This is a genomic window from Pseudoalteromonas sp. G4 (assembly GCF_028875915.1).
In the GTDB taxonomy this organism is placed as follows: domain Bacteria; phylum Pseudomonadota; class Gammaproteobacteria; order Enterobacterales; family Alteromonadaceae; genus Pseudoalteromonas.
Genome location: NZ_JAPEHW010000003.1, coordinates 1 through 182993, shown reverse-complemented (window position 1 = coordinate 182993; position 182993 = coordinate 1). Strand labels below are relative to the sequence as shown.

The window sequence follows — 182993 nt, the reverse complement described above, 5'->3', positions numbered from 1 at the left end:
TCTATTTCGGCACTGTGTCCTTCAATTACTAACCGAGCAGGTAAATCAACATTCACTTTGTTGTAGCCAAGCTCACCTGATAAATAGAGAAAACTCGCATTTAAGTCTGTCGTTAAAAAGTCTGCTTTGAGGTCATTATTAACGTTATGTACAAAGTCCATTTTTGATAAATGCTGCGCAGTGTCTTTTTTAAGGTAAGTTTGAATATCGACAATAGGCTCAATTAGCAACTCGTTTTCCAGTTGTAATTGATAAATAGCCTTTGCAGAAAATAAATACACTTGCTGCTGCGCGTTTTGCCATTGTGTAACATCAAAGCCCAACATGCTTTTAGGTACTTCTACTCTTTTAATACGGTTATACAAAGCAGACTCTGATGCGCCATAAATATCAATGTACTGTTGTCCGTTTAAGGTACCTATAAGCATCAGCTCTTTGCCTGGGTTTGGTAGTAAATCAAGCGGGTAAACAGGCTGTGACAAGGTCAACTCAGTATCAATAAGTACTTCGTTAAATAAGGTGCTTTTATTATTTGCTAAGCTTGCTGTGCTAACAAAGCCAAGAGTAACGATTAATGCTGTTATTATTTTCATGTTACTTCCTTGAATGTGAATAAACGTAAACTAACAAATCCTCGATGGATCAGTAAAAGCTAATTGGTTAGAAAATGTTAATACGTGCAAAACAATTGATTAGTCGACTTTTGCAGCGCAAAATATTGTAATCGCGTTGTTAAGACCCCAATCCAATGAAAGAGTTGCCAGAAAAGTACTATTTGTCTCACTTTGTTGAGTTTGTAGCGTTTATTAAAACCACTTCAGCGCATTTATTGGCAGCCTCGGAGTTAGACTTTTTAAATACCTTTGAGACATTAAATGAAGATGCAAAGTGTATTTTAGTGCGCATTCTAAATCGTAAATCGGCGTTTATCCGTAAAGATACTTTGCATTACAGCGAAATCAACGATGCACCTACTGCGATTAACCAACTTCGAAAGTCGGGGTTTGTAGCGCGCATAAGCAAACATACTTTTTCTGATTTTGTTTCACAGTTAAATAAACAAGACCTTATCGAATTAAGCGCTAGTTTAGAGTTCGATAAACCCGTTAAAAGTGCCAATAAAAGCAAATGGCTAAACTTTGTTTTAAACAACCAAAATGGTTCACTGAGCTACGATGTAGTAAAAAAACACCCTATTGTCACCAACCATATTTACTTTGCAAAACAAAGCACATTTAACTATTTGCTGTTTTTATACTTTGGCCATTTATCAGGAAGACTTAATCAATTTTCGCTGCGCGATTTAGGCGTTATGCAAACACAAGGTGTACAGCAGCAACAAGCCAATTTTGTTGACATGGATGAAGCTAAAAGCGCATTTCTCCATGCCAATTTATTTAATGACATAAAGCAAACAGATAAATCTGATATTCCTGCTTTAACATCTCAAGCCAAAACGCTCTTAAACGCTGAACAACCAATAGGTTTTACTGCAGCGCAGAAATACCATCATGGTTTATATAAATTAGCGATAGCACTTCTAGCAGATAACAGCGCACTTGCTGAACAATTATTAAGCCTATCGCATCACCCAGCAGCAAAAGAAAGATATATACGTTTGCTTTATAAATCAGAGCGAAAAGCACTTTGTGAAGCGCTCTTAGTTGAAATTTTGGATGATCCTGACAGTGAAGCGTTATTACTTTTTGCAGAGGACTTTTATGCGCAAAAATTTAACCAAAAGCGCACCAGTGTTTTAACCGATATTTTACGCGATTCAGGCGAGCCAATCGCACTTGATGAGGCCTATTTAGGGCAAGTTGAAAGCGGCGTAAAAGAACGTTATATCAAACAACAAAAGCAATGTTACTTTACCGAAAACAAGTTATGGCGCTCTTTATTTGCGCTCACTTTTTGGCATGAACTTTACCAACATCCTAGTTCAAAACGTGCTAATGAGTTTTCCTATTTCCCTAAAATACTCAAAGAAGATTCTTTCTTTTGCACATTAGAATTGGAAATTAATGAAAAGCTTGCACATTTAAACAATAAAGATGCATTTATTGAATATCTAACAGCCACCATCGACACCTACACAGGTGAGCCGAATGGCTTATTTTATTGGCACCCAGAGCTTTTAGAGGTACTTATAGAGTTTATAAATTATGCACCGATTCAAACTGTACACAGCCATTTACTGAATATGTGCAAAAATTTCAAAGAATTGTGTGATGGCTATCCCGATTTAATGGTAATTGATAATGGTGAGCTCTACTTTGAAGAAATAAAAGCACCAGGCGATAGCTTAAGACGCAATCAATTAATTAGTATTAAACACCTTATTAACGCAGGCTTTAAGGTGAAAATCCAACGCACTGAGTGGCGTTTTAATAGCGAACAAAGCTATGTTGTAGTGGATATAGAGACTACAGGTGGGAAAAAAGAGCAGCATCGCATTACAGAAATCGGTATGGTAAAAATAGAGCAGGGCGTTATTACTGATACTTGGCAAACACTAGTAAACCCTGAGCGCCATATTCCAAAAATGATTACTGAACTGACAGGTATTAGTAATGAAATGGTTAAAAGCGCTCCTCTTTTTAAACATATTGCCGAAAAGTTAGATACATTTAGTCAAAATGCTATTTTTGTTGCCCATAATGTTAATTTTGATTATGGCTTTATTCGCCAAGAGTTTGCCCGATTAAACAAAAAGTACACGCGCGCTAAAATTTGCACCGTACAACAAGCGCGTAAATATTTACCCGGCTATAAATCGTATTCACTAGGTAAACTTTGCGCCGACTTAGATATTGAACTTAAAAATCATCACCGTGCCCTCGATGACGCTAAAGCCGCCGCCGAAGTGTTATTACGAATTAATCAAGTAAGAGCCAAGCAAGTTAAATAACTGTAAATGGGGTTTACAACTAGGCAGCTTTATATTTTAAACATCTAATTCAAAATAATTTTATATGGATTAGCATCTTGCATTGTCATAATTCACTGTTAAAATCCGCGAAATCACACTTTTATACTAGGAATAAAGAATGATTTTCAAAGGAAAGATAACAAAATTAATCTCCGCTATTGCGCTAGCAGCCTCAGCAACAACTCTTCATGCACAACAATCAGAAAAAGATTTAGGTTTTTATATTTCTGGTTTTGCTGATTATTATTTTGCTCATTGGCATCCTGAAGAAACCAACCAGCAACGAATGGGTGAATCACTCGGTCTAGGTGTTGATTTTGGTTACCGTTTTAACGAAAGCTTTGCAGCTCGACTAGAGCTTGCAAAACTTGATCTTGCGATTGAATCAACGGATAACGAAAAATCAGGTCATCGTGTTGGTATTGATGCGCTTTACCACTTAGGCACATCAGGTTTTTACTTAGTTGGCGGTATAAAACAAATCGATGTATATGACTCGTTTAGCGCAGCAAATGTTGGTTTAGGCGGCTATCTTGAAGTGGCTGATAACTGGACTGTGAATACTGAAGCGCTTTTACTTAAGTCGCTTGAAAGCAATGACTACACAGATTCTGCGGTAAAACTAGGTGTTTCATACACGTTTGCAAACAACAATACCCCTAGCAAACAACTTGAAGCAGCACCTGCACCTCTCGATAGTGATCAAGATGGTGTTGCAGATGGTCAAGATGATTGTTTAAACACACCAAGTAATGAAGTTGTTGATAGCAAAGGCTGTACTCTAATTGAAGAACATGAAATTATTGAGCGTTTAGTAATCTTATTCAACAATGATGAATTTGAAGTTGCCCCTAACTATTTTGCTGATATTAAAGCATTTGCCGAGTACTTAAAAAGTGGCGATGTGAAAGCAAAAATTAGCGGTCACACATCGACTCTCGGTGACAGCGACTATAACCAAAAGTTATCACTTAAGCGTGCAGAAGCAGTTAAGGCGATTTTGGTTAATAATCATGGTGTAAATGCAGCAAATATTTCGGTAACAGGTAAAGGTGAAAATGAACTTTTCAGCCTAGAAAATACCGAAGAGGCACACAAGCTAAATCGTCGCGCTGTCGTTACTGTGACCTTGCTAGAGCAAGTAAAGAAAACGAAGTAAGACTGTTTTAATCAAAAGCCTGTAACTCAGTTACAGGCTTTTTTGTGACTGAAAAACCTATTGCCAACCCATTTTCCACACTTTGCTATCTTTCAGGCTGCGCCAGTTTATGCTTTGCTCGCGTTTGGTTAAAACCGCTTCAATAATACATTCAACCACGTTATTTTCTTCATCAAATTCAACACTCGTTACCATAAAATGCTTTTCTTTATTTTGCGGTGACACAGCCGTCCATTTACTGTGTAAGAGTTTATTAGGGGAAAGGGTGTGTTGCATAAAATCTCGAAACCAAAATTAAAAATTCCGACTTAATTGAGGTCACTTTTAGAAGCGAGCAGCTTGCTCAACCACTAATGCATGACGCTCTGCTAATCGCTGATGATCTTTATCGTACCCACCACCAATCACAGTGGCTACTGGTACGCCTTTACGCTGGCAAATCTCAAGCACAGCATAATCACGGGCCGCGATACCTTGCCAACTAATATCAAGTTTACCTAAGGTATCTTGTTGCCAAATATCAACACCGGCATCGTAAAGAACAAGCGAGGGGTTTAGCTGCTCAATTAAGTCATTTAAAGTAGTTGATACGATATTTAAATAATCAGGATCAGTTAACCCTATCTCTAAGCCAATATCTAAGTCGCTGTGTTGTTTTCGAAAAGGAAAGTTCTTTTCGCAGTGGATTGAACAGGTAAACACATAAGGGTTATGGGCAAGCATAGCCGCAGTGCCATCGCCTTGGTGCACATCGCAATCAAAGATGAGTACGTTTCGCGCTTTACCTTCATTAATTAGCCGTGTTGTTGTGTAGGCCAAATCATTTACCATGCAATAGCCTGAACCAAAATCATAATGAGCATGATGCGTGCCCCCAGCTAAATGACAGGCGATACCGTGTTCAAGCGCAAGTTCAGCCGCCAAATGCGTACCTAACGGTGCGGTAAAGGTGCGTGCCATTAATTGTTCTGACCATGGCAAACCTATGCGTCGCATCGCCTTGCTATCAAGTTGGTTATGAAAGAGATCATATACATAACTTTCACAATGCACTAATTCCATAGGTTTAAAATCCCCAACAGGCGGCTGATATAAGTTGCGCTGATTGATATACCCATTGCTATCTAAATATTGATAAAGACGTGCAAATTTACTCATTACAAAGCGGTGTTTTTCGTCAAAACTAAATGAATAATTAGAATGGTAAACAAGGGGTAAGTTGGGATTGGTCATTGTGTCTTTGGTAAATTGTTATAATTGATAGTGTAACTGAAACAAGGCACTGCGTCTTTGCCAAAACACCATTATTCATACCTGTTCATCAGAATAATTGCGCAGCAAAGTGGGGGAGTTACATGCGCCTATTGATTAAAAAAATGCATTAATTGCCACCATAATCTACTGGCAACCACCATCAAATTAAGTAATATATTCTAAACAACTAAATGCTAGAGTCTTTTTGTGTATCAAGATGTCGCTGTCGATCACTTACCAATAATTACATCACCACAGGAACTGGGTGGATTTAACTTTTCACCCGATATTATTTGGGTATTTGACTTAGACCGTCATGGATTTTGGTGGGGCAATCATCATGCCCTTAACTTTTGGGGACTAAGCAATGTGCAACAACTTATCGATAAAGACTTATCTGCTGATACCGAAGGCGCACGCAAGCGCACCGAACAAACCTTTGTAAAAGCCGCTCAAGAGGGCTTAACTAACGACCCTTGGACCACTTACCCTAATGGTGAGCCAAAGGTGATGTTAATGCGTCATGTAGCTGTGTTACTGGGCCCAGAAAAGCACCGCGGCATTATTGCCTTTATTAGCGAACAAATGGATGCCAACAGCCAACCAGAAAACCTGCTTTTTGCCGAAGCGATGCGTTACACCACTGTTGCAGTGAGTTGTTACGATATGCAAGGTAAGCGGCTGTTCGAAAACCCCGCGTTTACGCAGTGGTATTCAACAATAAAACAAGACACTATCAGTGACTTTGAGCTGCGTTTTGCCAATCCGATTGAAGGTAAAGAACGCTTAATTGACTCTCAGCAGCACAAAGCAGGTTGCCAAGAGCACATAATGCTTACCAAGCTTGGTGAAAAACGACATAACGTTGATATTCGCATTAGTCGCCATCCCTTAACTGGCGATTATGTGTTTCTTGTTACTGAATATGACATTACCGAGCTTCACGACACTATTGAAGAGCTTAAACACACCAAAAACGAGCTTAAGAAAATTGCGCACTTCGATCCTCTAACTAAATTACCTTCGGTATGGCTCACTAAAGAGCGCCTAGCAAGCGCGCTAAAACAAGCAAAACGCAATGAATCACTATTGGCTGTGATGTTTATCGATTTAGATGGTTTTAAGCAGGTAAATGATAGCTATGGGCACAGTAGTGGTGATGAATTACTTAAGCAAGTAGCAAATAGACTTAAAAGCACATTTAGAGAATCAGACACAGTAGGGCGCTTAGGTGGCGATGAGTTTTTAATTTGCCTGCCAAATCTTGCAAACAAACAAGACGCGGTTAGGCTCGCTGAAAAAGCCATCACCGAAATCGCGAAAGACTATCAAATTAGAGATGCAGTCGGGCAGGGTAACAAAGTAAATATCAGTGCTAGCTTAGGTATTGCTTATTACCCTGATAGCGGCGATACATTAGAGGCACTTATTCGTACTGCCGATGAAAAAATGTATCAAGCTAAGCGCGCAGGTAAAAACCGCTTTGAAGTTTAGTTTAAATTAGCAAATTAACTTAACATCCGATTAAGCAAAAAAAAGGCCATTTAGAATGGCCTTTTTGCTAGATGTTTAAATAATTTTAAAACGCGAGTTTATTTAAAATATCGTCTTCTACATTCTGTGAAAGCGTTACTTTAAGTTTAGGAGTGCGCTCCATTTCACGTTTAATTGCAAAGTTTGCTTCTTCATTACGTGCCCAGCTGCGACGTGCAATACCATTGTTTACATCGAACAGTAGCATAGACTTAAGACGACGCTCGGCATCAATACTACCGTCAAGTAACATACCGAAACCGCCGTTGATCACTTCGCCCCAGCCAACGCCACCGCCATTGTGGATAGACACCCAAGTTGCACCGCGGAAACCATCACCAATCACGTTGTGAATAGCCATATCAGCAGTAAAACGGCTACCATCATAAATGTTTGATGTTTCACGGAATGGTGAATCTGTGCCTGATACATCGTGATGATCACGACCAAGAACCACCGGGCCTATTTCACCGCGTGCAATGGCATCGTTAAAGGCATTTGCAATCTTAATACGACCTTCAGAATCAGCGTAGAGAATACGCGCTTGTGAACCAACCACTAGCTTGTTCTGTTTCGCGTCTTTGATCCAAGTGATGTTGTCTTGCATCTGCTGCTGAATTTCCTCAGGCGAGTTCGCCATGATCTCTTCAAGCACTTTTGCCGCAATTGCATCGGTTTTATCTAAATCTTCAGGATTACCAGAAGTACACACCCAGCGGAACGGGCCAAAACCGTAGTCAAAACACATTGGGCCAAGAATATCTTGCACGTATGACGGATATTTAAAGTCGATGCCGTTTTCAGCCATTACATCGCCACCTGCGCGCGATGCTTCAAGTAAAAATGCATTTCCATAGTCAAAGAAGTAGGTACCTTTTGCTGTATGCTTGTTCACAGCATCTGCATGACGTTTAAGCGTGGCTTGTACTTTTTCTTTAAATACTTCTGGTTCTTCACGAATTAAGCGATTTGATTCTTCATAGCTGATATCAACTGGGTAGTAACCGCCTGACCAAGGGTTATGAAGCGACGTTTGGTCAGAACCTAAATGAATAAAAATATCTTCAGCTAAGAAGCTTTCCCAAACATCAACAACGTTACCAATAAACGCAATCGACACTACTTCTTCGTTTTCTTGCGCTTTACGCACACGAGCAACTAGGTCTGGCATGTTATCAATAAGCTCATCCACCCAACCTTGTTGGTGACGCTTAATCGCCGCTTTCGGGTTCACCTCAGCACATACAGTAATACAGTTAGCAATGTTACCCGCTTTTGGCTGTGCACCACTCATACCGCCAAGACCAGCTGTTAAGAAAATCTTACCTTTTGGTGATTCGCCTTTGTTAAGTACTTTACGGAATGCATTCATCACCGTAATAGTTGTGCCGTGAACGATACCTTGCGGGCCAATGTACATAAAAGAGCCTGCCGTCATTTGGCCGTATTGCGTTACACCTAGCGCATTGAATTTTTCCCAGTCATCCGGCTTTGAGTAATTCGGGATCATCATACCGTTTGTTACAACCACACGCGGCGCATCTTTCGATGATGGGAATAAACCCATAGGGTGGCCTGAATACATATGTAGCGTTTGGTCTTCTTCCATTTCGCTTAGGTACTTCATGGCAAGTAAGTACTGCGCCCAATTTTGGAATACCGCACCGTTACCACCGTAAGTAATTAGCTCTTCTGGGTGCTGTGCTACTGCTGGATCAAGGTTATTATCGATCATTAACATGATCGCCGCAGCTTGTTCGCATTTTGCAGGATAATCAGAGATTGAACGTGCTTTTAGCTCATAGTTAGGCTTAAAGCGGTACATATAAATACGGCCAAAATCTTTAAGCTCTTGTGCAAACTCAACAGCGAGCTCCGCATGCCACTCTTTCGGGAAATAACGTAGCGCATTGCGCACCGCGAGCTGTTTTTCTTCTATTGATAAAATATCTTTACGCTTTGGTGCGCGGTTAGCGCCTGCAGGATATGCTTTAGGTGCTGGCAGCTCGCTTGGGATACCCTGTTTTATGCTTTTTTGAAATTCTTGTAAGTTCATGTCAGTTATCCTTAGTTCAGCGTAACAGTGAATGCCTGAGATGTTACAAACTCAACCATGGCATCAATATCAGGCTTTAATAGTCGGTCTTCTTCTAATTTCGCAACCTTAGTACGGATCAGCGCATGATTTTGTTCAATAATATCTGAACAAGTATTAGGGCGTCTAAAGTCAACGGCTTGCGCTGCGTACATTAGCTCAATTGCGAAGATTTTCTCAAGATTACCAAGAATTTGGTTTAGTTTACGACCCGAAATACTGCCCATAGACACGTGATCTTCCTGACCCATAGAGGTTGGAACACTGTCAGCTGACGGTGGGAAACACAGTGATTTGTTCTCGGTAACAAGTGCCGCTGTGGTGTACTGCGGGATCATCATGCCAGAGTTTAGGCCGCCAGATGTAGTGAGTAGGCGCGGTAAACCGTGTAAACCTTCAAGCAACAAATAACAGCGACGATCAGAAATATTGCCCAGTTCAGCTGCAGCAATTGACGCATAATCAAGTGCCATTGCCAGCGGTTGACCGTGGAAACTACCGCCCGAAATTGCTTCTTCTTCACTGATCACAATTGGGTTATCCGTAACCGAGTTCATTTCAATTTCAACAAGTTCTTTTAAGTGGTTGTAAGCGTTGCGTGATGCACCGTGCACCTGCGGAATACAACGCAATGAATAAGGATCTTGTACGCGGTCGCAGTCAGTGTGGTCTGCCATATTTTGCGAATCTTTAAATAGACGACGCATGCGTGTTGCGACTTCAACATTGCCAGCAAAGGCACGAATTGCATGTAACTCTTCTCTAAATGGTGATTGGCTACCTTGCATACCTTCAATGCTCATTGCACCTGCCACATCAGCAAGATCAAGCAAGTAACGCATCTTAGTTAGGCCAGTAATACCATGGGATAAAATAAACTGTGTACCGTTAATTAAGGCTAAACCTTCTTTAGCATGCAGATCCATTGGCTCTAACCCATTATCAGCTAGCGCTTTTGCCGCAGGTACTATGTCATCACCAACCCAAAACTCACCTTCACCTAAAAGTGGTAAGAATAAGTGCGATAATGGCGCTAAATCGCCCGATGCACCCACCGAGCCTTGCTCCGGTACGACTGGAATTAAATCAAGCTCAATAAACTTCAGCATACGCTCAACGGTTTCAAGGCGAATACCTGAGAAACCTTGGCTTAACGCGTGTACTTTGGTGATAAGCATTAGTTTAGAAATCGATTTAGCAATTGGATTACCAACACCCACTGCGTGGGTGATCAGCAGATTTTTTTGTAATAGGTTTGTTTCTGCTGGAGTGATTTGCGTATCACACAATGGACCAAAGCCGGTGTTAATGCCATAAACCGCTTTGTCTGATGCCGCCATTTTGTCAACGCGTTGACGGCTAGTATTAATTTTATCAATCGCTTCTTGGCTAAGCTCTGCTTTAACACTGCCATCGGCAATGCCATTTACAATATCAATATTCAGGCGATCTACGCCGTATTTAAACGTCATTGTTGTCTCCTAACGTTTTAGTCATCTAACTGTGATGATTAATCAATGAAGTAATGTTAGCTTGCGACCCAAGTTTTATAAATGCATAATTATCGATGCTTATTCCGATATTATCGAACTAACAATTAAGGCTGAAAAAGATGCAAATTCATGACGTCGATCTGCGCCTATTGCGCATATTTGTTGCAATTGTGGAATGTGGCGGGCTCTCTGCCGCAGAATCTCGACTGAATATTGGCCGTTCGACCATTAGTTCACATTTATCGGATTTAGAAGTGCGCCTTGGCATCAAATTATGTAAACGCGGGCGCAGCGGTTTTGAACTGACCGAGCCTGGCCGTATTACCTATCAGGCAAGCCTTGAGTTATTACAGCAGTGCGAAGCGTTTGCCACCACAGTTGCAGGCTCTAAAAATGAGCTATCAGGCCGCGTAACAATTTCAGTGATTGATACCATGGTGAGCGATCCGCGCTGTGGCATAAGTGAGGTAATTCGCGAGCTAAAACAAAAAAGCGATAATATTCAATTTGATATCAATGTGTGTGAGGCGCGGGAAGTAGAAACTTCTGTGGTAAATGGTCGCTCGCTAGTGGGGCTGGGCGTAAGTCGCCATCACTTGCGTGGTTTAGATTACTTCCCACTGCATAACGAAACCAACTATTTATACTGCGCCAAAGGGCATGCACTTTTTGATTGTAAATCGAATGAGCGCAATAAGTTACTTAAACAAGCCGAGGTGATTACCTCAAACTATATGCGCGATAAAGAAGTGCGCAACGATGGTCTTAATTACCAAAATAGTGCGACCGCCTATCATGATGAAGGCATTGCACATTTGATATTATCGGGTGCCTTTATTGGCTATTTACCAGAGCACTATGCAAATTACTGGGTTGATAAAGGGGTGTTTAAAGCAATTCACCCAGAGAAATACCACTATCAAATTCCCGTGATGTTAATCACCAAAAAAATGAGCTCAGTATCGCCGCTTGCCAAAGCGCTTGTTGAAGAGATTAAACGCTGCCATCGCTAGTAGCGTTTAACCTAAATGAAGCGTTTTTAGCCACCAACCGATGACATAGCAGAGTCTGATGAAATAAGCGCTCGGTCTTTTTCACGCTCTGCTAATTCTCTATTTTGCTGCTTTTCTCTTCGCTCTAACGCGCCGATTCGAAAACCCTTATCAAACTCTGCACGAATTTCTAATGGGCATATTTGCGGATCAGGAATGCCTTTTTCACCGAGTTTAAAGCCATTTTCATAACTACAGTATTGTTTGATACCTGCCGTATAACCATCCAAGTACAATGCTTGTGCATTGCCCGGTAAACTATCACCGCAGCTTGCTTTGTATTTATCAAAATCACGCACCGATTTACCAGCAAGGGCCACTTCACTTCCAAGCGACAACCAATCTATTGCGTTATCGCATTCAACTTGGCTTGTGATGGTATTGCAACCCACTAAAGTTGCAATACCCAATATTAAAACAAGGTGTTTATTCATAATAAGCTCTTATCCTATTGCCCTGTAGAAGACTGTCCATTTCGGTTTTGTAGTGCTCTTCTTTCCAATTCGCGCTCAGCATAGTCGGCATTTTCTTTCTTTTCACGGCGATCGAGATAGCCAATTTTGTAGCCTTTATCAAACTCGGCACGGATTTCAAACGGACACACATTTGGATTTTCAATATCTTTTTGTGCTAATTCAAAGCCATTTTCATAAGTACAATACTCTTTAATACCCGCAGTAAAGCCATCCAGGTATAGATCTTGTGCATTTGGCGGTAACGCTTCGCCACACTGTGCTTTGTAACGATCAAAAGCGCGCACACTTTTTCCTTTTTGCGCAGTCGTCAATCCTAACTGTTGCCAATCAGTTTGAGTACTGCAAACAAACTCATCGTCTGATGGTGTTGACTGACAGCCTGCTAAAGAAATAGCTGCGATAAATAAACACATTTTAGTTTTCATAGTTCTTCCTTAAATTTCTGCTTGTTGTTTTTTTGTCACAATAATATTTTCAAGCAAGGCTATTTGCTCTGAAATACCACGTGTTTCAGGGAAACGACTTGTCACACTTTTTAAAACGGTCAGTGCCGCATCGTATTTTTGAATATCTACATACAACTGAGCGCGACTTAACATTGCTTGTTTTTGCCAGTCGCTTAGCGCTTCTGCACGTAAATATAGGGTTTCTGCTTGGGTGAATGACTTTCTATCAATTAAAAAATCGGCATAGGCAACTAATGCCTGTCCATGATTTGGGTTGGCATCCAGCGCCAATTTAAATGCGCTGTCAGCTGCGTTGAGGTTTGCTGTTTCACTATTCAATAAGGCTTTATGCAAATAAATTACGCTTTTGGTTTGCCCATCAAAGGTTGAGAGCTTATTTTCAAGAGATGCCAAAATGGTTTTACTTTGCTGCCAAAGACCACGTTGTGATAACCAAGTAAGGTAAGTATTTAGACTGGTTAAATCCAAGTCGTATTGCGATAAATGCGTATTAATGAGCTCTACCGCGCGCTCAAAACTGTCTTGCTGTAAATGCAATTGTGCTGCGGTTTTTAGATTAGTTTCACGCTTATCACCAAGTAAAATGGCCATTTCTAGCGATGCCAGTGCAGCGCGAGAGTCGTTTTGTTCAAGCGATAAAATCGCCTGATTAAGCCTTAATTTGCTGTCATTCGGCGACTTTGCAATAAGCTCACTTAACAGGGCTGCCGCTGCTTGATACATTTTTGCTTGCGTGAGCGCAACAAATAACCCTTGCTGCCACTGCGCTTGTTCAGGCTCTATTGCCAAAGCTTGTTGATAGGCATTTATCGCTGAATAAGGGCCGTGCAGCGTTAAGTTTAAATACGCCAGCTGACCATAAACCACCGCATCATTGGCACCCAGAGCTATGGCTTTGGCAAAATATTCTCGCGCCTTGTGTTGATCGTCTTTGATTAAGTAAAGCTGCCCTAGGTCACTGTGTGCTCTAACTAAATGCGGACTTCTTGCAAGTGAAGCAAGGTATGTTTTTTCTGCCTTTTCATAATCTTCTAAGGCGAAATACAGCTGTGCTTTTAACATCAGCATGGCAACACTCAGTTCGATATCGTAAAACGCTTCCAGCTCTTTTAATACTGCTTGCTTATCACCGCTTTCTAATAACCCGCGCAGACGCTCGGCTGTTTCAAGTTCTTCAGGCGCAATATTGGCTTCTTTTTCGCTGTAAGGTCCTGAAAATTGTGGCAGTACAAATGTTGGTTGTTCTACTTCAATTTTAAATTTGCTGGTTAAATTACTTGCTTTACTAGGCAAGCTGTTCACAGCAATAAAAGCGCACGAAGCAAAAAATAAGGGAGTTAGTTTATTCATTGTTTATCTGCCGTAATTAAAATGAATGCCATATAAATAAATTGCTTGCACAGGTTTGCCATCTTTTTTTGGAATACTAAAACGTGCATGCTCTACCCAATTGCGGATCACTTCGACCATTTCTGGGTAAACGGGATCGGTGATACGCTTAATATAAGGCTTACCAGTTTGATCGATTATCAACTCAACTTCTGTTGAAACTCGCTTAATGCCTTTGCGCCGAATAGATAACGGCGGAGGAAAGTACTTTTGCTTCACAACCTGTGGTACCTGATCAAGTTTCTCTACTGCCATCAGCGGCATATCAAGCGCTAGACGCTGCTGTATCATTTTGGCGTCCATAGTGAATTCTGGCAGTGCCAACGACTGCACTTTAGGCAATGTCATTTTCGGTTTGTCTGCGTAATTTACCTGTGGTCCATCACCTAAGCCCGCAATGTTTAAACTGGTTTGAGATGCTTCACTACTTTGCGAAGTGCTTTTCATTGGCGGAGGTGGCGGGGGCGGCGGCGCAGGCAATGCAACATCCAATTTTCGCACTGCGAGCGTCGCCTCGGGAAGCTCCGGTGTTTGTTTTAACCAATGCAATAGACTAACAAGCCCAACGACCAAAAATAAGCTAATACTCCATGGGGCTATTGTGCAAAGTAGTGATTGTGTGGTTAGTTGAGGCTGACTTACCATCGTCATCATTTCACCTGTGTAGCTAAACTGATGTTTTCAACCCCAGCAAGCTTTGCCTGATCAATCACTTTAACCAGTAATTCTGTTGGCACGCGTTTATCCGCTTGAATGACTAATGGCCGCGGTTTAGTCCTACTCGCTTGCATTAACGTGGCTCTGACGCCTGCCACCCCGATATTTGTACCGGCATACATCACTTGCCCGCCATCAGTAATGGCGAGCATAAGCACCGACTTTTGTAATTGTTGGCTAGAAACGGCGCTGGGTTTATCAACTTCCACACCGGTTTCTTTGACAAACACTGTGGTGACAATAAAAAAGATAAGCAGAATAAACACCACATCTAATAATGGTGCTAAGTCTATCTCTTGGCATTTACTGTCTTCTATTTTTTGCTCTATTAACGAACGCATACAGCCTCCACCTGCCAAGTTGCTACTTTGCTTTTCAATAAGGTATGAAGCAGTAAGCCTGGCACAACAAATACCAGCCCTAGTTGTGTTGTGTACATTGCACTTGCAATACCACCACTTACCATTTCTTGCATATCGAGCCCATTATTCAATGACATAAAGTTGAAGGTACTCAATAGTCCACTAATGGTGCCAAGTAGTCCCAGCAAGGGTAGAGCAGCAAGTAAGGTTTTTAGTGCTGCAATCCAATAATTACAGCGCATTAACCATGCTTGACAGGGCTTAATAAAGAACAACAGCGACAACAGCTTGCCATAACTAAAGATGGCAACTGCCAAAAGCGCCCACACCACAGCGTTACTAAAAAGTTTTAAATAAATCGAAAAATCCATACTTTAAAACTCATATTTGCTGAGCTGAATCGCATTTGCTTCAAGTTTCGCATTATGGCTTTTTGCTTTTCGACTGAGTAATGCACTTAAAATCAGCGACGGAATCGCAACAATTAAACCTAACTCTGTGGTTACCAATGCCTCTGAGATACCGCCTGATACCGTTGCCGCATCACCTGTGCCAAAAGTGTTCATCATCATAAAGGTGTTGATCATGCCCGATACCGTTCCCAGTAGACCAAGTAATGGCGCAATCGCTGCCGAAGTGGCTACAACACCTAGGTAATTCTCGACTTGATAACGGTACTTCATTAAAAACGCCACTAGCTGGTCGTCACGTTGGCTTGAAACAGGGTAATTTTTTGCAATTTCAACCAGCTGGTGTTCCGCACCGCGCAGTTCGTCAGCGCTTGATAAACGTGCAGTAAGATCTGATTTAACGCTTGGTAGCTTTAACAGCTGTATTGCTTTAATTATTGCTACTACAAATGATAACGCGCCAAAAAATAAAATAGGTAAGGCCCAAACGCCGCCTTTTTTAATGTGTTCAATGATACCTTGTTGTTTATTTTGCAGCTTTGACGCATTGCCAAGAGTTGGGTCAAACATCACAGTGCCAAGTCCTGTTTGGTTAAGCTGCGCTAATTGGGCAACCTCACTCTCCCTGTAAACCCCCTTGACTAAACTTGGGATTGCTTGATTGATATGCTGTTCAACAAGGCCGCCTAGCGCTCGTTCTTGGTTGTAAGCAAGCGAAATTGGACCCATTTCAAGCACATTAAAATGTGCTATCTCACCAGATTCATCCACTACTTTTGATGGTTGCCAACGTGGTACAAGCGCATCGACGAGTTGGTTTTGTAAGGTATTAAAAACGTTTTCACTGATTACCACTTCACCATGAGCGTTTGTAAACTGGCCAAGTGGGGTGCCATTTTGTTCGAAATAACTTTGTAAAAGTAGCTTTTGATAATTGTCTTGCGCACGCCATTTTTCAACGCGCTGTGAAAGTTGTTCAACACTCAAAATTTGCTCATCAGCTACACGTTGTATAGCAGATGCTTTTTCACGAAGCGCTTTAACATCGTTAAGAGCTTGGTTTATTTGTTTTTGATACGAAAGCGATTGTTGGTTAATTTGCTTCTCAATAGACATTAACTGCTGCTTTGATTTAGCAATTCGCTCAAGCAGTTGTTGGTTAACATTTGTCTCACTAAAGGCCGTTGTGCTTATTAGCAACAGCAGTAAACTCACAAAACGAAACATTACAGACGCTCCTTATCAATACTTGCAATTGCCAATGGCGCCTTTATAAATGATGCATTAGTTGGTTTCTCAAGCATTGCTTTGATAGCTAGCAAATCAGTTGATAACCCTTCGCTGTTTGAACCTATAAGCTGTTTTGCAGCTGCACCGTGATGCCATTGCCAGCCAGACTGCTCAACGCGACCTATACCATAAAACTCACCATCATCACTGATATACCAAGCTTGTGAAAGGCCTAAGTAAATTTGATTAACTAAACGCTCAGAATCGCCCTCACTTGACGGTAAACGCATGTTAGTGTTGTGAATTGCAATTCGTTGATTAAATTCATCAGCCGCTTTATACATGCTCAGTAAGCGTTCTAATTTTTCGCTATTTGGCAGCTCTGTTTGTTCAATTTGGGTTGTTTTAGTTTGCCAATCGTTTTGTAACGGTGGCGGAAGTAGGGGAGTAATACGTTTAACGAAAAGGTGCGCATTTTTTAATGCAGCATCGACTGTTTGTTGATTTTTTTCAAAAGCAAGTTGTTGCTCAGTTAAGGCTAAGCGTTTTGTATCTACTTCACTGCGTGCTGCATTTGCTGTTTTGAGTAATGCATTAAGCGCTTGTTTTTCTCGCTTTAAAAGTGAAAATTGATTTTTTAGTGCTTGCTCATTGGCCTGCCAGCTGAGTTGAAGTTTGCCCTTTTGACTTTCTAAATCTAACCATTGTTGCATCAATTCAGCATCTGAAGATTGCGCATATGCAAATAAAGGTGACAGCGCTGTCAAAGTTAACGCAAAAAGATGTTTCATTGCTTATCCTTGTTGTAATTATTTCCTGCCCTTTTGAAAAAGAATTACAAATGAACAACAAAGAAGCAACAATTTTGTGACAAGCGGCATTGAACATTAAATAAACTCATCTAACGGTTGAATTTAAAAAGAAAATCCTAATACCTATAACATGGAAAGCCAAAAAGCCCAGTTAAAGAAAGAGTAAATACGTAAACCCTATTTACAGGCCAAAGACATCACACGTCGATTTTTTTATTAATCTGGTGTAAAGCTACCTAAGCCATAAATACTAAAAAAGCTCTTTGTAGCGGGCATATTTCACTCAAGATTATCCTGTATTTCTTGATAATAAGCACAAGCAGGACTACTTTTTCAATATCGTTATGCACTATGTATAACGCCTAGCGCAGCAATAATAAGGGTTAACTATGTTATTACCTTCTCCAAAGAAAACGTGGAAAGTTGTTTGTGTAGTATCCACAATGGCATTAATGAATATGTCTCATGCGATCGCTGATGTTGCGGTTGTTGTTCATCCAACCAATGATTCATCCTTTGATCAAGGTACAATCAAAAAAATCTTTTTAGGAAAAACAAAAAGTTATACTAATGGTCGTTCCGCGATTTTAATTAGTGCTAACTACAGTGATCCCGCTACAGAAGAATTTAATTCAAAAGTACTGGGTAAATCGAGTAGCCAAGTAAAGGCTTATTGGTCAAAGATTTTATTTACAGGTAAGGGAACGCCCCCTCAGGAAATGGACTCAAACGCCGCCGTTATATCAAGCATCGCCTCTAATCCAGATGCAATCGGCTATTTAGATGCAAGTGCTGTAACTGGCGATGTAAAAGTCGTAGCAACATTTTGAGGAGAGATAAAATGAAAAAGCTTTCACTAGTCGCATCAGCTTTGCTTATTATTTTCTCTCAATCAGCTAAAGCAGAGCTAAAAATAAGTGGTTATGGTTCAATTATCGCAGGTAAAACCCTTGGTACAGTTGATGATCCACTCAATCCAGGGCAAAAACGGGATGAAATTCTCACAGCTGATTTTTATGATGTTGGTCAGTACACAAATGATCTCACATTTAAAGCAGAGTCAATCCTTGCTGTGCAGGGCACCTATAAATTTAATAGTCAGCTTTCTGTTACCGCGCAATTGGTTGCTAAAGGTGTAGATGACTTTAACCCAGAGTTTGATTGGTATTACGTTACTTACCAAGCCAATGAAGATTGGACTTTTATGGCAGGGCGTCGAAATATCCCAATGTACTACTTCTCAGAATATGCTGAGGTGGGGTATGCCTATCCTTGGATGCGCCCACCTTCAAACCTTTACTGGTGGCAAGTAACCCAATTTGATGGTGCTCATGCCATGTATAGCTTTGAACTAGGCGAGTATTCAAACACGATAACCGCTTTTTATGGTAACGAATATTCAGACGATAATGTCGAAATGCTGTATTACGATAAGCTCTATGGTGGTAATGCTCGGACAGTAAATGAGTACTGGACCGATATCGCAGGCTTTAATTGGAATATGTCAGGTGATTTCTTTGATCTGCGTTTTGTATACTTTCAAAATGATAGAGACAGAGAAACCATTCAACAAGATGGCAGCATTAGCCCTTATACACCTTTCTCACAGCAGTTTATAGGCTTTGGTGGTCAAGTTAATGTGAGTGACTTTACCATTCTTTTTGATATGAACTATGTGGAATATGATGATGCTGTAGGAACAGAGTTCCCAACTTACTTAATCTCTGTCGTTTATAACATTGATGAATTTCAGCCTTATATTTCATATTCCAAGGCGGATCATGAGCGTTCCAAAGTCCCAACTCAAGACTTAGAAGAACACTATATGTTGAGCTATGGTTTAAGGTATGACTTCTATTCTAACGTTGCGTTTAAAATCCAGTACGACACCTTTGTCGATCAAGGACATGAACCAACTGGTTGGGCCTATCATGGTGATTCAAGAACAATTAGCATGGGTATCGATTTTGTTTTCTAATTGAAATATAAAAGGGCATGAAATTGCCCTTTTATTCTATTAAAGCTCAAATAATCTATTTTTTGCCTATTATTTAGGTGTGTTTTAAGAACAACTTATCACCATCTAGCGGTTGATTTGTGTTGAAAATTCATCACACCCTAACAACCTATTCTCAATAGCCTGTATATGATGTTTATCCGCTCGTCGCCATGCTTGTGGAATAGCGTAAACCCCGTTTACATAATCTAAAAAGCGTTCAATAAGATGCGTATTTGGCTGCCACTCCATCACAGCACTAAGCTGCTCAACAAGTTGGTCTGCTGAACTTGCTGCTAACACCATGCCAGGTAGAGCGTAGCAGGCTTTTCCTAGGGTGATAACCTTTCCACCAAGTTGTAAAGTTTCAAGCCCAACTGTGGAGTTTATGGTAATGGTAGCTTTGGCATTTTGAATTAGCTCGGTTGCTTTTACATTATTAGCAAATACAGCTTTAACATGTGCGTTATGTAAATGGGTGAATTTTTTTGGCCAATTAGGATGCTCTTTAAACACCACGTTCAAATTGCTGTAAGGCAGTGCATCAACAGCTTTCATCACTTCATCAAATAATTGCTCCATGGTTTTAATCCACGGAGAATGCACCACCACTTGGGTATCGTTTGGTACTTGAAATGGCACAAAAATATATTCTTCTGGCAAGCTTTCGGTAGGATTGTCTGCCAAGCGCTTTTTATGGTTTTTTGCTTGTTCTATTGTGGCTAAAGCCACGCCAGTTAATTCTCGCTCTAAATAAAAGCTTGGCGATTTAGGCAAGCTTGATAAGTAATTAACGCCTTTCGGATCTAAGCAGGTAGTGTTAGGTACTAAACCATTTTCAAAAAACATCACTGGAATATTTAAAGATTCAGCAGCACATACCACAGTTTGGTTTGGTAGTTTTTTGCCATTCCAAACAACAACTTTATCTGGCTGCTCTGCTTGGAATAAATCGATAAATTTCAAAAAGCGTAACGTTTCGATTGCTTTTAAGTAGCCGCAGAACAAACGGCAAACCAAGTTTGATGAAAATAACTTTGGATGACGCGCTTTTTTACGTAACAAATGATGCTCGAGCATTTCTTTGCTATCAAAATCTGGCAAACGATTAAGGTGTTGCAGCGCCCCTAAGCGAGGCCAACCTGTTACATGAAGCTGCGCGTCTAGATTAAGCTTAGCAACTAATTTTCGATAATATTTCGCATGGCTGCTATTTCGAGATACAAATAAAATTCGCATAAATACTAAAAACTAACTTTTTGCAAAGTGTATGAAACTAGTATGACGAAATGATTAAGCTATCAAATTATTGAAATACACAGACAAGCTATTCCGCTATTCCGCTATTCCGCTAAACAAATATTCATTAACCATAATTATGCAAACGTAAAATTTTTAGGCTGAGGTTCAAACCAAGTATTCAGGCGATTAAAGTGGGTTGATTTTCACTTAAAACAAAAAAATGTGTATTTAGCTAAGTGCTGTGTGTTACAACAGGTTAAGTAAGATAAATGATCTTTTAGATCAGCATTAAATTATTAAAAAGATAAAAGGCTCAGTATGATCTATGCAATGTTTGCCATGGTAGTGTTAACCTTTATGGTTGGTATTGTCGCAGTAGTTACCCGTGTAAAAAGCGTTAAAAACGGTAGTGTAAAAATAAAATACTACCGCACGATGGACGGGCAAGAAGTACCTGAACAATTAACTAAATCAACGCGTTGCTTTAACAATATGTTTGAAGTGCCTGTTTTATTTTATGTTGTTTCTACGCTCTTTGTGATACTCAAAACAAATAATGAGTTAGCGTTACTACTTGCTTGGGTATTTGTTGGATTTAGAATTGCCCAAGCTATTGTTCACCTCACATATAACAATGTACTACACCGTATGTTGATGTTTTGGGGAGCTGTGATTTCAGTGCTGTCTATGTGGGTTATTTTACTCATTCAAATAGCGTAATCAGAGCGAAAGTAACAAGGATTAGTCATGGAAGCTAAACTGCCATTTCCAAATTTAGACACTTCACGATTGACACTAAACATGTTGACAAACGATGATAACGATACGTTATTTTTGATTTTTTCAGATCAAGAAGTGGTGAAGTTTTATAACATTGAAGCTTTTAAATCAAAACAGCAATCTCTTGATTTAATAAACTTTTTTAATCAACGATTTGATAAGCTAGAGGGTATTCGTTGGGCTATTCGACTTAAAGAAACTGACGAGCTAATTGGCACATGTGGTTTTAATTCGTTTAATTCAAAAATGCGAAATACTGTCATTGGTTATGAATTTGCTTCTGCTCATTGGGATAAGGGCTATGCCACTGAAGCTTTAAACGCAATTATTGCATTTGCTTATTCAGCGCACTCACCATTTGGTGAATTATATCGAATTCAAGCAGATACCATGCTGGGTAATGTCGCATCAGAAACAGTACTTAAAAAGCTTGGCTTTAGAGAAGAGGGGATCCGCCGAGCAAGCGGTTTTTGGAAAAACGATTATCATGATCTAAAGTGTTTTGGTTTACTGAAACCAGAGTTTAAACACCCAATAATCAGTTGAACATTATCGACATTCTTGGGCAGCACAAAGTAATTTTTTGCTGCCCAAAAAGAACCAATTAACACGTTAGTTAATCACGTTCATCCCAATCATAATCATCAAATTTCTTACGCTTATTTTTACCTTCAAACTTACTTTTAGGCTTTTCGCGCTTTGCTTTTTTACTGGTTTTGCTTTTTTCTAAATAACTATCTTCTTGCAAACTACGCTTCATCATAACCCTCTAATGAATACTTTTGCTCTGATCGCGAACTATTTGCACTAGCGCGATGCGTTACACTATAAACGGCTTTTAAATACTTACGCCACAGTTTTACTTCGTAACTATTAGATGCAATATTTGACTGCATACACGCTACAAATTCCGACTCAGCAAGGGTTTCAGGGAATAAACTGCCACCGTTTAATCCATTTAACGTGTCACCGTACTCAACTAAAAAATTAGCCTCGGAAATAGTAAAAAACCCAGATCGCTCTATGCCACCTGCAAAATGCTCATCGTCATAAAACTTTCGACGTCCAGCGCGGATCGTGTTTGTCATAACAATTTTCTCTTAAAAAGGGGCTGTTAATCGGCGATAAAATTAGCCAAAAAATATGAAAGATAAATGACAGTTTTAAAAAACATTCAATACAATGAATGGGCAATAGCTGAACAAAGTTAGTCAATTTAACAAAAGCAGGTTAGTAAAAATTACTAACTATTCGTTTAATAATTTTTTAATTTTAATCACATAAAAATAAAATCATACTTTTCAGACACTTAAAAATTGGCCTACTGATTGCAATTCCACAATCATAAAATCAAATATGACGATGAAAAATAAATACATTTCATTTAGTCCAATTAAGAATCATGCGCTTTACGCAAAAAAGGGAATAACATGTATAAAACACTTTCAGCAATCGCTATGGCAACATTACTTTCTGGTTGCGTAGTACATATTGGCGGTAGCACAAATGCAGCAGATACCCATATTGAGCAAGAACTAGTGTTAGACGCAAGCCAATTATCAAAACTAGTAGCTGAAACAGGCGCTGGTTCGCTTAAAATTATAGGCTCAGATAGCAGTGATAAAATCACAGTAAATGCTGATATTTATACCAGCGAAGCTTTAAATTATGAGCTGTCATTAAGCCAACATGGCGATACTGCAAAATTAATTGCTGAGCACGATCTTCAAGACGGTTTTCATATTCACATCAACCAAGGCCACAGTATTGATCTTGTCATTACCATGCCAAGCAAATTGGCATTAGAACTAGATGACAGTTCAGGCGACATTACTATCAAAGGACTGAATAACACTATTAAGGTAGATGATAGTTCGGGAGACTTAACGATTGATGGCGGTAAATCAGTTTACATTGATGACAGCTCAGGCTCATTATACGTTACTAATATTCAAGGTGATGTTGAAATTGAAGATGGATCGGGCGACTCCACCGTTGAAAACACTAAAGGCGCAGTCACTATTGAAGATGGTTCTGGTGATGTGGTTGTAAGAAATGTCGCTGGCACAGTAAAGGTAGACGACGGTTCCGGTGATATTAGAGTAAATGGTGCAGGTGGGCTGATTGTTGAAGATGATGGCTCTGGCGATTTAGATATCGATAATGTAAAAGGTGAAGTTAAAATCGATTAAACTTCATTTTGCTTAATGTAGTTGCTTAAATAAGCAACTACATTAAAGAATAAAAGCTTTACTATTGATAAACTTTTCCCTTGTGTTTCAGCCAACCATGGGCATGTTTATTTCGTGGGTCTTTGTGAGTCCAGTGCATCACGCCACCTTTTTGAGTCCACTCGTATTCGCCATAAAACTCAACCCTGTCACCCACTTTCAAATTTGAAATTCTTGGAGCTAAATCAATATTATGTGCAACAAGTAAAGTTTGTTGATTAGCTAATTTCAAAATAAACTTTTGGTGCCTTGAGCCATCATTATCATCGGGTAATAAACGAAGCACAGTGCCTGAACCTTTTACTTGAATATCACTTTGCTGATTTTTAAATGCGTTACCGAGCCGACGATCATCTGCGTGTAGATTGTTAGCGGTTAAGAAAAAACCAACTAATAAGAGGGCGATAAAGTGTTTCATTTTTCAATCCTTTGAGTAACAACTAAAATAGGTGATTAAATTAATAATGTGCTTTTTGCTGATAATTGTTAATTAACCCTAAGCATTTTAATGCGCGTAAAAATTGCAGCTAAAATTTAATTTTCAATAACAAGCTTATTGACTGAAAATGACACATTATTGGTGAATTTTGCAAATCATTTAAAACTGTAAAGGGGATTTACATTCTCCCCTAAAACCTTTTTTAAACTTCTTCACTTTGCTCAAAGTTAAGTTCAAGCTCGGCTTTTTCAATTAATTCTTTTGGTAATTCTTTTTGTACTGCAACACCGAGCTCTTTGAACTCAGCAGCTTGCTTGATTAAGTTGCCTTTACCAGAGTAAAGCTGTGCAAATGCACGATCGTAACCTTCTTTTGCTTTATCAAGGGTTTTACCAACGCCCTGCATGCTGGTTAAAAAGCCATTTAACTTAGTATAAAAACGTTCTGCACGCTGTGCGAGTTCGGCGCTGTGCTTACTTTGTTCTTCAAAACGCCACAATTGACGCACAATATTCATACTAGTTAATAACGTCGTAGGCGTTGCTACCAAAATGTTCTTCTCAATGGCGCGCTGATATAAATCAGGTTGGTATTTTAATGCTTCAACATAGGCCGATTCGATAGGCATAAACAAAATCACCACTTCCGGTGAGTTTAAGCCTGGAAATTTGTCATATCCTTTACTTGCAAGTTCCTCAATACGCGCATTAACCGCCATCACATGCTGTTTTAATGCCTGTTCTGCAATTAATTCATTATCAGCATTTACATATTGGGTATAAGCATTTAAAGACGTTTTAGCATCGATAACCAAATGGCGATTTTGCGGTAAAAATACCACCACATCAGGTCGGTAATTACCTTCAAGGGTTTTTACATGAAATTCCCGTTGGTAATCGTCACCCACACGTAATCCAGCGCTTTCTAACACATTCTCTAACATCAATTCGCCCCAATTTCCTTGGGTTTTCTTTTGCCCTTGAAGGGCTGTTGTCAGTTGCTCAGCTTGTGATGTAATCGCCTGTTTTAACTCTTCAGTGTGAATGGTTTCTACTTTTTGCTTAAAGCCTCTGAGCTCCTCTTGCATTGGCTTAAGCAAATTAGTCACACTTTCTTGATTTAACGACTTAAAGGCTTGCCCTTTTTCTTCAAATATTTGATTCGCAAGCAAGGAAAATTCTTTTTTCAGTTCTGTTTTCGCTTCTTGCAGGCTGGCAAGTTGCTGTTGATAGCTGAGCTCGCGCTCTGTAAGGCGTGTTTGCAGAGCACTGTATTTAATGCGCAATTGATTGGCGCGCTCTTGCTCTTGTTGCCAGTTAGTAAAATTTTGATCTGAACTAGCTGTCAAACCCACTAACTTTTCCTCTAACCCAGCTTTTTCTAGCAAATACTGAGCTTCTAGCAGGGCAATTTTATTTTTATGGCGACCAGCAATGATAAAAACTGTCACTAAAAACACAGCGAAGAGCGATAAAAATGCGGTAATGACTAGTTCAGGTTGGTTTAGCAAGGCTTGCATGGGCTTTTCCTATTTGTGGCAACATAATGAGTATACCTTTTTTGCGCTTTTACCCGCACATAAATCAATTATTTACGGCGCAACATGTAAAACTTTTTAACACCTATATGTCATTAGCGTAGGTAAAATTATGTTTTATTGGCTAGTAAAAAAGTGATCTGTAAACATCTTTTACAGGTCAAAAAACATGCTATTTCTTTTTCAAATAAAGTTGGCTTTAATAATCTTAAACCACGGGTTAGCAATAGTAAAAAGGCTTTATTATGAATACATTAGATAATTTTTTAAAAGCACAAAACGGCTATAAAAGACTGCTAAAAGTCGAGCAGCAACTGATTAAAAATGCAGTGAAAGAGTATCAAATTTTAGAGTTAGTAAAACAATGTTCCGAAGCAAGAACAGCACGCAATCAGCAGCTTTTAGCGTTATTACAAAATAACATGCTAGGTGCGCTCACCTTTGTTGGTATATTAATGATCCCATATTTAACATTAATGGCATTTTAAAAAGCCAACCTATTAATTAATGTAGGGTGTAAGCTGCTTACGGCACTCAGGCTCTATTACAATTTGTTGCTGCTCTGCTGCGGCTTGGTAAATATCAAGCCGTAAATGCTGAAGCAAATATTTTAATAACGCAGCGCGTGTTTTAAGCACTAATTTTTGATTTGTCATCTGGTAGTCGTGCGCAATAACCTTTTTTTGCAGGTCGTTTAAGCGATGATCAGGGCACACCACTAATTCAACTTCGGTTTGCCAAAGGGTATCTTGAGTGTGGTTATGTGACGCATCCCCTTCAAATGCATACTCACCTGAAAAGCGCGACAGCACAAAATCGCGATAATCTTGGTTTTTCTCACAAAACGCACGTACATGATAACGTGTACCATCATAAACTAAGCTATGAGGTTGAATTATACGGTCTTCAAACTCAGGGCTAGACAATGAAATATAACCAATATCTAAACGTAATTGATAACGAATAGCCTGTAAAATTGGCCTCACAAGTTGCGGGCTAATATTACGATGAACTTGCGGTAAAGTTTCAACCAGCGAGGTAACCGCTTGGCTTGATTGTAAATTAAAGAGTGCATGGTAAGTTGAAAAAGCAAAATCAATAAATTGTGGAGTGAAATCTGGCTTGGCAATATGTGCACGTTGTTGGCTAATAAACTCAAAACCTGTTGGATTAAGCTGCTTGTATTCTGAAATATACTTTTGTGCCGTAGGGCGACTTGTTTCAAAGTAATCCATTAATTGGCGGGCGTTAAGCTTACCTTCCCACAGTAACAGTGCTTCAATTACCTGATAGCGCTTTATGTCTTCCCAACGCATGAATATGCCTTACAAATGCAATTTTTATTATTTGCAGTTATTTTGACGTGCTAAAAAGAAAAAAGCCAGACACATTGTGTAATGTATCTGGCCAAAAAATTACTAACTTAGTAATCAACGGGAAATCTACTAATCCAGGGATGGATTTAGACAACAACAGCAATTCATCATGTTATCTGTATTAATAGACTAGCCGTTTTCAGTTAAGTTCAAATTTATTTTAAAAAATTTACGATCCTATTAATTGCAGGAGATCTTGTTCACTAAAATCAGAGAAACCATGGCTGTTACTATCAAAAAAGCGCTCTGCTAACGCGGCTTTTTCTTGCTGCATACGCTGAACTTTTTCTTCAATGCTGTTTTGACAAATCAACTTATACACAAATACTGGTTTATCCTGCCCAATGCGATAGGCTCTGTCTGTTGCTTGGCGCTCAACTGCAGGGTTCCACCAAGGATCGTAATGAATAACGGTATCAGCAGCTGTTAAATTAAGCCCTGTGCCGCCAGCTTTTAAGCTAATTAGAAATACACTGACTCCACCTTGTTGAAACTTATCAATGGCTTTTTGGCGATGACGGGTTTGCCCCGTTAATAAGCTGTAATCTATGCCTATCTCATTAAGTTTTTGCTCAATCAGTGACAACATGCTGGTAAATTGGCTAAAAATAATAACTTTTCGCCCTTCTTTTAACATCTCAGGCAAGGTATCGGCTAAATAGTTTAGCTTAGCGCTATTAATTGCTTCTTCAGGGTCAGTCGACTTATTAATCAGTCGCGGATCGCAACAAATTTGTCTGAGTTTTAAAAGCGACTCTAAAAACAGTAACTTACTAGCCTGTTGTTCACCCGCTTCAAAAATCGACTTCACCTTAGATTCAATTTGTTCACTAACTTTTTGATATAAGGTTTTTTGGCTATCGCACAGCTCAATTACTTTAACCATTTCTGATTTTGCCGGTAACTCTTTTGCCACTTCCGCTTTGGTGCGCCTTAGTACATAACCCGCAATAATATCGTTCAATTGCTCAGCACGATAAGCATTATTTTCTTTTTCAATTGGTTGCTGGAAATGGTTTTTAAAGTAAGCCGTACTGCCAAGTAACCCAGGCATAGCAAAATCAAACAGTGATTTGAGCTCTGAGAGGTTATTTTCCACCGGCGTGCCACTTAAGCATAAATGGAAATCACCTTTCAGCGCTTTGGCAAATCGCGATACCTTTGATTGATAATTTTTAATGGTTTGCGCTTCATCCAAAATAATATTGCCGAAGTGCATTTGCATATAATGTTCGTGATCGCGAAGTAGTAATGGGAAGCTTGTGATAACTACATCTGCTGTGGCGGCTTTAGCCAACAACTTTTTACGGTTTGCTCCCTGTACCGCAACCAATTTTAAATCAGGCGTAAATTTTTCAGCTTCTATCAGCCAGTTATTAACCAAACTGGTTGGGCAAATAATTAAGCTTGGGACAGAGTTGCGTTTAGCTTCTTTTTGACTTAACAAGAAGCTGAGCACCTGTATTGTCTTACCTAAGCCCATATCATCAGCCAGAATGCCGCCTAGGCCATGCTTTTCTAAAAACTGTAACCAAGCCAAGCCTTTTAGCTGATAATCGCGTAGCATAGCATTAAGGCCCTTAGGTAAACTAGCCGTTAAACTGTTTTCACTGTGTTTTAAGTAAAATAACTCGGCTAATTGCTTATCTTCAATGGAAAATAGCGTGCTTTCGCACATGCGTAGCAAGGTCAATGCAGAAAGTGGCAAAGTAAAGCGTTTTGGCCAACGCTTTTCACCATAGTATTGATCAATTACATGTTTTAAATTAAGCGCATCATCGCGACTAACTACAAGCCAACGATCTTGGTGATAATTGATGTAATAACCTTTGTTAGCCTTGTTATTAATTAACGCGGCTTTTTCACGTAATAAATTAAAATCTAATACCAGCTGATCAACTGAAAAATTTATATCCACTTGCAGTTTGTTATTAGCCACGCGTGATAAATGCGCCACTAATTTCGCATCTGTTGGCATCTCCAACTGCTTAGTTGGCTCACTCACTTTCCATAAATGACTTTTAAGCTCGTTGCATATTTCATTAATAAACCAGTGCCATTGCACTTGGTTTTCATTGGATGGTGGAAAACGGAAATAACGAATATTGGCTTCGCTTGAAATAAGTTCCAAACCATAGTTATTCAGCTGATTTATGCAGGTGTTTTCAAATGCGCTATTGTGCACTTTGGTTTTATAATTAAAGCTCAGTGCCAAAGTTGGTAGTTCATCCACTAACTCAAAGCGTAAACAGGGCTGTGGCGTGGTGGATTGGCTATCACTATCAACCAAATACGGCACAAATCCAAAGCCATATAAGCCATTGAGCTTATCTTGCGCTTGTGCATAACTGCTTTTTTCAACCGCAGGCATCGTCAGCAATAAACTCATTTCATCACTGGCAAGGCTGGTATCAATTTCACCCACTTGTTTTGTTTCAAGATCAACAAAATACGGCGGTGTGGTTGGCACTAATACCCAATTATGGTGATCATTAATGCTGAGTTTAAGTTCTGCACCAAGATCATTCTCTTGCCAGTCAATCGCCAATGGCTCTTTGTGGATCAAACTTAGCGGTGTGCGCTCATCACCCCAAAAACATCGTTTTGTTTCAACGAGTTTAGCTAGCGCTAATGCGCCCCATTCTCCAGTGAGAATAAGTTTGCCCAAGGTATTTTGTGAACGGATCCAACTAAATAAACGAAAGTCTTTTTCATCGAGATCTTTTGGCGTTACTTGTGAAGACAACTGCTTAGCAGTTAATGCACGGCCTAACCCATAGTTATTTTCGCTGCGAGGGGCAATTTTTGGCAATAACGCAATGTCATCACCATTTTTCTCTAAACTAAACAGTAAAACATTTTCAGCTTGGTTTTCAGACTTAGATTTCAATGCTTCTAAGCGGGTAAACCAATCGTGCAACAAGTAGTTTTTGCCAAATTCACCAGAGTGCTCGGTTTTAAGAGACAAGAATACCGCCGCAATATGCTCACATTTTTGTCCTAATCGACATGAGCACGAGGTAGTTACTTGTGGTTGCCCATTACGTTGTTTAATCGTGGCTTGCGGGTAAAAGGTTTCGCCTTGCTGATTGGCAACTTCACCATTAATCGATTTAAAGCCTTCACTCGCTTCTCGCCAAAGTACTAGCTCGTGACTTAAGTAGTCTTTTGCTTTTGTGAACACAGCTGGCTTAAAAAAACGTTTCAAGAACGACTCAGTTAAAGGGAAACTAGTCTGTTCTTCGTTTTTAATTTCATCAAACAATGCGAGTAAATCGTTTTTTGACAAGCGCTGTGACATATCGGGGCTATAAAAAATCAATAATTCTGCCAGTATATGGGTATTTACTCGGGCAGCAAAGCGAATTCTGGCGATTTATGACGAATTTATGATATTGATTAGGCTGTGGTTAAAAAATGATAATAGAAAGCGCATTTACTGGGCTGCAAATGCGCTTTTAAAGAGAAAGTGCTAATTAAAGTTAGCAAGTAACTTGGTTAATTGTTCCATACGCTTGTCGGTAAGTACGCGATTATCAATTTTGATAACAACATCACCACTTTTTTCATGCTTTTGCGCACTAATGTAACTGTTACCCATATCAATTACTTGACGAGTTGCACTTTGAGTTGGCTCTGAGTAAGTAAGTTCACGGGTAATCGCAAGTGCCGTTTTATCATCTGTATCAAGAGTAAGCTCTGTTAAACGCTGTTTAACGTCATCTACTTTTGCGGCAAATTGTTCCGCATCTTTCTCGCGTGCTTCAATGAGTTTTTTAGCAACTTCTCGGCCCACATGATTTGCCGTTGGGTAAAGAGATAAAACTTCTTGCGGTAATTTTTCATATGCTTTTAATGCATCAGCAATCGCAGTATGTGACACACCTTCAATTTCAGCAAGTTCACGGTATGAGCCTTTGCGACCTTGATCAATTAGATCTTGCTTGGTTTGCGCATACGCTTGACCAAGCTCCCATAAACTAGGTGCAATGTATTGATCCGATGAAACCGCTAAGATTTTTGCATCTTCATCAGTGAAATCAGGTGAGCTTAATACCAAATAGTCACTGCCTGCGATCATACATGCTTTACGACGACGAGAACCTGCAAGAACAACTTCTTGATCGCCCTGTTGCCAACAAAGTGCAGGGTGTTGGTTACGACCATCATTTTTAATGCTGGTGATAATATCTGACACTGATTTTTCATTTAACAGCGCTTGCACACGGCGGTTTTTACCGTACACATTAGTAGAGTGTGCAATTTCCTGATTTTTAATAAGTTTGCAGTAAAGCTTAATTTCACGATTAGGATCTGAAGGTGCTGGCATGGTGATCTGATCACCGGCCTTCGCATTTTCTAATAAAGCATCTAAACTGCTCGATTCCACTGCCGTTGCAAAGGGATCGATTCGAGTATCATTTTTACGTTTTTTTGCCATTGTTAAACCTAAATTAAGCTGTTTCTAACTGACATTGTGTTGAAGACCAATTTGAACGGATCAACATTTCCAGTTCATCGACCACATCTTTGATATTTTCTTGCGATTTAATAAGCGACTCGCGACTGGCTAAACTATCGGATGTTTTTTGATCGAAAATAGTATTAAAAGACGAAGAACTCGCAGTAATTGCAGAGCTGTGATTAATTGGGTAACTCATAACTTGTCGGCCAAAAGCGCTACGCACATCTTTTACGATATCGCGCTGCGAGTGGTTACCTTTCACATAGTTAGTAACCAAGAACTGCATAAAGTCCCAGCCATTATGACCAAGTGCCGCTACCGTGTGGTAAATTTCACCTAGGCGTTTTAAATATTTATTATTAGCATCAAAATCAACTGCTTCAGGGTGTACAGGAATAAGCATTGCAGTTGATGCCATTAACGCGTTGTAAAACATGAAATTTAATGATGGCGCAGTATCAATCAAAATAATATCAAACTGATCTTCTACTGGCTTAATTACTTTATCGAGCAGTTTATGGTAATGCTGTGATACTTCGTATCCTTTACCTTCTTTTAACTGTGTTGCAGTTTCGTGCTCAAAATAAAAGTCATCCATACCTGAAGGTAAAAAGCGAATATTTGGAATATGAGTTGTTACAAATGCACTTGAAACCACATCTTGCCAAGTTTCACCGTCTTCTAAATCAATACAATCACGCATTAAATCGCCCACAGTAATTGGATCTGGCTCTGCTGGTGGGAAGAAACTTGTTGATGATCCTTGTGGGTCAAGGTCAATAATACCAATGCGGTAACGTTTGATATTAGTTGTTGCAAGTGCAGCAGCAATATTTACTAAACTGGTTGTTTTACCGCAACCACCTTTTAGTGAATTAACTACAATTACCTGTAATTTATCATCTGGTGTACGGTTATCGGCTGGAATGCCCATAATATCTGCCATCTGATAAATATTACTTAATGTGTAAGCATAATGACCATTTGCACCTTTTTTAATATCTAGGTGATCAAAATCTCCTTGGTCATGACGGCGTTTAAGCGTACGGTTATTACACCCAAGCAAGTCTGCAGCTGCTTTTTGGGTATATGTTCTTAATTCTTTTTCATCTGACTTTATATGTGCGCGATAATGTTGAATACGTCCTTCTAAGGATTCTTCTGCTACCTTTGCTGTTGCTTTTAAAAGCTTATAGGTGCTTAACGCATTTTGAGTGATTGTCATAGCTAAACCTTAACACTTACGTGTATTATGCAAATGTCCATTAAATTTGCTGTTTTCACTATTCTATGACGACATCGATTTAATTAAAAGAAAAAAATAGCCTTTTATTACATTATTATTTTGCTAAGGTATAAAAGATAAGTTTAAAGCTGGTTAAATACTAAGGTATTTAAGGCTAGAGCTGTGAATTGTTTATATAACTAATTGTAAAATATAATTTTATTATTTTTTTCTGGATCTCATTTATACTTGGTAAAGATCCGTTTTATATCTACTACGAGATCACCCTTTTACTGAGTGTTTTTTATATTCACCGTTAATGTACAGTTTATGCACAGCACAATTCACAAAATAAGCCGTTTAGATCAGCTTTTTACTAAGGTAATGCATTGAAATTGAATACAATTTTAACAAATATCGAAGATCGTGTTAATTAAGATCGGATCCTAACTTGGTTGAGATCAGATCCGTACTAATTCGATCTTGAGTTATCCACATTCAGTCTATTGATCACCTATTTTTACTGGCTCAGAACCATTTTTTACTAACTGAAGGGCTGTTTTGGTAAAAAAAACGAGATTTATACTAATAAATCGGCCTTTGAGTTGGTAAAATATCGTTCTGAAAACGCTTTGTTAGTAAAAAATTGATCTCAGTACGTCAAAATCTGATTTGTCAGTACACTTTTTACACTATTCAATTGCAAAAATGTCGTTTTATTTATTTTAAGTTGGTAAAAATTTGATCTCCACAAAAAAATAAAGGCTAGATCATAATTTTACTAACTAATTTAATTAACTTTAGTAATGATCTGTGATGATATTAACAGATAATAATAATTTAGATGGGAACTTGAATGTCTAACAAAGTAAATATCTCGGTTGAGAATTTGCCAGATACCTTACGTGGTCAGATCCACGGCGTTGAAAGCGCTGTTGATAATGAGAATTTGGCATTATTTACCGATAATAAAGATGTTCGTGTTCCTGTTGAAAATGCTCGCCACGATTTACGCGCTTATTCTAACACTTTCAACCATTACGATCTTTGGGGTCGTTTTGTGCGCTCTGGGCATAAAAAACTGCCAGTTGAAGAAGCGCCGGGAAGAACCATTGTAACGCGCCGTATTTCAGAGCGAATTGATGGTATTCAATATGAAGGTGAGCTGAAAATTACGCCTGCTGTTGTTAGTACCAAGCAGCAAGGCGAAGAAAAAGAATTTTTAGTCTGGCCATCTGATCGCGAAGAGAAGGTTGAGCGTGCGCTGATCCGCTTGGCGTCAAAAGGTAAAATTGTAAAGATCAATTTTAAATCGGGTATTCAATACGCGGTTGTATTTTCAATGAATGAACTAGCGCAAGAACTTAAAAGCGTTGGTCAATCAATGCCTTACCCTCAAATTAAAGAAGCATTAGAAGCACTTCAAGGTTCTAAACTGAGCTTTAAATACTCAGCAAAAGACACCAAAAATACAGATGTTGATGATTCATTCTATGAGTCAAATATGAACTTTTTATCGTCTTTACATTTTAGCGGTAAGAAAGGGCAGGGCGGCAACATAAAGTGTGTTGCTTGTTTAAATGCTTTTGTACACAACATGATTGATAACCTTGAATATAAAGGGTATTACTTCAACCGTGCGCAAGAGTTAAAACGTGGTTTATCACGTTGGATGATGCTGCGTTTGTATCATTTATGGCGTTATGCAGCACCTGGCAAAACCCATCACTTCCGTTTACTTTCAATTATGGAAAAGTACGGTTCTATTACGGGTGATGAAGAAATTACTGAAAATAAGCTCAAAGCATTGCGCCGTGATATGACGACAACGATGAAAGATCTTATCAGTAAAGGCGTAATTTCAGATTACACCATCGATAATGTGAAAGAAGATAAGACAGGCAAGATCATCGATTACGTTTATGAAATGTTCCCAACGGATGATTTCTGTGAAGAAATGCTTAGCTTAAACAAACAAAAGAAACGCTTAGAGATCCAAAGTGGTAAACGTTTAGCCGACGATGCCATTGTGATTGATAACGAAGAAGATATTGTTCAAATTGTTGAAGATTAATCTCTTTTAAGGTGTTTCTAAGAAAAGTCGCTCAATTAAATAGCGGCTTTTTTTCTGCCTAGCGTCTGCTTTTTTCGCGTAATTTTTCAGTTGTCCGACTTTTTCAGTTTGTTCTGCGTTAAATAAAATAAAGGGCAGGGCTGCGCTTACATGGTAGCGATCACTTGCACTAAAACGCACATTTACTTGCGGTGATACACGAATTGGACGACGAATACGTAATTTGTGATCATCGCTTAGGTTGATAATTCGCTGTTTTTCCTTTTCAAGCAACACATTCCAAGCGGCTTTATCCTCAGTTATTAAGGGTTTTTGGCTTTGATTATTTTGTAGAAATGCCAATGCTTGCTTTACGTTTAAATGTTGAATGGAATGTTTATGCATCCAGGTAAAACGCAGCGAATATGCTGGTCGTTTTTCAAAAAAAAGTTGCCTGTAAAACGCTAGGGTAATTAAGTTTGGTATCGTACTGTGCACCAGTTCAAAGCGTGCATCTTTGGTTTTTTCTGACAGTACGATCTGTTTAAAAGCGTGTTTTTCCGCATTGATCGCTAAAATTAACGCTTCAATTTTTTGATCAACGCCTTTGATGCCAATTACCGCAGGGTGTCGCGTCAGTAATTTTCCACTAAAGCGTGGTTGCTTAAACCAATCATTATATGCATTTAAGCAAAAATTTAGCGCTTCCATTTCTTTAAATGGTTGCACTTCAATATTCGTTGGCGGGCTATGGTGCGCTTCTTCTTTTATTTTTGGCAGTAAATAATAGTGGCAAAACTCAAGATCAGCATTTTTCAACGCTTCTTGTAGTTCGGCAACTAATTGGTTACAGGTATCGAAATGGGCGCGCAATAGAAAGCGTTTATTCATTAAAAACACGTTAATTTGGTTTCTATGCTATTGATAGTATTGGTAGCAGGTGCCAAGAACAAGCTTTATGGCTGATTTTCTGATATAAACGTATTATTACAAATTAGTTTTCATGTTAAATGAATAAACAGGTCATTTTTATCTATGGTATGGGATTTCTGGTAGTTTTATTGAGTCTTTTTGTGGGACTTAATGGCGGTAAAAACATACTTCCTTGGCATTTAAATGAGATAGACAAAGTTATCTTATTTGATTTACGCATGCCGAAAATTATTACCGCGATCACCGTTGGCATGTGTTTAGCCATCGCGGGTCATCTTTTTCAATTGTTACTGGCAAACCCTCTTGCAGAGCCTAGTTTATTAGGTATTTCGGGAATAGCGTCGTTGTCTGTAATTCTCGGCGCGGCAGGGCTCATTTCAGCATCCTTTGATTTTAGTGTGTTTTACATGTTTTTATTTGCCTTGTGTGGTGCTGCACTGGCGATAAGTTTGATCTTCTTTATTGCAAAGAAATTAGGTAGCTTCGCTAGTTTAGCGATTATTTTAGCGGGTATTTGTATTACAACGATCACCTCGGCGATATCAAGTTGGTTTATTTTTTATTCAAATAATGACCAATTGCGGGTGTTTAGTGTTTGGATGTTAGGCAGCTTTGAACACGTTACCGTTAAAAGTGCTGTTGTGATGCTGCTAGTAACCGCAGCAATTACTTGGTTTTTAAAGCGTCGCAGTCGTTTACTTAATTTTGTTTATTTAGGCGATCGCACTGCCACGTTACACGGTGTTAATGTAAAACGCCTTCGCATTGAGTGTTTATCTGTAGCTGCATTATTAACGGCCATTGCGGTATCGCTGGGTGGCATTGTTGCTTTTGTTGGGTTGTTAGTACCACATGCATGCAGAATGATGTTTGGAAATGATAATAAGTACTTACTTACAAAGCTATGTTTTGTTGGCGCCGCAGTAATGGTGTTTATTGAATTTCTTTCTCGTTCATTAATGAGTACTAACTTACCGCTTGCCCTTGTGAGTGCAAGCCTTGGTGGACCGCTCTTTATTTGGGTGTTGTTTAAACATTTTGCCCATCGGGGGCAAATGTAATGACAGTGCAAGTATGTTTGAACATTGCAAATCTTAACGTAACGCCTTATTTGGGTTTTTCGGTAGGTATCGCTAATTTGCAATTAACCCCTGGATTTTATCATTTACTTGGTGCCAACGGCGCTGGTAAATCAACGTTACTCGACTGCATCGCGGGTCTTTATTGTGAAACTTACGATGCGCTTTCGATTGCAAATGATGTGTATTCATCACTTTCTTTACAACAATTAGCGCGTCGCCGCGCTTATTTAACGCAGCAGAACCAAGCCCATTTTGCGATAACTGGTTATGAAATGCTGGCGATATGTTTTGATAGTGATAAAAAGCACTTGAAGGAAGCGTTAAGTCATCATCCAGTGATTAGCGGGCTTGAAGTGGAAAACTTACTGGAAAAACCGCTGCAGTTTTTATCTGGTGGTGAAAGGCAGCGCTGTTATTTATGCGCTGCTTTATTAGGCTGTGATGAAATATTAAAACCAGAAGCGTCACTGTTATTATTGGATGAACCGTTTACTGGCTTAGATATAAAACATACTTTGTGGCTGGTGAATTATTTACAGCAAATAAGTGAGCGAATTTGTGTTTTAGCATCCCATCACGAAGTGAATTTTGCACTTAAATCGCAAAACCCCTGTTTATTAATGAAAAATGGTTCGCTAATCGGCGAATTTAAAGCAGGAAGAGATATTAAAATTGCGCATCTTGTTGATTGTTTTGAGCTCAATTCGGCGCAAATAAGTTATGAAAATAATGCTTATTACCAAATATCATGGAACTAGACAAATTATCACTTGAAATTTAATTCTAGCCCTGTAAATTCGGAACTGAGGTTATATTGGAATGAGGAAAAATGAAGTGAAACCTTGGAGCCCGAATAGTTGGAGAGATCTCCCTATTCAACAACAGCCGAATTACAGAGACGCTGAACAATTATCAAACGTAGAAGCACAAATTAACTCAGCACCGCCTTTAGTGTTTGCTGAAGAAACACGTAGCTTATTTAAATATTTAGAAAATGTGTGCGAAGGTAAAGCCTTCTTACTTCAAGGTGGTGATTGCGCAGAGAGCTTTTCTGAGTTTAATGCGGCGAGCATTCGCGATACCTTTAAAACGCTAATGCAGATGGCCGTGGTTTTAACTTATGGTGGTAAATGCCCTGTTGTTAAAATTGCACGTGTTGCAGGTCAATATGCTAAGCCACGCTCAGCTGATTTAGAAACTATTGATGGCGTGAGTTTACCGTCTTATCGTGGTGATATTGTTAACAGCTTTGAATTTACTGAAGAAGCGCGTATTCCAGATCCACAGCGTTTAATGCAAGCATACCATCATAGTGCTGCAACGCTTAACTTACTGCGTGCATTTGCACAAGGTGGTTTAGCTGATTTACACCAAGTAAACCGTTGGAATATGAGCTTTGTTGCGGCTAATCCACTGAAAAACAAATACCAAGAACTTGCGGATCGCATTCAAGATGCACTGCAGTTTATGGAAGTGTGTGGTATTACATCTAGCAACTCTGCAAATATTCGTGAAACAGAATTATTTACGTCGCATGAAGCATTATTACTTGGTTACGAAGAAGCGTTAACGCGTCGCGACCACTTATCTGGTGATTGGTATGACTGTTCTGCACACTTTGTGTGGATTGGTGAGCGTACACGTCAACTTGACCATGCGCATATCGAATTCTTCCGTGGTATTAAAAACCCAATCGGCGTAAAAGTGGGCCCAGGTATGGACCCTGATGAGCTAATTCGTTTAATTGATGCGGTAAACCCGGAGAATATCCCTGGTCGTTTAACCTTAATTACGCGTATGGGGGCTGATGTATTACCTGAAAAACTGCCTGCGCTTGTACGTAAAGTACAACAAGAAGGCCGTAAAGTGATTTGGAGTTCAGATCCAATGCACGGTAATACTGAAAAAGCGAGCAATGGCTATAAAACACGTAGTTTTGATAACATTATGCGCGAAATTAGCCAGTTCTTTGCTGTTCATAAAGCAGAAGGTTCATACCCAGGTGGCATTCACTTAGAGATGACTGGTCAGCACGTAACTGAGTGTACTGGTGGTGCATACGGTTTATGTGAAGAAGACTTAGCACAACGTTACCGTACGCAGTGCGATCCGCGTTTAAATGCAGATCAAGTATTGGAGCTTGGCTTCCTCGTAGCTGACTTACTTAAAGATGCGCGCAAGTAAGCGCTAAGCTAAAAAAATCAAGCAAACCAAATAATATTGGTAAATGAAGAGGCCTAAATGTAGGCCTTTTTTTATTGCCAAAACGATCGCAAATAGCACATTATTCGTTTAATAGTTTTATGTAATAGAGCGATGAAATTGAACTAAACTATAGGTAGTTATTTTTTAAAGTAATTATTTATATTGTAACGGTTTACATGCTGGAGGTATTTTGAAACGGATCGTACTTATGCTGTGCAGTTTGGTGTGTTTTCAACTCTTTGCAGATCAAAACAGCTTACGTTATAACTCTTCAGGCTCAAGTAACTGGGTACCTTACTATATGCAAGATAAGGCCACTCCAGGTATTCTCGGTGAGCTTATCCCGCGTATTTTAGAGCAAGCAAATATCCCTGGTATTGAAGTGAAAATGCCGCCCAAGCGAACCAACCAAGCGTTAATCGATGGTGAATTAGATTTTGATGCTGTGTGTGCTGAGTGGTTTCCCAAACAATATGTTGGACCCGAATTTGTGCTATCTAAACCCTTATTTACAATAAAAGAATATTTTGTTGGTTTAACCGACAAGAGCAAAACAGATCATTTAGATCATCATAATATCGGCACTGTTTTAGGTTATTACTATTATGATGATAACACTTTTAACCGCGTAGATTTTCGCTCTGAACGTGAGCTCATATTAGCACTAAAAAAAGCTCGTGTATCACGCATCTTAATTGGTGATCTCACAGCAAGTTATTGGGCGAAAAAGTATGATGTGGATCTTCAATTTCAAAAATTACACACCCAAGGTTTATTACGCATTCGCTTAAACAAACAAAAGCAGCATTTATTACCCCGTTTAAATGCTGCGATTGATGCGCTTTATGAACAAGGTGTAATAAGCAACATAGTTGATAAATACACCCGTTTATACGGTAAAGATGAGCTTGACCTAACTAATGGCTAGGGTAGCCAAATAACACGCTTAGTTTTTGTTTAAAGGTGTTTGCGGCTTTTAACTTATCTTTCAAAACAAATAACTGTTTAAAATTGGTGCTCAGAGGGTTATCTTTTGGTAATTCACCAATGATTCCGTATTTGATGGTAATCGACTTATCTTCTGGCGCGAAAGTGCCAAATAACTTATCCCAAATAATCAGTACGCCAGCGTAGTTTTTATCGATATAAGGCTTATTCGTCGCATGATGAATGCGGTGATGTGTTGGTGTATTAAATGCTTTTTCAAACCAGCCTAAATTACCAATCACCTGTGTGTGCACAAAAAATTGATACGCTAAGTTAATTGCCACAATGGCAAACACTAAACTGGGTGAAAAGCCGATTAATATCATAGGCAACCAGAATAACCACATACCAACAATTGGGTACAAAACACTTTGCCTAAATGCCGTAGTAAAGTTCATATGGGTTGAACTGTGGTGCACCACATGAGCGAGCCAAAACCAATGAATATTGTGTGATGCGCGATGAAACCAGTAATACAAGAAGTCTTGTAAAATAAAACCAACTAGCAAAGATGTCGCGGTAAGTTGTATATCAAAAAGCGAAAATTGATGAAGCCAGTTAAACATAGGCATAAGTAACAGTAAAATAATCGCATCTGCCCCTTGGTGTAAAAGCGCAAGAGCGGTGTTGTTTATGCTGTCTTTAACATTGTAATGTTTACGTGCCTTAATAAACTCTAAAGCAACGCAAATAATAAACACGGGGCTTAACCCCAATAGAATGAGTTCAACGGGGATCATATAAGGCTCCTAATTTATCTAGGCAATTACGAATGTCGCTTGCAAGTACTTTGCGCAATATAAAACGTGGTAAATACCAAGGTGATTGGCACTTAATCGAGTAATTGACTGTTGTGGCGTGATTTTGGGCCTGAAAAGAAATAACCCCTTCATGATTTTTAACGGGGAAGTCATTTAAAACGCGATAACGAATTTCCTTTTCATTTGCTGTAATAATTTCTTCTAAAAACGACACACCAAAAATCGATACTTGCCTAATACAGCCCTTACCTCCTAAAGGTTCACCACCGTCTTGCTCTTTAATCACTGCAAAATTGGCATTAAAAAGTTGATCCAAATTAGGGTGGTCAATCAACTTAGTAAAAATTTGATCTGGCGTTGCTTTAATTGCTTTTTGATAGTTAACAGAAATCATAAACGCTATATGTTAATCACGACTTTTAGCAGCTTAATTTGACTTTGCTTGTTTATCTTGCGCTAATACGACATAGTTTTTGTTATTTTACGACAAAGTTATGGCATCGGTTTCAACTGCGTATGTGCAAAGTGTATTAAGCTATTTAACGGACTTAGGGATAACACCACCAGCAATGGCATGTGATGAAAACTCAGGGCGCATTGCGATGGAGCATTACATTGATTTGCTTAGTTTAGGTGAAACGTTAAGTGGGCAAAGTTTATTTGGCTTTGAACTGGGCAAGCGTATTCAGGCAAAGGACTACGGGGTATTAGGTTACCTTGTTGAAAGCTGTGAAAACCTTTCGCAAGCGATTGATGCTCTGATCCGTTTTGACTCCTTGGTGGCCGATATAGGCGATACACATGTTTATCCTTTAGAGTACCAAGTGCAGCTTGATTGGATCCCTAAAAGTACCAACTGCAAACATATGGTGCTGAGAAATACCACAGCATGGATTGCAACGGTGCGAAAAATTTTAGGTGAAATGTATAAACCTGACGAAATCACTTTTGCATTTGATCTCACGTCAGATGAACTTGCGATCTTGAGTGATTGGTTTAATTGTAAGGTGATCATTCGCGCTACAACGAACAGTATTATTTTTTCAAAAGAGTTACTGTCAATCCCCTTTACAAGTGAAAACAAAGCGATGTTTAGGGCGTTAATTGAGGTATCAGAAAGTGAATTACAAGCGCGAAATACGCATAGCAATATCAAAGAGCAAGTGACGCTTTTGTTAAAAGCAAAAGCGAGTTTACGCCAATGTGATCAAACACGGATCGCAGCGGCGCTTTTTATTAGTCCAAGAACGCTTCAGCGTAAACTGAAACAACAAGGCACCTCCTTTATAGAGTTATTAACCTTCGAGCGTCAATCACGAGTCGATTTTTTACTAACTCAGTACAGCATTGCAGAAACAGCCTTTGAGCTTGGTTTTCAAGAACAATCTTCATTTACCCATGCCTTTAAAAAGTGGCGCGGCATCACACCACTTAAGCACCAACAAATGTTACGCTAAACGTTAAGGTTGCAAGCGTTGGTAATCTGAGAAGGTGTCTTTTGAAAGCTCATCTATTTCAGTAAAAAAGGCAAACGTGCCTTTCATCGTCATTTTATTGTGCTTAGGTAAAATGCTGATATCGCGTTTAATAAATGCTAATTGAATATTGAAGTCGGTAATCTTGGCGCTAAACATCGGTGAAAACGGCGCAGTATTTTCGATTTCAATTAGCTCAATGTATTTATTCGCTTTATTGTAAGACAATTTACCAGCGAGTTTTTGACTAGCCTTTTTACCTAGCTTTTTTAAATTCACCGCAAAATTTAGAAAAAGATAATCGTTATCTTCACCTTGAATAGTAAGTGATTCTTGGTTTATTAATTCCCGTAATTTTATTGAAATATTTACGCCTTCTTTTTGCTTTTCTTTCTTTTGCAAAAACGCTTTTTGCTGCGCTTCACTGGGTGTTTGTTCATTGATTTTTAATAAATGCCATGTTTGATTGTTGGCATTAAATTGCTCAATACTGCTGGTGACATCGCCTTCTTCATTTTCATAACGCGCCACTTGATATGACCATTTATCGCGTGGCGTTTGTTCAAATTGGGTAATTGCGTCATTGATTAATACTTGGTAATCGGTGCGTTCAAGTGCCTTATAATTAGCGGCGCTTACTTTTAAAGTACATAAAGTAATCATTGTAATTAGGAGTTTTCTAAACATAAAAAGTCTCAGAGATTGTGATTTTGTTAATACGCTAACAAACACCATGTGAAAGCTTTGTGAAGAGGACTTTATTTTTTAAATCGTCTTCACATCTATTTCACATCCACCCCTTTAAGCTGGTTCCACATTCGATTTTTGTGAGCCAAATTATGAATAACTACATTGAATTAAAAAATTTAAGCCAGTCATTTGCTGCAAGCGATGAAACAATCACACTTTTCAAAGCGTTAAATATGACAATTCAACAAGGCACGTCATACGCAATTACAGGTCCTTCGGGGGCGGGTAAATCTAGCTTGTTGATGCTTGCATCTGGACTTGAAAACCCAAGTTGCGGTGAAGTGAATTATGTTGAAAGTAATAAGCGATTTTCATTAGATGCAATCAGAGATCAAATTGGTTTTATCTTTCAGCAATTTCATTTATTGCCGGAACTAACCGCACTTAATAATGTTGCTTTGCCACTAAAATTACGAGGCGATAAACAGGCAATCACGAAAGCAGCGCATTGGCTTGAAAAAGTGGGCTTAGGTCATCGTAAAAATCATAAACCAAGCCAATTAAGTGGTGGCGAGCAACAACGTGTCGCAATTGCGCGGGCGCTGGTATTTGAACCAAAGTTTATTTTTGCCGACGAACCAACAGGGAATTTAGATCCCAAAAGCGCGCAAGAAGTGGCAAGGCATCTTATAAATTGCTGTAAAGAAAACAACGCAAGCCTAATTATTGTGACCCACAGTAATGAATTAGCACAGCATGCTGAACATGTTTATCAATTAGCAAATGGCAAACTGTCGCAAGCTTTGCCTTTTGAGTTGGAGGCTGAAGCATGTTAGTTACAAACATAAAACTCGCGTGGCAATTTTATTGGCAAGAATACACTAGCAACCACCAGCGTTTATTGCGTTGGGTACATGGTTTGCTATTACTGTTTATTGTTACGTTAACGCTTACCAGTAACAGCATTCAAAATTATTTAGCGCAAAATCTTAATGGTCTATTGGGCGCCGATGTGGTGATAAGTCAAAAGCAAGCGCTGAATGACACACAGTTTAAAAGCGTGAATCAAATCGCATCCAAGGTGGTGGTGACACAACAAATAAACACCACGTTTACCCATAACGGGCAGTATCAACAGGCTCAGTTAAAAGCTGTTGGCAGTGATTACCCTTTGCAAGGAGAGTTAATCAGCTCTACTTCATTACAATCAGAGGGGGAAGTAAGCAAACAGGGCCCTGAGCCAGGCAAAATTTGGCTTGATGCACGCCTACTTGCGAGCTTAGCAATTTCCCCTGGCGAAATGCTGCAAATTGGAAATCACAGCTTTAGAGTTGAGCGGGTGCTTCAACACGAACCCGACCGATTAATGGAGGGTCATTCAGTGGCAATGCGCGCAATGATCCACCAACACGATTTAGCCGCGCTAAATTTTGCCGATGACTTAGTGCAGTATCGTTATTTAATCGCTGCTAATACGCAGCAACGAAATACGCTCATTACATGGCAAAAATCACACTTACCAGCGGCGCAGCTATTTCATAAACAAGGTGAGCATCCGCTTGCACGTTTTTGGCAACGAACAGAAAACTTTATGGGCCTTGCCTCGATTATCTTATTTTTTATGGCGGCAATCGCGATAGAGCAGTTAGCACAAGTGCAAATGCGAAAAGAGCGCTACTTTAGCGCACTGTGTATGAGCCTAGGTGCAAGTAAAGCAAGCTGTATTCAAATTTCGCTGTTTAAATGGTTTATTGGCGTACTTGTGCTGTTGCCAATTGTGATGGTGCTGGCAATGGCTGGGCACTATTGTTTGGTTCAGTTTTTAACGAGCACCTTTACAAATTTAACTTGGCAATGGCAGCTGCAACCAGCACTTAAATCAGTGGCTGCAGTGATGTTTATTTTTGCTATTTTTCAAGCGCCAGTATGGTTTGCACTAATTAAAAATAGCGTAGCAAAGCAATTTATTGGCCATAGCAATACGGTGAATACTGGCCTAAGTAAAGTTGCGAGTATCTTAGTGCTGTTTATTGTGGCATTTATCTATTCTGATAATGCGCTTTTAACCGCCATGATGTTAATTGCGGTGCTTTCAACCGTGGCGATTATGTTGTTAATGAGCTGGGGAGGACTAACCTTCGGTGAAAAGGTCACATCTCAGTTTTCAGGCTTAGTGCCCTTTTCATTATTTATGATGAAGCAGCGCTTAGTCAGTAAAAGTACGCAAATTTTGGGCGTAGGCCTATGTGCATTTTTATTACTATTTACCTTAATGTTATTACGTGACTTAGGCCAAACTATGTCGATGTATCAACGCCAGCATGACGGTAATGTGTTTATCTCTCAAGCTAGCAGCAAACAAATGGGGTTTATTGAAAATTGGGCGGCTAAAGAGGGCATTAAAGTTAGGCAAGTAAAACCTTACCTTAATGCAAAGCTTACTCATATAAATAATCTATCGCTCGAAGAATTTAGCGATAAACCAAGTGATAGCTTAGCAACGTTTAGCCATGCTATTCGTCTTCACTGGAGTGAAACGGTACCAAGCAATAATCGAATAGAAAGCGGTAAATGGTGGCAAAAAGAGACACAAAACTGGCAGCAAGTATCTGTTGAACAAGAGGTAATGACAGACTTAGGATTAAAGCTTGGCGATACACTGACATTTTATATTAATCAACAAGCGTATGACTTTACGATAAGTGCAAGCCATGCGTTTAAACCGGGCGCAGGGTCTATCACCTTTTGGGTGCAAATGCCGGAACTTGCAACACAGTTTATAGATGCGCCGCATTACACTATGGCCAGCATTGAACTTGCTGATACTCAATGGCAGTTACTTGCACCATTGTGGCAGCAGTTTCCTACCTTACGTATGGTAAGTTTAAAAGAAATTACTGCACGTTTTGATAAAACATTGGCGATGGTGACGCAAGTAATTGCAGGCTTTGCAGTAATGATTGCGCTGTTAGCCTTGGTGGTAATTATTGCTTCTATTAAAGCGGTTGAACCAAAAGAGCAGAAGAAAAATAGCATTATTTTAAGCTTTGGCTTTACCCGAAAAACCTGTTTACAGCTAAATATGATTGAGTGGTTGGTCACCGCGTTTATTACCGCGACAGGTGCAATACTCGGCACCTATTTAGCGGGGCAACTGATTTATAAATCACAATTTTCACTTAACTATGTGCCAGATTTTATCTGGCTTGGCATGACGTTAATTAGCATTCTTGTTGTTATAACGGGTATCGGTGTTTTTATGAGTCGTCAAAATTTAAATAGCTCCATTCGTTCTTTGCTTTCGGATTAATACCCATCATTCAACTCTTCAGGTACTCATAAGTTAAATTGAGTGCCTGAAACTTTTTATAAAAAACACTTTACCTCAACCTAACCTGAGCTTTTAAAGTGCACACAAATTTTAAAAAAAGGACTGCCAACAAATGACAAAATTAGTCTTATTTTCAAGTGCTAATAAACAAGGTAATACAGCGCAACTGATTGATGAAATTGCAAAGCATCATGAATTAGAGGTGATTGATATTGATGCCTTAACAATTACCCCTTACAACTATCAAAATAATTACCCAGAAGATGATTTTTATCCATTGGTCGAAAAAATACTGGCAGCAGATAAGTTAATTTTTGCCTCTCCTGTCTATTGGCATGCACCAACCGCAACAATTAAAGCCTTAATTGATCGTATTACCGAGCTTACCGATGTGAAGGTCCTTAAAATTAAAGCGCGCTCCCTTGCTAATAAGCCAACCTTTGTTTTAGCCACTTCGGCAAGTGATGAGTTATGCCCCATTTTCAATGGCTTTTTTGAGAAAGTCTTTGCCTACTTTGATATGCCCTATTTGGCACATTTACATGTCAGCTGCCGTGAAGGATTTAATTTAGAAGATAACGCGTTAGCCAAATTTAATACTGTTTTAAATAATTAGGAGATAAGTGATGGAGCAATTAGTCGAAAAATATTTAACTCAATTAAACATCAATACATCGCTTACTGGGCTTTTACTTATCAGTCATATTAAAGCGCAGCATATTGCTGCTTTTCCCTTTAGCAGTAGCAATGTGATTTTATGACGCCTTGTTTGAGCGCCTCGTATTTAATAAAACCGGCGGTTACTGCTTTGAACATAACAAAGTAATGTATGTGGTATTAAAGCAACTAGGTTTTAATGTCAGGCCGCTCATTACTCGAGTGTTACTTGATGGTAACGAGGGCAATGGCCGCTTACACCGTGTTACCTTATTAGAATTTGAAGGCGAAAAATACATAGTAGATGTGGGTTTTGGCGTTATGAACCCACGTTTTATTGTGCCGCTAAAAAATGCCACTATTGATACTTTAAGCGGGCGTTATACCATTAAAGCAATGGCTAATAATCATTATAGGCTTGAATATACGCCAACAAATGCAGAGCCTACTACCCTATACCGCTTTGATTTAGCTGAGTTTACAGAAATGGATTGCAATATTGGGCATTTTTATAGTTCACAATTCGAAGGCGCAGCATTTGTGAATAACCTGGTGGTTTCTCGCGTTATGGAAAACGAGCGGGTGTTAATTCGTAACCGTGAAGTCACATTTTTTGATGATGCTTTAAATGAACAAGCTGTGTATCCCATCACTTCAGCACAGCAATTGTATTCATTATTAGTAGAGCATTGCTTACTTGATATCTCTGAAGGCGACGTAAATAAACTTTTTAGTTTTATAGCAACAAAGCCAGCTGCGAAGTAAAAGCCTAAAGCGCTTTTTATTGTTAATTAATTATCTAGCTGATAGCTTATTCATAACTTAACAAATAGCAGTTGTGTTTATCTCAACAATTAAAGGGAGTTTTTATGGTTAGCAAAAAAATAGTGCTTAATGGATTGTTTTTGTTGTCTGGTTTCTGTGGTGCTTTGCATGCGAAAACAGGAGAGTCAGTTACAGAAGATACATTTGTTCGGGCTGAAACAGACAATATGTTTGCAGCAATGATAGAAAATGCTGGTGGTACAAATTCCTTTTTTCATTTTAGAGCGCCAACACCACTAGATAAGCAAACTGTAGTTCGAATGAATAGGGATGTGCTTTATTCCGGTGGTGTATTTGATGCAAAAGAAGGGTTATCAGTTACTTTTCCAAAACTGCTAGATGATCGCTATGCATCAGTATATATCCTTGATAATGATCATTATGTGGTTGATATTATTCATAAAGCTGGCACTTACCAGGTGAAGAGTGAAACTGAGTTTGTATATGTAATTGTGCGAATTCAGGTCAAAGATCCATCAAATAAAGATGAAGTTGCTTTGGTCAATGCCTTGCAAGATCAATTTAAAGTTGTCTCTAAACGTAATAGTAATTTTCCCGGATTTAATTGGGATCGGGAGTCCCTTGATTCATTACGTAAAAACTATGAAGTTGGTAGCAAGCAGTTTGATAGTTGGGCTGGTATGATGGGGGAACGTGGCAAAGTTAACGAGAAAACTCGCCATTTTGCAGCAGCTGCCGCATGGGGATTACTGCCCGAATATGAAGCAACTTATCTAAATTATCAGCCAAAAGAAGCAAATTTAAACACATGTTATTTTGCTAATTATAATGTGCCAGAGAACCAAGGTTTTTGGTCAATAACTGTGTATGGCGATGATGGTTTTATGAAAAGCGATAACAATGTGTTTAACCAGTCAAATACAACACTAAATGATAATGGCACATTTGACGCTTACTTTGGGTCCAAGGCCGTTTGTGGAAATGTTAAAAACCGAGTAGATGTTTCTACTGGGTGGAATTTTCTATTTAGAATCTATCGAGCAGGTGAGTCGGTATTAAATGGCAGTTACACCTTACCCGAAGTGACTGCTATTAAATAAAAAGGCATTTATCTTTCAAAAGCGGCTTAGGCCGCTTTTGTTGTTTTAACGATTAAATTGTCAGATACCATAATTAATATCTAGAATTAGAGCGTGTTGAGCTTTTCTGTCAATTTCTGCGGCAGTTTGTTTGGTATTTAGACAAGGCAGAGCGATTGTAGTGTAGTATTCTACATAAATGAGCGATAACACAGTATAAATGCAAAACAAACGCTGCCAGATAGGTTCACCTCATAGCGTTATGTTTTTTACTTTCCTACCAAGCGACGCTGTGATCAAAGCGCTATGGATTTGAACAGAATTTAGACCGAGAAGGTTAACACGCTCCGGCATTCAAAATCGTTTAGGATTTCTATGAAACAGAATATTGTGCACGTTGCACTTGTTGTTAAAGATTACGATGAAGCAATTGATTTTTATGTAAATAAGCTCAAGTTTGAGCTGTTAGAAGACAGCTATCAAGCTGAGCAAGATAAACGCTGGGTGGTAGTGGCTCCGCCAAACTCACATGGGGTAGCCTTGTTACTCGCAAAAGCATCTAAGCCAGAGCAAGCCCCGTTTATTGGTAATCAAGCAGGTGGCAGGGTGTTTTTATTTTTAAATACCGATGACTTTTGGCGTGATTATGAACGTATGAAAGCAATTGGTATTCACTTTATTCGTGAGCCTAAAGAGCAGCCTTATGGCACTGTTGCAGTATTTGAAGATTTATACGGTAATCGTTGGGATCTGTTGCAATTAAATGCCGATCATCCAATGGCTAACAGGTAAATATTGTTTGGTGCTGCAGTTATCTGTTTGATCGTTTAGTGTAAGCACCGCGTAGTATTACTGAAACCACCTTATTAAATAGCCTCATCTCAAAAGGATTTATGCCTTATTTTTCAAAGTTAAACGATAAACTCCATGCAAAGCTAAACACCAAAAAACACGTAAAGTGTAGTGAACTCAGTGATAACGCATGCCAAGTGCAGCATAGCAATTATCTGCTATTTTTAATGGCTTTAGTGTTTAGCAAAATCGCCGACGCGCTTACAAGTGCAAAAGTAGTATTGCCTTGGATTATGGCAAGCACTGGCGCACCGGTGTTTCTTACATCACTATTGGTGCCAATTTGTGAGTCTGGCTCGATGTTGCCGCAAATTATGCTTGGCCCTTATATTCGTCGTTTTCCCACACGTAAACACTTTTTGATTTATGGTGCGTTACTACAAAGCGCAATTGTGATTGCCTTATTGTGTGTTGCGCTTAATTTTTCAGGCATCAGTGCTGGTATCGCTATTGTGTTACTCACAGTGGTGTTTAGTTTGTCCCGCGCAATTTCATCTATTGCCAATAAAGATGTGCTTGGTAAAACTATCGATAAAAGTAAACGCGGTACGCTCTCGGGTACTGCGGCAAGTATCGCAGGCTTAGCAAGTATCGTTTTAGCTGTGTTCTTATATTTTCGTGATAGTGAATTGGGTGGCATAGATGTTTTACTCGGATTTGCAGCGTGTTGCTTTTTACTAAGTGCACTTAGCTTTGGTGCGATTAAAGAATTTGCAGGTAATACAGATAAGCAATCGGATACTAAATCGGTTCTCAAAAGCAACCTGCACTTGTTAAAAAACGACCCACAGTTTCGCCGTTTTGTGATGGTCAGAAGCTTAATGATAAGCTCAGGTCTTGCTGCACCCTATTTTGTTTTAATGGCGCAAGCCAACCAAACCTCAAGCCATGTTTCGCTTGCTGGTTTAATTTTACTCGGTGGTATTGCAAGTTTTATCAGTGGCCGTATTTGGGGGAAGTTGGCGGATAAAAACAGTAAATCTTTAATCACCTTTACAGCATTAATTAATAGTGTAATTTGCGCGGTGGCAGCGACACTAATGTGGCTGAATGAAAATCATAGCCTGTATTACTTAGTGCTATTCTTTACATTGCTGGTGGTACATGAAGGTGTAAGGCAAGGGCGTAAAACCTATTTAGTTGATATGGCACAAGGCAATAAGCGCACCGATTATGTTGCGCTAAGTAATAGCTTAATAGGTGTGGTACTACTAGTTATTGGTTTGGTATCGGGAGTCATTGCGCAGTTTTCGTTAGTGGCAGTCATGGCACTTTTCACTGTGTTCAGTTGTCTTGCATTTGCGCTTAGCTTTACCTTGCAAAATGTATCCAAAAGTCGGGATTGAACAAAATAAAGTTAATGGTTAGCGTAGTGTTTTGTAGTCCATTGAAATTTAATGTTTGGAGAGAAGATGAGCGAACAATTAACCGGTGGTTGTTGCTGTGGTGCAGTGAGCTTTAGTGTTAAAGATGACTTTAAAAAATTCTTTTTTTGCCATTGTGAACAGTGCCGCAAACTTACAGGTACCGCGCATGCTGCCAACCTATTCACATTGCCAACAAATATTACATGGACAAAAGGTGAGCAGCTAACCAAGCGATTCGATCATCCTACCCGTGCTTTTTCAAGGGTATTTTGTACCGAGTGTGGCTCAGGGCTGCCGTTTTTAACGCAAAATAAAAAGTTTTTAATTGTACCTGCAGGCAGCCTAGATCAAGAGCCAAGCAAAGAAGTCGACGCAAACATTTTTTGTGAAGAGCAAACAAAGTGGCATCAAGCAGGCTTACAAGCAGAAAAAGTAACTGGTTTTTTTCAAACGAAAAAATAACCAGTTAGCCGCATTATTAATGCGGCTAATTTTAATCATCATAAATAGCAAATGTGCTAAACATACTGCTCAGAATATTTTGTTAAAGCTCTTTAAATTTTAAAGCTTCAAATATTCTATTTCTTTGCCCTTGGCTAAATACAAAATAGCCAAATTCTAACTCACCATTCAAAGGCGTTTTTATACTGACAGTTTTTGGCAATCCGCCAACACTGTAACCCGCATAATCATTCCATAATACGGATTTAGTTTTCCCAAACTCGGTGAGGTGAATTCCATCACTGTTTAGCTCTAACGAATATTCAACTATTTTGGATTTACCAGAATTAAAAAGCATTAACCAAACGGAAACTAGCACTGCGACGATTAACAAAAAGCAAAGATATTGCAACGCAAACGTCTTTTCACCTTTTACCATAGAAACAATAAACGGTATCAGCAAAGGAAGGCCGAATTTCATTATATAAGTGTAAATTCTAAACTTTACACCTTGAATCCGTGATTGAACAAAAACCAATACTCCTCCTTGAGTGCTATGTATTTAATCGTGAGCAATTGAGTCGTTTTCTTACCAAAAACGTTATCATTTTTGTATTTATGTACTTTTATCAAAAATTGTAACTTATTGCTATAAATGAACTTTTATTTAACAAGTGAAATAACCTGTTGGATTATTGTTGTGGTGATGATGGAAGGTTTTAATTAAAAGTTAAAGGCCGTTATAACGGCCTAGTAAATTGAAAATCTTGAAGCTGCGATTTGTGCTTATTTATGAAGGTATAGCTATTTATTCTGGTTTTTTTGCCTTGCTCGGTACAAAAGAAATTGAATAGGCGTTTTCGCTTAACTGATAGTTGTCAATTTCAATTTTTGCTTGTTGGTTAAAGGCAACCGACAATTTTGGTTTTTCGACAATTTTTCTGCCGGAAGCTGTAACTTCAAGTATTTCGATTTCAACGTCAGCAACATCGCTTCGCTCAGAAACTTTAAAGTTGAAATGAAATTTATCACTAATTTTAAATGCTGCTTTTTCGTCAAAATTGACCCACATGGCCATTTTTGAGGAATGAATGCTTGGTTGATTGGTATCAGTGCGATCTGTCACATTCAACTCAAAGTTAACAAGCGCACCTAAGTCATTAGGTTGATGCTCTTTATTTGGTGTTGCTAGGGCAACTGTGTGCCAAGCCATTAGCAATAAAGCAGTTGTAATTGTAAGTGTATAAGCTAGTTTGCTTTTTATTGTCATTTCTCTTTGCTCCTTGAGACGCTTTAGTCGTTGAATATTGTTATTTTTGTTTGAGGTTGCAGTGCAATTGAATGCTAAATTTTGGCTTTGATGGTTGCGTAAAATTAACTCTGCAAAATCATGTTGGTATTTGGTTTGGCCGTAGTGCTTGGCACATTGTTCATCACAAAGAGCTTCGATATAAAAGCGGGTATGTGCACTTAATTTTTTAACCAGTGGATTCCACCAAAAAAGGCATTCCATCAGGGTTAATAGCATTAGGCGTAAGTTATCTTTTCTTGTTTGATGGGTTTTTTCGTGATTAATAATCAGTGCTAGCTGATTAGGTTGGGATATTGCATTTGCGACCACAATCTTGCTGGTAAAAATGCCCATAAGCATGCCGCTTGGTACATTATCTGCACGATATACCGAAGTATTATATTGCTCGGAGAGTGCACTACAATAGCGGAATGATTTACTACTTTTGATAATTGCTTGTCTACTTAATTGATTTTTTAAGCGCGTTGCGAATATACAAAAGCCTATTAAAAAACAGGAAAATAGCGCAATTGAACACAACTGCTGATAATCGATTAAATAGCGGTTTAAATTATCTTGTTGTTGGCTAATCGTCGTAAATGTTTGTGACAAAATTACAGGACTCACCAAGTTATTTGAAGACAGTATTTCAGCTAATACTGGGTAAGGTAAAAGCCAAACAGAAAGTGCAAATACTGTTAGTGAGTAATTAACGTTATTTGACCCATGCGTTAACTTTAATAAAGCCATTGCAAGCAAAGTAATACAGGTATTTATCATCAAATAAAAAATCATTGCTTCAAGTCCTTTTTACGCTCTTTTAAGATGGACTCTAAATACTCAATATCATCCATGGAGAGCTCTTCTTGTTCTAAAATATGTGCTGCGAGTGGGCGGCTTTTTCCAAGAAACACTTTATTTATAAAATCTTTAATTAATGGCACGCTGACTGACTGCTTTTCTGTGGTTGGGGCATAAAAAATTGTACGACCATGGGTCTTACTGCGTTTTAAGCTGCCTTTTTTCTCAAGCCTATCGATAATGGTCTTAACGGTGCTGTATTTTACATCTCGCGTTTGGGCAACCAATTTATGTATTTGAGGTGCGCTGGCTTCTTTGTGTAGCCAAAACAGCTGCATCACTTCTAGTTCAAAATTTGAAAGGGCCATATGTTAATTATATATCTACATGTGTAGATATAGGTTATCTCTACATGTGTAGATATTGCAAGCGTTTTTTCTTTACATAACTGCACATCAGGTTATGTAAATTTATTAAAGCGCGTTTAATTCATTGATCTGCTTTAAAGCAGCATCTAAGTCATTTGCAAAAAAGTGGGGCATATCGAGTTTTTCAAACATGCGATGAATTTGCTGTTTAGAAATGTTTTCACTGAAGCTGTCGCTAAGAATGGTGGTGTCTGAAAGCACATTGTGTTTTTTGCGCCATAAAAAGTGTTGTTCAAGGCGTGCAACTACATCTGGCATAAACAAGGTTTCGCTTCGTAAAATCGCAATATGTCGCCATGGCGCACCATTAAAGCTTGCTACTATTTCAGAAATATCATGGTGGTAGTGCTCAACCGCTTCGATGTTCCAGGGACCTTTAGCATCAGCTAATATAATGTTGTTGGGCAGTAATGTCAGCGTGAAAGTTCCGTGTTCAATTGCCATAAAATTACGTATTAAATTGAGCTTATCTTTTGAGTTTAATTCAAATCGACACTAAATCCAGTTACAACAAAATACCTTAATAAACACAAAAAGCGCCCTTTTGTGTTTCTAAGAGGGTTTAATTTACTTCACTTTTGCCGCTAAGATATTCAACTGCCATTGTGCCACTTGTTGTTTTTCAGCTAGGGCAAGCGCTTTTTTATAATATGTTTGCGCGTTTTGTTGTTCACCTAACTGCTCATAAACACCTGCAATGGCTTTAAAGTGTTCAATGGAATATTCATGCTCTTTCTCAGCATCCTTTAGCAGTGCTAATGCATTTTTTGGCGAGTGGAAATGACCAACATAATTGGCTTGTTTGGCAGTTAATACTTGGCTTGATTGCGGTAATGTTAGCTTCGCATTTTTAATAAATTCAGGCACTTTTTCGACCAAATTATTACGGTAGTGATAGCGCATTAAGCTGTGCGCCACGTTCGTTGGGATGGCCTGTTTTAATTGCCACTGCGTTTGCAAATTAGCGTAATGCGTCAATACGCTTTGTGGTGATTTAGTTGCCAGTGCTCGCTCGTTTATATGCCAACCATTAAAAATCTGTTTTAAGCTGTTTCTCAATGCGATAAGTCCGACAGAGTTGTGGTTTTCATCGGGATAGTGGGTAAATTGCCAGGTGAGCGATGCTTGTGGGTTTAAATCTAAATAGTTAATCAAATCATATTGGCCCATTCGGGTTTCATCAGCTAACGATAAATGCAGTGACACAGTTGAAAATGTTTTTGTATGTAAGGTGTTTTTAGCTTTTTTTACAATCGCGTTATCACCTACCCACACCGATGGGCTAATGGCAATGTAATGATTAAAGCGAGCGGGATTTTCAATAAGCGTATTGAGTACAAATAATCCGCCAATCGATTGGCCCACTAAAATATGGTTATTAGCGGTGCGATAATGGCTTTGAATATAGGGTTTAACCTCATTTTCAAGGTAATCAGCAAATTTGCTAGCACTGTCAGGCTGTTTATCACTAAAACTTGGTGTCATGTAATTTCGATATGACGATGTGCCATTATCCGAAATTGCAACCACAATCACATCAGGGATCAGCTGCCCTTTATTAGCCAGCATATCGAGCATGCCTGTAACTGCTTTAAAATTGTAATCACCATCAAGTAAATAAATTACAGGGTAGGTCGCAGTTGGGTTTGCTAGGTAATTTTCAGGCAATGCAATTTGAATGGTGCGTTCTTCACCAAGAATACTGGATGTCTGAGAAATACGTTGGTGAGTAGACGCTAATGCATTGGTAAACACAGTGTTTAGCAGTAAAAAGAGCAATGCTAAAACAATCATTAATTGTTTCATGGTGGTTCCTGTTGATATTTGCTGTTTTATCCTTAGTTGGCTGTCATCATCTAATAAATTGATTTAAAGTGGAAATAATTAAGTTTAATGACTGAGGCACAGATATGATCACCGGAAAATGTAATTGTGAAGCGGTTCAATTTACGATTTTAAGTGAGCCAAAAGATATTTACATGTGTCATTGCTCAATTTGTCGAAAAGCTACGGGTACCAATGGTATTGGTGTGTTGGTTGTGAGCAATAGTGATTTTCAATGGCAAAAAGGGCAAGACGCAGTTGCCACTTGGAAAAAGCCCAATAGCGATTGGCAAACATGGTTTTGTAAAATTTGTGGATCTAAAGTGCCTGGCGACAACGACAGTGAACGAAAATTTATTCCGGTGGGCTTAATTAGTGAAGATAAGGCGCTTTCGGTGACGCATCATATTTGGGTTGATTCAAAAGCTCATTGGGATGAAATTGGCGACAATGGCATGTTACACCCAGAAGCGTTTGGTACAGGAACCACGCGTGATTAAACTGCAAAAAGCAACTTTTGAAGATGTTGGCTATTTATTAACACTTCGCAAACTAACTATGCATCAGTACCTTGAACAAGCAGGGTTACCTTGTACAGATGAAGCGCACCTTGCGCGCATAAACTACCAATTTGCACTCACACATTTAATTATTTTGAATAATCAAGTTGTTGGCATGGTGAAGTATGGTTATTTGGCAGATCAAGCTACTTGGTATATTTATCAAATTCAAATACACCCTGATTTTCAGAATAAAGGCCTTGGCAGCAAGGTTATTAGCGAGATTATTGAAACAGCTAACACACAAGAAGACAATGTGGCGCTAAGTGTAATCAAGCAAAATCCAGCCCGTTTTTTGTATTTTAAGCTTGGTTTTTCAATTGTGGGTGAAACACAAGATGAATATTTATTGTCTCGGCCAACAGATACCCGCCGTCACTTGCATACCTTGCAGCAATATTTAAAAAGCGATTTCACGCGCATGAGCGCGCTTAAAGCCTTGCAGCAGCTTAATCTTCCAAGTGGTTATATTGCAGCGGGTTTTTTACGAAATCTAGTGTGGGATAAATTACATGGCGATATAAACACGCCACTTAATGATGTTGATGTGATTTACTATGATGCCAACCAAACCTGTCACAGTCATGATAAACAACTTGAAGCCGAATTATCTAAAGTAATGCCAACGTTAAACTGGCAAGTGAAAAACCAAGCGCTGATGCATATAAAAAATAATGATGCCGCGTATACCAATGTAATTGATGCCATGGCGCATTGGCCAGAAAAAGAAACCGCAGTTGCGGTTAAATTAAATGATAAAGGCAAGCTCGAATTTATTGCTGCATTTGGCTTTGACTCGTTATTCGATTTAAAGTTAAACCACAACCCTAAACGTGATAAAAGTGTGTTTTTAGCCCGTGTTGAAGGTAAAGGATGGAAAAATCGTTGGCCAAAACTGGTAATGAATCCAAACTCAGATTAAAAAACAAACCGCTGTAAAGGGGTTTTACATATTTGCTCAAATAATAGGATTAAGTTGTAATGAGAGCGGAACTCAGAGAAAAAATAATGATCCAGAACGCTTAATGGAAGTTGCTAGGTGGTGGATAGAAACCCATCAGCTAGATCACTTCGAAAAAGCTAAAAAAATAAAAGAAATGGTATTAGCAGGGCGCTGAACTCTATTATTTTTTATAAAAACTTAGTTTTAATACTATTTTTATTAAAGGCTATTTTTTGATTGATTGTATTCTTTTTTTAACGGTAGTATGAAAGTATTAAATAGCCTCTAATGTCGTTTGAAAAGGGATTTTAAATGATGTTTAACAAAGCGATAAAATGCTCTCAAAGTTAAAGTCTTGGCAATATAATTTGCTCACTTGTGCTGTTTACCTGCTATTTGCAGTGTTTACCATGCAGGTGCTAAATACACTGTCAGTTTGGCCACCTGCAGGAGTTGCATTGGCGGCCGTGATACTTTTTGGTCGCGGAGCATGGCTGGGTATTGCACTTGGCACCTTTTTTACGGTCATCTATCATTTCTACTTAAGCGATTTAAACCCATTTACACTGCCTCATATTGCAATTAATTTCGCAACAACAACCGGAAATACACTTGCAGCACTTTGTGCCTTTATCATCATAGACAAACAGCTGAAAAAACAAGATTTATTTACACGGGTTGCAAATGTTGCTGGCAATTTTATTTTAGCCTGCGTAGCTATTGGGCTTATTTCAGCCATTTTTGGTGTGGGTGTTTATTTTCTTATCGGCGAGCAGTGGATTGATGGATTGTTTAAGGGCATTCTTAATTGGAGTATCAGTAATTCACTGGCAGCTATGGTTATTAGCCCTGCACTTTATTTCTTGTGGCGCCGGTGGCCATATCAAATGGCACAAGAAACCATCACTCAATCAGTTACCTTAAGCTTAATTATTATCGCGACCTGTTATTTAGTATTTGGCCCTGGCTATAAGCAACTTGATTTACCAATTTTGCAACCATCTCTTTTACTGTTTCCATTACTTTATTGCGCCATAAGATTATCGCCAACCACAACCAGTTGCATGAATATGTTGGTATTTTTCTTGGCGTGGATTGGTGGCAATCAAGGGTGGGGATATTTTTATTACCATCATTCTGCAACAGCAGAAGTTTCAATGCAGTTTTTCTTTTTGTTTATTTTTACTGCCGTCTTATTAGTGCAAGCTGTATTCAGCCAAAGACAAAATGAGCAAGAGCACCTCACAACGTTGTTAGAGCAAAAAGTAGAAGAACGCACACATGAACTGGAGCGGGCAAAAGAAAGCGCGCTAAAATTAGCTGTGACAGATCCTTTAACCCAAATTTATAATCGCCGTGGCTTTTTTAAAACCGCTAATAAAGTGTTTAGCCAATACCTTAGGCACCAAGGGAATTGCGCCATGTTATTACTGGATTTAGATAAATTTAAATCGGTTAACGACAAATACGGCCATGCCACAGGCGATGAGGTAATAAAAGCCACAGCGAAGATACTCACCCTTTATACCCGTGACTCAGATATTGTTGGGCGTATCGGCGGTGAAGAGTTTGTGGTGTTTTTACCTATGTCGAATTTAGAAAGTGCAGTAGCGTTAGCCCAAAGGATCCGTCAAGGTGTTGAAAAGCAAATTCTCAGTTGTGATGAGCATATGGTTGAATTTACCGTGAGTATTGGTGTGAGCGCACTCCAAAAAGAAGATCAACATATCGAAGCACTGCTAAAACGCGCAGATAAAGCACTTTATATCGCCAAAGAGTCTGGTCGAAATCAAGTTCAAAGCAGCTAACCGCTAAGTTTTACGTATCTAAAAATAACCTTGTTTGCAAAACGCAAAATTACTGCAAGTAATCCGTTTGCCTTTCATATTTTACCCATGCAACCAAACGGCTAAAAATATTCCCACTGTTGATATAAAGCTAATAATAAGTTGTGAATTTAGACTTTAAATATGATATAAATCATGCGGTTGCTTTAATTTAGTAAAGCAACTTTTATAACAATCATAAGGTCGAAAAGGTTTTCTTAGCAGTTTTGTAGTGGTTAAACTGTTTTAATTAAAACTTTGTTTGTACAGCATACTTGGCTGTTCATTTAACGCTTACAATAATCAACAAAAATGCAAAAGCGACTAAAAGACCCTCAATATTTCAAAGGATTTTGAATTTATGAAAAAGTTAGCATCTGCACTAGCTATTACTTCTACTTTACTACTTTCAGGTTGTATGACCGTAGTGCAAAACTCACAGCCTGCTTCACTTGAAACCAATAAAACAGTAACCGTAATTGACGACACACGTACACGTGATGGTGTGCGCGACTCAATCACAGGTTGGTTAACAAAGCAGGGTTATCAATTTGAAGTGGTAGAAACGCCAAACTATGTACTTGAGTATGATCAAGCGATTGTTTATCAAGCGAATTGGTCGTGGGACATCACAACTTACATGCGTTATGCAGATATTAGTTTATATAACAAAAATAACCGTATCGGTAACGTGAGAGTAGACACTGTTGGTTGTGGCGGTTTTGGTAAATTTGGTAATGCTGCTGAGCGTATTTCGCTATCAATGGATTTATTGTTTAATAAAATTGATTCCAAACAAGCAGAAAAGCTAATTTGTAAAGCATAAAACTAATCCTTAGGCCTGTAAGGTACGTATTATAACTAGAGATTAAGTTGTACCTTTATCGACTTTAAAAAGTAGATAATTGGCAAGCTAAGTTATTAAAGCGCTGAGGTTTCAGCGCTTTTTTTTTGAATAGAAAATTTTATTTTTGAATGAGTTAGCATCTTTACAATAGCTTGTTTACCTTGTAGCTTATTCGGGTAATTTAGCTGTTTAAATTTAATAAGGATATTTTATGAAAAAAGTCATTGGTTTTATATTTGCTGCTGCGCTAGTGATAATATTGGCAATCACCTATTACGGCCTTAAAAATCTAGATGCCATTGTGAAGCATGTCATTGTGCAGGTTGGTACTAATGTTACAGGCTCACAAGTTGCCGTTGATTCTGTGAGTATTTCACTAAAAGAAGGGCGCGGTGAAATAAGCGGTTTAAATTTAGCAAATCCAACAGGTTTCGACAGCAAGCACTTATTTCATTTAAACCAAGTGGCACTTGATATTAAACCAAACAGCTTGTTTGGTGATGTTATTGTGATTGACGAGGTGTTAATTGATGGCGCAGATATCATCGCCGAACAAAAAGGGCAGCAAACAAACTTACAAGTATTACTTAAGCAACTTGAACAAAATGGCTCAGGTTCGCAATCAGAGAGTGCGCCAGCTGAAGAAAAGCCTGCCGATCCAAACGCAAAACCAGTACGTTTAGCCATTACCAAATTTAGCTTTATTAATAATAAGGCTGAATTACATACCGAAAAGTGGGCGCCACAGGTGCTATCTGTACCAAATATCGTAATGAATAATTTAGGCTCTGCTGATAATGGCCTTACACCAGAGCAATTGAGCAGCGAAGTGGTAAAACGTCTCGTGCGTTCGGTAGAAAAAGCAGCAACCGATGCGCTTAAGAAAAAGGCGCAAGAAGAGGCGAAAAAAGCTATTACTAACGAACTAGATAAAAACTTATCGCAAGACACCAAAGATAAACTGCAAAAGTTAAAAGATGCGACGAATAACTAATAGTTATTTCAAAAAGGCACCACTTTGATGTGATGCCTCTTTGAAATGATAAAATCAGCTTACAGCCTTAAACTGTAAGCTGATTTTTTATTCTTGTATGTTATTAGGTCTGTTGACCTTTTAAGTTCGTTGTTACAGCGTCATTTTTTAAGTCATTCAATAGCACCATACTTAAACCAATAATGCCAAGGTTAGTGGTAACAGGGTTAAAGGCTTCAAAAAGTAATTGTGGCTGCAATACTGCAACAAATAGTAGTAACCCAATAAGTGCCAAAATGTTTAATATCAGCAATGGTTTAGAACGGTAAAAGAAAAACAACAGCAATCCAAAAAGCAGCTCTCCAACCCCTGCACTTTTAGTGATGTAATAAGACATGTCTTCGCTAAAACCTAAGCTTGCAGTCATGAGTTTTTCTAGTGGGGCAATCTGTATTAGTTTTGGTGCAATACCATGGTAAAGCCAGCTAAAACTCACAATAAAGCGGGCAATTTGAATAGATGACAACAGCGACTTCCTTGTTGCAAATTAAAATCAGAACCAGCACAAACGTTAAGTGCAAATTAAAGTGAAAGTGTTAACTAACTTCACGCTGTTCTTGAGTGTGTGCAGTATTATCAGGGTTCAATTTTGCTATGGCGGCGAGCGCTTCGTCAGTATCTGTAAATGCTTTTACATTTAACCCTGAGGTTTCAATAAATGAATTTAGCAAGCTCAGCTGTACGCGATTAGCACACACAATAGCAATCATTTGGCAGTGATTATTTAAACTCCACACATAAGATTGGCCAATGGTTTTCATTACCTGCGGGCAGCCAAGCGTTTCCTCATCGATAATATCAATGCGAAACCAAGTTTCATGTTTTGCTTGGTGTGCAATATGCCTTAATTCGTCAAATGCTTTATTTACGCCAATCACATTAAAAGGGCCAAAAACATCCAAGCGAAGTAAATTATCTTGCCAAGTGCATTTAATTTTACCGTGAGCAACCATTGCAATATCAGTGTATTTAATTTGGGGTCAGTATACTTTTTTATTCGCTTAATTAAAAAGCAAAGTTTGTGCTTAAGTTCTTTTATATATCGCTGATTTTATGTACTGTATCTTTTGTACCTGTTTTCGTTGATGTTAATCAACCTAATAGATATATTTTTGAATTAAACTAATTACTTAATATAACTAGATATCAAAAGGGATCATGATGATAAAACGTTTAATAATAATTTTGGCTTTATTTTTTAGCTACTCAGCAATCGCTAAAACTGAAGGCGAATGGATTGAGGTTGCCCATAAATTAGTTTCTTTCAAAGCTGAAACGGATGAAGTGAAACCGAGTTATTCTGAAAGTCATGTTACTAAAATTAAATTACATGTAGATCAGGGCACGGTGCATATTAAAAATATCAAAGTTGTAATGAGTGATGGCCAAGAAAAAGAGTACGATGTTTTAGGCGTGCTCAATAAAGGCATGGAAACACGTGTACTTACCTTACCAAAAGGCGAAAAAATTAAACTGAAGAAAGTGCTATTAAGCTACGACTCGATGGGCAATATACTGATCAGCAAAAAAGCGAAAGTGACAGTACTAGGTTTTAAACCTGAGGCGAAAAAAGACTAAATGCACTTAATTGTGCATTTTCATATTTAGGCCTTGAAGGTTAGCGCGTTTTGTATTTTTACGCGCTAAGTAAAGGGCAGTTTATTTAAGGTATAAAACTAATCAACTTAGTTCTGAAGTAACTAAGTTAAATACAAAAAAGGGACTTTTATGCGTGCATTAATGGCTTTAATGTTGGCTTTGCTGGCATCTTTTTCAAGCAAGGCATCTTATCTTGATCAATTAGAACTGATTTTAATGTCGCCAACGCCAGTTATCGAAGGGCAAAAACTTCATAGCAAAGAGCTGGTTAACTACGCCTACCAAACCAATAACTACGAGTTGATTTGGCAAAATGATGTCGCAGTGTCTCAGCTAATAACGGCTCTTGAAAATGCATGGCAAGAAGGTTTAAAGCCACAAGATTATCACCTTAACTCACTTCATAGCTGGCACAGTAAAAAACAGCACACGCTCACGTTTGATTTACTGCTGACAGATGCGGTAATGACCTATGCAACTCATTTAATTAGAGGCAAAGTTAACCCACAGGCTATTTCAAATACCTGGAATTATCAGCAATATGCAATATCTCCGAAAAAAGCCTCCGAACAGTTGCTTTACCATGTTTCGCGCAATTCAATTCCACAAGGGTTAGCAAAACTAAAACCTAAATTACCACAATATGCATTGTTAAAAGATGCGCTTATTTTTTATCATAACTTACCCGAACGTGCTGAAATAGCGCTTAGTGGGCGTGTGTTAAAACCGCAAAAACGTGATGACGCGGTGCCACTTATTCGTCAAAAATTGTATGACCTTCAACTTGTAACACAAGCGCAAAGTGTTGATAGCACGCTCTATTCACATGACCTTGTGATGGGCATTAAAAAACTGCAATCGCTCAACCAACTTGCTGCAGATGGCATAATAGGTAAAGACACACTCGCGATTTTAAATATCTCAAAAAAGCAGCGCATAGAAACCATAAATGCCAATTTAGAGCGCATTCGTTGGGTCGAGAATAGCATTGATGATGAGTTTTTGATTGTGAATATTGCTGGCTATGAATTGTATTTATATCAGCAAGGCAAACTGAGCTGGAAAACTAATGTAGTAGTAGGCCGAAATTATACGCGAACCCCCGTATTTAAAGGCCAAATGCGTTATTTAGTGGTTAACCCAACATGGACTGTACCGCGCAGTATTGCACGCGGCATTATTCCAAAAGTAAAAGAAGATATTGGTTATTTAGACAAAAAAGACTTTATGGTGGTCGACAGTAGACGCAACCCTGTAGATGTCAATGAAATTAATTGGGAAAACATCACTTCGCGCTCATTCCCCTATTGGTTTGTGCAGCGTCCATCGGAGAAAAACTCCTTGGGTTTAATTAAATTTATGTTGCCAAATAAGTATTCAATTTACTTGCACGACACGCCTGCAAAAAGTTTATTCGGTCAAGAGCAACGTGCATTTAGTCATGGCTGCGTTAGGGTAGAAGAGCCCTTCAAACTAGCGGAAGCAATTTTAGCTGATGATGAAAAATGGTCAGCACAAGCATTGCAAAATACTTTAGAGACCCGTGAAACAACGCGTATTAATTTAAACAAACCACTCGATGTATTTTTAATGTATTGGACGGTGTCGCATAACTTTGATGGTTTGCACTTTTATCCTGATATATATCAGCGTGATAAAAAGCTATTAGCAAAGCTTAATCAACCGCTGTAAGGCAAAATATGGCTCGTTATTTTTTATTTGGACTAGTGGTTTGTGTGATGCTAATGGGCAAAGCTCAGGCAAGTTCACTGCCTGAGTTTGTTGTTGAATCTGGCATTAATAGCGTGGTGCTGATGCCTAATGAGCGCCTGCATATTGTGTTATCAGATGAGTTTGCGCTTTCAAACACAGTGCAGTGGCTTAGCCAAAAATCGCAGCATGTGTTTTTGGCAACTGCGCCATCTGAACCTGGCTTTTATCACGTGGCGCTCGGTGATCGTGCAAACCGCAAAACCTTGCTGCAACTTGTGGTAAAAACCCCTATCGATACGGCAAAAATAAGCGCTCTAAAAGGGTACCGTTTTAATACCTATCCTCAAGCATATAAATCGCTCGCTCAGTACGCACAGCCCAAAGGATTAATTGAGGTGAAAAAAGGTGATGAGAACATTTATCTTTCAGACCTTGTGCAAGTTAAAAATATGCTGAGCAAACAAAAATCCGACTTTCCTAAGTACTTTTTAGCCACCACCGAAGGGCTAAAAATGCTTAATCGTTTGAAGGATTTTTTAATTTCTAAAGGTATAAAATTTAAACGTTTTTCTTTCATTAGTGGCTATCGTACGCCGTATTACAATCGCATGATTGGCAATGGCAAGCACAGCAGGCACCAATACGGTGATGCTTTTGATTTATACATTGATGAAAATGGTGATCAACGAATGGACGATTTAAATGGGGATGGTGTGCAAAACAAAAAAGATGTGGACTATCTATACACCCTTTTTGTCGCGTTTTTAAACCATGACAACCGCCAAGGCGGTGTTGGCAAGTATTATCCAAATGCGCGTCATGGCGGTTTTGTGCATATTGATAATCGTGGTTTTAACGCCCGTTGGTAACCCTTTAAATTTATCGCTGTCAGTAGAAAGGCAAAAAATTCTGACAGCGATAAATCACTTTTTAAAGTCTCATTAGCATATTTTCAATACGGTAAACACCTGAATGCGTTTTAACACAAGTCGTGTTTGCATCTTTTGTAAATGTGACTGGCGTGTCTTTTTGCGCGGTTTCAACGAGTGTAATTGCCTGCTTTTCGCTGTTACAAAAGTCTTGCAGTGCGCGTCGAATTTGCCCGTTTGAAATGGCATTTTCAAAAACGTTTTCTTCACCAGAATTTGCTTTTTTATTTTCGGTTTTTTTCTGTTTTAGGCTTGAGAGCGTAAACTCTTCACCATTAGGGATAAAGTGATAACGAAAAGTGTTCTTTGCCGTGTGCGCTAATATTACAACGCCTTCTTTACCGATGACCGACATCTTGCCTGTGTTTTTTTCCACTTTAAGCGCAGTAGTTTCATCTACACCAAAGCCTAATTGTTGCTTGGTTGCTTGCATTAAAACGGCTAAACGTGGGGTGCGACCTCGCTCACTAAAATGGGTATCCAAAATACCGAAATCAAAACTACCTAAACCACCGTGTTTATCAAAAGTTAGCGCATCAAACTCAAGGTGCTGGCAGCCGCCTTGGTTTTGACAGTTTTCAGCTGGAGGCGGTGCATCGAATGCGCCATTTTTAAGAGCATTTAAGCTACTGCCGTTAGTGATCATAGGTACATTGCCATAATTATTTTGGCCACCTGATTGCATGGCCGTGCCAGCACTTGTGCCTACTAAAATTTCTCGGCTTTGAATAACCTCAAACCAAGGGTAAGGTTCTTTTGTCTCAGCATTAACAAACACCTGCTTAGTAAGCGATTGATCCCCGCCATTAAAAAACAGGCCATCGGCGTTTTTAAGGGTAGTGATTAAATTGTCGATGCCAGCATCACACAAGGCTTTTTCTTGCGTTGTTAAATCGGGGTAAACCGTGTCGCGGTTATAGGCTAAATTAATTTTGTTACGGTAGTTATCAAGGTTTTCGCAATCTTGTTTTGCAATGGCTTTAGCAAGTGCTGGTGTTAGCGCTAACCACTTTGCATTTATCTTGTATTGGCTAAATAAGCCGTTATAAAAATCCGCCGATTCATAGGGGTCACGAGAAGACGCCGTAACTAAATACAGGGTTTTATTTGGCGCGTTTTTAATATCTAAACTAATGGCGTTTAAAATCTCAGTTGTGCTTTTAATCCTGTTTTTGTTTGTGAGTACTTGCTCACTAATACGTTTATTATTCACAATGAGTGGTAGTTCAAGCATATCAAATACAAAGTAATATTCTTGATTGCTTAAAGCGCGATATAACGCGGCATTTTCGCTTTTAAATTTATCAATAAGCTCTGCTTTGGAAATGACGTGTTTGCTTTTTATTTTGTTGAGTAATTTACGCGTGGCAATTTTGTGCTGTGTGTTGGTGTTTGGCCAATTTGAGTTAATTGCAGTGATGGCTGTTTCGTTAATCAAATAGAGTGAATGGGTTTTTGCATGGGATGAAAATGAAGTTTTTTCAATGCAGTTTTTTTGCGCTAAACTCGAACACGTTTTAAGTGCGCCGCCCGCTAAATAAAGTGTTTGCGCAGAGGATGTTAGGCTATAAAAAAGCGAAAACGCGAGGGTGAAATTTTTTACAAAAGACACAAAGTTCATGATTAATTTCCAATCAAGTTTTTAAAAAATGGCTTGTCATCACAAAAAAAGCTGTGATATAAAAATTATGAACTTTGCGGGATGCAAACTAGCACACGCCAGTTTGTAATGTCAAAAAACACGAGATGAAGAAATGTTAAAAAAAGCGAATCAGCTTGTTTGTTACTTCTACTCACCACACTACCTTTCTGAGTGGTTCGACGAGTAGACACACGGTTTTTAACCGTGGTGTTGTCTATTGGTATGCAACCCACCCCAAAAAAATTACAAAAATAAAATTTCTTTGATTAAACACGCCTTTTGACTGTGCTCTATCACAATTACATTGGCTAAAACACGGCATAATTGCGTCTAAATTGCGTAATCGATCCCTCAAATTTATGGGATATGTCTGTTTTGTTTAATCACCTAATCAGAAACAGGTGAAGTATGTATAACAAGTTAACCTTAGCCATTTTTGCAGCGCTGTCAGTTTCAGCACATGCTGCAGAGCAACCAGCCAAAAATTCAGAAGCAGAATCAGTAGAGCGCATTGAGATCACAGGTTCTCGCATTAAAGGTGTTGACCTTGAAGGCACCCAGCCAATCACAATTTTAAGTGCAGAAGACATCGAGCGTTCAGGCGCTTCATCCATTTACGAATTACTGCAAGATATTCCGCAGCTAAAAGGCGGCGCAGGCACATTCTCAACCAGTGAAAGTGGCAGTACATCAACCTCTACACCAGCAGGACAAGCCGCAGCAAGCTTACGTGGTATGGGGCCATCGGCAACACTTACGCTGATTAATGGTCGCCGCGTTGCGCCAAGTTCATTTGCCGCAGGCACGCAAAACTTTGTCGATGTGAACTCTATTCCACTAGCAGCAATCGAGCGTGTTGAAATCTTAGCGACAGGTGCATCGGCAATTTATGGTGCAGATGCGGTGGCGGGTGTGATTAACTATATCTTGAAAAAAGACTTCGATGGCGGTGAAGTTGAGGTGAGCTACGGTGATAGCTTTGAAGATTCAGATGAAAGTAAAAAGCAAATCAACCTTATTTGGGGCACCCAAATTGGCGAAGGTAATTTAACGGTATTTGCCGATTATTATGACCGCAACCAGTTTAATGCAAGCGACCGCGATTACCTTGCATCACCTAATTTAGTTAACAGCTATTCATACTTACCAAAGCTTGAAAACACGCCAAATATTTATTACTACAGCAGCCGTGATGGTAATGAGCAGCCTGCACCTGGCTGCTTAACTGAGACGGTTACAACCGAATACGGCGAGCAAATTTGTGCTTACTATGGTAATCAAGACGATGTATTACGTGCACCATTTGAAAGTATGTCGGGTGGTTTCATGTTTAACCAAGCTGTGGGTGACCTTGTTTGGAATACCGAGATGTTCTACAGCAAAACTAAATCTACCGCGTATTCAACGCCTGCTGCAATTAACCAGCTTGATGACAGTGAAGGCCCGTGGGTAAAAGAAGATGCCTTGTTTATTTATGACGATGCTAACGGTAATAACCCATTACTTGATTCGCTGTACATTGACCCGTTTGATACTTTGCTAGGGCAAGAACAATGGGGTTTTCAATTTGATGCGCGCTTTAACGACCCTCGCACCGTTGAAGTTGAATCTGAAAATATGCGTTTTGTTACTAGCCTTGAAGGGCAGTTAGCAGATTGGGATTGGGAAACAGGCATCATGTTTTCTGAATCACGCTCAGATCAAGTGGCTGTAAAGGGCGTTTACAACCGCTATAAATTCCATGCAGCACTAGCAGGTGAATTGTGTTCAGATGGCACAATTGCACAGCAAAACAATGGCGATATTAGCTGTGGTGCAGGTTCGTTACTTGATTTTTATAACCCATTTTTAGTGGGTAATGGCACTAACGATGCAACCTTAGCGCTTACCCAAGAAACACCAACGCGTAACGGTAAAAGCCGTGTTTACGGTTGGGATTTCACACTCTCTGGTGAACTAATGTCAATTGGCAGCAGTGATATTCAATCGTCATTTGGCTTAGAAGCCCGCAAAGAAGAGCTTTCAGATATTCCATCTGCTAACGCAGTAGCAAATGCTGACAACGAATACTTAGTAGATGTATTTGGTTATGGTTCGAGCATTGCTGAAGCTGAGCGCACGCAATTTGGTGCATTTGCCGAGCTTTATGTACCAGTAGGTGACAAAATTGAAATGCAACTTGCAGGTCGTTATGACCATTTTGATGACTTTGGCTCGACTTTTAATCCTAAAGTGAGCATAAGCTATCGCCCAGTTGATTCCGTAATGTTACGCGCAGCGTGGGCAACCTCGTTTAGAGCACCTTCGCTTACCCAAGCAGGTGTAAAACTAAGAACAACCACATCAACTTTTGATTGTGGCGCTAACCAAGCGGTAGCTGATTTATACTGCGAAGGTGACGGCACACAAGTGACGGTAAATAGCCTAGAGCTAGGTAACAGCGCACTAAATGCTGAAGAATCTGAGTCACTCTCACTTGGTTTTGCATGGAGCCCAAGCCGCGATACCACCATCACATTAGATTACTGGCAATTTAATTACGACGATGTCATTGATACCAATATGACGGGGGTACTTGCCCGTGCTATTACTGATGAATCATTACGCCACTGTGGTTTAGTTCCTAATGGTGAAATGGGTATTTCATACGGTGAAGACGTATGTAGTGTGACCGATAATAGCGGCCTTTACATTGATCAAGCAGGTGCAAACTTAGATGAAATTTTAGCGGCTTACATCAATGAATATGATCCGCGCTCTTACAGCCTAGAGCTTTATCGCGACCATGTGATTCAATTAGAAAACACTGGTAGCCAAGATATTCGTGGTTTAGACATTAAAATTGATCAGCGTTTTCGTTTTGATGCGGGTGATTTGACGTTAAAACTCGACGCCACGCGCTACCTTGATTACGACCGTAATAAGCCGGGCTCAGACGACATTGAGCAACTTGTTGGCACATTCCGCTACCCTGAAAATGTCGGTCGTTTTTCAATTTCATTTGATGCAGAGCGTTATTACATCTCGCTTGGTGCAAACTATACTGGTAGTTATCAAGATGATATAGAAGGTTTACGCGGCCGTGAAATCGACGAGTTAATTGAACTTGGCGAATTAGATGACAACGAACAGCGCGATGTGAAAAGCTGGACTGTGGTGGACTTAAGTGCGGGTTATGAAGTATCAGATTCAGTAATGATCCGCGCCAGTATCGATAACTTATTCGATAAAAAGCCACCGAGCGTTTACGGCTCATCACGTGGTTTTGACTCAATTAATCACGATGCTTACGGTACTACGTATAACCTTGGTGTAACTTACCGTTTCTAATGGGCAAGTGGGGGCAACCCCACTTTTTAAAACACACATGAAACAACAATTTAAAATGCCTGATGCGTTCGTTATTTTGTTAATGATCGCAGGGCTTTGCTATCTCGTGTCTTTCTTTGTATTGCCGGGAAAATTCGACGGTATCAGCCAAGGTGCTACCGTATCGCTGGCGCAATTTAGCCAAGCGGTAAGCCCTCAGCCCGCGGCGCTGTTTGCAACAAACGGCGATGCAGGCTTACTTAATATTCTGTTTGAAGGCCTAGTCAGCGGTGATAGAAATGGCGCAGCAATTGGCGTAATTGCGTTTATTTTAATTACTGGTGGTGCATTTGGTGTGCTGATGCATACCAAAGCCATTGATAACGGCATTATGGCGCTAATTAGCTCGACTACGCGTATTGATTGGCTGTTTATACCTAGTTTGTTTATCACCTTTGCGTTAGGCGGCGCTATTTTTGGTATGGGTGAAGAGGCCATTGCATTTTGTATTGTGCTCTTTCCGATCATGAAAAAGCTTGGTTATAACGCGCAAGTAACTGTGCTGGTGACGTATGTGGCAACGCAAATTGGTTTTGCGGCATCACCTATGAACCCGTTTAGTATTGCCATTGCGCAAAGTATTGCAGGCTTACCTGTATTTTCAGGTGCAGAGTTGCGTACTGCCATTGCGGCATTGTTTATTTTTGTTGGCATGGTATTTACTGTGCGTTACGCATCGAGCATTCGCAATATTGAACAACTGCCTGAAAATACTGCAGAAACGAAGCTCACTCATACCGACAAACTGCTGTTAGTTAGCTTTTTAGCGGTGATTGTTTGGGTGATTTATGGCGTTACGGCAAAAGGCTATTACATTCCTGAACTTGCTACCCAGTTTTTTGTTTTGGGTTTAGTTGTGGCGATTATTGCCAAGCTTGGCAACAGGCAGAGTATTGAAGAGTCAGTGGCTGCGTTTAAACATGGCAGTGCCGAACTACTGCCAGCTGCACTATTAGTTGGCCTTGCAAAAGGCTTAGTGCTATTGCTAGGCGGTGGTGATTTGGCCGAGTATTCGTTACTCAATACGCTACTTTATTATGCGGCGTCGTTTATCTCGCATGTGCCCGATGTGATAGCTGCTTGGTTTATGTATTTATTCCAATCAGTGTTTAACTTTTTTGTCTCATCTGGTTCAGGTCAAGCCGCGATTACGATGCCAATTATGGCACCACTTGCTGACTTAATTGGCGTATCGCGTCAAACAGCGGTGCTGGCATTTCAGCTAGGTGATGGCCTAACGAATATAATTATCCCAACGTCAGCGAGTTTGATTGGCTGTTTAGGCGTTGTAAAACTTTCATGGAACGAATGGGCGCAATTCATTTGGCGCTTTATGTTGTTTTTATTCTCTTTAGCAAGCGCAGTGGTCATTGTTGCGCATCTTATAAATTATCAATAAAACATTATGTTAACTCTAATTAAGCAGGCCGAGTGTTATTCCCCTAAAAGACTCGGCAAACAAGACGTGCTTATTGCAGGCACAAAAATTATTGCAATCGAAGCTGACATTAACCTCGATACCAATGTTGCATGTGAGCTGATTGATGGCAGCGACTTAATTGTAGCGCCTGGCTTTGTTGATTCACTGGTGCACATTAGTGGCGGCGGTGGCGAAGCGGGTTTTGCCAGCCGCACACCAGAAATGAACTTAACGGATGCCACTATTGCAGGTATTACCACAGTGGTTGGTGCGCTTGGTACCGATGATGTTAGCCGAACTCACAGCGACTTAATCGCCAAAGCAAAAGGGTTAAAGCAAGAAGGTTTAAACGCTTTTTGTCATACGGGGTCGTATCATTTACCCGCAAAAACGCTGGGCGAAAGCATTAGCCACGACATTATGTATGTGGATGAAGTGATTGGTTTGGGTGAAGTGGCCATTAGCGATCATCGCGGTCGCCAAATTACTACGCAGCAACTCGCTGAAGTTGCCGCCGAAGCCAGAACCGCAGGCCTTTTAAGTGGTAAACGCGGCACCGTATCGATTCATGTTGGCTCAGGCAAAGCGCATGTTAATTTGCTTCATGATGTGGCCAATAACACAGACATACCAATTAGTCAGTTTTACCCAACACATATGAACCGTAACGCCGAGCTATTAACTACGGGCATTGAATTTTGCCGAGCAGGTGGCACCATCGATTTTACTACCAGCACGACCGAATACGATTTGGCTAATGGTGAGCTTGCCGCGGCCGAAGCCCTTGCGTATTGCTTAGATAAAGGGGTGAATGTTGCGCAGCTCACCATGAGTTCAGACGGTCACGCGAGTTTACCAATTTATAATGAGCAAAATGAATTAGTCGGTTTTGAAGTGGGTACTGAGCTGTCATTGCTAAGTTCATTTCAGCAGGCGGTAAAACAATTTAATGTGCCGATTGAAAAGGCATTAAGTGCGATTACGATAAACCCCGCGCGCATTCTTGGTCTAAATAAGGGCGAGCTTAAACAAAATGGGGATGCCGATGTGGTGCTGCTTCGTCAATCAGATTTAACCGTGCACAGCGTATGGTGCAATGGCAAGAAAATGATTGAAGACAGCCAAATTGTTGCCAATGGATTTTTTAATAGCGCAAACTGAATTCAGGTTAATAAATCAACTTGATGATATAAGCCCAAGGGTTAGCGACAGCTAACCCTTTTTCATTTCTATTGTTTATGCAAAGTCAAAATACTGGTTTGATTTCTACACTTTAAGTTAACAGAAATTGGCTGAAAACGCCTTTTGAAACGCTAAGCTTTAAGCCTTTTTGCTTATTTCGCCTAACTTTAATTTTCTTCACGTTGTTTTAGCAAAATAATTATTTCTGATTGCATAACTATTTGTGTTTTATCTTTCTGATTTAAAATGATTTTATTGTTTTTAAATGAGTGCTTTTGAATAAAAATTCATGTTTAAAAGTTGGCTACGCAAAGTGGTCGATTGTTCCTTTTTTAGGCGCTTGCTATGCGCTGAATGATGCTGTTTTATTGCCTGCGGCCCCGTAATTTAAGCCCAGGAATTGAACTGCCATGGAGATGGCCTGTGCCAAGGTCGCCGTTAATTATAAAAAATGACTTTGCCACGCAATTAAACATCATTCTATTAAGGGAAAACATGAAACATCTAACGCATTTAACTGCCTCGCTTTCATCGGTATCGCTGGCGGTATTATCAGGCCTTTTTATATCGCCAAACGTACAGGCTGCCAGTAACGATCAAGCCACAAAAGAAATGGAAAGTATTCAAATCACCGCATCACGCCGCGCAACGTCAATTGAAGACACTGGCATGTCTGTGAGTGCGGTAAGTGGTGAATCACTAGAGCAACTTGGTGCAACTAACTTTGCCGACTTTATTCGCACGGTACCTGGCTTAAACTTTTCTGAATCAGCAGCCCCAGGTACCCAAGATATTATTATTCGTGGTGTTAACTTTCCAAGTAACCGTTTTCAAATGCCAACAGTGTCGGTTTATTTGGATGAAATTAATTTATCGCAAAACGGTCGTAACCCAGATATTGACCTGATTGATGTGCAACGTGTCGAAGTGTTACGCGGGCCACAAGGTACGCTTTATGGTGGTAGCGCCATGGGTGGAGCACTGCGATATATCACCAATAAAGCGGACACCAGCGGCATTGATTATTGGTTTGAAGCAGGACTTGAGCAAACTAAAAACGGCGGCTTAGGTAACAAGCAATCGCTGATGTTTAACACTCCGTTAAGTGATGATGCAGCACTGAGAGTTGTTGCTTATCGCAAAGACTTAGACGGTTGGATTGATAACCTTGGCTACATTCACACCGGTGACTATGAAATTATTGACCCAAACACCGGCGAAGAAAATTACAACGACGAAAACACCGTAGGCGGTCGCGTTAGTTTACGTTGGGATGCAAGCGACAATCTCACCTTAGATTTTATGGCGGCAATACATAATGTTGAGGTAGATGGTTTAGCTAACTGGAACCCAAATTTAATTAGCAAAGGTAATAATGGCGCTGGCTATGGCAGCTACAAAGCAGCTGTGCGCGACAAAGAAGCCTACCAAGATGACAACACGATTTTAAATTTTACCGCTACCTATGATGCGGACTTTGCCGAAATTAGCTGGATCTCAAGTTTAAGTAAGCGTGATTATCAGCGCATTAGTGATGTGTCGCGCGAGCGCCATGGTATTGACTGGTGGGTCGGTGATTTCTCTTCAAAGTTTGATTACAACCTAGACAGCCACGTGGATGAGTCGGGCCAGCCTCTATCGTCAGTGCGTATTCGCCCGATTGACTATAAAAGCACAAGTCATGAGTTACGCTTTGTCGGCAGTGCATTTGACGACAAGCTTAAGTGGGTTGCAGGTGCGATTTATGCCAAGCGCGACAACTTATGGCAACAACGCGAGGTGTACGAAGGGTTAGAGTCTGCTTATTCGTCGTTTGTACCTTTTGGCTTTAGCACTAACTATGAGCAAGCTGCGCTAGATAATCCAAACGAGTTTGGCATTATCGGCACCGATCTGTGGTTTTACTCTGACAGGGAAGAAGTCATTGAAGAAAGTGCCGCTTATCTTAATCTTACATACTCAGTAACGGACGCGTGGCAAATCAGTGTGGGCAGTCGCTTTTTTGATGTTGAAGTAAGCAATAACTATCAACAAGGTGGTATTTTTGGCGGTACTTATGTATCTCTTGCAAAAGACGATTACCAAAACGGCTTAATTAGCGAAAACCAGTATCATCAAATTATTGCCGACAACGTTGCCAGCAATTACCACACAGAAGCCCGCTTTTTACAGCAAGAAGACGACGCTTCATTTATGTTTAATACCTCCTACGATTTTGGGGATACGCTTGTCTACGCAACGATTGCCGAAGGCTACCGTATTGGTGGCGTAAACCGCGCATTTCCAATTCGTGATGGTAGTTTAACGGTACCGCAAACGTTTGATTCTGATAGTTTAGTGTCGAGCGAGCTTGGCTTAAAGAGCCAATTATTCAACCGCGCACTAACGCTTGATATGTCGGCGTATCAAATTGATTGGCAAGATATTCAGTTTGGTTTAACTGATCCTGTTACTTCGTTTGACTTTAATATTAATGCCGGTACAGCTGAGATTAATGGCCTTGAAGTCAGTGCACTTTGGCAGGCTACAAGTGACTTAGAATTCACAGCATCAGCAACCTTGCTTGATCATCAAGTAACTGAGCTTTCTGATGCAGCACTTGGGCAAAATATTAATGTGGGCGATGCGATGTTAGGCGTATCAGATGAGCGTTTTGCATTAGCTGTTAGCTACTACACTGAAGTATTTGAACAAGACGCTTATGTGCGACTAGATTGGAACTACACTGGCGATTATATCCGTGATTACGTGAGCGAAGACGATTCACCAGAAGTAATCGCTGCAGCTACTGGTGATGCCTATGCTATGACCACTCTTGCGAGTGGTTTTAGTTACAAAAATTGGGATATTAGCGTGTTTATTCGCAACTTGTTCGACGAAGACACCATCGTAAGCCAAGAAAAACCGCGTGTAAGTTACAGCGGCGGCCGTTATAGCGATGTAAGTTCAGACCCTGGCCGCGTAGTGACATTAAAACCTAGAACGATAGGCGTGAATGTTCGCTACCGATTCGAATAAGAGCGAAATGAACTCTATTGTTTAACTATGCAGCTGCAAGTATGGGTTTAGTACAAGGCAGAGCTAGTGAAGTTTGGTTCTCCAAATAATTCTAGCGATAACGCAGTAATAAACCCATAGAGGCGCTGCCCAAAGGGTTCAAGCCTAGTCGCTTTTATCTTTGTTGACGATTTTTGACTTAGTCCACTAGGTCTGCAACTCGTCGCCTCGATTAAAACGACTAGGTTTGAACATACTTTAAACTATAGAGTACATTTCGCTCTATCATTTCGAAAAACCAAAGGTGCATTTATGCACCTTTTTTATCATGCTCTAGGTGGCTCTTAATATCTTGTAAGTCTTTCTCGAGCATTTTTACTAACGATTTTTTCATCAATAGCCCCATTAATGCTGAAAACACTTTGCCAATAAATGACATCGACTCACTAGAAAAAGACATGGAGAGAATTGTTTTGCCATTGTCTTCGGCAACAGCCATTTTAGTCAGGTATACCGCACCACAGTTTTCGGCGCGAGTGCAATAATATTGGCCTTCTACTGCTTCGGTTATCCACATGGTTTCACTTGCTTCTTTACCAAACATCTCGCGTGTTTCGCTCCACTTTAAACCAACTAACCCTGTCTCTGGTTTTTCAATCACGGCTAAATCGATAATCGCGGAAATCATATTTTTACAGTTAGCTATGTCTGTGATTGCTTGCCACACTTTTTCTTTGGCGCAATTTACTTCTGTTGAAACATTAATTTCCATGTTTTACCTCTAGGTACGCGTGGGAGCGATTTAACAAAGTTATTACCACAAGCTTTTAGCTGATTATTCGCTTAACAAACATAGCCTATTTATTTTTATCACGCAGATATTTGTGAAGCCTTTAAAAAGGAAGATTGAATGCAGTCTTTTGTAAAATAAACCTCGGGGTTATGCGCCGAAAACTAATTTTCAGCTCGAAAAATCAAGTGCTAACGCTACTTTTTCAATGCCATGGCTGGGTGTAAAACGCTTAAACTCATTAAAGCCGTGCTTTTGGTATAAGCGAATAGCAGGCGCGTTGACTACCGCGGTTTCAACAATGGCTTTGGTAAAATCAAACGCATTTAACACATACTCCATCAGTTTTCCGGCAATACCTTTACGAAAATGCTCTGGCGCTACGGTTAAACTGTCTATTTCTAATAGGTTGTTTTGGTATCTGACTTCAATAACACCAGCAAGGCTGTCACCCTCATAAAAACCATAAAACAGAGTATTTGAGCTTGCTATATCCTGTGGTGTGCGCGATAGCGGTGGAAAATTATCGGTGCCAATTAGTGCCGCCTCAATTTTATAAGAAGCTTGAAACACAGCGTAAATGTGCGAAGCAATATCGCTATTTGAATGGGCAAGTTGAGCTATCATATTTTGTTAATTAACTGCCTAATTGGGTAATATGCAAAAGTTCGCCCGAAGGTCCCCATAGATAAAATACGTTGCCCCAAGGCATTTGTTGGATTGGTGATATTTTAGTTTTGTATTTTGAGTTGCTACATAACTCAAACGCATCATCGATATCCGCAACGCAAATTTGCAACATAAAGTTATTTGCTAAATCTTCGTTGTAAAAGCGCTGCAAGAAGAAAAGACAATCGCCATTTTCAAAAAGGGTAAGATCGTCGCTCACATATTCAGACTTAAAGCCAATTTCAGCATAAAAAGATAAAGAGACCTCGTAGTCTTTACTCGGGATAAATGTTTTTATATCGATAACATCCATGATATTTCCATAAATAAGCAGCACGTATTTACATTTAAAAAGTGCAAAAGGGCATTAGTGAAGTGGCTAAGGGCAAAGTAAGTGCGCCCAAAATTTTACAAAACTATAAATAGCGCACGTGCATTAGTAAACCTTTCAATAACTAAACGCATTTAAAAACTGAGGTTTATGTTTATAAATGGAGGGTTTTGTAGATGTTTTACGGCAAATATGCTTTAAGCTAAAGTAAATTGTATGCTTACTAAACTCATTACAGCTCACTAATTTTAAGCATTTATTAAAGACAATTTCACACAAATGTTTATTTTGTATATTTTATACGATATAGTCAGGCAATAAAGATTTTATACAAAAGGTAATACGATGCAAACAAATAGTACAGATTGGCGTTATACGGTTATGCCTGCCGTGTTTACATGGTTAAAAGAGACTGAAACAGGCGCACTTGAAATTGACCTAGTTGCAACACAAAAGTATGCAGCAGATATTTTACATGTTGAAGGTAAAGCTGGCACACGCATGGGTGGCCTTGTTGGTTCGGGCACGCTAGGTGAAAACAGCTACCTAAGCGCTGAGCAGCGTCTTTCTCTACTAAGTGCGCTCTCTGAGGTTGCTAAAGAGTTTAACGTGCCATTAATTAGTGGCGCTGCGGCAGAAACCAAAGAAGCCCTTGCAACTATTGTAAAAGAGCTGGCAACAGTAGGTGTAGATACGGTAATGGTAATGCCACCAAAAACCAAAGAAGCGCCTTCTGATGACGAAATGTATGCATACTACGCGCTTGCAGCAGATGCAGCACGTGAAGCTGGCATTACGATTATGCCTTACAACAATCCAGATGCAGCGGGTTACCATGCGCTTTCAACCGATATTTTAAGAAAGCTTGCAGCGCTACCAGAAGTTACAGCACTTAAAATTTCAACAACTGACGTATCAGTAATTGAAACCCTGATGCTAGAAAACAAAGATGCAAAAATCTTAGCAGGTGTAGACACAGTAACGGTTCACGCAGGCCTTGCTGGTGCATGTGGCGGCATTACAGGTGTAGGATGCATCTTCCCGAAAGCAAGTGTAACCATGCAAGAGTATGTAAATGATGGCAATTGGGCTGAAGCGAATAAAATCTCGCAAGCAATGAACTCAATTTCATACCTAGATGCACAGCCACTGTTATTAGAATACCTAAAGTTTGCATTTGGTATTCACCACAATGACGAACAAGGTGGCCTGCGCACATTAGGTAAAAAGCTTACGGCAGCGCAAATTGATGATGTACGCGCACGTTACCAACTTGCAAAAGCGCGCCTTGAAGCACTTGGTTTAGCTGAATAACTCTTGTAGTTTTTTGAAAAGATCAAAGCTCCGTTTACGGAGCTTTTTTTGTGAACTGAAAAAAGTGAATTTTAAAAATATTACTTTTATTGGGTAAGCTAAAACTTAATTAGCATTCACTCGTTGAACCTTTGTTGGGGATTGTTTTGAAAGTTCAATAACTTGGTAGTAATTTAAACCATCAATTTTTTCGCCTATTAGAGAGTAATTTGTTTTCATCATCTCTTGGTTGCCAATTAGTTCATATGCACTTTCAACATTCGAAAATTGTACAGCCAACAACGCCATTAAAAACTCAACTTTTTCATCTTCATTTAGCCGTTTCATCACTCTTTCAACACCAGCTTTAGTTGAAGCTTCTGTACTTCCGTCGAAAATGTAATCTTTCTTGGTACTTGCACAACCAATAAGCGAAATGACAATTAATAAAGCAACAATACTCTTCATATAAACTTCCTTGTAAACATATTAAAATAGTATTTGACCAATACTAAAATTAGCATATTTATTTTAATAAAATAATAGGTAAGCTAATAACTCACAAGGAAAAAATGCTATGACTATTTGCATTAAACTATTTAAATTTTGCATTATAATGTAAATTTTTTGATGCTTAATGGTTTCAAAAGATGTGAGGATTTTTGAGCTTTAGTTTAACGCTGGGCGTGTTACATACTCATAACCTTTAGATTTGCACTCAGCTATTTTCTCCTTCTTTAATTTCTCTGCATCATTTTTGGAAAGGTTTTTTGCAACTATTTTTTGTTTGTCGAAACCCATCGATTTTACTTGTTCATTTACTGCAGGTAGGCTTGAGCTTTCTTTGCGTGCAGTCGCTGTAAATTTAGGGCCCTTTTCATTCAAATAAATTATTACATAGTGTTCTTTCATTTGTTTTGGCTCTCAAAGTGGTTTTATACGTTTATGAATACTGAGATAGTATTTTAATAGATGACATTTACTAATAAAGTCATTACATTATCAAAATAATTACAGTGTGTCTGAGTTCAAAATCACATTGTAATAATGAATTGTATTTTGTTATGCCACTCCTCTCGGTTTTAAATGTAAAAATAAATTAATTTCAATTGGTTGCATTATTTCATTTCTATAACCGTTTTTTTCAATTATTACTTTCTATTACACCTCATTAAGTACAGGTTTTTTGAGCTTTCTTCGCCATGATTTTTAACAACTCAAATAAGCAGTAATTTAGTAGCATTGAGCTGTAATTATTAGTGCTTTGAGTGTTTATCATAATATTTTTTTATACATTAAAATCAGTTGGTTATATCAGTTGACTGAACTGTTCAGATTGTATACCGTTAACGGCTAAAAATTATAATCAAGGAATGTGTGCAGTGCTTGAAGTGAAGAATCTGTATCGCGAGTACGGCAGTGGAGAAACGCGCGTTACTGCGTTAAGCGATGTCTCTATCACCATCGACGAAGGGGAGTTCGTCGCCATTATGGGCTCGTCGGGCTCGGGCAAATCAACGCTAATGAATATTTTGGGCTGTTTAGATACTCCAACTAAAGGCGAGTATTTTTTGTCTAACCAATCAATACAAGATATGTGCGATGAAGACTTATCAAAAATACGTAACCAGCGTATTGGCTTTATTTTTCAAACCTTTCATTTGTTAACCCGTTTAACCGCGCTTGAAAATGTTATTTTGCCGCTTAGGTACAGTGATATATCGCCAGAACAAGCAAAACAAAAAGGTTTAGCCATGCTTGCCAAGGTTGGGCTTGATCACAGGGCAGGGCATAAGCCAAATGAAATGTCGGGTGGGCAAAGGCAACGTGTGGCAATAGCCAGAGCCTTAGTTAATGAGCCAAAAGTGATTTTTGCCGATGAACCAACCGGTAACCTAGACAGCAAAACATCCCACGAAATTATGTCACTGTTATGTGATTTACACGCCCAAGGCCACACCATTGTAATGGTGACCCACGAAGAAGATATTGCCGAGTACGCCAAGCGCATTATTCGCATGAAAGACGGTGTGAAAATAGAGGATAGCGTTCAATGAAAACACTTAAACTTAGCGCGCTGCCATTGATGCTTGCAAGCGCGCTTTTTACAACGAAGGTGTTTGCATCGCAAAATATTTTTATTACTGGGGAAATAAAAGCGAGCGACAGCCAAACCTTTTTTGCACCGCAAAGTGATACTTGGCGCATTCAAGTTGAATGGATGTTACCCGAAGGAGAAGTTGCCAAACCGGGCGATGTGGTTGTGGTATTTGAAGGCGGCTCAATTGCCAGCAACATTGAGCAAGACGAAGTAAACCTCAATACTGCACTAGATGAATTAAAGCGGCAGATAAACCAGGGTAAGCAATCTATTTTAGAAGCCGAATTTGCACTTACCCGTGCTGACTTATTACTTGAAAAAGCTAAAATTGATGCGGCAGTACCTAAAAGCCATTTAAGCGCGTTTGATTATGAAGAAAACCAGCTAAAACTCGAACAAGCGGTGATTCAAAAGCATAAAGCTAAAGCGAGCTTAGCGGAAAAACAAAACTCAGCACAGGTCAATATTAGCAAGCAGGAAATTGAAATAATCAAACGTTTGCAAAAGCTTACCCATAAAGCCACCAATCAAGGCCCCATTTTGTATGGTAATCACCCTTGGTATGGCACTAAATTGTTTACAGGGGTTACTGCGCAGCCTGGTTGGAAAATTGCTGAAATTCCAGCGATGACAGGCCTTTATTTAGAAGCTTGGGTGCACGAAATTGATTATAAGCACTTAAAGCGAGAGCAAACAATGTCGCTTACGCTTGATGCGTATCAAGATACGCCACTCACTGCAAAATTAAGCGATATTTCAACACAACCGGAAGAGCGTAAAGAGTGGGGTAAAGATGCCTATTATCGCGCTAAGTTTACGTTTGATGATACACAACAGTTAAAAATTTTACCGGGTATGACGGGGCGCGTTGTGGTGCAAGGAGGTAGTAATGAATAAGTTTAAGCTTGGCTTAGTTGCAAGCCTAATCGCGTTTTCGCTAACCGGTTGTGGCGATGATGAATTTGATTATCACACTATTGAAAAAACTAGCCTGCAATTGGCTGTGCAAGCCAATGGTGAATTAGAGTCGGCACAGCAATCACTTATTGCACCGCCGTCTATTTCGCGAATGTGGCAATACAAGGTGAAGTTTTTAGCGCCTGAGAATAAACAAGTGAAAAAAGGCGAGATTGTTGCCTCTTTTGATGATAAACCCGTGCGCGACCGTTTAATTGAAAAAACCAGCGAATATGACCGCGCGGTAAAAGAGCTCGAAAACCAAAAAGCGCAAGAGATTAAAAACCAAGAAGAATTAAAACTCGCCCTTGCCGAAGCGCAAATGAATTACGACATTGCCAAGCGTAAGGCCGATATTAACGATGATTCAATGTCGGATAATGATAAACGCAAGGCACAGATTGATTTTACCATTGCGCAAAATGATCTTGAGCTGGCTAAGAAAAAACTGACCTTTCAAGATGAAACTAAAGCGCTCAATATTCGCTTAGCTAAAGGTAAAGCCGAGCGCTTAAAAGCGGAAGTTGATGCCCTAGAACACGACATTGAAAAACTCAAAGTAAAAGCACCCATGGATGGCATTGTAATGTATTACACCGACGCCAGTGGTGAAAAGCCAACGGTAGGTGAAAGTGTGCAATTTGGTCAGCCGGTAATTGAGTTAGCGGTGATTGAAGATATGCAGGTAAAAGCGCAAATTGACGAAGCTGACTTTGGCCGCATTGCACTTAATCAGAATGTTAAAGTGACCATTGACGGCTCTGAGCCGATTATTACGTCGGGCAAAATAACCAGTATTGGCAGTGCGTTTCGTGAAAAATCGCCGCAAGATAAACGCCGAATCGTCGACACCTTAATTAAACTCGATAACATCAACGCAGCTGCAATGCGCCCAGGGTTAACCGCCCGCGTAGAAATTGCTACCGATAAAATTGACGATGTATTGATTGTGCCTGTAAGCGCCCTGCATAGCGACCAATCAAGCGCGTATGTAATTGAAAAAAATGGTGATAAAACCCCTGTTACGGTAGGTAACATAAGTAATGGTTTTGCAGTAATTAAAAGCGGCATTGAGCAAGGAGAGGTGGTGCGTTTATGAAGTATTTAGCTATTGTAGTTAGCGCGTTTTTGTTAACCGCGTGCTCAAAAACCGATGATGTAGCTGCCGAGCTTACGTTCACTGTGCAAAAAGCCCCGTTTAAAAATTATGTAGAGGCTAAAGGTGAACTGATCGCCGCCAATGAAACCGTGATTAGCACCCCTGCGTCATCGCGCGGGCCACAAACGCTGGCGTGGTTAATGCCTGAATATTCTCAAGTTAAAAAAGGTGAAGTGATTGCACGGTTTGATGGCCGTGTAATGATTAAGCAAAAGCGCGAGAGTGACTTTTCAAACCAAAAAGTGTCGCAAGATTTATCGGGTAAAAATACTGAAATCGACACGCGCAGAAAACACTTAGGGTTTGATATGGAAATTGTTGAAGAAGAAAAGCAATTTGCTGAAAAATTCTCTATCGACGATGACCGTATTATCTCGAAACTTGAGATTTTAGAGCAAGCACAAAAAGTTGACTATTTAAATGCCAAAACGGCCTATTTTAATTGGCAGTCTGAACAGTTTAATAGCAGCGCGCAAGGCGAGTTAGACCTGTTAAATATGCAGAGCCAGCAGCATCAAAGCAAAATTAATATGCTCGATGGTAATTTGTCGTCGTTAGAGGTGGTTGCCCCGCACGATGGTTTGTTAACCCATAGCGTAGATTGGCATGGTGAAAAACCAAGAGCAGGGCAAACCCTGTGGCCGGGCCAAAAAATTGCAGGCCTGCCCGATACCTCGGTTATGCAAATCAAGCTGTTTGTAAAAGAGCGCGAAGCGATTAATTTAAAGCAAAATCAAGCAATTGAGTTTTCGCTTATTTCAACACCCAATAAAACCTTTACTGGCAAAATAAGCAAGCTTGCACCGTTTCCTAAATCAATTAAGCGACAAGATCCGCAAAAGTATTACGAGATCACCGCCAGTATTGATGAGCAAGGCGACTACTTGCGACCGGGCTTAAAAGTGGTGGCAAACATAGTTGCGGATCAGCCAGCCGAAAAGCTAATCGTACCGAAATTTAGCGTATTTGCTGACGAAGAAGGCGCGTATGTGCAACTTAAAACGGCATCGGGTTACAGCAAAGCGCCAGTCACCTTAGGCGCAAGTAATTTAAGCCATGTTGAAATTGTAAAGGGCCTTTCCAAAGGCGATGTAATTGCGCTAGTTGAGCAGGAGGGCAAACTATGAATTTAGTCGGATTATTTAAAGATGCCGCAGTGCAATTGCAACAGCATAAAATGCGCACTTTTTTAACCTTGCTCGGTATGATCTTTGGTGTAGGTGCGGTAATTGCCATGTTGAACATTGGTGAAGGTGCACAGCGTGAAGCACTGAAAATGATTGATTCAATGGGCCTAAATAACGTAATTGTAGAAGCTAAAGACTTTGAAGAAGATGAACTTAGAGAGCAGCGTAAGCACTCGGACGGGTTATCGCTTAACGATGGCAAAGTTACAGTTGAAGCCTTGCCGTTTATCAACGATTTTGCCGCCGAAAAAGTGGTTGAAACCTATCATGTGTTTAGTGAATACGCCAAATTTGATGGCCAAGCGGTAGGTGTAAGTGAAAACTACTTTGAGCTTGCACATTTTGATTTAAGTGCTGGGCGTTTGCTTAATCAGCAAGATGGGCAACACTTTTCGCAAGTGGCGCTGCTAGGAGCAAATACCGCGCGTACTTTGTTCCCGCTTGGCGATGCGGTGGGCAAATCAGTCAAAATTAACCATTTGTGGTTTGAAGTGGTGGGTATTCTTGAAGCGCCATTTTTAAAGAAAAAAGAGTTTCAGGGCGTTAAATTAGGCGATGAACAAAATCAGATTTTTATTCCGCTTAAAACTGCGATTCACCGATTTAAAAGCGAATTACTCGACCCCGAAATTACACGCATTAAACTTGCAACCGAACCGGGCTTTAGCCCTGTGATGGCTGCACAAGCTATTGATGCTTTGGTGAAAGGGCGTCATAACGATATTGATGATTACAAGCTGATTGTGCCTGCCGCGTTATTGGCGCAGCAAAAGCAAACTCAGCAAATTTTTAATATTGTAATGTCGTGTGTAGCGGGGATTTCACTGCTGGTGGGCGGCATTGGCATTATGAACATTATGCTAGCCACTGTGCTTGAGCGCACCAAAGAAATCGGATTATTGCGCGCCATTGGCGCAACGCAAAAGAACATTCAAGTGCAGTTTATTACCGAGAGTTTTACCATTTCCATTTTAGGTGGCTTATTGGGCGTATTCTTTGGTATTGCACTGTCAGAGCTGATTGCTTTTTACTCCCAGTGGGCGGTGTCGTGGTCGCTAAGCGCAATTGTGCTATCGTTTAGCATTTGTGCGTTGGTAGGCCTTGTTTTTGGCGTTTACCCCGCAATTAAGGCATCTAAGCTTGATCCGATTGATGCACTGCAAAGTGATTAACTCAATGTGTTAAAGCTAAACATATACAAATATAAAAACGCAGCTTTGTTTAACGCTGCGTTTTTTATTGTTATTTCTAAAGCTCTTTTTTTGGGGCTGATATAAATATTTTTAAAAATATGCACAAATAATTATCCCATCTGATAATGCATTAATGAGTGTAATTTATTGATTTGTAATTATTAAATTGATTTTAAATGGTTTTGTTTTGGGTGGTTCAATCATTTTATGCAGTATTTATTCAGTTGCTGGTTTACTGTACAAAGTGCTGCTTGAGCAGGGGGTTTTGCCTTGTTATTGTAGCGCCTGTCAGCAAGGTGATGGTGGCGCGTTAACACAGTTGTGTGTTGTATAAGCTCTGCCCGTTGACTCTCACGTTTGCGCTATTTTCACTTTTGCTGACAATATAAATTCATTGTGGAAACCCTAACCCATGGCAATCGAGCGGATAGACAACATGCTTTTAAGGTGTTTTTAAGCGCTAATTTTTAACGGTCAGTTTTGTTAATTGTGCTTTGCATTTTTTGAGGTATGTACGTTTTGCGATGTGGTTGTTGTATTACGTAAAACAAAGGCGTATCACTGTGTGATACGCCTTTTCTTATGCTGCTTGATAAAAGTCTAAAATGTCGCAAATTTTATTGCACAGTAGCGTGGTGCACTGCGCGGGTTTTGGCATAATAAACAAGGTATCATCGCTTGCGACTGTGCCGCTAATGCCCAAACTATCGTGCAAGTGATCAAGCACGCGGGCAACAATTTTAGCGCCGCCCGCTTGGGTTTTTATCACCACCAGCGCTTCGTTTTTATCACACGCCAACACCACACTTTCAATCGACTGTTTTAGCCCCGGCATGCCCACATCTGAAGGTAGGCGATACACCAGCTGGTGGTTACTGTTACGCATACGCACCGCACCTAAGCGCGTAAGCATTCGCGAAACGCGTGACTGCGAAATATCAGCAAATCCCATTAAACCTAATTCGTAAGAGAGTTCAAACTGCGAGCGGATCTCTTTTTGTAAAATTAGGTATTTAATGGTTTGAATAAGGGATTTTTCGTGATCCATATTCAACCCACCTACTTAATAAGGGTTAAGTGGCGAATAATAGCGATTGCTGGTGCCATCTATCGACACGTTCAGCGTTTCACCGTTATGACTTCCTGTGTTTAGATTAATTTGCTGATTGGCAATTAGCTTTAATCGTTCAATGTTGTTGTAAATTACAGGGGCATTACAGCTTAGCTGCTGGCGCTCGGTGGCTGCTGTTTCCTTAAAAATATACACAGCACCGCTGCCGTCAACTAAGCTTTCGCCATTACTTTTAACAAACAATGAGGTGTTTTCATCTGCCGCAATCACATTGCTGCCAGTAGCTAAATGCCCTAAAAACACCACTGAACGTGCTAAGCGGTCGCGCTCGGCAAAGTGTGTGTCGGTGAGGGTATTTGCAAGCAAATTATTGCTAAACATACCTTGGCTAATATTGATGGTGCTGTGGCAAAAATCAGTCACTACTTCATCTGAAATTGCGCCAAGTGTGCCATCAGGGTCGTAAACCGAGCCACCTAACAGCGCCATACCTGCTGATGTGCCACCAATAACACCGCCTTTATCATAAACGTGCTGAAGTGCATCTTGCAGCTGCGTATTTTGCCATTGGTTAAGGTAATCAGCCTGATCGCCACCAGCAATAAAGACAAATTCGGCACTTTTTACTGCCCATGCAACATAGTCACTGTTAGCCAGCGTTCGCGAATCAACTAATAGGGTATTTACCGAATCGGCATTAAGTAACCCGCTTAAATAGTCATTGTAACCATCAGTGCCTGATGTTCTTAAAATGACGACATCTTGATTGCTGCCAATATGTGGTAAAACACGGCCTGTAAATGCGCTATCAACATCGGTGCCGCCACCCATCAGCAAGGTTGCACCTTGGCCGCTGGTAAGTGCGCCACACGCATCATTAGCATTGCCTGTTTGCCAATAAGTTAAGTCGCTTGGAATAGCGGGCATAAAACCATAACCACAATCTTCAGCAGGTGGTGTTGGCTCGATTGGAAAATTAACGGTTAAGTCGTACCAGCCACGGCCTGAGTAGCGCGTTACTTTTACATAATAATTCCCCGCTGCTGCGGTAATGCTGCCAAGTTCGGGTATATTACCTGTCTCGCCCGTTAAAATTGCGCTGCCAGTTTCGCCATACAATGCCCAATCAAAGTCGTCACGGCTGTCGTGATCTAAGCGAATGCTGATTTGCCCAGTTTCACCACTGGTAAAGCGAAACCAATCAATGTCGCCACGCGCTGAATTACCAGCAATTACGGTGTTTGAGCAGTCGATTACATTGGCCTGACTTTCAAGGTCATTTGGTTCAGATTCGGTAGAGGTACATGCGTAAGCAGTTTGAGAGAGCGAAAAGCCCAATAGTAGTGATGCTACAATGAAGTAGTTCTTATTATTCATAGGAATTTCCTAACAAAAATCAATAAAGCGCCTGCGCTAAAAAACGCAAAACGAAAGTGTGTTGTTGAAATTGTTAGGGTTGGTTATTCGTCAAACCACTCACTTAAGTGATAGTCAGACGAACATTCATGTAGCTCACTAGGCGTAACAAAAGTACGTAATGTCATTTTATTCTCCTAGTTAGTGTGAAGTGTTCTTGTACGTTTTAGCATAGTGAGCAAAAAAGTAAATAATGCGTTTACAACAAATTAACATCGAAATGCAGCTTGTTAGGAATAATTTTTCGAGAACCAAGCGTAAGTGATTGATAAAATGTGGTGCGCTGCGTATTTATGCGTAATTTTATGCTGATTATTTATATGAAATTTTTTCGTGAACTTGCACTGACACTTTTAAATACACTAGGGGGACAGCGCGTTTAATCTAATTGCTCACCATGATGTCTTCTTGTATTTTTGTTCTACTTGCAACCGTCTCATTTTTGGCAAGTGCAACGCCAACATCGCTTACCACTTGCCTTGATATCACTCATTCCGAGCTTAACTCAGCGCCTAACAGTCACTATCATTATTTAGAAAAGCTAAGCCATTACCTTGAGCGCGAACTGGTGATAATAAATAAAGCGCCGTTTAGCCGTTGCCTACTGTTATTAGAAAAAGGTGAAATTGATATATTGCCGGGGCTTATAGCAAACCCAAAGCGGCAACAACATGCGCATTTTATTGCTTACGGTACCAGCCAAAAACGCGTGTTATTTTATAAACGCGGGGCAATTGAAAATGCATTTACAGATGATGATAAGTCATCTTTAACCGTAGGTGTGCTGCGCGGCGAAGTGCTTAGTACTTATGAAAAGCAATGGTTAAAAGGAAAGCGGGTGTACTATTACAATGATGTTGAGCGGGCGTTTGTTTTGCTCGAAAAAGAGCGCTTGGCGTTGCTATTAAACAACAAGGCTGCTTTTGATTCGGTCAATTTAGCGCCAGAGGTAAAACAGCACATTGCAATGGACTTATTGCCAGAGCAAGTTACGCGTAATGTGCACTTTGCCATAAGTAACGCTGCTTACAACGACACTTTCTATGCGCAAGTAGCTCAATTTATTGCAAGAACGCCTTTTCATCAAGGTGATAAACAATGAACGCTTAATGTAAAAAGGGTTAGCTGATTGCTAACCCTTTTGTTGGGGAGTAATTGCATTGGATAGGGTATAACAATTACACGCGTTAACTGCCTAACGGCACAAACTGATTGGATAAGATTGGCGCCGACGCATCATGGAGCTTTTCTGATAAATCATCATTATCTTGCTCGGCAACAAAGTTAAGTAGGCAACTGCTGTAGTTACTTTTAACTTTGGCAAGTTTATCGCCGTTTTCTTTTCGCAATAACACCACTTCGCCAGCTGAAAAGTCACCAATCACATTCACTAAGTCTTGTGGTGCTAGCAAATTGTCACTTTGTTTTTGCATCGCGAAGTCATCATCAACCACTAACTCACCTTGTGCTTTGGTGGTGTGTTTCATCCAATGACTTTGGTCTTGCATAGGGTTATCAATGGCATGGAACAAGGTACCAGGATTATTGCCTTGTAATAACTCATTGAACGTCGATTCGCTAAAGCCATTTACAATGTAGGTATTAATGCCATGGGATACTGCTTTTTCTGCAGCTTGCACTTTGGTTTTCATGCCGCCCGTACCCACATCGCTGGTGGCGCCGCCTGCCATTGCGTAAATATTTGCATCAATTCGAGCTACATCGCGAATAAGCGTAGCGTTTTTATCTACATGCGGATTAGCAGTGTAAAGCCCGTCAATATCCGAACAGATAATCAGTGCATCAGCGTATGCGGCACTGGCAACCATGGCTGATAAATTATCATTATCGCCCACTTTTAGCTTGTCGGTCGTGACGGTGTCGTTTTCGTTTACGATAGGTAAAATATCGTTATTTAACAGTGCCGTTAATGTATCGCGCACACTTTCAAAGCGGTCGCGATCACGTAAGTCTGCATGGGTTAACAGGACTTGAGCAGTATTAAAATCAAATAACCTATCCCAGGTTGCCATCATTTCAGACTGACCTGCTGCTGCCATGGCTTTTTTAACAGTCATCGATGAGCTATCGACGTTATTAAACAAATGCGCGCCTGCGGCTACTGAGCCTGAAGATACAAGCACTACCTGAATACCAGCAGCGCGACAGCGCACAATAAAGTTAGCGATACTTAATAAATATTGGCTGCTGCATCCATCGCGATGGGGGGCAATGAGCGCACTGCCTACTTTGATTACAATCCGTTCCCAGCCGATATTTTTAAGTGTGTTTTGCATAAATTAAGCCTCTTGAAGCTTGTTATGTGTTGCGTTAAACCATTTCATCGCTTGTTGATCAGGTTGTTGGGTGTTTAAGCTTACCAATACAATGGCGATTGAACTTGCCACAAAACCTGGTAGTAGTTCGTAAAAATAAACACTTAAGGTTTCACCATTTTCAAGCAGCGGCACATACGCCCAAAGTAATACTGTAAGCGAGCCAACAACAACGCCAGCCACCGCACCGCTGTGGGTGAGTTTTTTCCACCACAGACTAAAGATCACCAAAGGACCAAATGCAGCACCAAAGCCAGCCCAAGCGTTCGACACTAAGTTAAGCACGCTGCTATTGCTATCAAGCGCAATCAGCGATGCCACTACAGCAACAACTAATACACAAATACGGCTGATGGTTAATAGTTCTTGGCTACTTGGTTGTCGTTTGGAATAGCTTTTATAAATATCTTCAACCAGTGAGCTCGACGACACTAATAATTGTGACGAAATGGTACTCATAATTGCGGCAAGAATGGCCGCTAATAACCAACCAGCAACAAACGGGTGGAATAAAAACTGCGATAAGAAGATAAAAATAGTTTCAGGGTCCGATACTGACTGCGTGCTGTTAGCAATAAAACTCGCACCAACAAGGCCTGTTACTAACGCGCCGATAATTGAAATTGTCATCCACGAAACGCCAATTTTACGCGCTTTGGCAAGGTTTTCGTGACTATCAATCGCCATAAAACGCACAATAATATGCGGCTGGCCAAAGTAGCCAAGCCCCCAAGTCATTAGGCTGATGGCAGCGATAAGTTCAGTATTGCCAAAATCAAACGACAATGATTGACTAAAATTGCTTGCTGCATCCGCATCGAAATGGCTAAAGGTCACCATTGGTACAGCAATTAATGCGATTAGCATAATTACGCCTTGGATAAAGTCACTTAGGCTGACGGCTAAAAAACCGCCCAATACAGTGTAAAGCACTACAATGCTCACTGTTGCTACAATGCCAATGGTGTAATCGATATTAAAGGCTGATTCAAACAATTTACCGCCAGCAACAAGGCCTGATGCGGTATAAACTGTGAAAAACACAATAATTACGATGGATGAGATCAGCCTTACGCTGCCTTTTTCAAGGGCAAAACGCTTTGAAAAGAACTCGGGAATAGTTAATGCATTATCTGCAAGTTCAGTAAATACACGTAATTTTGGCGCCACAATGTGGTAATTAACATAAGCTCCAATCACAAGCCCTACAGCAAGCCAAATACTGCCTAATCCACTGACATAGGCAGCCCCTGGCAGCCCCATTAGCATCCAACCACTCATATCAGAGGCACCCGCAGAAAGCGCGGTCACTTTGGCGCTAACATTGCGCCCACCGAGTAGATACTCGCCATTATCTGAGGTGGATTTTTTCATGGCGTATACGCCAATAAAAATTAACAGGGCGAAATATAATAAAATAGAAAAAGTAGCGTAATCGAACATTTTATTTCAATACTAATTAATTGTGTGATTTGCTGTGTTGGTGTGAATAGTGCTTTTTAGAGTCCTGAAAAACACGCTTTTTAGCTATAGAACCCATTGCTAATAAGTAACTTAGCGCAGCAATTGCTTTAAAAGATAGGTAACCAAATAGATCCCTTTTAGTACGCATGATATTTACCTCATTCAGTTAAAATCAATTACAATTCTAATGATTTGAACTCTAACTTCAAGTGTGTAAATCTTAATCATGTTGTTTTGATTGGGTAACTCATTGTTTTTTGATGATAAATTATTTTTTTAAGTTTTTTTTAAATATATTGTTAGGCGGCCACTATGGTTTTTTAATTCGAGGTCGAATTAAATTTTGGCATTGAGAGTTTAAAATTGATTAAAAGCTATGAAATAAATAAACCACAAGGCAGGTATTGAACGTATAGCAAGGTTAATCTTTTGTGAGAAGTGGTTTACACAACACATTGTTTTCAAAATATTAAGGGGCCAATTTGAAAAACTTTCGTTACTTCATAATGCTATTGCCGATGTGGTGTGTGTCAACCGCAAATGCAGATAACAAGGTAAGCGCACAAGCCTTTGTTGATTTATAACATCTTTCTAAGTTTCAACTAGCGCTTCCGATTAGTATAAATCACTTCACCTGTTGGCTTTTCAGTTACGGTAATGCCTTTTTTGGCGCACGCTTTTTTATATGCAAGCCACTCTGAATGTTGTTTAGCACCATGTGATGATGCACTAAGCGCGTTAATGCTGGTGCCTATTGCAATGCTAGGTAAAACACAGTTTGATGCAGTGCAATTCTTATTCACAACAGCCACTTTTTCGGGGTTGTGATATTCCTTATAAACATAATCGCAGCGCGCATCATAAACTTCTTCATAATCGTAAGATTGGGCACAGCCAAATAGAAGAGCAATACTTGATGTGATTAAGAGTTGTTGTAAAAACCGTTGCAAATGTTATCCCTCACCTGTTTTGTGTGGCTATTACACAATACAACACACTGCAGGTCATTTTGTTTTATGTTAAAGAGTGTAAGTTATACAAAACAGTGAGTTAGAAAAGTGAACTCAAAAATAGTGAATGGCCGTAAGCGCTGTGCAAAGGGTGATCAAAGCAAATAAAATCCACGAAAGGTGCTTACCCTTAGAACCAAATAAAGCCGCTATAAAGTGAATAACAAATGTGGCTGAAATAATAAGTAAAATCAGTTTTGGCTCAATAGTTGGCAGGGTTAACACCACTAAAATACCAGCAAGGCCAAGCCAAGCAATCGACGTTAAATGCCACGCAAAACGCAATGTGCGTTTGGTAAAATTATCACTGCCAAACAATTTTGGTAAGTTATCGCGCTTAAACAGCCTGATCAAAATATAGCGCTCACCTAAATAAGAATGCGCGATGGCTAGCACTAACAAAGCAATAGCTGCAATGTATAAAAGTAAATCCATTTTTAACCTTTATTTGTCCGCAGGGTGATTTACCCCATCGTACGTTGGAATGTTATTAATTTTAAGTGCATTAATACCTTCTAAATTGGCAACATTAATACCTAATAAATGCGGATTAGAGCGTCTTTGGTGATGGGTATAGATACCGCATTTTTTACAAAAATAATGCTTCGCGGTGTGGGTATTAAATTGGTATAAGGTTAGAGATGAAGCCCCTTTTAAGATCCGGATTCCATCAAGCGGGACAGATGCTGCAATTGCCCCTCTTCTTTGACAAAGAGAGCAATCACATCGACGAACATCAATAAGTCCATTGGGTAAATCGAGTTCTAATTGAACTGTACCACAGTGGCAAGATGCCAGATGCTTTGGTTTGATTAATAATCCGTCCACTTCAGTTACATTCAAACTCATACCATTCTCCTTACTTAAATTCCATTGTGATATCGGTAAAGGTTTTGATTAATTGAAAAGAGAAAATTACCTTATATTCCACCAGTTACATCAAGGATTTTACCCGTAATAAACGATGCATCGTCTGATAATAAATAGGCGATGCTTTTTGCCACTTCAATAGGTTGCCCGCCACGCTTAAGTGGAATTTTTTCTTTAAGACGGTCAACACGCTCTGGCTCACCACCGTCACGATGAATATCAGTATAAATTAGCCCAGGACGCACAGCGTTTACCCGAATACCGCGCTCGGCGACTTCTAACGCAAGGCCTCGGGTTAGGGAATCGACCGCGCCTTTTGCTGCTGCGTAATCGACATATTCAAAGGGTGCACCCGACTGCGCTGCGCCCGACGAGACATTGACCATTGCGCCATCACTCGGGCAACGTTTTATAAATTCTTTGGCACATAAAAACGTGCTGGTAAGGTTTCCGTTAACGGTATTTAAAAAGCGCTCGAGGGAAATGTCTGAAAGTGTACTTTGTTTAAAAAGAATACCTGCGTTATTTACTAAGTGAGTAACTGGCCCGAGGCGAGATTCAACATCGTTAAACAATTGAATTACGTCACGCTCATTTGTTACATCTGCACAAAATGTGTCACACATTCCGCCGTTTTGTTTTATCTCATTGGCAACATCTGTTGCGGCATCGGCATTTTTAACATAGTTGATAGCAACATTATAACCACGTTTTGCAAGTAATTTGGCGGTGGCGGCGCCGATACCACGCGATGCGCCTGTAATTAAAACAACTTTGCTCATTTAGTGGCTCCCAGTTACTTTGCACGACTCGGTTCAAATTCAGAGTAATGCGGGAGTTCTTCATTAAGGCTATCCCAGTTTGCTTTTGAATCGACAAAGTTATGTGACATTGGGCGTTCAGTTATATCGCTATCTAGCACGCCAAGGCGAAGGCGTAAACGTTTTGGGTCATCCGCGTTTGAGCTATAAAGTGGAGATGCACATTGTTTACAAAAATGACGTTTTCTGCCTGGTTTTACTTCAAATGCATTTATAAAGCTTTGCCCCTTAGTGATGCTAAGCGACTTTGTTGCAATAAAACCATTTGTGGCAAACGCAGTGCCGCTCGATTTGCGGCAAAGAGAGCAATGGCAATGAATAATATCGCTAATTGCACCGTTTATGGTCATATTAACTTCGCCACAAAGGCAGCTTGCTGAATACATAATCATCCTTATACAAGGTTCAATTTAAAAGCGGCAGTGTCGGCCATAAATAAACATACTCATCAACTTGCGAGCCACAAGGCGCATGCCATACACCTTCTTTAATGCGTTTAGAGCCAAGTTTTTCATACACTTTAATGGCGTGCTGATTGCCAGATAACACTTCTAGGTAAACACTTGGGTGCTTAGCGTTTTCTTTAAGCCATGTCATTGCCAGAGCAATTAATTGTTTGGCTATGCCGTTGCCATGGTAGTTGCTATCGACATGTAGGTTATCAAGAAGGCTGCCATGCTCCTCGCTATGATCAGCATAAACACAAATAAAGCCGACAAGCTTGCTGTTATGGTTTGCAATAATCACATGTTGTTTGTCGTTATCGTGACTAAAACGAGATTGCCATACTGCGAGCCTTTCGCTCGGTGCTATATCACTTAAATACTCCGCTTTTAGCATTGTATGGTAAGTGCTTTGCCAACTTTTGCTATGAAGGGCTGCAATATCCATTGCGTTTTCTTTTGTAGCAACGCGGTAATCAATTGTGAGCACTGAAATGATCCTTGTCCTTTTGAGCTAGCTTAATTAAATCATTAACTTGGAATTGATTAAATACTTTAACGCCATGTTGGCTTAATAACTTTGCAGTAAGCCCTTGGCCACGTTTTTTAATGCCTTTAAATGTGCCGTCATAGATTTGAGTGCTGCCGCAACTGGGGCTAAATTCAGTTAATAATGCGAATTTAATATGATGTGTTTGGCAATGTGCCAAAGCGAGTTTTGCGCCAAGTTGAAATGCGTTCGTTACATCAAGGTCATCATTTTGTTTCACTATAATCGCATTTGTTATGTTTGAACGAGTGATTTCGGCGGGAGGTCTTGGTGTGGGTAAACCCGCGCTTACTTCGGGGCAAAATGGTACAAGCGTAAAATGGCTTTTAAGTTTTGATAAATCAAACGATACTGAAGTCGCGTTGTAACGCACAGGCTTGCCCATCAAGCAGCTGCTAATTAGTAATTTTTGCATAGTGTTACAGAGTTAACTCAAAGTGCAGCATATCGCTACTATTTGAAGGTGTTTCAACAAAGCCCTGTTTTGTTAGCACATGGGCTGAGGCTGTGTTTTTTGTGCTTACGCCGCCATTGATCACATGCCAGTCATTTTGTGATTTGCCATAGGCAATTAAACCCGTCAGCATCTCCGTTGCTAAACCTTGACCCCAATGTGATTTTGCAAACAAATAGCCAATATGGGCATGATGATTTTCAACATAGATAATTAAAAGCCCGACAAGTTGCTCCGATTGATTTAAGTAAAGACCGTACACTTGGCTACTTTGTATTTGTTCGTTTAGCCATGTTTTTGCATCATGCTCGGTTGTTTTCCCCTGAAAACTAGGCGGCAAATGTTCGGTAACCTCATCGCTTAAAATACACACTAGTTGGCAAAGCTCACTGCTACTAAGCGCTTTACCCAGTGTTTTTATATTAAGACGTTTGGTATTGAACACGTTTTGCTTTGTCATTGTATTAGTGCTTATTGCTACAGGGTTTATCAGTTAAAAATAGCGCGATTTTGTCGGTAATGGCTTCTTTTAACCAAGTCGGGCCGCCATCGTACATATCGTTATGGCGTGACTTATCAATTTTAACGACGCAGACCGGGTATTCACTCAATTCGCTTGGTATGTAAAGCACGCCTTCATCTGCTGGGAAATCACTGCCACGAATTGATAGCACTTTGATATTGTGATTACGCGGAAGTGGTACTCGGCGATGATCAATGGTAATCACACGCTCAATAAAATCGACATTTTCATTTGCAAGCCACGACGAAATATCCCCACCATTTGAATGGCCAATGAGCGTGAGCGCATTAAAGTTATACCCAACAAATTTTTCGCCAAGAAAAGATCTGACAAAACGCAAAGTGGTTGCGCCACGTTGCCAATTTTCACTGCGTGTTTGGTATAAATTGCCTGTCACCGATAGAGGTGGGTCGCTTGGCAACTCATGACCAACGGCAATGGTTAAAAAACCACGCTGTTTAAGCAGGGTTTCAATAAATTGATACTCGGTATGCTTAATGCCGTAGCCTGCGCTAATTATGGCGACCGGACATTGATTTTTTTGCATGCAACTTGCTGAATTTATAGGCTTAGATACCGTCACAGGAATATTACGGTCGCGTGATTTATCGAATATACTTTGCTCATTCTTGTCAGCCAGCGTGACGTGACTGACAAACGCTAAAAAGAAGCCGCAAACTAAGTTTAATGGAAGCTTGTTACTCTTAATCTTAAACATTAATGGTGCCTGTAAGGTATTGCACTGCATCACCTGAGATTTTGACGCGCTCGGCGCTTACTTCACAGTACAAAATGCCGCTGCGTTTTGATGCTTGTAGCGCTACAATTTGTTGTTTATTAAGCTTTTCAGCCCAGTAAGGTGCGATGCCTGTGTGAATAGAGCCAGTTACTGGGTCTTCATCACCGCCATTGGCTGGCCAAAAATAACGTGATGCGCAATCAAAGTCTTTACTTGGTGCACTCACCGTAACATCAAATGGCGCAAGCTGTTTGAGCTTGTCAGAATCTGTGGTTATAGCGTTGATAATGTCTTCATTATCATAAATGGCGAAGTAAGCTTGGTTGTTTTTAAGCACTTCGATAGGCGGATGTGAAAGCCCTTCAAGCAAGGCTTTGGGAATGTCGCTGGTGGCAATAGAAACGGGTTTGCGATTTGGGAAATCCATTTCAATGCGGCCAAGAGCATTCTTAACTATAGTCATTTCGCCTACCGCGCTTGCGAAGAATTTAAGTTTTGATAATTCTGGGTGCTTAGCAAATAAAACAAATGCAGATGCAAGCGTTGCATGGCCACAAAAATCAATTTCAGTGAGCGGTGAAAACCAGCGAATATGAAAAACACCTTTACTATCTTTCACTAAATAAGCGGTTTCGGATAAATTGTTCTCGCTCGCAATGGCTTGCATTTTGTGTTTTGGCAGCCATTCAGTTGTAATGATGACAGCCGCAGAATTGCCTTTAAATAGCTCATTTGTAAACGCGTCGACTACGTGCATTTCAAGTTTCATGATTGTCCTTTTTCGTAAATTTTTTGCTCTATCAGCTCACTGGTAAGTGGTTGCCCTTGCCAGATAAATACTTTGCTTGCCCCACAGCCTAAGCCCAGCTCAAGTAGAATACGCTCTTCAATTTCACATAAACCACCGTCGTTGAGTACTTGTTGATGCATTACCAATGTAAGGCTTTGCAACAGCGATTTGCTTTGTACGCGGCTGATGGCCTCTTTGAGTTTGGCTTCACAAGTTTGAAAATGTGCGATAGCTAAACGTGCATTAGAAAACGCGCCAGTGATCACTTCCTGTTTAATAGCGTCAAAGTTGTCGATTGTGATGTGATCTTTATTAATAGTGACGTAAAGAACGTGTTGGTTAAACATGGTATTTCCTATTGCGCGCGTTTTTTAGCGTAAATAAAGAGATCTGTATCAGGTGTTGTTTTATCTGAATTCATCACTTTACGGTCAACCTTAATAATCTCAAACGCATATTTTTCAAGCATGGTAGTGAGGTCACTAAAGGTATGATAGTAAATGTACATTTGATCGCCCTTGCTGGATGTTTGCAGGCCTGAGCAAGCACTTTCACCTTCCATTGTGCTGATATGGAAAAGGCCACCCACGTTTAAACAGTTCGACACGTCTTTGATCAGATTTTCAACTTCTTGGGTATTTAAGTAAGGCGTACAAAAACCGCTAAATACAGCGTCATAGTGATGATTTAAATCGCTTAGATTACGTGAGTCCATCACTCTAAAGTGAGCTGTTGGATTATTCGCTTTGGCAAGTTCAATCATATTGGGTGCCAGATCAATGCCTGTGATCTGAAGATCGCTTCGTTTATTTAGCAGGTAGCGGGTTACATTACCTGGACCGCAGCCAATTTCGAGCATGCTAGCGTTTTTAGTTTTTAATAACTGGCAAAAGGTATCGTAGCTATCAAAGTAATGGTCGAAGTCCATATACTTATCTTGATATTGCTTTGCTAAACGATTAAATGTATCGACTGAAAGGGCGTTATTATCCATGTTTTCCTCTAAAACCACGCAATAAAACCTGCGATATTTATCACAATAAGCGCCACTAAACTGATGGCAAATAATGCACTACGCAATAATTTTAGATTTAAGTAATAACAAATTGCATACAGGGCACGTGCAACAAAGTAGCTGAGCGCGGCTCCGTTAACCACATTGCTGTTGGCATTCATGGCAATAGCAAAGGCTATACTTAAAATAAAAATGGCAATGCTCTCATTAATGTTTAAATGCGCGCGATTGGCACGAAATAATAAACTCGCATGATTGTTTTCAATGGGGAACCCCGGAGTTTGTTTTTTAACAATTGCAAGTACATCGGCAATCAGTAACTGCAATAACATTAATAGTGCAGTTAAACCGAGTGCTAAAAATGTAGGGTGATATTGAGTAAGGTCGACCATGATAATGTTGCGTATTAAATTTGGTTAAATACGCGAGCTCCGTTTTATTATTTATGGAACCACTTTACTGCATTCGCTAAATGCTCATCAATAAAATCATTTTTTAATGTGCAATATAACGCGCTGTTATTGTTACAATTTGTTGCAGCATTAAGTTTTACTTTTGCATAGTCGTTAGCGATTGACGGAAATGCAATAAGGTAGTCGCGAAAAACACGGTGCTTAAACAGTTGTTCATCCCCTTTTACAAACGCATGGATATGATGACTGCGATTATCTCCACCTTTTTGGAAATAGCGGCGGCCAGTAATGCCATTTTCACCTTTGGCTTTGTATCCAATGTGTTGAAGCGCTTCGTTGCACGTATCGAGCACATCGAGCGAGTTTACCTCTAGTAAAATATCAATAACCGGTTTTGCTGCTAGATTTGGCACAGCTGTACTGCCGATATGCTCAATTGCTATTAAATTGCTCGAAAGAATTGGGGCGATTAACGCTACTTCACTTTTAAATTGTGCTGCCCAGCTTGGGTTGTAAGGTAAAACGTCAATTTTTCGCATGTTCTATTCCATTTATTATTGTTTGATTGTGGCACAAAACGCAAAAGCCCAAAGTTATTAGCTTTGGGCTTTAGTTCTCACAAAGTGTTTACGCCAAACCGAGCTATTCACAATGGTTTATAACGTCATATGCAATATTGGAAAGGGTTTACCCATATCATCTAGTGGCGAACGTGACGCGATACAAAAGCCATGGTGTTGGTAAAAACCAACTGCTCTTGGGTTTTGTTCGTTAACATCTACTTTTGTGGCCGCTAAACAATCCATGGCGAACTTTAGTAATGCTGAACCAATGCCTTGGCCGCGTGCTGCATTTAGCACAAACAGCATTTCAATTTTGTTTTGATGAACGCCAATAAATCCTAATATTGCACCCACATCATTTTTAATACACTTTAGCGTTACCACTGGAAACGCGTGCTCTAAAATAATGGGTTTAAAAAACGCAATGTCTTCTTCTGTAATAAAGTCATGCGTTGCTCGGACTGAGTTTTCCCACACGACGAGCATTTCAGCATAGTCGCTGGGAAGCACATTTTCTACAATCATGGTTTTTCTCTTTGTAAGCCCAATTTTATTAATCATTTGATTACTCTAGCGAGTTAAATGTTCAGCTAATTAATGCAATTGGTATAACTGAAATTGATGTGCAGCCGCGAAACAGCAATGTAGCAAACATGTTTTTAGAAAGCCATGCGTTAAGTTGTTTATTGCTCAAATCAGTGGCGCTACAAGCGTTTAATATTTTTAATACCATCAAAGCATAAGTGCCTTATTTAATAGTAAAAATAAATCTTACCGAAAATTTTCTACATGATAGCCTAGACTTAAAAGGTGGTTGTATTAGAGGCGAGAAAAGTGCGAATTTTGTTACTTGTGTTGCTGCTCCCCACTGTTTGCCTAGCAGAGATGATAAATTGGATAGTGGTTGATTACCCACCCTATTATATTTTAGAAGGCGATTTAACGGGCCAAGGACGAGATGAGCTAGTAATTGATTTAGTATCCGCAAATTTAGTTGGGTATCAATTTAAACGTCATGTAATGCCGGCAAGTCGCGCGGTAAAAGCGCTTGGCAAAGATGATGTTGTGTATTGTATGGCGTCGTTGTATCGCAATAAAGAGCGTGAAGCCTCTATTAGTTTTACTGATGAGTATTCTACTTTAGGTTTGTCACCAGCAATAGCCATGCGAAAATCGCTGGCCGATAAATTACAACTGGAAAGTAGTGAGGCCGTGTCATTAACCCGTTTGATTATGCAAAACGGATTAACAATAGGCACGACACTTAATCGCTCGTTTGGTAAAGAAATTGACGAGATTATATCGCTTTCACCAGAGCAACAAATATCAGCGCGAGCAGGGCGCGATACGCTTGAAAGCTTAACCTATATGTTGCTTAAAGGCAGAGTCGATATTATTCTAGGTTACCCCAGTGAACACACTTATTTAAAAACAGTGATGGACAAGCAAGATGAGCTTATGCAAATTACGGTGTTAGAGGCTAAAGCCGTTGCTAAAGGCTATATTGGTTGCAGTAAAAATGTTGCTGGTGAAGCAGCAGTAAAAGCTATTAATTCGGTGCTAAGTAAGGTTAACCAAAGTGAGCAATTTAAATCAGTAATGTTGCGTTGGTTACCAGAGCATATGACACCAATTTTAAAACCTTATTTATCAGAGATAAGTAGTACACCTTAGCTTCTATATAATACGCTGGTAACTAATGTGGCTGTTTAGTCGTTTATCACATTTAAGTATTAAATAGAGATTATTTTTGCACGGGTCGATGTGTGCCTAGCACTTAACGTTTTGGCACGCAGATAGTTAAACTGCATGTTTGTGCATTTCGCTGTTGTAATCCACTACGCAGTTTCGGCCTTGCTCTTTTGCTTTATACAATGCGCTATCAGCCTGATGAAACAGTACTTCAATTGAAAAGTTATCAAATTCTTTGCAGCTTGAAACACCAAATGAAGCCGTTAAAAATGCTGAAACACTTGATTCTTTATGTTCAATACCATGGTTTTCTAATTCATTACACATGGTTAGGGCAATCGCCAGTGCATCATTTTGGCATGTGTTAGGTAAAATGATTGCAAACTCCTCACCACCATAACGTGCAACAACATCGGTTTCTCTTCGAGAATGTTGTTTTAGCACTTTAGCAACGCTTTTAAGTGCTAAGTCACCTTGTTGATGACCATAACTGTCGTTGTATTTTTTGAAGTGATCAATGTCTAACATAATTACACTGATTGGCATGGCATCTTCGTTTAATTGCTCAAGTACGTGCATCATAGCGCGGCGGTTAGCAATGCCAGTAAGTGGATCAGTATCGCTTAAGCGCTTTAATTGATGGTTGTTTTGTTTTAATGCATTTTGCTGCACATTTACTTTGTTAAACAGAATATCAATTAATAATGCTAATCGACCTATTTCATCCGCTCGCTCAATTTTTGTGGAAAGCTTAAAATCACCTTTATCCATTACTTCTCTTACTGTATTACGAAGATTTCTCAATGGGTAAATAATCATAAACGTGAGAATAAAGTAAATAACCAGCAATATCAGCAAAGAAAGCATAAGGGCTACAACCATAGATGTTTCAAAAACGCTGTCGTTGAACATTCTTTTTGGTGTTGGGTAGCTGAGAATGAGCGCGGGTTTATCAAAAATGTCGTTAAACTGCACATGAATATATGGAGAGGAAGTTCTAATTTGGTCAGTATTTTTTAAGTTTGAAAAATCAATTAAAGGATCAAACGATTGCGATGGACTAAAAGGGGTTGAAGTAATCGGATTTTGTGTGATTTCAGATAATTGATGTTCAATTTTGCCATCAAAATAACTCCAGACAAACATAGTACCAGCCAACTCTCCCACTCCTGAAGAGGGGAGAACACTTCCACTAACAAAAAGTACTAGCCTGTTATTTATGGTCACAAGTCCTTTTTTAAAAAGAATCTGTTGACCGTTATTGATGAGTTCTTGTCTGCTGATTAGTAATTGTTTTTTTAAACTAGGTGGCAATGCAGTAAATGGCGAGCTACTCATTGGTTGATTATTTTCATCAATTGCGAGTTCGTCGATAAGGTTTTGCTGGTTATCAAAAAAACTCATGCCATTAATTTTTAATGAGACAAATGACTTTGTAATGAAGAAGTTTTCTTCTAAATACTCAAGGTTTTGGTTTAGAACAACATTATAAAGTTCATCCCACACGGCGTTATCATAAACGAGCATTTCCAGTTCATTAAATACACGTAGCAGTGCTGAATTGAGTTTTTGAATGTCTTTCTTATCTTTTTCTACTTCAAGGGCGATAAATTGAGGAATAGTCCAATGTTCACGAATAATTAAGTGAACACTAGTAAACGCGAGCAGCATAATAATAAAAATCAGCAGTAACTTTATTCGCAAACTTCGCGCTACAAAATTAATCATAAACACGCCTATAAAAGTGTTAGAGAAAAGTGCATGGCACAGAGCACTTTTAACACTAGTATAGGTAAAGATTTACATTTTCGCTGAGCATAATGCTTAGTAGAACAACAAGGTGACTTTGTTAGTTAAAATGTTGATGTGAGCCGTGAATTTGCAAAATTAGTTTGCTCAGACAGAGAGTTATCTTGGCAACTTTGTAAATTGGAAAAGTGCCATGTGATTTCTTGCGGGTTATTTTGAATGCCCGATAACACCAATGTAACCATATTAAGCGAGCGCTTTTCATCGTCTGTTAAATGACAAATAAACGCCGATAAATGCTTCTGCAAATTTTGTTGTGTGTTGCTACTAATAACATCGGTTAAAACGCCTTTTTTAGCACTTTGATATTGATTGTTAGTTTTAGCTTTAGCGATGGTAAGTTCACTTAATTTACGACGCGTTTCTTCAGCTTGCTCTGAGTTTTTATCTGATTTTTCAAGCATACTGAGCTTTCTTTCGAGTTGGAAAATATGATGAGATAACGCTTTTGCTTGTTGTTGAGATGATAAAAACTGCTGCTTTTTATCTTCAGTTGCTAAGTTGAGCAGTTGTTTGTTGAGTTGTTCAGTTTGTTCAATCTGCGTAAAATTAATTACCAAGGTTGCACCTGTATATGGGTTGTAATGCCCCTTTACACGCGATATTGGCTGCATAAGTTCAGGGTTTTCGCTGGTATGATTTTGCTGCAACGATGCGCTCAGCGAAGTAACGAGTTGTTTTGTACTAACGGGTTTTGCAAGGGCAAATGTGCTGCTTAATAAACACCCTGTGATTAATAACGTGCGTATTTTCATATAAACTCCAATGAAAATCACATCCTTGTGATTAAAATTTAATATTAGTTACCAGCTAATGCGACCAACCAGCTTTGCCATTGTTGTTCATAGTTGGCAGCGGTATCCGCTAGAATGGTTTGATAATCTGTCCAGTTGCCATCGCGTGCAGCAGCGCGAATGTTACGTACTTGATCCATATGATTCTCAAACATAAAACGTGCGCCCAAATAGCCCCAGCGGTAAATTTCATCACTGCTATTTGAGTAATTAGTATTAAATACTTGATCTAGTGTACGGTCTTGGAAGTTGCCTTGAACTAACGCAACTGCGTCATCGTTTGCGTCTTTTAGCGAGATATATTCAGCCAGGCCTTCACTCCACCACACTGTGTTTTCAGGGTAATCAGAAAAATTACCTTTAAGGTCAAAACGGCCATCAAGGTAATGCACATACTCGTGCTCTAAGTTCCAAATTGAAAACTCAGGTCTCAACCAATCAGCTTCATGCGCATAAAAAGTTGCTTGGTTATTCGGGTCTTCAGCATTACCTTCGATGTACATACCACCATTATTGGTATTGATGCCAAATAAACGGAATCCATAACGGTCGTATTGACGATAATTGTCAAAAATCACCATTAATAAATCTTCGTTTAAATCGCCTGCTACAGGTTGATAACCCGTTTCTAATCGTTGGTGGAAATATTCTTCTTCTGCACCAACAAGCGCGCAGCTATCAATAAACTGTTGTTGTGTCATATCTTGCGCTTGAAACTTTAAGCTAGCGCTACAGGTAAATTGGTAAGGCAAAATTGAATCGCTAGTTGGGCGACCTTTCGCATCGGCTAAATTTGAGAACAGTAGGGTGGATACCGCAAGGGCAATAGGTGCAATTGCTTTCATTATTATAAGCTTCCTGTTGTTGTGAATGTAAAAATAATGTAAAGCATATATTATATAATGTATACAATTTTATAGTTTTAAGCAGTTTACTTTTGGTTATATGGCTTTCAATAAAGTGTAAGTTTTTGTATTTATATGTTTTTTAATATTAGGTAAATTGCAATAAAGGAAAGTTAAAATATTGAAATTGCTAATTGAGTGATTTTATAATTATTTTCAATTGAGAATTAGAACATCCGATTTTTCTTCTTATTTTCACTATTCTCAGACGTACTTATCAATGATTTAAGAGTTGGATTTTCATCTAGATGAGCTGTGACTTGCGCCATTTCCTCTTTACTTAATTCACCATAAAGTTTTGGGTAGGGCCAACCATACCCCCAACGAAATGTGGTTGGAAAAAACGGCGAACCGCCTACACGTACGCCAGCAAGCATTAAATTAGCAATTTGTTTTTCACCAACTGCAGCAACACATTCTTTTAATTCAATATCGGCGTCTTTTCGCTGTTGATATGTGCCACCTTGCCAGTAAGCTAAATCATGTGCCACACAACAATTTAACCACAACGTATTTTGTTCGAATGTGCCATCAGGAAACGCGCTACAGCCATCGCTAGTAAAAGGTTTTAGCTGGTTGGCAAAAGCTGGACTTATAAAAAATATTGAAGCAAAAATTAAGATTTTAAGCGACTTCATGGGTCTTTAGATACGTTGATTGTGCAATTAAAAGAATGGCTAGCATAACAGAAAGTAACCTTGATAAAACATGCCTCCATGAAATCAACTTTATTTTTGTTGTTAACCTTAATATTTAGTAACAATTCACAAAAAACTAATTTGCTGACAATGCCTTACAAAACGTGATATAAATTTCCCGAAAATAGGGAAAGTGGTGTTCGAAGTGAAATCAGAAAGAGAAAGTGTGGCAACCGCACTGTGTTTTGTAATTGGGTTTTTGTTTCTATCTACTGGTGCATATGACTTTGTTTATAACGGCCTGCACCTAATTGACTTAGTAACCCTTTTTTCAATTTTTCTTATTTTAATTAGCCTTGGTCTGGCCCCTAAATTCTTTTTTACCCCATTAAATCAATTGTTATCTTCTTCGTTTAGATTGCCCACTCTCGTAAAAAGTACAGTGCAAAAAACGTTTCTTTTTGCAGGCGTGAGTTTATTTTTAGTTTGTTTTATTTGGCAAAACCTATTTAACTAGCAATGTATTTGGGGGAACAAGATGTCATTCACTAAACATTATCAAGCTCCCAATATTACTGATTTTATGGCGCTCAGAAATAAAGTGGGATGGCAAACCCCCGCACAATCAGTTGTCGCAAAGAGCTTAGAAAATTCGCTATTTCATATTTGCATAGAAATAGATAACACCCTAGTCGGCTATGGCAGGGTTGTTGGCGATGGTGCAATGTATTTTTACTTACAAGATATTGTCGTTGACCCCGACTTTCAAAGCGCAGGAATTGGTAAAAGCCTAATGCAAGAAATTGAACGCTATTTGAGTAAGCAGATAACTCCAGGAGCGACAGTTGGTTTATTAGCCGCTCATGGAAAAGAGGCATTTTATCAGCAATTTGGCTATCAATCACGGACAGGAGAGCCGCTTGGTTTAGGTATGTGTAAGTTTATATAAAAACTGGTAACTGCATAAATGTTTTAAAGGATGGGAAGTTAATGAATAAATACTTTGTTATTGGCGGCTCGTTAAGTGCTTTTGCTGCGCTATTACACTTAGGGTGTATTTATTTTGGTGCACCTTGGTATCGTTTTTTTGGCGCTGGTGAAGAGATGGCACAACTTGCCGAACAAGGCAGCATCCAGCCAACAATCGTCACCAGCGTTATCTTTATTATTCTTACAACGTGGTCAGCATATGCATTTTCCGCTGCTGGGCTTATCAAAAAATTACCATTGATTCGCTTAGCATTGATTTTAATCACCTTTATCTATTTGGCGCGTGGGATAGCGGGCTTTTTTTTGATTTATCAACCTATGGGAAGAAGTGCTGAATTTTGGCTTTGGAGTTCAACCATTTGTCTTACAATCGGTTTGATTCACTTATCCGGCCTAAGGCAGCAATGGGCCAAATTGTAGCCTTCGATTTTTTTGTGGTCGCACTAATCGACTTACATCGTAATGCTTAATTAGTTCCAGCTATAAACTCGTATATTTCTAACTGTATGATTTAAATTTATTACTCATTTAAAAGGAAAGGTTTGTGTATCAGTTATATTATTATCCGCTTAATGCCAGTATGGCACCGCATTTTATACTTGAAGCGTTAGGCGTAGAGTATGAGTTGATAAAAGTAGACAGAAAAAGTAATCAACAAAAATCATCAGAGTATTTGGCATTAAACCCTGCGGGGCGTATTCCCACTTTAATTGATAACGGCACTGCCATTTTTGAAAGCCCTGCTATTTGCATTCACTTAGCTGAAAATCACCCAGATGTTAATTTGATCCCGCCATTAGGTGATAGTAATCGCCCGGTATTTTTCCAGTGGATGATGTACTTAACCAATACAGTTCAAGCTGAACTTATGCTGTATTTTTACCCTGAAAAACACACACTGGAGCCTCAGCACACAACACAGATTATTCAGGCCCAAGAAGCACGAATTACCGAAATGTTAGCGCTGCTTGATAACGAACTTGCCGATAAACCTTATTTGCTTGGGCAAATGATAAGTGCCTGTGACTTTTTCTTGTTTATGCTTTGTGTTTGGGCAGATGAATTTGAAAAGCCGCCGCTCGCTTTTACTCATTTATCACGTTATTTAAAACAACTTGCGAAGCATCCGGCTATACAAACAGTGTGTGAAAAAGAAAACTTAAGTTTGGCGGATTACCAATCGCTGTGAATTTAATAAAGTCGCTCAGTATTATAAAACTAAGCGACTTATCACGTGGCTATTCTTCTTTTGTTAAAAGCCCCATAAAACCCACCAAGGCTGCAAAGAGAACACCTGCCACAGGCCAAATAATCCAAGTTACACCCCAGTTCATCGTCCATAAACTCCACGCTAGGAAAATAGCGAGTACCAGTGGCCAATAAAAGGGCGCTAGTTTCATCGCATTGCGCTCATTTTGAGTAAGCTCTCGGTTTTTATCGCCCTCGTTCAAAATATGCTTGTATGCTTCGAACTCGCTTGATGTTGGGATAATTATCCAAAGGCCTAGTGTGACTAAAAATAATAATACCGCGAGCATAAGTAAGGTGAGATCAGCGCGACCAATCAACATCACAACAAGCAGTAAAGGGACAGTGCTACAAATAAACAAAGTAACCGCGAGCGATACTTTATTGTTGTAACTGGGTGTAAACCCATCGAGTTTTTCGCTAATTGCACTGTGAACACCGTACATTAGCTCAAACTTATTCTTTTCTATGAATGTAAGGTTGCGCTTAAATCCATTAGTTTGAATTACCAGCCTTACACCGACTGCAACCATTAAAAAAATAGAAATTATGCCCATAACCGTTGCTACTTTTTTATCTAATGCAACGCTTGCGGTGTTTGATAATGCTAATAAGAAAAATAATGGTACGGCTGAGCAAACAAAAAATGCAACGCCCTTTGCTGTGAGTATCGCTTGCTCTTTTTTCGCTTTGATATAGTCCAAAGCTTGCTCAAGACTTACTTGATTAACCTCGTTGTTGTCTTGCTCTGTTAAATGCTCAACCGCTTCAATTTCATCTTTTAATAAAAAGTCAGTTGAGACATTAAATAGCTCGGCTAATTTAATTATTTTATTTAAATCAGGAATGCTGTTTGTGCTTTCCCATTTAGAAACAGACTGACGAGAAACAGCCATTTTTTCGGCTAATTCTTCTTGTGACCAGCCTAGTTGCTTTCGGCATTTTATAATTTTCTCTGATAGGATCATTTTATTTTACTCTGTGTGTGAACTTGCCTTCAGATTAGTAATTACGCTGGTTGCACACTAGCAAGCTGGCGTGGAATTTTGTCAACTGGCAGTTGCATTTGCTTATTTTTATTAGAAATTTAGCAAATTTTCGTAGTTTTGTTGTTGTTTGTTATTTTCTCAGTGTCTTACATGTGTTTGATAAAGTCATTAGTAATATGCATTGAATGTATGGCACTTGGCTTTTATGAAAAGGCGATTGTTGTTCGTTAAATGACATATCTGAACACCAAAATATTTTTTTAATCACAAATTTTTTGCTTCTTTTCACTTAGCTTTGATGTAAGTCCTTTTGATAGTCACCTTTTATTGATAAGTTTGAACAATAATAAAAAATGATGGACTCAAAATGGATTGGCTCGCAGCAGAAACCGAAACAGTAGTTAACAATCGCAAACCGTGGAAAGTGGTCATTGTAGACGACGATATTGAAGTGCATAAAGCGACCAAGCTGGCGATGAAGTCATTTGAATTTATGGGGCGTCGGCTTGAGTTTTATAGCGCTTACAGTGGTTTGGAAGGCAAAGCGTTATTAGAGCAGCATAATGATATTGCGGTGATATTGCTCGATGTAGTGATGGAAACGGATGATGCAGGCCTTAAATTAGTCAATTATATTCGTAATACCCTGCAAAATACGCAAACGCGAATAGTGCTTAGAACCGGTCAAGCCGGTATGGCTCCAGAAAGTGAAGTGATTAAAAATTACGACATTGATGGCTATAAAGCAAAAACAGAAATTACCTTAGAAAGCCTAACCCATCTATTTTATGTCGCACTTCGCTCTTACCGCGATATCTCTCGTTTAGGTAATTATAAAAATGCCCTTAAAGCGCTGCTTAATTCTGTGCTGAAAGTAGATAAACTCAATGATCTGGAAGCCTTTTCGAGTAATTTACTTACCTATCTAAGTGATGTATTGGATGCCTATGAAGCTGAACTGGTTATCAGTAAACGAAAAGCATCCATGATTAACATTAAAAGCACACATACGACAGTTGTAAATGCACAAGCTGACGATTCGCCTAGCATTAATCTGCCTGCGTTTATTGATAGAGTGGCAACCGCTCAATCACTTATTTATGATGGCAATTTTGCAGGAATTTACTATAACAATGAAGAGGACTTAGAAGCAGTCGTGGGAGGACGCCATTGAACTTATCGAGATTTTTACAGAGCATGTATGTGAATTGATAAGTAAAGTGACGGGATAAATACCATGTTAAATTTTGACATAGACAACATAATCACCTCACTTAAATCAACCTATGGTAAAGACTTTTTAGATACCATTACAATGCAACTGCATAAGTCTATCGGCGCGCAATTTACCTTTATTGCAAAGTTAGATACCGAGCGCAATGTGTCTAAAACCATGTCGCTGGTGGCAGGGGATGATTTTGCTGACAATTTTGAATATTCCTTAGAGCACACCCCCTGTGCAGATGTGAGTGAAGATTCGACCTGTATTTTCCCAAGTGCAATTTGTAATTTATACCCTAAAGATCAGCTTTTAATAGATATGGGCATCGATGGCTATATTGGCGCACCATTACACGATTCTAAAGGGGCTGTGTTTGGCTTAGTTGTGGCGCTTTACAGCCAGCCCATCACTCATGCTAAAGAGATTGCCGCGCTGTTTGAATTATTTGCAGGGCGTATTTCTGCTGAATTAGAGCGTGAAGAAAAAGAGAAAGCACTTTTTGAACTTAATCAGTCACTTGAGCAAAAAGTAGCTTACCGTACCTTTGAACTTGAAAATGCGCTTGAGCGCCTTAAAAAATCACAAAAACAATTGATAGAGCAAGAGAAACTAGCATCACTTGGCCGCTTAGTTGCAGGTGTAGCACATGAAGTAAACACTCCGTTAGGAGTTGCGGTGCTTGGCAATTCTACGGTGATTTCAGGCATTCAAGCACTTGAAGCCAAGCTGAACAATGGCACGCTTAGCAAAAGCGATCTCACCACTTTTATTGCCGATGCAAAAGAGGCAAGTAGCGGAGTTGAATTTAATTTAAATCGAGCCAGTGAATTGGTTGTTAACTTTAAACAAATGGCAACCGATTTTCATTCAGACCCTAAAAGTGACGTTAACTTAGCAGAGTGGGTAAACTCAATTGCAAACAGCTTAAAGCCTATGTTACGCGGTGCCGGAATTCGCTTAAACCTTGAATTACCATGTGAAAAACTAGTAGTAACATCTTATCCATCGCGTTTAGCACAAGTGATCACCAATTTAGTGTCGAATGCAATTAAACATGCTTTTCCAGAAACGTTTGCTATTGATGACAAGGTAATCACAATTGCACTTACTGGCAGAGCATTTAATTACTCGCTGTTAGTCGCTGACAATGGCATTGGCATGGATGAGCAAACAAAATCACATATCCTCGATCCGTTTTTTACTACTGGTAGGGCTGCTGGTGGCATGGGCTTAGGCATGAATATCGTGCACAACCTAGTGACTGGTTCATTAAACGGGCAATTGGTGATTGAAAGTGCGCCTAATCAAGGTACTCAGGTTCGTATAAACTTTGACACCTCAGACGAAGATAGAAATTTACTTAAAAGCAGCTTTAGTCGAGCTACTTTGGATAACTATCAGTTTTATTCATCATTTCATGACAAGCTGATCAATAGCGACGCTAAAGTTGAGCGATTATTTGCTAATGTGGATTTAGCTCGCCAACAAACAATGATTCTGCAATCGATCAATCTTATGGTAGAAAATTTAGGTAACCTTGATGTCATTTTTCATTCACCTGATGCTAAAACCATGCTCAAAAAACACCAAGCCATGGGCATTGATGATGCGATGCTAACACTTTGGAAAGAGTGCTTATTAGCAACACTAGCCGAGTTTGATAGCGAGTTTGATTCGCTAGTAGAAAATGCCTGGGAAAACGCACTTTCAGAATATACGCAGTATTTTTTAGCGCATCTGCAATAATCGTTTATAAAAAATTACTTACAGTGACTGCTCTAATACGCAGTTACTGTAAAACGTAGTAGTGGCGGGCCAATCGCTAAATACTCCAATTACGCCTACCTGTTTGGCTAGAAAATCAAGCAGTTCAAAAGCGAAGCCTTCATTTTTAATGGCCGATTTAACTGATTGATAATAGAAACCACCGCCTTCGGTAAGTAACCCCGAGCGCTCTAATGTCCATGTAATTATTTTTAACCCTGCTTTTTTTGCCTCTAGCGCATAGGCAGACTCAATCAGCTGATTGTTTTCATCTAAACTTACCAACACCCAAATCGGCGGCGCAATAATATTGATGCCCATGGCTTTTAATTCGCTCATGCTGTGTTGCCACGTTGCGGGGTTATTGTGATCAAAATTATCTTGTTCATAGCCATCGTCTAAGTACACGGCTTGTTTGGCAAAATCAGGATGGTGTTTAATCCAATATTGCAAATCAGCAAGTTCAAACGATTGCACAAAAACATCATTGGGTGAAATGCCCGCTTGTTTATATTCACTAATTAGCTTTTTTGCGTATTCGTGTTGTGACAGTCCATCAAACGGCATTGTTACTTGGGGCTTTTTAAGCTCAGGTGTCATTTTTACGCCAAGGTTCTTAAATAACTCAATACTTTGCTGGTGCGTCATCAAGGTACCTTTAGCAGCGTATAAGTCTGTTCGCCAATTAGGTGTGCCAGCAAGGTAGTCTTGCGGCGTTTTGGCATACACATTGGCGCCGTCCATTTTGCCTGATAATTGTAAGAATTCTGCGAGAGTAAAATCCGAGGTGCAGCATTCTACTTGTGCTTTTTTGCCAAGCGTTTTATCGCCTGGGGTAAAAGGTATGCGGCATTTTTTAGCAAGTTTTGGCTTTGCCAGCACATTTGTTGTTTGGTGTAGGTCACATTGTGAATGTCTACATACTAGGGCTTGGTCTTTAGTAAAAGCGACATCACATTCTAAAATGCCTGCACCCATTTTTGCTGCAGCAAGGTAAGACTCTTTGGTGTGTTCTGGAAATTGCAGCGGTGCTCCGCGATGACCTATTGAAAAATCAGACTGCTTAAACCTATTTGCATCACAATTTTCAAGAAGACTTTTAAGCGGCGACTGATCCATTTGCGAGACGAGATAATAAGGGCGAATACCCACGTCAACGTTTTGGTTATGCGTGTGTGACATGCTTTGGCAGCCACTAAGAAGTGCAATCATTATTAAAATTATCGCGCGCATATATTGCCTTTGTGGTTAAGATTTTTCCATTACAGCACAATAAGATGACAAAATGTGAAACAACACATTATTTTTGGCGATACGCATATTAACCTTGCTCTGGTGTATTAATACTTGAGCACTAGCAGTGTGATTTTGTTACTTTACGGCCATGCCTAAATGACATTGTTTAATCAATCAAAAACTTCAGCTCGGTGGCTGCTTTAGTCGGTGTAACTTCTGTTATCTCGTAGCTGGCTATGTTTTCACGATAAAAAGGGTCGTGTGCGAGTTCGCGCTCAAGTGTTTTGCGATCGTTAATGGTTGAAATGATCACGCCACCTGTTCTTGGTTCTTTTCGGCCGGATAAAATGAAATGCCCTTTTTCATATTGGGCATTTAGGTATTCAATGTGCTCAGGTATAAATTTATCAACCTCGTTAAGTGGCACTTGATAGGTGAGTGAAATAATAAACATATGTCGTCCTTGATTTATAAAAGTAAAGTCTGATTATTAGCGCGAAAAGGCCAATACGCTTTAATTGTTTTTAGCGATGCCCATTAACACCTGCATCGTACTATTGTTGCTGGTTAATGAAAATGCGTTAGTCACGTTTTCAACAAGCAAGTTTGCGTTTTCATAGCCTTGGCTGATCATATCTGGTGTAAAACCAAAATCATCTTGCTCATTGCGCTGCCAATCCCACTGTACAAACGTACCGTTTTGTTTTAACAAGCGTTTAAAGAGCGCCAAAATGTACTGGTAATCTGGTACAAATGCACACACGGATGATGCAACAATTAGGTCAAAGCCTTCACGCAATAATGGGTTATTTTTAATTTCATGTTCTGATAGTTCTAAGCTAAGCGCCGTTACATTAGTAAGCGATTTAGCGTTGAGCACATCAATCATTTTTGCTGATGTATCAATAGCTATGACGTCAGCTGCTGATTGGGCTATTTTTTCAGTGAGCAAGCCTGTGCCACAACCAAAATCGAGAACGCGCATACCACTTAGATTAGTAAATTGTCTTAGTGACTTGAAAGCATTTTCTGCATAAAGCATCACATCTTCATTGGTATCCCAACCATCGGCATATTCATCCCAACTGTTGCTCATATTTGTTCCTGTTTTAAAAGTGATTAAGGTTTCTTGCACGCGAGCAAAACGCGTACTTCATTTATTACGCATCTAGTCGAGAGTTTAACGTTATGAATTAAAAGTAATAATTTAAAAAAGCGTTTTTAGTATGCAGTTAACTTATCGCGAATTAAGGCTAAACGCTACAGAGCTAAGCGTAACACAAGTGTTATTCGGTAAGTGAGCTGAAATCTTTTTACTTAAAGGGAGATAAGTTTAATCTTCATCAGTAAACACCGTAATTTCATTGGTTTTTCCTTTTAAACTAACATCTTCAAGTTGAGTTAATGATGTTAGCGCGGATTGTTCCACAGTTGCTTTACTGATTAAGGTTTTTAGGTTGAGCTCTTTGGCTTTCCTTTCTAAACGTGCCGTAATATTCACAGTATCGCTAATGACGGTATAATCCATACAACATTCGCTACCAATTCACTATTCCTTTAGATTCATAACGTTTCAATATAGTAAGTTCAAATCTATGGCTCAAAATAGGAAAAATGAGTACACCCCTCAGTATTACATCTATTCACTAATTATGCTTGCAACCAGTTTCCTTATACCTATTAGAACACCACCAAATAAAGCAGAGAAGAGAACTAAAACGAATAGAAGTGTTACTTGGTTTGATATGTCGATGTTTGGGCTTGCAATAACAGCCAGAGTATTAATTAATAATAAAACCAGACCAGATTGAATATAGCCCTTATAACCAATGAATCCTGCGAATAAAAGCATTAGAAAAGAAACTCCAATAGCTGGAGTAAATGGTGCAGTGGCTAGCAACAGACATAGTATTGAAAGCGCTATAGAAATCCCTATTGCAATTTTTGCCACAAAATCCTCCTTGATATATAACGTCCACTTTTGATGGCTTTTTATATGCCTGATTTACCAAGCCTATATTGCTCTATACTACCAGCCATAAAACAAATACCAACATAAAACCAAATAGTGCTTGCTACAATTTGCCAGATATCAAAGCCCGAAGAGGTTAAAAATGTTGGAATAGCGATTAAACCACGCAACGTACAAAGGGTTGCTATGGTAATTAAAGCAGGACGTAGTAAAGGTAGTTTTCGAATTAAGCCTACCGCAGAAAAAGCAAAAACGGAGCAAGCAAACATTAAACATGCAACTATTACAGTGCTAAAAAAAGCAAGTGAAGTACCTTGAATTGCAGAATCTATGATCGGTTGAGGTGCGCGAGCAAATGCAAACCAACTAGGCCCTCCCACAATACAAAGAAGGTGCCAAATAGCAGAAGCTGATGCAATGACTCCAGCACTGATTAACAACTTCGATTTAACACTAAAATTCAATGAAAGCCCCAATACTTTACTGGCATATAACGTCGCAATATAGGCGAAAAATAGCAGGCTAAACTAAGCGAAGAATGAGCGCAAGCCTGCTGTTTTGCGTCCATTGTTTAATTAAATTGTTATATGCTGATTAAAGCCAAGTCTGGCCACACATCCTCGTAACCATCAGCAATTAAAAACCGATGCCCTGGAGGTAATGCTAAATAAGGCATTATTTGAGGAAGGTATTTATCAATATGGCTGACGTGTAATGGTTTGAAGAAGTCAGGTTCATCGCTCCATTCTTCTCCGCACCAGATATACCAACCACAAGTTCCATTTTCTGCAACGTGCCTTAGGCCATTTATAGGAAGCTTACCGATTGTTTCAATGGCAATTCCCAATTTTTCCTCACCATTACAAGGCGTATATTCTGCATTGAATTTCGCGCAAATATCTACCTGATTACTCATTGACTTCCTTAGGCATATAACAGCTTATTAGTACTCATTTCGATTTAAGGAAGTTACCCACAACCTAATTTTTTACGCTAATAATTTTTTAATATTTTCAGTAGATTATCAGCATATTTTTGCTCTATCAATGTAAAGTTGGGATTAGATGATCGCGCCATTAGAGGGCCTTTATTTAATTTAAATATTCTCATTTCAGCTTTTACCAAATCACTCACATCAAAATTTTTTATAAAAAATAATCATAACTAAAAGCGGCTTTACAATAGTCGCCTTTAAATATTTTTAAATTTTAATTCATTGTTTTAATTGGCTTTAATTTTTATTTTGAATGTTCCTTACAGGATTTACTCATTGCACGCAGTTCAGGCTTTAAAGTAAAAACTCTATTTTTACCTGTTAGGGGGCTTGAAAAAAAACACCTGTTCAGCTTACACTTGTGCGCTGAGTGAGCGTACACGTGTAAGTTTAAATGAGTTTTATATTCAACCCCTTAACAAATTGGTTTAGTAAACAGTTTTTCCATCATCGTTCGATGGCTGGCTATTTTGAGCCTGTAATTCAAATATTTAAGCCAAGTTGGCGCGATGGTTATTACCGTGCAAATGTGCAGTCGGTAACATACATTGCTAACAAAACAGTTTCGATAGAGCTCAAAGTTGAGTCTCGTTGGCCTACCCATAAAGCTGGGCAACATATTGAGCTAACAATAGAAATTAACGGCCGCTTAGTAACGCGCGTATTTACCATTGCCTCTAGCCCAAATCAGGCAATGCATGAAGGCGTGATCCGTTTAGTGATAAAGCAGCATGATGTTGGTGCATTTACGCCGTTTTTATCCCGTTTAACTGTGAATTCATGGGTTAATATTTCAAAACCCAAAGGCACATTTTTATTGCCACAGTCTAACGCTGTGACTTTTTTTGCTGCGGGTTCAGGTATTACGCCGTTTATTGCGATGTTGCATCAAGCATTACATGACGAAATCCCGCCAATTCATTTGGTGTATTACGCAAAACCAAATGAGCATTTGCTGGTGGCCGAACTTGCCAGTTTGCGCAACCGCTTAGCAAACTTCACGTTTACGTTACTTAGCCGAAGTACTGACGGGGATGTTGCTGCAAAATTGCCAGAATTTATCGGTTCCCAGTGGCTGGTATGTGGGCCGCAAGATTTTTATAAAACCATCAAAAACTATGCAGATACGCATCAGCAATCAATTGAAAGTGAGCATTTCTCGCTTGTAGATTTGCACACACAAGGTGACGAAAAAGCGCATTTTCAGGTGGATCATGGTGGCATTAAATTTACAGCCGACAATCAACAGCCGCTTTTAGCGCAGTTTCAAGCAAATAAAATTAACGTGCCTTACGGCTGTGGCATGGGCATTTGCCATCAATGCCAATGCGTAAAGAAAAAAGGCGTAGTGCGTGATATTCGCAACGGTAAATTATCAGATTACGGTGAAGAGTTAATTCAATTATGTGTATCGCAAGTGGTGTCAGATGTGGAGTTTAAAGCGTGAACACAGTAGCAGAACCAAATTACGATTTATTAGCCGAGCAGCTAAACGAAATTCAATCAACAACTATGGCAAAAGTGGGTGAGCAAGACGCAAACTATATTCGCCGTGTGATTGTAACGCAGCGCATTTTAGAATGGTCGGGCCGTATTTTATTGGTGCTTGGCTTTGTCTCGCCGTGGCTTTGGCTTGTAGGTGTACTTGCCCTTGCAACGGCTAAAATTCTCGACAATATGGAAATAGGCCACAATGTAATGCACGGCCAGTACGACTGGATGAACGACAAGCATATTAATTCCAAAGCGTATGAGTGGGATATTGCTTGTGACGGCAAAAGTTGGAACCGCGTACATAACTTTGAGCATCATACTTACACTAATATTATTGGTAAAGATCGTGACTTTGGTTATGGCTTATTGCGCTTATCAAACGATTTTCGCTGGCGTGTTAAAAACCTTTGGCAATTTATCACTTACCTAAATTTAAGTGTGTTGTTCCAGTGGGGCGTGTCGTATCACGAACTCGCCGCAGAGCGCGTGTTTTTTGGTAAGAAAAAAGATAATCGCGACTACAAAGTGCCACATAGTGAGCTAAAAACACGGTTTTTTAGTAAAGGTGCGCGCCAATTAATTAAAGATTATCTAATATTTCCACTGTTAGCAGGGCCATTCTTTTTATGGGTATTAGTGGGTAATCTAATTGCCAACTTGCTACGTAATTTATGGACATCAACCATCATATTTTGTGGTCATTTTACTGGCGATGTAAAAACGTTTAGTGAAAAAGAATGCGAAAACGAGACAAAAGGGCAATGGTATTATCGCCAGGCATTGGGCTCATCCAATATTAAAGGTGGAAAGTGGTTTCATATATTAACCGGGCATTTAAGCTTTCAAATAGAGCACCATTTATTTCCTGATATGCCAGCCAAGCGCTACCGTGAAATTGCGCCTAAAGTGCAAAAGGTATTTCGTGAACACGGTATTCAATACAACACAGGTAGCTTTTTTAAACAATATGGCTCGGTAGTAAAACGCATTTTGCGCTACTCATTGCCATAACGCGCAAGTAAAAACAGTTCCTTAACATAATGTGCCCAGTTATTGTCTGCCAACATATAGCATGGGTGCATTATTTTCATCTCATTGAACATTCTGTTCGCCGTGTTTAACAAAAAAAGTCGCCACTGTTTGATAAACTAATAAAGTTAGAAAAGAAGGTGAAATTGCGAGCGTTAAAAACCTTACAAGCGGTATGTGTTTACAATTTTTTACAAAGCATTTTGACGATTTATATTTAATTTATGTAAATGAAATGTGCCTTTTGTTTGTTTCTCATTCGGTTTGAAACTTTTTTAGTTATTTTATATTTTATTTATATTCCATTTAGTAATTATTTATATCTCTTAGCGATAAGTTTTGTCGTATTGCCGTCTTTAATTGTTAATATGGAATTTAACTCTTTATATTCATCCTGTTAACTTTAACCATGGATTTGTTTTCAGCCTTTTTTATTAGTTATTTACTATTCTTTTTCAGTACTCTATTTATCCCTACCTTTTCTATGGTTTTAGCCTCTATTTCTCACATGTTTCAAACAAATACAATTTTTGCGCAATTTGCTCATTTTTAAATCTGTAATTTGTTGTAATTACATTTTATGTAAGCGCTATCATTTTTTGTTAGCTGTAAAAAAAATGTTGTAAATGTTTCATTCGTTTGCGTTTTTACCTATTTGCAATTTAACAGCGTGATCATCAAAATGCGCCGCCTTGGGGAACGAATGAGGTACAGGTTTGTTAATAAAAAAAGCAGCGAGACGCTTTGAAGCAGCGTTAAAAAACTATGAAAATGACAGCGTTAGTACAGAGATAACAATCATTAATAATCACAAACTAACTGTTAAATGCTTCTTGTATTGTGGCCTTCATTACTCGGTAAAAGTAACGTTTGATGAAGACTTTTGTTTGGCGGCTCTAAATATTCAGCACTTAAAAGAGGGTGTTCATATACCCACTGATGAGCAAAAAAAGCAGCTTTCAGCCTGCTTATCTCAGGTGATAAATGAAGGAATGTATTATGCCAAGTGCTGAGGTTTATTGTGCAGGTGTGTCAGTGCCAGAGCTTGCGCTACATACACAAGGTTTGCTCGAGCGATTATTTAGCAAAGAGTATTATCAAGTAGTGCTGTCGAGAAAAACCCATTATGAAGCGCAGCTTACAGTGTTTTATCACAGGCACAAATTGCTCAAATTAATGATTAATAACAAAGAAGTGAGTTTGAGTCATTGTGAAAAATTAAGCAGCACAAAAGTGGATGAAATAGTGCAGTTTTTACAATCAGCAGATAAAAATTTTTGGTTTTCGCGTTCAGTGTTTTACACCAATGAAAAACTAGTTGAGACGTTTCATGTTTTAAATTCACCTGCCATAGGCATTATTCAAAGGCCACATTATGCATAAGGTGAGCCTGTGTTTTAAATCATCGCAATGTCAAGAACTTACGCCAATGCAAACAAAAATTCTGTATCAGCTTGTGGTTAAAACAGTGTCTGAGCAATACGGTGAAGATCGTGTAAAGCAAATTATCGATGCCTTTAACGGCGATTATTTTTCAATTTTAAAGTGTGGCATTTCATTGCTCGCAAGTGAGGTTAACAATGCAAACTAATATGGTAAACAAATTAACCGATGTGGCACGTACCGCCGACCAATATATTGCAGAGCAAGGGCAATACGGCCGTATTCAATCGGATAAAAGTAAAGTGATGGATCATATTCTTAAGTTAATGGAAATTGACGCACAAATTCGCTTAGCGAATCAGCTCGAACATTTTGCTTCGTCACTAAAAGCAGATGTTGATTAGTAGTTCCCTGTTCACAACAGGATCCCCCAGCCAAAGCCTCTACTGAGGCTTTTTTTAGGTAATAACATGAAAATATTAATTGTAGGTGCAGGGATCGCCGGTTTATTGATGTATCGTGAGTTACAACGTCAAGGCATTGAAGCCGATCTTATAGAAAAGCAGCCAGCGTTGAATAATTTAGGTGCGGGCATTTGTTTACCTGGAAATGCGATGAAGCAGCTTGAAGTACTCGGTTTAAAACACGCCATTTTAGCCAAAGCTTATCAAGTTAAAGAAGTGCGGTTTGAAACACATCAACGTGAGTTGTTAGCTAAAGCAAGCCTAAACGAGGGGGTTTTAGCAAGCCAACCGTTTGTGGCATTAACGCGTTCGGATCTTATTGAGGTACTTGCTGATGGCATTAGTCAGCATATTCAGTTTTGCCGCTCCATTGTCGACATCCGAAATAACAACACTACACAATCGGTGTGTTTTAATGATGGTGCTGTAGTTGACTACGACCTTATCATTGGTGCCGATGGCATTAACTCAAGTGTGCGAGAGTTACAATTTGCCGAGCCTGACCTCACCGATTTAGAAGTAACACATTGGCGCTTTTTAGTGGATATGCCAAGTGAAAATTTAGAGCCAAGTTACCTTGTTGGCAATACCGATGCATTTATGTTTTACCCAATCAGTAAACAACAAGTTTACTGTTACGGACAAGCTGCAAATCAACAAATTAACGCCCTTTATAGCGACCCTAAAAAGAGCATGCGCGCGGTGTTTTCGCATTATCACCCGTCAGTGGTTAAGGCAATTGAGTCGGCAACGGTTATCAACCAAGGGCGTTTACGCGCGGTGATGTCAAAAGAAGTTTATAACAAGCGCTGCGTGTTAATAGGCGATGCACTTCATGGATGCCCGCCTAGTTTACAACAAGGGGTGGCGCAGGCACTAAGTGATGTACTGACGCTATCTCGCTGTTTAAAAAACGCTTACAGCATTGATATGGCTCTGGCTGATTTTAAAAGCAAACGCTTAAAGCAAATTACGTGGGTTGTTTCTGAGTCCAATAAAATTATTCGTTTAGCAAAATTGGGTAAATCAAGGTTTGGCCGATTTATACGTAATAGTTTAATCCGTCTGCAAGGGCCGCAAAATGTAAAAGCGTGGCGAAAATTAATGACTGAATTAGAGGCAAACAAATGCAACTAAACATGCTGTTAGACACTTACCAAGGCCAATTATTAACAAAGCAAGATCTCTCGTTTTACGAGCGCTGGGCAATGGATTATTTTCATGATGATAGCCTTGTAAGCGACCCTTACTTATCTATCACCCTTGATTTGCCTTTAGCAAAAGCAAGAGAGACATATCAGTGTTATTATTCGTCGGCAGAAGGCGCTTCGTTTCAAGGTTTTTTGATTTGGTGCTTGGCAAGAGCGCTTAAAAGCGAGTGGATTTTCTCTACCCGAAACATTAACGGTAAATGGTACCGTTTTGATAATTTACCCATTTTTTGCCCAATAGCGGTGGGTGGTGACCTGCGTTTTAAAGATGTGATTTTAGAAAATGTAACGTCGCTTTCGTGGCTTGAATTTGCCCTTTATTACCGTCAATCAGTGGATTGTAATGACGCAAAATTAGAAGTGTTACCACAAGAAGTGTGGGCGCTTTGCCCATTTATTGGTAACTTACCAAACATGGCGTTTTCATCGTTTCAAATTCATCGTAATAAATTAAAAACAGGGCGTCCTTTATTTTATTTTGGTCAACGTAAAACTATAAATGGCGAACCTTTTGTGCCGCTAAGCATTAGCTTTGATCACGCAAATAGCGACCCATTTGTGCTCGACAAACTACTAGCACGGTTTAATGCGTTAACAACCAGCGTAATCGAATAACATAGCACCTAAGGGTGCTTTTTATTGTCTGAGCTACCACAAAATAAAATCAAAATAGTGAAACATCTATTCATAGCTGTGTACTCTATTATTTGGTAAAAATATAAAAGAACGGGGCGCGATTTTTGCGTTTTTAGGAAACATACTCGGTAGCAAGGATGAAAAACGCACTTCTTTATTTTGGAATACTTACTTTAGTGGGATGCTCTTCAGTTGAAAAGCCGACTATTCATCTTCACACAAACTCGCTAAGCGATAAAAAAATACGCTCCATAAAACAAGTATTTGAGGCCAAGGGATATCGAGTTGTTTATGGTGAACAGGATTTTTCCCATTTTCTTATCACCCCACTTATTGTGACACCTAAAGAAATGGAATTAGAGTCTCAACGAATTCAACAATTTATTTCAGAATCTTTGGGCGCTTTTCCAATGATTAAACAAGGGAACTTTAAAAACCATAGATATTCAGGCAAGCATATTGGCGTTTACTTAAAAGGCGAATCGTAACATGAAACATGTCTAATTGGTGTTTTACCTTGGCACATACCTGTCACTAAACCATTTTGTTATCTGTCACGTATTACGTCAGTATGATAACGTTTGGAGGTTCCTCATGTTTTGTGCTGATTGTGAAAGAATCGAAAATTATTTATTCCCTGAAACAACGTTTTGGTTGTTTTTACCTACTTTTGAGAGTGTAAATAAAGCCATTCTTTTTTGTGGCAACGGAAATTATCCAGCAGCACAAACAGACTCACACAGCATTCGTGTTGAGGTAAAAAAAGAGCAGGTAAATCGTTTTTTACTGGGGCTTTTTGGTGAGTTTGAGCCAAATGAATTAAATGCTTCCAAAATCACCACAACCGATGGTGGCGAGCCTACATTTAGCGATATTGGCCGTATTGTGCCAGCTAGTGTGTTAATAAATCGCTTAAACAGCGAATGGATTATTCAAGCCATAGAAAGTCATAGTTACGAAACACACTTTCAGCCGATATTTTCATTAGATGAGCAAGGGAACCCTTCGCCTTTTGCATTTGAAGGCCTGTTTCGCATTAAAGACGAGTTTAACAATATTGTGCCGCCATCACATGCGTTTAAATTAGCAGAAGGGTCTGACTTACTTTTTTCTCTTGACCTAATAGCGAGGCGCTCAGCGGTAGGGCATTTTAGAAAGTCAGGTTTAAACGGCAAATTGTTTATAAATTTCAACCCTTCCAGTATTTACGACCCATCGTATTGCCTACGAGCAACAGCCTCTGCTATTAATGCCTTAGGTATACGCCCTGAAGATGTGGTATTTGAAATTACCGAAACCACAACTGCCACAGATGAATCGGTAATGCGCGGTATATTAAACTTTTACCGTAATGCTGGTTTCGGTGTGGCATTAGATGATATTGGCTCGGGATGGTCGGGGCTTAATATGCTACATAAATACCGCCCTGATTACGTCAAAATCGATATGGATTTAGTACGTAACTTACATAACGATCCTTACAAACAAACGATAGTTAAACACCTTATTCAACTGGCGCACGATAATGGCACAAAAGTAATTGCTGAGGGTATTGAAAGTGAAGATGAGCTGGCAATCCTGCAAAGCTATCGCGCTGATTATTACCAAGGTTTTTTATTAGCTAAGCCGCAATTTTATGGTTCAACCTTAAGCCAAGAAGAACAAACCCAAATCGATAATACCTTAACGGGTATTAATTAATTTGAATATTTAATGGGGTTTGAGGCTTATTTTGTTTACTAATTTCTTTTTTGCTAAGGCTAGATTTTAGAAATAAAAAGAACTTTCGCGATTATTCTTTGTTCCGTTATATACTGGCGATAACTATTTTGCTGGTTGCCACAAGGAATTTTATGCGCCATAGCCGATTACTCGTTACTTTTTTAGTGTCTTTTACTTGGTTGTTACTTGCCACAGGCTGTGGTGAAAGCTATCAAGAGCTGGTTGAGCGTGAAAAAGAGCAGCAAAAAAGTTGGCCATCGTGGCCTGAGTTTGAAGCTGCTGTACCAAAGCCAGATTGGTGGCATTCGGTGCCGATTAAGTATTTAGATCCAATGAATTATACGCCCGAAGAAATGAAAGCGTATCATGATAAAAATAACGGCATTGATAAATATAAACGCGACTTTAAAGTACTATACGCCCGAATGTTGAAAAATCGCGGCAATGATGTGCAAGAGATGGCGGGTTTTTTAGGCCGTGGTACAGTGGATGAGTTTTACCCCCTATATGCGTTTTATATCTCAAATTACATGCATGAAACCTGGCAAAGTGAGTACTGCGGCCAGTGTAATGATGCTAACGCCGCGATAAATATTGGTACGCAGTGGCTTCACCGTTTAACAAAAGACGGCGAGCTCACCCGCGCACAGCAAGTTATTGACCAGCTATTTGAACTAAAATACGACAGAGCTATTCCATATCAGCGCTACACCTTGATCCGCGCATATCGCAATGTGCTATTAAAAACCCACAGCCGTGAAGATGCTTACGCGATTTTAAAACCCTACATTGTTGATAATATAAAGCTTGCTGAACAAGCGAACGATCAAAAAATGATGCAGTGGTGGATGAATTTATAAAATACCGCTTAAATTTGCGGTAGTTTCACTTATAAATAAATAATTTAAAAAGACTTTTGATGAAACCAAATTACGAAAACTACAGTTATAAATCACTCTTAGAAGCGTTAAACAGCATAGATAAAAACGCTTATCCAGAGCGCGTGGTTGAAATTAAGTCTCGCATACAGCAGTGGTTTGAAAGCACTGAATTTAATGCTCAGTATCAAGATAATAATCTTGCAATGGCTTTGCTTGTTTTAACGGCTGGTCTTATTGGGGTTTATGGTTTTTTGTACGGCAACCCTAATGATATCAGGCGATATGGCGGGCCGATATTGTTGGTGGCTTTACCGTTTATTTACTGCTCTGGTAAAAAGAAATTTAAGGTTCATCAAAAAGATGTGTGTAAAATTGACCAAACAGGTGTTTTTCGAAGAGAAAAAAACACTGAAAATACCATCGCTTGGCAAGACGTTAAACGAGCAGGGTTTGTAACAATAAAAGGCAACACTACGGTATGGTTTGAAAATCAAAACCAACAACGCGAAGTTGGCATTGAGCTAAACTTGTTTGATTTAGATAGTACCGAGGTACTCGCCTTTGTAAATTTTAAAGCCAAGCAATATGGCTTTGAACTATTTGAAATTGGCGGGTTAGGCCAAGAAAAAGTGGTTATCCCAGCAACAAATTCACAAAAGATAGAAACGCAGGTATAGTAATTTTTCATATTGTTTATAAGGACATTAACACATGAATATTAATGCTACACTGATTGGTGAAATAGTTGCTATCTCTGTTTTTTTAGTTGTTGGCTTTTTGAGTTTTTATTTAGGTAAACGTAAAACCAATTCGCCAAAACTTACCGCGCTAATTGGCGTATTGCTTTCATTAATTCCACCGCTTGGTTTTATTTACCTTGCTGTATTGGTTTTAAAGGATGATATTAAGCAGCAAAGCTCAGAGGCTGTTGGCTAGACCAAATCGCCTTGTTTAATAGGTTCTAGTAAACAACGGGCAAAAAAAGGGTAAGCCCTAATGGACTTACCCCAATTTATTTTATTTACCCGCTAATTTTGCGCGAGCGCTGTGCAGCTTTTTGTAGCTTTCGATTAAGCGCAGGTGCTTATCAAGGCCTTCTAGCTGCGAGTTAGTTGGTGTTAAACCATAAAAACGCACATCGCCATTAATAGAGCCAATAATCGCGTTCATTACTTCTTCGCCAAACATGCGCGTGAAGTTATGCTGGTAGTCTTCAAACTCAAGTTCGTCATCAAGTGCTACTTGCAGTGTTGCATGTAGCGCTTGGTAGAATAGGCCGCGTTCAACGGTGTTATCGTTGTACTGTAAGAAGCTTTCAACGAGGTTATTCACTTCTTCTAAATCGCCTAATGCTAAGTAAATTAATAGCTTAAGCTCTAGAATAGTAAGCTGACCCCACACTGTATTTTCATCAAACTCAATACCAATTAGGGTAATGATATCAATGTAGTTATCAAGCTCGCTCTCTTCTAAACGATTTACTAAATCAGCTAGCTCGTCGTCTGACAGTGAATGCAGGTTTAAAATATCGTCGCGGTATAAAAGTGCTTTGTTGGTGTTATCCCAAATTAAGTCTTCTGCTGGGTAAACCTCAGAATAATCTGGTACCAAAATACGGCATGCTGTGCCAAGGCCAGTAAATTCAGCAATATATGCTTCTTTACCGATGTCTTCTAAAATACCGAATAGGGCATCGCACTCTTCTTGGTTAGTGCCTGAGAAATCCCATTCCACAAACTCGTAATCGTGCTTAGCACTAAAGAAACGCCAAGAAATAGTGCCTGTTGAATCAATAAAGTGCTCAACAAAGTTTTCAGGCTCTTGTACAGCCATTGAGTTAAAGGTTGGCTTAGGTACATCGTTTAAGCCTTCAAAACTGCGGCCTTGTAATAGCTCAGTAAGGCTTCGCTCAAGCGCCACTTCAAAGCTTGGGTGCGCACCAAATGAGGCAAAAACGCCGCCCGTTTTCGGGTTCATTAAGGTAACACACATTACTGGGAACTGGCCGCCAAGTGAGGCATCCTTAATGACTACTGGGAAGCCTTGCTCTTCTAGCCCTTTAATACCTGCAACAATGCTTGGGTATTTATTCAGTACGTCTTCTGGTACATCTGGCAATACAATTTCTTGCTCGATGATTTGGCGTTTTACCGCGCGCTCAAAGATTTCAGATAAACACTGTACTTTGGCCTCGGCAAGGTTGTTACCCGCGCTCATGCCGTTACTTAAAAATAAGTTTTCAATCAGGTTTGACGGGAAATAAACCGTTTCGCCATCTGAATGACGCGTGTACGGAATTGAACAAATACCGCGCTCAACATTACCAGAGTTGGTGTCAATCAGGTTAGAACCACGCAGCTCTTGCTCTGGGTCGTAAATATCCAGCGTGTAGTCGTCTAAAATCTCGTTTGGTAGCTCGTCTTCTGGGCCTGGTTTAAACCATTTTTCATTTGGGTAATGGACAAAATCGTTATTGGCAATTTCTTCACCAAAGAATTGATCGTTATAGAAAAAGTTACAGTTTAAACGCTCAATAAATTCGCCAAGTGCCGAGCACAGCGCGCTTTCTTTGCTTGCGCCTTTACCATTAGTAAAACACATCGGAGATGCCGCATCGCGAATATGAAGCGACCATACGTTTGGCACAATGTTACGCCACGATGAGATTTCAATTTTCATGCCCAAGTCTTCTAAAATCTTGGTCATGTTTTGAATGGTTTGCTCAAGCGGTAAGTCTTTACCTAAAATCATGGTATTGGCGTCGCCTTCCGGCTGACCCATTAACATGGCTTGCGCGTCTTCATCTAGGTTTTCAACTGCTTCTACAACAAACTCTGGGCCTGTCTGAATTACCTTTTTAACGGTACAACGGTCGATTGAACGCAAAATACCTTCACGGTCTTTGTCAGAAATGCTCTCTGGCAGCTCAACCTGAATTTTAAAGATTTGGTTGTAACGGTTTTCTGGGTCAACAATGTTGTTTTGCGACAGGCGAATATCGTTAGTTGGAATATCGCGCGCGTTACAGTACACCTTTACAAAATACGCCGCACACAGCGCAGATGAGGCAAGAAAATAATCGAATGGACCAGGTGCGCTACCATCGCCTTTATAGCGAATAGGCTGATCGGCAATAACGTTAAAGTCGTCAAACAGCGCTTCTAAGCGCAAGTTATCAAGATAATTTACTTTGATTTCCATGAATTAGGTTCCAAGTGTGTCGCCGCGAATAGGTGGTTGCAGCAAGGCAAACATAATGGGTGTAATTATCCGCTTTTTTAGCGCTTAATTCACTAAAATCGGAAAATAAATACTTTTTCCCACGTTCAGCTTATCTTTTGCCACATTTGGTGACTTATTTAAGGCAGTAAATAATATGTTTGCTGCGAAAAGCAAAGAGCAAACAAAGTAAATAGGGCGAGAGGGAGAGGGCGAGAACGCGATATGTGGCTACACCTTGCTAGCCCTTTTTTACAAAGTGACAAAAAACAAACTGTTGCGTAGTACCAAGCGGCGTTTTATGGGTTTCAAGCAGTTGTTCTTTTAGTTCAAAATGCTCGCCAAATTCGCCGTGTAAGCTTTCTGCACTGTAACGCACAATAGGCAAGCCACTGCACTTTTCTGGGCCATCTTCTGCAAATGTGGCAATAATAATGTGGCCATGTGGTCTTACCGCATGCATTACGTTTTTCATATAAGCGCTGCGCTCTTCAGGCGTTGTTAAAAAGTGAAATACCGCGCGATCATGCCATACATCAAATTGCTGTTTTGGCAGTGTTACCTCTGTTATATCCGCTTCAATCCACTTTACATTTGCTGAATTTTCGCCAATACGCTTTTTAGACGTTTCAAGGGCAGCACCAGATAGATCAAGCACCGATACATTTGTATGCCCATTTAACAGCAAATCATCAACCAAAGTGGACGCACCACCACCCACATCAATAATGGCAGCACTTTTTTCACAATTTAAACGGTTTAACAACTTTAACGAGGTCACCGCATGGGGCTGAAACCAACTCACCGCATTTGATGCTTTTGTTGTGTAAACCGTTTCCCAATGTGATTTTTTGTGCATGGTGTTTCCTGAGTTGGTTTAGTAGTGCCTTAATAAATAGCTAAAAATATAGATTAATGGGACTCAGAGTCTTAGATTTGTTGGTTTGTAATCATGAAGTCAAAATCAACGACTCTGACCTCATTGGTTTGATTAGGTAAGTGGAATCAAGGACTCAGACCCAATGGTTCTTGTTATTTGATTGAATATTTTAAGTTATTTTCATCAAGTTTATCTGTTAGTTCCTCTAGTGTAGCGCCTGAATATACTACTTTACCATCAGCCTCAACCCCATACATTCCATTTTCATACTTTCTTATCGTGGTTACTGTACTGCCTATAGTAACAACCCCTACTGCTTCATGTAGCATTTCGATTTCCTTCTTTTATTAATGATGATTAAATTAACTTCTTCCGCCTAAAGCAGCGCCGCATTAAGTGTCCGATTGCCTTTGATTGTTAGAACTTTCTGCTGCCGGAACGCCATACTCTTCTCGGAGCCGCTTATGCCGCATTTTCAATGCTGCAATAAAGACATTCATCAAAAGGATTGTTCCACCTAAAACGAAAATGGTTGGCATTAATGAATCGAATGCTTTCGAAAAAATGCTCCCACTGCTTTTTGACTTTATTGTTGTATAGACTGTAGCCATTGCAGCTATTAATCCAATGGTTAAACTAAACAACATCGTCATTCTCTCTCGATACTCAATTCTGGCAACAAACCTTGTATTTTCTAGTTGTTCAGCTTGTTCATGGACAGGATTTTCCGGTGATAACAAAGGATTTAATGAGTCACAATATTGCCGTTTTGTTTCTGAAGAAATAAAACTCGAATCCATAATCTCTTTAATTAATTCCTCAGAAATACTTTTAGGGCTAAATAATAAGTGTGGTTCAAGTTTGTAGTGCCTAGCAGTAGCATTTCGCAACGATTCTAAAACACTTTTTTCGGGAATATGTCCATCGGAAATACCTGGTCGTAGAGCATACATAATTTCCCTGTTGGCGCTCGCAATATTTTGTGCGGTTTCTCTTTCGTCTTTTTTAGTAAATATTTTCCTTGTGATAAAAGTAACTATGATCCCACTAAGAATCCCAGTTCCGATCCCTATGATCCATGAGTTATTCAATATATCCATGGTTTTCCCTTAATAGCTCTAACGCTTAAATCAGGCGAGCGATTTTTGCGCTGGCTGAATTTATTTGTTAGCAATTTTTGCTCGGTTGTTGAGATTTAGATTAAGCATCAATTTCTTTATGAGATCTCTGGCATAAGATTCCGGCATGTCATAATCGATGAGCGATGAAATGATTTCATCTTCACTAAACTTACCTGAATCAATCATAGACATGATTTTCTTTTTAACATTCTTGTCATACTCTATCGAGTTTATTGGGTTAATAAAGCGATTATTAGACTTAATATGAACTTCCGATTCAAGATCTCGGATTCTATGAGAAAGGCTTCTGGTATTAGCTAAGATTTCAGAAAGAATATCCTGCTCTGTTCTTGGTGGAACCACTTCAATCGGCGGGTTGTCACTTAGAGCATTTTTGAAATCTCGATCAAATTGGGGCCAGTAAGTATCAAAGACTTGTTTTAAGATCCTCTCATCAAGAGATTTATTATCGAGGCAATCATTAATGGTTCTTGTCAGCTCCCAAACGCTGGCTTTATCAGGTAAAGTATGGTTAAACTGGGCGAGAGGATCTTGAAGATCTTCAGGGCTAAGGTCTATGAGGAAGGTGCAAACTCTATTGGTTGTTAATCCCTTTGCCAAGGCTCCTGTCTCAAATAGAATCCAAGGCTTTTCTTTATTTTCTTGTGTTAAGCAGACAACCCCAACAGAAACATCTTTTAACTTATCACTGATTTCTGAAAACCAGATGGCTCCACGATCAATATCCCTTGTCGAAATCCAAGGCTGAGAAGCTTGAATTACGCACTTCAACCAATCGCTAATTAGCTCTGCTACAGCTTTACTTCTTTGTCCCGACCAACTTACAAATATTTTCACAATTCCCTCTCAGTAGATTTCACCTGATTGCTAACAGCTCATTAGTACGCATTTCGATTTAAGGAAGTTATCGATAACCAAAAACCTACGGGCTAATAAGTTACTTTATCTAATTTTTTCAATAGATTATCAGTGTGGCTTCTCACTAACAATGTAAAACTTGGTAAGTTTTAGTGTGTCACCACTTAATTATGCCTTTTAAGGCTAGTTGTGTAATTTTATATTGATAAATTTATTTGACTATAACAAGGTATTACAAACGCCAGTTAGATGAACGCGCTAAATGTGGTGTTACACAATTTGCCTTGTTTATCAAAATGCTAAATGTATCGAGCTTGTTTATATAAAATGCGTTTTACTACTTTGGCAACTCAGCACTTAATAATGCAATCGCCAATTTATTATTTTTACTTTTAGCAACGTCTAACGCGGTTTTGCCGCGCTTATTTTTGCGTGATGTATCGGCACCGTTTTTAAGTAAAAAACGCAAATTATCAATTTTGCCTAAGTACGCCGCATCAATGGTGGGTGTGTCGCCGTTATTATTTGCGATGTTTAAATCGGCACCGTTTGATACCAGTAATTTTACTAATTCAAAATTGTTGGTGCTCCAGCCTGCAAGTATTAATGCGGTATCACCAGCTTTAGTTTGGGCATTTAGGTTTGCGCCTTGTTGTATTAGTAGCTTCGCTCCTGCCAATAAATAAGGGTCTTTACGAAAGCTTGTTATAAACAATGGCAGAACGGTACTGTTTGAATTATGCAGCTGAGTTTTGTTGCTTGTGGCATTTTGTAGCATGCGAAAATAGTCGTGCTTGTTGTTTGATAACGCAAATGCAAACAATGAATCTTTATTGATGATGATATTTTCAAACTTAGCACCATGGTCAATCAAGGCTTTTGCCATTTGAACATGGTTTAGTATTACCGATTGATAAAAAGCCTCGGTGATTATGGCGTGTTGATTGAGTGTGGAGTCAGTAATTGTGTTATTAAGTGCGCTTAAATCATTATTTACCACCGCATCTATCAGCGGGTGATTTGGTACTAAAGCGGGTGCTGTACTTTCGATAACGCCTTGTAGCCAAGGGTAAATAGACGACACTCGGGTGTAATATTCGCCAACGCCATAGTGCCCCTCAGTGATGCCATTGCCAACCTGATACGAGCTTATGCCAATCAAAATTGGTATGTTATCAACAATAACAAATGCAGGGCCGCCACTGTCACCGCGCGAGCTGATCCCTTCAAACTGGGTAGCGGTTTCGGGTTTATTAAAAGTAAAGCCAATTACATGCTCATTAGCACTTGCTACGATATTTGTAGCGCCTCGCTGCTTAGCATCATCTCGAATCAGGCCATCTTGCCCGTTGCCAAAGGTGCCTCTGCCAACAAAAATAACCTGTTGCCCAACTTCATTTTGTTGCTGATTTAGCGTCGCTGGTTTTGCGTTTTTTAGGGGATCTTTTAATTGAACCAGCGCGGCATCGTAAAATTCGTCATTGGCGCGTTTAAATTTGGGGTGGGTAACAATTTTTGCGACGCGGTATTGGCTGGTGATATGCCGCGCAGTAAAAGTGTCACTTTCTTTACCTGCTACGCAATGCGCTGCGGTTAACAGCCAGCTTTTGTCGATTACGGTAGCGGCGCAACCAGCAACATAAGCAACAGACGGTGAATACTGCTCGCCAAGCGCTAGGTACTTTTTATCGTCTACATCGTGCCTGATGACAATGGCATTAACCGCAGTTGTGGCAAAAATTAGTACGAGCGAAATAAAGGTATTCAATGTCAAAACGTATATCCCTATGTTGAATTTGCAGCGCGGTAGTAGTAAAGCTAACAGCCCTTATTATGTTTTTTTACACCACGGATTTATCGTAACACACTAACTCTACAACATTATTCTCAGGGTCTTTTACGTAAATTGAGCGCCACTGACACCATTGATGTTCGGCGGTTATTACTTCGCAACCGGCATTTTCTAGCCTTGTTTTCTCGGCTGAATAATCTTCTGATGAAATTTCTAACGCAAAATGATGCAGGCTTGAACAAGCTGGTTCAATGGTTGAGGTATTGTCATTGACAAATGCTCTCGGTAACTCTTCAGCAAATAAGCCAATTACTTGTGTATGGCCACCAAAGCCCTCTGCAATTTTAAAAAATGCGACTTTGGGAAATTCTTTAATCAGTTCAAGTCCGATAATGTTGGCGTAGAACGCTTTCATACTGTCCAGATCGCGCACTCTAAGTACTGTTTCGCCTAATCCTTTAATTGCAGGGTTCATCTCTTTCTCCTTAAAACATAACAGTCTATTAGTGTGCATAACGATTTAAGCGTGTTATCTAGACCTTAAAATTTGCAGACTAATCATTTTTTATTTAATTATTTCAGTAGATTATCAGTATAGCTTTAGGCTTACAACGTAAGGCTTGGCAATTATATGATTGGCCTAGCTTAATCGCTCGAACATTGGAATGGCATAAGGTGCTAGTTTTCTTTAAATGTTGGGAAGACTCAATGCTTACTTTATGCAGCGTGTTTATATTGAATCAAAGTTTTTAATAGTTCTCTTTGATTAGTGCTCTGATTAAGTCTTTTGTGTGCGTTTAAACCAACGGATTTGTTCACTTTGGTCGCGTGTGGGTGTGCCGCCATTGTCTTTGAGTGTTTGCGCATTTTGTGCCAGCATGCGCTCGGTATTGAGTTCAATTTTCTCAAGTACTGTCATCAGTAATGTTTGTTCTTCATCACTAATGCCATCGAGCACATCTTCACAGCGTTTGGCCATGTAGTTAGCAATATTTTGGTAAATAGGTATGCCAGCTTTGCTTAATTCAACAAATTTACTGCGGCTGGTGGAATGGTCGTTGGCGGCTTGAATAAGCCCTTCTTTTAACAGCCCATTGATTGCGCGCGTAACTGAGTAAGGGTCAAGCCGTGTTTGGTAAGCAATATCAGCCGCATTTATTGGGCCATACGAGCCAATATTTAATAGTACGCGAATGGCGCGTGTATCTAGGTGGGTGATGTGTTTTACGTTGGCGTCTCTATCGAGCGCGAGCAAGTTACTTGCGGTGGCAATTCGATAGGGCACTTGGTTGTATAGATCGAGACAGCCAGATACCTTGCTGTTTAAATTAAATGCCGTTTTACGCGAATTGCTTGTCATGCTTTTTCCCAAAATAAAAGTGCATTGGCACTTTTGTTTAGACTTCTTTGCAGCAGCATAGCTAAATGTTTTGCAATTTGCGACAAAGTGGCTGCTGCTTGCTTTATTTTTAATCGCTACGGTTTTAATGATTAAGGGTGAATGGTCACAAAGCTCGTGATAGATTATTGGGGTAATTACTTTTTTATTAATAATAATGACATTAGAAAAAGAAGATCTGATTTTATTAAATCGAACAGGCGATAATTTAAAAAGCGTACTTAGGCAGGTGGTGCAGCATTTTCCGCAATCGGCAGGCTCTATTAATGGCATGTCGCGTTGGCTTGATTTTAACCGCTCAAACTGTCAGCGCATTTTAGAAGGCATTAATAAAAGTAAAGATGGCAAAGACGCTTTGTGTTTGTTCCCAGGCATAGCAGGCTTAGAAGAGTTTTTACAAAAAGCAGCGCAGCAAAATATTGAAAATAGCGTGCTGTTAGAGGCGCAAAAAGCTGTTGAAGTGTTTGCTAAAGTACTTAAAAAATACGCGCGCAGCCACGCTGAGCTAAAGCGTTTATTGGGTAGCAGTGTTGTTAAAAGCAAAGCTAACCATGGCGCGCTTACATCTAATGAAAAACGCGAGCAACATTACTTGGCGTCAAAGCAGTTGTTAGGTGCCTCAATTAATAGTTTATTTGCCTGCTATATTTTGCGTGAGAACGAGCTTAACACCCAATATTTACATGAAGTTGCCCTTATTTCTAAAAAAGGGATTTCTCGCGCCATTGAAGCGCAGCCGTTTATTCAATTTTATTCGCATCCGCAACCTGAAAACTTTACATCTCCAGAGCCAATTTGTGGTGATTCTCGGGTTCAAAAAGGGGCATTTCAGGTGGGTGTGGTTGAGGAGTTTTCAACGCTTGGGTTAATTGACGCGTATTCGAGCTACTCTGCGAGTAATTCGGGTATTGTGTTTAATAACTTGCCCAAAAGCACGCAGTTTGATGCCACTTTTTTATTTAGTAACCCAGATGAACTATCGAACCCGCTTAACTCATCGAGCAATTGTAGTTCAACCAGTATCTCTATTAAAACACCAACGAAAAAGCTGTTTATGCTGGTGTTTTTAGAAAAGAAATTGGCGATGCAAAGCTTAGTAAATGTGGGCTGTTATGCAGGCAATCAAAAGGTAGAAGAAGGTAAATTACGCGCCGATGATATGTGGACCGAAAAACTGCCGGAATTCCCTGAGTTAAAAATTGTGCCAAATGGCACGCCACTGCAAGGTGATATGCAAGCTATGACAGATTATTTGTTTAATTTCGCTGAGTTAGATGCCAATGACTTTTGCTGTTATTTACTGGAAGTGGAGCACCCAATTTGGTCGTCAACCTACCGTGTGTACTTTGAACACCAGTTATAACCGCAGGTTTAAAAATGAAAAAAGGCGCCAATTGGCGCCTTTTAGTTTATTGGCACTGACCAACTAATGACCATGCGCCCCATTGACCTGTTTGTTCTGGGTTCTCGCCTTGAGTCCACCAGTTTGCTTGGTATACCTTGTTGTTAAGCGATACCTGATCACCGGCAAAATACACTTGTAACGCGTCCCATGTTGGTGCTTGGCAGTTGTTTTGGTTGCCGTCTGTAATTGTAAGCGTTTTTGCAATGCTGTCGGTTTGACCGCTGCTATCAACCACTGTCAACGTCACTGTATAAGTACCCGCTACAGCGTAGCTGTGAGAAGGGTTTGTCGCTTGTGATGTATTGCCATCACCAAAGCGCCAATCGACACTTGTAATGCCGTTGTCATCTGACGAAAGGTTGCTAAATTGCACAGTAGAGCCACTTACGCTAAAACTAAAATCAGCATTAGGTGCTTGGTCGCCACCTGTTGTGCCACAGGTACCTGAGTCACGCCATACATTGCTGTAAACATCGGGTTGTGCGCCTGTAGACCACCAAGTTGCTTCGTATTTACGGCCATTAAAGCTTACTTTGTCACCCAGTGCATACGATTGCGTTGATGACCATGAAGTTAAACCATCACAGCCAGATTGATTGCCCTCAGACACAGTAACCGACTTGGTTAAGCTATTGCTTTGGTTTGCTGTATCAACCACGGTTAATTTTACGGTGTAGGTACCCGCTTGCTGATATTGGTGGCTTGGGTTTTGCTGCTGGCTTGAGCTGCCATCACCAAAGTCCCATTGATAGCTGTTTATGCCATTATCATCACTTGATGAGTCGCTAAACTGTGCAGTTAAGCCATTAATTGTGAAGCTAAAATTAGCAGTTGGTGCGTTGTCGGTTGTGTCATCACCTATGCCTGTTTTTTGTTTGATCCAATCAAGGTAACTGGTCGTGCGGGTAAATGCCGTAGCGCCACTACATGCAATGCCCCAACTTACCGTACCAATGCTGTAAAAATCATTACCCACTTTTACCGCATATGGGCCACCACTGTCGCCATTACACGCTGAAACGCCCCCTGTACCACCGCCACAAATTACCGAATTTGGTATGTTGTAGTTGAGCTGGCTAGAGCAACTGCTATTAGAAATAACAGGCAATTGCACCTCGCGAAGTACATCGCTTGGTGAGCCTTGATTGTAAGTAAGTCCCCAACCAGAAACCGTTACGCGGTCGCCAACATCGGCATAAGTTTGTTCAATTTGCTGTGTTGGCAGTTTGGCAGGTGTATATTTGCTGCTAGCAGGTGATGCAAGGCGCAGTAGGCCAATATCATAACCACTGCGAATGCCATTAGCGCCGCGCCAATATTCATGATTTATTATCTGAGATACAGCGATGGTTTGGCCATCGTTACGGCTTATGCTGTGTGCGCCAACACGTACTGTTAACGATGCTGTTGAAGCGTTATCAAGACAGTGTGCTGCAGTTAACACCCAATCTTTACTAATTAATGTACCACCACAACCTTGGCGCCCATTCATTAGTAGTGCAACTTGATAAGGGCGAGAGTAAGGTGTTGATTCTGATCCACCAACAATGTTTGGTTTTACTTCAATAAATGCGTTTGCATTGTAACTTGACGCAAGCAAAGTTGAGAATAAGGACAGCGAAAGAAGTTTAATCTTCATGGTATTTCCTTTGTTGTTATTGTTGCATACAAATAAATCTCAGATACATCTCAGAATCAATTTTTAGCTTAATTAATAAACTGGTCATTCCAGTTTGTATTTTTGCTTTATTTTTATACAGGCAAGAGAGTGCCTAAAGATGTTGTGTAACAATTTATTTACATCTGTTAGTTTTGCCATATATGTTTGGAGCTATAAATGGTCGTAAAACAAATTTGGAAGGATGTGCAATACTTAAACACTTAGGCTGGTAATTTGTTTAGAGGTTGGCCTTAGAGCGCAGTAACTTGGCTGAGGAGTATTATTTTGAAAAAAATAATATCGTTTAGGTTGATATTAGTATTTTTTGCTATGTGCTTTAGCGTAAAAAGCTGGTGCTATTCTGTGCTGATTTATCATAATGCCAACCCTCCTTACAGTTATACAAAAAATGGCAAACTAAAAGGAATTTTCCCTGACTTGTTTAAGGAAATTAGTAAGTTAACGGGAATTGAATTTGAGTTTGAATCATATTCTGTGATGCGGGGTCAATTACTATTTGATAATGGCAAAATTGATATTGAGCCAGGCATTAATCCAATTTGGCGAGTTGATCGCGCAGTATCTGGAATTTACTCAATATCATATGCTTACTCTCAAGAAGTTATTGTTTCAAATAAGCAGAGTAAGATTCAAAACCCTCAAAGTCTCTATGGCAAGTTAATTGGGATTGTTAGGGGATATAAGTACAATGATTTTGAGCAACATTTTGGCCCTTTTAAGATTGAAAAGTTGGAAGGCCGATCTGAACCCGATTTACTCAAGTTATTAGCTAAGGGAAGAATTGATTATGCCCTAATGGGTGAAACAACAGCGCAATATTATATCAATAAACATTACGGTAACTTGAGCTTGGTTTATACGGTTGAAAGAACCCCCGTTTCTATCCGTTTTCAACCTCACTTAAAAGAGTTAAAACAAAAAGTTAATGATGCGCTTAAGCTACTAATTGACAATGGCACCATTGAACAAATTTATATAAAGAATACTGGCAACAATTCAGACTTACTAGACTCCCTATAAACCCCCAAAAAATATTTTTTATAATTACATCCAAGCAATTTCTCAGCATTGATGAATCAGTAATGTTGTTTTTGAGTGTGTCTAAATAAAATATTTTGGCTAGACAGAGGAAACTGGTCTGGTTATATTTATGTTGCATATGCAACATAAATATAACCAACAGGAGACAAGCATGGCGTTAGTAACCCCTTTATCACCGGATCACGACAGCGAAGTGGCAGAACTTGCAAAGTTCTTTAACGAAACTTTAGGCTTTTGCCCAAATAGCGTATTAACCATGCAAATTCGACCAGAAATTGCCCGTGCATTTATTAATTTAAATAAAGCTGTAATGGCAAACGAAGGGCGCGTTACAGCAGAGCAAAAGCGATTAATTGGCTATATCACCAGTGCAAATACGGGCTGTCGTTATTGTGAAGCCCATACCATTTTAGCGGCCGAGCGTTATGGTGGCAGCGATGAGCGTTTAAAGCATATTTGGCAATTTAGAACATCTGATTTATACAGTGATGCAGAAAAAGCAGCCTTTGAATTTGCACTGGCAGCATCCAGCGTGCCTAATGCAGTTAATGACGAGATTTCGGCTAATTTAAAAGAACACTGGAATGATGGTGAAGTTGTTGAAATTTTAGGTGTAATTTCGCTGTTTGGTTATTTAAACCGTTGGAATGATAGCATGGGTACAACCATGGAAGATGGCGCTGTTGCCGCAGGCAAAGAACACCTAACACATAATGGCTGGGAGGTAGGTAAACACCAATAACTCGTTAAGGTTTGAGTGCAAATTTCACTGCAGCATCTGCGTGAATAGTCGTGGTGTCGTAAAGCGGAATTTCGGTATCGTTTTGTGACACCAATAATGCAATTTCAGTGCAGCCTAAAATGATTGCCTGTGCACCTTGGCGATAAAGCTTATTAATTATGTTTAGGTAGCGCTCTTTTGAATCAAGATTAATCTCACCTAAGCAGAGTTCGTCATAAATAACACGATGCACAAAACTACGGTCGTATTTTTATAAAAGCCTTGTTCCATAGTAAACGCGGTACCGAGTAACCCAACGCGCGAAATACCATCATTGATAAGCTGCGCCGCTGTGGCATCGGCGATGTGTATTAATGGAATTTTAATTTCTTGCTCAATTTGATGTGCCACTTTATGCATAGTGTTGGTGCAAATAAGCAAGCAGTTGGCACCTGCGGCTTCTAAATCTTGTGCTGACTTACTGAGCATATCGCCCATTTGCTGCCATTCGCCTGCCCGTTGTAGTTTTTCGATGTGATCAAAATTAACACTGTACAGCAAGATTTGTGCGCTATTTAAACCGCCAAGTTTAGCCTTAACTCCTTGGTTAATGGCTTTGTAGTAGTTGAGTGTTGATTCCCAACTCATGCCACCTAAAAGGCCTATTGTTTTCATTGTGTTACCAATACTGAGATTGGTTAAGTGGTGCAACACAGTGTATTTCACCAACCAATTCATTGAGCGGTTTACCCGTTAAAGAAACAGCCTGCCAACCGTGTGGGAAAGACAGCGTAAATGGTGGGATAAGTTGTTGTTCTGAAATCGGTTCAAAACCTGTTTTGCTGTAAAAACGTGGGTCTCCATAGGTCACTACAAAGTCTACGCCATGAGCTTTTAAGTCGTTTAAGGCAAAGCGGATTAACTCTTGGCCAATGCCTTTACCTTGCTGCGATGACGCTACCGCCATTGGCGATAAGATCATCGCTTTAATTTTGCTATGGTGCTTGAAATAAAGCTGGCTAAAAAATACAGCAGCAAATAAAGTACCTTGCTGATGAGCGACAAAGGGCATTAATTCATCGCTATTACATTCACGCTGCATTTCGTCAGTTAATGTACCGATTTGTAAGCCCGCATTTGCGCCTTCTGAATCACTAAACACATGAGTGAATAATGTTGTTATTTCAGTAGGAGAATGTTGCCCTAAACGCTCAAATTGCATTTATACAGTACCTTGTTTGCATTGCTGTATTAGCTTACCGTTATCACCCACATTGTGACGAGCAAGCGGCTTTGTGATTACTTCAGAGGCTTTTTCTTTAGTCTCTACATCTTGTAACCATACCGAAATGTTTTCATTATTAATTTCGTGAGCAAGCTGGTAATTACCACCTTCGGGGAAATCCATTTTGAAGTTAACGTAAGCCTCTCGGTAAGAGTGTAAAACACCGACATTTTGATATGTTGCTTTTACCCAAAGGTCGTGTTCGCCTGCTGGGTATTGCCTTGCCGCAATCCAACTCGTAGGCTTTTTGTTATGACACATTAAATAAACGTATTCTTTGGTGTCATTCATATGATCGTAACTAAAATTCTCAACGCGGAAATGACCGTCTTTCACGTCTTTTTCGAAAGGGAACATTGCGCACGCCGTTAAGCTTGCAATAAGAGGTGAAATTAAAAGGAGTTTTTTATTCATCTTGATTCCTTGTAGATGAGTGAGAGTTTTTAGAGTAATTGCTTTTATTCGAAACTGCAAATGTTTCAATAATCGGTATAACCCTCTTTGCCACCACCATAAAATGTATTGTGAGCATCATTTGGTAAGGTGTTTAATGGCAAATTTTCCGCCATTTTTTCTACCAAATTTGGGTTGCAAATATATGCTGTACCAAACGCGAATAGCTCTGCAAAACCTTGATTTAAAAGCTGTTCCGCGCTGTGTTGTGTTAGTCCGCCGGCAAGCATTATCGGGTGCGGATAAAGTAAACGCATTTGCTTTCTAAATGAGTCGCTAATCGGTTGGTAATTGCCAATATTTTCCGATAAATGCAAATAAGCTAAGTGTAACGGTGCGAGCGCCTTCAAAAGTGTAAGAGTGAGTTTTGGCATCTCACTGTCATGCTGTTGGAAGCTACTAGAAACAAATGGTGAAATACGCAGCCCCACTTTATCACTGCCAATAGCATTGGCAACGGCGTTGCAAACATCGACAGTTAAGCGAATGCGATTTTCAATTGAGCCGCCGTATTGATCATTACGCTGATTGGTATATCGGCGCATAAACTGATCAAGCAAATAACCATGAGCACCATGAATTTCAACGCCATCAAAGCCTGCTAACATGGCATTTTTTGCAGCAATCACAAAGTAATCAATTGTGTTTTGAATATCGCTTAAATCCATGGCTTTTGGCATTGTGGTGTCTATCATGCCTAGCTCGCCATTAGCCATGGGGCCATATACTTTATCGGGCTCTTTAAGTGCTGAAGGTGCCAAGGGCTGTAAGCCTTCAATAGCAGTACTTGAACGCCTGCCCACATGCCAAAGCTGAATAAAGATTTTGCCACCGCGCTCATGTACCGCCTGAGTTACTTTTTGCCAGCCAGTTATTTGCGCTTCAGTATAAATACCGGGTGTAAGCGAATAACCGCGTGCAACGGGTGAAATGGGCGCGCCTTCTGTAATAATCAGGCCTGCACTGGCACGCTGTGAATAATATTCCGCCATTAAATTGTTAGGAATATTACCCGGTTGCGTGGCACGCGAACGGGTCATAGGTGCCATTACTATGCGGTTTTTAAGTGTTAATGAGCCAAGTGATATTGGCTCAAATAAACTGAGGCTCATGGATTCAGTGTGTACGCTAAAATTTCGACAATTTGTGATGGTGACGTCGCCCAAGCTTGCGCACTGCCGTCGACTTCTTTTAATGCATGCACAATGTCTTCGCTATGCAGTGTAATGTAAGGTTTGCCTAATGCTGCGCAGTAACCCGCATCAAACGCCGCATTCCATTGTTTGTATTTGTCACCAAAGCGAATAATCGCTAAATCACATGATTTTATGGCGTTTTGAATACGAATGGCGTTTACTTTTGCTGACTTATGATCGCGCCAAAATGAATTATCTTCTTCACCTAGGCAATCGCCTGCAGCATCACTGGATTCATGGTCGGTATTGGGCGAAACGAAGGTAATATCGAGGCCTTTTGCTTGGCAGCCAGAAATGATTTGCTCGCGCCAGTCGCTGTGAATTTCACCTGATAAATATACTTTCATTTTGTGCTCCTTACACGTCTAATCTTTGGCTAATACAAATTGAGTAAGCTTTGCCACAACGGGTGCTACTAAGGTAACAGCTGGAAAGGCAACAACAAAGGCGAATGCCCATGCTTTTAACCAAATGGTCAGAACGTTATCAACTAATCCAACATTAAATAATGTGATAACAAATGACATTAGACATGACATTAAAAGCGCCATAAAAAAGGCAAAAACAAAGCGTTGATACTTACTCGGGATCATTATTCAAACTACTTATTAGATACACCATCACAGCCTAACACAATTGCTTTGTCAGCGAGAAGGTCACTTAATTAAATTTAAAATGGTTTTAAAACGCTCATCGCGGCAGTCTTTGACCAGTTCAAATAACGCCATTTCAAGGCCTGTAATGTGTGCGCCCAGATGTTGCAATTTATTAACTGCGAGCTGTTTGTTTTCAAGTTTGCGCGATGCAATACAGTCACTCACTAAATGTACTTGGTAGTTATTTTGTAAAAGACTCGCGGCAGTTTGATATACACAAATATGCGCCTCAATTCCGCAAATGAGCCAATTGGGTTTGTTTTCTTTGGCGATGGCCGCAAGAAAGCTTGGCTCGCGGCAAGCGTCAAAAGTGTATTTGGTAATCGGGTTGATGCCATCTAATAAAGAAGCGATGTTAGGGTGCGTGTTACCCAGTTTTTCAGGGTTTTGTTCAAGCCATATAATCGGTAAATTGAGCTCTTTGGCACCGCCAATAAGTGCTTGGCAGTGATTAATGTATTGCTCGCCGCCATCCATTAATGTGGCTAATTTTCCTTGAATATCAACAATGATTAAACCGGTATTGTGGCAATTTAACATCTTTAGGCTTCCTTATTTGTGCCGTATTTAGCTATTTTGTACGGGTATAAACCGTCAGTAAAGGAAATTTACTTTCACCAAAATTGATAGTGAGTGATACGGTTTCATCGCCATTAAAAGCGTGTTTAAACGGCAATGGATTAATACGTGCACCATTACTTACCTGCGCCATTAAATGGTTGTGATTTAACGTACGTGAACCGCTAGATAGGTTTTTAATCGTGACGACGGCAAAGCGCTCGCCCTCATCGTTACTCATTAAAATAAAATTGTTTATTTGAAAATCACTGAGTTCAGGCTCAATATTACGCTCATTGGGAAACGCCAGTTCAATGCTATTGGGTACCACGCGGTCAACGCTTATCACATCTTCGTTGGCGCTTACTAAAAATGGCAAGATACATAATAAAAGGCTAAAAAATCGAAGCATAAGAGTTCCTAGTTAATAATGGCAAACGCCGTTAAGGCGCTTTTTGCTGGGTGGTAAAGTAAATGCATTGGTTTAGTATATTTTGTTTAATATCTAACGGGCTAAGCGCATTAAAAATACGTGCTTTGGTGCTATTTAATTCATCACTTTTCATAAAATGGTTTAAAGCGTCGTCGTGTTCAAATACACAAGTGATTTGCAGGCTTTGTGGGAACTTTTGGTAGTTTACGGTATGAGTAATCCAACAAAAGCCTGAAAGATCTTTTAAGTGGTTTTCGCAAAGAGCAGTTAGCGCTTGGCGAATAGAGTTATCAATTTTTTTATCTGATTTGCGCATTATTCTTTATGTAAAAATTAGCTGAGCAACGATGTGGCGTTGCTCAGCAAGTTACTATTGGTTAGATGAAAACAAATGTTATGACTTACTTTTAATATCAAATACCACATTAATTGTGGCTTTAAAGGTTAACTCATCTTGTAGATAAGTGCCTGGCGATACTGAGCCCATATCGGCACTTATCATTCGGGCGTTGCCCATTTTTTCCATATTACTATAGTGCCTGATTTGTTCGTGATTTTGAGCATCAATACTATAAACTTTGCCAATTGATGCACCAAATGCGTTGGCAAGTGCAGCGCCATTGCTTTTTGCGTTTTCAATGGCAAGTTCAACGGCTTTTTGTTGTAACTCTTCTTCTTTTGATGATGCCATCTCAAGATGTTGGATTTGATTTACTTCAACACTTAGTGCTAAGTCCATTACATCACTTAGCAGGTTTAAATCGTTTACCGTAACTTTGATGGTGCGATTAGCTGAATAACCCACATGCAATTGTTTACGTTGCTGTTGAGAGTATTCATAGCGTGGTGACGTGGCAATGCGCGATGCAACAATGTCGCTTTCTTTGATATCAAACTTTTTTAAGCCTTTTAACAGCGCATTAAAGCGTTTATCTACTTCAGCTTTCGCTTCTGCACTTTTTTTATCAGTATGCTCTACCGATAAATGCAAAATTGCGATATCGGGTTTTACTGAAGTTTCACCGTAGCCTGTAATGGCAATATGTCGGTGATTGGGCAACGGGCTGTTGGCAAATGCAAAACTTGAAAGGGCTAATAGCGATAGATAAAACAATGGCTTCATGGTGCGTCCTTTTTAAATAAGTCTCTGTTTTGAGATACGAATTATAAATAAGTTCACCATAAAGCATTGTCAAGAATTGTTAAACCGCCATAAAATTACCGTGAAACCCAAGTGGTAAGGTGTAAGGCAGCCAAGCGCGGCAAATGGGCCCATCACTAACATGACCTATTTTGAAAATATTAACGCAGGTGCGTTTTGATGGCACATGAAGCGCTGTGCCGACTAAATAGCCGTTTCCTTCTTGTTGTGACTTATCAAAAATCACATGCTCTTCAACTAAAAAGTCTTCGCCATAAACAAAGGTATCTTGTTTGCCATTATTTACATTAACCACGCGCACACTGTCGCTCCACACATCACTTGTTACCGATGATAAAGTCACTAGTAAATTATTTTGTAACCCTGTTAAATGATCGTACACGCGCGGGAACTCACTGATGCCATCAATAATTTGCTTATCGCTAGTACCATTTGGATGCAGCTTGAACAATACGGTGTTGGCAGGGGCCGCTTCACTAGTTACACCGCGCATTAAATCGCTCATGTAATGCAAGGTTTCAATATTCGGGTAAAGGCTTGCATCAAAGCGAATAGTGCCTGTTGCATCTTCCCATGCATTACCAAAGTGAAAAACAAAGCCAGCATCTAACTGGTATTCGCGTTTTAAAGTAAGGGTGTTTTTATCAACTACCAATACGCGCATTGGTTGCTGTTTATTAAAGCGGATAGCACCAAAAAAGCGCTCGTCGGTTTTATCTCGTTCAAGCGACGGCAAAATTAAGAGCACATGATGCTGTGTAATTAGAAAATCATGCAGCATGCCACCACGATAGCCACTTTGCAGCAAATTTACTTTTTGTGTGATACCGAATTTATTGATGTGATAGAGCACAATGTCGCCATTGATGGTGCTGCCAAAATTCCAAATACTGCCATCGGCGTCAATTTTAGGATGCGCCGAAAAAGGCAGGCCTTTTAAGCTGTTGCCGAAGCGCGTGTTTTTGCCTAAATTGACAACACCCTTGGTTGCTAGGCTGGTGGCATCAAGTGCTGTTGCAGAGCCTGCTTCCCAAAGGGCCCAAAGCTCGCCATTTACTGGGATCACATTAGTGTTGGCTGTGTTAATTGCATCAGGGCTATTAACCGATAGGCTGTTTTGCAGTTTGCTATCTGGGCCTGAAAATAAAAATTTATTAGCTGCTTGCTCTTTTTGATATTTAGCGGTTTGCACAAACTTACCCTGATGGGAGATACCGCGCTCAGTAAAGCTAAATTGTTGGATCATGCCATCACCTTCAAACAAGTGCAGGTAACGTTGATTGTTGCGCTGATGCACCGCTGGGCCATTGCGATAAAATGCCCCCCTAAAATCATGTGGCAACGCGCCTTCAATAGTTAGCTGTTGCAAATGTAAATTATGAGTTACACCTTCAAAGCCAATTAAATTGGGGTTTCGAGCTTTTGCTTTTTTAAAAAGCTCGGCGTTAAGTTTTAAAAGGTCGTTTTGTGCCTGCGGCAAATTTGCAAAGGCTGGCAGCGCAGAGCAGCCAGCTACCACTGATAGACCTAATAAGCTTTTAATTGCGTCTCTTCGCTGCATGATGACTTTCCTTAGTAATTTACTTTTGAGCTGTTAGTAACTGGGGTATCCGCAACTGCAAATGCCATTTCGCGATAGCTTGGTGGGCCAAAGTTCACAGTCGCATCATTCGAAAAGCCATAACCTTCAACGGGAATGCGAAACATATTGGTATCTAGGCTGCCGTTATCATTTTCATCATGGAAAAAACGAATGGCGTAGTCACCGGGTACTACATCGTTAAATGTTACCGTTACGTTACCTTGTTTAGCGCTTACAATAGTTGCGTTATACGCTTTACCTTTTTTGTAGTTTTCTTCTCCTTGGAACAACTGCACAAAGAGTTTGCCGTTGCTATGTTTAACCGCCTCAATATTAAATTGCACGGTTTGCGCGTATATAGGTAGAATAAAAAGGTTTAAAGCAATTACGCATAGTTTTAAAAGTTTCATTGTTTGTCCTTATATTTGAGTAAATAATTCGAGCGGTTATTTGCTCGTGAGGTAAACGTTAAAGTGATTTTTTTAATGCAACAATGACGCTTTCGTCAGTGCAGCTGAAAACTTCGTAAAATAAGTCAAAAGTAATGGTGTTCAATTGGCGAATCGTGAAATAAATCAACAAAATCAGTATTTAACAGAGTTTTGGCAAGTGAGGGATATACTCACTGATGCGCTGGTTGTGGCGATTTTTGTAATGTTTTTAACCTTTCTAAGACCGTTTGGCATGCATCAAGTTGATATGGTGTACGCAGGGACTTTTTGGACGGTGATTTGTTTTACGGGCTACGCGGTTTATTCGCCAACCATGTTCTTTTTGTCACGATGGCTTATTCGAGTGTTACCCGAACCAATTAATAATTCAGCAATGCACTTAGTGATTTCGACACTTGCTGCGAGCTTTTTAATGGGGTTATTAGCGCCGTTTATTATTGCCCAGTTTTTTGACTCGTTTGACAATTATTGGCAATCACTGCCGTTGTCGTTTTTAGCGAGTTTATTTATTGGCGGTATTATTGCGGGGGTAAGTTCAATCAAATCGCTGATGTTGCAGCAACATCAACAGCTAAAAGAAAGTGCTGAAGAACTGGCCCTTGAATCTGAAAAAGTCGATACCATTCAAAACCAGTCAATCGAATCTTTGATTAATGAGCTACCGATTGCCAAACGCGGCAAGTTAATTTGTTTGCAAATGGACGACCATTACTTAAATGTAAAAACAGATAAAGGCGAACACCTGTTATTAATGCGTTTTAAAGATGCACTTAGCAAGCTGGAGCATTATGACGGTTTTCAAACACATCGCTCTTGGTGGGTTGCCAAAGACGCGGTGGTAGATACCAAAAAAGACGGGCGCAAGCTTATTCTTGTTTTGCAAAACGGCACCGAAGTGCCAGTGTCGCAGACCTTTTTAGCCAATACAAAAGCGGTGTTAGATCTAAAATAACACCATTAATTTTGGAATTTTATAAGCGCAATCGCACCTGGTTTTTTAGTTTTGTTCGTAAGTGTTAACTCACCGTGTTGGTTTCGTATTAACTCGCGGCTTAATACTAAGCCAATGCCAGAGCCCTCAGGCTTGGTTGAATAAAACGGCACAAATAAGTTGTCGTTTAAATCAACACCAATTCCATTATCTTCAATGGCAATCTGCCAATTATCGGTTTGACTAATCCGAATAGTCACACCAGAGGCGTTCGCAGTTAAATTTGCCTCATTGGCATTTTTAACAAGGTTGAGTAGCGCCTGTTCGAGCTGTTCAATATCACAAGTTATACTGCCATTTTGTTCAATGATGATATCAACATCTGGGAATAGCGCCTCGCAGCGTTTGGCTATTTCATCTGTGGTAACGCTGGCAAGTTTTGCGCTTGGGATTTGAGACAGTTTGGAGTAGCTTGCAACAAACTCCAACAAGTGTTCAGCGCGTTTTTCAATTACGTTAAGCATGGTGGTTTGCAAGTCTGACTGTGTTAGCTTTGGCAATTCTTGCAGTGATTGCGCCATCGAATAAATTGGCGTAAGTGAGTTGCGCACTTCGTGATTAAGTACCCTTACTAGCTTTTGCCATGCTTCTTTTTCGTTATGTCTTAAAGATTGTTCAATCGAAACAAATACCAATAAACGATAATGACGATTACCGCGCTTGAGTGCATGGGCAACGACTTTGTGGCGTTGATTATTTTGTTCAAGTTGCCATTTGTCAGCATCAACGCTCAGCCCTAAACTTGTTAAATCATTACCCAGTAAATTAGTTTTGTGATAGTAGTTAGATGCCGCTTGGTTATGGTGATAAACCTGCGATTGGCTATCAATCACAATAATGGGGAGTTCAAGTTCGTTAATAAAGTCAAAAATAAAGCTTTCGTTTTGTGCGTATTCATGGCGTTTATTTTGAATGCGCTTGGCAATGGTGTGTAAATCGCGTTTTAGCCCAGCAACACGACCTGCTGAGTATTTAGCAAGGTGCCATACAGTAAACTCTTCATTCGCTAAGCCATCTAGCTGCACAGCAACACTGTCGAGGGTACTAAAAAATCGGCGATAAAGTGCCGTAAATACAACAACACTTGGGGCGAGTAGGGCAATAATCAGGGTTGTGCCTTCAAGAAAATCGAGCTTAAAGTGCACAATTAAAAAAATTAACAACCCTAACAAAATCAAACAAGGTAGCGTAAAAAGTGCAATGACCGTACGTTCTAACGAGTGCTTTTGCATTAGTTGCTCTCTTTAACGCTAATATTGAATTTTTCGATGCGGCGATAAATAGCTGATTTACTTAACCCTAAAAATTCACCTGCCGCAATAACATTACCATCGAAATGTCTAATCGCGTTGGTGATCATCAGCTTTTCAGCTTGCTCTAGGTTCATCAGTGGCACACTTTCATGTTGTGTGCTGAGTTCGAGTTGCAAATGTGTTGCATCAATACTGTCGCCATCGGTCATGATCACCGCGCGCTCTAATACGTGTGATAACTCGCGTACATTGCCCGGCCAACTGTGAGCTTTGAGTTTTTCTAATGCGGTATTTGTAAGTAGTAAAGGCTCAAACCCATAGCGCTTACAGTGTTTTTCGATAAAGTGATTGGCGAGTAAGGCAATTTCATCTTGGCGTTCGCGAAGCGGCGGAATTGTGAGAACTAAAGTATTAAGCCTAAACAATAAATCGCGTCTAAATTCGCCATTGCTAATGGCTTTTTCAAGGTCGGCATTGGTTGCCGAAATAATGCGTGCATTGCTGGTTTGCGTTTTTGAGCTGCCGAGTATTTCAAATTCACCGGTCTCTAAAACGCGCAGCATTTTGGCTTGCAATGGCATTGGCAAAGTGCCAATTTCATCTAAAAATAAGGTGCTATCGTTTGCAAGAGAAAAGCGTCCTTCGCGGTTTTCTTTCGCATCGGTAAATGCGCCTTTTTTATGACCAAATAATTCGCTTTCAAATAAATTATCCGGAATTGCAGCCATATTGACACTCACCATATCGTGGTTTGCCCGTGGGCTATTATCGTGAATGTACTGTGCAAGTAGGCTCTTACCTGAGCCATTTTCGCCAGTGATCAGCACATTTGCATCAGTTTTTGCGATGCGGCTTGCAGCTTTAACGAGCGTTTTAGACTGCTCGCCTAATGCTAAAAAACCGCTGCTAAGTTGGCTGTCGCTGGTATTTTCTAGCGTTAATTGGTTTTCGATGGATTCGAGTAATTTGGCGTTTTTCCATGGCTTTTCAACAAAGTCGGATGCGCCAAGTTGCATGGCTTTAACCGCTAAGTCCACTTTTGCCCATGCGGTGATAACGATCACGGGAATTGTCAGTTCTTGGCGTTTCAGCTCTTTTAAAAAACTGAGCCCTTCTTCACCAGAGGTGGTGTCTTTGGTGAAGTTCATATCAAGCAAGATTAAATCGATTTGTTGATTTTTTAAAAGGGCTAAGCCGACACTCGGGTGGTCTGCCTCAGTGCACGTGTAACCATGGCTTTCAAGTACAATGCGCGCCGATAAACGCACATCTATATGATCATCAATAATCAGTATTTTTTTCATAGGTCGATTGTTTATAAATATAAAATCTTAACCCGCTAAGGTTTTTGATAACGGGTTAAGACGAGAGATAGATATACCTAACTCGGGTTAATTATCTCTAAGTGCTGCCATTGGTTTTGCATTTATTAGTTTGCTCATTGGGAATAATGTGGCAAACAAGGCAAAAATCACAATGCTTATGGCAGTTATACTGAGCCATAGCCAATTGAGAAGCAACCAATTTGCTAATTGTGTTTTAAACAACATATACCCACCTACCATCACCACTAATGCGGCAATAAAGGCAAACGCTAAAGGCAGTAAGGTGTCTGACAACAGTTGCTGATACAAGCGCTTGCGCTTTGCACCGAGTGCCATGCGCATACCGTATTCGTAGCGGCGCAGACCTAGGTTATAGCTAAGTACACCGTAAATACCAATGCCTGCAAGTACTAAGGTAAAGAGTGCCAACACAATGCTTAAGCTCAATGTGATTCGTTCCATATGAACCATTTTGGCGTATTCATCTTCCAGAAAATCGAACTTCCAAAGACCAATGCGGCTATCAACTGTACGCGCTGCCTGTAACAGCTGCTCTCGGTTTAAGGTTTTTCCTTGCTCCATTTGAATGATTAAGCCAAATGCATACGGCTGCGCAGCCCACCAAAAGTGTCGGCCTTGGTGTAAATCAAAAAACTTAGGATGATTAAAGTTTTCAGTAATACCGACCACTTCAACGGGGTTTTCAGGATCAAAACTTAAGAACTTTTCGCCAACTAAACTGCCACCAGGTTTGAGCATATCGTTAACGGCTTTTGAAACTAAAAACTCGTGTTTTTCACCGCGAATAGCGGCTTCGCTAAAGGTGCGCCCTTCAATAATTTTAAGACCGGTAATATCAAAGTAATCGCGGCCTACCCAGGCTTGTGGAATAAAGACTGTTTCTTTACCTGACATATCTTTTACTGTGCTTGAGCGAAGTCCGTCGTTTACAGGGCTGTCGCCGTGGCCAACCTTAACAACACCCTCAATGTTTGCCACTGCAGCACGGATTTTTTCTAAGTCATTGTATTTTTGTTCGAGAGTACGTTCTCTATCGTTGATAAAAAGCATGGTGCTATAGCGATTATCTACTTCACTGCCAAGCGGTCGTAACAGCGTTTCTAAGGTTTTGTTTAATGCCATAGTGGCGCCAATCACAAGTGCTGTCGCTAAAAACAGTTGCAGCGCAATTAACAGTTTTACAGTACTGCCTTTAATTTGGCTTACGCCGCCTTTACCTGAGCTTTGAATTTGCGTTCTAAGCTGGCCAAAGTTGATTAATCGGCTGGTAATAAAAGCAAATAACCAAGCAAATACCACACAGCAAATTACGGCAGAAGAGACTACGGTAAGATCGAGATTAATGGCGCTAACAAGTGGTAAATGACCTTCACTTAAAAACTTAAAGAGTTTGATACCCCACGCCGCAAAAAACAAACCAGAAAGTGCCGATACCACCATCAACAGGCTTGATTCCACTAAAATGCTGGTGAAAATAACGCTGCGTTTTGCCCCTAAAACTGCTTGCAGTGCGAGTTGTTTATGTTTTACAACGGCGCGAGAAATAAACAAGTTACTAACATTTAATAGTGCAATTAGCACTAGGCTTACTACGCCCACTAACATAAAAATTGCTAACGTATCGTTTCCGTTAAGCTCTTTTTCGCGAAACGGTGTAACGATAGGCACAATGTCGTCTACTTCATCAAAAACCGCTTTCCAATCACTTTTAATTTCTAAGATACGTGCATGCAAGTAAGCTTTGGTAGATTCTGGCGTTTCACCTGCTTTAAGCGTACCGATAAGTTTTAGGCTACCAAATAAGTTCCACCACGGGCTTGGGCGATCGTCATTATAAAAGCGTGAATCACCGCTAAAGTGAAACCATAAATCACTTTTACTGCGGTTAAACATAAATGGGTTTGCGTAGTCTTTAGCTACTACACCAACAATTTTATATTGGCCATGAACGAGTTCGATCGTTTTCCCGATTGCACTTTTGCTGCCATCAAAATAGGTTTGCCAAATTGAATAGCTGATCAGTACTTCGGTACTTTTATCATCAAGGCGTTTTTGTGGTGATAAATGTTGACCAGCAGCAAGTTGCATATTGGTAATGTCGTAATAGTCGTTGCTGGCAAAGGTCATATTTAACTTAGGCTGACCCGGCAAGTTCATAATTACGTCTTCGCCAATGTTAATTGCAGCGACTTTGTCAAAATTGTCGTGGTTGTTATACCAGTGAATAATCGACTGGAAGCTTTGAAAGCCTGGGCTATTTTTATCGGAATAAACGTTGTCTTGTTCCACCACTACAAGGCGTGCTTCGTCATCGACATTAAGTGGTTTAATAAAGTAGCTGCTAAATAAGCTCATCACTACAAAAAAGCAGGCAAGCGTGAGCGAAAGAGTGAGCACAATGGCGCTGGTAAACCCTGGCGCTTGCAGCAGCGAACTGCTGGCATGTTTTATTTGTTTGGTTAGGCGTTGGACACTCATGCATGCGCCTCCAATTGGGTTGTTACATCAACCGCAGATACGCTTTCTTTGCCAGAATTGAGCACTTTACCATCGAGCAGTTTTACTTGTTTTTTAGCGTAGCCGGCGTAGCGCGGGTCGTGGGTTACCATGCAAATGGTAGTACCTTGTTCGTTTAGTTCGGCAAGTAATGCCATTACCGCATCACCATTTTTCGAATCGAGGTTACCCGTTGGTTCATCCACTAATAAAATGCTTGGGCTGCCAGCTAGGGCGCGGGCTATAGCGACACGTTGTTGTTGACCACCTGATAACTGATTTGGTTTATGTTTTGCACGATGATCAATCTCCACTTGTTTAAGTGCGGTATTCACGCGGGCATCTATGTCAGCTTTGCTTAAAGCGGGTTCGCGATACAACAGCGGCAGCGCTACATTGTCGTAAACACTAAGCTCATCAATTAAGTTAAACGATTGGAAAATAAAGCCAATATGCAAATTGCGCAGCTCTGCAAGGGTATCCATATTAAGGCTGCTGGTATCAACACCTTCAATTTTATAGCTGCCGCTGGTGACATCATCAAGCAACCCCATCACGCTTAATAAGGTTGATTTACCGCAGCCTGATGGGCCGCTAATGGCAATGTAATCACCTTTGTGAATTTGTAAGTTGATATCGCTTAATGCGTGAGTTTCTACGTCGTCGCTAAAGTAAATTTTTGACACATTGGTCAGTTCAATTACCGGTGTATTGTCCATGATTGCTTCCTTAATTATTTGTAATCGTTATTGTTTGCAAGTGTTTAAAATCAGAGCTGTCTGAAATTACAAGGGTGTCACCGGCATTTGCACCTGAATTGATAACAATGTTATCGCCGGCTAGTTTACCAAACTCAACTTGGGTTTTAACCAATTGATTGTCGGCTGGGTTTAAAATGAAAATATGGTTTTGTGTATCGCCACTTACAAAGCTTGGGCGACGCACATAAAGGGCGTGATTAAGCTCGTCGGTGATAATATCACCTTCAATGGTGAGCTGTGGGCGGGCATTGCTTGGTAAGGTGCCTGTAAGCTCAAGCTCTACCGTAATGCGACCATCGCTAACGATTGGGTTAATACGATTAACCACCGCTGAAACTGTACCTGCGAAGGTGTTTACCGTTGCTTTTTGACCGACTTCAATGCGGCTTGCTTCGCGCTCTGGCACATTTAAATCAGCAAGTAGCTGATGCTCACTGCCGACTACTGCAAGTGGTGCGCCCATTTGCACTGATTGACCTTGTTCTACATTGACCGCTTGTAACATGCCATTGATGCCCGCGGTGACATTGAGTTTATCGACATCTAATTGTGCTGCATTAAAGCTAAGCTCAAATTCGCGCATTAATTCGCGCTCAACTTGTAATCGTTGGTTGTGTAAATCACTCGCTTGGCTGAGCTGTTGTTTGGCAAGAGAAACACGTTTACTCAGCTGTGATACTGCTAATTGCGAGCGTTTGTAATCTAGGGTAGAAACAATGCCTTGCTCAATGAGTTTTTGCTCTGCTTTAGCGCGTAAATTGGCGTTGGCGAGTTCGCTTTCAAGCAAAGTTAGGTTTGCTTCAAGGTTTAGTTTTTCACTTTTTTGGCTAAGCTTTAGTGCTTCAAAATTAGCTTTTTGACGAGCGAGCGTTAAACGAGCACGGTTTAGTTGTTGCTCAAGTGTAGGATTTGAAAGGCGTAAAATCACCGTATCTTTTTCAACTCGGCTGCCCGGTAGGTGAAATACTTGTTCTACTTGTGCTTGGTAACGGGCGGTAATAAAGCGGCTGTATTTAGAGCGCAGTTGGCCAAACCCCGACACCGTTAACTTAAGTGGTCCACTACTTACGTCTGCAAGCAGTAACTCATTACGGTTTATGCTGGCATCCCCATCACTAAAGGAAGATGCAAACCCCACTACTAAACTGAGCGATAAAATAATCGCAAGCGGCATTGGCCAACGTTTCTTTTTATTATTACTTGCAAGGCTTTGTTTAATATCCATCTGACTAACTTCATAACTTTTGATAGTTTAGCTATAGCGAACGCTGTGCCATAAATTAAAGTTAATAAAATCATTTGCTTACTGTCTTTGATTAAAGTTGGGTTTTCCCTTGAACGGGAATGGGAATTAAAAGTGGGAAAGTTTAGGGGAAAGGTCATAAATTAATAGATGTGATTGCTACTTTGTAAATACTATTTAATTTAAACTCTTAATTTTCAATTGTTTAAATTCATATAAGTGACTATCATAACCGTGTTTTTACTTTTAATAAGGATGTTGCTAAATGCGGGGTAACCTTGTTGTATGGAAAATAGATAAAGGTTTTGGTTTTATTGAGAGCGAGGGTAATCAAGTTAAGCGCACCTTTATACATATTTCAAGCCTTAAACACATGTCCAGAGAGCCTAAAGTTGGTGATTTCATTCATTTCGATATTGAAAAACAGAATGATGGTAAGAGCAGAGCAGTAAATTGTCGCATTGAAGGAGTCGCTGCAAAAAAAGTTGATTTCTCCCGTAAAATGAAAAGTGGCAGGAAGCCATCTTCGCTTTTGAGCGTGTTAATAAGTATTGTACTGTTAACCGTTATTTTAACTTCTTTATATGATAGGTTTAGTGCGCAAAGCACAGTGGTGGAGAAAGATAGTTATTTTCAAAAACCAAATTTAGTTGAACCTTTTGAGGCTAAAAGAGAGCCTAGCCGATTCAAATGTGATGGGCGTCAATATTGTAGCCAGATGAATTCACGAGCTGAAGCCGTTGTTTTTTTTATAAGAAATTGCCCAAACACAAAAATGGATGGTGATAGGGACGGAAACCCTTGTGAAAATGACAGCCGTTTTTAATTACTCTGAACTGCAAAATTGAGTTCTTTCTGCTTCTAAAACTTTATAAAAGGCTAGCAACTTCGTTAGTCTTTTTTTATCAAAAATTACTCCAAAACAATCGGTGAATAACCAATACCATCAGGGCCGTTGCCTGTGGGTAGTTCAAATAAGGTCTTACCGCTTGGAATATCTATCGCGAGTAGTTTGTTTTTGCTGTAAGCCGATAAAAACAAAGTGCGATCATTAGGGTGAAAAGCAACGCCTTTTGGCCCGATATCATCGAATGTGATTTGGTGTAGCTGTGTTTTATTTACAGCATCAAAAATGGTTAAGGTATTGTTTTTGTAATCGGGGATAACGGCGTATTTTTCATCTTTTGTGAGTAAAATACGGTAAGGGAATTTAAAGCCCCGCCATTGCTTAATTACCTTCTCGGTTGATAGATCAAAAACAGTAACTAAGCCATCTTTATTGCTACCGACCCAAAGCTCAGTGCCCGATTTATTAATGGTGATAGCTTCGGGCGTCTCAGGTGTGGCAATTGTCCTTAATAATTTGCCCGTGTTTTTATCCATTTCAGAAACAGTATCGTCATGCATATTGGGCGTGTAAACGCGGTTGTTAGCATGTGCGAGTGCGACCATATGCGAGCCTTTTTGAAAAGTGTTTATTGCTTTCTCAATCCTGCCCGAATCGATATCGACAATTACCACCGAGTTTGAGCCTTCTGCGGATACTGCAACCTTATTTGTACCTTTTAAATATAAAATGCCGTGGGGATAGGGATGTTTGGCAAGGCTGATGGTGTTAGTCGCTTTTGCGGTTTTAATATCGAATACGGTTAAACTGTTACCGCCATTGTAGTTAGTGACAACGGCTGTGGTTGCATTGTTATTTATTGCAACTTCATGAGGGCCTTTTCCGGTACTTTGAGTAGCTTTGATTTTTCGACTTTGTAAGTCGATAAAATTCACCGTGTCTGCTTTTTTATTTACTACCACTAACGTACCTGAAAGCGTGTCATCGTTTGCCATTAGGCTAAAACTTATTACATTAAGTGTGATGAGTATGGCTTTTAAATAATAAGATAACGTCATTGCCTACCTTTGTGATTCCTGCTCAGTTAGAAGTTAGACTAAATAATAAACACCTTAATAGCAAAATAACGTTTTTAAGCTTTAAAGTGTGTATTGTGTATGCTTTATGTTATGTACCCAGTGCCGTATTTAATAAAGCTGTAATAATGAATTTTTAGCTTTTAGTAGAGAGGTAAATTGCTTATCAATTCAGTTTGTTATAAGTTTCGCTGTGTTGTTTTAAAAAATAGATAAACTTGAAATGGACTTTTCAAAAATTGAAGTACTTGCCATTGGAATTGTGCTAATTCCTTTTTTAATCGATTTCTTTCCAAAATTACGTGATGGCTTGATTAAACATAATCTAGGAAAAACCCGAAACCGAATTCATATTGTGCTTTCAGCTATCATGGTCTCAAACTATTCATTTAGCGAAAACATAAAAGATAATATTGCTCTTATTTGTGGTTTAACTTTGTTTTTTGGAATATATGCCACCGGAATTGCGTTTATGTCGAAAGATCAAGCCAACAAGCGAGACCAAGCCATAAAAGACAGTACTGAGATGAGTAAAGATTAAGTCTCTATAAATCCGCTTTTAAACTATCGTGATAAGTTGATAAGCTTTGGTATTCCTGACTATTAATAAACTTTAGTCTGCTCCTAAGTGTGAATAAAAACCGTTCTTTTGTGCTTTTATCCCTTAAATCCGCCTTTTATCATTTAAAAAGGCGTGAAATGTTTAAACGTATTAGATTGCATAGAATTGATATGAATAAGCATGAAGATGATAAAAATGAAAAAGTTACTTCCTTTAGCCTTTTTAAGTAGTGCTGTATGTGCCAGCGAGCCTTTTAATTTAGGCGAGTTTGCTAATGGCAAGCTTGAATTTAGTTCTGCAAATACGGTATTTGTTGCAGGTAATGAAAAAAAGACGACGCTGCATAAAATTAATTTAACAGATAACCAAGTTACGCAGCTGCAATTGCCTGAAAATTCAATTGTTTATTCAACGGGATATTTGGCAGCAGAACAAAGCCCTCAGGCGTTTGTGTTAACAGAGCAAGGCATTTTTCATGTAACTGAGAAAGTGCCAAACCTAATTGTTACAGCATCTTCAGTATTCACTCAAAACTCAGTGGAACAATTTGAATCATTTCCGTTTACCCTTGATGTAAACAACGATGGTCTTACTGACTTTTATTTAACCGGTATTGAAAACCAATCTCTTTACATTCAGCAAAACGATGGGCGCTTCTTGCTTACAAGTCTGCCGTTAAAGGCTGAAACCACGGCAAAATTTAATAGTGGTCACTTAACCATAAGTAACCGACTACCGAAGTTGCCGGTATTGCTTGATCTAAATAATGATTCGATACGTGATCTGGTGTTTTTTGATAAAACTGCAATTACGTTTTTCCCCGTAACAATCGATGGCGTAAGCACCAGCGTGAAAAGGTTTACTTCGTTTGATGTATTGCACAACGAAAGTAAGCAGCAACTTACTAAATTTGAAGATTTAAATGGTGATGGTTTTGCGGATATTTATACTAAAGAGAGCCTAGCAGATAATGCGCAAGGTGAAGTCGACTTTGACACAAAATTTATCCACCGTATTTATTTTGCAAAACCTGCAAACAATGAGCAATTGTTTACGACTAGCCCCGATATTAAATTAACGCTAGAAGGGGCAAGTGCTATCTCAAATATCAGTGATTTTAATGGCGATGGCGTTGCCGATTTAGCCTTAACCTCTATTGATATTGGCTTTACCGATATTCTTTCAATGGCGAGCGCTGCGATGAATAACGAAGAGTTTGAACTTGATACTGAAGTGGCGATTTATAAGGGAACTGGCAGCAATAAATTTGCCAAAAAAGCATCTGCGAGCAAAGATTTTGATATTGCTATAAAACTAAATGAATCAAACAGTGAAAGTGGCAAAGGCGTATTTTTAAAAGACTTTAACGGTGATGGCCAAACAGACTTAATGGTTAAAACAGATAACGATGAGTTAAGTATTTATCTTGGTGATAAAAAACGCGTACTGAGTCGAAAAGCGGTTTACATTGAACGCCCGCTACCCAAGTCAATTCAGAATATATACAGCACCGATTTTAACCAAGATGGCAAAGAAGATATCGTGCTAAAAATGAAAGATAAACAAGGCAACTACCGCATAGAAGTGCAAGAAGTTAAATCTGCTAAGTTGTAATGTGTTGTGTAGAAATAAATATTGTTCGCTTTTTCATTATTTTGTTAAGTGAGCTTTGCGAAAATAAATTCGCTTACAAGCATTAACCGCAATTAAATACTAAATGCAATTGATACGGGTCACCGAGGGCATCACCGGCAATATCGCCACCAATACTAAGAGCTGCACCCGCATCATCTACATGGCTTCGGCCAAAAATCCACATAGCAGTTCCTGCAGCTTCAACGGCATCAGCGATATTGCGTTTAGTTAAATAGTCTTGTTCACTCATATTGCCAATGTAATCAACTTTTTCAGAAACCACATAAGGCTTCGACTTTGACTCTTTACAGTACGATTTTGCTTGCTTAAATGCCTGTTTTGAAACTTCTGTTTTTGTTTCGCCGTACAAGTCAACGTAATGGTTGCCGTCACTGCTTGGGCGCACGTTTTGGTGGTGAGCACATGCGGTTAGTAATAGCGCTGCTGCTAGGGTTGTAGTCTTGGTTAAAAACGTCATATTGAGCCTATAAATAAAGTAACTATAGGTGTAATTATTACCGATGATTATTGCGAAAAATGTAAGTAAGTGTTGGGTATTTGTTGGCAAGTTAAAACACTTTTTAACCGCAATAAAAATATTTAAAAAAAGTAATGTAAACACTTGTGCTTTACATATTTTTCGCTAGTATTGCGGCGAATTAATTGACTCATTTTCAATCAAGAGGACAGCGATGAGTAAAACTAAAAAAATGCATCACGATCATGGCCGTGGTGAGATAAAAGACAACGCAATTAAAGCGTTAGTCACAAGCGTGTTATTTAAAAGCAAAGTTGAAAAGGCGAAAAAAGGTAAGGGTAGCTACCAGCGTAACAACAAACATAAAGGACGAGAGCCTTACCTTAAGGCAGCCTAAGCTTTAAGATAAGGTTTTTTCTTTGTTGTTATTATTTTATGCGCTAAAAGTCTGAAAATTAGTCATATAACTTTAAGTACACACGTTTAAGCGGGTTTTATACCCGCTTTTTGTTTTTTTTAATCGCATAGCACTTTTCAAATATGGGGATAATTCTGTAGTCTTAGCAAGTCTATTCTTTAAAGGAGCTTCGCGATGTTGCGAACTATTTTATCTGTAAGCTTGGGGGTTGCTCTAAGCGCGGGTGCATACGCCAATGAGGTAATGACACCAGAAAAACTTTGGCAATTAAAGCGTGTAAGCGCACTTGGCTTAAACAAAGAAAAAACCCACGTTATTTATAAAGTAACAACACCAAGCGTTGAGAAAAATGATTTCAGCAGCAAGGTGTACCAAGTATCGCTTAAAGGCGGTGAATCACAACTGCTAGAGGCCTACCAAGGCGTGGTGATTGATAAAAGTATCTCACCAGATGGCAGCAAAAAGCTCTTCCACGAAAAAGTGAAACTAGAAGATATTTTAGCGACGGACCGCCATAAAGAACTTGGCAAAGCAAATGCCTATGTATTTGATGACTTAAACTACCGTCATTGGGATACTTGGAAAGACGGCAACTTTAAGCACGTATTTTATCAAGACTTAAAAACCGAAGAAAAAGTCGACATCATGCAGGGCATGCCATTTGAAAGCCCAACCGCACCGTTTGGTGGCACGTCTGATTACACTTGGGGTCCAAAAGGTGAAAACATTTACTACGTGAGCAAAAAGTTAACGGGTACTGAATATGTGCAAAGCACCAATACCGATATTTATCGTTACAACCTAGCAAGCAAAAAAACCACTAACCTGACCGAGAAAAACCTAGGTTACGATAAGTACCCAGCGTTTTCACCAAAAGGCCACTTAGCATGGTTACAAATGGACGAAGCGGGTAATGAAGCCGATAAACAAGACATAATTGTACGTGTTAACGACCGCGACTATAACTTAACTGCGCATTGGGATGGCACCGTAAATAGCTTCAAATGGAGTGTTGATGGTAAAACCATTTATTTTGTAGCACCAGTGGGTGGTACTGTGCAGTTATTCCAAGTGTCGGTAAACACCAAAACCAAAGCACAGCCTAAAATCAAACAGCTTACCAACGGCCAATATGATGTAAACGGCATTGTAGCGGTATTAAAAGATAAGATTGTTGTTACACGTAACAGCATGAACGCTGCGCGTGAAATTTACCGTTTTGATCTTGGTAGCAAAAAGCTTACTGCACTTACCAAAGAAAACGATGCGTTTTACGCTGAGCTTGATTTACCAAATGTTGAAAAGCGCATGGTAAAAACAACTGACGGTAAAGACATGGTTACTTGGGTAATTTACCCACCTAACTTTGATAAGAGCAAAAAGTACCCAACGCTACTTTATTTACAAGGTGGTCCACAGTCTGCGCTTTCTCAGTTCTACTCATTCCGCTGGAACTTCCAAGTAATGGCATCACAGGGTTACATTGTGGTAGCACCTAACCGTCGTGGTATGCCAGGTCACGGTGAGCAATGGAACAAAGATATCAGCAATGATTGGGGCGGTCAGGTAATGGAAGATTACCTTGCAGCAATTGATGATGTAGCAAAAGAGTCATACGTAGATAACTCACGTATTGGTGCTGTGGGTGCAAGTTACGGTGGTTACTCTGCGTTTTATTTAGCAGGCAACCACGAAGGTCGTTTTAAAACCTTTATCGCACACTGTGGTATTTTCGATTTACGCAGCATGTACGGCACAACCGAAGAGCTGTTTTTTGTAAATAACGAACTAGGAGGCGCATATTGGCAAGACAATGCAGCAACGAAAAAAGCATATGGTCAGTTCAATCCAATTAACCATATTGAAAAGTGGGATGCGCCAATGTTTGTGATCCACGGTGCAAAAGATTACCGCGTACCGCTTGAGCAAGGTATTGCGGCGTTCCAAGCAGCTAAATTACGTGGTTTAAAGAGCCGCTTTATGCTATTTCCTGAAGAAAATCACTGGGTACTTACGCCGCAAAACGGCATTGTATGGCAGCGTGAATTCTTTAAGTGGTTAGAAGAAACACTGTAAGTTAATTTGCCTTACTCAATTTTGAGCTAGGCAAACTTACAAAAAAGGCCTTATTGAAAAACAGCAATAAGGCCTTTTTTATACCTTTAAAAATTCACTCGACTCACTGATTAACATTCGCTATCTTGCTAATATCATTATAAAAAAATTCTATTAATGTATGGCAAGCAGTCCCACGCAGTTTAATGCCGCGATTATCAGCAAGGTGGCACAATATATTTATGATCACAGTGATGAAGCAATCAATGTTGAAGCGCTTGCCGATTATGCTGGTTTTTCAAAATATCATTTCAATCGCATGTTTTTTGCCGCAACGGGGTTTCAGCTCGGCGAGTTTATAAAAAGGCAAAAGCTTGAAAAAGCGATGTTTTTATTAAAAAGCGGGAACGAGAACATATTAGAAGTCGCAATGCGTGTTGGTTATGATTCGCCATCATCCTTTACCCGTGCGTTTAAAAACAATTTTGCTTGCACCCCAACTGATATTCTAAATGGTAAATCATCGCTAAATGTACGCGCTGGCACTTTACCGCCAAAAAAATTAGCTGAAGCGTTTAAACTTGAACCAAAATGGCGCGAATTACCACAAACCACCGTGCTTGGTTTTTACGGTGTTGGCTTTAATGATCAATCGTTTTCAAAGGTGGCAGGGCAGCTGTATAAACGCTTGAGCGAACTTGCCGCACTGCTTGATTTTAGTGAGCTTCAACCTATTGGTGTAGCGATTGATAACCCTTGGGTAGGCGAGCAAACGCAAAGCCAATTTTTTGCAGGGTTTTTAAAAGGGTTAGCTCAACAGCAGCAATTAGAGCATTACACGCTGCAAGGTGGGCGCTACGCTTGTTTTAGCCATCAAGGGCCGCACAATACAATGTGGCAAACCATATCTCAGGTATATGCTCATTGGGTGTTGCCTAATCAAATACGATTGAAAGATCAGCATATTGTGCAGCGTTATTTAAACAACCCAGCAGATACAGATGCTGAAAAACTCATTACTGAGCTTTATTTTGCGGTGGAAAGCGATGCTATTTAAAGTGAGATTACACTCACAAATCGCACTTTCTGCACAGACACACGACTACCTCATTGGTTAAAGTAAAATCATCTTAGCTTAATGGAATAACCTTAAATGAAGCCAATCCGATTTTTGTTACTTGTTATCGTGTTAATTTTCACAAATAACGCAATGAGCGCACAAGGCAATGATGCAGTCGCCCAAAATACTTTGCAATCGAACGATCTCGATTTTTTTAATAAGCAAACTAATCAGCCTGTAAAGGTGAAGCTGTGGTACTTGTCAGGCGATGCTAACTGTGGCGCAACAGTGTGTTTAGTTGAATCGCAAAATAAACGAAAAATTGCGTTAATTTCGCACGGTGCATTTGGCTCACCCATTGAAATGAACTGGTTAGGTTATGCCTTGGCATCACAAGGCTGGCTGGTGGTAGGCGTTGCGCACTATGGCGAATCTTGGGTGTACGGCAAAGAAACAATTGACCCAAGTGTACTTGCACGTTTTTGGCAGCGCCCACAAGAAGTTAGCTTTGCCCTTGAGCAATTAACCAATAAAGGGTTGTTTAATCTAAATATCGATACAAATAATGTATTGATGTTAGGTCACTCCGCCGGAGGCTTTACGGCATTGGCGCTTGCGGGTGCAAAGTTAGAAGCCGGAAAGTCAGAGCGTTATTGCGCTTTAGCTGAGGCTAAAAACGATAAAAGCTGTGCTTATAACAAGCAAAAAGCAACGCCATACACAAACGATAAAATAAGCAAAATCAGTGAAGTGCAATCACAAATGCTGGATAAGCGCATTAAAGCCGTAATTTCACTTGATCCTGCCCTTGGCCACGCCGTAAATGAAAGCAGTTTAATGGATGTTAAAGTGCCGACCTTGGTGATTGGCTCAGTTGAAAATGATTTTTTGCCGTTCAAGCAACATGCACAATATTATGCTGAGCATATTAAAAATGCCGAGCTAGTTGGTATTAAACAAGGTGCAGGGCACTTTATTTACATTAACCAGTGCGAACATAACTTTAAGGCGCAAGGTGTGTTGTTATGTAAAGACCGTGAAGGCGTTGACCGTAAAGCGCTTCAACAACAAGTGCTTGGTCATGTGTTTTCATTTATTAATCGACATGGCTTAAATCAATTATAAGCAAACTTTAGAGCCTTGTTTAAACATTAAACAAGGGCTGCCATTTTTATTTAAACAGCCAATACGCAAGTACTTCTTTGTTAAAAGCTGTCTTAAAATGTAGCGACATACTACAGTTGCTCACAAAGCTAAACGTTATCTTACAGGCCTAAATGCTAATCTTGCCGGCGAATTTTATTAAGCATAACGGAACGCATTATGAAGCTATTTTTACCCTCAATGATTGCCGCAGCCATTTTATTATCTGGTTGTGGCAGCTCTTCATCTTCAAACTCTGTAGATACCAAAGTAACCGAAGTACATGCAATTAAACCTGCTGATGTTGCGGCCTATGTGGCTGACTACAAAGAACTCGCTGCAAAACTTGCTGTGCAAATTGATGGTAAAAGTTCTGCGCTTGAGATGCTCGATTTCGATATGGAAGAAGGTGTAATTTACATTCGCTATGATGATGGCATTATTGTGCTCGGTTTTGATTTTGAGAACGAAAAACCGAAAAATGAACTTGCAGTGGTAAGACACAACGACAATGAAAATGCACTGGTTGGCGAAGGGATTGAGCTGCTGGAAAAAGACGCAGAATTTACACTTTCTGGGGTTATTGTTGATCAAAAAACCACGGGGCAGTATGGCTTTGAAATGGTGATAAACGACAGTTTGTTCTCGGGTGGTAATAGTCAGCTGGTGGTTGAAAATAATTCCGCTTTTCTTTCAGGCACACTTGGCACCAAAACCTATATTCAATTTAAAGAATTATTACTCGATCACCCGAGTGTTAATCGCATTGTGTTTAGCAGTGTTGATGGTTCAGTGAATGATGATATTAACATGCACACCGGTAGATTAATTCGCCAAGCTCAATACACTACAGTGATGAACAGCGATGGCGAAGCCTATTCGGGCGGTGTTGACTTATATGCGGCAGGCGTTACTAAAGAGTATCAACCTGGTGGAAAACTCGGCGTACATGCATGGTGCTGTGAAGGTAATAAAGACGCTGGCGAGCTTGGCAAGAACCATTCTGCTCATGGTGCACAGTTAACCTATTTTAGGGAAATACTAGGTAAAGAGCTTGGTCCGGAGTTTTACTTTTTCACGATAAATGCGGCCCCTGCAGACGATATTCATTTAATGACGCCAGCGGAAATTGATAAATACTTTTTCTAACTAACCTCAAGTTTAATTAATAAATGTGTTGATTAAGCAATACTCGGTGATCGAACGTGATGTTTTTTTAATTGGTAATAACCCACATTTTGCACGACTGCAAAAAATAGCTCTGGAATTAAAAACAGCAAAATAAGCGGGCTTGCGCCAAGGGTCATTGCATAAATATAAAACACACTGAAAAGTACTCTCGCAAAACCATCATATAAGCCAAGCAATGGACTGGTATGTTTTATTCTAAGCAGCGACCACACAATCACAACTGAACCCAGTAAATGGGCAAACAGTAAATGCTGTATTTGAAAAGCGGGAAACTCCCCCGGCAAGCCAAGTGTTTGGTGCAAACTGGCAAACAAACTGATTACCCAGCCGGCAACACCAGGAATGGCAAACGGTGTCGTGATAATTAAATCATAGTAGGCGCTTCGTGCTACCCATTTATTGTAGTTTTGCATTGTGTTTGTGCTCCTTATTAAACATCGAGCACAAGTGTACGCTTTGCCCTATAGGGCAAAGTCAAAGGTTAATTAAGCGCAGTTAGAATTTTCGAGTAAGAGATTAAAGCTTTTTATCTCGTTGAGTTGTTGTTGGCACTTGGCGATTTGTATTTTTAGCTGCGTTTCACGCTCGCTTAGCGCGGTTAATAATACGTGTTTGGGCAAACCATAATTAATATTCGCGCCTTGGCATAATTGTTTTATTTGATTAAGTGAAAAACCTAGGGATTGCGCCAAGCGAATTTGCTTTACGGTTTCAATGTAGCGTTCGTCATACACACGATAACGGCCTTGGCGCTTTGCTTCTGGTAATAACCCTATTGCTTCATAATGACGAATGGTTTTGGTGGTAGTGCCAACCCGTTTGCTAAATTCTCCAATAAACATGCTATCCCTTTTATTACAGCTTCTATGAGAGTATTAAGGCATATTTATACGCTGATTTAAATGTATAAAAAAATAACTTAAGTTTTTCTTAAGCTAGCAGGATTACTCTCAAACGCGTTGTGTTATTAATGTATTGAGTTGATTAAATGATGCGTAGTGCGTTTTTCTTTGAACAGCGATTAAATTCGCATTTTTCATTTGGCAAACTAAATGGACTCTTTGCCAGCAAAAGTTTTGTTAGATTTGCGGTAGTGCTGTGGTTAACCTTTGCTTGTAATAATGTATTTTTCCAGCAACTTGATTCATCTGTGTTCATACCTTCGGTATTTTTATTACTGTTAATTAACAGCTTAATAGTTTTACTTTTAAGCCCTGGCTACATGTTTAAACCAATGTTAATTTTATTGATTTTCGCAAGTGTCAGCGCTAATTACTTTTCGCACCATTTTGGCACTATGATTGATGCCCATATGCTTCAAAATATGTTTGAAACCAATGTATCTGAAGCGAACGATCTGATTACTTGGCCGTTTGTTCGTCACTTGCTGTTATTTGCCATTTTGCCAAGTCTGCTTGTTTTACTTAATAAGCCTCGTTTACAGCCAATTCTCAAGCGAACACTTCAATACAGCGCGGCATTAACCAGTATTTTGATACTGCTTGGCGGATTTGCACTTTTGCAGTATCAATCTTTGTCGGGATATTTCCGCATGCATAAAGAGTTACGGTATTACGCGGCTCCATTAAATGTGGTGTCTGCGACAAAACGCTATGTAAAAGACCGACTTCCTAAAGGCGATGAAGCGTTTGTTACTATTGCAAGTGATGTCGAATTTAATGCGTTTTCTAAAAAACCGACGGTATTTATTGTGGTACTAGGTGAAACGGTGCGTGCCGATCATTTAGCGTTAAATGGTTATAGCCGTAATACCAATCCAAAGTTAAGCGCTTTGCCTATTGTTAATTTTAGTCAGATGACAAGTTGCGGAACTGCAACGGCCCACTCAGTGCCATGTATGTTTTCTTGGATGAATAAACAAAATTATGACGAATTTGCGGCAAAACACAGTGAAAACGTAATCGACATTGTTGCTCGTGCTGGCTTTGATGTGATGTGGCGCGAAAATGACGGCGGCTGCAAAGATGTATGTAATCGGGTCAAGACATTCGATGTAGCTAAAAGCGAGCAATGTGAGGATGGCTGCCCTGACAAATTACTTTTTTCATCGCTTAACGAACTTGATGTTAAGCCACAAAACACTCTTATTGTGCTGCATCAACAAGGCAGCCATGGACCTGCGTATTTTCGCCGAAGTGAAAAAGCAAATAAGCAGTTTTTACCTGAGTGCAAAGACGAGACATTTGCAAACTGCACACCACAAGAAATCATTAATGCCTACGACAATAGTTTGCTTGAAACAGATTCATTATTAGCTGATTTGATTAACAAATTAAGTTCTCTTAACAATGTTAATGCAGGGCTGTTATATGTTTCGGATCACGGTGAATCACTAGGTGAAAATGGTGTATTTTTGCATGGTTTACCTTATGCGTTTGCGCCAAAAGCACAAACTGAGGTACCGATGCTGGTGTGGCTTTCAGAGTCTTATCAGCAAGAGGCTAAATTTGATTATAACTGCCTTTCAAATGAGGCTACCAAACCCTCATCTCATGATGCGTTGTTTGGTAGTTTACTTGGATTACTGTCGATAAACATACAAACAGAAAAGCCGCTGATTGATTTAGTTTCAAAGTGTCGTAGCCAACATGTGATGGGGTAAATTGGCAGGTTGCGCCGCACCTTTACAATGCGGCGAAAAAGCTTAGTCTTTATCCACTAAACTCATAATATTATTAGCTAAGTTTCCTGATGGGAACTCTTCTTCATTGGCAAGCACGGCAACAAAGTAACCACTCTGCTCAGAACGCAAAATATAGCTCACAAAGCCATCAATACCGCCACCATGTTGATAGAACTTTTCATTGTGACGGTTAGTACTTACATTCCAGCCAAGGGCATAACCATTTAACCCTACAGTGTACATTTTTTGCGTTGATTCTTCTGAAATGAGAGCGCGGTTGGTAACACCTTGATGCCATTTATATAAATCCTCCACTGTTGATGCTAATGCGCCTGCAGCATAAGGCGCCGTCATTGAAATACCGCCAACAGGCTTATTGTTGCTGTAGCCTTGTGCAAATTTATCGTAGCCAATTTTGTCTTTGCCATAACTGCTGTTACTCATGTCGAGTTTTTGAAAAATTTCTTGCTCAATAAACGCTGCATACGACTGACCACTTACTTGTTCAATTATATAACCTGCAATCACGTAGTTTGAGTTGGAGTATTTAAACTTGCTACCCGGTGTAAATTCGAGCGGTGTATCTTTAAATTTTTCAATTAATTGAAGCGGTGTTAGCGAGGTGTTTTTGTAAGATGAGAAATTCCCCATCTCGGTATAGTTTTTAATGCCGCTGGTCATATTGAGCAGATGTGTCAGTGTAATCTTCTCACCATCTGGATAATCATTTAGGTACATGGCAACAGTATCAGTGAGCGCTAGCTGGCCACGCTCTTCTAAAATTAACATGGCCATTGCGGTGAATTGTTTTGTAACTGAGCCAATACGAAAAACCGTATCGAAACTGTTTTCAATTTTGTTTGAGCGCTCGGCATAATCGTAGCCACGGCTCAGCAAAACTTGTCCATCTTTAGCTACTAACACTGCGCCAGAAAAGTCTTGGCTTGCAACGTATTCAGCGATAGTTTGCCCATCATTTGGTTTCGAGACTTCGATTTCTTTATCGCTTGAACAGGCAACAAGGGTAAGCGACACAACAGTAAATATTAGAGTTTTAAAAAGCGGTTTGGTGGTTAACATCCTAGTTTACTCAATTTGTAATAATTGCATTTAGCGTATCAATGCATGCTTTTAACTACTTTGGGTAAATTGTTTGAAAATGTTGTGAACCTTTAACATTTTGACATGTTAATAAACTAATTTTGCTAGCTTTTAATTTAAGCACTCGTTTTTAAAGGTAAAATTTGGATTTCTTGATTGCTAATTTTAAACCAAACATTTCTTAAGTTTCATTTAAGGTTTCTTTCATAAAGTTACTCTATCGCAAGATGGAGAGCAGTTTTATGTTAAAGCCTAAAGATAATTTCCTCAGTTTTACAGCGTCGTTATTACCTCGCTTTGAGTTAGCGCCACTGGCGCAAGCGTCGCATATTGCACGTTTTATTGAACAAGGCTATGCAGACCGCTACCAAGCAGAAATTAGTGTTTCCATGCCACTGCTACTGCAATTACGTTTTGCTGGAAAAACAGCTGCAATCGGTATTCGCCGCGCGACAGAGCCGCTGTTTTTAGAACATTACCTAGATGCACCAATTGAGTCTTATGCAACAGCACATATTGGTGAAATCAATCGTGAGCAAATCGTGGAATACGGCAGCTTATTTAGTAATGGTCGTAATTTATCAACACCACTTTTCATGCTTTCAACCTTGGCGTTAGTGCATCAGAACGTAAAAGCATTGGCTTTTTGCGCAACGCACAAGGTTGCGAGCATTCTTGAACGCTATGGTTTAAAGCTAATTAAACTGGTAAAAGCGGAGGCAAAACGTCTGCCAAATCAAGGAGATAACTGGGGGAGCTACTACCGTACAAACCCACATGTGTATTTACTGTCGTTAGATCAGCTAAATCAGGTTATCCGTAACCGCACTAAATATTTGCAGCTTTACCGTTTTTTATCGCCTGCAATTGGCCGTTTAGCAAACAAGTTTGAGGCGCGTTTCTCATGTTAAATGTTCTTAAAAACCATAATCAAAGCAACATTGCAGTGATAACCGATGAGCAATCATTTGATTATTTAACACTCAATGAAAAAATCACAATGGTGTGTGATTTTTTGCAAATGGAAGGGGTAGAGCGCATCGCACTTTGTGCTGCAAATTCGCTTGATTGGCTAGTGGTGGATTTGGCGGCAATGAGCAGCAATTTACTGATTGTGCCAGTACCTGATTTTTTTAGTGAAGAGCAAAAGCAGCATGTTATTTACAGCTGCAAAGTGAGCCATGTAATTTCTGAAAAGCCAACAGCAGATAGCAAACCACTATTAGGAACTGGTCTATTTATCAATGAAGTCGGTTATCACGGTGATGTTGCGATCCCTGAAGGCACGCAAAAAGTTACTTTTACCTCAGGCTCAACGGGCACTCCTAAAGGCGTGTGTTTAAGCCGCGATAATCAATTAACCGTTGCCAAAAGCTTAATTGATGTAATTGGGCTAAGTAATCCAAAGCACTTGAGTTTACTGCCATTTAGCACCTTGTTAGAGAACATAGCTGGGATTTATGCGCCACTGCTGTGTGGTGGTACGGTCAAAATCATCAGTGATAGTAAGCGTGGTTTTTCAGGCAGTCGCTTGGTGGATATGCAAGCATTGCTAGCCACAATAGCGCAAAGCGATGCGCATACGCTTAATTTAGTCCCTGAGTTATTGAAGGTGTTAGTTGTTGCCTGCAAACAAGGTTGGCAACCGCCACAAAGCCTTAAATTTGTCGCGGTTGGCGGTGGCAAAGTAGATAAAGCCTTAATTACCGCAGCGCGTGAATGTGGTTTACCAGTATGCCAAGGTTACGGGCTTTCAGAAGCAAGTTCTGTGGTTGCATTAAATACCCTTGAAGATAACAGCGATAGTAGCGTGGGTAAGTTATTACCACACGTAACTGGCGCCATTGAAAATGGTGAGTTGGTACTAAAAGGAAATGTTTTTTTAGGCTACTTAGGTGAGCCAAACAGCTGGTATCAAAACACTGTTCACACCGGTGACCTTGCGGAATTTAGAGGCGATAAACTCTATTTAAATGGGCGCGCTAAAAATCTAATTATCAATAGTTTGGGGCGTAATATTTCGCCAGAGTGGCCTGAGTCGTTACTGGATGCTACAGGGCTTTTTTCACAAGCCGTAGTAATTGGTGACGGTCTATCACAACTCGTTGCACTTTTAATGCCATTGCAAGGGGTTGCGAATGAGCAGATTGCAGCAAGCCTTGCACACATCAACCAAGCATTACCTGATTACGCCAAACTAAATCACTTTATATTACTTGATGCCCCACTTAGCTATGAGCAAGGCATGCTGACTGAAAATGGCCGTTTTAAACGCCCAGCCATTAACCAAACATTTTTACGACAAGCATCATTGCTTGTTGCTTAAAGCAATTTTAGAAGGAATTGACCATGACCTTTTTCGAGAAATTAATTAGCGAAACAGAAGCTGAAAAAAACTATTTATTATCGGCGCCAATTATTAAGCGTTGTTTTGAAGGCGAAATTGCCCTTGATGATTATGTGGCATTTTTAGGTCAAGCATTTCACCACGTAAAACACACCGTGCCTTTATTGATGAATTTAGGTGCCAAATTGCCGCATTCACAAGAATGGTTACGCGACGCGGTTGCAGAATATATTGAGGAAGAGCTTGGCCACCAAGAATGGATTTTAAATGACATTGCAGCATGTGGTTTTGATAAAGAAGCGGTGCGTAATAACACGCCATTGTTTGAAACCGAGCTGATGGTGTCTTACGCCTACGATACCATTAACCGCATTGAACCAGTGGCTTTTTTTGGCATGGTACATGTGCTTGAAGGCACCAGCGTCGCAATTGCAGATTTAGCTGCAGCCACCATTAAAGATAAATTGTCACTGCCAAATAATGCATTTAGCTATTTACGTTCGCACGGATCACTAGACCAAGAACATGTGAAGTTTTTTGAAACGCTTATGAACCGCATTGATGATGAAAAGCAGCAAGATGCCATTATTCATGCAGCAAAACGTTTTTATGTGCTTTATGGCAATATTTTCCGCGCGCTTGATCAAGCTCGCTTGCAACAAGTCGCCTAATTAACCAACACCGCTCGGAGTGTATCTTATGAGTCAGATTAAAAAATTATGTTTACTAACAGGTGCAAGCGGTGGCATTGGTGAAGCAATTGCCAAAACCCTAGCAGCTCGTGGCTACACGTTAGTGATCAGTGGCCGTGATTTAACCAAATTAAATCATCTTAAAAATGCACTGCCGGGCGAGCACTTTTACCAGTTGGCAGATTTAAGCGATAGCGCCAGCCGTTCAAACTTAATGGCATTTGTTAAATCACTTGGCAAACTCGATTTACTGATTAATTGCGCTGGCTTATCGCTGTTTAAACCTTTCACTGACACCCAGCTTGATGAAATTGAGCGTTTATTAAAATTAAACGTCACAGCGGCAATGGCACTTAGCCAAGAAGCGTTAATTGAAGCGGGCGAACACCCACTGACCATTATTAACGTTGGCTCAGCGCTTGGTGCAATAGGCCACCCTGGTTACGTTGCTTATTGCACCAGTAAATTTGCCCTACGTGGTTTTAGTGAAGCGCTTGGCCGTGAATACGCAAACTCTAATAAGCAAATTAAGTACCTTGCGCCACGGGCGACTAATACCGCTATCAACTCTAATGAAGTGGTGCAAATGAACAAGCTACTTGGTAACCAAATGGATGAACCTGAAGTAGTGGCAAGTGCGCTTATCGCATTGTTAGATAGCTCAGCAAAGCGCAAAACTTTGGGTTGGCCTGAAAAACTGTTTGTGCGCTTAAACGGTGCATTCCCTGAACTGGTTGACAATGCGTTAGCGCGCAAGGTCAAAAAAATTAAATCCTTTTTTACGCAATCTTTGAAGGAAGCTTAATTATGAAAACATCTACTTTACTTGTTGCGGCAACATTTGCGTTTGCAAGTCACTTTTCAGTGGCACAGGCAAGCCAGCCATTCACCAATGAACTACTTAACATTCAACATAATTGGGCAAACACCAACTATAAGTTGCAAGAAGAGTCTCAGTTAAAAGCCTATGAAAACCTCATTAAAGAAACCGAAAACTTAAAAGCAGCTTACCCAGGCTCGGCAGAGTCGTGGATTTGGTATGGCATTGTGCAATCAAGCTATGCTGGCGCAAAAGGCGGGTTAGGTGCGTTAACACATGCAAAAAATGCCAAAGCGGCATTTGAAAAAGCGCTCACCATTGATGAGCAAGCATTGAGTGGCTCTGCCTATACCAGTTTGGGTATTTTGTATCATAAAGTACCGGGTTGGCCGATTGCCTTTGGCAGTGATAAAAAAGCCCAATCTCTGCTTGAAACGGCACTTAAAATTAATCCAGAAGGTATTGATCCCAATTACTTTTATGGTGAGTTTATGTATGATGAGAAAGAATACGCAAAAGCGAAAGTTTTTCTCGAAAAAGCATTAAATGCCCCAGCGCGAAGTGAACGCCCTCTGGCGGATGAAGGTCGCAAAGAAGAGATAAATGCGCTATTGGTTAAAGTGAATAAAAAACTGTCAAAAAGATAATAAATGAGATTGTTATTAGTTGAAGATGACGGGCCTCTTGCCAGAGGCCTTAAAACATCGCTGCAAAATGCAGGGTACGCAGTGGACTGGGTCGCACTTGGTGAGCTTGCGGTTAAATCATTCCAGGGGGCGGAATATCAATTAGTGATCCTCGATTTAGGCTTGCCTGATATTGATGGTCTGTTGGTGTTATCTCAACTAAAAGCAATTAATGCTGCGGTGCCTGTACTTATTTTAACGGCGCGCAGCGATATTGACAGTAAAGTAACAGGGCTTGATCAGGGCGCCGATGATTACTTGGCAAAGCCTTTTGATGTTGCCGAATTAATGGCGCGCATTCGCGTACTAGAACGCCGTGCAGGCACCAACCATGCGGCGCTTATTCAAGTTCGAAACGTCACATTAAATACTGAAAATAATCAGCTGTTGGTTGATAATCAAGCGGTTGATTTATCTCGAAAAGAGTACATGGTGCTGCGTGCGCTGATGGAAAACACCAACCGCATTCAATCTAAATTAAGCTTGGAAGAAAAGCTCTACGATTGGGGTGAAGAAATTAGCTCCAACACCATTGAAGTGCACATTAGTAACTTACGAAAACGTTTACCAACGCAGTTTATTGCTACGGTGCGAGGTGTTGGCTATCTTGTCAAAGAATAATGCTAAGTCGATGCAAGGCCAGCTGATAAGCTTAATTTTGGCAAGCGTGGTACTGGCAACGTTTTTTGCTGCGCTGCACAGTTACCGCAGCAGTTCCAAGCAGTTAATGCAGCTTTTTGATGCACAATTACAAGAATTTGCAGAAATAGCGTTGGCACTTAATAACAGCGAAACACAAACAAGCAGCGCACATCGTTTATTTCAAATCACCAATCAACACGGCCTTGTTAGGCAAAGCCAGCAATTAGAAATTGACTTTAAAACCTTACCACGTGCGTTCCAGCAACATTTAGCAAATGAACTGCCAAGCGGGTTGTTTATATCGTTTTGAACGTGCGCCTTTTTCGGTGCTAGTGGCAGAGCCTTTGAGCAAACGTCAATTGGCTTCTGAAAATTTACTGATGGTAAGTATTTCACCTGTGGTGATGGTGGTACCTATTATTGGTTTGTTAGTGTTTTATTTGGTGCGTAAAAATATCAGGCCGTTAAGGGCGCTCGGTAATGCGCTACGCAAAAAAGACCATACCGATTTAACGCCTGTGGCAAGCCAAGGCATGGTTACTGAGCTTTTGCCGGTGACAGACAAAATTAACGATTTATTGGCGCGCTTGGCATTGGCGTTTGATCGCGAAAAACGTTTAACCGCCAATATTGCCCATGAGCTGCGCACCCCAATTAGTGTGTTATCCATCACCGCACATAATTTAAGTTATCAGCTTAACCAAAAAGACATTACACAAAACGATTTAGCAGATTTGAAGCAACAGGTTGAGCGTTTAGCACAAGTGGTTGAGCAAATTATTGCGCTATCGCGCTACACCCCTGAAAACTTTAATGAAACACTTAAACCCATTGATATTGAATCATTAATACAAGAATTAATTGCTGCGCGTTATGATGAGATTATTTCGCAGCAACAAGAAATTGAACTGCAAATGTCACATGCCATGGTGATTGGCGAAGAATTTGCTTTGAAAACCTTGTTTGATAATTTGCTACGCAATGCCATTAAATATGCTGGTAAAAAGCAGCACATTTTAATTCGTCAAATCCCTGCTGAAACGAATATGATGGGCATCGAAGTTGCTGATTCTGGCAGCGGGGTAGATATCACTATAATGCAAGATTTACTAACGCCATTTTACCGTGAAGAATCAAAGCAAACTAAAGTAAAAGGGTCGGGCTTGGGGCTTGCCATTGTTAAGCATATTGTGGATTTGCTAAATGGTAAAATGACACTTGAAAACGGGGAGTTAGGTGGTTTGTCGGTGAAAGTTTACCTACCAATAACAGATAATAAGGAGGTGCAGTGAAGCGCCTAATTGTATGTTTGTTATTTTGCTCGTTTTCACTTTTTGCCGAGCGTGAGGTATTTCATTTAACACTCAAGGATCATGTGTTTTACCCTGAGCTGCTAGAAATTCCTGCTAATAAAAAAATAAAATTGGTGATCACTAACTTAGATGACTCTGACGAAGAGTTTGATAGTTTTGATATGAACCGTGAGAAGGTTATTTTTGCGAAGCGCAAAGCAACGATTTTTGTTGGCCCACTACCTCCTGGTGAATACGAGTTTTTTGGTGAATTTCACCCAGATACCGCTCGCGGTAAGGTGATTGCGAAGGAGCCAAAAAATGCTGATTAATACGGTCATAATCTTTTTGCGCGACATTTTACCTTTATGTGTATTGCTTTGTTATCTAAAAGTGTTGTTTAACCATATAAGTTATTCGCCACGCTCGCTTTTTTTAGCATTGCTGGCCATTGTGTGCTGTGTAATCGCACTATTAAAAGGTGCACCAAGTATTAGCTCACTGTTCGATGGAGCTGGGGTGGAAGTGGTGAGCTCAAGTTTATTGATGCTTTCCGGGGTAGGGTTATTTATTTCACTGGTAAGTGGGCAAACCACCATCATTAAATATGCGGTGATAGTTGCTGTGATATCACTTTCAAGTTTAAAGCTGGCTGGGTTTTTCCACTATCTAACAGTAAGTGTTAACTCTGTTGGTTCGCTACAGCAGTTTTTATTGGCATGCTTTTTAGGCTTCGGCATTACGTTAAGTTTTGCGGTGCTTTGGTTATTTGTATTAAACGAATTAAAGGCCAAAGGCTACCGTGTATTATTGGCAGTGCTATTTGCCAGCTTTGTGGCTGGGCATTTAGCTGAGGTGTCTGATTTATTATCTCAAGTAGATTTAATCGATGCCGGTAGTACCGCTTTTGTGCTTGAAAATTGGCTGTCAGATAAATCGGAATATGGCCGCGTATTAAGCGCCATTATGGGGTATGAATCATCGCCCACTTTCGCCTTTGTTATCACCTATAGCGTGTCTTTGGTAATTATGTTAATTGCGTTTTTTAAATCAAATTTAGCGCTTCGCTCAAGTGAGGATAGTAATGACTAAATCTGTTGCTTGTTTACTATTATTGGTGAGTGCCAGCTGTTTGGCTGACAATATGACGGTAGATAAAATTTACCACCCTTATGTATTGGCCAACGAACGTGAAGTGGAATGGCGATTAATGTCGAGCAACACCGATGCTGGCAATTTACTGGCGCAGCGTTTAGGTTACGGGCAGGCGTTTACAGAGAATAAATCCATCGAGTTTTATGTGATTGGCGAACGTGATAGTGACGATAACTTTACTGTTTCGGGCTATGAAATTGAAACCCGCTGGATGCTCACCGAGCAAGGCGAATACAGCTCAGACTGGGGCGCATTTTTTGAAATTGAAAAGCAAGATGGCGAGGCTAATTATGAGTTTTCTAGTGGCCTGATTGTTGAAAAAGAGCTTGGCAAAGTGAGTGCCACACTAAATGGTATTTTATCGTACGAATGGGGCGATACGGCTGAAAATGAACTTGAAATAGCAATGCGTGGCAAAGTGCGTTACCGTTATTTAAGTGCCTTTCAACCCTCCGTTGAGTTTCATGTGGGCGAGCGTTTTGCTGCCATTGGCCCGGGCTTTATGGGCACCTATCGCTTTGATGGGCAAAAGCAATTAAAGTGGGAAGCAAGCTTTGTAACTGAAGTATCACAACCGGGTAAACACCATACTCTGCGCTTTGGCATTGAGTATGAGTTTTAGCTAAACAATCTATGAATAAATTTTTAAGGAAGAAAAATGGTTGTAATTTATGGAATTAACGAGCTGTTAAACCCAATTAAAGCGCAGTTATCTGAAGTTATTCAGGCTTCTATGACTGACGTGTTGGGCCTTCCAGAAAGTAAACGTGCCCATCGTATTGTGCCCCTTGATAGATCAAATTTCTATTATCCAGATGGCCGCACAGATGCTTACACTGTAATTGAAATCAATATGATGCAAGGTAGAACACCCGCAACTAAAAAAGCCTTAATAATGGCGCTTTTTCAGAATATTGAATCATCACTTGGCATTTCACCAACGGATATAGAAATCACTATCAAAGAGCAACCAAAGCATTGTTGGGGATTTCGTGGCATGACTGGCGATGACGTGAAAGATTTAACATACCAAGTCAATGTATAGTAAAAACAATCGATAAATCTTGATATTAATTACAAAAACTATTTAACGTTTTAGTTATCATTTATTTCAAACGAGTGTGTTTTCAGGGGATTAAATGTTGTGATTTCCAAATTACCTAAATGGGTAGAATTCGGCGCTCTAATTTTATCTTTGATAGCGGGCTTTGTTAATGCTGTGGGTGTGCTTGGCTTTGACCATCAATCTATATCTCATTTATCTGGCACAGCCACGTTGCTTGGTACTGAAATTTTTAGTGGTTCATTGCAAAAAGCATTTCAGTTTTTAGGCATCTTACTTTCATTTTTACTTGGGGCTTCTATCGCCGGATTTTTATTACATGGCTCCACATTAAAATTAGGAAGACACTACGATACCGCGCTATTTATTGAATTTATTTTATTACTTATCTCATCGTGGTTTTTAAGTACTGGCTCACACAATGGTTACTATTTTGCGTTAGCCGCGTGTGGCTTACAAAATGCGCTCGCAACAACCTACAGCGGCGCTATTATACGAACGACGCATGTAACAGGTATTTTTACGGATTTGGGTATTATGCTAGGTGCAATTTTTAGAGGAGACAGACTTGATAAGCGAAAAGTGAAACTCTTCACTTTTATTATTTTTGGCTTTATCTCTGGTGGGGTATTAGGCGCTTTATGCTTTTCTCGCTATCAATTTATGGCGTTACTGTTACCTGCTATTTTATGTTTATTGCTCTCAATTTCGTACCGCACATATTTAAATAGAACATCAAGTAGATAATGACCTTTAAAATCACTATCTACAGTTAAAGTACATTAATTTTCTTCCGTTAATGCACTGTAATGGCCTGATCGTTTACCACTAGCGACTGACCATTTTCTTGAGCGCGAATAAAACTAGAGATCAATACGTTATTTGATAACGAGTTAATATCTTCTACTTCTTCAACTGTACAAAACATGATGGAATCCCAACCCAGCCCTTTTATAAAGCTTTTAAGCTTTTTGATGTTTTTTTGATAATTTTTATCGGTTGTTAATAGACCGATAGAGTGTTTATTACCAAGTTTGTACTTATCATTGTTTGAAGTTGCGCACTTTGCGTAGCCGCTCAATACATACACTATATTTGCTTGTTTGTTCATGGTGATAACTTTTGAAATTTGTTAAATGCATACAGGTTTTGTATGCATTTTTTAAACCAAATCACCCAAGAACGTTAAAATCATCTTGTATGCCATTAATAGCGACTAAATGAAATTATGTTTATGTGGACTAAGTAGGTAATCTGCCCATAAATCGTCAATTTTTTGTTGTGATTTAAAATGCAATTGCAGTTATGGGTTTTCACTGCATGCTTTCCAAAATGATTCTCCTAATACTCTATTAATTTCTTCAGCGGAAGTGTGCCCATTAGAAATAGCCTCAATAGCTACTTGATAGAGGCTTCTGGCACCGTTTTTAGATGCTATTTCTCTAAGAGCACTTGAGCTTTCGCCAGCTCTGACTGCATCAGCTAAGTTTTGGTCCATCGTGATGATTTCAAACAAAGGCATACGGCCTTTATAGCCAGTTTGATTACATTTATTGCAACCAACGGGAGCCATAATATTAAGTTTTGGAAAAATACTTTTAAGGCGTTTTCCATGTTCATTTTCAGTATTTTCTTTACTACAGCAAGAACAAAGCCTTCTTACCAGTCTCTGCGCCGCTACACCTTTTAATGAATCAGCTAGAATAGGTCGGGAGATTCCTAATCCAATCAGCCTTGGGATTGTTGTGATGGCATCACTGGTATGTAAGGTAGTCATAACAAAATGCCCGGTTATAGCTGCTCTAAACGTAATTTCTGCGGTTTCTTCATCACGCACTTCGCCCATTAAAATGACATCTGGGTCCTGCCTTAAAATGCTTCTAAGTGCACTCGAAAAAGTAAGATTTTGGCTTGGGTTGATATTAACTTGGGCAATACCCTCAATCTCGTATTCGACGGGGTCTTCAACGGTGACAAGGCATTTTTCGGGGGCATTTATTTCTTTAAGGGCAGAATAGAGAGTGCTGGTTTTGCCGGATCCAGTAGGGCCTGTTATGACAAAAATTCCCTCGCTGCTATGAAGTAAGTTTTTAAACGTTTCGAGTTCTTTGTTTTGAAGGCCAATCATATTTAGTTGATTTACCGCTGATTTAATCAGAAGGCGAATGACGACTTTTTCACCGCCTCGAACCGGCAATGTGGATACACGTAAATCAACATCTTGACCTTTTAATTCCAAACTTACACTACCATCTTGAGGAACCATTTTCTTAGCCAAATTTAGACGGGCAATTGCTTTAATACGTTGGATAATCGGAATGAATACTTGAGATGGTAACTCTGAAATAACCCGCAACATACCATCAATGCGATAACGAACTACGCCACCTCCCTGAAAAGGTTCGATGTGTATGTCACTCGCTTTTAGAATAAATGCTTCCAATAGCATCTCAGAAACAATTTTAACTATGGCTGAGTTTGCAGAAATAGGTTCTGACTGTGAGAATGAAGTATTTGCTTGATTGGATTTGATAACAATATCGTTCTGAGACAACGCATTGTCTTCATAAAATAACTCGGTCCACTTTGCAATAACACTAGGATGAGCCAATTGAGATGTGACATGAAGACTTGTTAAAAATTCAACCATTGATTCCATATCTGAATCAAATGGTTGGGGTGAAGCTACTATGAGTTGACCATCAGTTAAACTTAGCGGAAAAATACCATATTCTTTGGCTACTTTTAGAGGCACGAAATGCAACAACTCTTCAGTTATATTTTGTGGACTATCGGCGACATCCAGCTCAAAATGCTTGGCGACCATTCTTGTTAGTGTATTCGCATCGACTTGAAGAATTGATTCTGCATTTTCCCATACTTTGAGAGCACAATTGCTTTCAAAGAGTTCATCAATATTAAGTTCTTTATTTTTTATATGCTCAAGGCAAAAACGATGAAGCCACTGAAATGTTTGATTACTTCTATGTATTTCATTATTTTCAGTCATAGTTAGTCCATGTAAATTTTATCGTCTTTGGCATCAAATGTAATCGTTGAATCGCCATGAGGCATAGTTAGACGAAAATGATCTTTGCTAATTTTCTCATAAGAAACATCGATCACTGCGGCAATAGGACTAGGTAATTCGTCGGGAAGCTTGCCATAGTTTGTTTTATAGTGCTCTACGTCTTCGGCTACCATTAATAATGCAACAGAACTGCCGGTTTGGTAATCCCTGTCATAGTTTGTATGGTGTGTTTTTACGCCAGTAACAGCTGTTTTAGCAATTAAAAATCCGAATACAATGCACACAGCGTATGTTATCCAGCTTGGTAACATAATTGTTGTGCGACTATTCATTGACTGATTCTTTTGTGTTTCATTCATCGCCTCTGCAATATTCTCTTGCCAGCGTTTGTTTGTAGAATCCATTTTTAACACTCCAATTAATTAATGATGACCATGATGTTGACCCTGATGTTTATCTGGGTGCATTACCCAACCAGGTGGCCAATTTAAGTGAGAACCCGCATTACTTTGACTGCCTGTATTTGATTGACTGTTAGCACTACTAGATGAGCTAGAGCTGCCAGAATTGCTTTGGCTGTTGGAGCTACTTGATGTACTTGATTGGCTTCCTGAGTTGCTCGCGCTATTACCATTATTTACAGTCATTGAACTTGATTGCCCTGAAGAGGTACTTTGGCCGTTATTACTACTTCCGCCATTGTTATTTGCATTACTTGGTGGAGGTGATGAATGACACGTTCCATATTGTTGCCCTTGCTCGGGTGGCCAAAGATAAAATCCTGGATTACATGGAGAGTTTTGTGGTTTTTGTGGTTTTTGTGTTGTGATTGGGTCGGGCTGTGGTTGACTCGTTGTAGCTGCTACAGTTTGCCCACTTGTTTGGTGTGTTTCAAATGGAGTTGCTAATGCAATAATCATTATATTTGGTGTTACAAAAGAATGTTGTAACTTAGTGACATGATCGAGGGCATTAAGCACATTTTTTCCGTTTTGGTCATTGGCTTTTAAAAACAAAACAGGGAAAGCTTCATGGCCCGTGTAGTGAAAATAGCCAGAGTGATTAACCAACTGTGCAGAAAATTCAATATTAAACTCTTCTGTGAACTGACTCGCTAAGCCTGGTAAGTAGGCAGGAGGTGCCCCAAATTTCTCACTGGATAGCTCATCCGGCTTTGCTAATGCGTCTGGAGCTGTAGCAATAACATCTTGGTAGGCAAGGCCTATAGAGTGAACTCGGTATAAAAGAGAGGCGGCTTTTGATTCATTCACATAGCCTTGGTAATTAGGAAGCGCAACCATTGCTAAAATACCGATAATCGATACAACTAACATTATTTCGATTAACGTAAAGCCCTTATAGTTATTTATTAGGGGCTTATGTGAAAAGTTTAATCTCATTAATACTGTCCATTGTTGAAACAAATAATTCCTTAAAGTTTAGACAACATTAGCGAACTTTCTTCTTTGTGGCTGATTTTTATTCAAAAAATTTTTAAATGTTGGCAATGGGCCATAATTCCGATTTGCTGATAAATAAGAATGCTAATCAGATTGCGTTTAGACTAAGGGTCTCATTGATTATTAAAACTGCTCATGTGTTAACCATAATCTAGATAAAAAAGGCCACATAATGTGGCCTTTAAAATACTGGATTTTTGAACGCTTAAGCGTCTGTTTTATGTCCTTTCACACCGTAGAATACGATAAACACGTAACATACGGCAGGAATAATAAATGAGAGCGTTAAGCCGATGGTATCAGCAGCGATCCCTTGGAAAACAGGGATAATGGCACCACCGACGATGGCTAGACATAAAATGCCAGAGCCTTGCGAGGTGTGCTCTTTTAAGTTATTAATCGCAAGACTAAAAATAGTAGGGAACATAATAGAGTTACATAACCCGACAGCGAGCATGGTCCACATCGCGATAGGGCCAGAACTTAGCATTGATACCACAATCAGAACGATAGCTAGGGCCGCATTGAAGGCCAGTACTTTACCACCAGACACTTTTTGCATTACAGCAGCACCGATAAAGCG

The 182993-nt window shown here is 39.8% G+C and carries 195 protein-coding genes and 2 pseudogenes; 90 read left to right on the top strand and 107 right to left on the bottom strand.

The window, feature by feature from the left end:
* On the bottom strand, positions 1 to 593 hold a 593-nt coding region (locus ON073_RS02955; RefSeq protein ID WP_274760370.1), incomplete at its 3' end, for a hypothetical protein.
* 155 nt (positions 594 to 748) lie between these two features.
* Here ON073_RS02955 and ON073_RS02950 point away from each other — a divergent pair.
* Together ON073_RS02950 and ON073_RS02945 are read left to right on the top strand one after the other, a co-directional pair.
* Entirely contained in the window at positions 749 to 2911 is a 2163-nt protein-coding gene (locus tag ON073_RS02950; RefSeq protein WP_274760369.1) for an exonuclease domain-containing protein, read from the top strand.
* Positions 2912 to 3050: 139 nt separating this feature from the next.
* A complete protein-coding gene (locus tag ON073_RS02945) occupies positions 3051 to 4091 on the top strand; it encodes an OmpA family protein (RefSeq protein WP_274760368.1) in 1041 nt (346 codons plus the stop codon).
* Positions 4092 to 4148: 57 nt separating this feature from the next.
* Here ON073_RS02945 and ON073_RS02940 read toward each other — a convergent pair whose 3' ends face one another.
* Both ON073_RS02940 and ON073_RS02935 read right to left on the bottom strand, forming a co-directional pair.
* The gene (locus ON073_RS02940; RefSeq protein ID WP_274760367.1) at positions 4149 to 4367 is read right to left on the bottom strand and encodes a TIGR02450 family Trp-rich protein; all 219 of its coding nucleotides are present in this window, start codon (positions 4365 to 4367) and stop codon (positions 4149 to 4151) included.
* Between the two features lie 48 nt (positions 4368 to 4415).
* Positions 4416 to 5324: a histone deacetylase family protein gene (locus ON073_RS02935; protein WP_274760366.1), complete on the bottom strand. Its 909-nt coding sequence runs from the start codon at positions 5322 to 5324 to the stop codon at positions 4416 to 4418.
* Positions 5325 to 5552: 228 nt separating this feature from the next.
* Here ON073_RS02935 and ON073_RS02930 point away from each other — a divergent pair, with 228 nt between their 5' ends.
* Positions 5553 to 6839: a GGDEF domain-containing protein gene (locus tag ON073_RS02930; RefSeq protein WP_274760365.1), complete on the top strand. Its 1287-nt coding sequence runs from the start codon at positions 5553 to 5555 to the stop codon at positions 6837 to 6839.
* A gap of 85 nt (positions 6840 to 6924) precedes the next feature.
* Here the strand turns inward: ON073_RS02930 and ON073_RS02925 are convergent, their stop codons facing one another.
* Both ON073_RS02925 and hutH read right to left on the bottom strand, forming a co-directional pair.
* Positions 6925 to 8934, bottom strand: coding sequence for a urocanate hydratase (locus tag ON073_RS02925; protein WP_274760364.1), 2010 nt, complete (start codon positions 8932 to 8934; stop codon positions 6925 to 6927).
* A gap of 11 nt (positions 8935 to 8945) precedes the next feature.
* Positions 8946 to 10445: a histidine ammonia-lyase gene (gene hutH / locus ON073_RS02920; protein WP_105172292.1), complete on the bottom strand. Its 1500-nt coding sequence runs from the start codon at positions 10443 to 10445 to the stop codon at positions 8946 to 8948.
* Positions 10446 to 10585: 140 nt separating this feature from the next.
* Here hutH and ON073_RS02915 point away from each other — a divergent pair, with 140 nt between their 5' ends.
* Entirely contained in the window at positions 10586 to 11479 is an 894-nt protein-coding gene (locus tag ON073_RS02915; protein WP_274760363.1) for a LysR family transcriptional regulator, read from the top strand.
* Between the two features lie 26 nt (positions 11480 to 11505).
* Here ON073_RS02915 and ON073_RS02910 read toward each other — a convergent pair whose 3' ends face one another.
* From ON073_RS02910 to ON073_RS02875, 8 genes are read right to left on the bottom strand one after another with little or no spacing between them, the layout of a single operon-like run.
* The gene (locus ON073_RS02910; RefSeq protein ID WP_274760362.1) at positions 11506 to 11952 is read right to left on the bottom strand and encodes a DUF2799 domain-containing protein; all 447 of its coding nucleotides are present in this window, start codon (positions 11950 to 11952) and stop codon (positions 11506 to 11508) included.
* A 14-nt stretch (positions 11953 to 11966) separates the two neighbouring features.
* On the bottom strand, positions 11967 to 12419 hold the full coding sequence (locus tag ON073_RS02905) for a DUF2799 domain-containing protein (RefSeq protein ID WP_274760361.1): 453 nt from the start codon (positions 12417 to 12419) through the stop codon (positions 11967 to 11969).
* A gap of 9 nt (positions 12420 to 12428) precedes the next feature.
* The gene (locus ON073_RS02900; RefSeq protein ID WP_274760360.1) at positions 12429 to 13811 is read right to left on the bottom strand and encodes a tetratricopeptide repeat protein; all 1383 of its coding nucleotides are present in this window, start codon (positions 13809 to 13811) and stop codon (positions 12429 to 12431) included.
* Positions 13812 to 13814: 3 nt separating this feature from the next.
* Positions 13815 to 14504, bottom strand: a complete 690-nt coding sequence (locus ON073_RS02895; protein ID WP_274760359.1) for a hypothetical protein — start codon at positions 14502 to 14504, stop codon at positions 13815 to 13817.
* Positions 14501 to 14908: an ExbD/TolR family protein gene (locus ON073_RS02890; RefSeq protein WP_274760358.1), complete on the bottom strand. Its 408-nt coding sequence runs from the start codon at positions 14906 to 14908 to the stop codon at positions 14501 to 14503. The genes ON073_RS02895 and ON073_RS02890 overlap by 4 nt, the downstream gene beginning before the upstream one ends.
* Positions 14896 to 15300 carry a MotA/TolQ/ExbB proton channel family protein gene (locus ON073_RS02885; protein WP_040134774.1) on the bottom strand — a complete coding sequence of 135 codons (405 nt, stop codon included), beginning with the start codon at positions 15298 to 15300 and terminating at the stop codon, positions 14896 to 14898. Before ON073_RS02885 ends, ON073_RS02890 begins: the two co-directional genes overlap by 13 nt.
* A gap of 3 nt (positions 15301 to 15303) precedes the next feature.
* Complete coding sequence (locus tag ON073_RS02880; RefSeq protein WP_274760357.1) at positions 15304 to 16566, bottom strand: MotA/TolQ/ExbB proton channel family protein; 1263 nt, start codon at positions 16564 to 16566, stop codon at positions 15304 to 15306.
* Complete coding sequence (locus ON073_RS02875; RefSeq protein ID WP_274760356.1) at positions 16566 to 17360, bottom strand: DUF3450 family protein; 795 nt, start codon at positions 17358 to 17360, stop codon at positions 16566 to 16568. The genes ON073_RS02880 and ON073_RS02875 overlap by 1 nt, the downstream gene beginning before the upstream one ends.
* 410 nt (positions 17361 to 17770) lie before the next feature.
* Between ON073_RS02875 and ON073_RS02870 the strand changes: the two genes are divergently transcribed.
* Positions 17771 to 18211, top strand: coding sequence for a phosphate ABC transporter substrate-binding protein (locus ON073_RS02870; RefSeq protein WP_274760355.1), 441 nt, complete (start codon positions 17771 to 17773; stop codon positions 18209 to 18211).
* 11 nt (positions 18212 to 18222) lie between these two features.
* Positions 18223 to 19359, top strand: coding sequence for a porin (locus tag ON073_RS02865; RefSeq protein ID WP_274760354.1), 1137 nt, complete (start codon positions 18223 to 18225; stop codon positions 19357 to 19359).
* Between the two features lie 105 nt (positions 19360 to 19464).
* Here the strand turns inward: ON073_RS02865 and ON073_RS02860 are convergent, their stop codons facing one another.
* A complete protein-coding gene (locus ON073_RS02860; RefSeq protein WP_274760353.1) occupies positions 19465 to 20616 on the bottom strand; it encodes a capsular polysaccharide export protein, LipB/KpsS family in 1152 nt (383 codons plus the stop codon).
* A 321-nt stretch (positions 20617 to 20937) separates the two neighbouring features.
* Between ON073_RS02860 and ON073_RS02855 the strand changes: the two genes are divergently transcribed.
* Positions 20938 to 21339, top strand: coding sequence for an MAPEG family protein (locus ON073_RS02855; protein ID WP_274760352.1), 402 nt, complete (start codon positions 20938 to 20940; stop codon positions 21337 to 21339).
* 27 nt (positions 21340 to 21366) lie between these two features.
* Complete coding sequence (locus tag ON073_RS02850) at positions 21367 to 21945, top strand: GNAT family N-acetyltransferase (RefSeq protein ID WP_274760351.1); 579 nt, start codon at positions 21367 to 21369, stop codon at positions 21943 to 21945.
* A 70-nt stretch (positions 21946 to 22015) separates the two neighbouring features.
* On the opposite strand, the gene ON073_RS02845 is transcribed toward ON073_RS02850, so the two are convergent.
* Positions 22016 to 22162 carry a hypothetical protein gene (locus ON073_RS02845; RefSeq protein WP_274760350.1) on the bottom strand — a complete coding sequence of 49 codons (147 nt, stop codon included), beginning with the start codon at positions 22160 to 22162 and terminating at the stop codon, positions 22016 to 22018.
* On the bottom strand, positions 22149 to 22487 hold the full coding sequence (maoP, locus tag ON073_RS02840) for a DUF413 domain-containing protein (RefSeq protein ID WP_274760349.1): 339 nt from the start codon (positions 22485 to 22487) through the stop codon (positions 22149 to 22151). Before maoP ends, ON073_RS02845 begins: the two co-directional genes overlap by 14 nt.
* 342 nt (positions 22488 to 22829) lie before the next feature.
* On the opposite strand from maoP, the gene ON073_RS02835 reads away from it, so the two are divergent.
* Positions 22830 to 23591, top strand: coding sequence for a hypothetical protein (locus tag ON073_RS02835; RefSeq protein ID WP_274760348.1), 762 nt, complete (start codon positions 22830 to 22832; stop codon positions 23589 to 23591).
* A 61-nt stretch (positions 23592 to 23652) separates the two neighbouring features.
* Here ON073_RS02835 and ON073_RS02830 read toward each other — a convergent pair whose 3' ends face one another.
* On the bottom strand, positions 23653 to 24048 hold the full coding sequence (locus ON073_RS02830) for a DUF3465 domain-containing protein (protein ID WP_274760346.1): 396 nt from the start codon (positions 24046 to 24048) through the stop codon (positions 23653 to 23655).
* 223 nt (positions 24049 to 24271) lie between these two features.
* Positions 24272 to 25588, bottom strand: coding sequence for a DNA recombination protein RmuC (locus ON073_RS02825; protein WP_274760345.1), 1317 nt, complete (start codon positions 25586 to 25588; stop codon positions 24272 to 24274).
* 263 nt (positions 25589 to 25851) lie between these two features.
* On the opposite strand from ON073_RS02825, the gene ON073_RS02820 reads away from it, so the two are divergent.
* Entirely contained in the window at positions 25852 to 26094 is a 243-nt protein-coding gene (locus ON073_RS02820; protein ID WP_274760344.1) for a hypothetical protein, read from the top strand.
* 12 nt (positions 26095 to 26106) lie between these two features.
* Here ON073_RS02820 and ON073_RS02815 read toward each other — a convergent pair whose 3' ends face one another.
* The 4 genes from ON073_RS02815 to ON073_RS02800 all read right to left on the bottom strand — a co-directional run bounded on the left by ON073_RS02815 (position 26107) and on the right by ON073_RS02800 (position 32672).
* Positions 26107 to 26922, bottom strand: a complete 816-nt coding sequence (locus ON073_RS02815; protein ID WP_274760343.1) for a helix-turn-helix transcriptional regulator — start codon at positions 26920 to 26922, stop codon at positions 26107 to 26109.
* Between the two features lie 229 nt (positions 26923 to 27151).
* A complete protein-coding gene (locus ON073_RS02810) occupies positions 27152 to 30283 on the bottom strand; it encodes a DEAD/DEAH box helicase (RefSeq protein WP_274760342.1) in 3132 nt (1043 codons plus the stop codon).
* 171 nt (positions 30284 to 30454) lie between these two features.
* The gene (locus ON073_RS02805; RefSeq protein WP_274760341.1) at positions 30455 to 31423 is read right to left on the bottom strand and encodes a ParB N-terminal domain-containing protein; all 969 of its coding nucleotides are present in this window, start codon (positions 31421 to 31423) and stop codon (positions 30455 to 30457) included.
* Positions 31424 to 31436: 13 nt separating this feature from the next.
* Positions 31437 to 32672, bottom strand: a complete 1236-nt coding sequence (locus ON073_RS02800; protein ID WP_274760340.1) for an AAA family ATPase — start codon at positions 32670 to 32672, stop codon at positions 31437 to 31439.
* Positions 32673 to 33528: 856 nt separating this feature from the next.
* Between ON073_RS02800 and ON073_RS02795 the strand changes: the two genes are divergently transcribed.
* Positions 33529 to 34746, top strand: coding sequence for a replication protein A (locus tag ON073_RS02795; protein WP_274760339.1), 1218 nt, complete (start codon positions 33529 to 33531; stop codon positions 34744 to 34746).
* A gap of 6 nt (positions 34747 to 34752) precedes the next feature.
* On the opposite strand, the gene ON073_RS02790 is transcribed toward ON073_RS02795, so the two are convergent.
* Entirely contained in the window at positions 34753 to 35616 is an 864-nt protein-coding gene (locus ON073_RS02790; RefSeq protein ID WP_274760338.1) for a DNA replication terminus site-binding protein, read from the bottom strand.
* Positions 35617 to 35735: 119 nt separating this feature from the next.
* Between ON073_RS02790 and ON073_RS02785 the strand changes: the two genes are divergently transcribed.
* The 4 genes from ON073_RS02785 to ON073_RS02770 all read left to right on the top strand — a co-directional run bounded on the left by ON073_RS02785 (position 35736) and on the right by ON073_RS02770 (position 39873).
* Positions 35736 to 36719: a FecCD family ABC transporter permease gene (locus ON073_RS02785; protein WP_274760337.1), complete on the top strand. Its 984-nt coding sequence runs from the start codon at positions 35736 to 35738 to the stop codon at positions 36717 to 36719.
* Complete coding sequence (locus tag ON073_RS02780) at positions 36719 to 37498, top strand: ATP-binding cassette domain-containing protein (protein WP_274760336.1); 780 nt, start codon at positions 36719 to 36721, stop codon at positions 37496 to 37498. The genes ON073_RS02785 and ON073_RS02780 overlap by 1 nt, the downstream gene beginning before the upstream one ends.
* A gap of 76 nt (positions 37499 to 37574) precedes the next feature.
* Positions 37575 to 38924 (top strand): class II 3-deoxy-7-phosphoheptulonate synthase, encoded by a 1350-nt coding sequence (locus ON073_RS02775; RefSeq protein ID WP_274760335.1) that lies wholly within the window; start codon positions 37575 to 37577, stop codon positions 38922 to 38924.
* Positions 38925 to 39135: 211 nt separating this feature from the next.
* Positions 39136 to 39873, top strand: coding sequence for a substrate-binding periplasmic protein (locus tag ON073_RS02770; RefSeq protein ID WP_274760334.1), 738 nt, complete (start codon positions 39136 to 39138; stop codon positions 39871 to 39873).
* Here the strand turns inward: ON073_RS02770 and ON073_RS02765 are convergent.
* Together ON073_RS02765 and ON073_RS02760 are read right to left on the bottom strand one after the other, a co-directional pair.
* Positions 39863 to 40672: a sterol desaturase family protein gene (locus tag ON073_RS02765; protein ID WP_274760333.1), complete on the bottom strand. Its 810-nt coding sequence runs from the start codon at positions 40670 to 40672 to the stop codon at positions 39863 to 39865. The genes ON073_RS02770 and ON073_RS02765 overlap by 11 nt on opposite strands.
* Positions 40659 to 41087, bottom strand: a complete 429-nt coding sequence (locus tag ON073_RS02760; protein ID WP_274760332.1) for an SRPBCC family protein — start codon at positions 41085 to 41087, stop codon at positions 40659 to 40661. The genes ON073_RS02765 and ON073_RS02760 overlap by 14 nt, the downstream gene beginning before the upstream one ends.
* A 100-nt stretch (positions 41088 to 41187) precedes the next feature.
* On the opposite strand from ON073_RS02760, the gene ON073_RS02755 reads away from it, so the two are divergent.
* On the top strand, positions 41188 to 42150 hold the full coding sequence (locus tag ON073_RS02755; protein ID WP_274760331.1) for an AraC family transcriptional regulator: 963 nt from the start codon (positions 41188 to 41190) through the stop codon (positions 42148 to 42150).
* 3 nt (positions 42151 to 42153) lie between these two features.
* On the opposite strand, the gene ON073_RS02750 is transcribed toward ON073_RS02755, so the two are convergent.
* Positions 42154 to 42855 carry a hypothetical protein gene (locus tag ON073_RS02750; RefSeq protein WP_274760330.1) on the bottom strand — a complete coding sequence of 234 codons (702 nt, stop codon included), beginning with the start codon at positions 42853 to 42855 and terminating at the stop codon, positions 42154 to 42156.
* A 152-nt stretch (positions 42856 to 43007) separates the two neighbouring features.
* Between ON073_RS02750 and ON073_RS02745 the strand changes: the two genes are divergently transcribed.
* The 9 genes from ON073_RS02745 to ON073_RS02705 all read left to right on the top strand — a co-directional run bounded on the left by ON073_RS02745 (position 43008) and on the right by ON073_RS02705 (position 51392).
* Positions 43008 to 43694, top strand: coding sequence for an ABC transporter ATP-binding protein (locus tag ON073_RS02745; RefSeq protein ID WP_274760329.1), 687 nt, complete (start codon positions 43008 to 43010; stop codon positions 43692 to 43694).
* Entirely contained in the window at positions 43688 to 46168 is a 2481-nt protein-coding gene (locus ON073_RS02740; RefSeq protein ID WP_274760328.1) for an ABC transporter permease, read from the top strand. Before ON073_RS02745 ends, ON073_RS02740 begins: the two co-directional genes overlap by 7 nt.
* A gap of 133 nt (positions 46169 to 46301) precedes the next feature.
* A complete protein-coding gene (locus ON073_RS02735) occupies positions 46302 to 46805 on the top strand; it encodes a flavodoxin family protein (protein ID WP_274760326.1) in 504 nt (167 codons plus the stop codon).
* 10 nt (positions 46806 to 46815) lie between these two features.
* A complete protein-coding gene (locus ON073_RS02730) occupies positions 46816 to 46950 on the top strand; it encodes a hypothetical protein (protein WP_274760325.1) in 135 nt (44 codons plus the stop codon).
* Between the two features lie 4 nt (positions 46951 to 46954).
* The gene (locus ON073_RS02725) at positions 46955 to 47611 is read left to right on the top strand and encodes an arylamine N-acetyltransferase family protein (RefSeq protein ID WP_274760324.1); all 657 of its coding nucleotides are present in this window, start codon (positions 46955 to 46957) and stop codon (positions 47609 to 47611) included.
* A 104-nt stretch (positions 47612 to 47715) separates the two neighbouring features.
* Positions 47716 to 48732, top strand: a complete 1017-nt coding sequence (locus ON073_RS02720; RefSeq protein ID WP_274760323.1) for a DUF1254 domain-containing protein — start codon at positions 47716 to 47718, stop codon at positions 48730 to 48732.
* 354 nt (positions 48733 to 49086) lie between these two features.
* A complete protein-coding gene (locus ON073_RS02715) occupies positions 49087 to 49503 on the top strand; it encodes a VOC family protein (protein ID WP_274760322.1) in 417 nt (138 codons plus the stop codon).
* A 101-nt stretch (positions 49504 to 49604) separates the two neighbouring features.
* On the top strand, positions 49605 to 50909 hold the full coding sequence (locus tag ON073_RS02710) for an MFS transporter (protein ID WP_274760321.1): 1305 nt from the start codon (positions 49605 to 49607) through the stop codon (positions 50907 to 50909).
* A 66-nt stretch (positions 50910 to 50975) separates the two neighbouring features.
* Positions 50976 to 51392 (top strand): GFA family protein, encoded by a 417-nt coding sequence (locus ON073_RS02705; RefSeq protein ID WP_274760320.1) that lies wholly within the window; start codon positions 50976 to 50978, stop codon positions 51390 to 51392.
* An 82-nt stretch (positions 51393 to 51474) separates the two neighbouring features.
* Here the strand turns inward: ON073_RS02705 and ON073_RS02700 are convergent, their stop codons facing one another.
* The 5 genes from ON073_RS02700 to ON073_RS02680 all read right to left on the bottom strand — a co-directional run bounded on the left by ON073_RS02700 (position 51475) and on the right by ON073_RS02680 (position 55697).
* On the bottom strand, positions 51475 to 51909 hold the full coding sequence (locus ON073_RS02700) for a hypothetical protein (RefSeq protein ID WP_274760319.1): 435 nt from the start codon (positions 51907 to 51909) through the stop codon (positions 51475 to 51477).
* Positions 51910 to 52179: 270 nt separating this feature from the next.
* Positions 52180 to 53457, bottom strand: a complete 1278-nt coding sequence (locus ON073_RS02695; protein WP_274760318.1) for a M56 family metallopeptidase — start codon at positions 53455 to 53457, stop codon at positions 52180 to 52182.
* Positions 53454 to 53831, bottom strand: a complete 378-nt coding sequence (locus ON073_RS02690) for a BlaI/MecI/CopY family transcriptional regulator (protein ID WP_274760317.1) — start codon at positions 53829 to 53831, stop codon at positions 53454 to 53456. Before ON073_RS02690 ends, ON073_RS02695 begins: the two co-directional genes overlap by 4 nt.
* Positions 53832 to 53936: 105 nt before the next feature.
* On the bottom strand, positions 53937 to 54335 hold the full coding sequence (locus ON073_RS02685; RefSeq protein WP_274760316.1) for a hypothetical protein: 399 nt from the start codon (positions 54333 to 54335) through the stop codon (positions 53937 to 53939).
* 123 nt (positions 54336 to 54458) lie between these two features.
* Complete coding sequence (locus tag ON073_RS02680) at positions 54459 to 55697, bottom strand: alpha/beta hydrolase-fold protein (protein WP_274760315.1); 1239 nt, start codon at positions 55695 to 55697, stop codon at positions 54459 to 54461.
* Between the two features lie 104 nt (positions 55698 to 55801).
* Between ON073_RS02680 and ON073_RS02675 the strand changes: the two genes are divergently transcribed.
* From ON073_RS02675 to ON073_RS02650, 6 genes are all read left to right on the top strand, one after another.
* Positions 55802 to 56215: a GFA family protein gene (locus tag ON073_RS02675; RefSeq protein WP_274760313.1), complete on the top strand. Its 414-nt coding sequence runs from the start codon at positions 55802 to 55804 to the stop codon at positions 56213 to 56215.
* A complete protein-coding gene (locus tag ON073_RS02670; RefSeq protein ID WP_274760312.1) occupies positions 56208 to 57197 on the top strand; it encodes a nucleotidyltransferase family protein in 990 nt (329 codons plus the stop codon). Before ON073_RS02675 ends, ON073_RS02670 begins: the two co-directional genes overlap by 8 nt.
* A gap of 28 nt (positions 57198 to 57225) precedes the next feature.
* Positions 57226 to 57393, top strand: coding sequence for a DUF6500 family protein (locus ON073_RS02665; protein ID WP_446728503.1), 168 nt, complete (start codon positions 57226 to 57228; stop codon positions 57391 to 57393).
* Positions 57394 to 57553: 160 nt separating this feature from the next.
* Positions 57554 to 59026 (top strand): sensor domain-containing diguanylate cyclase, encoded by a 1473-nt coding sequence (locus ON073_RS02660; RefSeq protein WP_274760311.1) that lies wholly within the window; start codon positions 57554 to 57556, stop codon positions 59024 to 59026.
* A 379-nt stretch (positions 59027 to 59405) separates the two neighbouring features.
* Positions 59406 to 59870 (top strand): Sbal_3080 family lipoprotein, encoded by a 465-nt coding sequence (locus tag ON073_RS02655; protein ID WP_274760310.1) that lies wholly within the window; start codon positions 59406 to 59408, stop codon positions 59868 to 59870.
* Between the two features lie 232 nt (positions 59871 to 60102).
* A complete protein-coding gene (locus ON073_RS02650) occupies positions 60103 to 60885 on the top strand; it encodes a DUF748 domain-containing protein (protein ID WP_274760309.1) in 783 nt (260 codons plus the stop codon).
* Positions 60886 to 60988: 103 nt separating this feature from the next.
* On the opposite strand, the gene ON073_RS02645 is transcribed toward ON073_RS02650, so the two are convergent.
* Positions 60989 to 61390: a DoxX-like family protein gene (locus ON073_RS02645; protein WP_274760308.1), complete on the bottom strand. Its 402-nt coding sequence runs from the start codon at positions 61388 to 61390 to the stop codon at positions 60989 to 60991.
* Between the two features lie 70 nt (positions 61391 to 61460).
* Positions 61461 to 61877: a hypothetical protein gene (locus ON073_RS02640; protein ID WP_274760307.1), complete on the bottom strand. Its 417-nt coding sequence runs from the start codon at positions 61875 to 61877 to the stop codon at positions 61461 to 61463.
* Between the two features lie 205 nt (positions 61878 to 62082).
* Between ON073_RS02640 and ON073_RS02635 the strand changes: the two genes are divergently transcribed.
* The 3 genes from ON073_RS02635 (at position 62083) to ON073_RS02625 (ending at position 65105) form a co-directional block, all read left to right on the top strand.
* The gene (locus ON073_RS02635) at positions 62083 to 62502 is read left to right on the top strand and encodes a hypothetical protein (RefSeq protein ID WP_274760306.1); all 420 of its coding nucleotides are present in this window, start codon (positions 62083 to 62085) and stop codon (positions 62500 to 62502) included.
* Between the two features lie 150 nt (positions 62503 to 62652).
* A complete protein-coding gene (locus ON073_RS02630) occupies positions 62653 to 64215 on the top strand; it encodes a L,D-transpeptidase family protein (protein ID WP_274760305.1) in 1563 nt (520 codons plus the stop codon).
* 8 nt (positions 64216 to 64223) lie between these two features.
* The gene (locus ON073_RS02625) at positions 64224 to 65105 is read left to right on the top strand and encodes a D-Ala-D-Ala carboxypeptidase family metallohydrolase (protein WP_274760304.1); all 882 of its coding nucleotides are present in this window, start codon (positions 64224 to 64226) and stop codon (positions 65103 to 65105) included.
* A gap of 61 nt (positions 65106 to 65166) precedes the next feature.
* Here the strand turns inward: ON073_RS02625 and ON073_RS02620 are convergent, their stop codons facing one another.
* Entirely contained in the window at positions 65167 to 66786 is a 1620-nt protein-coding gene (locus tag ON073_RS02620; RefSeq protein WP_274760303.1) for a cyanophycinase, read from the bottom strand.
* A 429-nt stretch (positions 66787 to 67215) separates the two neighbouring features.
* Between ON073_RS02620 and ON073_RS02615 the strand changes: the two genes are divergently transcribed.
* The 4 genes from ON073_RS02615 (at position 67216) to ON073_RS02600 (ending at position 75796) form a co-directional block, all read left to right on the top strand.
* Positions 67216 to 70137 carry a TonB-dependent receptor gene (locus ON073_RS02615; RefSeq protein ID WP_274760302.1) on the top strand — a complete coding sequence of 974 codons (2922 nt, stop codon included), beginning with the start codon at positions 67216 to 67218 and terminating at the stop codon, positions 70135 to 70137.
* Positions 70138 to 70174: 37 nt separating this feature from the next.
* Positions 70175 to 71575 carry a putative basic amino acid antiporter YfcC gene (gene yfcC, locus ON073_RS02610; RefSeq protein ID WP_274760301.1) on the top strand — a complete coding sequence of 467 codons (1401 nt, stop codon included), beginning with the start codon at positions 70175 to 70177 and terminating at the stop codon, positions 71573 to 71575.
* A 6-nt stretch (positions 71576 to 71581) separates the two neighbouring features.
* Entirely contained in the window at positions 71582 to 72757 is a 1176-nt protein-coding gene (iadA, locus tag ON073_RS02605) for a beta-aspartyl-peptidase (RefSeq protein ID WP_274760300.1), read from the top strand.
* A 516-nt stretch (positions 72758 to 73273) separates the two neighbouring features.
* Positions 73274 to 75796: a TonB-dependent receptor gene (locus ON073_RS02600; RefSeq protein WP_274760299.1), complete on the top strand. Its 2523-nt coding sequence runs from the start codon at positions 73274 to 73276 to the stop codon at positions 75794 to 75796.
* Between the two features lie 289 nt (positions 75797 to 76085).
* Here ON073_RS02600 and ON073_RS02595 read toward each other — a convergent pair whose 3' ends face one another.
* From ON073_RS02595 to ON073_RS02585, 3 genes are all read right to left on the bottom strand, one after another.
* The gene (locus ON073_RS02595) at positions 76086 to 76547 is read right to left on the bottom strand and encodes an SRPBCC family protein (RefSeq protein WP_274760298.1); all 462 of its coding nucleotides are present in this window, start codon (positions 76545 to 76547) and stop codon (positions 76086 to 76088) included.
* Positions 76548 to 76736: 189 nt separating this feature from the next.
* Positions 76737 to 77192: a GNAT family N-acetyltransferase gene (locus tag ON073_RS02590; RefSeq protein ID WP_274760296.1), complete on the bottom strand. Its 456-nt coding sequence runs from the start codon at positions 77190 to 77192 to the stop codon at positions 76737 to 76739.
* A gap of 10 nt (positions 77193 to 77202) precedes the next feature.
* Positions 77203 to 77547, bottom strand: a complete 345-nt coding sequence (locus ON073_RS02585) for a lactoylglutathione lyase (RefSeq protein WP_274760295.1) — start codon at positions 77545 to 77547, stop codon at positions 77203 to 77205.
* Positions 77548 to 77910: 363 nt separating this feature from the next.
* On the opposite strand from ON073_RS02585, the gene ON073_RS02580 reads away from it, so the two are divergent.
* On the top strand, positions 77911 to 78879 hold the full coding sequence (locus ON073_RS02580; protein WP_274760294.1) for a dihydrodipicolinate synthase family protein: 969 nt from the start codon (positions 77911 to 77913) through the stop codon (positions 78877 to 78879).
* Between the two features lie 105 nt (positions 78880 to 78984).
* Here the strand turns inward: ON073_RS02580 and ON073_RS02575 are convergent, their stop codons facing one another.
* Positions 78985 to 79326, bottom strand: coding sequence for a DUF6694 family lipoprotein (locus ON073_RS02575; RefSeq protein ID WP_274760293.1), 342 nt, complete (start codon positions 79324 to 79326; stop codon positions 78985 to 78987).
* A gap of 201 nt (positions 79327 to 79527) precedes the next feature.
* The gene (locus tag ON073_RS02570) at positions 79528 to 79770 is read right to left on the bottom strand and encodes a hypothetical protein (RefSeq protein WP_274760292.1); all 243 of its coding nucleotides are present in this window, start codon (positions 79768 to 79770) and stop codon (positions 79528 to 79530) included.
* 470 nt (positions 79771 to 80240) lie between these two features.
* Here ON073_RS02570 and ON073_RS02565 point away from each other — a divergent pair, with 470 nt between their 5' ends.
* Genes ON073_RS02565 through ON073_RS02545 form a run of 5 tightly spaced genes read left to right on the top strand, consistent with a single transcriptional unit; the run spans position 80241 to position 85434 of the window.
* Positions 80241 to 80915 carry an ABC transporter ATP-binding protein gene (locus ON073_RS02565; protein WP_274760291.1) on the top strand — a complete coding sequence of 225 codons (675 nt, stop codon included), beginning with the start codon at positions 80241 to 80243 and terminating at the stop codon, positions 80913 to 80915.
* Positions 80912 to 81856 carry an HlyD family secretion protein gene (locus tag ON073_RS02560; protein ID WP_274760290.1) on the top strand — a complete coding sequence of 315 codons (945 nt, stop codon included), beginning with the start codon at positions 80912 to 80914 and terminating at the stop codon, positions 81854 to 81856. Before ON073_RS02565 ends, ON073_RS02560 begins: the two co-directional genes overlap by 4 nt.
* A complete protein-coding gene (locus tag ON073_RS02555) occupies positions 81849 to 83015 on the top strand; it encodes an efflux RND transporter periplasmic adaptor subunit (RefSeq protein WP_274760289.1) in 1167 nt (388 codons plus the stop codon). The genes ON073_RS02560 and ON073_RS02555 overlap by 8 nt, the downstream gene beginning before the upstream one ends.
* Positions 83012 to 84202: an efflux RND transporter periplasmic adaptor subunit gene (locus ON073_RS02550; protein ID WP_274760288.1), complete on the top strand. Its 1191-nt coding sequence runs from the start codon at positions 83012 to 83014 to the stop codon at positions 84200 to 84202. The genes ON073_RS02555 and ON073_RS02550 overlap by 4 nt, the downstream gene beginning before the upstream one ends.
* Positions 84199 to 85434: an ABC transporter permease gene (locus tag ON073_RS02545; RefSeq protein WP_274760287.1), complete on the top strand. Its 1236-nt coding sequence runs from the start codon at positions 84199 to 84201 to the stop codon at positions 85432 to 85434. The genes ON073_RS02550 and ON073_RS02545 overlap by 4 nt, the downstream gene beginning before the upstream one ends.
* A gap of 601 nt (positions 85435 to 86035) precedes the next feature.
* On the opposite strand, the gene ON073_RS02540 is transcribed toward ON073_RS02545, so the two are convergent.
* Positions 86036 to 86503 carry a hypothetical protein gene (locus tag ON073_RS02540; RefSeq protein WP_274760286.1) on the bottom strand — a complete coding sequence of 156 codons (468 nt, stop codon included), beginning with the start codon at positions 86501 to 86503 and terminating at the stop codon, positions 86036 to 86038.
* A gap of 15 nt (positions 86504 to 86518) precedes the next feature.
* A complete protein-coding gene (locus ON073_RS02535) occupies positions 86519 to 87904 on the bottom strand; it encodes a Type 1 glutamine amidotransferase-like domain-containing protein (protein ID WP_274760285.1) in 1386 nt (461 codons plus the stop codon).
* Positions 87905 to 88340: 436 nt separating this feature from the next.
* On the opposite strand from ON073_RS02535, the gene ON073_RS02530 reads away from it, so the two are divergent.
* Positions 88341 to 89045, top strand: a complete 705-nt coding sequence (locus ON073_RS02530; RefSeq protein ID WP_274760284.1) for a substrate-binding periplasmic protein — start codon at positions 88341 to 88343, stop codon at positions 89043 to 89045.
* Positions 89046 to 89130: 85 nt separating this feature from the next.
* Here the strand turns inward: ON073_RS02530 and proB are convergent, their stop codons facing one another.
* The 18 genes from proB to ON073_RS02440 form a co-directional block, all read right to left on the bottom strand.
* Positions 89131 to 90240, bottom strand: coding sequence for a glutamate 5-kinase (gene proB / locus ON073_RS02525; protein WP_274760283.1), 1110 nt, complete (start codon positions 90238 to 90240; stop codon positions 89131 to 89133).
* 3 nt (positions 90241 to 90243) lie between these two features.
* A complete protein-coding gene (gene putP / locus ON073_RS02520; RefSeq protein WP_274760282.1) occupies positions 90244 to 91722 on the bottom strand; it encodes a sodium/proline symporter PutP in 1479 nt (492 codons plus the stop codon).
* A gap of 16 nt (positions 91723 to 91738) precedes the next feature.
* Positions 91739 to 91891 carry a hypothetical protein gene (locus ON073_RS02515; protein WP_274760281.1) on the bottom strand — a complete coding sequence of 51 codons (153 nt, stop codon included), beginning with the start codon at positions 91889 to 91891 and terminating at the stop codon, positions 91739 to 91741.
* Positions 91892 to 92345: 454 nt separating this feature from the next.
* Positions 92346 to 92693, bottom strand: coding sequence for a hypothetical protein (locus ON073_RS02510; RefSeq protein WP_274760280.1), 348 nt, complete (start codon positions 92691 to 92693; stop codon positions 92346 to 92348).
* Between the two features lie 114 nt (positions 92694 to 92807).
* A complete protein-coding gene (locus ON073_RS02505; RefSeq protein ID WP_274760279.1) occupies positions 92808 to 93188 on the bottom strand; it encodes a hypothetical protein in 381 nt (126 codons plus the stop codon).
* Positions 93189 to 93197: 9 nt separating this feature from the next.
* Positions 93198 to 93602 (bottom strand): GFA family protein, encoded by a 405-nt coding sequence (locus ON073_RS02500; protein ID WP_274760278.1) that lies wholly within the window; start codon positions 93600 to 93602, stop codon positions 93198 to 93200.
* Between the two features lie 71 nt (positions 93603 to 93673).
* Positions 93674 to 94405 carry an SDR family oxidoreductase gene (locus tag ON073_RS02495; protein ID WP_274760277.1) on the bottom strand — a complete coding sequence of 244 codons (732 nt, stop codon included), beginning with the start codon at positions 94403 to 94405 and terminating at the stop codon, positions 93674 to 93676.
* Between the two features lie 14 nt (positions 94406 to 94419).
* A complete protein-coding gene (locus tag ON073_RS02490; protein WP_274760276.1) occupies positions 94420 to 94830 on the bottom strand; it encodes a GFA family protein in 411 nt (136 codons plus the stop codon).
* Between the two features lie 19 nt (positions 94831 to 94849).
* A complete protein-coding gene (locus ON073_RS02485; protein ID WP_274760275.1) occupies positions 94850 to 95377 on the bottom strand; it encodes a GNAT family N-acetyltransferase in 528 nt (175 codons plus the stop codon).
* Positions 95364 to 95852 carry a DUF523 domain-containing protein gene (locus ON073_RS02480; protein WP_274760274.1) on the bottom strand — a complete coding sequence of 163 codons (489 nt, stop codon included), beginning with the start codon at positions 95850 to 95852 and terminating at the stop codon, positions 95364 to 95366. Before ON073_RS02480 ends, ON073_RS02485 begins: the two co-directional genes overlap by 14 nt.
* 4 nt (positions 95853 to 95856) lie before the next feature.
* A complete protein-coding gene (locus ON073_RS02475; protein WP_274760273.1) occupies positions 95857 to 96351 on the bottom strand; it encodes a GNAT family N-acetyltransferase in 495 nt (164 codons plus the stop codon).
* A 4-nt stretch (positions 96352 to 96355) separates the two neighbouring features.
* Complete coding sequence (locus tag ON073_RS02470) at positions 96356 to 97132, bottom strand: alpha/beta hydrolase (protein WP_274760272.1); 777 nt, start codon at positions 97130 to 97132, stop codon at positions 96356 to 96358.
* Entirely contained in the window at positions 97125 to 97922 is a 798-nt protein-coding gene (locus ON073_RS02465; protein ID WP_274760271.1) for a PhzF family phenazine biosynthesis protein, read from the bottom strand. Before ON073_RS02465 ends, ON073_RS02470 begins: the two co-directional genes overlap by 8 nt.
* Positions 97919 to 98290: a hypothetical protein gene (locus ON073_RS02460; RefSeq protein WP_274760270.1), complete on the bottom strand. Its 372-nt coding sequence runs from the start codon at positions 98288 to 98290 to the stop codon at positions 97919 to 97921. Before ON073_RS02460 ends, ON073_RS02465 begins: the two co-directional genes overlap by 4 nt.
* Before the next feature lie 8 nt (positions 98291 to 98298).
* Positions 98299 to 98937, bottom strand: coding sequence for a class I SAM-dependent methyltransferase (locus tag ON073_RS02455; protein ID WP_274760269.1), 639 nt, complete (start codon positions 98935 to 98937; stop codon positions 98299 to 98301).
* 8 nt (positions 98938 to 98945) lie between these two features.
* The gene (locus ON073_RS02450) at positions 98946 to 99350 is read right to left on the bottom strand and encodes an MAPEG family protein (protein ID WP_274760268.1); all 405 of its coding nucleotides are present in this window, start codon (positions 99348 to 99350) and stop codon (positions 98946 to 98948) included.
* 47 nt (positions 99351 to 99397) lie between these two features.
* Positions 99398 to 99910: a GrpB family protein gene (locus ON073_RS02445; RefSeq protein WP_274760267.1), complete on the bottom strand. Its 513-nt coding sequence runs from the start codon at positions 99908 to 99910 to the stop codon at positions 99398 to 99400.
* Between the two features lie 117 nt (positions 99911 to 100027).
* Positions 100028 to 100459 carry a GNAT family N-acetyltransferase gene (locus ON073_RS02440; RefSeq protein WP_274760266.1) on the bottom strand — a complete coding sequence of 144 codons (432 nt, stop codon included), beginning with the start codon at positions 100457 to 100459 and terminating at the stop codon, positions 100028 to 100030.
* A 285-nt stretch (positions 100460 to 100744) separates the two neighbouring features.
* Between ON073_RS02440 and ON073_RS02435 the strand changes: the two genes are divergently transcribed.
* Positions 100745 to 101608, top strand: a complete 864-nt coding sequence (locus ON073_RS02435) for a TIGR02285 family protein (protein WP_342455407.1) — start codon at positions 100745 to 100747, stop codon at positions 101606 to 101608.
* A 126-nt stretch (positions 101609 to 101734) separates the two neighbouring features.
* Here the strand turns inward: ON073_RS02435 and ON073_RS02430 are convergent, their stop codons facing one another.
* The 4 genes from ON073_RS02430 to ON073_RS02415 all read right to left on the bottom strand — a co-directional run bounded on the left by ON073_RS02430 (position 101735) and on the right by ON073_RS02415 (position 105772).
* Entirely contained in the window at positions 101735 to 103354 is a 1620-nt protein-coding gene (locus ON073_RS02430; RefSeq protein WP_274760265.1) for a sensor domain-containing diguanylate cyclase, read from the bottom strand.
* Between the two features lie 125 nt (positions 103355 to 103479).
* Entirely contained in the window at positions 103480 to 104190 is a 711-nt protein-coding gene (locus ON073_RS02425) for a hypothetical protein (RefSeq protein ID WP_274760264.1), read from the bottom strand.
* Positions 104191 to 104234: 44 nt separating this feature from the next.
* Entirely contained in the window at positions 104235 to 105074 is an 840-nt protein-coding gene (locus tag ON073_RS02420; RefSeq protein ID WP_274760263.1) for a collagenase, read from the bottom strand.
* 227 nt (positions 105075 to 105301) lie between these two features.
* The gene (locus ON073_RS02415) at positions 105302 to 105772 is read right to left on the bottom strand and encodes a hypothetical protein (protein WP_274760262.1); all 471 of its coding nucleotides are present in this window, start codon (positions 105770 to 105772) and stop codon (positions 105302 to 105304) included.
* 538 nt (positions 105773 to 106310) lie between these two features.
* On the opposite strand from ON073_RS02415, the gene ON073_RS02410 reads away from it, so the two are divergent.
* From ON073_RS02410 to ON073_RS02400, 3 genes are all read left to right on the top strand, one after another.
* Positions 106311 to 106721 (top strand): GNAT family N-acetyltransferase, encoded by a 411-nt coding sequence (locus ON073_RS02410; RefSeq protein WP_274760261.1) that lies wholly within the window; start codon positions 106311 to 106313, stop codon positions 106719 to 106721.
* Positions 106722 to 106762: 41 nt separating this feature from the next.
* Positions 106763 to 107182: a hypothetical protein gene (locus ON073_RS02405; protein WP_274760260.1), complete on the top strand. Its 420-nt coding sequence runs from the start codon at positions 106763 to 106765 to the stop codon at positions 107180 to 107182.
* Positions 107183 to 107306: 124 nt separating this feature from the next.
* Positions 107307 to 107951 (top strand): glutathione S-transferase family protein, encoded by a 645-nt coding sequence (locus ON073_RS02400; protein ID WP_274760259.1) that lies wholly within the window; start codon positions 107307 to 107309, stop codon positions 107949 to 107951.
* A gap of 49 nt (positions 107952 to 108000) precedes the next feature.
* On the opposite strand, the gene ON073_RS02395 is transcribed toward ON073_RS02400, so the two are convergent.
* A complete protein-coding gene (locus ON073_RS02395) occupies positions 108001 to 108978 on the bottom strand; it encodes a helix-turn-helix domain-containing protein (RefSeq protein ID WP_274760258.1) in 978 nt (325 codons plus the stop codon).
* A gap of 388 nt (positions 108979 to 109366) precedes the next feature.
* On the opposite strand from ON073_RS02395, the gene ON073_RS02390 reads away from it, so the two are divergent.
* Both ON073_RS02390 and ON073_RS02385 read left to right on the top strand, forming a co-directional pair.
* A complete protein-coding gene (locus tag ON073_RS02390) occupies positions 109367 to 110173 on the top strand; it encodes a DUF3369 domain-containing protein (protein WP_274760257.1) in 807 nt (268 codons plus the stop codon).
* A gap of 63 nt (positions 110174 to 110236) precedes the next feature.
* Positions 110237 to 111967 (top strand): ATP-binding protein, encoded by a 1731-nt coding sequence (locus ON073_RS02385; RefSeq protein WP_274760256.1) that lies wholly within the window; start codon positions 110237 to 110239, stop codon positions 111965 to 111967.
* An 18-nt stretch (positions 111968 to 111985) separates the two neighbouring features.
* Here ON073_RS02385 and ON073_RS02380 read toward each other — a convergent pair whose 3' ends face one another.
* From ON073_RS02380 to ON073_RS02350, 7 genes are all read right to left on the bottom strand, one after another.
* Positions 111986 to 113218: a glycerophosphodiester phosphodiesterase family protein gene (locus ON073_RS02380; protein WP_274760255.1), complete on the bottom strand. Its 1233-nt coding sequence runs from the start codon at positions 113216 to 113218 to the stop codon at positions 111986 to 111988.
* Between the two features lie 169 nt (positions 113219 to 113387).
* Positions 113388 to 113675 carry a YciI family protein gene (locus ON073_RS02375; RefSeq protein WP_274760254.1) on the bottom strand — a complete coding sequence of 96 codons (288 nt, stop codon included), beginning with the start codon at positions 113673 to 113675 and terminating at the stop codon, positions 113388 to 113390.
* 60 nt (positions 113676 to 113735) lie between these two features.
* Positions 113736 to 114317, bottom strand: coding sequence for a class I SAM-dependent DNA methyltransferase (locus ON073_RS02370; protein WP_274760253.1), 582 nt, complete (start codon positions 114315 to 114317; stop codon positions 113736 to 113738).
* Between the two features lie 237 nt (positions 114318 to 114554).
* Entirely contained in the window at positions 114555 to 114749 is a 195-nt protein-coding gene (locus tag ON073_RS02365; RefSeq protein WP_274760252.1) for an adenylate/guanylate cyclase domain-containing protein, read from the bottom strand.
* Positions 114750 to 114860: 111 nt separating this feature from the next.
* The gene (locus tag ON073_RS02360; protein WP_274760251.1) at positions 114861 to 115172 is read right to left on the bottom strand and encodes a DUF6419 family natural product biosynthesis protein; all 312 of its coding nucleotides are present in this window, start codon (positions 115170 to 115172) and stop codon (positions 114861 to 114863) included.
* Positions 115173 to 115213: 41 nt separating this feature from the next.
* Positions 115214 to 115657 carry a hypothetical protein gene (locus ON073_RS02355; RefSeq protein ID WP_274760250.1) on the bottom strand — a complete coding sequence of 148 codons (444 nt, stop codon included), beginning with the start codon at positions 115655 to 115657 and terminating at the stop codon, positions 115214 to 115216.
* Positions 115658 to 115776: 119 nt separating this feature from the next.
* Entirely contained in the window at positions 115777 to 116109 is a 333-nt protein-coding gene (locus ON073_RS02350; RefSeq protein ID WP_274760249.1) for an immunity protein Imm33 domain-containing protein, read from the bottom strand.
* Between the two features lie 472 nt (positions 116110 to 116581).
* Here ON073_RS02350 and ON073_RS02345 point away from each other — a divergent pair, with 472 nt between their 5' ends.
* From ON073_RS02345 to ON073_RS02285, 13 genes are all read left to right on the top strand, one after another.
* Positions 116582 to 117634 carry a flavin reductase family protein gene (locus ON073_RS02345; protein WP_274760248.1) on the top strand — a complete coding sequence of 351 codons (1053 nt, stop codon included), beginning with the start codon at positions 116582 to 116584 and terminating at the stop codon, positions 117632 to 117634.
* Between the two features lie 65 nt (positions 117635 to 117699).
* On the top strand, positions 117700 to 118692 hold the full coding sequence (locus ON073_RS02340) for a fatty acid desaturase family protein (RefSeq protein ID WP_274760371.1): 993 nt from the start codon (positions 117700 to 117702) through the stop codon (positions 118690 to 118692).
* A 734-nt stretch (positions 118693 to 119426) separates the two neighbouring features.
* Positions 119427 to 119723 carry a hypothetical protein gene (locus ON073_RS02335; RefSeq protein ID WP_274760247.1) on the top strand — a complete coding sequence of 99 codons (297 nt, stop codon included), beginning with the start codon at positions 119427 to 119429 and terminating at the stop codon, positions 119721 to 119723.
* On the top strand, positions 119710 to 120093 hold the full coding sequence (locus ON073_RS02330; protein ID WP_274760246.1) for a hypothetical protein: 384 nt from the start codon (positions 119710 to 119712) through the stop codon (positions 120091 to 120093). The genes ON073_RS02335 and ON073_RS02330 overlap by 14 nt, the downstream gene beginning before the upstream one ends.
* Entirely contained in the window at positions 120086 to 120301 is a 216-nt protein-coding gene (locus ON073_RS02325) for a hypothetical protein (RefSeq protein WP_274760245.1), read from the top strand. The genes ON073_RS02330 and ON073_RS02325 overlap by 8 nt, the downstream gene beginning before the upstream one ends.
* Before the next feature lies 1 nt (position 120302).
* Complete coding sequence (locus ON073_RS02320; RefSeq protein ID WP_274760244.1) at positions 120303 to 120497, top strand: hypothetical protein; 195 nt, start codon at positions 120303 to 120305, stop codon at positions 120495 to 120497.
* 66 nt (positions 120498 to 120563) lie between these two features.
* On the top strand, positions 120564 to 121694 hold the full coding sequence (locus ON073_RS02315; protein WP_274760243.1) for an FAD-dependent monooxygenase: 1131 nt from the start codon (positions 120564 to 120566) through the stop codon (positions 121692 to 121694).
* On the top strand, positions 121685 to 122383 hold the full coding sequence (locus ON073_RS02310) for a hypothetical protein (protein ID WP_274760242.1): 699 nt from the start codon (positions 121685 to 121687) through the stop codon (positions 122381 to 122383). Before ON073_RS02315 ends, ON073_RS02310 begins: the two co-directional genes overlap by 10 nt.
* A gap of 158 nt (positions 122384 to 122541) precedes the next feature.
* The gene (locus ON073_RS02305; protein ID WP_274760241.1) at positions 122542 to 122892 is read left to right on the top strand and encodes a hypothetical protein; all 351 of its coding nucleotides are present in this window, start codon (positions 122542 to 122544) and stop codon (positions 122890 to 122892) included.
* A gap of 106 nt (positions 122893 to 122998) precedes the next feature.
* Positions 122999 to 124105, top strand: a complete 1107-nt coding sequence (locus ON073_RS02300; protein ID WP_274760240.1) for an EAL domain-containing protein — start codon at positions 122999 to 123001, stop codon at positions 124103 to 124105.
* Positions 124106 to 124257: 152 nt separating this feature from the next.
* Positions 124258 to 124986, top strand: coding sequence for a hypothetical protein (locus ON073_RS02295; RefSeq protein WP_274760239.1), 729 nt, complete (start codon positions 124258 to 124260; stop codon positions 124984 to 124986).
* Positions 124987 to 125045: 59 nt separating this feature from the next.
* The gene (locus ON073_RS02290) at positions 125046 to 125684 is read left to right on the top strand and encodes a hypothetical protein (protein ID WP_274760238.1); all 639 of its coding nucleotides are present in this window, start codon (positions 125046 to 125048) and stop codon (positions 125682 to 125684) included.
* Between the two features lie 34 nt (positions 125685 to 125718).
* Positions 125719 to 125943: a hypothetical protein gene (locus ON073_RS02285; RefSeq protein WP_274760237.1), complete on the top strand. Its 225-nt coding sequence runs from the start codon at positions 125719 to 125721 to the stop codon at positions 125941 to 125943.
* Positions 125944 to 126024: 81 nt separating this feature from the next.
* Here the strand turns inward: ON073_RS02285 and ON073_RS02280 are convergent, their stop codons facing one another.
* The 8 genes from ON073_RS02280 to ON073_RS02245 all read right to left on the bottom strand — a co-directional run bounded on the left by ON073_RS02280 (position 126025) and on the right by ON073_RS02245 (position 134258).
* Positions 126025 to 128208, bottom strand: a complete 2184-nt coding sequence (locus ON073_RS02280; protein ID WP_274760236.1) for an OsmC domain/YcaO domain-containing protein — start codon at positions 128206 to 128208, stop codon at positions 126025 to 126027.
* 259 nt (positions 128209 to 128467) lie between these two features.
* The gene (locus ON073_RS02275; protein WP_274760235.1) at positions 128468 to 129085 is read right to left on the bottom strand and encodes a class I SAM-dependent methyltransferase; all 618 of its coding nucleotides are present in this window, start codon (positions 129083 to 129085) and stop codon (positions 128468 to 128470) included.
* A gap of 173 nt (positions 129086 to 129258) precedes the next feature.
* The gene (locus ON073_RS02270; RefSeq protein WP_274760234.1) at positions 129259 to 129435 is read right to left on the bottom strand and encodes a hypothetical protein; all 177 of its coding nucleotides are present in this window, start codon (positions 129433 to 129435) and stop codon (positions 129259 to 129261) included.
* A gap of 63 nt (positions 129436 to 129498) precedes the next feature.
* Entirely contained in the window at positions 129499 to 130206 is a 708-nt protein-coding gene (locus ON073_RS02265) for a hypothetical protein (RefSeq protein ID WP_274760233.1), read from the bottom strand.
* 60 nt (positions 130207 to 130266) lie between these two features.
* On the bottom strand, positions 130267 to 131085 hold the full coding sequence (locus ON073_RS02260) for a TIR domain-containing protein (RefSeq protein ID WP_274760232.1): 819 nt from the start codon (positions 131083 to 131085) through the stop codon (positions 130267 to 130269).
* Between the two features lie 358 nt (positions 131086 to 131443).
* Complete coding sequence (locus ON073_RS02255) at positions 131444 to 132880, bottom strand: ankyrin repeat domain-containing protein (RefSeq protein ID WP_274760231.1); 1437 nt, start codon at positions 132878 to 132880, stop codon at positions 131444 to 131446.
* 67 nt (positions 132881 to 132947) lie between these two features.
* Positions 132948 to 133373 (bottom strand): VOC family protein, encoded by a 426-nt coding sequence (locus ON073_RS02250; RefSeq protein WP_274760230.1) that lies wholly within the window; start codon positions 133371 to 133373, stop codon positions 132948 to 132950.
* A gap of 303 nt (positions 133374 to 133676) precedes the next feature.
* Positions 133677 to 134258 (bottom strand): MarR family winged helix-turn-helix transcriptional regulator, encoded by a 582-nt coding sequence (locus ON073_RS02245; RefSeq protein WP_274760229.1) that lies wholly within the window; start codon positions 134256 to 134258, stop codon positions 133677 to 133679.
* Between the two features lie 196 nt (positions 134259 to 134454).
* On the opposite strand from ON073_RS02245, the gene ON073_RS02240 reads away from it, so the two are divergent.
* Entirely contained in the window at positions 134455 to 135660 is a 1206-nt protein-coding gene (locus ON073_RS02240) for a hypothetical protein (protein ID WP_274760228.1), read from the top strand.
* A gap of 46 nt (positions 135661 to 135706) precedes the next feature.
* Here ON073_RS02240 and ON073_RS02235 read toward each other — a convergent pair whose 3' ends face one another.
* Positions 135707 to 137341, bottom strand: a complete 1635-nt coding sequence (locus ON073_RS02235) for a trypsin-like serine protease (RefSeq protein WP_274760227.1) — start codon at positions 137339 to 137341, stop codon at positions 135707 to 135709.
* Between the two features lie 306 nt (positions 137342 to 137647).
* Between ON073_RS02235 and ON073_RS02230 the strand changes: the two genes are divergently transcribed.
* Positions 137648 to 138403 (top strand): substrate-binding periplasmic protein, encoded by a 756-nt coding sequence (locus ON073_RS02230; protein ID WP_274760226.1) that lies wholly within the window; start codon positions 137648 to 137650, stop codon positions 138401 to 138403.
* Between the two features lie 172 nt (positions 138404 to 138575).
* A complete protein-coding gene (locus ON073_RS02225) occupies positions 138576 to 139166 on the top strand; it encodes a carboxymuconolactone decarboxylase family protein (protein ID WP_274760225.1) in 591 nt (196 codons plus the stop codon).
* Between the two features lie 4 nt (positions 139167 to 139170).
* Here ON073_RS02225 and ON073_RS02220 read toward each other — a convergent pair.
* The 12 genes and pseudogenes from ON073_RS02220 to ON073_RS02165 form a co-directional block, all read right to left on the bottom strand.
* Positions 139171 to 139820: pseudogene (locus tag ON073_RS02220) on the bottom strand (aspartate/glutamate racemase family protein).
* Between the two features lie 4 nt (positions 139821 to 139824).
* On the bottom strand, positions 139825 to 140367 hold the full coding sequence (locus ON073_RS02215) for a GNAT family N-acetyltransferase (RefSeq protein ID WP_274760224.1): 543 nt from the start codon (positions 140365 to 140367) through the stop codon (positions 139825 to 139827).
* Entirely contained in the window at positions 140368 to 140844 is a 477-nt protein-coding gene (locus ON073_RS02210; protein ID WP_274760223.1) for a hypothetical protein, read from the bottom strand.
* A 65-nt stretch (positions 140845 to 140909) separates the two neighbouring features.
* Positions 140910 to 141995, bottom strand: a complete 1086-nt coding sequence (locus tag ON073_RS02205; RefSeq protein WP_274760222.1) for an alkene reductase — start codon at positions 141993 to 141995, stop codon at positions 140910 to 140912.
* The gene (locus ON073_RS02200; protein ID WP_274760221.1) at positions 141992 to 142426 is read right to left on the bottom strand and encodes a YtoQ family protein; all 435 of its coding nucleotides are present in this window, start codon (positions 142424 to 142426) and stop codon (positions 141992 to 141994) included. Before ON073_RS02200 ends, ON073_RS02205 begins: the two co-directional genes overlap by 4 nt.
* Positions 142427 to 142444: 18 nt before the next feature.
* Positions 142445 to 142672 carry a DUF2798 domain-containing protein gene (locus ON073_RS02195; RefSeq protein ID WP_274760220.1) on the bottom strand — a complete coding sequence of 76 codons (228 nt, stop codon included), beginning with the start codon at positions 142670 to 142672 and terminating at the stop codon, positions 142445 to 142447.
* A gap of 63 nt (positions 142673 to 142735) precedes the next feature.
* A complete protein-coding gene (locus ON073_RS02190; RefSeq protein WP_274760219.1) occupies positions 142736 to 143275 on the bottom strand; it encodes a hydrolase in 540 nt (179 codons plus the stop codon).
* Between the two features lie 31 nt (positions 143276 to 143306).
* The gene (locus ON073_RS02185) at positions 143307 to 143705 is read right to left on the bottom strand and encodes a hypothetical protein (RefSeq protein WP_274760218.1); all 399 of its coding nucleotides are present in this window, start codon (positions 143703 to 143705) and stop codon (positions 143307 to 143309) included.
* 31 nt (positions 143706 to 143736) lie between these two features.
* Entirely contained in the window at positions 143737 to 144042 is a 306-nt protein-coding gene (locus ON073_RS02180; RefSeq protein WP_274760217.1) for a Fis family transcriptional regulator, read from the bottom strand.
* 78 nt (positions 144043 to 144120) lie between these two features.
* On the bottom strand, positions 144121 to 144849 hold the full coding sequence (locus tag ON073_RS02175; protein WP_274760216.1) for an SIMPL domain-containing protein: 729 nt from the start codon (positions 144847 to 144849) through the stop codon (positions 144121 to 144123).
* 79 nt (positions 144850 to 144928) lie between these two features.
* Positions 144929 to 146449 (bottom strand): carotenoid oxygenase family protein, encoded by a 1521-nt coding sequence (locus ON073_RS02170; RefSeq protein ID WP_274760215.1) that lies wholly within the window; start codon positions 146447 to 146449, stop codon positions 144929 to 144931.
* An 11-nt stretch (positions 146450 to 146460) separates the two neighbouring features.
* Positions 146461 to 146880 (bottom strand): DUF2141 domain-containing protein, encoded by a 420-nt coding sequence (locus ON073_RS02165; protein ID WP_274760214.1) that lies wholly within the window; start codon positions 146878 to 146880, stop codon positions 146461 to 146463.
* Positions 146881 to 147025: 145 nt separating this feature from the next.
* Between ON073_RS02165 and ON073_RS02160 the strand changes: the two genes are divergently transcribed.
* Complete coding sequence (locus ON073_RS02160; protein ID WP_274760213.1) at positions 147026 to 147874, top strand: LytTR family DNA-binding domain-containing protein; 849 nt, start codon at positions 147026 to 147028, stop codon at positions 147872 to 147874.
* Positions 147875 to 147879: 5 nt separating this feature from the next.
* Here ON073_RS02160 and ON073_RS02155 read toward each other — a convergent pair whose 3' ends face one another.
* From ON073_RS02155 to ON073_RS02135, 5 genes are all read right to left on the bottom strand, one after another.
* Positions 147880 to 149145 carry a sensor histidine kinase gene (locus ON073_RS02155; RefSeq protein WP_274760212.1) on the bottom strand — a complete coding sequence of 422 codons (1266 nt, stop codon included), beginning with the start codon at positions 149143 to 149145 and terminating at the stop codon, positions 147880 to 147882.
* On the bottom strand, positions 149145 to 150470 hold the full coding sequence (locus tag ON073_RS02150; RefSeq protein WP_274760211.1) for a sigma-54-dependent transcriptional regulator: 1326 nt from the start codon (positions 150468 to 150470) through the stop codon (positions 149145 to 149147). The genes ON073_RS02155 and ON073_RS02150 overlap by 1 nt, the downstream gene beginning before the upstream one ends.
* An 87-nt stretch (positions 150471 to 150557) precedes the next feature.
* Entirely contained in the window at positions 150558 to 152990 is a 2433-nt protein-coding gene (locus ON073_RS02145) for an ABC transporter permease (protein ID WP_274760210.1), read from the bottom strand.
* Positions 152987 to 153727 (bottom strand): ABC transporter ATP-binding protein, encoded by a 741-nt coding sequence (locus tag ON073_RS02140; protein WP_274760209.1) that lies wholly within the window; start codon positions 153725 to 153727, stop codon positions 152987 to 152989. The genes ON073_RS02145 and ON073_RS02140 overlap by 4 nt, the downstream gene beginning before the upstream one ends.
* Positions 153728 to 153737: 10 nt before the next feature.
* Positions 153738 to 154994 (bottom strand): efflux RND transporter periplasmic adaptor subunit, encoded by a 1257-nt coding sequence (locus tag ON073_RS02135; protein ID WP_274760208.1) that lies wholly within the window; start codon positions 154992 to 154994, stop codon positions 153738 to 153740.
* Between the two features lie 283 nt (positions 154995 to 155277).
* Between ON073_RS02135 and ON073_RS02130 the strand changes: the two genes are divergently transcribed.
* Complete coding sequence (locus tag ON073_RS02130) at positions 155278 to 155838, top strand: cold shock domain-containing protein (protein WP_274760207.1); 561 nt, start codon at positions 155278 to 155280, stop codon at positions 155836 to 155838.
* Positions 155839 to 155924: 86 nt separating this feature from the next.
* Here the strand turns inward: ON073_RS02130 and ON073_RS02125 are convergent, their stop codons facing one another.
* Positions 155925 to 156917, bottom strand: coding sequence for a YncE family protein (locus ON073_RS02125; RefSeq protein WP_274760206.1), 993 nt, complete (start codon positions 156915 to 156917; stop codon positions 155925 to 155927).
* 241 nt (positions 156918 to 157158) lie between these two features.
* Between ON073_RS02125 and ON073_RS02120 the strand changes: the two genes are divergently transcribed.
* Together ON073_RS02120 and ON073_RS02115 are read left to right on the top strand one after the other, a co-directional pair.
* Positions 157159 to 157476: a hypothetical protein gene (locus tag ON073_RS02120; protein ID WP_274760205.1), complete on the top strand. Its 318-nt coding sequence runs from the start codon at positions 157159 to 157161 to the stop codon at positions 157474 to 157476.
* Positions 157477 to 157692: 216 nt separating this feature from the next.
* A complete protein-coding gene (locus ON073_RS02115; protein WP_274760204.1) occupies positions 157693 to 159111 on the top strand; it encodes an FG-GAP repeat domain-containing protein in 1419 nt (472 codons plus the stop codon).
* An 82-nt stretch (positions 159112 to 159193) separates the two neighbouring features.
* Here ON073_RS02115 and ON073_RS02110 read toward each other — a convergent pair whose 3' ends face one another.
* The gene (locus ON073_RS02110; protein ID WP_274760203.1) at positions 159194 to 159610 is read right to left on the bottom strand and encodes a hypothetical protein; all 417 of its coding nucleotides are present in this window, start codon (positions 159608 to 159610) and stop codon (positions 159194 to 159196) included.
* Positions 159611 to 159824: 214 nt separating this feature from the next.
* On the opposite strand from ON073_RS02110, the gene ON073_RS02105 reads away from it, so the two are divergent.
* From ON073_RS02105 to ON073_RS02085, 5 genes are all read left to right on the top strand, one after another.
* Positions 159825 to 160007, top strand: a complete 183-nt coding sequence (locus ON073_RS02105; RefSeq protein WP_274760202.1) for an alternative ribosome-rescue factor A — start codon at positions 159825 to 159827, stop codon at positions 160005 to 160007.
* A gap of 195 nt (positions 160008 to 160202) precedes the next feature.
* A complete protein-coding gene (locus ON073_RS02100) occupies positions 160203 to 162104 on the top strand; it encodes a S9 family peptidase (RefSeq protein WP_274760201.1) in 1902 nt (633 codons plus the stop codon).
* 160 nt (positions 162105 to 162264) lie between these two features.
* Positions 162265 to 163140: an AraC family transcriptional regulator gene (locus ON073_RS02095; protein WP_274760200.1), complete on the top strand. Its 876-nt coding sequence runs from the start codon at positions 162265 to 162267 to the stop codon at positions 163138 to 163140.
* A 96-nt stretch (positions 163141 to 163236) separates the two neighbouring features.
* A complete protein-coding gene (locus tag ON073_RS02090; RefSeq protein WP_274760199.1) occupies positions 163237 to 164268 on the top strand; it encodes an alpha/beta hydrolase family protein in 1032 nt (343 codons plus the stop codon).
* Between the two features lie 198 nt (positions 164269 to 164466).
* Positions 164467 to 165435 (top strand): hypothetical protein, encoded by a 969-nt coding sequence (locus ON073_RS02085; protein ID WP_274760198.1) that lies wholly within the window; start codon positions 164467 to 164469, stop codon positions 165433 to 165435.
* Positions 165436 to 165467: 32 nt separating this feature from the next.
* On the opposite strand, the gene ON073_RS02080 is transcribed toward ON073_RS02085, so the two are convergent.
* Positions 165468 to 165890 carry a hypothetical protein gene (locus ON073_RS02080; protein WP_274760197.1) on the bottom strand — a complete coding sequence of 141 codons (423 nt, stop codon included), beginning with the start codon at positions 165888 to 165890 and terminating at the stop codon, positions 165468 to 165470.
* Between the two features lie 72 nt (positions 165891 to 165962).
* Complete coding sequence (locus ON073_RS02075; protein ID WP_274760196.1) at positions 165963 to 166319, bottom strand: MerR family transcriptional regulator; 357 nt, start codon at positions 166317 to 166319, stop codon at positions 165963 to 165965.
* 146 nt (positions 166320 to 166465) lie between these two features.
* On the opposite strand from ON073_RS02075, the gene ON073_RS02070 reads away from it, so the two are divergent.
* Positions 166466 to 168100, top strand: coding sequence for a phosphoethanolamine transferase (locus tag ON073_RS02070; RefSeq protein WP_274760195.1), 1635 nt, complete (start codon positions 166466 to 166468; stop codon positions 168098 to 168100).
* A gap of 42 nt (positions 168101 to 168142) precedes the next feature.
* Here ON073_RS02070 and ON073_RS02065 read toward each other — a convergent pair whose 3' ends face one another.
* Positions 168143 to 169201 carry a serine hydrolase domain-containing protein gene (locus ON073_RS02065; RefSeq protein WP_274760194.1) on the bottom strand — a complete coding sequence of 353 codons (1059 nt, stop codon included), beginning with the start codon at positions 169199 to 169201 and terminating at the stop codon, positions 168143 to 168145.
* 263 nt (positions 169202 to 169464) lie between these two features.
* On the opposite strand from ON073_RS02065, the gene ON073_RS02060 reads away from it, so the two are divergent.
* The 13 genes from ON073_RS02060 (at position 169465) to ON073_RS02000 (ending at position 178666) form a co-directional block, all read left to right on the top strand.
* Entirely contained in the window at positions 169465 to 170133 is a 669-nt protein-coding gene (locus ON073_RS02060; protein WP_274760193.1) for a thermostable hemolysin, read from the top strand.
* Positions 170127 to 171548, top strand: coding sequence for an AMP-binding protein (locus ON073_RS02055; RefSeq protein ID WP_274760192.1), 1422 nt, complete (start codon positions 170127 to 170129; stop codon positions 171546 to 171548). Before ON073_RS02060 ends, ON073_RS02055 begins: the two co-directional genes overlap by 7 nt.
* 23 nt (positions 171549 to 171571) lie before the next feature.
* The gene (locus ON073_RS02050; RefSeq protein ID WP_274760191.1) at positions 171572 to 172240 is read left to right on the top strand and encodes a TenA family transcriptional regulator; all 669 of its coding nucleotides are present in this window, start codon (positions 171572 to 171574) and stop codon (positions 172238 to 172240) included.
* 28 nt (positions 172241 to 172268) lie between these two features.
* Positions 172269 to 173066 (top strand): SDR family oxidoreductase, encoded by a 798-nt coding sequence (locus ON073_RS02045; protein ID WP_105172493.1) that lies wholly within the window; start codon positions 172269 to 172271, stop codon positions 173064 to 173066.
* A 2-nt stretch (positions 173067 to 173068) separates the two neighbouring features.
* Complete coding sequence (locus tag ON073_RS02040; protein ID WP_274760190.1) at positions 173069 to 173728, top strand: tetratricopeptide repeat protein; 660 nt, start codon at positions 173069 to 173071, stop codon at positions 173726 to 173728.
* Positions 173729 to 173731: 3 nt separating this feature from the next.
* The gene (locus ON073_RS02035; RefSeq protein ID WP_274760189.1) at positions 173732 to 174388 is read left to right on the top strand and encodes a response regulator; all 657 of its coding nucleotides are present in this window, start codon (positions 173732 to 173734) and stop codon (positions 174386 to 174388) included.
* On the top strand, positions 174375 to 174719 hold the full coding sequence (locus ON073_RS02030) for a hypothetical protein (RefSeq protein ID WP_274760188.1): 345 nt from the start codon (positions 174375 to 174377) through the stop codon (positions 174717 to 174719). Before ON073_RS02035 ends, ON073_RS02030 begins: the two co-directional genes overlap by 14 nt.
* Complete coding sequence (locus tag ON073_RS02025) at positions 174685 to 175701, top strand: sensor histidine kinase (RefSeq protein ID WP_274760187.1); 1017 nt, start codon at positions 174685 to 174687, stop codon at positions 175699 to 175701. Before ON073_RS02030 ends, ON073_RS02025 begins: the two co-directional genes overlap by 35 nt.
* Entirely contained in the window at positions 175698 to 176033 is a 336-nt protein-coding gene (locus ON073_RS02020; protein WP_274760186.1) for a cupredoxin domain-containing protein, read from the top strand. Before ON073_RS02025 ends, ON073_RS02020 begins: the two co-directional genes overlap by 4 nt.
* Positions 176023 to 176793 (top strand): hypothetical protein, encoded by a 771-nt coding sequence (locus ON073_RS02015; protein WP_274760185.1) that lies wholly within the window; start codon positions 176023 to 176025, stop codon positions 176791 to 176793. The genes ON073_RS02020 and ON073_RS02015 overlap by 11 nt, the downstream gene beginning before the upstream one ends.
* Positions 176786 to 177478: a hypothetical protein gene (locus tag ON073_RS02010; RefSeq protein ID WP_100915679.1), complete on the top strand. Its 693-nt coding sequence runs from the start codon at positions 176786 to 176788 to the stop codon at positions 177476 to 177478. Before ON073_RS02015 ends, ON073_RS02010 begins: the two co-directional genes overlap by 8 nt.
* Positions 177479 to 177514: 36 nt before the next feature.
* On the top strand, positions 177515 to 177901 hold the full coding sequence (locus ON073_RS02005) for a tautomerase family protein (protein ID WP_274760184.1): 387 nt from the start codon (positions 177515 to 177517) through the stop codon (positions 177899 to 177901).
* A gap of 99 nt (positions 177902 to 178000) precedes the next feature.
* The gene (locus ON073_RS02000; RefSeq protein WP_274760183.1) at positions 178001 to 178666 is read left to right on the top strand and encodes a YoaK family protein; all 666 of its coding nucleotides are present in this window, start codon (positions 178001 to 178003) and stop codon (positions 178664 to 178666) included.
* A 49-nt stretch (positions 178667 to 178715) separates the two neighbouring features.
* On the opposite strand, the gene ON073_RS01995 is transcribed toward ON073_RS02000, so the two are convergent.
* The 5 genes and pseudogenes from ON073_RS01995 to ON073_RS01975 form a co-directional block, all read right to left on the bottom strand.
* A complete protein-coding gene (locus tag ON073_RS01995; protein ID WP_105172502.1) occupies positions 178716 to 179030 on the bottom strand; it encodes a hypothetical protein in 315 nt (104 codons plus the stop codon).
* Positions 179031 to 179222: 192 nt separating this feature from the next.
* A complete protein-coding gene (locus ON073_RS01990) occupies positions 179223 to 180929 on the bottom strand; it encodes a GspE/PulE family protein (protein WP_274760182.1) in 1707 nt (568 codons plus the stop codon).
* Positions 180930 to 180931: 2 nt separating this feature from the next.
* Entirely contained in the window at positions 180932 to 181354 is a 423-nt protein-coding gene (locus ON073_RS01985; protein ID WP_274760181.1) for a hypothetical protein, read from the bottom strand.
* A gap of 18 nt (positions 181355 to 181372) precedes the next feature.
* A complete protein-coding gene (locus tag ON073_RS20555; protein ID WP_446728500.1) occupies positions 181373 to 182350 on the bottom strand; it encodes a pilin in 978 nt (325 codons plus the stop codon).
* Positions 182351 to 182615: 265 nt separating this feature from the next.
* A pseudogene (locus tag ON073_RS01975) lies at positions 182616 to 182993 on the bottom strand (glucose/galactose MFS transporter); the annotation flags it as partial.

Coding starts and splice junctions, on each gene's coding strand:
- ON073_RS02950 (WP_274760369.1), top strand. CDS start 749: ATGAAAGAGTTGCCAGAAAAGTACTATTTGTCTCACTTTGTTGAGTTT.
- ON073_RS02945 (WP_274760368.1), top strand. CDS start 3,051: ATGATTTTCAAAGGAAAGATAACAAAATTAATCTCCGCTATTGCGCTA.
- ON073_RS02940 (WP_274760367.1), bottom strand. CDS start 4,367: ATGCAACACACCCTTTCCCCTAATAAACTCTTACACAGTAAATGGACG.
- ON073_RS02935 (WP_274760366.1), bottom strand. CDS start 5,324: ATGACCAATCCCAACTTACCCCTTGTTTACCATTCTAATTATTCATTT.
- ON073_RS02925 (WP_274760364.1), bottom strand. CDS start 8,934: ATGAACTTACAAGAATTTCAAAAAAGCATAAAACAGGGTATCCCAAGC.
- hutH (WP_105172292.1), bottom strand. CDS start 10,445: ATGACGTTTAAATACGGCGTAGATCGCCTGAATATTGATATTGTAAAT.
- ON073_RS02915 (WP_274760363.1), top strand. CDS start 10,586: ATGCAAATTCATGACGTCGATCTGCGCCTATTGCGCATATTTGTTGCA.
- ON073_RS02910 (WP_274760362.1), bottom strand. CDS start 11,952: ATGAATAAACACCTTGTTTTAATATTGGGTATTGCAACTTTAGTGGGT.
- ON073_RS02905 (WP_274760361.1), bottom strand. CDS start 12,419: ATGAAAACTAAAATGTGTTTATTTATCGCAGCTATTTCTTTAGCAGGC.
- ON073_RS02900 (WP_274760360.1), bottom strand. CDS start 13,811: ATGAATAAACTAACTCCCTTATTTTTTGCTTCGTGCGCTTTTATTGCT.
- ON073_RS02895 (WP_274760359.1), bottom strand. CDS start 14,504: ATGATGACGATGGTAAGTCAGCCTCAACTAACCACACAATCACTACTT.
- ON073_RS02890 (WP_274760358.1), bottom strand. CDS start 14,908: ATGCGTTCGTTAATAGAGCAAAAAATAGAAGACAGTAAATGCCAAGAG.
- ON073_RS02885 (WP_040134774.1), bottom strand. CDS start 15,300: ATGGATTTTTCGATTTATTTAAAACTTTTTAGTAACGCTGTGGTGTGG.
- ON073_RS02880 (WP_274760357.1), bottom strand. CDS start 16,566: ATGTTTCGTTTTGTGAGTTTACTGCTGTTGCTAATAAGCACAACGGCC.
- ON073_RS02875 (WP_274760356.1), bottom strand. CDS start 17,360: ATGAAACATCTTTTTGCGTTAACTTTGACAGCGCTGTCACCTTTATTT.
- ON073_RS02870 (WP_274760355.1), top strand. CDS start 17,771: ATGTTATTACCTTCTCCAAAGAAAACGTGGAAAGTTGTTTGTGTAGTA.
- ON073_RS02865 (WP_274760354.1), top strand. CDS start 18,223: ATGAAAAAGCTTTCACTAGTCGCATCAGCTTTGCTTATTATTTTCTCT.
- ON073_RS02860 (WP_274760353.1), bottom strand. CDS start 20,616: ATGCGAATTTTATTTGTATCTCGAAATAGCAGCCATGCGAAATATTAT.
- ON073_RS02855 (WP_274760352.1), top strand. CDS start 20,938: ATGATCTATGCAATGTTTGCCATGGTAGTGTTAACCTTTATGGTTGGT.
- ON073_RS02850 (WP_274760351.1), top strand. CDS start 21,367: ATGGAAGCTAAACTGCCATTTCCAAATTTAGACACTTCACGATTGACA.
- ON073_RS02845 (WP_274760350.1), bottom strand. CDS start 22,162: ATGATGAAGCGTAGTTTGCAAGAAGATAGTTATTTAGAAAAAAGCAAA.
- maoP (WP_274760349.1), bottom strand. CDS start 22,487: ATGACAAACACGATCCGCGCTGGACGTCGAAAGTTTTATGACGATGAG.
- ON073_RS02835 (WP_274760348.1), top strand. CDS start 22,830: ATGTATAAAACACTTTCAGCAATCGCTATGGCAACATTACTTTCTGGT.
- ON073_RS02830 (WP_274760346.1), bottom strand. CDS start 24,048: ATGAAACACTTTATCGCCCTCTTATTAGTTGGTTTTTTCTTAACCGCT.
- ON073_RS02825 (WP_274760345.1), bottom strand. CDS start 25,588: ATGCAAGCCTTGCTAAACCAACCTGAACTAGTCATTACCGCATTTTTA.
- ON073_RS02820 (WP_274760344.1), top strand. CDS start 25,852: ATGAATACATTAGATAATTTTTTAAAAGCACAAAACGGCTATAAAAGA.
- ON073_RS02815 (WP_274760343.1), bottom strand. CDS start 26,922: ATGCGTTGGGAAGACATAAAGCGCTATCAGGTAATTGAAGCACTGTTA.
- ON073_RS02810 (WP_274760342.1), bottom strand. CDS start 30,283: ATGTCACAGCGCTTGTCAAAAAACGATTTACTCGCATTGTTTGATGAA.
- ON073_RS02805 (WP_274760341.1), bottom strand. CDS start 31,423: ATGGCAAAAAAACGTAAAAATGATACTCGAATCGATCCCTTTGCAACG.
- ON073_RS02800 (WP_274760340.1), bottom strand. CDS start 32,672: ATGACAATCACTCAAAATGCGTTAAGCACCTATAAGCTTTTAAAAGCA.
- ON073_RS02795 (WP_274760339.1), top strand. CDS start 33,529: ATGTCTAACAAAGTAAATATCTCGGTTGAGAATTTGCCAGATACCTTA.
- ON073_RS02790 (WP_274760338.1), bottom strand. CDS start 35,616: ATGAATAAACGCTTTCTATTGCGCGCCCATTTCGATACCTGTAACCAA.
- ON073_RS02785 (WP_274760337.1), top strand. CDS start 35,736: ATGAATAAACAGGTCATTTTTATCTATGGTATGGGATTTCTGGTAGTT.
- ON073_RS02780 (WP_274760336.1), top strand. CDS start 36,719: ATGACAGTGCAAGTATGTTTGAACATTGCAAATCTTAACGTAACGCCT.
- ON073_RS02765 (WP_274760333.1), bottom strand. CDS start 40,672: ATGATCCCCGTTGAACTCATTCTATTGGGGTTAAGCCCCGTGTTTATT.
- ON073_RS02760 (WP_274760332.1), bottom strand. CDS start 41,087: ATGATTTCTGTTAACTATCAAAAAGCAATTAAAGCAACGCCAGATCAA.
- ON073_RS02755 (WP_274760331.1), top strand. CDS start 41,188: ATGGCATCGGTTTCAACTGCGTATGTGCAAAGTGTATTAAGCTATTTA.
- ON073_RS02750 (WP_274760330.1), bottom strand. CDS start 42,855: ATGTTTAGAAAACTCCTAATTACAATGATTACTTTATGTACTTTAAAA.
- ON073_RS02745 (WP_274760329.1), top strand. CDS start 43,008: ATGAATAACTACATTGAATTAAAAAATTTAAGCCAGTCATTTGCTGCA.
- ON073_RS02740 (WP_274760328.1), top strand. CDS start 43,688: ATGTTAGTTACAAACATAAAACTCGCGTGGCAATTTTATTGGCAAGAA.
- ON073_RS02735 (WP_274760326.1), top strand. CDS start 46,302: ATGACAAAATTAGTCTTATTTTCAAGTGCTAATAAACAAGGTAATACA.
- ON073_RS02730 (WP_274760325.1), top strand. CDS start 46,816: ATGGAGCAATTAGTCGAAAAATATTTAACTCAATTAAACATCAATACA.
- ON073_RS02720 (WP_274760323.1), top strand. CDS start 47,716: ATGGTTAGCAAAAAAATAGTGCTTAATGGATTGTTTTTGTTGTCTGGT.
- ON073_RS02715 (WP_274760322.1), top strand. CDS start 49,087: ATGAAACAGAATATTGTGCACGTTGCACTTGTTGTTAAAGATTACGAT.
- ON073_RS02710 (WP_274760321.1), top strand. CDS start 49,605: ATGCCTTATTTTTCAAAGTTAAACGATAAACTCCATGCAAAGCTAAAC.
- ON073_RS02705 (WP_274760320.1), top strand. CDS start 50,976: ATGAGCGAACAATTAACCGGTGGTTGTTGCTGTGGTGCAGTGAGCTTT.
- ON073_RS02695 (WP_274760318.1), bottom strand. CDS start 53,457: ATGATTTTTTATTTGATGATAAATACCTGTATTACTTTGCTTGCAATG.
- ON073_RS02690 (WP_274760317.1), bottom strand. CDS start 53,831: ATGGCCCTTTCAAATTTTGAACTAGAAGTGATGCAGCTGTTTTGGCTA.
- ON073_RS02685 (WP_274760316.1), bottom strand. CDS start 54,335: ATGGCAATTGAACACGGAACTTTCACGCTGACATTACTGCCCAACAAC.
- ON073_RS02680 (WP_274760315.1), bottom strand. CDS start 55,697: ATGAAACAATTAATGATTGTTTTAGCATTGCTCTTTTTACTGCTAAAC.
- ON073_RS02675 (WP_274760313.1), top strand. CDS start 55,802: ATGATCACCGGAAAATGTAATTGTGAAGCGGTTCAATTTACGATTTTA.
- ON073_RS02660 (WP_274760311.1), top strand. CDS start 57,554: ATGCTCTCAAAGTTAAAGTCTTGGCAATATAATTTGCTCACTTGTGCT.
- ON073_RS02655 (WP_274760310.1), top strand. CDS start 59,406: ATGAAAAAGTTAGCATCTGCACTAGCTATTACTTCTACTTTACTACTT.
- ON073_RS02650 (WP_274760309.1), top strand. CDS start 60,103: ATGAAAAAAGTCATTGGTTTTATATTTGCTGCTGCGCTAGTGATAATA.
- ON073_RS02640 (WP_274760307.1), bottom strand. CDS start 61,877: ATGGTTGCTCACGGTAAAATTAAATGCACTTGGCAAGATAATTTACTT.
- ON073_RS02635 (WP_274760306.1), top strand. CDS start 62,083: ATGATGATAAAACGTTTAATAATAATTTTGGCTTTATTTTTTAGCTAC.
- ON073_RS02630 (WP_274760305.1), top strand. CDS start 62,653: ATGCGTGCATTAATGGCTTTAATGTTGGCTTTGCTGGCATCTTTTTCA.
- ON073_RS02625 (WP_274760304.1), top strand. CDS start 64,224: ATGGCTCGTTATTTTTTATTTGGACTAGTGGTTTGTGTGATGCTAATG.
- ON073_RS02620 (WP_274760303.1), bottom strand. CDS start 66,786: ATGAACTTTGTGTCTTTTGTAAAAAATTTCACCCTCGCGTTTTCGCTT.
- ON073_RS02615 (WP_274760302.1), top strand. CDS start 67,216: ATGTATAACAAGTTAACCTTAGCCATTTTTGCAGCGCTGTCAGTTTCA.
- yfcC (WP_274760301.1), top strand. CDS start 70,175: ATGAAACAACAATTTAAAATGCCTGATGCGTTCGTTATTTTGTTAATG.
- iadA (WP_274760300.1), top strand. CDS start 71,582: ATGTTAACTCTAATTAAGCAGGCCGAGTGTTATTCCCCTAAAAGACTC.
- ON073_RS02600 (WP_274760299.1), top strand. CDS start 73,274: ATGAAACATCTAACGCATTTAACTGCCTCGCTTTCATCGGTATCGCTG.
- ON073_RS02595 (WP_274760298.1), bottom strand. CDS start 76,547: ATGGAAATTAATGTTTCAACAGAAGTAAATTGCGCCAAAGAAAAAGTG.
- ON073_RS02590 (WP_274760296.1), bottom strand. CDS start 77,192: ATGATAGCTCAACTTGCCCATTCAAATAGCGATATTGCTTCGCACATT.
- ON073_RS02585 (WP_274760295.1), bottom strand. CDS start 77,547: ATGGATGTTATCGATATAAAAACATTTATCCCGAGTAAAGACTACGAG.
- ON073_RS02580 (WP_274760294.1), top strand. CDS start 77,911: ATGCAAACAAATAGTACAGATTGGCGTTATACGGTTATGCCTGCCGTG.
- ON073_RS02575 (WP_274760293.1), bottom strand. CDS start 79,326: ATGAAGAGTATTGTTGCTTTATTAATTGTCATTTCGCTTATTGGTTGT.
- ON073_RS02570 (WP_274760292.1), bottom strand. CDS start 79,770: ATGAAAGAACACTATGTAATAATTTATTTGAATGAAAAGGGCCCTAAA.
- ON073_RS02560 (WP_274760290.1), top strand. CDS start 80,912: ATGAAAACACTTAAACTTAGCGCGCTGCCATTGATGCTTGCAAGCGCG.
- ON073_RS02555 (WP_274760289.1), top strand. CDS start 81,849: ATGAATAAGTTTAAGCTTGGCTTAGTTGCAAGCCTAATCGCGTTTTCG.
- ON073_RS02550 (WP_274760288.1), top strand. CDS start 83,012: ATGAAGTATTTAGCTATTGTAGTTAGCGCGTTTTTGTTAACCGCGTGC.
- ON073_RS02545 (WP_274760287.1), top strand. CDS start 84,199: ATGAATTTAGTCGGATTATTTAAAGATGCCGCAGTGCAATTGCAACAG.
- ON073_RS02540 (WP_274760286.1), bottom strand. CDS start 86,503: ATGGATCACGAAAAATCCCTTATTCAAACCATTAAATACCTAATTTTA.
- ON073_RS02535 (WP_274760285.1), bottom strand. CDS start 87,904: ATGAATAATAAGAACTACTTCATTGTAGCATCACTACTATTGGGCTTT.
- ON073_RS02530 (WP_274760284.1), top strand. CDS start 88,341: ATGATGTCTTCTTGTATTTTTGTTCTACTTGCAACCGTCTCATTTTTG.
- proB (WP_274760283.1), bottom strand. CDS start 90,240: ATGCAAAACACACTTAAAAATATCGGCTGGGAACGGATTGTAATCAAA.
- putP (WP_274760282.1), bottom strand. CDS start 91,722: ATGTTCGATTACGCTACTTTTTCTATTTTATTATATTTCGCCCTGTTA.
- ON073_RS02515 (WP_274760281.1), bottom strand. CDS start 91,891: ATGCGTACTAAAAGGGATCTATTTGGTTACCTATCTTTTAAAGCAATT.
- ON073_RS02505 (WP_274760279.1), bottom strand. CDS start 93,188: ATGGATTTACTTTTATACATTGCAGCTATTGCTTTGTTAGTGCTAGCC.
- ON073_RS02500 (WP_274760278.1), bottom strand. CDS start 93,602: ATGAGTTTGAATGTAACTGAAGTGGACGGATTATTAATCAAACCAAAG.
- ON073_RS02495 (WP_274760277.1), bottom strand. CDS start 94,405: ATGAGCAAAGTTGTTTTAATTACAGGCGCATCGCGTGGTATCGGCGCC.
- ON073_RS02490 (WP_274760276.1), bottom strand. CDS start 94,830: ATGTATTCAGCAAGCTGCCTTTGTGGCGAAGTTAATATGACCATAAAC.
- ON073_RS02480 (WP_274760274.1), bottom strand. CDS start 95,852: ATGCAAAAATTACTAATTAGCAGCTGCTTGATGGGCAAGCCTGTGCGT.
- ON073_RS02475 (WP_274760273.1), bottom strand. CDS start 96,351: ATGACAAAGCAAAACGTGTTCAATACCAAACGTCTTAATATAAAAACA.
- ON073_RS02470 (WP_274760272.1), bottom strand. CDS start 97,132: ATGTTTAAGATTAAGAGTAACAAGCTTCCATTAAACTTAGTTTGCGGC.
- ON073_RS02465 (WP_274760271.1), bottom strand. CDS start 97,922: ATGAAACTTGAAATGCACGTAGTCGACGCGTTTACAAATGAGCTATTT.
- ON073_RS02460 (WP_274760270.1), bottom strand. CDS start 98,290: ATGTTTAACCAACACGTTCTTTACGTCACTATTAATAAAGATCACATC.
- ON073_RS02455 (WP_274760269.1), bottom strand. CDS start 98,937: ATGGATAATAACGCCCTTTCAGTCGATACATTTAATCGTTTAGCAAAG.
- ON073_RS02450 (WP_274760268.1), bottom strand. CDS start 99,350: ATGGTCGACCTTACTCAATATCACCCTACATTTTTAGCACTCGGTTTA.
- ON073_RS02445 (WP_274760267.1), bottom strand. CDS start 99,910: ATGCGAAAAATTGACGTTTTACCTTACAACCCAAGCTGGGCAGCACAA.
- ON073_RS02440 (WP_274760266.1), bottom strand. CDS start 100,459: ATGATTGTAGAAAATGTGCTTCCCAGCGACTATGCTGAAATGCTCGTC.
- ON073_RS02430 (WP_274760265.1), bottom strand. CDS start 103,354: ATGATTAATTTTGTAGCGCGAAGTTTGCGAATAAAGTTACTGCTGATT.
- ON073_RS02425 (WP_274760264.1), bottom strand. CDS start 104,190: ATGAAAATACGCACGTTATTAATCACAGGGTGTTTATTAAGCAGCACA.
- ON073_RS02420 (WP_274760263.1), bottom strand. CDS start 105,074: ATGAAAGCAATTGCACCTATTGCCCTTGCGGTATCCACCCTACTGTTC.
- ON073_RS02415 (WP_274760262.1), bottom strand. CDS start 105,772: ATGAAGTCGCTTAAAATCTTAATTTTTGCTTCAATATTTTTTATAAGT.
- ON073_RS02410 (WP_274760261.1), top strand. CDS start 106,311: ATGTCATTCACTAAACATTATCAAGCTCCCAATATTACTGATTTTATG.
- ON073_RS02405 (WP_274760260.1), top strand. CDS start 106,763: ATGAATAAATACTTTGTTATTGGCGGCTCGTTAAGTGCTTTTGCTGCG.
- ON073_RS02395 (WP_274760258.1), bottom strand. CDS start 108,978: ATGATCCTATCAGAGAAAATTATAAAATGCCGAAAGCAACTAGGCTGG.
- ON073_RS02390 (WP_274760257.1), top strand. CDS start 109,367: ATGGATTGGCTCGCAGCAGAAACCGAAACAGTAGTTAACAATCGCAAA.
- ON073_RS02385 (WP_274760256.1), top strand. CDS start 110,237: ATGTTAAATTTTGACATAGACAACATAATCACCTCACTTAAATCAACC.
- ON073_RS02380 (WP_274760255.1), bottom strand. CDS start 113,218: ATGCGCGCGATAATTTTAATAATGATTGCACTTCTTAGTGGCTGCCAA.
- ON073_RS02375 (WP_274760254.1), bottom strand. CDS start 113,675: ATGTTTATTATTTCACTCACCTATCAAGTGCCACTTAACGAGGTTGAT.
- ON073_RS02370 (WP_274760253.1), bottom strand. CDS start 114,317: ATGAGCAACAGTTGGGATGAATATGCCGATGGTTGGGATACCAATGAA.
- ON073_RS02365 (WP_274760252.1), bottom strand. CDS start 114,749: ATGGATTATACCGTCATTAGCGATACTGTGAATATTACGGCACGTTTA.
- ON073_RS02350 (WP_274760249.1), bottom strand. CDS start 116,109: ATGAGTAATCAGGTAGATATTTGCGCGAAATTCAATGCAGAATATACG.
- ON073_RS02345 (WP_274760248.1), top strand. CDS start 116,582: ATGAGTTTTATATTCAACCCCTTAACAAATTGGTTTAGTAAACAGTTT.
- ON073_RS02340 (WP_274760371.1), top strand. CDS start 117,700: ATGGCAAAAGTGGGTGAGCAAGACGCAAACTATATTCGCCGTGTGATT.
- ON073_RS02330 (WP_274760246.1), top strand. CDS start 119,710: ATGCCAAGTGCTGAGGTTTATTGTGCAGGTGTGTCAGTGCCAGAGCTT.
- ON073_RS02325 (WP_274760245.1), top strand. CDS start 120,086: ATGCATAAGGTGAGCCTGTGTTTTAAATCATCGCAATGTCAAGAACTT.
- ON073_RS02320 (WP_274760244.1), top strand. CDS start 120,303: ATGGTAAACAAATTAACCGATGTGGCACGTACCGCCGACCAATATATT.
- ON073_RS02315 (WP_274760243.1), top strand. CDS start 120,564: ATGAAAATATTAATTGTAGGTGCAGGGATCGCCGGTTTATTGATGTAT.
- ON073_RS02310 (WP_274760242.1), top strand. CDS start 121,685: ATGCAACTAAACATGCTGTTAGACACTTACCAAGGCCAATTATTAACA.
- ON073_RS02305 (WP_274760241.1), top strand. CDS start 122,542: ATGAAAAACGCACTTCTTTATTTTGGAATACTTACTTTAGTGGGATGC.
- ON073_RS02300 (WP_274760240.1), top strand. CDS start 122,999: ATGTTTTGTGCTGATTGTGAAAGAATCGAAAATTATTTATTCCCTGAA.
- ON073_RS02295 (WP_274760239.1), top strand. CDS start 124,258: ATGCGCCATAGCCGATTACTCGTTACTTTTTTAGTGTCTTTTACTTGG.
- ON073_RS02290 (WP_274760238.1), top strand. CDS start 125,046: ATGAAACCAAATTACGAAAACTACAGTTATAAATCACTCTTAGAAGCG.
- ON073_RS02285 (WP_274760237.1), top strand. CDS start 125,719: ATGAATATTAATGCTACACTGATTGGTGAAATAGTTGCTATCTCTGTT.
- ON073_RS02280 (WP_274760236.1), bottom strand. CDS start 128,208: ATGGAAATCAAAGTAAATTATCTTGATAACTTGCGCTTAGAAGCGCTG.
- ON073_RS02275 (WP_274760235.1), bottom strand. CDS start 129,085: ATGCACAAAAAATCACATTGGGAAACGGTTTACACAACAAAAGCATCA.
- ON073_RS02270 (WP_274760234.1), bottom strand. CDS start 129,435: ATGCTACATGAAGCAGTAGGGGTTGTTACTATAGGCAGTACAGTAACC.
- ON073_RS02265 (WP_274760233.1), bottom strand. CDS start 130,206: ATGGATATATTGAATAACTCATGGATCATAGGGATCGGAACTGGGATT.
- ON073_RS02250 (WP_274760230.1), bottom strand. CDS start 133,373: ATGAACCCTGCAATTAAAGGATTAGGCGAAACAGTACTTAGAGTGCGC.
- ON073_RS02245 (WP_274760229.1), bottom strand. CDS start 134,258: ATGACAAGCAATTCGCGTAAAACGGCATTTAATTTAAACAGCAAGGTA.
- ON073_RS02240 (WP_274760228.1), top strand. CDS start 134,455: ATGACATTAGAAAAAGAAGATCTGATTTTATTAAATCGAACAGGCGAT.
- ON073_RS02235 (WP_274760227.1), bottom strand. CDS start 137,341: ATGAAGATTAAACTTCTTTCGCTGTCCTTATTCTCAACTTTGCTTGCG.
- ON073_RS02225 (WP_274760225.1), top strand. CDS start 138,576: ATGGCGTTAGTAACCCCTTTATCACCGGATCACGACAGCGAAGTGGCA.
- ON073_RS02215 (WP_274760224.1), bottom strand. CDS start 140,367: ATGCAATTTGAGCGTTTAGGGCAACATTCTCCTACTGAAATAACAACA.
- ON073_RS02210 (WP_274760223.1), bottom strand. CDS start 140,844: ATGAATAAAAAACTCCTTTTAATTTCACCTCTTATTGCAAGCTTAACG.
- ON073_RS02205 (WP_274760222.1), bottom strand. CDS start 141,995: ATGAGCCTCAGTTTATTTGAGCCAATATCACTTGGCTCATTAACACTT.
- ON073_RS02200 (WP_274760221.1), bottom strand. CDS start 142,426: ATGAAAGTATATTTATCAGGTGAAATTCACAGCGACTGGCGCGAGCAA.
- ON073_RS02195 (WP_274760220.1), bottom strand. CDS start 142,672: ATGATCCCGAGTAAGTATCAACGCTTTGTTTTTGCCTTTTTTATGGCG.
- ON073_RS02190 (WP_274760219.1), bottom strand. CDS start 143,275: ATGTTAAATTGCCACAATACCGGTTTAATCATTGTTGATATTCAAGGA.
- ON073_RS02185 (WP_274760218.1), bottom strand. CDS start 143,705: ATGCTTCGATTTTTTAGCCTTTTATTATGTATCTTGCCATTTTTAGTA.
- ON073_RS02180 (WP_274760217.1), bottom strand. CDS start 144,042: ATGCGCAAATCAGATAAAAAAATTGATAACTCTATTCGCCAAGCGCTA.
- ON073_RS02175 (WP_274760216.1), bottom strand. CDS start 144,849: ATGAAGCCATTGTTTTATCTATCGCTATTAGCCCTTTCAAGTTTTGCA.
- ON073_RS02170 (WP_274760215.1), bottom strand. CDS start 146,449: ATGCAGCGAAGAGACGCAATTAAAAGCTTATTAGGTCTATCAGTGGTA.
- ON073_RS02165 (WP_274760214.1), bottom strand. CDS start 146,880: ATGAAACTTTTAAAACTATGCGTAATTGCTTTAAACCTTTTTATTCTA.
- ON073_RS02155 (WP_274760212.1), bottom strand. CDS start 149,145: ATGCAAAAGCACTCGTTAGAACGTACGGTCATTGCACTTTTTACGCTA.
- ON073_RS02150 (WP_274760211.1), bottom strand. CDS start 150,470: ATGAAAAAAATACTGATTATTGATGATCATATAGATGTGCGTTTATCG.
- ON073_RS02145 (WP_274760210.1), bottom strand. CDS start 152,990: ATGAGTGTCCAACGCCTAACCAAACAAATAAAACATGCCAGCAGTTCG.
- ON073_RS02140 (WP_274760209.1), bottom strand. CDS start 153,727: ATGGACAATACACCGGTAATTGAACTGACCAATGTGTCAAAAATTTAC.
- ON073_RS02135 (WP_274760208.1), bottom strand. CDS start 154,994: ATGGATATTAAACAAAGCCTTGCAAGTAATAATAAAAAGAAACGTTGG.
- ON073_RS02130 (WP_274760207.1), top strand. CDS start 155,278: ATGCGGGGTAACCTTGTTGTATGGAAAATAGATAAAGGTTTTGGTTTT.
- ON073_RS02125 (WP_274760206.1), bottom strand. CDS start 156,917: ATGACGTTATCTTATTATTTAAAAGCCATACTCATCACACTTAATGTA.
- ON073_RS02120 (WP_274760205.1), top strand. CDS start 157,159: ATGGACTTTTCAAAAATTGAAGTACTTGCCATTGGAATTGTGCTAATT.
- ON073_RS02115 (WP_274760204.1), top strand. CDS start 157,693: ATGAAAAAGTTACTTCCTTTAGCCTTTTTAAGTAGTGCTGTATGTGCC.
- ON073_RS02110 (WP_274760203.1), bottom strand. CDS start 159,610: ATGACGTTTTTAACCAAGACTACAACCCTAGCAGCAGCGCTATTACTA.
- ON073_RS02105 (WP_274760202.1), top strand. CDS start 159,825: ATGAGTAAAACTAAAAAAATGCATCACGATCATGGCCGTGGTGAGATA.
- ON073_RS02100 (WP_274760201.1), top strand. CDS start 160,203: ATGTTGCGAACTATTTTATCTGTAAGCTTGGGGGTTGCTCTAAGCGCG.
- ON073_RS02095 (WP_274760200.1), top strand. CDS start 162,265: ATGGCAAGCAGTCCCACGCAGTTTAATGCCGCGATTATCAGCAAGGTG.
- ON073_RS02090 (WP_274760199.1), top strand. CDS start 163,237: ATGAAGCCAATCCGATTTTTGTTACTTGTTATCGTGTTAATTTTCACA.
- ON073_RS02085 (WP_274760198.1), top strand. CDS start 164,467: ATGAAGCTATTTTTACCCTCAATGATTGCCGCAGCCATTTTATTATCT.
- ON073_RS02080 (WP_274760197.1), bottom strand. CDS start 165,890: ATGCAAAACTACAATAAATGGGTAGCACGAAGCGCCTACTATGATTTA.
- ON073_RS02075 (WP_274760196.1), bottom strand. CDS start 166,319: ATGTTTATTGGAGAATTTAGCAAACGGGTTGGCACTACCACCAAAACC.
- ON073_RS02070 (WP_274760195.1), top strand. CDS start 166,466: ATGATGCGTAGTGCGTTTTTCTTTGAACAGCGATTAAATTCGCATTTT.
- ON073_RS02065 (WP_274760194.1), bottom strand. CDS start 169,201: ATGTTAACCACCAAACCGCTTTTTAAAACTCTAATATTTACTGTTGTG.
- ON073_RS02060 (WP_274760193.1), top strand. CDS start 169,465: ATGTTAAAGCCTAAAGATAATTTCCTCAGTTTTACAGCGTCGTTATTA.
- ON073_RS02055 (WP_274760192.1), top strand. CDS start 170,127: ATGTTAAATGTTCTTAAAAACCATAATCAAAGCAACATTGCAGTGATA.
- ON073_RS02050 (WP_274760191.1), top strand. CDS start 171,572: ATGACCTTTTTCGAGAAATTAATTAGCGAAACAGAAGCTGAAAAAAAC.
- ON073_RS02045 (WP_105172493.1), top strand. CDS start 172,269: ATGAGTCAGATTAAAAAATTATGTTTACTAACAGGTGCAAGCGGTGGC.
- ON073_RS02040 (WP_274760190.1), top strand. CDS start 173,069: ATGAAAACATCTACTTTACTTGTTGCGGCAACATTTGCGTTTGCAAGT.
- ON073_RS02035 (WP_274760189.1), top strand. CDS start 173,732: ATGAGATTGTTATTAGTTGAAGATGACGGGCCTCTTGCCAGAGGCCTT.
- ON073_RS02025 (WP_274760187.1), top strand. CDS start 174,685: ATGAACTGCCAAGCGGGTTGTTTATATCGTTTTGAACGTGCGCCTTTT.
- ON073_RS02015 (WP_274760185.1), top strand. CDS start 176,023: ATGCTGATTAATACGGTCATAATCTTTTTGCGCGACATTTTACCTTTA.
- ON073_RS02010 (WP_100915679.1), top strand. CDS start 176,786: ATGACTAAATCTGTTGCTTGTTTACTATTATTGGTGAGTGCCAGCTGT.
- ON073_RS02005 (WP_274760184.1), top strand. CDS start 177,515: ATGGTTGTAATTTATGGAATTAACGAGCTGTTAAACCCAATTAAAGCG.
- ON073_RS01995 (WP_105172502.1), bottom strand. CDS start 179,030: ATGAACAAACAAGCAAATATAGTGTATGTATTGAGCGGCTACGCAAAG.
- ON073_RS01990 (WP_274760182.1), bottom strand. CDS start 180,929: ATGACTGAAAATAATGAAATACATAGAAGTAATCAAACATTTCAGTGG.
- ON073_RS01985 (WP_274760181.1), bottom strand. CDS start 181,354: ATGGATTCTACAAACAAACGCTGGCAAGAGAATATTGCAGAGGCGATG.
- ON073_RS20555 (WP_446728500.1), bottom strand. CDS start 182,350: ATGAGATTAAACTTTTCACATAAGCCCCTAATAAATAACTATAAGGGC.